Annotated in this window: 166 protein-coding genes, 7 tRNA genes and 3 pseudogenes (2 of these 176 cut by a window edge); 92 read left to right on the top strand and 84 right to left on the bottom strand. The window is 55.3% G+C overall.

Going from position 1 to position 230,686, the window contains the following annotated elements:
- Positions 1 to 1,290 carry the 3' portion of a BspA family leucine-rich repeat surface protein gene (locus OZX67_RS08880; protein WP_277142704.1) on the top strand. Its footprint begins 3,000 nt before the window's first position, so 1,290 of the gene's 4,290 nt are visible here — the last part of the coding sequence; the start codon falls outside the window, past its left edge; the stop codon is at positions 1,288 to 1,290.
- 430 nt (positions 1,291 to 1,720) lie between these two features.
- Here the strand turns inward: OZX67_RS08880 and OZX67_RS08875 are convergent, their stop codons facing one another.
- The 3 genes from OZX67_RS08875 to OZX67_RS08865 all read right to left on the bottom strand — a co-directional run bounded on the left by OZX67_RS08875 (position 1,721) and on the right by OZX67_RS08865 (position 6,361).
- The gene (locus tag OZX67_RS08875; RefSeq protein ID WP_277142703.1) at positions 1,721 to 3,271 is read right to left on the bottom strand and encodes a sucrose-6-phosphate hydrolase; all 1,551 of its coding nucleotides are present in this window, start codon (positions 3,269 to 3,271) and stop codon (positions 1,721 to 1,723) included.
- A 153-nt stretch (positions 3,272 to 3,424) separates the two neighbouring features.
- Positions 3,425 to 4,783 carry an MFS transporter gene (locus tag OZX67_RS08870; protein WP_277142701.1) on the bottom strand — a complete coding sequence of 453 codons (1,359 nt, stop codon included), beginning with the start codon at positions 4,781 to 4,783 and terminating at the stop codon, positions 3,425 to 3,427.
- 528 nt (positions 4,784 to 5,311) lie between these two features.
- Positions 5,312 to 6,361, bottom strand: a complete 1,050-nt coding sequence (locus OZX67_RS08865) for a LacI family DNA-binding transcriptional regulator (protein WP_277142699.1) — start codon at positions 6,359 to 6,361, stop codon at positions 5,312 to 5,314.
- A 223-nt stretch (positions 6,362 to 6,584) separates the two neighbouring features.
- On the opposite strand from OZX67_RS08865, the gene OZX67_RS08860 reads away from it, so the two are divergent.
- The 5 genes from OZX67_RS08860 to OZX67_RS08840 all read left to right on the top strand — a co-directional run bounded on the left by OZX67_RS08860 (position 6,585) and on the right by OZX67_RS08840 (position 10,640).
- Positions 6,585 to 7,613 (top strand): DUF1524 domain-containing protein, encoded by a 1,029-nt coding sequence (locus OZX67_RS08860; RefSeq protein ID WP_277142697.1) that lies wholly within the window; start codon positions 6,585 to 6,587, stop codon positions 7,611 to 7,613.
- Positions 7,614 to 8,014: 401 nt separating this feature from the next.
- The gene (locus OZX67_RS08855) at positions 8,015 to 9,064 is read left to right on the top strand and encodes an NAD(P)-dependent alcohol dehydrogenase (RefSeq protein ID WP_277142695.1); all 1,050 of its coding nucleotides are present in this window, start codon (positions 8,015 to 8,017) and stop codon (positions 9,062 to 9,064) included.
- Positions 9,065 to 9,281: 217 nt separating this feature from the next.
- The gene (locus tag OZX67_RS08850) at positions 9,282 to 9,641 is read left to right on the top strand and encodes a DUF1516 family protein (protein ID WP_277142692.1); all 360 of its coding nucleotides are present in this window, start codon (positions 9,282 to 9,284) and stop codon (positions 9,639 to 9,641) included.
- A 243-nt stretch (positions 9,642 to 9,884) separates the two neighbouring features.
- Positions 9,885 to 10,259 carry a DUF1516 family protein gene (locus OZX67_RS08845; protein WP_277142690.1) on the top strand — a complete coding sequence of 125 codons (375 nt, stop codon included), beginning with the start codon at positions 9,885 to 9,887 and terminating at the stop codon, positions 10,257 to 10,259.
- Between the two features lie 308 nt (positions 10,260 to 10,567).
- A tRNA-Lys gene (locus tag OZX67_RS08840) sits at positions 10,568 to 10,640 on the top strand.
- 112 nt (positions 10,641 to 10,752) lie between these two features.
- Here OZX67_RS08840 and OZX67_RS08835 read toward each other — a convergent pair.
- The 6 genes from OZX67_RS08835 to OZX67_RS08810 all read right to left on the bottom strand — a co-directional run bounded on the left by OZX67_RS08835 (position 10,753) and on the right by OZX67_RS08810 (position 21,381).
- Positions 10,753 to 11,877, bottom strand: coding sequence for a nucleoside hydrolase (locus tag OZX67_RS08835; protein WP_277142688.1), 1,125 nt, complete (start codon positions 11,875 to 11,877; stop codon positions 10,753 to 10,755).
- Positions 11,878 to 11,915: 38 nt separating this feature from the next.
- Positions 11,916 to 12,950, bottom strand: a complete 1,035-nt coding sequence (locus OZX67_RS08830; RefSeq protein ID WP_277142686.1) for a LacI family DNA-binding transcriptional regulator — start codon at positions 12,948 to 12,950, stop codon at positions 11,916 to 11,918.
- A 34-nt stretch (positions 12,951 to 12,984) separates the two neighbouring features.
- Positions 12,985 to 14,364, bottom strand: coding sequence for an MFS transporter (locus tag OZX67_RS08825; protein WP_277142684.1), 1,380 nt, complete (start codon positions 14,362 to 14,364; stop codon positions 12,985 to 12,987).
- 356 nt (positions 14,365 to 14,720) lie between these two features.
- Positions 14,721 to 18,824: an InlB B-repeat-containing protein gene (locus OZX67_RS08820; protein ID WP_277142682.1), complete on the bottom strand. Its 4,104-nt coding sequence runs from the start codon at positions 18,822 to 18,824 to the stop codon at positions 14,721 to 14,723.
- Between the two features lie 451 nt (positions 18,825 to 19,275).
- Positions 19,276 to 20,313: a glycosyltransferase family 2 protein gene (locus tag OZX67_RS08815; protein ID WP_277142679.1), complete on the bottom strand. Its 1,038-nt coding sequence runs from the start codon at positions 20,311 to 20,313 to the stop codon at positions 19,276 to 19,278.
- A gap of 153 nt (positions 20,314 to 20,466) precedes the next feature.
- Positions 20,467 to 21,381 (bottom strand): TetR/AcrR family transcriptional regulator, encoded by a 915-nt coding sequence (locus OZX67_RS08810; protein WP_277145068.1) that lies wholly within the window; start codon positions 21,379 to 21,381, stop codon positions 20,467 to 20,469.
- A gap of 278 nt (positions 21,382 to 21,659) precedes the next feature.
- On the opposite strand from OZX67_RS08810, the gene ftsY reads away from it, so the two are divergent.
- The 3 genes from ftsY (at position 21,660) to OZX67_RS08795 (ending at position 25,055) form a co-directional block, all read left to right on the top strand.
- Positions 21,660 to 22,889, top strand: coding sequence for a signal recognition particle-docking protein FtsY (gene ftsY, locus OZX67_RS08805; RefSeq protein WP_277145066.1), 1,230 nt, complete (start codon positions 21,660 to 21,662; stop codon positions 22,887 to 22,889).
- A gap of 532 nt (positions 22,890 to 23,421) precedes the next feature.
- Positions 23,422 to 24,717, top strand: a complete 1,296-nt coding sequence (locus tag OZX67_RS08800; RefSeq protein ID WP_277142677.1) for an ammonium transporter — start codon at positions 23,422 to 23,424, stop codon at positions 24,715 to 24,717.
- Positions 24,717 to 25,055, top strand: a complete 339-nt coding sequence (locus tag OZX67_RS08795; protein WP_277142674.1) for a P-II family nitrogen regulator — start codon at positions 24,717 to 24,719, stop codon at positions 25,053 to 25,055. The genes OZX67_RS08800 and OZX67_RS08795 overlap by 1 nt, the downstream gene beginning before the upstream one ends.
- Positions 25,056 to 25,128: 73 nt before the next feature.
- Here the strand turns inward: OZX67_RS08795 and OZX67_RS08790 are convergent, their stop codons facing one another.
- Positions 25,129 to 26,697 (bottom strand): RNA-binding domain-containing protein, encoded by a 1,569-nt coding sequence (locus tag OZX67_RS08790; protein WP_277142672.1) that lies wholly within the window; start codon positions 26,695 to 26,697, stop codon positions 25,129 to 25,131.
- A 778-nt stretch (positions 26,698 to 27,475) separates the two neighbouring features.
- On the opposite strand from OZX67_RS08790, the gene OZX67_RS08785 reads away from it, so the two are divergent.
- From OZX67_RS08785 to OZX67_RS08770, 4 genes and pseudogenes are all read left to right on the top strand, one after another.
- On the top strand, positions 27,476 to 30,556 hold the full coding sequence (locus tag OZX67_RS08785) for a hypothetical protein (protein ID WP_277142670.1): 3,081 nt from the start codon (positions 27,476 to 27,478) through the stop codon (positions 30,554 to 30,556).
- A gap of 313 nt (positions 30,557 to 30,869) precedes the next feature.
- Positions 30,870 to 33,014: an isopeptide-forming domain-containing fimbrial protein gene (locus OZX67_RS08780; protein ID WP_277142668.1), complete on the top strand. Its 2,145-nt coding sequence runs from the start codon at positions 30,870 to 30,872 to the stop codon at positions 33,012 to 33,014.
- Between the two features lie 1,059 nt (positions 33,015 to 34,073).
- Entirely contained in the window at positions 34,074 to 34,490 is a 417-nt protein-coding gene (locus tag OZX67_RS08775; RefSeq protein ID WP_277142667.1) for a hypothetical protein, read from the top strand.
- Positions 34,466 to 34,996, top strand: a pseudogene (locus OZX67_RS08770) (class C sortase); the annotation flags it as partial. The gene OZX67_RS08775 and the pseudogene OZX67_RS08770, both read left to right, overlap by 25 nt.
- A 146-nt stretch (positions 34,997 to 35,142) precedes the next feature.
- On the opposite strand, the gene OZX67_RS08765 reads toward OZX67_RS08770, so the two are convergent.
- From OZX67_RS08765 to OZX67_RS08745, 5 genes are all read right to left on the bottom strand, one after another.
- Positions 35,143 to 36,405 (bottom strand): hypothetical protein, encoded by a 1,263-nt coding sequence (locus OZX67_RS08765; RefSeq protein WP_277142665.1) that lies wholly within the window; start codon positions 36,403 to 36,405, stop codon positions 35,143 to 35,145.
- Between the two features lie 6 nt (positions 36,406 to 36,411).
- Entirely contained in the window at positions 36,412 to 37,260 is an 849-nt protein-coding gene (locus tag OZX67_RS08760) for a serine/threonine-protein kinase (RefSeq protein ID WP_277142663.1), read from the bottom strand.
- Between the two features lie 30 nt (positions 37,261 to 37,290).
- Complete coding sequence (locus OZX67_RS08755) at positions 37,291 to 38,007, bottom strand: hypothetical protein (RefSeq protein WP_277142660.1); 717 nt, start codon at positions 38,005 to 38,007, stop codon at positions 37,291 to 37,293.
- Positions 38,008 to 38,094: 87 nt separating this feature from the next.
- Positions 38,095 to 38,182, bottom strand: a tRNA-Ser gene (locus OZX67_RS08750).
- A gap of 444 nt (positions 38,183 to 38,626) precedes the next feature.
- Positions 38,627 to 39,028: a glycerophosphodiester phosphodiesterase gene (locus tag OZX67_RS08745; protein ID WP_277142659.1), complete on the bottom strand. Its 402-nt coding sequence runs from the start codon at positions 39,026 to 39,028 to the stop codon at positions 38,627 to 38,629.
- Positions 39,029 to 39,550: 522 nt separating this feature from the next.
- Here OZX67_RS08745 and OZX67_RS08740 point away from each other — a divergent pair.
- On the top strand, positions 39,551 to 42,490 hold the full coding sequence (locus tag OZX67_RS08740) for an RICIN domain-containing protein (RefSeq protein WP_277142656.1): 2,940 nt from the start codon (positions 39,551 to 39,553) through the stop codon (positions 42,488 to 42,490).
- 180 nt (positions 42,491 to 42,670) lie between these two features.
- Here OZX67_RS08740 and OZX67_RS08735 read toward each other — a convergent pair whose 3' ends face one another.
- The gene (locus tag OZX67_RS08735) at positions 42,671 to 43,621 is read right to left on the bottom strand and encodes a glycosyltransferase family 2 protein (RefSeq protein ID WP_277142654.1); all 951 of its coding nucleotides are present in this window, start codon (positions 43,619 to 43,621) and stop codon (positions 42,671 to 42,673) included.
- A 135-nt stretch (positions 43,622 to 43,756) separates the two neighbouring features.
- Here OZX67_RS08735 and OZX67_RS08730 point away from each other — a divergent pair, with 135 nt between their 5' ends.
- On the top strand, positions 43,757 to 45,835 hold the full coding sequence (locus tag OZX67_RS08730) for a DUF6020 family protein (protein ID WP_277142652.1): 2,079 nt from the start codon (positions 43,757 to 43,759) through the stop codon (positions 45,833 to 45,835).
- Positions 45,836 to 45,972: 137 nt separating this feature from the next.
- Positions 45,973 to 47,106, top strand: a complete 1,134-nt coding sequence (locus OZX67_RS08725; protein WP_277142650.1) for an acyltransferase — start codon at positions 45,973 to 45,975, stop codon at positions 47,104 to 47,106.
- A gap of 101 nt (positions 47,107 to 47,207) precedes the next feature.
- Here the strand turns inward: OZX67_RS08725 and OZX67_RS08720 are convergent, their stop codons facing one another.
- The gene (locus OZX67_RS08720) at positions 47,208 to 48,326 is read right to left on the bottom strand and encodes an acyltransferase (protein ID WP_277142648.1); all 1,119 of its coding nucleotides are present in this window, start codon (positions 48,324 to 48,326) and stop codon (positions 47,208 to 47,210) included.
- A gap of 85 nt (positions 48,327 to 48,411) precedes the next feature.
- Positions 48,412 to 49,548 carry a LicD family protein gene (locus tag OZX67_RS08715; RefSeq protein WP_277142646.1) on the bottom strand — a complete coding sequence of 379 codons (1,137 nt, stop codon included), beginning with the start codon at positions 49,546 to 49,548 and terminating at the stop codon, positions 48,412 to 48,414.
- Between the two features lie 221 nt (positions 49,549 to 49,769).
- On the opposite strand from OZX67_RS08715, the gene OZX67_RS08710 reads away from it, so the two are divergent.
- Both OZX67_RS08710 and OZX67_RS08705 read left to right on the top strand, forming a co-directional pair.
- Positions 49,770 to 51,374, top strand: coding sequence for a glycosyltransferase (locus tag OZX67_RS08710; protein WP_277142643.1), 1,605 nt, complete (start codon positions 49,770 to 49,772; stop codon positions 51,372 to 51,374).
- 1 nt (position 51,375) lies between these two features.
- On the top strand, positions 51,376 to 52,311 hold the full coding sequence (locus tag OZX67_RS08705; RefSeq protein WP_277142642.1) for a glycosyltransferase family 2 protein: 936 nt from the start codon (positions 51,376 to 51,378) through the stop codon (positions 52,309 to 52,311).
- 304 nt (positions 52,312 to 52,615) lie between these two features.
- Here OZX67_RS08705 and OZX67_RS08700 read toward each other — a convergent pair whose 3' ends face one another.
- A complete protein-coding gene (locus OZX67_RS08700; protein ID WP_277142640.1) occupies positions 52,616 to 53,932 on the bottom strand; it encodes a polysaccharide ABC transporter ATP-binding protein in 1,317 nt (438 codons plus the stop codon).
- Positions 53,933 to 53,942: 10 nt separating this feature from the next.
- Positions 53,943 to 54,770 carry an ABC transporter permease gene (locus OZX67_RS08695; protein ID WP_277142638.1) on the bottom strand — a complete coding sequence of 276 codons (828 nt, stop codon included), beginning with the start codon at positions 54,768 to 54,770 and terminating at the stop codon, positions 53,943 to 53,945.
- 112 nt (positions 54,771 to 54,882) lie between these two features.
- Between OZX67_RS08695 and OZX67_RS08690 the strand changes: the two genes are divergently transcribed.
- The 4 genes from OZX67_RS08690 (at position 54,883) to OZX67_RS08675 (ending at position 60,881) form a co-directional block, all read left to right on the top strand.
- Complete coding sequence (locus OZX67_RS08690) at positions 54,883 to 57,030, top strand: glycosyltransferase (protein ID WP_277142637.1); 2,148 nt, start codon at positions 54,883 to 54,885, stop codon at positions 57,028 to 57,030.
- Positions 57,031 to 57,324: 294 nt separating this feature from the next.
- The gene (mvk, locus tag OZX67_RS08685) at positions 57,325 to 58,656 is read left to right on the top strand and encodes a mevalonate kinase (RefSeq protein WP_277142635.1); all 1,332 of its coding nucleotides are present in this window, start codon (positions 57,325 to 57,327) and stop codon (positions 58,654 to 58,656) included.
- Between the two features lie 387 nt (positions 58,657 to 59,043).
- A complete protein-coding gene (gene mvaD / locus OZX67_RS08680) occupies positions 59,044 to 60,126 on the top strand; it encodes a diphosphomevalonate decarboxylase (protein ID WP_277142633.1) in 1,083 nt (360 codons plus the stop codon).
- Positions 60,127 to 60,341: 215 nt separating this feature from the next.
- The gene (locus OZX67_RS08675) at positions 60,342 to 60,881 is read left to right on the top strand and encodes a GtrA family protein (RefSeq protein WP_277142631.1); all 540 of its coding nucleotides are present in this window, start codon (positions 60,342 to 60,344) and stop codon (positions 60,879 to 60,881) included.
- A gap of 129 nt (positions 60,882 to 61,010) precedes the next feature.
- Here OZX67_RS08675 and OZX67_RS08670 read toward each other — a convergent pair whose 3' ends face one another.
- A complete protein-coding gene (locus OZX67_RS08670; protein ID WP_277142629.1) occupies positions 61,011 to 62,369 on the bottom strand; it encodes an MFS transporter in 1,359 nt (452 codons plus the stop codon).
- A 384-nt stretch (positions 62,370 to 62,753) separates the two neighbouring features.
- On the opposite strand from OZX67_RS08670, the gene OZX67_RS08665 reads away from it, so the two are divergent.
- Together OZX67_RS08665 and OZX67_RS08660 are read left to right on the top strand one after the other, a co-directional pair.
- Positions 62,754 to 63,425: a histidine phosphatase family protein gene (locus tag OZX67_RS08665; protein ID WP_277142627.1), complete on the top strand. Its 672-nt coding sequence runs from the start codon at positions 62,754 to 62,756 to the stop codon at positions 63,423 to 63,425.
- Between the two features lie 338 nt (positions 63,426 to 63,763).
- Entirely contained in the window at positions 63,764 to 64,741 is a 978-nt protein-coding gene (locus tag OZX67_RS08660) for a hypothetical protein (protein WP_277142625.1), read from the top strand.
- Between the two features lie 197 nt (positions 64,742 to 64,938).
- On the opposite strand, the gene OZX67_RS08655 is transcribed toward OZX67_RS08660, so the two are convergent.
- The 4 genes from OZX67_RS08655 to OZX67_RS08640 all read right to left on the bottom strand — a co-directional run bounded on the left by OZX67_RS08655 (position 64,939) and on the right by OZX67_RS08640 (position 69,174).
- On the bottom strand, positions 64,939 to 65,139 hold the full coding sequence (locus OZX67_RS08655; RefSeq protein WP_277142624.1) for a hypothetical protein: 201 nt from the start codon (positions 65,137 to 65,139) through the stop codon (positions 64,939 to 64,941).
- 417 nt (positions 65,140 to 65,556) lie between these two features.
- Complete coding sequence (locus OZX67_RS08650; protein ID WP_277142622.1) at positions 65,557 to 67,083, bottom strand: DUF805 domain-containing protein; 1,527 nt, start codon at positions 67,081 to 67,083, stop codon at positions 65,557 to 65,559.
- Positions 67,084 to 67,290: 207 nt separating this feature from the next.
- The gene (locus OZX67_RS08645) at positions 67,291 to 68,109 is read right to left on the bottom strand and encodes an ABC transporter permease (protein WP_277142620.1); all 819 of its coding nucleotides are present in this window, start codon (positions 68,107 to 68,109) and stop codon (positions 67,291 to 67,293) included.
- A gap of 3 nt (positions 68,110 to 68,112) precedes the next feature.
- Positions 68,113 to 69,174, bottom strand: a complete 1,062-nt coding sequence (locus OZX67_RS08640) for an ABC transporter substrate-binding protein (RefSeq protein WP_277142618.1) — start codon at positions 69,172 to 69,174, stop codon at positions 68,113 to 68,115.
- 609 nt (positions 69,175 to 69,783) lie between these two features.
- Between OZX67_RS08640 and OZX67_RS08635 the strand changes: the two genes are divergently transcribed.
- The 5 genes from OZX67_RS08635 (at position 69,784) to fbaA (ending at position 75,273) form a co-directional block, all read left to right on the top strand.
- On the top strand, positions 69,784 to 71,259 hold the full coding sequence (locus OZX67_RS08635; RefSeq protein ID WP_277142616.1) for an FAD-dependent oxidoreductase: 1,476 nt from the start codon (positions 69,784 to 69,786) through the stop codon (positions 71,257 to 71,259).
- A gap of 568 nt (positions 71,260 to 71,827) precedes the next feature.
- Positions 71,828 to 72,796: a zinc metalloprotease HtpX gene (gene htpX / locus OZX67_RS08630; RefSeq protein ID WP_277142614.1), complete on the top strand. Its 969-nt coding sequence runs from the start codon at positions 71,828 to 71,830 to the stop codon at positions 72,794 to 72,796.
- Positions 72,797 to 73,121: 325 nt separating this feature from the next.
- Positions 73,122 to 73,192 (top strand) — tRNA-Gly (locus tag OZX67_RS08625).
- A gap of 143 nt (positions 73,193 to 73,335) precedes the next feature.
- Positions 73,336 to 73,491 (top strand): hypothetical protein, encoded by a 156-nt coding sequence (locus tag OZX67_RS08620; protein WP_277142612.1) that lies wholly within the window; start codon positions 73,336 to 73,338, stop codon positions 73,489 to 73,491.
- A 582-nt stretch (positions 73,492 to 74,073) separates the two neighbouring features.
- The gene (gene fbaA / locus OZX67_RS08615; protein WP_277142610.1) at positions 74,074 to 75,273 is read left to right on the top strand and encodes a class II fructose-bisphosphate aldolase; all 1,200 of its coding nucleotides are present in this window, start codon (positions 74,074 to 74,076) and stop codon (positions 75,271 to 75,273) included.
- A gap of 193 nt (positions 75,274 to 75,466) precedes the next feature.
- Here the strand turns inward: fbaA and OZX67_RS08610 are convergent, their stop codons facing one another.
- A complete protein-coding gene (locus tag OZX67_RS08610; RefSeq protein WP_277142608.1) occupies positions 75,467 to 77,935 on the bottom strand; it encodes a DUF2264 domain-containing protein in 2,469 nt (822 codons plus the stop codon).
- Between the two features lie 376 nt (positions 77,936 to 78,311).
- The gene (locus tag OZX67_RS08605) at positions 78,312 to 79,385 is read right to left on the bottom strand and encodes a LacI family DNA-binding transcriptional regulator (protein WP_277142606.1); all 1,074 of its coding nucleotides are present in this window, start codon (positions 79,383 to 79,385) and stop codon (positions 78,312 to 78,314) included.
- A 115-nt stretch (positions 79,386 to 79,500) separates the two neighbouring features.
- Here OZX67_RS08605 and uxaC point away from each other — a divergent pair, with 115 nt between their 5' ends.
- The 3 genes from uxaC (at position 79,501) to manD (ending at position 83,883) form a co-directional block, all read left to right on the top strand.
- A complete protein-coding gene (gene uxaC, locus OZX67_RS08600; protein ID WP_277142603.1) occupies positions 79,501 to 80,982 on the top strand; it encodes a glucuronate isomerase in 1,482 nt (493 codons plus the stop codon).
- 65 nt (positions 80,983 to 81,047) lie between these two features.
- Positions 81,048 to 82,475, top strand: a complete 1,428-nt coding sequence (locus tag OZX67_RS08595) for a mannitol dehydrogenase family protein (RefSeq protein WP_277142601.1) — start codon at positions 81,048 to 81,050, stop codon at positions 82,473 to 82,475.
- Positions 82,476 to 82,635: 160 nt separating this feature from the next.
- Positions 82,636 to 83,883, top strand: a complete 1,248-nt coding sequence (gene manD, locus OZX67_RS08590) for a D-mannonate dehydratase ManD (protein ID WP_277142599.1) — start codon at positions 82,636 to 82,638, stop codon at positions 83,881 to 83,883.
- 282 nt (positions 83,884 to 84,165) lie between these two features.
- On the opposite strand, the gene OZX67_RS08585 is transcribed toward manD, so the two are convergent.
- From OZX67_RS08585 to OZX67_RS08575, 3 genes are all read right to left on the bottom strand, one after another.
- Positions 84,166 to 85,029: a nucleotidyl transferase AbiEii/AbiGii toxin family protein gene (locus OZX67_RS08585; protein WP_277142597.1), complete on the bottom strand. Its 864-nt coding sequence runs from the start codon at positions 85,027 to 85,029 to the stop codon at positions 84,166 to 84,168.
- Positions 85,026 to 85,976, bottom strand: a complete 951-nt coding sequence (locus OZX67_RS08580) for a hypothetical protein (RefSeq protein ID WP_277142595.1) — start codon at positions 85,974 to 85,976, stop codon at positions 85,026 to 85,028. Before OZX67_RS08580 ends, OZX67_RS08585 begins: the two co-directional genes overlap by 4 nt.
- A gap of 263 nt (positions 85,977 to 86,239) precedes the next feature.
- Positions 86,240 to 87,841: a glycosyl hydrolase family 30 gene (locus tag OZX67_RS08575; RefSeq protein WP_277142593.1), complete on the bottom strand. Its 1,602-nt coding sequence runs from the start codon at positions 87,839 to 87,841 to the stop codon at positions 86,240 to 86,242.
- A 391-nt stretch (positions 87,842 to 88,232) separates the two neighbouring features.
- Between OZX67_RS08575 and OZX67_RS08570 the strand changes: the two genes are divergently transcribed.
- The 9 genes from OZX67_RS08570 to OZX67_RS08530 all read left to right on the top strand — a co-directional run bounded on the left by OZX67_RS08570 (position 88,233) and on the right by OZX67_RS08530 (position 100,048).
- Complete coding sequence (locus OZX67_RS08570) at positions 88,233 to 89,594, top strand: extracellular solute-binding protein (RefSeq protein WP_277142591.1); 1,362 nt, start codon at positions 88,233 to 88,235, stop codon at positions 89,592 to 89,594.
- A 261-nt stretch (positions 89,595 to 89,855) separates the two neighbouring features.
- Entirely contained in the window at positions 89,856 to 90,863 is a 1,008-nt protein-coding gene (locus tag OZX67_RS08565) for a sugar ABC transporter permease (protein WP_277142589.1), read from the top strand.
- A gap of 1 nt (position 90,864) precedes the next feature.
- Complete coding sequence (locus tag OZX67_RS08560) at positions 90,865 to 91,770, top strand: carbohydrate ABC transporter permease (RefSeq protein WP_277142587.1); 906 nt, start codon at positions 90,865 to 90,867, stop codon at positions 91,768 to 91,770.
- A 188-nt stretch (positions 91,771 to 91,958) separates the two neighbouring features.
- A complete protein-coding gene (locus OZX67_RS08555) occupies positions 91,959 to 92,846 on the top strand; it encodes a hypothetical protein (RefSeq protein WP_277142584.1) in 888 nt (295 codons plus the stop codon).
- A gap of 136 nt (positions 92,847 to 92,982) precedes the next feature.
- Entirely contained in the window at positions 92,983 to 96,309 is a 3,327-nt protein-coding gene (locus tag OZX67_RS08550; RefSeq protein WP_277142582.1) for an alpha-L-rhamnosidase C-terminal domain-containing protein, read from the top strand.
- A 216-nt stretch (positions 96,310 to 96,525) separates the two neighbouring features.
- Complete coding sequence (gene gltX / locus OZX67_RS08545; RefSeq protein WP_277142580.1) at positions 96,526 to 98,049, top strand: glutamate--tRNA ligase; 1,524 nt, start codon at positions 96,526 to 96,528, stop codon at positions 98,047 to 98,049.
- Between the two features lie 354 nt (positions 98,050 to 98,403).
- A tRNA-Glu gene (locus OZX67_RS08540) sits at positions 98,404 to 98,476 on the top strand.
- Between the two features lie 42 nt (positions 98,477 to 98,518).
- Positions 98,519 to 98,590 (top strand) — tRNA-Gln (locus OZX67_RS08535).
- A 126-nt stretch (positions 98,591 to 98,716) separates the two neighbouring features.
- On the top strand, positions 98,717 to 100,048 hold the full coding sequence (locus tag OZX67_RS08530; RefSeq protein ID WP_277142579.1) for a metallophosphoesterase: 1,332 nt from the start codon (positions 98,717 to 98,719) through the stop codon (positions 100,046 to 100,048).
- 373 nt (positions 100,049 to 100,421) lie between these two features.
- On the opposite strand, the gene OZX67_RS08525 is transcribed toward OZX67_RS08530, so the two are convergent.
- Positions 100,422 to 101,246, bottom strand: a complete 825-nt coding sequence (locus tag OZX67_RS08525) for an IclR family transcriptional regulator (protein WP_277142577.1) — start codon at positions 101,244 to 101,246, stop codon at positions 100,422 to 100,424.
- 169 nt (positions 101,247 to 101,415) lie between these two features.
- On the opposite strand from OZX67_RS08525, the gene leuC reads away from it, so the two are divergent.
- The 6 genes from leuC to OZX67_RS08495 all read left to right on the top strand — a co-directional run bounded on the left by leuC (position 101,416) and on the right by OZX67_RS08495 (position 110,006).
- Positions 101,416 to 102,819 carry a 3-isopropylmalate dehydratase large subunit gene (gene leuC / locus OZX67_RS08520; protein ID WP_277142574.1) on the top strand — a complete coding sequence of 468 codons (1,404 nt, stop codon included), beginning with the start codon at positions 101,416 to 101,418 and terminating at the stop codon, positions 102,817 to 102,819.
- 188 nt (positions 102,820 to 103,007) lie between these two features.
- A complete protein-coding gene (leuD, locus tag OZX67_RS08515) occupies positions 103,008 to 103,688 on the top strand; it encodes a 3-isopropylmalate dehydratase small subunit (RefSeq protein ID WP_277142572.1) in 681 nt (226 codons plus the stop codon).
- Between the two features lie 298 nt (positions 103,689 to 103,986).
- A complete protein-coding gene (gene murA, locus OZX67_RS08510) occupies positions 103,987 to 105,312 on the top strand; it encodes a UDP-N-acetylglucosamine 1-carboxyvinyltransferase (RefSeq protein WP_277142570.1) in 1,326 nt (441 codons plus the stop codon).
- Between the two features lie 614 nt (positions 105,313 to 105,926).
- Entirely contained in the window at positions 105,927 to 107,360 is a 1,434-nt protein-coding gene (gene dnaB / locus OZX67_RS08505) for a replicative DNA helicase (RefSeq protein ID WP_277142567.1), read from the top strand.
- 130 nt (positions 107,361 to 107,490) lie between these two features.
- Entirely contained in the window at positions 107,491 to 109,035 is a 1,545-nt protein-coding gene (locus OZX67_RS08500) for a Mur ligase family protein (RefSeq protein WP_277145064.1), read from the top strand.
- 242 nt (positions 109,036 to 109,277) lie between these two features.
- Positions 109,278 to 110,006: a glutamine amidotransferase gene (locus OZX67_RS08495; protein WP_277145062.1), complete on the top strand. Its 729-nt coding sequence runs from the start codon at positions 109,278 to 109,280 to the stop codon at positions 110,004 to 110,006.
- Between the two features lie 259 nt (positions 110,007 to 110,265).
- Here the strand turns inward: OZX67_RS08495 and OZX67_RS08490 are convergent, their stop codons facing one another.
- From OZX67_RS08490 to uhpT, 11 genes and pseudogenes are all read right to left on the bottom strand, one after another.
- On the bottom strand, positions 110,266 to 110,829 hold the full coding sequence (locus OZX67_RS08490) for a hypothetical protein (RefSeq protein ID WP_277142566.1): 564 nt from the start codon (positions 110,827 to 110,829) through the stop codon (positions 110,266 to 110,268).
- On the bottom strand, positions 110,819 to 111,700 hold the full coding sequence (locus tag OZX67_RS08485; protein ID WP_277142564.1) for a hypothetical protein: 882 nt from the start codon (positions 111,698 to 111,700) through the stop codon (positions 110,819 to 110,821). Before OZX67_RS08485 ends, OZX67_RS08490 begins: the two co-directional genes overlap by 11 nt.
- Positions 111,701 to 112,125: 425 nt before the next feature.
- Positions 112,126 to 112,662 carry a hypothetical protein gene (locus OZX67_RS08480; RefSeq protein WP_277142562.1) on the bottom strand — a complete coding sequence of 179 codons (537 nt, stop codon included), beginning with the start codon at positions 112,660 to 112,662 and terminating at the stop codon, positions 112,126 to 112,128.
- Positions 112,659 to 113,195: a hypothetical protein gene (locus OZX67_RS08475; RefSeq protein WP_277142561.1), complete on the bottom strand. Its 537-nt coding sequence runs from the start codon at positions 113,193 to 113,195 to the stop codon at positions 112,659 to 112,661. Before OZX67_RS08475 ends, OZX67_RS08480 begins: the two co-directional genes overlap by 4 nt.
- A gap of 28 nt (positions 113,196 to 113,223) precedes the next feature.
- Complete coding sequence (locus OZX67_RS08470) at positions 113,224 to 113,637, bottom strand: hypothetical protein (RefSeq protein WP_277142559.1); 414 nt, start codon at positions 113,635 to 113,637, stop codon at positions 113,224 to 113,226.
- Between the two features lie 196 nt (positions 113,638 to 113,833).
- Positions 113,834 to 114,949: a hypothetical protein gene (locus OZX67_RS08465; protein ID WP_277142557.1), complete on the bottom strand. Its 1,116-nt coding sequence runs from the start codon at positions 114,947 to 114,949 to the stop codon at positions 113,834 to 113,836.
- Between the two features lie 162 nt (positions 114,950 to 115,111).
- Complete coding sequence (locus tag OZX67_RS08460; protein ID WP_277142554.1) at positions 115,112 to 115,435, bottom strand: hypothetical protein; 324 nt, start codon at positions 115,433 to 115,435, stop codon at positions 115,112 to 115,114.
- A 96-nt stretch (positions 115,436 to 115,531) separates the two neighbouring features.
- On the bottom strand, positions 115,532 to 116,260 hold the full coding sequence (locus OZX67_RS08455; protein WP_277142553.1) for a histidine phosphatase family protein: 729 nt from the start codon (positions 116,258 to 116,260) through the stop codon (positions 115,532 to 115,534).
- 166 nt (positions 116,261 to 116,426) lie between these two features.
- Positions 116,427 to 118,208, bottom strand: coding sequence for a glycoside hydrolase family 13 protein (locus OZX67_RS08450; protein WP_277142551.1), 1,782 nt, complete (start codon positions 118,206 to 118,208; stop codon positions 116,427 to 116,429).
- 180 nt (positions 118,209 to 118,388) lie between these two features.
- Positions 118,389 to 119,123: a histidine phosphatase family protein gene (locus OZX67_RS08445; RefSeq protein ID WP_277142548.1), complete on the bottom strand. Its 735-nt coding sequence runs from the start codon at positions 119,121 to 119,123 to the stop codon at positions 118,389 to 118,391.
- Positions 119,120 to 120,448: pseudogene (uhpT, locus tag OZX67_RS08440) on the bottom strand (hexose-6-phosphate:phosphate antiporter); the annotation flags it as partial. The pseudogene uhpT and the gene OZX67_RS08445, both read right to left, overlap by 4 nt.
- Positions 120,449 to 120,884: 436 nt before the next feature.
- Here uhpT and OZX67_RS08435 point away from each other — a divergent pair.
- The 3 genes from OZX67_RS08435 (at position 120,885) to OZX67_RS08425 (ending at position 124,570) form a co-directional block, all read left to right on the top strand.
- The gene (locus tag OZX67_RS08435; protein WP_277142544.1) at positions 120,885 to 121,925 is read left to right on the top strand and encodes a LacI family DNA-binding transcriptional regulator; all 1,041 of its coding nucleotides are present in this window, start codon (positions 120,885 to 120,887) and stop codon (positions 121,923 to 121,925) included.
- Between the two features lie 160 nt (positions 121,926 to 122,085).
- Positions 122,086 to 122,370 (top strand): phasin family protein, encoded by a 285-nt coding sequence (locus tag OZX67_RS08430; protein ID WP_277142542.1) that lies wholly within the window; start codon positions 122,086 to 122,088, stop codon positions 122,368 to 122,370.
- 100 nt (positions 122,371 to 122,470) lie between these two features.
- On the top strand, positions 122,471 to 124,570 hold the full coding sequence (locus OZX67_RS08425) for an AarF/UbiB family protein (RefSeq protein ID WP_277142541.1): 2,100 nt from the start codon (positions 122,471 to 122,473) through the stop codon (positions 124,568 to 124,570).
- A 252-nt stretch (positions 124,571 to 124,822) separates the two neighbouring features.
- Here the strand turns inward: OZX67_RS08425 and upp are convergent, their stop codons facing one another.
- The 4 genes from upp to OZX67_RS08405 form a co-directional block, all read right to left on the bottom strand.
- On the bottom strand, positions 124,823 to 125,461 hold the full coding sequence (gene upp / locus OZX67_RS08420; protein WP_277142538.1) for a uracil phosphoribosyltransferase: 639 nt from the start codon (positions 125,459 to 125,461) through the stop codon (positions 124,823 to 124,825).
- Between the two features lie 255 nt (positions 125,462 to 125,716).
- Positions 125,717 to 126,685, bottom strand: coding sequence for a hypothetical protein (locus tag OZX67_RS08415; protein WP_277142536.1), 969 nt, complete (start codon positions 126,683 to 126,685; stop codon positions 125,717 to 125,719).
- Positions 126,675 to 128,192: an NUDIX hydrolase gene (locus OZX67_RS08410; protein ID WP_277142534.1), complete on the bottom strand. Its 1,518-nt coding sequence runs from the start codon at positions 128,190 to 128,192 to the stop codon at positions 126,675 to 126,677. The genes OZX67_RS08415 and OZX67_RS08410 overlap by 11 nt, the downstream gene beginning before the upstream one ends.
- A gap of 21 nt (positions 128,193 to 128,213) precedes the next feature.
- Positions 128,214 to 130,442 carry an RNA degradosome polyphosphate kinase gene (locus tag OZX67_RS08405; RefSeq protein WP_277142532.1) on the bottom strand — a complete coding sequence of 743 codons (2,229 nt, stop codon included), beginning with the start codon at positions 130,440 to 130,442 and terminating at the stop codon, positions 128,214 to 128,216.
- A 658-nt stretch (positions 130,443 to 131,100) separates the two neighbouring features.
- Here OZX67_RS08405 and OZX67_RS08400 point away from each other — a divergent pair.
- A complete protein-coding gene (locus OZX67_RS08400) occupies positions 131,101 to 132,567 on the top strand; it encodes a phosphatase PAP2 family protein (protein WP_277142530.1) in 1,467 nt (488 codons plus the stop codon).
- 11 nt (positions 132,568 to 132,578) lie between these two features.
- Here the strand turns inward: OZX67_RS08400 and OZX67_RS08395 are convergent, their stop codons facing one another.
- Positions 132,579 to 134,198: an MFS transporter gene (locus OZX67_RS08395; protein WP_277142527.1), complete on the bottom strand. Its 1,620-nt coding sequence runs from the start codon at positions 134,196 to 134,198 to the stop codon at positions 132,579 to 132,581.
- A gap of 218 nt (positions 134,199 to 134,416) precedes the next feature.
- Positions 134,417 to 135,103, bottom strand: coding sequence for a TetR/AcrR family transcriptional regulator (locus OZX67_RS08390; protein ID WP_277142525.1), 687 nt, complete (start codon positions 135,101 to 135,103; stop codon positions 134,417 to 134,419).
- 308 nt (positions 135,104 to 135,411) lie between these two features.
- Here OZX67_RS08390 and OZX67_RS08385 point away from each other — a divergent pair, with 308 nt between their 5' ends.
- The 3 genes from OZX67_RS08385 to OZX67_RS08375 all read left to right on the top strand — a co-directional run bounded on the left by OZX67_RS08385 (position 135,412) and on the right by OZX67_RS08375 (position 138,986).
- Positions 135,412 to 136,299, top strand: coding sequence for a lysophospholipid acyltransferase family protein (locus tag OZX67_RS08385; protein ID WP_277142523.1), 888 nt, complete (start codon positions 135,412 to 135,414; stop codon positions 136,297 to 136,299).
- 181 nt (positions 136,300 to 136,480) lie between these two features.
- A complete protein-coding gene (locus OZX67_RS08380) occupies positions 136,481 to 137,479 on the top strand; it encodes an NAD(P)H-dependent glycerol-3-phosphate dehydrogenase (protein WP_277142521.1) in 999 nt (332 codons plus the stop codon).
- A gap of 358 nt (positions 137,480 to 137,837) precedes the next feature.
- Positions 137,838 to 138,986 (top strand): D-alanine--D-alanine ligase family protein, encoded by a 1,149-nt coding sequence (locus OZX67_RS08375; RefSeq protein WP_277142518.1) that lies wholly within the window; start codon positions 137,838 to 137,840, stop codon positions 138,984 to 138,986.
- A gap of 16 nt (positions 138,987 to 139,002) precedes the next feature.
- Here the strand turns inward: OZX67_RS08375 and OZX67_RS08370 are convergent, their stop codons facing one another.
- Positions 139,003 to 139,350 (bottom strand): hypothetical protein, encoded by a 348-nt coding sequence (locus tag OZX67_RS08370; protein WP_277142517.1) that lies wholly within the window; start codon positions 139,348 to 139,350, stop codon positions 139,003 to 139,005.
- Between the two features lie 260 nt (positions 139,351 to 139,610).
- On the opposite strand from OZX67_RS08370, the gene OZX67_RS08365 reads away from it, so the two are divergent.
- On the top strand, positions 139,611 to 141,251 hold the full coding sequence (locus tag OZX67_RS08365; protein WP_277142515.1) for a CPBP family glutamic-type intramembrane protease: 1,641 nt from the start codon (positions 139,611 to 139,613) through the stop codon (positions 141,249 to 141,251).
- Between the two features lie 112 nt (positions 141,252 to 141,363).
- Here the strand turns inward: OZX67_RS08365 and OZX67_RS08360 are convergent, their stop codons facing one another.
- Both OZX67_RS08360 and OZX67_RS08355 read right to left on the bottom strand, forming a co-directional pair.
- On the bottom strand, positions 141,364 to 142,116 hold the full coding sequence (locus OZX67_RS08360; RefSeq protein ID WP_277142513.1) for a mechanosensitive ion channel domain-containing protein: 753 nt from the start codon (positions 142,114 to 142,116) through the stop codon (positions 141,364 to 141,366).
- 57 nt (positions 142,117 to 142,173) lie between these two features.
- Positions 142,174 to 142,968: a TetR/AcrR family transcriptional regulator gene (locus OZX67_RS08355; protein ID WP_277142511.1), complete on the bottom strand. Its 795-nt coding sequence runs from the start codon at positions 142,966 to 142,968 to the stop codon at positions 142,174 to 142,176.
- A 483-nt stretch (positions 142,969 to 143,451) separates the two neighbouring features.
- On the opposite strand from OZX67_RS08355, the gene OZX67_RS08350 reads away from it, so the two are divergent.
- From OZX67_RS08350 to gnpA, 9 genes and pseudogenes are all read left to right on the top strand, one after another.
- Positions 143,452 to 144,639, top strand: coding sequence for a beta-propeller fold lactonase family protein (locus OZX67_RS08350; RefSeq protein WP_277142509.1), 1,188 nt, complete (start codon positions 143,452 to 143,454; stop codon positions 144,637 to 144,639).
- A gap of 939 nt (positions 144,640 to 145,578) precedes the next feature.
- Positions 145,579 to 145,785: pseudogene (locus tag OZX67_RS09675) on the top strand (helix-turn-helix transcriptional regulator); the annotation flags it as partial.
- Between the two features lie 1,432 nt (positions 145,786 to 147,217).
- Positions 147,218 to 147,412, top strand: coding sequence for a 50S ribosomal protein L28 (gene rpmB / locus OZX67_RS08340; protein WP_277142505.1), 195 nt, complete (start codon positions 147,218 to 147,220; stop codon positions 147,410 to 147,412).
- A 364-nt stretch (positions 147,413 to 147,776) separates the two neighbouring features.
- On the top strand, positions 147,777 to 149,519 hold the full coding sequence (locus OZX67_RS08335) for an MDR family MFS transporter (protein ID WP_277142503.1): 1,743 nt from the start codon (positions 147,777 to 147,779) through the stop codon (positions 149,517 to 149,519).
- 157 nt (positions 149,520 to 149,676) lie between these two features.
- Positions 149,677 to 152,805 (top strand): DEAD/DEAH box helicase, encoded by a 3,129-nt coding sequence (locus OZX67_RS08330; RefSeq protein WP_277142502.1) that lies wholly within the window; start codon positions 149,677 to 149,679, stop codon positions 152,803 to 152,805.
- 441 nt (positions 152,806 to 153,246) lie between these two features.
- Positions 153,247 to 154,554, top strand: coding sequence for an extracellular solute-binding protein (locus OZX67_RS08325; protein WP_277142500.1), 1,308 nt, complete (start codon positions 153,247 to 153,249; stop codon positions 154,552 to 154,554).
- A gap of 275 nt (positions 154,555 to 154,829) precedes the next feature.
- On the top strand, positions 154,830 to 155,696 hold the full coding sequence (locus OZX67_RS08320) for a sugar ABC transporter permease (RefSeq protein ID WP_277145059.1): 867 nt from the start codon (positions 154,830 to 154,832) through the stop codon (positions 155,694 to 155,696).
- A complete protein-coding gene (locus tag OZX67_RS08315) occupies positions 155,693 to 156,634 on the top strand; it encodes a carbohydrate ABC transporter permease (RefSeq protein WP_277142497.1) in 942 nt (313 codons plus the stop codon). Before OZX67_RS08320 ends, OZX67_RS08315 begins: the two co-directional genes overlap by 4 nt.
- Before the next feature lie 200 nt (positions 156,635 to 156,834).
- Positions 156,835 to 159,000: a 1,3-beta-galactosyl-N-acetylhexosamine phosphorylase gene (gnpA, locus tag OZX67_RS08310; RefSeq protein WP_277142495.1), complete on the top strand. Its 2,166-nt coding sequence runs from the start codon at positions 156,835 to 156,837 to the stop codon at positions 158,998 to 159,000.
- Positions 159,001 to 159,142: 142 nt separating this feature from the next.
- Here the strand turns inward: gnpA and OZX67_RS08305 are convergent, their stop codons facing one another.
- Complete coding sequence (locus OZX67_RS08305) at positions 159,143 to 160,279, bottom strand: ROK family transcriptional regulator (RefSeq protein WP_277142493.1); 1,137 nt, start codon at positions 160,277 to 160,279, stop codon at positions 159,143 to 159,145.
- A gap of 226 nt (positions 160,280 to 160,505) precedes the next feature.
- On the opposite strand from OZX67_RS08305, the gene OZX67_RS08300 reads away from it, so the two are divergent.
- The 3 genes from OZX67_RS08300 (at position 160,506) to rsmD (ending at position 164,253) form a co-directional block, all read left to right on the top strand.
- The gene (locus tag OZX67_RS08300) at positions 160,506 to 161,621 is read left to right on the top strand and encodes an aminoglycoside phosphotransferase family protein (protein ID WP_277142492.1); all 1,116 of its coding nucleotides are present in this window, start codon (positions 160,506 to 160,508) and stop codon (positions 161,619 to 161,621) included.
- 201 nt (positions 161,622 to 161,822) lie between these two features.
- Positions 161,823 to 163,436 carry a galactose-1-phosphate uridylyltransferase gene (locus tag OZX67_RS08295; protein ID WP_277145057.1) on the top strand — a complete coding sequence of 538 codons (1,614 nt, stop codon included), beginning with the start codon at positions 161,823 to 161,825 and terminating at the stop codon, positions 163,434 to 163,436.
- A gap of 241 nt (positions 163,437 to 163,677) precedes the next feature.
- Positions 163,678 to 164,253: a 16S rRNA (guanine(966)-N(2))-methyltransferase RsmD gene (gene rsmD, locus OZX67_RS08290; protein ID WP_277145055.1), complete on the top strand. Its 576-nt coding sequence runs from the start codon at positions 163,678 to 163,680 to the stop codon at positions 164,251 to 164,253.
- Between the two features lie 329 nt (positions 164,254 to 164,582).
- Here rsmD and OZX67_RS08285 read toward each other — a convergent pair whose 3' ends face one another.
- From OZX67_RS08285 to rpsP, 5 genes are all read right to left on the bottom strand, one after another.
- Positions 164,583 to 165,899 carry an ATP-binding protein gene (locus OZX67_RS08285; protein WP_277142490.1) on the bottom strand — a complete coding sequence of 439 codons (1,317 nt, stop codon included), beginning with the start codon at positions 165,897 to 165,899 and terminating at the stop codon, positions 164,583 to 164,585.
- 166 nt (positions 165,900 to 166,065) lie between these two features.
- On the bottom strand, positions 166,066 to 167,100 hold the full coding sequence (locus OZX67_RS08280) for a tRNA (guanine(37)-N(1))-methyltransferase (protein WP_277145053.1): 1,035 nt from the start codon (positions 167,098 to 167,100) through the stop codon (positions 166,066 to 166,068).
- A gap of 252 nt (positions 167,101 to 167,352) precedes the next feature.
- Complete coding sequence (gene rimM, locus OZX67_RS08275) at positions 167,353 to 168,081, bottom strand: ribosome maturation factor RimM (protein ID WP_277145050.1); 729 nt, start codon at positions 168,079 to 168,081, stop codon at positions 167,353 to 167,355.
- A 14-nt stretch (positions 168,082 to 168,095) separates the two neighbouring features.
- On the bottom strand, positions 168,096 to 168,329 hold the full coding sequence (locus OZX67_RS08270; RefSeq protein ID WP_277142488.1) for an RNA-binding protein: 234 nt from the start codon (positions 168,327 to 168,329) through the stop codon (positions 168,096 to 168,098).
- A 2-nt stretch (positions 168,330 to 168,331) separates the two neighbouring features.
- A complete protein-coding gene (gene rpsP, locus OZX67_RS08265) occupies positions 168,332 to 168,829 on the bottom strand; it encodes a 30S ribosomal protein S16 (RefSeq protein WP_277142486.1) in 498 nt (165 codons plus the stop codon).
- Between the two features lie 220 nt (positions 168,830 to 169,049).
- Here rpsP and OZX67_RS08260 point away from each other — a divergent pair, with 220 nt between their 5' ends.
- The 4 genes from OZX67_RS08260 (at position 169,050) to OZX67_RS08245 (ending at position 174,276) form a co-directional block, all read left to right on the top strand.
- Positions 169,050 to 169,994, top strand: a complete 945-nt coding sequence (locus OZX67_RS08260) for a 3-hydroxyacyl-CoA dehydrogenase family protein (protein ID WP_277145048.1) — start codon at positions 169,050 to 169,052, stop codon at positions 169,992 to 169,994.
- Between the two features lie 380 nt (positions 169,995 to 170,374).
- Positions 170,375 to 171,511 (top strand): ADP-ribosylglycohydrolase family protein, encoded by a 1,137-nt coding sequence (locus OZX67_RS08255; RefSeq protein ID WP_277142484.1) that lies wholly within the window; start codon positions 170,375 to 170,377, stop codon positions 171,509 to 171,511.
- 154 nt (positions 171,512 to 171,665) lie between these two features.
- A complete protein-coding gene (locus OZX67_RS08250) occupies positions 171,666 to 173,231 on the top strand; it encodes a cytosine permease (RefSeq protein WP_277142482.1) in 1,566 nt (521 codons plus the stop codon).
- Positions 173,224 to 174,276, top strand: a complete 1,053-nt coding sequence (locus tag OZX67_RS08245) for a PfkB family carbohydrate kinase (protein WP_277142479.1) — start codon at positions 173,224 to 173,226, stop codon at positions 174,274 to 174,276. Before OZX67_RS08250 ends, OZX67_RS08245 begins: the two co-directional genes overlap by 8 nt.
- Before the next feature lie 195 nt (positions 174,277 to 174,471).
- On the opposite strand, the gene OZX67_RS08240 is transcribed toward OZX67_RS08245, so the two are convergent.
- From OZX67_RS08240 to cysS, 7 genes are all read right to left on the bottom strand, one after another.
- Positions 174,472 to 174,702, bottom strand: a complete 231-nt coding sequence (locus OZX67_RS08240) for a DUF1778 domain-containing protein (RefSeq protein WP_277142477.1) — start codon at positions 174,700 to 174,702, stop codon at positions 174,472 to 174,474.
- 283 nt (positions 174,703 to 174,985) lie between these two features.
- Positions 174,986 to 176,158: an endonuclease/exonuclease/phosphatase family protein gene (locus tag OZX67_RS08235; RefSeq protein ID WP_277142475.1), complete on the bottom strand. Its 1,173-nt coding sequence runs from the start codon at positions 176,156 to 176,158 to the stop codon at positions 174,986 to 174,988.
- A 270-nt stretch (positions 176,159 to 176,428) separates the two neighbouring features.
- The gene (gene ffh, locus OZX67_RS08230) at positions 176,429 to 178,090 is read right to left on the bottom strand and encodes a signal recognition particle protein (RefSeq protein WP_277142472.1); all 1,662 of its coding nucleotides are present in this window, start codon (positions 178,088 to 178,090) and stop codon (positions 176,429 to 176,431) included.
- Between the two features lie 102 nt (positions 178,091 to 178,192).
- Positions 178,193 to 180,562, bottom strand: a complete 2,370-nt coding sequence (locus OZX67_RS08225; RefSeq protein ID WP_277142470.1) for a BspA family leucine-rich repeat surface protein — start codon at positions 180,560 to 180,562, stop codon at positions 178,193 to 178,195.
- A gap of 282 nt (positions 180,563 to 180,844) precedes the next feature.
- Positions 180,845 to 183,271 (bottom strand): BspA family leucine-rich repeat surface protein, encoded by a 2,427-nt coding sequence (locus OZX67_RS08220; protein ID WP_277142467.1) that lies wholly within the window; start codon positions 183,269 to 183,271, stop codon positions 180,845 to 180,847.
- 294 nt (positions 183,272 to 183,565) lie between these two features.
- Positions 183,566 to 185,977, bottom strand: coding sequence for a BspA family leucine-rich repeat surface protein (locus tag OZX67_RS08215; protein ID WP_277142465.1), 2,412 nt, complete (start codon positions 185,975 to 185,977; stop codon positions 183,566 to 183,568).
- 239 nt (positions 185,978 to 186,216) lie between these two features.
- Positions 186,217 to 188,055: a cysteine--tRNA ligase gene (cysS, locus tag OZX67_RS08210; RefSeq protein ID WP_277142463.1), complete on the bottom strand. Its 1,839-nt coding sequence runs from the start codon at positions 188,053 to 188,055 to the stop codon at positions 186,217 to 186,219.
- Between the two features lie 101 nt (positions 188,056 to 188,156).
- Here cysS and OZX67_RS08205 point away from each other — a divergent pair, with 101 nt between their 5' ends.
- Together OZX67_RS08205 and OZX67_RS08200 are read left to right on the top strand one after the other, a co-directional pair.
- Positions 188,157 to 188,879: a type 1 glutamine amidotransferase gene (locus OZX67_RS08205; RefSeq protein ID WP_277142461.1), complete on the top strand. Its 723-nt coding sequence runs from the start codon at positions 188,157 to 188,159 to the stop codon at positions 188,877 to 188,879.
- 360 nt (positions 188,880 to 189,239) lie between these two features.
- Entirely contained in the window at positions 189,240 to 191,513 is a 2,274-nt protein-coding gene (locus OZX67_RS08200) for an ABC-F family ATP-binding cassette domain-containing protein (protein ID WP_277142459.1), read from the top strand.
- 9 nt (positions 191,514 to 191,522) lie between these two features.
- On the opposite strand, the gene OZX67_RS08195 is transcribed toward OZX67_RS08200, so the two are convergent.
- The 10 genes from OZX67_RS08195 to coaD all read right to left on the bottom strand — a co-directional run bounded on the left by OZX67_RS08195 (position 191,523) and on the right by coaD (position 199,230).
- On the bottom strand, positions 191,523 to 191,945 hold the full coding sequence (locus tag OZX67_RS08195) for a type II toxin-antitoxin system VapC family toxin (RefSeq protein ID WP_277142457.1): 423 nt from the start codon (positions 191,943 to 191,945) through the stop codon (positions 191,523 to 191,525).
- Positions 191,946 to 191,947: 2 nt separating this feature from the next.
- Positions 191,948 to 192,214 carry a DNA-binding protein gene (locus OZX67_RS08190; RefSeq protein ID WP_277142455.1) on the bottom strand — a complete coding sequence of 89 codons (267 nt, stop codon included), beginning with the start codon at positions 192,212 to 192,214 and terminating at the stop codon, positions 191,948 to 191,950.
- 66 nt (positions 192,215 to 192,280) lie between these two features.
- Positions 192,281 to 192,541: an Arc family DNA-binding protein gene (locus tag OZX67_RS08185; RefSeq protein ID WP_277142453.1), complete on the bottom strand. Its 261-nt coding sequence runs from the start codon at positions 192,539 to 192,541 to the stop codon at positions 192,281 to 192,283.
- 148 nt (positions 192,542 to 192,689) lie between these two features.
- On the bottom strand, positions 192,690 to 193,244 hold the full coding sequence (gene ilvN / locus OZX67_RS08180) for an acetolactate synthase small subunit (protein WP_277142451.1): 555 nt from the start codon (positions 193,242 to 193,244) through the stop codon (positions 192,690 to 192,692).
- 21 nt (positions 193,245 to 193,265) lie between these two features.
- Positions 193,266 to 195,206, bottom strand: coding sequence for an acetolactate synthase large subunit (locus OZX67_RS08175; protein ID WP_277145046.1), 1,941 nt, complete (start codon positions 195,204 to 195,206; stop codon positions 193,266 to 193,268).
- Positions 195,207 to 195,605: 399 nt separating this feature from the next.
- Positions 195,606 to 196,448, bottom strand: coding sequence for a ribonuclease III (gene rnc / locus OZX67_RS08170; protein ID WP_277142449.1), 843 nt, complete (start codon positions 196,446 to 196,448; stop codon positions 195,606 to 195,608).
- A gap of 256 nt (positions 196,449 to 196,704) precedes the next feature.
- Entirely contained in the window at positions 196,705 to 196,899 is a 195-nt protein-coding gene (gene rpmF, locus OZX67_RS08165; RefSeq protein WP_277142447.1) for a 50S ribosomal protein L32, read from the bottom strand.
- A gap of 277 nt (positions 196,900 to 197,176) precedes the next feature.
- A complete protein-coding gene (locus OZX67_RS08160; protein ID WP_277142444.1) occupies positions 197,177 to 197,797 on the bottom strand; it encodes a DUF177 domain-containing protein in 621 nt (206 codons plus the stop codon).
- A 45-nt stretch (positions 197,798 to 197,842) separates the two neighbouring features.
- The gene (locus OZX67_RS08155) at positions 197,843 to 198,739 is read right to left on the bottom strand and encodes a cell division protein (RefSeq protein ID WP_277142442.1); all 897 of its coding nucleotides are present in this window, start codon (positions 198,737 to 198,739) and stop codon (positions 197,843 to 197,845) included.
- Positions 198,736 to 199,230, bottom strand: coding sequence for a pantetheine-phosphate adenylyltransferase (coaD, locus tag OZX67_RS08150; RefSeq protein ID WP_277142440.1), 495 nt, complete (start codon positions 199,228 to 199,230; stop codon positions 198,736 to 198,738). Before coaD ends, OZX67_RS08155 begins: the two co-directional genes overlap by 4 nt.
- 228 nt (positions 199,231 to 199,458) lie before the next feature.
- Here coaD and OZX67_RS08145 point away from each other — a divergent pair, with 228 nt between their 5' ends.
- From OZX67_RS08145 to OZX67_RS08135, 3 genes are all read left to right on the top strand, one after another.
- Positions 199,459 to 200,160, top strand: coding sequence for a hypothetical protein (locus tag OZX67_RS08145; RefSeq protein ID WP_277142437.1), 702 nt, complete (start codon positions 199,459 to 199,461; stop codon positions 200,158 to 200,160).
- The gene (locus OZX67_RS08140; RefSeq protein WP_277142435.1) at positions 200,157 to 200,783 is read left to right on the top strand and encodes a hypothetical protein; all 627 of its coding nucleotides are present in this window, start codon (positions 200,157 to 200,159) and stop codon (positions 200,781 to 200,783) included. Before OZX67_RS08145 ends, OZX67_RS08140 begins: the two co-directional genes overlap by 4 nt.
- A 187-nt stretch (positions 200,784 to 200,970) precedes the next feature.
- Positions 200,971 to 201,309: a DUF3039 domain-containing protein gene (locus OZX67_RS08135; RefSeq protein ID WP_277142434.1), complete on the top strand. Its 339-nt coding sequence runs from the start codon at positions 200,971 to 200,973 to the stop codon at positions 201,307 to 201,309.
- A 343-nt stretch (positions 201,310 to 201,652) separates the two neighbouring features.
- Here the strand turns inward: OZX67_RS08135 and OZX67_RS08130 are convergent, their stop codons facing one another.
- Positions 201,653 to 202,975, bottom strand: coding sequence for a nicotinate phosphoribosyltransferase (locus OZX67_RS08130; RefSeq protein WP_277142432.1), 1,323 nt, complete (start codon positions 202,973 to 202,975; stop codon positions 201,653 to 201,655).
- A 196-nt stretch (positions 202,976 to 203,171) separates the two neighbouring features.
- Between OZX67_RS08130 and OZX67_RS08125 the strand changes: the two genes are divergently transcribed.
- The 3 genes from OZX67_RS08125 (at position 203,172) to rdgB (ending at position 205,901) form a co-directional block, all read left to right on the top strand.
- The gene (locus tag OZX67_RS08125) at positions 203,172 to 203,810 is read left to right on the top strand and encodes a Pr6Pr family membrane protein (protein WP_277142430.1); all 639 of its coding nucleotides are present in this window, start codon (positions 203,172 to 203,174) and stop codon (positions 203,808 to 203,810) included.
- 365 nt (positions 203,811 to 204,175) lie between these two features.
- Positions 204,176 to 204,940, top strand: coding sequence for a ribonuclease PH (gene rph, locus OZX67_RS08120; RefSeq protein ID WP_277142428.1), 765 nt, complete (start codon positions 204,176 to 204,178; stop codon positions 204,938 to 204,940).
- A gap of 283 nt (positions 204,941 to 205,223) precedes the next feature.
- Complete coding sequence (gene rdgB, locus OZX67_RS08115) at positions 205,224 to 205,901, top strand: RdgB/HAM1 family non-canonical purine NTP pyrophosphatase (RefSeq protein WP_277142426.1); 678 nt, start codon at positions 205,224 to 205,226, stop codon at positions 205,899 to 205,901.
- 157 nt (positions 205,902 to 206,058) lie between these two features.
- Here the strand turns inward: rdgB and OZX67_RS08110 are convergent, their stop codons facing one another.
- Positions 206,059 to 207,060 carry an AEC family transporter gene (locus OZX67_RS08110; RefSeq protein ID WP_277142424.1) on the bottom strand — a complete coding sequence of 334 codons (1,002 nt, stop codon included), beginning with the start codon at positions 207,058 to 207,060 and terminating at the stop codon, positions 206,059 to 206,061.
- Positions 207,061 to 207,360: 300 nt separating this feature from the next.
- On the opposite strand from OZX67_RS08110, the gene OZX67_RS08105 reads away from it, so the two are divergent.
- From OZX67_RS08105 to OZX67_RS08095, 3 genes are all read left to right on the top strand, one after another.
- A complete protein-coding gene (locus OZX67_RS08105) occupies positions 207,361 to 208,122 on the top strand; it encodes a GNAT family N-acetyltransferase (protein ID WP_277142422.1) in 762 nt (253 codons plus the stop codon).
- Positions 208,123 to 208,175: 53 nt separating this feature from the next.
- Positions 208,176 to 208,256: transfer RNA gene (locus tag OZX67_RS08100), tRNA-Leu, on the top strand.
- Between the two features lie 220 nt (positions 208,257 to 208,476).
- Positions 208,477 to 208,953, top strand: a complete 477-nt coding sequence (locus OZX67_RS08095; protein ID WP_277142420.1) for a flavodoxin — start codon at positions 208,477 to 208,479, stop codon at positions 208,951 to 208,953.
- A 222-nt stretch (positions 208,954 to 209,175) separates the two neighbouring features.
- On the opposite strand, the gene OZX67_RS08090 is transcribed toward OZX67_RS08095, so the two are convergent.
- The 3 genes from OZX67_RS08090 to OZX67_RS08080 form a co-directional block, all read right to left on the bottom strand.
- Positions 209,176 to 210,243 carry a 2,3-butanediol dehydrogenase gene (locus tag OZX67_RS08090; protein WP_277142418.1) on the bottom strand — a complete coding sequence of 356 codons (1,068 nt, stop codon included), beginning with the start codon at positions 210,241 to 210,243 and terminating at the stop codon, positions 209,176 to 209,178.
- A 514-nt stretch (positions 210,244 to 210,757) separates the two neighbouring features.
- Positions 210,758 to 211,777, bottom strand: coding sequence for an aldo/keto reductase (locus tag OZX67_RS08085; RefSeq protein ID WP_277142415.1), 1,020 nt, complete (start codon positions 211,775 to 211,777; stop codon positions 210,758 to 210,760).
- Between the two features lie 346 nt (positions 211,778 to 212,123).
- Positions 212,124 to 212,636, bottom strand: coding sequence for a MerR family transcriptional regulator (locus tag OZX67_RS08080; RefSeq protein WP_277142413.1), 513 nt, complete (start codon positions 212,634 to 212,636; stop codon positions 212,124 to 212,126).
- Between the two features lie 101 nt (positions 212,637 to 212,737).
- On the opposite strand from OZX67_RS08080, the gene OZX67_RS08075 reads away from it, so the two are divergent.
- The 4 genes from OZX67_RS08075 (at position 212,738) to OZX67_RS08060 (ending at position 215,597) form a co-directional block, all read left to right on the top strand.
- Positions 212,738 to 213,229 (top strand): MarR family transcriptional regulator, encoded by a 492-nt coding sequence (locus OZX67_RS08075; protein WP_277142411.1) that lies wholly within the window; start codon positions 212,738 to 212,740, stop codon positions 213,227 to 213,229.
- A 5-nt stretch (positions 213,230 to 213,234) separates the two neighbouring features.
- Positions 213,235 to 213,471: a hypothetical protein gene (locus tag OZX67_RS08070; protein WP_277142409.1), complete on the top strand. Its 237-nt coding sequence runs from the start codon at positions 213,235 to 213,237 to the stop codon at positions 213,469 to 213,471.
- A gap of 55 nt (positions 213,472 to 213,526) precedes the next feature.
- Complete coding sequence (locus tag OZX67_RS08065) at positions 213,527 to 215,029, top strand: MDR family MFS transporter (RefSeq protein ID WP_277142407.1); 1,503 nt, start codon at positions 213,527 to 213,529, stop codon at positions 215,027 to 215,029.
- A gap of 229 nt (positions 215,030 to 215,258) precedes the next feature.
- On the top strand, positions 215,259 to 215,597 hold the full coding sequence (locus tag OZX67_RS08060) for a carboxymuconolactone decarboxylase family protein (RefSeq protein ID WP_277142405.1): 339 nt from the start codon (positions 215,259 to 215,261) through the stop codon (positions 215,595 to 215,597).
- Between the two features lie 300 nt (positions 215,598 to 215,897).
- Here the strand turns inward: OZX67_RS08060 and OZX67_RS08055 are convergent.
- Positions 215,898 to 215,970: transfer RNA gene (locus OZX67_RS08055), tRNA-Thr, on the bottom strand.
- Positions 215,971 to 216,349: 379 nt separating this feature from the next.
- Between OZX67_RS08055 and OZX67_RS08050 the strand changes: the two genes are divergently transcribed.
- From OZX67_RS08050 to pgi, 5 genes are all read left to right on the top strand, one after another.
- A complete protein-coding gene (locus OZX67_RS08050) occupies positions 216,350 to 217,861 on the top strand; it encodes a sugar phosphate nucleotidyltransferase (protein WP_277142404.1) in 1,512 nt (503 codons plus the stop codon).
- Positions 217,862 to 217,984: 123 nt separating this feature from the next.
- Positions 217,985 to 219,385, top strand: coding sequence for an acyltransferase family protein (locus tag OZX67_RS08045; RefSeq protein WP_277142402.1), 1,401 nt, complete (start codon positions 217,985 to 217,987; stop codon positions 219,383 to 219,385).
- A 265-nt stretch (positions 219,386 to 219,650) separates the two neighbouring features.
- Complete coding sequence (locus tag OZX67_RS08040; RefSeq protein WP_277142400.1) at positions 219,651 to 219,950, top strand: hypothetical protein; 300 nt, start codon at positions 219,651 to 219,653, stop codon at positions 219,948 to 219,950.
- Positions 219,934 to 220,266, top strand: a complete 333-nt coding sequence (locus OZX67_RS08035) for a hypothetical protein (protein ID WP_277142398.1) — start codon at positions 219,934 to 219,936, stop codon at positions 220,264 to 220,266. The genes OZX67_RS08040 and OZX67_RS08035 overlap by 17 nt, the downstream gene beginning before the upstream one ends.
- Before the next feature lie 414 nt (positions 220,267 to 220,680).
- Positions 220,681 to 222,375, top strand: coding sequence for a glucose-6-phosphate isomerase (gene pgi / locus OZX67_RS08030; RefSeq protein WP_277142396.1), 1,695 nt, complete (start codon positions 220,681 to 220,683; stop codon positions 222,373 to 222,375).
- 343 nt (positions 222,376 to 222,718) lie between these two features.
- On the opposite strand, the gene OZX67_RS08025 is transcribed toward pgi, so the two are convergent.
- Complete coding sequence (locus tag OZX67_RS08025) at positions 222,719 to 223,876, bottom strand: hypothetical protein (protein WP_277142394.1); 1,158 nt, start codon at positions 223,874 to 223,876, stop codon at positions 222,719 to 222,721.
- A gap of 270 nt (positions 223,877 to 224,146) precedes the next feature.
- Positions 224,147 to 225,283 carry a hypothetical protein gene (locus tag OZX67_RS08020; protein WP_277142392.1) on the bottom strand — a complete coding sequence of 379 codons (1,137 nt, stop codon included), beginning with the start codon at positions 225,281 to 225,283 and terminating at the stop codon, positions 224,147 to 224,149.
- Between the two features lie 187 nt (positions 225,284 to 225,470).
- Between OZX67_RS08020 and OZX67_RS08015 the strand changes: the two genes are divergently transcribed.
- Positions 225,471 to 228,599 carry a DUF2207 domain-containing protein gene (locus tag OZX67_RS08015; protein ID WP_277142389.1) on the top strand — a complete coding sequence of 1,043 codons (3,129 nt, stop codon included), beginning with the start codon at positions 225,471 to 225,473 and terminating at the stop codon, positions 228,597 to 228,599.
- A gap of 176 nt (positions 228,600 to 228,775) precedes the next feature.
- On the opposite strand, the gene OZX67_RS08010 is transcribed toward OZX67_RS08015, so the two are convergent.
- On the bottom strand, positions 228,776 to 230,503 hold the full coding sequence (locus tag OZX67_RS08010) for a nitrate/sulfonate/bicarbonate ABC transporter ATP-binding protein (protein WP_277142387.1): 1,728 nt from the start codon (positions 230,501 to 230,503) through the stop codon (positions 228,776 to 228,778).
- Positions 230,504 to 230,645: 142 nt separating this feature from the next.
- On the bottom strand, positions 230,646 to 230,686 hold the end of the coding sequence (locus OZX67_RS08005) for an ABC transporter permease subunit (RefSeq protein WP_277142385.1). The gene runs 1,726 nt beyond the window's last position; the window shows 41 of its 1,767 coding nt (coding positions 1,727–1,767); its start codon lies beyond the right edge, outside the window — the gene reads right to left on this strand; it ends in the stop codon at positions 230,646 to 230,648.

Here is a 230,686-nt window from a genome sequence, read left to right as displayed (position 1 = left end):
GCTCAGAACGAGGCTTGGACGAGCTGCGGCAGGGCGGCCGGAATCGGTGCCACCGAGGCCATGATGGCACGGGCCAATACCAACAAGTACGAGGCCACTTACGTTTGGGAGCAAGCGGCTCTGGTGCATTTCGCCGGCCTTGACGCCACCAAGCCCAAGGCTCCGTATGACGACAGCGCCATGGCTCCGAAGACGCTGTATGGCGCCGACTCCGAAGACCCGATTAAGGTCGACGGTTCCGAGGACCCCGTCAGTGTGCACGGCTTGTCGTTCACGTCGCCTCAGGCGTTGACAGACAACAACCACACCAATGTCGGCTGGCTGCGCGATGGCGATTCGACTTCTGATATCAGTGCCCCGAGCACGCAGATGTGGGTACCTGGCGGCGAGCAGGTGGTGCGCGCCATGTGGACAAGTAATCCGAGCAGCCCCGGCAATTCCGGAAACTCCGGCAACTCCGGAAACTCCGGCAACTCCGGCAACTCCGGCAACTCTGGAAACTCTGGAAACTCTGGAAACTCGGGTAATTCCGGAAACTCCGGCAACTCGGGTAATTCCGGAAACTCCGGCAACTCGGGCAACTCGGGCAACTCGGGAAATTCCGGCAACTCCGGCAACTCGGGCAACTCGGGCAACTCGGGCAACTCGGGCAACTCGGGCAATTCCGGTAACTCCGGCAATTCGGGCAACTCCGGCAACTCCGGCAACACAGGTAGTGCAGGCAACCCCGGAACGTCCGGTAATCCGGCGAATGCGGGCAATTCCGGTGCCGGGAATGGTACGGGCAACGGCAACGGGAATGGCAACGGGAATGGCAACGTTGGTGGCAATTCCAGATTGCCTTCGGCTTCTGCTCTCGCAGGTCAGGCTCCCGCCGCTCCGGTGACTCGCTTCGGTGCCGGCGCTCAGCGGATGCTGGCAGGAATCGCGGGTGTGCCGCAGATTGTGGCTCCTCAAGGTGTTCAAGGCAATCCGCAGAACGGCAATACCAATGGAAGCAACGGTAGCCAAAGCAAGCCGAAGAAGAAGCCGGTATGCGTGCCTCGCAGCCAGGTCGGTGGCGCGGCGTATGTGATCGATGCAGCCGGCTATGTGGTGCCGACCGTGCAATACTGCGAGGACGATACCACTGCTTCGGCTGCGACTGGCATGCAGGCGCATCCCGCCTTCCCGTGGTGGGTAATCCTGCTGGCTGTGCTGGCGGTGCTTGCCTACTATGCCGCCACGGGCACGAACCGAAACAATCTTGTCTACGCGCAGCACCGTAGCGACGAGATAAGTGGTCGCTGATCATCGATTAAAAGCGGATAGTTGAGGGTCACAGGTTCGGTAATCTGTGACCCTCAACTTGTGACCCTCGTCTTTCGTTCATACTCTATTGCGCGGCTATCTAACATTCCCGCAAATTGTAAGGTAGAACTCCCGAAAGTCGTACTGTAGGACTTCAGAAAATCGAACGGTAGAACTCCTGCAAATCATACAGTAGGACTCCTGCAAATCGAACTGCAGAACTCCTGCAAATCGAACTGCAGAACTTCTGCAAATCGTACAATAAAGTTGCCGCAAATCGTATCGTAGGATTTAGGTATGGCAGCCTTTTTCGATGGTTTCTGTATGAGCTGCGGGACTGAATGCATCTATGAATTGCGCTCGTCGCCAGTTACGTGCTGACGACGAGCCCAATTATCTGTTGAGTTCAGTTATTGCTTATTGCTGATGTTTACTCCAGCCCGATGCTCTTGATGTCGTGGACCGTGAGCTTGTCGACGGCGAGGACGCCGGATTCGGCGGAAAGCTTGACCGCACGCTTGCCCTCGGAGGGGTAGCTGTAGGAGCTCAGCACGTGCAGGCCGTCATTGATGTAGACCTCGACGGAGCCGCGATCGACGTAAACGTGCAGCTTGAGCTGGTCGGCGTTCAGTTCGGTGTCGGTGAGCTTGGCCGCGCGGTAGCCACGGTCGCCGCGGGCCGCAGCCTGGCGGTCGACGACCACGGTGCCGGCCTGCGCGTCGTAAGCGACGTAGGTGTAGGAACCGTCGGGAGTCGCGTGGACCTTGAGGCCCGCGCGCTCGGCGGTCGTGTTTTTCAGGTTGATGTTGAGCTCGATTTCCACGGCTTCGGCGTCCTCATCGACGAGCGCCTCTTCGTTGGCCTCGATGGGGCGGGCGACGTGGTCGAAGGTGTTGATGCGCAGCTTCTCGATTTCAGGAACCGGCACGGTATGCAGATCGCCGTCCTCACCGAGGAAGCATTCGCGCGGCAAAGTCATCTGGCCGCACCAGCCGTCGGACTGCATCGGGGCGCTTTCGGAAAACGGGCTCATCCAGCCGTACATGATGCGCCGGCCGTCGGCTTCGAAGGACTGGGGAGCGTAATAATTCGCGCCGCAATCAAGCAGACGGAACTCGGTTTCCGGCTTGAAGGCCTCGCCCGGCTTCCAGGTGCCGATCATGTAGCCGGCGTTGTTTTCGTTGCGGTTCATGTAGCCCTTGGCCTTCGAGCCCATGGCGGAGAAGACGATGACCCACTTGGTGTTGCCGTCCTTGTCCTTCAGCGGGAAGAAGTCGGGGCACTCAAGCATGAAGACGTCCGGGTCCGGGTCGTCGTAGAGCACGTTTTGGAATTCCCAATGAATCATGTCGTTGGAGGTATAGGCCCAGATCTGGCCGCGATGGTCGGCGGTGGAGACGCCGTGGATCAGGTGCCAGACACCGTCCTGCTTCCAGACCTTCGGGTCGCGGAAGTGGGAATCGACGCGTTCGCGCGGGCAGTCGATGACCATGCCAAGCTTGTCGAGCTTGGTGGCCTCGTCGTCCTCGGCCTCGGCGAGCATCTGGACCTGCCACTGGCCGTCCGTGTCGTCCTTGCCGTTGTTCCAGCGATGGCCGGTGTAATAAAACTTGAGCTTGCCGTTGTCGTCGATCACGGCCGAGCCGGAGAAGACGCCGTCCTTTTCCTGTTCAAGGCTTGGAGCCATGGCGATGGGTTCGCGGCGCCAGGAAACCATGTCGGCGCTGGAGACGTGGCCCCAGTGCATCGGGCCCCACTGTGTGCCGTAGGGATGAAGCTGGTAGTAGACGTGCCAACGGCCCTTGTAATAGCACAGGCCGTTCGGGTCATTGATCCAGCCGCCGTTCGAGGCGATGTGGTACTTCGGGTACCAGCGGTCGTCGCGCTCGAGGGCGAGCGTTTCGACGCCGGCTTCGGCCTTGGCGAGTTCCTCGTCGTGGTCGCGAATCGGGGTGTAAACGGGAGATTCAGTAGTCATCATTGATGCCTTTCTCGTAACTATCATATAGTGATTGTTCTTTATTCGCATAAGGCCCCCACGCCTGAATTGATGGGTGCGGAGGCCTTATGACGTTATGGAATTTTCAAGGAAAGCGCCGTGCGGAGGTAAATGGGCACGGCGCCGATTTGGCAATCAGGCCGGGAGCTGGTCGTTGGCGGCTTCAGCCTGGATGGCCTCGCCTTGCGCTTCGGCCTTCTTGCGGTCCTTGATGCGGATGAACGGGTCGCCGCCCACCTGTTGGTCATCCCTCTTAATCACGAAGAATCCGTAAATCAAAGCAAGAAGGACGATGCCGGAGATGACGAAGAAGGTCGGACGGGCGCCGAGGCGGTCGCGAAGCAGGCCGAGCGGGTTCGACATGATGACCTGGCCCAGCTGGGAGGCAATCTGGAAGCCGACCATATATAGTGTCGCCGATAGTTTCGTATCGTAATGCAACGTGAAGTAACGGAAGGCCGGAAGGCTGAAGAGCGGGGTCTCGATGGCGTGGAACATCTTGACCACGGAGATCATCACCGGGTCATGGAAGACGCCGCACAAGCCGATACGCAGGAACATCACCACAGCCCCGAGCAGCAGGGAGTTGCGCACGCCGATATGGTCCATGATCACCGGGACGACGCCCATCATTGCGGATTCGCAGAACACTTCTGCCGCGTTCAGGACGGAGTACCAGTTGTTGCCTTCGGCGGTGGTGTGGAAGAGGCTGGTGTAGTAGTTCGGGAACATCTGCTGGTCGAAGACCGTGTAGAAAGTGTTGGTGAAGAACATGAAGACGATCAGTGCCCACAGCGAGCCCATGCCGAGCACGGAGACCATTTCCTTGACGGTCGGGTTGGTGCGCGGTGCGTTCGGATCGGCTTCTTTCTTGAGCTCTTCCTTCTGTTCTGCCGGGCGCCAGAAGGCGTAGATGCAGATCATGCCGAGGCCGAAGAGCGAGCCGAGCCAGAAGTTCAGGCGCATGTCGATGTTGAAAAGCGGGCCGGCAATGAGGGCGACGACCGCGTAGCCGAAGGAGCCCCAGGCGCGGGACTGGCCGTATTCGAAGCCGAAGTGGCGGCTATAGCGTTCGGTCAGCGCTTCGAAGAGGGAGCAGCCGGCCATGAAGCCTGCGGAGAGAACGACGGAACCGATGAAAACGCCGATCATGCGTGTGGTGCCGCCGGCCTTGAGCATAGGAGTGTAGATGAACTGGGCGAACGGGCCGACGCAGGCCGCGATGCAGGAGACTACGACGACCAGGCGGCGCTTGATGCCGAGGTTGTCTTGCAGAACGCCGTAGACGAACATGATGACCAGCGTTACCGCCGAGTTGATGGAGTAGATAGTGCCTTGTTGCTGGGCGGTCATCCCTAGGCCCTTGGTCGGGTCGGTAAGCCACCTGGAGAAGAAGGACCACCAGATGCCCCACGCGCAGAAGAACATAAAGATACCGGTTGAGCTCTCGAGATACGAGGGGTTCCGGTACGTCTTGGCGCCTTTGATTGCCATTTCGTCACCTTTCTTTTCGGCATCGCTGCCGCGCGATACCCTTCTTACTTCCGTTCTTGCCGATTTCTGCGGCATTGCCATAAGCAAGAAACATACGAAAAATATATGACGAGAATCGATTCACGTCAAACTGTAAAACGTTTCCGGCGTTTTCAGATAGATAAAATTTATCTGTTTAGATATTTTTGCTATGAACGTCCTATATTGCCATATATCGGATGTAAAAGTCGGACGTCGGCGTATGCCCAATAGTCTTGGGGAATGAGGTATGCGCAATCTGTCTGGTGGTTTGCATGATGCTTTTTGTCGGAAAGCGGCCGGACCGGTTTCCGATTGTCGGTTTGCCGACGTGCTCATAGGAGCAGGACGGGTGTAAGCCTGAATGCAAAAACGAGCGCGAACTTGCCTTTTGCGTGCTTGGACAGGCTCGTCTGCGCAGGCCGACGGGTTGTTTACGCGTGACCTATCGATGCGTGGATGACTCTAACCATGCATTTCCGCGTTGCGAAGTGGATACGGGAGTACTTTTCAGTGCTTGCCGACTACCGAACCGCGCTCGAGCAGCGTGCAGCGAATGCGTACAGGGCTCGGCGCGTCGAGCGGCGGGATTGCGGCGACGGTTTTCTTGCTTTTGCCCGGGCCCAAGTTTTGGCCTTCGATCATCGAAATCAGCTTGCGAGCGCCCCAATAGCCCATTTCGTAATGGGGCAGCGCGATGGTGGTCGGCTGTGGCTCGAACGTTTCCTTGATGATGCGGTTGTTGTCGATGCCGACCACGGAAATGTCGCGGCCGACCTCAAGGCCGCGCTGGGCGGCGCATTGGTAGACGTACCAGGTGCGGGCGTCGTTGAAGCAGAAGAAGGCGTCGGGGTGCTTTTTGTCGAAAAGCTCTGAGACGGCCTTGAGGCCGCCTTCGTTTTTGTCGATGCCGACGTTGAGCTCGGGGTCGATGGGTCGGCCGGCGTTTTTCAGCGCCTTTTCGTAGCCGCGCATGCGTAGGGGTTCGGCGAGGAGGTTTTCGCTGCAGCCGACGTAGGCGATGCGCTTGGCGCCGGATTTGATGAGATAAGTGGTGGCGTCATAACCCATGGCCACTTCGTCCGGGACGATGTAGGGAACGCTGCTGTCGGTGGATGTGGCGTCGATGAGGACGGTGTGCTCGTCGGATAGCGACGAGGGGATATCCGAAATTCTGTCATACATCTTGGCATAGAGGTAGCCGTCCACGCCGTATCGCTTGAGCGCGGCGATTTCACTGGCTTCGTTGCCGTTGCCGTCGGTGTTGACCAGAAGCATCATGTAACCCAGCTCGCTGGCGGCGTCCTGTGCGCCCAAAATCATCTCACCGGCGTAGGGGGTGGTGGCGATTTCCTCGCTGATGAAACCGATGGTGTGCGTGCGGCTGGTACGCAGCGAGCGGGCGAGGGGATTGGGTCGGTAGCCCATTTTCCTGGCGGTTTCGCGGATATGTTCGGCAAGTTCCTTCTTGACGTGCCCGTCCTCGCGATGATTCAGCGCCATCGAGACGGCGGTCACCGACGCCCCGGCCTTCTTGGCTACCTCTTTGATTGTGGTCATGATTTGTATAATAACTGCCGCCCGTGATTCGGCAGTGGACTTTTTCACCGCTGCCGAGTGATTGGTGATGAATGCGAATCGTGCATTGAGGATTTTGCTGATAATGGTCAAATCGCGCAGGGATTGTGCAATGACTGTTGTCGGACTTTTTGCAAAGGCGTCATGGATATATGATGAAAAAAGATGAATGTTGATAATATGGAAAATTAACTCGAATAAAAAGATGCAAAAAACTGTAAAAACTCTGAAAATCATTGTCGTCACTTTGGTGGCGTTGTTACTCGTTCCTATACTCTCGACCACGTTTACGCCGGATTGGGCAATCGCGAATACTGCGGACGCAGGTAAGGTTGTTCCCGTCGCCAGCGGCGAAAACGGCGATCAGAATGCTTCCAGTGTGCTCGACACCTTGCCGCTCAAGGGGCGCGCACCGAAAACCGGGTACAAGCGTGCACAATTCGGGCGTGCCTGGGCCGACGTGGACCGCAACGGCTGCGACACCCGCAACGACATTTTGGGGCGCGACTTGAAAGACAAGAAATTCAGACCGCGCACCCGCGATTGCAAGGTGATGTCCGGCACGCTCGATGACCCGTATACGGGTAATACCATTTACTTCAAGCAAGGCAAGAAAACGTCGCAGAAGGTGCAGATCGACCACGTCGTCGCGCTTTCCAACGCCTGGCAGACCGGGGCGCAGAAGCTCAGCGCCGAGCGGCGCGAACAGATGGCGAACGATCCGTACAACCTGCTGGCCGTTGACGGAAAGGCGAACCAACAGAAAAGCGACGGCGATGCCGCCACGTGGCTGCCGAAGAACAAGTCGTATCGCTGCTCCTACGTTTCGCGGCAGATCGGAGTGAAGGCCAAGTACGATCTGTGGGTCACCAAGGCTGAAAAGGCCGCGATGCAGCGCGTGCTGACTTCCTGCCCGGCGCAGACCGTGCCGGCCGACGACGGGCCGTTTGCTCAGAATGGAGCAGGGGTTCAAAGTAGCGCGCCAGCTAGCGGAGCTGCCGAAGGCTCGGGAAATTCAGGTCAGTCGAATAACGGGAATGCCGGTAACGTCGGTTCGCCCCAACCTGTTCCCGCCCCTGCTCCTGCCGCACCTGCCGTTCCGCAAGGTGGCGGCGATGTCTACTACCAAAACTGTGCTGCCGTCCGCGCCGCCGGCAAGGCCCCGATCTATGCCGGCCAGCCTGGCTATCGTGCCGCTTTGGATCGCGACCATGACGGAGTCGGCTGCGAGTGACGGTCGACAGCTGTGGGTGACGGCTGGCGGCTGTGCGAATGACGGTCGACGGCTGACGGCTGCGAGTGACGGGGGTTGGAAAGTCGGAGCTGATTGTCGGCAATATTAACCAGAACGTAAAAGGTTTAAAGTAATATTGTATAAATAATCTATTTATGTAGCAATATTACGCTGTCAATTCTTTATGTGAGATTATATACATCTTCAAAAAACGTTGATATATCAACGATTTAAACGTTTGCTAAACCTGTTTTACAACTGTATAATTTCTTACGTCAATTCGGTTCCAGTGTTGGGGCAGAAACGATAAGATAGCGATGTTCGGGCAATTTGCTTCAATGCTTTTGCGAGCGATTGATTGTTTGTGCCTACGCCATCTCATCAATAAGAAAGGAACAGCTATGAAAGCCGTTATGTTCGAAGCGTACAAGACATTCCCAGCGTTGAGGGAGGTCGACAAGCCTACCCCTGGCCCGGGTGAGGTACTGCTCAAGGTTGCCGGCGCTGGCTGCTGCCATTCCGACGTTTCCGTATTCCGCGATTACGACCCCGAGACCGGCAGCCAGACCAAGCCGCCGTTCATTCTCGGCCATGAGACCTCCGGCTGGGTCGAAGAGGTCGGCCCCGGCGTCACCGGTTTCAACAAGGGCGATGCCTACCTGGTTTACGGCCCCACCGGCTGCGGCCACTGCAAGCGCTGCGTCGCCGGCGAAGAGAACTATTGCGAGAACATGGCCACCAACACCTCGCTGGCCATCGGCCTTGGCCGTGACGGCGGCATGGCCGAGTATTTGGCCGTCCCCGCGCGCAACCTCGTGCCGCTGGGCGACGCTGATCCGATCGCCGCAGCCCCGCTTGCCGACGCCGCGCTGACCCCGTACCACGCCATCAAGGCCGCCATGCCGCATCTTCAGGGTGGCGGCAAGTACGCGCTCGTCATCGGCCTCGGCGGCCTGGGCCAGATCGCCATCCAGATCCTGAAGGCCATCACCGGCGCCACCATCATCGCCACCGATATGAAGCCCGAAGCCATGGCCAAGGCCAAGGAGAAGGGCGCCATCGTCGTCAAGGGCGATGAGCATGAGGTCGAGAACATTCGCAAGATCACTGGTGGCCGCGGCGTTGACGCAGCCTTCGATTTCGTGGGCATCGCGCCGACCATCGCTGCCGCGCAGGCCGCTTCCGCCATCGATTCGCGCGTGACCATCGTCGGCATCGCCGGCGGCAAGGCTTCCTATGACTGGTACACCAACCCGTGGCAGCAGGAGCTCACCAGCGTCTACTGGGGCTCCATGCCCGAGCTGCACGAGGTCGCCGCGCTCTATCGCGAGGGCCTGATCACCCCCGAGGTGGAGACCTACTCGATGGACAACGCGCTCGACGCCTACCACAAGCTGGTCGACGGCAAGCTCTCCAAGCGCGCCGTGGTAGTCCCTCACATGGGTGAGTGAGCGGTAGTTCTATCGTCGCTAAGCGGGCGGCGAGGTGTTCTAACGAGCGCCTCGCCGCCCGCTTTTTGTGAACGTAATTAGGCTTTTATGATTTGTTTAGCAACCATGCCGCTTCGATTCAATACGCCTTGAATGAGCAATGTTGATAGTGCGGGGCGGGTTCGATATATTAGGTTATAGCGTTATTGATAGTTTTTCTTGATTGTGGGGAGTCGATATGGTTTGGTCTTGGATGCATCTGGTTGTCGGAGTGGTGCTGATCGTCGCGGTGGCCGTGGGGCTGCTCGGGCCGGCGAGGATGACGAAGATCTGGGCGATGATTGCCCGCGTTTGCTACATCCTCATTATTCTGAGCGGCGTTTTTCTGATCGTGCACGCCTGGCCGCATATCACCGTGCTGCTGGTGGTCAAGATCATCCTTGCGATTGCGCTGATTGCGCTCGCGGAAATCGGCTTCGCCAAGAAAAGCAAGGATACCGCGTCGGCCATGGCCATTTGGCTGCCGATCGTGCTGGTCATCGTGGTCATGGTGGTCGGCCTCGTGGTCTCCCACGGCTTCCCGCTCGTTCTGCTGTAGTAAGTAGGAATTCCGACAGCAATGACCGGATAAATTCCGGAAAATTCGGATGAATTTTGTAAAGGCGAAACGTCACTGGTTGGCGTTTCGCCTTTTCTGTTGTTGTTTTATACCAAGTTTTGCGACGGATTTGGTGAAAATCCATTCAAAAATCATCATAGTGGCACGTTTTCTCGTCTAATCTAGTGAAGGAATCGCTACGAAGCGGTTGCCGGAAGGTTTCGGAGAAACGGGAGAAGAATCATGCGTGTTTGGCGTTGGTTGCATATTATTTCGGCGGTGGTGGCGATGGTCGCGATGACCATCGGCGTGCTCGGGCCGCAGAATATGGTCGAAACTTGGGCTACCGTGGCGCGCGTCTGCTATATCGTGCTCATTGTGAGCGCAGTCCCCACGATTCCGCACGCTTGGCGCGCGAATTGGCCGATGGCCATCGTCAAAATCGTTGCGGCGATTGGGCTTATCGGCATGTGCGAAGTCGCGTTCGTGCATCGACTTCACGGTGCCGCCCCGTTGCAGACGCTCTGGATGCCGCTGCTTTTCGGCATCGCCGTTTTCGTGCTCGGCCTGTGGCTCGCGCGCGGTAAGCATCGCGGAAAGCAACCGGTGACGCGGTGAGAAAGTGACTGTTGACGCAACAAAACGTTAATTGATTGGGTTGGGCGGTCGCAGCGCGTTTTGCTCGTCATCTCCGTGCACAGGCAGCCCCCCATTGATGTCCGAAAAGTGCGTTTTAGTGCTGGCAGGAGTCTCTTTTTTGACGGTAGCGTTGAGAAAGTGCACTTTGGCATTTCTAAGAGTGCCTTTCCGACACTAGAACCAGGCGGAACGGATAGAAAGTGCTTTGTGCTGAATGCGAAGCTGTATCGGCGACACGCAAAACCTGATACGCAAATCGAGAAGTAACTGTATAATGAAGTTTTGTTGCCCCTCTGGCTCAATGGTTAGAGCAGCGTCCTTTTAAGTCGTGGGTTGTGGGTTCGAGTCCCACGGGGGGCACGAGCAAGGTATCGTCGTTCGGCGATGCCTTTTTCGTTTTGTCTTGGTAGCTGTGCCGAGCGGATGATTGCCGGTGCAGATGCAGACCCATAACCCTCGATGATCTGAAAAATCAGCGGCCTGACGATTCGACGTGCAAAACGGTGCGGGCCCACAAGTCGATGAGGGCATCGTTGTTGACGCGCTCGCACAGGTCAATGGTGACGGGAGCGGAGAGATTGGCACTGTCGTCCTGCTTGCCGGCGTAATCCTTCGCATTCTTGGCGAGCAAAAGTTTCCCGTTTCCGGCGATGCGCACTTGCGTCTGCTGTGAGGTGACAATCTCGGGATTCGAAAGCGCGGCCACGGCCACAAGATCGTGAATCCACATGCCGTTCACCGGACGGGTGGCGTCGCTGAATTCGAGCCAAGGCCCAAGCCAGTTGCGGATGTCGGATTTCCATGGAGCCTGCCGAGGGTCGGTTTCGGCCATGATCTCGTCGAATCGCGCCTGAGAAAGGTGCGTGGTGCGCGTGACGTCCAACGGCGCCAGCGTCAACGGAATCCCCGCTTCAAGAACGATGCGTGCGGCCTGCGGATCGACCGCGAAATTCGTGTCGACCAGGTCATCGAAGCCCAGTGCGCCCCCCATCGCGTAGATATGCGCAATCTGCGAGGCCGCTTCCGGCTCTTCGCGGATCACCCGTGCCACGTTGGTCAGTGGGCCGATGGCAATGAGATTGATAGGTTTCCGGGCGCTTAAAATATCAGCAGCCAAATCGTGCGTTGTGGCGGCAGCGGGAGCAGGAACGGAAGTAGCAGCGGAAGCGGCAGCACCAGCGGCGGCGGCAGCCGGAACGGGAACAGAAGCAGCAGCACCAGCGGCGGCGGCAACGGGAGCTTGGCCTGTAGTCTTTTCTGATGCGCCCGGCGTCCCGGTTTCCAGCCATTGTGCGGGAGCGTGGGGGTCGTTGGCCATGTGCTCGCGGTTTTCGATCCAGCGCTGCCGTTCACCGTTGAGAGGCGCGTCGCTGCCTTGACGAACGATGATTGCCGGTTCCCGCAGGCTTTGCAAAAGTGCTTTCGCGCTCGCGTAGCCCATCGGTGAGGGGATATTGCCGAAAACTGTCCAGATTGCGTGCAAGTCAAGGCTTTTGGATTTGGCCGCAAACGCAATGGCAATCGCATCGTCAACGTTCGCACCCGGTACGCCGTTGCCCGGATCGCAGTCGATGATGATGGCTTGTTGCTTGTTCATATACATTCCTAATAGATTTCGATTAATAAATTTCGATTTTAATGATTGACGGGGCCGGGCTGTTCGCAGCCGCAGCTATGGCGTCGTACCAGCAGAGGAGTGACCGGGATGGTGTTGCCGGCGCTGGTTTTTTGGCCGAGCAGCTCCTGGATGATCTTCATCGCCAACATAGTGGAGGGGAGCTGGACCGAAGTCAGCGAGGGGACAAGGTATCGTGCCTCATCGGTGGCGTTCATGGTGGCCACGGCGATGTCGTCCGGCACCGTTCGCCCCAGCTCGGTGAGGCCGGCAAGAAGTCCGATTGCCTGTAATGCGTTTGTAGTGAACACGGCATCCATGTCGTCGTCCAGCAGGGACGCCGCCTTGAACCCGCCTTCGCGCGAATATGGCGTCACGATTTCCTGCCCCGGCTCAAGGTCTGCCTTGCTCAGCGCGTCTTTCCAGCCACGCAGGCGCTCGCGTGAATTGAGACGGGTGGTGGGGCCTGTCACGATGGCGATATTGTGCCGGTGATGGCCTGCGAGATGTTCAGTGGCCATATAGGCCTGCTGGTATTCGTCGATGGTGACCCGGATTCTCGGTCCGTCTTGCGTGGGAGCCGGGTCTGCGGTTTCCGGCTGGTTGAGCAATATAGCGGTTCTTGGAAAATGCTGTATTGCCTTGAGCGGCAAGGGCTGGTCGACCCCGTACCAGACCAATCCGGCCACTTGCTGACGCTGGAAGGCCTCAAGCAGCTCCACTTCATGCTGTGCGTTGTCTTCCGCGTCCCCCAATAGCAAAGTCTTGCCGTTAAGCAGGCATTCGTGGCCGAGCGCTCTGGCAAATTGCGCCAAAAAAGGATTGGTCATATCGGGAACGAGCAAAGCGAACATGTCGCTGTCGCCGCTTGCCAATGATTGCGCGACGGTGTTGGGGCGATAGCCGGTTTCCCGAATCGCCCGCAGCACCTTCTCTCGCGTGGCTTTTGAGACAGGGCGGGGGCCGTTGTTGATGACATAGCTGACAACGGCCGTAGATGTGCCGGCTTTCCTGGCCACGTCATCGCGGGTCGGACGCCTGCCCTGTCTTGTCATACAATCGCTCTTTTACTTCATATAAGGTTCAGCATCAGATGGCGTCTTCGATTAGTGTCAGATCGCGGCCACGTGTCTCCGGGGCGACGAAAGTGGTGAAGAAACCGATAAGCGCCATAACGCAGAAGTATACTGCCAGCGGAACCCAGGATTTCGTTGCCGCGAGCAGCGCGGAAGCGATCATGGGGGCCGTGCCGCCGGAAAGAATCGAGCCGAGTTCCTTGGCGATGGCCATCATCGAATAACGGTGCTGGATGCCGAAAAGCTCCACGCCGTATGCGGCCTGCACGCCGAAGATGCCCAGCGAACCGAGGCACATGCCGACGATGATGACGATGCTGACCACCAGGGTGTTCTTGCTCTGCAATGCCCAGAACGCCGGGAAGGCGTAGATGGCGAGCAAGGCGCAGAACGCGCGGTAGGTGATGCGGCGGCCGAATTTATCGGAAAGCCAGCCGGAGAACGGGATGACGGCGAAGCCCAGGATTGAGGCGATCATCACGGCTGTGGTCGGCACGGATTTGGAGACGCCCAGCGTCACGACATAGCCGACAAGGAAGCTCTGCGCGATATAGGACGGGCCGTTCTCGCCGATACGCAGGCCGAGCATGACGAAGAACGCCTTCCAGCCGCCCTTGCGTTCTTCCGGCTTCTTGCCAGACTTGGCGAGGATGGCCTCTTCCTGCTTGCGCTTTTCCTGATACGAGCGGAAGGCTGGGGTCTCCTGCATGGCCTGACGCAGATAGACGGCGAACAGCGCGATGAGCACGGAGAGGATGAAGGGGATACGCCAGCCCCAGGCGATGAGCTTGTCGTGAGGCAGCATGAGTACCAACAGCCAGACCACGGAAGCCAGCAGCGTGCCGGTGCTCGAGCCTACGCCGATCAGCGAGGAGACGAGTCCGCGGTGTTTGACCGGTGCATATTCCGCCAGCATCACAGCGCCGCCGGAAAGTTCCGCGCCTGCGCCGAAGCCTTGCAGGATGCGGCAAAGCACAAGAAGGATTGGCGCCCAGATGCCGATTTGCGAGTAGGTGGGCAGCAGGCCGAGGGCCGTGGTGGCGATGCCCATCAGCATCACGGTGAAGACCATGACGAATTTACGCCCGCGCTTGTCGCCGACGCGACCGAGTACAAAGGCGCCAATCGGGCGGGCGATGAAGCCCACGGCATAGGCCGCGAACGAGGAAAGCAACGCGATGACCGGCGTCTGCTTCGGGAAGAACAGTTCGCCGAAGACCAGGCCGGAAGCGAGGCCGTAGAGGGCGAAATCGACGTATTCCATGGTCGTTCCGAGCCATACCGAGACGATGTTGGTCCAGAAGCTTTTGCGGCCTTCTTTGGTGCGGAAGTTCAGATCGCTGACTTGCGGCGAGGCCTCGTTTGGCTGAGCCCCGTGTTGTTCATTGCTCATTTTCTCTCCTTGGCTTTGAAGCCTGATGGCCTGCCTTGGCCATCGTAAAATTCATATCTGAGTTGATATGAATGTTTGCAATTGGCTATTCTACGCGCGTAAACCTTTCAAGGCAAATTCTGCTTTCGCGCCTTTCTGAAAAGGTGGGGCAAGCCCGAGCAAACAGGCCGAACTATTGGTTTGATAATCTTTTTGTCTTGAATACTCGAATCCGTACTTTGGCCTATAACCCGCGTTTGGCAATTACCCCGAAACGCATGTTCCCAGACCAGATGGCCGGGGAACATGCGTTTATGCACTGTCTTGCTGGCAGCGTTGATACCAACCGGTAGCGGGATTGACGTTACCGGTTGGTATCAGTCGCGCTTGCGTGCCGGCAAGAGGCAAAGCGCCGCGAGCGAAAGCGCGACGGCCAGTATGGCCATCGGCAAAATGGTTGAACCCGTTGCGGCGAGCTTGGAGTCGGCGTTTGTATGATTTCCGTGATTCGTCGTAGCGGCCTGTTGGGAGCTGGGTTTGCCCGCGTTCTGCACGGTCGATGCGGAGCCCGCAGCCGCAGCTGTGTTTGGAGCGCCTTCGGCCGGCGACGAGCCGGTATGGTTCTGACCCGGAGTCGAAAGACCGGGAGCGGATGAAGGGCTGTTCGAGGGGTTGTTTGAAGAACCGTTTGCAGGGTTGTTTGAAGAACCGCCTGAGGGACCGCCGGGAATCTGCGAAGATTCGCCGGTTCCTGCCGGGTTCTTCGTCCATACCGCGGTCAGCGTGATGTCGTGAAGCACCGGGGAGTCGAACGCATACTTCTGCCCGTCGAGGTCCCATTCCTGGAACGTATACCCTTCCCGGGTCGGGTTCTCGGGTTGTGTGGCCTTTGCGGGCTTGCCCGGCTGCCATGTGCGGGTTTGCGCCGGCACCTTGCTGCCGCCCTTCGAGTCGAAGATGATATGGACGGTCCTGTAGGTGGGTGTGCCGATATGCGAGGAATCGACAGGCCGGCTGGGCATGGGAGAGCCCGTCGTGCTCTTGCGATGGATGCCGAGGTTCCTTGTCAACGTCCACAACGGGTCGGTGAGTAAGGCGCTCGCGGGCAGATCGAACGTGGTGCCGATGTAGTCGCCTGCGGCGTTGAACTCGCCAAGCGTGGGGTCGAAGTCGGTCCCCGCAACGGTCTCCGCGAGCCCGCCCGCCTTGGGCTCCTGGGTGTTCGAGGTCTGGATGACCACGTGGACGTTGCTGTCGCTGGGCAGGTTGTTCAGCGACCACGAGCCGTTGGCATCCGTCGTGGCGGTTGTGGTTCCGTCGACGGTGCTGGCGAGTTTTGCCCCGCCTGAGTCCTCGACCCAGACCTTCACGCCCTTGGCTCCGCGTTCTGAGGAATCATGGACGCCGTTGTGGTTTCGGTCGTACCAGACGCTGCCGGAGACGACTCTGTTGACGAAAAGCAGCGGGGCCACGACGTTGTTGTTCCTATCGCCCCAGTGAATGGTGGATGAGGCGCTTGCCGTCGCGGCGCTTTTCAGTGTCAGATTGAGTTTCACGAAGCTGTTCGAGGGCATGCTGCTGCTGATGAAGGCGATTGCCGTCGGAGCGAACACCGCTCTCGGCAACGCGATGTTGCCGTTGCCGTCAACGGTGAGCTGAGTCCACGAATCCACTTCGGTCATTGAGATTTTGTCGGATGTCTTGTCGGCGTATTGGGGATCGGTGCTGTAACGTACGACTGGTGTGCCAGCACTGCCCGCATTCAAGCTGAGGGAAACGATATCGGAAACAAGATTCGCCGGGATCGTCATGATGCCGGTCGTGGTATTGGCCGTTCCGGTGAAGTTGCCGTACATGAGCTGAATCGGAACGTTGTTGCCGTGATCGAAGACGCCGTGCGCTCGCAGGCCGATGGTGGACTGGTAAAGCTTGGTGACGCCGATGTTGGCTGCTCCCTTGGTGTGAACCCAACCGGTTACTTCTGAGGTATCGGCGTTCAACGATATGGAGTCGCTGGCGTGTACATCGAGGTTGGGGTCGATTTCATCGCCCATCTTGACCGCGAATCGGATGAATACGGTTTTGCCGGTCTTCATCGCCATGTTGTGCCACGCGTAACTGTGGTTCGCCTCGTCGACGGATGGCGTCAGCGCTGTGCCTGTTGCGGTTTGCCAATCTGTGCCCTGGGTCCAGTCCTGAGAGTTGCTGAGTAGGGTCGCGGAACCCGGAACGTAATACGTTTGGGTAATTCCCGAAAGAGTCGCGATGATGTCGGCGTTGAGCTGCGCGTTGGGAAGCTTGTCGGACTTGGGAGTGGTAGCAAGCAGATAGGTGACGGTTCGGTCGTTGTTGTCGGTATCGATCTTCTCATGATCTGCCTTCACCGTTGTGGTGATGGTGCCGGCCATGGCTTTGAGGTGCGGATGGCATCCCGTTGTGTGGGCGTGATTGGGCACAGCGGTGAACGCGATGATAGTTCTGAAATCGGTGTCTTGGAACCATGCTGACCAGCTATTACCGAGCGCCGGTGGGCTGCTGAAATGATTGTTGACCACGTCTTTTTGCGTCCAGGCGTAGGCCGTCGAATCGAAGGTGTATTCGGTGCCGGGGGTTGCCTTTGTGGTCAGAGACAGGTCCATGTGTGGCATGTTCATAGCTTGGCCGTTGCCGTTGCGGACGCTGACTGCGCCGACGATGACGCCGTGCGAAGCCGCTTCCGCCTCCGTCTTGTATAGAACGACGTTTGAGATATCAGCATTGGCGCGTTCGGCCGTGTCGGTCCAATCCTGCCCGTCGGGTTTCACGGCCCAGAACATCTGAGTGTTTGCGTGGTCGGTGTCGGTGTGGTCGGGGGCAGCCTTCATGATGCCACCGTCGAAACGGATGAATGTCGCCAGATATGCCGGGTAGGAGGCCCCTCCATATTGCTCGACGAACAAGTCGTATCCGTCGGTGCGCATGGGTTCCTTCACCGTTTCACCGATGGCCAGGTCCTTGTCGACCGGATAGCAGAAATTTTCCCCAAAGGTGATGTCCTTGGCGAAGCCGTCTTTGTCGTTGATTTGGGGAAGGCTGGTCGGCGTAGCCACGGTGCCATCAATACCCCGAGCGACGATGTTGGTGATGTTGCCCTTGATGTGCCAAGTGTTGTTGACTGTGTCGTACGCAGAAGGCGGAATGTCGGATCGGACGGTGATGACGATTTGCTGGCCGGGCGTGTAATTGGCGATGTGGACTGTGTCGTGTGCGCCGTCTTGGGTTTCTGTCACCGTTGGGCCGCCTCTTGCGGGAATGGGGGTGGTTAACAAATGATAAAGATTGAGTGGGTTCTCCCTTGTGGGAGCCTCAGCAGTGAGCGAGGCATGCAGGTCGAGGTCGAATGACATCGGACTGGCCAGGGGCTCGCTGCCCACTCCGCCTTCCGCTCCGACGGAAAGCGTGATGGCGTCTTGTTCGAAACGGCTCGAAACGTTACTGCCGACTTGGGTTTTCTTCACGTCTGCCTTCACAGTTGGAGCGGCTGTTACGGTGACGTCGGGAATATTCGTGATGCTTTTTACTGCCGGTGCCGCGGAATCCGGTCCGGAAGGCTCCACCCAGATGCTTGCCTTGGGATGGAACGCAAAACCGTTCTTGTTTGCGGCGTCACTGTCCAGCTTCAGATACACGTAAAGGCTGGACGTCCCCGGCACCACGGTCTGCAAGGATTCCGTCGGAGTCAGCGTTCTATAGGCAGTCCATGTTCTGACATTGCCGGAGACCGTGTCGGTGGGGGTGAATCCCTCGTCTTTGTCCATCCAGTTGGTGCGTGTGGGGTCCGCGTCCACGTCCACATCCTTTGGCATGGTCATGCGGAAGCCCACTCGCGCGTGGCGGTAGTAGGTCGCTGGCTGACTTGCTTGGGTGGAATAGCCGAAGTTGTAAAAGACTTCATCGTGGCTGCGCACCTTGTGGTTCGTAGCTGAGGAATCATGGCCGGTTGCATCGTCGGAATCCAGGGCTTTTATGAACCCGCCATCCTTCAACTCGTCCAACGTGAAGCTGCTTATCGTTGCGTCTCCAGCCGCCTCAGGCCGGTCTTTGACGACATCGTCTCTGGTCAGCTGGGGGGGGGATTTCGGTGTCAGTGCCGGTGCGCTGCTTTGCGGGGCGATGCCGTCGGATGGATGGTTGGCGGGGATGCTCGCGGTGGCAGGGTTGATGGATGTGCCGGCGGATTGCTGTGCCGGTGCGCTGGATCGTGGGCCCTGGCTTTGAGTACTCTCGTGGACTTTCAGATCGTTGCCGTCGCTGGCGTCATTCGGCTTCGCCGTATCGGCCCTCGAAGCCTTGCTTCCCTCGCTGCCGGGGTTCGTCTGAGCCGACGTCGAAACGGAACTGCTGCTTGCGGAATTGTTTTGCTGCGCCGCAACTTCATCGGCGTTCGCAGCGGGCGCCGCCAACATAGCCAGCGCGATGATTCCAGCGAGTAATGAAGCCATCTTTTTATTATTCGAAGTCATCAAAAATATCGCTTCCCTCCATCAATTTTCATATTGATGTCTATGCAAATTTTAGTGTAAAGTATGTACTACGAAAATCGAATGATGGATGTCGGGGAATAGCGAAAGGCCGTATGATGTTTCGTTTTTACAGTCTCTGGCGATACTGTCGGTAAGCGGTATCTGAATGCGTTTCAGGGATGGTTCCCGGCGCGATTATCGTTGCTGCCGGTAAACGGTGCGCAGCCGCAGCTAAAAGTCACTTTTTTGACGGTGGTGTCGGGAAAGTGCATTTTGGCGTTGGTAGGGGTCTCTTTTTTGACGGTGACGTCAGAAAAATGCACTTTGGCGACGGTAAAAGTCCGTTTCCGTGCGTTGATATGCTCGGGAAGGCAAGGCGTGCGATGGCGGCATCGTGAACTTCCCGTGGCAAGTTGGATTGCTTGGGGATTTAATTGAATCCGATAATATTTTCGGCTACGTAATAACCCATGCGGATAATCCAGCGGCCGACGGAACCAGGCAGATTGATGGCACGGGAAGGCAGTTGACGGCGCACGTCGCGGGCGATCCTCGGCGAAACGGCCCGCTGGTTTTCCCAGAGTTCCTGCTTGATCTGATAGTTCGCAGACTTGCGCGAAAGGATGAGGAAAACGCTCGCCACTACGCTCTCGATGGAAAGGAAATGGATCATATAGCGGTAGAGGCCGGGCGAGACGTTCTTGCGTTCAGGGGTGGCGGCGACCATCGTGCGGTTGACGCGCACGAGCTGGTCCACGCGCCGGATCATCACGTCGGTCTGCACGCTCTGGCCGTCGCGGCCGATGAAGTAGTGGTAGAACGGGGTGCTGATATACATCAGCGATTTGACCCACGGGAACGGCTGGTAGGCGTAGATGAAATCGACGTAGAAGGTGTGCTCGGGCAGCTGGGTCTGGGCCGCGCGCAGCACTTCCGTGCGGAAAATGAGCGCGTGCATGATCATATATTGTGCGATGCCGAAGTGCCGCAGATCGTTCCAACCCAAACGTTTGTCCGTGTCCATTACGTTGTCGAATTTGACGACGTGCTTGCGTTTTTTACCAACCTTGTCGTAGACGTAATCGGTTACGAACATGTCGATCGGCTCGCTGGCGCTGCGCTGTCGGCGCATTACATTCATCAGTGCATTGAGCGATTCTGCGCCCACCCAGTCATCGGCGTCGACGACCTTCAAATACATGCCCTCCGCATTGGCGATGCCGGTGTTGACCGCGCCACCGTGACCTTTGTTTTTCTGGTGAATGACGTGAATGATGCCGGGTTTGTCGGCCGCAAGACGATCCGCAAGTTCCGGGGTGCCGTCGGAGGAACCGTCGTCGACGATCAGCACTTCGATGTCATCGCTGTCCCGATTGGCCGTCAACGACGAAACGCAACGTTCAAGGTAGGTGTCCATATTGAACGCCGGCACCACGAAAGTCAGCGTTTTCAAGCTAGTTTGCGGCATGTTCCCTCATTATGGCAATTCGCCGCGTTGGTGCGCCGAACAAGCCTAATTTACCATGCAATCCCGAGAATGACGGGGGTGTCCGCACGAGTTGTGATTTTCCCGTCATAAAAATGCGCGGAAATGCGCGAAAACATTATTGGATTGTTTTTATTATAATTTGTTCACTGCTGGTGATTTTGTGGCTTTTGGGGGCTTTTGTCTCGGTGTTGAAGGCGTTGCCGGTATCCGCGGGTTACTTTTGGCGTCGATGTTTCGAGTATCGGTATCTGCGTTAACGGTATGGTCGGTGTCTTCGCTGCTGTTGCCGCTATCGTCCGATTTCCTGTTAGCGACGTCTCCGTCGTCCGATTTCCTGTTGATGGCATCGCCATCTCGGGTATCCGTTCGCTTGCTATTCTCTTGTGTTTTCCTGCCGTCGGCTTTCCCGTCGTCGGCTTTGCTGTCATCCTCGGTGCTCAGGTCGTTTTCAAACCGCAGCTTCGGCTTGGCTTCGAGGCGCGAGAGGCCGTACCAGGCGAGATTGACGATGTGCGCGGCGAGCTGCTCCTTGCTGATTTTCTTCTGGTGCGCGGCCCAGTACTGGCCGGTGAAAACGGTCATGCCGACGAGCATCTGCGCGTAATATGGAACACCCTTCGCCGGCAGCTTGTGCTGTTTGAAGGCTTTGGTGAGGATTTCCTCCACGCGCAGGCTCACATCGCCGAGCAACGAGCTGAATGAGCCGGCCGGGTCGGTGGTGGGGGAGTCGCGCACGAGCACGTTGAAACCCTCGGAGTTCTCTTCGATATACGTCAGTAGCGCCAGCGCGGTGCGTTCCACAATCTGGCGCGGATGGGTGTCGCCGGCCGAAAGTGCGTCGATAAGCGTGCTCGTCAGTTTCTGCATTTCTCGATCGACGATGACGGCGTAAAGCCCTTCCTTACCCCCGAAATGCTCGTAGACGATTGGCTTCGATACCTTCGCGGCGGCGGCGATCTCCTCCACGCTCACCGCTTCGTAACCTTTGACGGCGAAGAGCCCGCGCCCGATGGCGATGAGCTGTTCGCGGCGCTGGTACGAAGTCATTCTTGAAGCATTCGACATAGTTATATTGTAAGTGACGCACACCCAAAGTGGGGTGTTGAAAATGGGATTGGCTTAATTGCGCGGAAGTGATTTTAAACGTCCCGGTTCGGGTGTGCGACTTTCTGCGTCGTGACTCACACTAACCCATGGTTACCAAAAGATACTGTACGAATTTCCATGGTTTCTTTTGGTAACCATGACTTAGTGTGAGCGTGTGCCGAACATCCTGCGTCTGGTCTCGCCAATAATCTTGAACTATGAGTCTTACTATGAATCCGATGCTTATTGTGGTGGCGCTCGTGGTTGTCGCCGTCATCCTCATTGCTGTGGCCGTTCTGGTGTCACATTCGCACAAGAAAAATGCCGCAAACGCGCAGAATGCCAACGTTTCCGAAGATGCGAAAAATGCCGAACCTGACAAAACGCAGAAGAAGGCCGAGGCCAAGCCAGGTCCGTCCGGTGAAGAAACTTCTGCGAAGTCCAAGTCTAAGTCAGAGGCCGACTCCAAATCGAAGTCTGAGTCCAAGTCCGACTCCGGGTCCAAGCCGAAGTCGGAACCCGAGTCGAAGGTCGAAGTTCCGGAAACCAAGGCCTCCCGCAGCGTTCGTCTCAAGGAGAAGCTCAGCAAGTCGTCGAATCCGTTCGGTAAGGCGCTCTTCAACATTCTCGCCAAGGACCAGCTTTCCGATTCCGATTGGGACGACGTCGAAGACACCTTGCTTCTGGCCGATGTCGGCAGCGAGGCCAGCGAAAAGCTGGTGGGCGAGCTGCGCAACGACGCCCGCATCACCGGCACCTCCGACCCGAAGGCCGTGCGCGAGGCATTGCGATCCAAGCTCATCGACATGGTCAATTCCCAGCCCGACCGTGCACTCAACGCGGACAAGCCCGATGCCAAGAAGCCGAGCGTCATCATCATGGTCGGTGTCAACGGCACCGGCAAGACCACGACCGCCGGCAAGCTCGCGCGCCTCTTTGTCTCCGAGGGCAAGAGCGTGATGCTCGCCGCTGCCGACACCTTCCGCGCGGCCGCCGCCGACCAGCTCGAGACCTGGGGGCAGAAGGTCGGCGTGCCCGTCGTGCGCAGCGAAAAGGAAGGCGGCGACCCCGCTTCCGTCGCGTTCGACGCTTCAAAGCAGGCCAAGGAACAGGGTGTCGACGTGCTAATCATCGACACCGCCGGCCGTCTGCAGAACAAGGCGAACCTGATGGACGAGCTCGGCAAGATCCGCCGTGTCACCGAGAAGAACCTGCCAGTTGACGAGGTGCTGCTCGTGCTCGATGCGGTCACCGGCCAGAACGGCATGGCGCAGGCCAAGGTCTTCGCGCAGGCCATCGGCATCACCGGCGTCGTGCTCTCCAAGCTCGACGGCTCGGCCAAGGGCGGTATCGTCATCTCTGTGCAGCAGGAGCTGGGCGTGCCCGTGAAGCTGGTCGGCCTCGGCGAAGGCCCCGACGACCTCGCCCCCTTCGACCCGGAAGGTTTCGTCGACGGCATCCTCGCCTGAGTCTCGGATTTATCGTTAGTGTGCAGCGGCCGCAAATCATCCCAAACGGGTTGGTGTGCGGCTGCTTGCGTATCCGCGCGGTCGTCTCACGCGTCGTTAAGCAGATTTGTGGGTCTGGTTTTGTGTGATTTTCTCTGTAAAAGAGTTGGGGATGCAGAGTTAATCACGTTTTTGCCGGAATTTCGTGATTATCTCTGTAAGTGGTGTGGGGTTGCAAGGTTAATCACGTTTTTGGACGTTGTTTCGTGATTATCTCTGTATGTGGCATTGGGGGTTGCGGAGTTAATCACGGTTCTGCCGGTATTTTGTGATTTTGTGCTTAAATGCTGCAGAAATGGCGAAGGGGCCAGTTGCAACGACTGAACTATTTCTAGGTGCAAGTAACCATCATGTTTCGATAAGGACGCGAGTTTTACATCGCCGTAATCTCGCGTAAAACTTCTCCTTACGTTTTCCGTGTTTCATAGGCGCATACGGTTCAAGACGCGGCGGACCCCGTCGCGTGAGACAGGCCGGAGAGGGGAAACGCGAAATGGATACCGGAAATGCCGCATGGATGTTGGTCTGTGCGTCGCTCGTCTTTCTGATGACGCCCGCAGTGGCGTTCTTCTACGGGGGCATGGTGCGCCGCAAGGCCGTGCTCAACATGCTCATGCTTTCCGCGGGGGCGCTCGCGGTGAGCACCATCATCTGGGCCTTGTGGGGTTGGTCGATTTCCTGGGGCGGCAAGGATATTGGCGGTATCTTCGGCAATCCGGCCTCCGGCTTTCTGCTCGGCGACACGATGAAAGCCGGCAAAGGCGGCGTCTTCACCGCCACCGGCCTCACGCCGAACGGCAACAAATACCCGGTGAGCATCGACGTCGCTTTCCAGCTGGCGTTCGCAATGATCGCCGTCGCCCTGATTTCCGGCGCTCTCGCGGAACGCATCAAATACAGCACATGGATGATTTTCGTGGCCATCTGGATCACGCTCGATTATGCGCCCATAGCTCACATGGTCTGGAACGGCGGTATCCTTTCGCCTGATGGCCCCATCTCAAAGTTCATCGGAGCGCCTGTCCATGATTTCGCCGGCGGCACCGTCGTCCACATCAACGCGGCCGTCGCGGCGCTGGTCATTGTCCTCTTGATCGGCAAGCGCAAGGACTTCGGCAAAGCGCCGATCCGCCCGCACAACGTCCCGTTCGTGATGCTCGGCGCGTTCCTGCTCTGGTTCGGCTGGTTCGGCTTCAACGCAGGTTCCGCTTTCGCGGCCAACGGCACCGCCGGCTACGCCTGGGTGAGCACCTCGCTTTCCGCAGCTGCAGCGATGCTGACATGGGGCTTCACCGAAAAGATTCGCACGGGTCACTACACGGCCGTCGGTGCGGCTTCGGGCATGGTGGCCGGTTTGGTCGGCATCACCCCAGCGGCCGATGTGGTCTCCCCGCTTTGGGCCATGGTCATCGGCGCGATCGTCGGCGTCTTGACCTGCCTTGCGTGCGGGCTCAAGTTCCGCTTCGGCTATGATGATTCCCTCGATGTGGTCGGTGTCCACGGCGTCGGCGGCCTCACCGGCACCATTCTTATCGGCTTCTTCGGCCAGGGCACCGGCCTCTTCGCCGGTGGCAGCTGGCGTCAGCTTGCGGTGCAGGTGGTTGTCGCGATCGCGGCTGTCGCCTACTCCGCTGTGGTCACGTTCGTCGTCGCGTTCGTATTGCAAAAGACCGTCGGTTGGCGGGTCAACGAAGGCGAGGAAATAGCCGGCGTCGACCTTGCCGACCAAGGCGAGAGCGCGTACGATTTTGCAGGTAAGGCTACCGCTCTCCTCAAGGAGATGAAGTAATGAAACTGATAACAGCGATTATTCAGCCGCAGAAATTCGACGAGGTCAAGGAGGCCCTTGCGGTCGCCGGCGTCGAAGGCATGACGGTCAGCGAAGTCAACGGTTGCGGCGAACAACACGGTTATACCGAGGTCTATCGCGGGGCCAGTTATTCGGTCAACCTCATCCCCAAGATTCGCGTGGAGGTGGCGGTGCGCGACGCCGATGCCGATCCGTTGGTCGACATCATTGTGAAGACCGCGCGTACCGGCAACATCGGCGACGGCAAGGTGTGGGTCCTTCCGCTCGATTCGGTCACCCGCGTCCGCACCGGCGAAACCGACGTCGACGCTATTTAGCACGATCTAATTACAAAAGTTGGTTAGCCTGATGCAGGACACCAGGCTAACCAACTTTTAGCTGACTTCGAAGTTACAAGGCATCAATCATGTCTTTTACGTCCTGCACGCTACCCACGTATTCAGTGGGGTCAGTTTTCACATATCGACGGCCTCGGCTCTTGCCTTCGGCTTTAAGGGTGCCGTTGGCGATTTGCTTGGCAAAGTAGCGCCGAGCTGTACGAGCGTTTACGCCGGCAAGTTCCGCGACCTCTGTGCTATTTGCCCAACCTTGCTTTTGCAACAAGAATTGTGCTGCATCCTCAACGCTGGAGAAAGCCAGACTTTTCGTTTCAATTTTTCTTGTCGCTTTTAATTCCTGATTTTTCTTGTTTTGCTTTGCCTGCGCCGGTTGGTTGAAGTTTCCATTAGCTGATGGGGTCTCAGATTCACTGGATTCGTCTGGTTCCCCGTTGCCTCGCCTCTCGTTATTGCGTACGAGCGGTACGAAAGCCTTGAAAATCAGGCCGTCTTGCAGGCTTGGTGTGCCGCCGGAATATATCTTCGTATAGTGCACGAGATTGTGGACCCCGCTGCCCAGTTCGTCTGCCAGCCCGATTTGAGCGAAAAAATCGGCGATGATCGGGTTCTTGGGAATCGGTGTGAAGTTTTTCAGATTGATGGGGCCTTCGAATACTGGGCGGCTGGCATTGCTGGTTTCGATGCCTTTTTCGGTCACGGTAATCTGCGCGGTGATTGGGCTCAGATATTCACGGTGGATCAAAGAATTAGACACCAGCTCTCTGATGATGATGTCTCGCGGACTTACCGCATAGTCGCCGTTGAGGGCGAAATTATCGGGGAGAGCGCGCCGCAGGAATTCCGATAGCTCGGTATAGGCATCGACCAGATTGGTACGGCACACCAGACGGTCGTCGAATCGTCGTTTATCTACACGCCTCACCACGGCATCGGTTTTATATGTGGGCAGCACGTCGGCTATAACATCGTCTTTACCCAGCAGCAATACTCCTGCGAGCGTAATACCTTTCTCTCCGGTGCCACGGTCGTTCATATAGAGTCTGGCGCTTCGTAACAGTTCCTTGTTGTCGAGTTTCTGCCATGGGTGTCCTGGTCTGCGGTTCGCGGCCATCGTTCGGACGCGGGCAAGCAAATCGGCATCAAGATCATCCATACTGACACCTTTGTAGATGCGCTGCTCGGTATAGATATTTTGTTTGCGCAAATACATCTGTGCGATTTGCATATCCCCGTTGATTCTGACATCCGCATCCGCCAAGCGATCGTAAACCTGTCCTTTATAGCGGCAAACAGCAGAACTCGCTGGAACCCAGATGCGAATCACGGTTTTCCCGTGATAATTGAACCGCTCGGTTTCCACTAAGGTCGCAGGCGAAAACAGTTGCGGGTTCTGCGTCGCGTTGGCTATGTTTCGTTCGATATCGAGTGCCGCATCGGGCGAGGTGATCCCCGGTACCGAGCCGTCATCGTCAACGCCTAAGTAGATGGAGCCACCCATATGGTTGGCGAAGGAACATACCGTTTCGTATGTATCGTTTTTGGGTTTGGTGGAACATCTTTTGAATTCAACCGTCGAAGTCTCTCCGATTGACAGCACGTTTTCAAATTCTCTAGTTTCCATATTGTGCCTTCGCTTCAATATGACATTGTTGTATCAATATTATTCCGGACATTCCGGACATTTTCCGGACATTTTGGGTGAAAGCCGGACAGTTTGCGGACATTCCGGACATTTTCCGGACATTTCGGGTGAAAGCCGGACAGTTTGCGGACATTCCGGACATTTTCCGGACATCGTTCTGGATGCTTTGAGCGGAATTTGAACATTAGCTGGACAATCGGGATGGAAACGGACATCTGTTTGTTTATCTCTGAGAGCTATAAAACGTTTGATGCTTTTATCGGCAATATCACATTTTAAATGGCACAGAACAGAACATTTTTTGTTTCATTGATATTTTATTCAGTATAAATACTGATTGTAGAATATCGAAAATCACCTACAAAATAAACATTTCTGTATAAATTGTATTGCTGTTCACTGCTTTTTATAAATGAGACAAATATCATATCAATGTATAAATATGTCTAATTTTTCCTGAACTTGCCTGTCTTATGGAACCCTCACACTAGTACGCGTCAATTTCCTTCGTGAGGTACTTATTTGGTAAACGCACGTATTGCCTGGAACGACAATTTGATGGATAGAACTTGAAAAGAATGATATTTATACGCATAAGCGAATAAATATGAAAACTTAAATTTCGATGTCATCTGATGTTGGGGAGGTGATGACGACGAAGTCGAACGATTTTATAAATACAAAAATATCCAGAAGGCGGCTGGCGATCCCACGCTGTGGCCGCCTGTTTGCGGCAGTAATCATCGTGGTGTCCCTTTTGGTGGGAAGCAGCGCCCTGAACCCGAATATCGCCGCCGCCGTTTCCGGAAATATCAACGCTTTCGCGCAGAACGTCGCAACGCAAGACGCAACGACAACTCAGAACGTCGCAATGCAGGATGCAACGGTAACTCAGAACGTTTCGGCGCAGGACGCAACGGCAAACCAGAACGTCGCCGCAACGCAGGACGAAGCGGCGAATCTCGCCTCGGGCAACAACGAGGCTCCCGATGCCGGGGAAGACGTGACCATCGACGATTATCCGGCTCTGTGCGTTCAGGACACCACCAGCGCGGTTCCAGCGGACAAGCGCGTGGACTGCAAGCCGAAGCTTTACAAGTTCCTCGCCAACAACAACAAGATGCAGGGCGACGGCGTCGATGACGAACTGCGCATCGACTTCGTGCTGCGCATGCCGCACGGAATGGTGAACCCCAACTGTGTAGCGGTCAAAAACGCCTCCGATTACGGCGGCAACGGCCAGAGCAAGACGAAATATGCCAGTGGGGAGAACCCGAACGTCGACTGCGGCATGCAGATGCTGGTCTCGCAATCCGGCGCGCCCGGAACCAATCCCTACACGCAGCTGACCAGTTTCCCGTATCTCAACACCTACGCCGGCGACAGCGACCGTACGGCGGATGCGGATGCGCAGCAGGCCGCCGTCAACTGGGCGAGCAACCAGGGTGAGTTCTACACCATCCACAACGTCCTTGTCTCCGGCGATTACGACTACCTCACCATTTCAATCGAGGGCGACCTCTCCTATACCGGTAAGACATTGGACGCGACCAACGTCGGTGGCACCGAATACGACCAGTACGTCTACGCGGTGGCCGCGCCAGGCCGGCAGATGAGCGGCAAGACGCCGGTCAATAACTACAGAACGTATTACTATTCGTCTCTCGATTCGCGATATGTCACCAATATCAGCGAAGGCGTGCCCGCGTATATGTACGCCAACCAGTGCAATTGGGGGACGGGCACGGCGGCGCAAAAGGTGCAGCAGTGCAACGGTCCTACCTCCCATATCGGCTTCGACGCGCACCCAACCCTTTGGAGCGGCGGCCAGGCCAACTGGGGCTTGGTGACCGACTACGGCTTCCCGAGCCAAGGCACTGGCGCGGGCGTGGCCCCGGCCAACTCGTTCTTCGTCTTCTGGTACAACATCGCCGCCCGCTGGAACTCGGCTTACCCTTGCTCTCGTAATACGTCGTTCTATTACCAATGGTTCGGCCTCAGGGACGGCAAGGATTGGGTGCCGGTGAAGTCGCTGACCCCTACCGCGGTGCGCGTCGACGGGCAGCAGGCCTATACCGATTACGGCGGCAACGACAGCTATGCGGCACTGAACAGCCCGAATAACGCCTGGCACAACTCCAACCCCAACCATCTGATGGTGCCGGGTGCGGGAACAAACCCCAAGATTGCGCAGGACGCCAAAGGCGATATCGATTTTGGAGCCATCAAAAAGACTGACAAACTTGACGGTTACTTCAAGCTCGTGACCTGGCCGATCACTACCAATCCCGGGGTCGGCAATCAGAACAGCGCCGCGGCCTACGCGGGCTGCGTGGTGCAGAACACGCCGACCGGCGGGCAGACGCTGAGCGTCCACGACGCCTACAACCCGCTTTACAACAATGCCGATCCCGCCCATCCGCTGACCGTCAGGGAGGGCATGTCGCAGGAAGAGACCAACAGGCTGATGTCCACCGGCTGGACCATCGACACCGCGTTTGCCGACTACAGCATCCCGCGTCCGGCTCGCCCGACCATCAATCCGTTCGACGGCTATGTGCCGACCAGCTCGCGCACCATTACGGGCACGGGCATCCCCGGCGATACCGTCACGGTTTTCGCCGAGGACCAGTCGCACATCATCGACCTCAACAAGCCCAATGATCCTGCGACCCGCGGCATCAGAATCGGTTCCGTGCCCGTGAACGCCAAGGGCGAGTGGTCCATTCAGGACAATCGCAAGATCGACACCAACGTGCAGCACTCCATCCGCTACCATGCCTGGCAAACCGAGCGCAGCGACTTCAATATCTCTTCGCTCTTCTCGAACGTCGTTCAGGGCAATTTCCTGCTTGAAACGAACAAGAACCCCGAAATCAAGCAGCTCAAGGTGCCGCACGCCGTGCGCAACAAGGCCGGTAAAAGCGAGATGCCGGCGGATGCGAAGGTGAGCATCAAGGGCTCCGTTGAGGCGTTGCACGAAAGCGACACCATGTCGCTCTACGTGGTGCCGCAGTCCGGCCCGGTCGGCGAAGGCGAAGCTCCCAAGGGCTCTTGCGATAGCCCAGACAGTCCCAACGGTTTGGACGATGCATGCCGGTTGCAGGGCCCTGAGCCGCTCAGCTCGCTAAGCAGCTCGCTGCATCAGGAAGGCGATTTCCTGCTTGGCGATTGGTCGTACAGCTTCCCGGTTTCGACATTCCGAAAGGGCATATACGACAAGAAAATCCTTTACACCATCATCGCCGTGCTCGATAACTCGGACACCCACGTCCTTTCGTTCGGCCGGGTTTTCAACCAGCTGATCGATACCTACCCGACGGCCGTCCAGGTCACGTCGGTCAGCCGTAAGAGCGGTATCGACGGGACTGTGACCGACACCGCCCACTCCGGCCTTGATCCGTCGCCGGTCAGCCAGCTTAAGGGAATGGAAGGCAACCATGTCACCGTGACATGGCCGGACGGCAGCGAAACCAGCACCACCACCGACAAGGACGCGAAATGGCATATCGACGTTCCGACATTCATGCCGCCAGGTCGCTTGACCGTCGCTTCGATGGATCGCGCCGGAACGCTGGACTTCGTCTACAACATCAACACGCTCGCCGAGATTTCCGGCAACGAGCCGGGCAACCAGTCGGATGCCGTTACCGCTTCGCTGGATGGGCCGGAACCCGTTTCCGCGCTGCCGTTCACCGGTTGGCGGCAGTGGTGGCTGCTGGTTGTCACGGCCGTGGCGGCGCTCGCCGGTGCTGCGGGGTATGTCTACCTGACCCGATTCAGGAAAAGGGTTGGGGCGCACGTTGGAGGGCGCCACGGGGCGCATGTCAGACGGTGAGTTCGCGGCTTCATTGTCGGTTCCGGGTGGATGGATTCCGTGTTTTTGGCAGGAATACTCATGCGGATCCAGCGACGCGTTCACTGTCTCGTCGTCGGTTTCGTATGAACGGGCTTCTGTTTCACGGAAACATCCGTTTGAGTGCCGTGATGGGTCGGAATGCTTGCTTGCTCTTGCGCAAACCGTATGTGCCAATCCACAAACCAATGTAATACAAAATTTAAAGATTTGACCTGACGAAACCTTTGAAAACAAAGGCGAAAAGGGCCGATAACCAATATCCGTACCAAGTGAGGAAAGAAAGACAGGGTATATGAGTTTCAAAACCACCATACGCAAGCTGGCCGGGGCTGCGCTCGCCGCCGCCACGCTGCTGGCAGTGGCCCCGATGGGTGCCGCGAACGCAACAGGGGACGGCGACATCTCCGTTCCGACCGCCGTCTCGGGCTCGTACGCAGGCGAGACCATCACCATCCAAGGCGACAAATCAATGCTCGAAGGCCACCGGTTCAAGGCCGTACGCATCGGTACATATGTGAACGCCAAGGGCACCGCGAACGGGGACGGCACGACCGGATTGCTGAACGCCGTATCCGTCGGCACCGACCCGCAACTGCTCAACGAGACCTCGAACGCGCTGCGAACGGTCAAAGGCGGATCTGCCGAAGATTCGGAATATCAAGGCAACCCCGTCGGCGAAGTCGCGGCCAAATGGCTCGGCTACCCGGCGCAGGCGAACGGCGATACGCCCAACGAGGACGCCACTTCCAACAGCGGCAGTGCCGTGAACGCTTGGGATGGCAAGCTGCGTCAGTTCGTCAGCAACGTTTTCTACACCGACAAATTCACGAGCTTGGTGAACGCCGCCGAGGTGAAGTCCGCTGTTTCCGCCGACGCCGACTCCGGCGACAAGACGACCTTGAGCATTTCCGGCCTGCTGCCGGGTATCTACATGGTCGATGACGTCACCGGTGAAGCGGGTGCGTCCGGAAAGTCGGGTGCACAAGCCCCGAAGGCCGCCGGCAACTCCATTCCGATGCTCGTGAGCACCGGCATCACCTCGGCCGGTGTGGTCTACAACAAGATCGGCTCTACGGGCGAGACGCTCGGCCTGGTCGATATGAAGAACGACGCACCGACGGTCAGCAAGGAACTGGATTCGTCCAACAACTACAGCAACAACGTCTCCATCGGCGGCAAACTGCATTATAAACTGACCGGTAGCGTCCCGCTGACCACCGGTTTCCGCCGTTACATCTACACTATGGTCGATCGCCCCGCGCAGCTCGGTCTGCATTATATGGCCGGTTCCGAAAAGGTGACGATTGGCGCCACCCAGCTCAGCGCTGCAAACGGCGACTACAAGGTGACTTCCCATGCCGCCCCCGCTGGTCGGTTCCAGGACATTGCCGGTGACGATTCCACCGATTACGTGGTCTTCGACCTTTCGCCGAGCATCCTGAAGTTCCATTACCGGGACTCGATCGTCATCACCTACACGATGTCGATCACGGATGACGCTGACGGCGGCCAACTTCAGAATGGCGCAACGCTCAACTATTCGAGCGATGTCAACAAACAACCGAGCGCTGCGAATCCGACCGATCCGACCGTCGCCGCCATCGACCCCGCCACCGGCAACGTGATTTCCGACGGCACGGGCAGCGGTTCCGGCGGCTCCGGCAGCGCAGGCAACGGCTCTCTCGCCTCCAACGCCACCAGCCCGCAGAACCCCGCTTCAGTGGCGAGCTTCCGCAAGTTCTCGGTGATCACCAAGTCCAAGCTGGCATGGGACGCTGCCAAAAGCGAGAAGGAGCGGGACGCTGTCGCCGGCTTGCAGGGCGTGAAATATCAGCTGTTTGCGGCCGGTACTTCCGCCGCTTCTTCCGAAGCCAAGTCCGGTGCCGTTGGCGCGACCGCCGAAGCTGGGTCCACTGGGGTGAAGTCCGGCGAGGTGTCTGCCTCCGATGGTGTCTCAACTCGCGATGCTTCGGCTGACCGTGCGCTTAAGTTCATCAAACTGGGCGACGGCCACTACAAGTTGGTCGCCGCGCAGAGCGCCACCAATGCCGCCTTCGTTTCGGATCTCGAGGTCGGGGCCGACGGCATGCTCACCTTCGACGGCCTGGGCGAGGGTGATTACGCGGTCAAGGAAATCAACCGTCCGGCGGGCTATTCCGACACCTTCATGCCCAGCTTCAAGGTGCACGTTGAGGCTGACGCCACCGATGCCGCGAAGTCGGCCTATACCAACGAAAGTGATGCTTGGCAGTTGGTCTCGGCACACACCCAGGCGGTTTCGAGCGAAACTCCAATCGTTGTTTTGGCTATCACCTCAATCTCGCAGCTCCCGATGACCGGTGGTGCGGGCATCATCCTCGTGCTGCTCGTCATCGTGCTGCTGATGGTGGCCACAGCCATGCTGATCTTCGTCCGTCGTCGCTTGCGCGAGGAGTAAAACCTGATATTGAGCCGAAATCATCGTGTTCCGATGATTTTCTGGCTTGCGATATTGGCATAAATGCAAGAGCGCAGCACGGAACGATATCAATGACAAAATGCTGCTTCCGTGCTGTGCACTCGTCTTTTTCGCCGATTCGGCCATCGTTTGATTGGCGGAATTCCAACGTCTCTTAAAGCTGCCGATTTTCTATCGACAGCACAGAACGCGAAAATGTCGTCAATGTGCGTTGAGTGCTGCGTTTCGAGTGCAAAATTTTTGATTATCGGGAATAATTGTCGTAATGCTTACGGCCGCGACCCGGTGGCACGGATAACCTCCATTCCTTGCGCCATCAATACTCAATGCCTCATTGTCTTCGGCACCCGCCAGTCCATTTTGGGTTATAGGCCATTTCGTGGTGTTTTTGAATTGATATTTTTGCCCATGGCCTTTAGGTGCTGAATACCAACTTCTTATTGTCGTAATCGTCGAAAAGGCAGGAATGCTGATTCTCTGCGATTTTTCGGTATTCGGTGCGTCCAGTTTTGGCTTTCATGCTCATTTTTGAATCTTTTCGAAGAGGTCAGATTACCGCTGGCTTTTCCTCGCTAAAAAAATAGCAGCATGAAACGCTTACTCCCACAAGGCCAAACCCCGATCTTAAGCACCACATTCTGGCCTATAACCCTCCATTCCCGATTTTTCATGTCGATTATTTTTGGCTATTCACCCATAACGAAACCAGCGATTGGGGGTTGACTTTGCGATTGTTCGAGTTCGATGCGATTGTGCGTGGCGAAATACCCCCACCGAATCGCTTTCGCAAAATTGTCATACGCATTGTCGACGTGTTGCTGGTTTTCTGTGCCGTTTCGTTGGTTATTGCCATCGCGTGGTTCCCGACGGTCTGGACGATTCAGACGTATCGGCAGAACAAACTTGTTGATGATTCCGTGAGTCGTGTCGAGCGTTGGCCGCAGGGCAAGGTTGTCAACGAATACCATCGTGCCCAGGCATATAACCGACGTATAGCAGCTTCCGGCCAGAAGGCATTGGGGGAGTTCGTAGATCCGTTTGCGGCTGGTGGACCCGGCGGTTCATCCGACAAGTCCGGTCAGTCTGGTTCGTCTGGTTTGTCCGGTCAATCCGGCTTGTCCAATCATTCTGGTTCGTCCGATGCGTTCGGTCGATCCGGCTTGTCCGGTCGATCTGGTTCGTCTGATCAGTCTGGATCGTCCAATCGGTCTGGTTCGCCTGGTTCGTCCGATGCGTTCGGTCGATCCGGCTTGTCCGGTCAGTCTGGTTCGTCTGATCAATCTGGCTTGTCCAATCGATTTGGTTCGCCTGGTTCGTCCGATGCGTTCGGTCGATCCGGCTTGTCCGGTCAGTCTGGTTCGTCCAATCGGTCTGGATTATCAGGCTCATTTGCTTCTTTGCCTACCAAGCCGCAAACGCAAAGCGAGAATGACCGCGAATACCAAAACCTTCTGAACGTTGGTGACGGCGTGATGGGCAACATCCGCATTCCCAAGATTTCGGTCAACATGCCGATTTACCACGGCACTTCCGACGACGCGCTGCTTCACGGTGCCGGCCACCTTTACGGCACGAGCCTGCCGGTCGGCGGCCCATCCACGAACGCAGTTTTAAGCGGTCATCGCGGCCTAAGTAGCGCCTTGTTGTTTACGCGCCTCGATGAGCTCAAACGCGGCGACATCTTCTACGTGCAGACGCTCGGCCGCACGATGGGTTACCGCGTCAGCGCAATTCATGTCATCGACCCACAAGACACCCACCTTTACCGCGTGGTGCCCGGGCGCGACCTGGTGACGCTCATGACCTGCACCCCCTACGCCATCAACACCCAGCGTCTCATCATCACCGGCACCCGCCAGTCCATTCCCCACCCGATTCCCAATCCAAACAATGCAAAAGGAGATCCCATGCTCATCGCCATTCTCGTCGCCCTAGTCGTCCTCGTCGTCGGCCTCATCGCCGTCAAACTTTCGCGCCGCAACTTCGTCCCGGCTCATCATCGCCGTTTTGATGTTGCCCCAAACCATTTTCGTCGTCACCCACTCGAGGCAAATCCGCAGGACATTCTCTATTAGGGCATTTTCTTAACGGCAGATTATTCACCCAATTAGTGAATGGTATTCCAGCTGAATCGCATGGCTTCGCCCATTCCTTTGTCGAACGCAGCTAAAGCTTGGTATGTAGCAGGTAATGAATACGCATAATTCCGATCTGGATCGTAGATACCGTATTCCCTTAACCCAGATATGGCGCTTTCCGCTGTTTTTAGTCGCAAATTATAACTGTCGAATGTTTGATTATAGGATCCTAATGTCATTTCCTCGCATTGCTTGGATAGGCAAAGTAGGTAATGTTTGAAAGAGCTTGACTCGTTATAAGCGGTGTCGGATGGCATTGCTTTGCCAAATAATTCGCGAATAAAAGTGTCTTCGGGATAAGGAGAATCAAGTAACGAAAGCAAGCTGTCGGCATTACTGCTTTGACGAACCAAATCCAAGGTAATGACCTTGAATTCTGAAAGTGTTTGAGGGGCGTAATACCATGTGGAACGCCTACTGGGCTTATCGTTATCCTTGTCTTCGAAAGTGGAAGTATCAAAACGGCGGACGTTCAAAAAATTTCCTGCGAAAAGGTAATCGCATTTCGCCAATGCCAGAATGAGCATTTGGTGGCTTGCGTAACCGACGAATACGGTTTTATGAGCACGTTTGATACCTGCGACGAGATTCATCAGATTTAGCAGCCATAATGGCTGGTCGGTGAGATAGGCGTTATTCGGATGTTCACACACCAGGTAGATGCCTTTTACGTCCCATCCTTCAATAGCGTTGACCATATTGTCTATAGCGTTCGCATCTTTGATCACGTCAGCCTTCAAAGCAACAGTGGCGAATAAAGGCTTCTCGGGCTGAAGATTTTCCTTGTTCGACTTATTGTGCGCTGTGTCAATGATTCTATGTTCTAAATTCATCCAATCCTGATTGATTTGCGCTGTGGTTGATCCAGGCAAAATGATTCCTGAGGTACCGCACATCTGATTCAGTGTTATTAAGTGTTCAACCGTATCTTCGTAATTTGTTGCTAAATCTTCATTATTGGTATTCCAATATTTGAATCTTGCTATTTGTTTGGATGGCCGTGATACAGAAAATAATTGTGGATCAATATAGATATCATTTGTCTTTTCGGAGCCTTTTCTGTGGTAGCGTAATTGTGAAGCGTCGCGTGCCAAATAGTCTTCTGCGTTTTGGTGACCAGCGGGGACACGAACGTTTCTAGGGCTGAGAATGACCGGTTTTGGACCGATTGCATCGAATAAATCCGAAGTAACAGACTTCATGTTGTGGCCCATCTGTATACCGAATTTCATAAGAGCCTACTTTCCGAATGTCGTTTCTGCACTATGCAACCAATCCAGTGCCTCTTGGGCGTTGCGTGGTCTTTGGATTACGGATTTGCTCATCATGGATGAAAGCAGCCCCATGAATTGCGATTGTGTGTCACCGGGGATTCGAAAGTCCGTTGGGGTTAAGGTTGCAGTATTCATAAGAACGCTGAAATCGTTGTCATCGTCGCTTCGGAAAGGATTCTTACCGCTGACCAGTTCGTAGGTAACGACGGCAATGGAGAACAGATCCGCACGGGTATCTGTGTGGTGCGGGCCTCCCATAAATTGTTCCGGAGCGCAATAGCCTGGCGTCAAAGGGCTTGTCCGGCTTTCTGGAGTTATCGAGGCTGACGAAGCAAGACGAGCGATACCGAAATCGAGAAAATAGTATGTTCCGGAGGGAATGAGCATGATGTTGGCAGGTTTGATATCGCGATGGACAATGCCTTGGGCTGCAATTTCATCTATAAAATGTAGCGATTGCTCCAAAAAATCGGTTGCCTCATTCAGGTTGTAGCGTTTCCCGGACTGGATAATTTCGAACAATGTCTTTCCTGCAATTCGCTGTTCGACGAGCACTGTCGTGTCTTTGCCTTCGATATTGAGCGTTGCGACATCGTATAGTTTGGGGACGTTGACAAAATGGTGTTGCTGCAGTATTTGAATTTCCCGTTTCGAACGGGCATCACTTTGGAAAACTACTTTGACTACGACGTTGCCATATTTGGGATGAATGGCACCGTAGACTTCTTTTTGGCCACCGCGAGTAAACGGAACCTCATCAAAGGAGTCGAAAAGTGCTTTGAATTCTTTTAGTGTCATCTCTGTGGAAGTCATTGTAACGCTCCTTTGTGCCGTGGGTAATAATTATCCTATAATCTTACGCCCGATCCATTCGTTGAATTGAAGAGTCACGTAATTGCCGGGAATGGGACGTTTTTGTGCTACAGTTATCTTTTTGAAATGATCGCCGGCTATTATTCCTATCCCAAAGCGTTCTGAATTCGCAACCGTTTTGGGCGATGGGGAGTTCGCGCCAAGTAAAACGTAAGATTGCGAGGCAAACCGTGTATTGCGAAATGCCTGATGAATGGCAGTTCGATTGTCGCTCATCTTGGCTTCAATAGCGATGAGCTTGCGGATTCCGAAGAAGGAATGGAGATTTTCTGTTCTCCAGACTTTGCTACGCAAGTAAGCCATATGGCAAGTTTCCAATAAATCCAGACTATTGATGATGTCGGTTCTTTTAAAACCAAGCGAATCGTGGATTTCTCCAACATCTCGTCCCGGATACCGAATAAGGAAGGAAAGTATTCTGAAATCCTGGGTTCTTAGCTTATTGCGATCGGGTACCCAGTTGTTGATGAAGTCAGTATTGATCTGGATCTCAACGATATCGGGGTATCCAGAATCGATTTCCGGTTCCAAAAAAACAAACTTTGCCAATTTTGGCTTTTTCCTGGCATCCTGAAGTTCCAGCGAATGAATGAATCCTTTGACTAAGCTGATTTCAGGACCTTGAGTCGATTTTCTGAGGTGTAATTCTTGGTCTTGGTCACTCTTGGCAATAAGGGTAAGAGACATAAAAGCTGCCTCCCAAACACTGATACATCATGAAGATGAACACTGTAAACGGCTTGAATGCGCTGAACCACAACTCTTTCAAGCTACTGGCGGAGAATACGAGATTCGAACTCGTGAGGCTGTTACACCAACACGCTTTCCAAGCGTGCGCCATAGACCACTAGGCGAATTCTCCAGCATGCACATTGCCGGGTCTGCAAACTTTTGCAAGCAAACCTCACAACACACAACTTAAATAAGATACCATGAGCCCCCGAGCTTCGCAAGCAATTTCGTGTCGGCGTGGCGGTTCGATGATATTGCGGGCCAGCGTCAAAAAAGTGCGTTTTGTGGAACGCAACGTGTACTTTTTTGACGGTGGTGTGTGGGAAGTGCGTTTTGTGGAATGCAGCGTGCGCTTTTCTGACGTTAATGCGCGAAAAGTGCCTTATGAATGGTGTTAACTGCGTCTTTTGGCATTGGCGTCAACAAAGTGCAAGTTCAGGGGTGCAACCACTCATTCTGTGATTTCTTGATTGGTTGATGAACGCAAAATAACGCCATGTTCGCTGAAACTCTCCAATGGTAAGGAGTGCCAGCGAACATGGCGTTACTTTGCGTTCGTAAAGATTAACTGTTTTCAGTCTTCCTTGAACTTGATGTCGAAGTTGCGTTCATAGTGCAGGAACATCGTGGCGCCATAACGGTCGACGTCGCGGTGGGTGAAGAGCATGCGGATCGCGAAGGCGGTCTGTGCATCGTAGGGCAGAGACTTGAAGGCCGCGTGCGCATCCCAGTTCGGTGGCGCGATGGCCTTGTCGGGGACGTAGGCGTAGCCGTAGCCGTCCTCGTCAATATAGCCCATAAACGGCAAGTCCCAAGCGTTATGGTCGGTCAGTTCCTTCTTGAAATCCTCAACTTTGGCAAGGGCGTCGTCTCCGATACCGAATTTCCGGGCTACCTTGTTGGCCTCTGCGGTCTTTTCGGCTGCGGTCTCGCCATACAGCGCCGGATCAACGACGATGGTTTTGTCATCTGCCATGATGCACTCCTTCCTATCGGCTTTCTCGCCAATAGACGACGGGCTATTTTGTTCGATGAATGTTACAGTGAACATCCCTTTCGCAAGAACAACTCGTTCGAATCCTTCCGACACTTTGGTGTGCCGACTCACTTAGTGTAGCACATGACTATTGGCCCGAGGTTCTGAGTTTTGTGGAATCTGTCGCGATTGTGCTTATTTGCTTCAATTCCGACAAAATATAACTGATTGATGGGTTAACGTTGAATAAATGTGTTGAAGGTAACATTTAAAATGTTCGTTTTAAATTTATAAGGCAGAAATATGTGGAAAATATGGCCGACCAAACGTATTTGTCAAATATATTTAGTGAAAGGGATGGAATACACTCTGATGATTTTCGATCAAGTGTGATTAACTGTTATGATTTCGCTAATATTTCGTTCGTATGTCTGGGTTTTTCGCAATTAGCATTACTATTACATTATGTTGGATGAGTCTGTTCTTGCTATGAAGAACAGCATCTCTTCCGCCGAGTAAAGAATGAAAGCGAAAGCAAAAAAGATGGCAAATATGTCAAGCCGGGAGTCGTTGCGTGATGCAAGTGAAGCAGGTGCGGGCAAGTTGGATTCTCGATTGACGTCGACCTATTCGAAGGACGGGAAGATGAAGAACAGGTTAGTGGAGACGGCTACCAAGCTGGCGGCCGTGTTGGCGGCTCCAGCGTTGGGGCTGGCGTTGACTGCGGTTCCGGCGCAGGCGGCGAGCGATACGAACCTGAGCGGTTTCGACCAGGCCGGTATCGGTTCGGCGGCGTCTAGCACGCTCAACGGTGGGCAGCAGAGTGGATTTAGCACCCAGACCATTGGCAATCAAAAGGTCTCTCCAGCTGCCAATGCGCCGAAAGACGTGATGCCAGACAACCCGAGCCAGAAGCTGCCGGACAAGGTCAGCGCTGCCGTGCCGGACGATGCGACGGTGGTTTCCAAGAATCTGGCCGTGACCACAGATGGCCAGGTCAAAAACGTTGAGACCGGCAAGCCCGTGACGGACCCGAAGCTGGTAGGTACTGCGGATCAGCAGCCTGATCCGCTGGCCAAGACCGACGGCAAGCGGTTTATTCCGGTCGAGGCCAATAAAGTCAAGAAAGCCGTTGAAAAGAACGGCGGCGATGCAGACGCGACGAATGGCAGTAATAGCGGCAGTAACACTAACAACGAAAGTAATAGTAGCAGTAACAGCAGCAACGGTAGCAATAGCGCCGATTCCTCTTCGGCGTCCGCCAAGGTGCGTGGTGCCGTAGACGTCGAAACCAACAAGCAGACGTCCAGCGTCGCCTCGGGCGTCAAGACCGGGAAGCACACGACAGGCGGCAATGTGCGCAACGTTGCTTTGCAGAACAACCAATACGGTGCCTATTGGGGTTGGTACAACAACACTCCGGCATTCTTCGAGCGGGGAGGCAATCTCTTTGCCCAACAGGCCAAGGGAGTAGTCGATGTTTCCGAACATCAGGGCACGATTGACTGGCAAGCAGCTAAAAATGCGGGTGTCGAAGGCGCCATCATCCGTATCGCTTACGGCTGGAACAATCGTTACGATTACCAGGCTTTGCGCAACATCAGCGAGTGCAAGCGTTTAGGCATTCCCTTTGGCATTTACCTATATTCATATGCATATGATAATAATTCGGCTCAGGCTGAAGGCAATGATACGGTCAACAAGCTTCGTGCAGCGGGGGTGAATCCCGGCGATTTGAGCTATCCCGTCTTCTACGACCTTGAGAAGTGGTCTTGGACAGGTCACACGCCGCCCACCAATCCTTGGGTATACGACGGCATTGTAAAGACGTGGTGGAACGCCTTGCTGCAGGGCGGTTATAACAACCTGTCAGTTTATTCCTATACGTATTATCTGAATACGGCTTTGAACACACCTGATGTACGCTCTAATACGCGTTGGGTGGCGAGTTACGGAGCTCGCACTGGCTTTGGCTTTTCCTCTAATGATCGCGGTTGGCAGTATTCCGACGACGGTTGGATTGACGGCATCGGCAACGTCGACCACAATGCCTTCGGCAACCTGAATTATGTATCCAGTGCGCCCAACATTGCTGCGTATCAGGCTTCATCGCTTCCCAACGATACATATTTTATCAGCTCATCGCTCAGGGACTCGGCAGGTCTCGATATCCCGGGTGGCTCGAACAATGCTGGTGCCAAGATTCAGTTGTACGATGCAAACCAGTCAGCGGCGCAGCAGTATAAGCTGACTCGCCATGGCGATGATGGCACGTATGAAATCCGGAATGTTGATTCAGGTAAAGTATTGGATATTCCTAATGGGAATGCATACCCTGGTGCCCCGGTTCAGCAATATGATTCAAATGATAGTAATGCGCAGCGATGGTATCTACGCAATACAGGTCAGGGTGGCATGTATATTCAATCGAAGCTAGGGAACTTTGTACTAGATCTTCCTTCTGCTCAAACGTGGAATGGTACTCGGTTGCAGCTATGGGAGCCGAATTTCACCCGAGCTCAGCAATTTCTGTTCAGCACTGTTGTTGATTTGCCAAGCGGATATGTGCGTATCACTTCTACCGCCAATGGCAGCATGGTGATGGATGTTCCGTGGGGATCTCAAGCCGACGGTGCACATATACAGACCTATACGTCGAACGATACTGATGCGCAAAAGTTTACGTTCCGTCAGGTCGGTAATGCCGTCTATGAAATCATCAATGCCCATTCGGGTAAAGCTGTTGACTTGACTTGGGGTTCTACAAACAATGGTACTGCAATCCAGCAGTACTCCCGGAATAATTCTTGTTCGCAGCATTGGCTTGTTCGTCAGCAAGGTGTTGGACGGTATTCGTTCTATTCGGGATGTGCTGCAGACAAGGCAATTGACGTTCCTGGAGGTTGGGCCAAAAACGGTGCAGCTTTGCAAATTTACGACGGTAACGGCACTGCTGCTCAGAAGTGGTGGCTAACTCCGGTAAAGACGAGCTGGCAGTATACAGATGATCTTGCTGCCGCGCATCGTTCGGAAATTTCAGACGGGGTCTACAGCTTTGGTTCGAAAAACAAATCGTCCCAGGTGCTTGACGTTTCCGGCGGATCGCTTGGCAACTCTGCTCGTGTACAGCTATATGGTCGTAACTGGACGGGTGCTCAGAGTTGGCGGATAAGCCACGACTCCACCGGATATGTGACACTGACTAACACTCAGTCCGGGAAAGTTTTGGACGTTCCTGGAGGAGCGGATCAGGCAGGTGTCGGTCTGCAGCAATACCAATCTAATCATACTCGTGCGCAGAAGTGGATTGCTGTTCGAGACGGCAACGCTTATAAATTCGTTTCGGCCATTGATACGAATCTGGTCCTTGATGTGAATGGAGGTTCTACAGCCAACGGTGCGGTTGTACAGCTTTATTACAGTAACGATACTTATGCGCAACGTTGGTATGCATTGCAGTGATTGTCACCTATCTTGAACCGACTGATGAGTGAATGCCCACTGCACAGAATCGATGGGTAAATCGTTCTGGCTTCCTGAAATAAAATTCAGGAAGCCAGAACGTTACATTCTTAAGCATTCATATATCAGACTTTTGTGTGAACTTACCAAGTCCATAGGATTTTGTTGATAAGCCGATTTTTAAAGTCTCTTGCTCATACGGTGAAGCATCGAGAATTTGTTGGAATCCAGGATAGAGGTCTTTCGCTCGTTTTTGGCGATGACATCAAGAATGATGCCAGTGATGATTAATAGCAGCCCCGCAATGACTAGCATGACTGCGCCGATAAGCGTTGGGAAGCGAGCGACCATTCCTGTCCTCCAGAAGTCAAACATCACGCTCAACATGAATCCCAAACCCACAAGTGTGACCACACTACCGAGGCCTCCGAAAAATGGCAGTGGCTTGTACTCCCGAATCATCTGGAATATGGTGTTAAGAACTTTGATACCGTCGCCGACTGTGTCGAGCTTGCTGACGGAGCCTTCGGGTCGATCGCGATACTGAATCGGCATCTCGTAAATACGTAAGTTGTTATTAAGACTGTGAATCGTCATCTCGGTTTCGATTTCGAAACCGCATGAAAGCACTGGATAGGTTTTTACAAAGGTGAAGGAAAACGCTCGATACCCGGTCATGATGTCATGGACATATGCACCAAAGAGAAAATTGATTGAGCCCCTTACTAGTCGATTGCCGAAATTGTGGAAAGGACGCTTGTTTTCCTCGAAATATGTGGAACTCAGTCGGTCACCAATGACCATGTCGTAGCCCTCGGAGATTTTGGAAATCATATCTGGCGCGGCTTCTGCAGGATATGTATCGTCCCCATCAGCCATCACGTAAATGTCGGCATCGATGTCTTCAAACATCGCACGAATGACATTGCCTTTGCCTTGCCGCGGTTCCTTACGGACAATTGCTCCGGCTGTTTTGGCGATTTCAGCGGTTTTATCAGTGGAATTATTGTCGTAAACATAGATGTCGGCGTTAGGTAACGACTCTTTGAAGTCATGTACGACTTTTCCGATGGTGACTTCCTCGTTATAGCAAGGCAGTAGCACGGCGATAGTCTGAGGAGTATTCAGCATAGTAACCACTATACTGAATAGGTATCCCGAGGACATGGGAATTCTATGTTTTATGCTAGTTTTACAGGATGATGGGTTTTCAACGATAAACCTTTAAAAACAGTTTTGTATTTTATGTTTGATAATGAGGCCGTTATGGAGCAGACAGCAGCCAATGAACATCCTAGGAGAGACAGTAAGGGTTTTGGGTTGCTAGGTATTGTCATATCTTTATTAATGGCAACGCTGGTACTGATTTTTGTAGTTCCTGGACTTGGAGAAGTAGAACAGGCTGTAGGTTTGCACGCCATATTGAACAACGCCATCAACGGTGTTGCATCTGCAGGTGCCCTTGCTTCATTTGCGGCCTGGCTTGTCTTCTTTATGCTCTATTGGAAAGGTTCGCAAGCGATATCGCGACGTTCGTTGCGGGAAAGTTGCATATTTACCGTAGTTGCGTTGCTGTTATCGGCCACGGTCTGCTTCACAGGAACTTGGGCCACATTGGATGGGGAGCATACAGGTTTTCCTTGGTATTCCAGCGGGACGTATCCATTCGACAGACCTTCGTTTTCGTTCTTCTTTGTTATTCGGCTGATTGCCGTCGGCTCATTACTGCTGATGGCATGGGCATTGATTACCGATGCGCTTGAACATAGGCGCAGCAATGGGATTAATGCACTTCAGTATTCCAACGAAAATCAAGAGAGCAAAGCTTCAGGCTTCATCAAAACGTTGAAGCGATATGTGCCTTCTCTGAGGCTGAATGCACGCAGTGTCGCGATTTACACCGTGTTGGTGACGATCTGCTGGTTGCCGATTCTATATATAAATGGCCCGGTAATCGTGAATATCGATACGGTGCTTCAGCTTATCCAAGGCAAAGGTTCGAGGATTTGGGACCCGATGACGATGCAGTGGCTGGACGGCTACGTACTTCAGGATCATCACCCCGTTTTCGATACTCTGATTTATGTTGGTTTTGATCGCTTGGGGCTGCTTTTGGGCCATGAAGTCGTGGGTTTGCAGATTCTCATCGTTTTGCAAGCCATTATTACGGCCTTTGCAGTTGTGCTGAGCCTCGCCTGGTGCTTCAGCCGAGTGAAGAACATACCTGCGTTGGTTCAGGTTTGCGGTGTTGCGTTCGTTATTCTCGTCCCCACGTTCTCCACGGTTTCCACCGTCATCGTCAAAGACAGCACTTGGGCTCCTCTCTTCCTTTTGTGGGCGATCGCCTTTGCGGAATTCATCTACCGTAAGCAGTCGGAAAAACCGGTAAGCTGGAAATTCATCACCCTGTTTGTAGTCTTGGCTATTTTTGCCGGGCTGAGCAAGAAACCGTCGATTTACATCACCACCGGTGCCACGTTTATCGTGCTGATTTTCATGAGTGGTCGTCTCAAGACTTTGGTCGCTACGCTGGTGCCGGCAGGAATATGCTTGGTGTTGATTCCAGGCTTATTGTTCCCAGCGCTGCATATTGCACCTGGTGGTCCTCAGGAATCGTTGTCTATGCCAATTCAGCAAGTCACCAAGGTGCTGATTGATCATCAGGACCAACTTTCCCGGAAAGATTTACATACCATATCGAAGGTTCTCGATATCAAGGAAGCAAAGAAAAATTGGAACCCGTTGAGCGCCGATTTTGCCAAGCATTATGGCTATAAGCCTTCATCGAGCAAAGTGGACAGGTCGGCATTCAACAAATTGTGGGTTGCTTTGGCGTTTCGATATCCCGGTTCTTATATCAATGCGATATCGTACGTCCGTAATCCCTTCGTTCTAGGTGAAACATATTATCAGACCGGACCTGTCAAATGCGGATGGGACGGAGCCGGAACGAACAATGTGAAGGTGCTGCCTGAGTTCAAGACCTGCACGCTTTCTAAACAGCAGGAGCATCTCGGCAAGCCTTTCGTCAATGTCATGAATCGCATCCCACCGTTTTCTCTTCTTGGAGCAGAGGTGCTTTATGTAGTCTGGGTTCCGTTGTTGGCCTTGGCGCTGGTCGTCGTCCGTAAGCGTTGGAAGTCGCTGATGTACTTTGCTCCCGTTCTTATGCAAGTTTTGGTTCAAGTTATGGTACCTGCGTACCAGAATCGCTATACGCTTGGGTTGCTGTTCACAGTATTCCTGACCATGGCGATACCCTTTTTGTGTTCGGATCAGTCGACAGAGACGACTGAAATGGCGAAAGATATGGAAGATATCGGTGAGAGCCGACCGGACCAATAGTTCGGCAGAAGGGGTAATCGGGATAGAAATAATAGACCGGTTTATCGGCGAATGCGGATGCCATCATCAAACTGTATCGGCGATTATATAGAATATGAGCATTCAGAAGGTCTTCAACCAAGGTGGGAAGAAACATTTTGAAACGCAAACAACGTATAGCAGGATATGATCTGGCCAAAGCGCTGTCAATGATTCTTGTCATCCTTTTGCACCTTTCTTTCTATACATATGAATGGCCGAATAATGCTGCCGGAGACTTACTCCTCGCTCCTGATGGCATCTGTATTCCTCTGTTTTTTGCGGTGAATGGTGCATTGCTGCTGCCGAGACCGTTGAATATGAAAAAGCATGTCCACAAGCTGGTCGTTATGGTGGTGATCATGGAATTGTGGAAGCTGCTGGTCGCTTTGTTCTTTGTATGGGCAAGTCGTCCGCACCCGTTTACGGCCAAAGAATTCGTGGGCTATATGCTTGGTGGAACCTTAGGCACCAATCCTACTGGGCATTTCTGGTTTATCAATGCGTTGATTGCTGTTTATTTGGTATACCCTCTCATAAAACGTGCATATGATTCTTCTTACGGTTCGGCTTTTAAATGGGTGACTGTGGTTCTCGGGCTCTTCTATATCATCGTTCCGTCGCTTGCCTATTTGTTAAACATATTGACCGTAATGACAAATCATGATGTCAGCTCACTATTCAGCGGGATTGATGACTACAACATTTTCGGCAAATATGGGTACACACTTTTCTATTTTATGGTTGGAGGCATGTTCTCGAATCAATCGACAAAGCAGAAGCTGGAACATGTCAAAGGACGTATGGGGAACCGTCTGATAGTTCCTGTGGCGGTTGTGACGCTTCTGGTATGCTTCGGCCTGGATTATGGCATTAATAGATTTGGCCGTTCTGTCAAAGGCACACAATACGAGGCTTTGGGATACCCCAATGGTTATCTGATGCTGACCACCTGCATTGCCGCGTTGCTTGTTTTTGCACTCCTGCTACCCGTGCAGGTGCCACATTGGAGCCAAAGACTCGTCACCATACTGGGTTCCAGCACATTCGGCGTCTATATGCTGCATGTGCCGATATTGGTGATTATCGGCAAGCTTCAGCATCATGGTTTTATGATGGGCAACGTGCTTCCGGGCTGGCTGATGCCGTTCTGGAATGTGGTGCTGGTTTTGCTGATTTATGTGGTTTGCGTCTTCGTTTCACATTGGGGCGCAAAAATTCCGGTGGTTGGCAGATTATTCACCTTCAAGTAATAGTGGGCTTCGTCCTTCTGTGATTCCGGTTAAGACATGATTCATGTGTCTTTGCCCCAATCCGTAAAACTGCCGGCGATGTAGATTGCAGAATGTTCGACTTAGTGTTTCAAGGCAAGGATTTTGCGTTCCAACGGATGGACGATAAGCGTGTCGAGCACAAATGTGACCAAGGATGCTACAGCGTAGACGATTAGCACGCTTGCGGCAAAGATTAAAATCTTCGACAGATTGGAATGCGGCACTGGAAATATGCCTGTCACGGCAGGCCAAATGAGGTGATAAAGGAACATATTCTCATGCAGGAGGTAAACGCCGAATGTAGAAGCAGCGAGTTTGAGCGTAAAGATTGCTAATGGGTGCGGAACATGGGTCATGTCAACTTTATTGACCAGAATGAAAATCGCTGCGCCGATAATCATAGGCAGAAACTGAATTCCTGGTCGTGCCTGATTACGCCAGCCAAGCAACGTTACTACTTGGGAATCGCTCATAAGTACATGATTAAACAGAACCAAGAAAACCGTAGTAGCAATAATGGCTATCCAAAGGTATCGGGTCTTCAGCAATTGTCCATGTGAAGGGGCATATTTACGTATCCAGCCGCCCACCATATAACCAAGTACGGCGTATGTGACATCGTTCCATGCTCCGGCGCGTCCAAAGAAAATGACCCAGATTCCGAAGACAGCGAGAATCCCGATGAAAGCATTTATATAACATTCCGAAAGGTTTTCAAATAGGGTATTGAGGAATGGCAGAAGCAATAGCATGCAAATATAGGCCGTGATAAACCAATAGGTTCCATAGAAAAACGGGACTATTGTAGCGCACACAGTGCGAATCAAATCCTCGCCATGGAACGAAGTACTGATGTCCGCAGGGAGGTCAACCGCAAAAGAAGCGGCGACAACCCCTGCGAGAACCAATACACCATAGATGAACATCTGGAACCATGTTTTGAATATTCTTGTCCAATTGAATTTCTTATTGACAAGGAAAAACCCAGAGATGATGAAAAAAATGGACACGCCTACCTGCCCATATTGCACAACCAGATAAAACAAGGAGGATTTCCATCCTGGTTTGTAGATGGATTGATGGTCTGCATTGAGCATCCACGTAATGTGGAGCATCCCGTGGCAAGCGACAATCAGCAGCATGGCGAAAATGCGAAGCACCTCGACGTTCAGATTGCGTGTCTGTTTAGTTTTTTCCAAGATTCCTCAATGCTTGATCAGCCGACATTATTGCGTATTTGATACTTGACAGAATATCTAGAGATAAGTATAAATGCGCCCATTCTCAGGCTTCGTCAATGAGCCGGTGCATCGCTGCGACGCTCTGTGGCGACTGGATATAGTCGTCGGCGACGTGCTCGTGGGAATTGATGTCCTTCGGGATGGCCATGTAGTCGCCGTAAAGCCTCGAAAGATATTGTTTCCAACCGTTCGGCACGGGAATTTCGAGGTTTCTGAAGGGCAGATGATCAGCCGGCAGCCATTTTTCGATTGGATAAGGCCCGGACGGATGCGCGTCGTCGATGTTTTCTGGCCCTCCGACCAGGCACGTGGCCCCTGTCTGCTCCGGTAGGATGTCGCAGGTCGCCTTGAGATCGTCCAATTGCGCATCGAGCGTCGCTTCGAGCCGGGGGGCCAGAGAGTCCGAACTCGGAAGATACGGGGTTTGTGGCCATGCGGTATCGCTGAAATTCCGGCGAATCTCAGCGACGAAGCTTTTCCTCTGCTCTGTGCCTGCGTCCCAGACCTGCTGAGGGTCGCCTTTGGCCCAGTCAAGGGTGAAGAGGTCGATGAAGCAGGGGTTGTCCTCGTCGGTGGAACGGAAACGTATCTGTTTGCAGGCAACGTACCAATCCCAGAGGACGGTGACCCGGAAACGCTTGTCTTCGCGCGTGACCTGTTCTAGCTTGCGCAATTGGTCACGGGTGATGTAAACGTCGATATCGTCGTCCCAGGGAATGAAGTCCTGATGGCGATAGGCTCCCAGAATGGTGCCGCTGCTGCCCCAATAGAGGATGTCGTGCTGCCGGCAGAGGGCATCGAATTGCGAGAACAGAGCCGCTTCTGCATCCTGGAAGAGTTTGTGGATACCGGTCGGTTTGGGCAGCCCTCGGAAGAAACGCAGTTGTGCTTGCTCGATGCTTTCGCCGTCACGACGGAACATCTGCCAGTAAAGCATCATGTCGCGGTCCTGCTCGTAGGAATGCTCCTGCTGGGAGGCCTCCTGCAAATTCTCGACCAAAGAGATGAGCCGTTCGTTTTGGTTGGCAAGATTTTGCGTCTGCGCTTCAAGGTTGCGTACCTGCGCTTCAAGGCCGTCGATTCGCCGGTTGGCGCTGGTTTCGAAAGCATGGAACGAGCGCGAGGAGGGGGGCAATAGACGTTGTTTCATATTGGTGACTAGACGCATCGTTGTTTCCATTCCTCTTTCGCTTATTGGTTTCAGCATAGCGCAAAATGCTCATTTTGTCGTTTTGCATCTGGATAGTGCAAAGTATTGGTACCTATATCCGGCGAACGAACGTTTTTAAACGTCTTCGAGTATCATTGGTCATTATGTGTGATTTTTTTAGGATTTCCGCCGGCGATCAAGCCAAACTTGACTCGCTCAGCAAGAGATTGCGGCGTCTTGTCGTAGGGGCGATGAACTACAACGCGCTGATTCAGCCCGGTAGGACGCTTGTTTTCAAGCTGTATATGGGGGAGAAGTGGCAGTATCCTAGGCTGACGGATCTGACCACACTTAATGGTCTACTCACCCGTGAAGCGGGGCTTAAACCTTTTGAGGAATTGTCCATGACCTCGACCGTTGAGCCCGGATCCGCATATCCTCCGCAATATTTTGATCAGGATCAGCAGGTCATTGACACGGGCGTTCGCTATTTGTTGCTGACTCCGGATGATGCGACTGACAAGGATGTGGAAAGCAAGCATCCGAATGACGGTCCTAGGGCCAAGCTTTACAATGCTCTTGAGCTGTCCTTCCCTACGCAGTTCGACGTCTTCCGCGATACCAAGCGCAGCATCCGCGAATATCTTGGCAGGAAGCCTGTCAAGCCATGGATTCCTCGAACCGTGGAAAGGGAGAACGCTTGGTCCGGGCATCATCATCCGGTCGTGGAGATCAAACCGGGCAAGGCTCCTGCAGGTTCCAGAAAGGCCGTCATCATCGCGATGCATTGGTTCCAGGCAGGTGGCGCGGAACGCTGGGCCTTGGAAACCGTGAAGCTGGTCAAACAAGCCGGTTTCTACCCGATTGTCATTACCGACCGAGACGGCCACCAGCCTTGGATTACCAGACCGGAATTTGATGACGCGCTGCTGCTTCCGCTTACCGCACCTTTGCAGGAACGTCCTGGCGACGCCCCGTTGCTGCGTGCGCTTTTCGAGCATTTCGACATCAGGGGCATTTTGATTCATCATTGCCAGTGGATGTATGACAGAGCGTGGTGGGTCAAGAAATACTTCCCGCAAACGAAAATTGTCGATTCGCTTCACATCGTGGAGTACTTCTTCCGAGGCGGTTATCCGCACGAATCGGCCATACGCGACCAATGGATCGATCTTCACCATGTGATTTCGCCGCAGTTGCGGCACTGGCTGGTTGATATCCACCATCTCGATGGCAAGAAGGTCGTCGTGGCCCCTCTCGTCGGATTGACCGCAGATGCCGAAAAGGCGACATTCAAGCCCAGAGATGTGAGCAAGCCCCTGACTGTCGCGTTCGTCGGCCGCATGGTGCGCCAGAAGCGCCCTGAGGCGTTTATCCTTACTGCCCATGCCTTGCAGCAAGCGCGTCCTGGCAAGTTTCGGTTCATCATGCAGGGCAACGGGGATATGGATATTTTCGCCGATACCCTAATCAAACGCTACAATCTCGGCAAGGTTCTGGAACGGCGTTCGATGGCAACTCCTGTGGCAAAGACCTATGAGGATGCCGACGTGCTGTTGGTTTCTTCGATCAACGAAGGCATAACACTTACGACCATCGAGGCGCTTTCCGCCGGTATCCCTGTGATTTCCGCCGATGTAGGTTCGCAGTCGACGCTGGTCCCCAAGCAGGGGCTTTTGCGGCGTATGACATCAAAGATGGTGCATGATGCCCAATCCGCGTTGACGCATCTGGCCGACAGCGAAGACAATCGGAAACAGCTATGGGTGGCTGAAGAGAACAGGCTGGAGAAGTTCTCGCAGCTCGAATCGGCGGATGACCTGTTCGCACGAATGCTTAAGGGATGGAACAAGTAAGATGGCTGAAGATAAACGAAAAATAGCCGCGGTCGTAGTGACTTTCAATCGCCTCGACAAACTCAAGACCGTGCTTCATTGCTTGGAGACGCAGACCCGTCTGCCCGACCAGCTCATCATCGTGAACAATGCGGCGACCGATGGTACTGACAAGTATCTGGAAAAGTATCAGAAAGATTTCAAGCTTGGCGACAAGATTCAGCTTGATATCGTCACCTTGCCGGAAAACGTCGGCGGCGCCGGCGGTTTTTCGGCTGGTATGCGACGTTCATACGAGCTCGGCGCCGATTTCGCGTGGATTTTTGACGACGACGGCTATCCGCAGCCGGACGCTTTGGAAAAGCTGGTGGACGGTTACGACGCGGCCTCCGAGAAAATGGGTACTGATATTCCTTTCGCGTGTTCATTGGTCAAGTTTATTGACGGTACGATTTCCGAGATGAACAATCCGGTTACCACGTGGGACTGGGGTAGGCTTATGGCTCAAGGGCTCAACATCGCGCTGGTTAGTCGCTGCTCCTTCGTCTCCGTGCTTATCCCGCGCTGGGTCATGGAGGATTATGGCCTGCCGTACAAGGAATATTTCATCTGGTTCGACGACGCGGAATACACCATGCGCATCACCAAGGCGTGCCCTGGCATCCAGGTGATGGACAGTGTCGTGCTGCACGATATGGGCTCCAACAAAGGTGTCAACTATTCGATGATCGATGACAAGAACATCTGGAAATTCGAGTATGGCGCTCGCAACGAGGGCTCTTTCCACTTGCACCACGAAGGCGTTTATCAATACGCGCGCTTCGTTGCGATGGTGAGGAACAACATGCATCGGGGGCATGTGGCAAAGCCCTTGCAGAAGCGGGTCTACAAGAAGCTCCGCGAGGCTTGGGGCTTCAACCCGCAGGTCGATTATCCGCAGGTTCCTGTCAAACGGTAGGTCCGTTTTCTCGTAGTAACGTGAAGTCGGCATAACATGCCGAGCCGTTGATTACTGGCTTGAAATACTGGCCGAAATTACCGGCGTTAAAAAAAGAATGGTTCTGAAATCTCCAAGGATTCCAGAACCATTCTTATATTCGGTAGTTAATTGATATGTCCGAACTATGAACTCGCCTTATTTGTCCATAATTGGTCGTGGCCGGAATCCAGTATCATCTGGTCGTATTTCGTGTGTAACTATGCTTGTGGAATCGCTCCTGATGTGGCAGGCACGGTTAGACACAGAGTAGTTTGCCGGCAATTTAGCGCGGCGAACCGACCTGGGTAATCTGCATGACCCTGTCGTTGATCAGCGCGTAATCCCTGTTCTCGGAATCCCTAATGGCGAATGCGCAGGAATTGGCGTCATTCGTGAATGCCACCATATCCGTGGTGTCGGGATTCTTCTTGGAGAGCGTACGCAGCGAAGCGACCAATCTGAAATCGCCGTTGTTGAACAAATTGAGTGGCATCTTGAACTCGACGGTACGATGCCCGTGTTCCGTGTATTTGAGCGTTTCCGATCCGGTATCGAATGCGACGCCGCCGCGGCGCAGGTCGTGCAGCGCAATGGCGAGGTAGAAGTCCTCGGGCTCGTTGAAATCGTATTCCACCTCAAAGCGGAACGTGTCGGAACTCTTGCAGATCTGGCCGGAAAGCGGCTTCACCTTGAGCACTGGGCAGCGGCTGTTGAGGCCGTCGGCATATTGGCCGTTTTTCTGCTCGATTTCCTTCTTTTCCGCCTGAAGGTTCTCAAGTGTGTACTGGTTGGCCGCTTCCTCTTTGTTGCCGTTGACGATGATGTCGCCGTCTTTGATGAGGATGGCCTTGTTGCAATACTTCTTGACCGAATCCATGGAGTGAGTGACCAGGATGACCGTCTTGTTCGGGTCTTTTTTCACTTCGGTGAAGTAGTCGTCGCACTTCTGCTGGAACGCTTCGTCGCCGACGGCGAGCACCTCGTCAAGCACGAGGATGTCGCCTTGGGCCTTGATGGCCACGGAGAACGCCAGACGCACCTGCATACCGCTGGAGTAGTTCTTGAGTTTCTGGTCCATGAAGTCGCCGAGTTCCGCGAAATCGACGATGTCGTCATACATGCCTTCGATTTCTTCGCGGGTGAATCCGAGCAGGGCACCGTTGAGGAAGACGTTTTCGCGACCGGTCAGTTCGGGGTTGAAGCCGACGCCGAGTTCGATGAACGGCACCAGTTTGCCCTTGACTTTCACCGTGCCTCCGTCGGGCACGTAGATGCCGGAGATGATTTTGAGTAGTGTGGATTTTCCGGACCCGTTGCGGCCGACGATGCCGAAGAAATCCCCGCGATGCACGTCGAAGGTGATGTCGTTGAGCACCTGCTGCTTTTTGTAGCCTTTGATGCCTTTGGTCCAGTTGATGAACGCCTGTTTGAGGCCCGTCGCCTGTTCGGTGGGCAGCTTGAAGTATTTGCCGACGTGGTCGACTGAAAGCACCACCTCGCCGCTTTCTTTGGTCTTGCCCAAAGAATCGATAAGGGACGAATTCTTGGCGGAATCCGATGAATCGGTTTTGGAAACCATTGATTTTGAAGAAGTCATCATGCCTCGCTCACTACATGATTTCCGCGAATTTGCGGCTGTACTTGCGGAAGACGTACACGCCGAGAACCAGGAATACGAACGAAAGAATATACGGAATCAGGCAGATAAGCGGATTGTGAATTTCGCTCCAGATGATTTGCACGTTCTGTGGGTCGATGAGGTTGTGCCGGGCGTCCTGGAAAGTCTGGGCTATCGGGCTCATCAGCATGAGCTTGGCGATGATCGGGTAATTGTGCTCGACCATGGAAAGCGGATAGATGATAGGCGTTGCGTAAAAGACGACCTGGCTGACGACTTCCCAGATATGCTGTATGTCGCGGAAATGAACGTACATCGTGGCGAGCAGCAGGGCGCAACCAAGTGCGAAGATATAAAGCTCGATGAGGTTTAGCGGCAGAAGCACCACGCGCCAGGTGAAATGTGCGCCATTGACGATGGCGAATACCAAAATGACGACGAGGTTGATTCCCAGGCTGATGAGTGCCCCGCAGGTTGCGGAAACGACGATGATGTAATTGGGAAAATGGATTTTTCGTAAGATGTCGCCGCGATCGACGATGGAGCGTAGGCCGGTGCCGGTCGCCTCGGAGAAGAATTGCCACAGGCAGTTGCCCATCAGCAGTACGACCGGATATTGGGGGGTGCCGTCGGTGAAGTGCAGGAAGCGCACGAAGACCATATACATGATGCCGAACAGCATGAGCGGTTTGATGACCGACCAGGCGATGCCGAGGAAAGAACCTTGGTATCGCAGTTTGAAGTCGGTTTTGACCAGCTCTTTGAGAACGACCCACGAATAGTGGTATCTATTCTCGAGTTTTTTCACTAATGTCTTCACAAACGTCTTAGTTTAGCAATGACTATGGGATTATGCTCTGAAAACGAGCAGTTTTGCATAAGGTTTACGCAGTTATCGCATATTCTGCCCCCGCGAAGTTATACTGAAGACTATGGCTCAAGCAAGTTCTGCGCAAACGCAATGGGAGACGGTCAACCGGGTGGTGTTCCCGGTCGACGATCAGGAGTCCGTCATGCCGCTCTATGCGGTGCGATGGACGCGTCCCCATGTTCCGGAGTCGGTGTTCGACAGCGTTTCGCAGTTGCAGCGTGCCGATGTGGGCGCATTGAATCCGGTTGGTTTTGACGGGACGTTGCGCGAGGCTACCGCCGATGCCGGCGCCGCGCGCGACGAACTTTCGGATTTCACGGTGCTTTCGCGACGTTCCGCGCGTCTTGAGCCCGGTGCACATATTTCTTTCTGCACCTATTTCAATGCTTTCCCGGCCTCGTATTGGCAGCGTTGGACGAACGTCCGTTGCGTCCGGCTCACAATGCAAGTGCGTGGCGAAGGTGAAATCAGCGTGTTCAAATCGACTGCGCGAGGTCTGTTCTCGACGGTCAAGACGCTTGAGGTTTGCGGCGACGGCTGGACGCAGATAGCCGTCGAGATTCCGCTTTCCGGCTTGCTGGACGGCGGGTATTTCTGGTTCGATGCATACTGCCATCCGAGTGTGGACGGCGACAAAGTCGGCTCTGATGCTTTGACGATTCGTAATGCGAGTTGGCAGGTTCCGGTAGCCGATTGTGTGCACCGTGATGTAAACGGCGGGAATAATCAAAGTGCCCAATCCGGTTCGGCTGGTGCCACAGAAGATAACGGCGGACATCGTTATGGCGAAAGTGATACATATGTCGGTGCTAATCGCCATCGTCCCACTTGTTCCATAGCCATCACGACTTACAACCGCACCCCGTATTGCCTGCGTCAGCTGAAGGCCGTCGCGGGCGAAAGCGAACTGCGCAAAAGGCTCGACACGGTCTACTGCATCGATCAGGGCAGCGATAAAGTCTGCGAACAGAAGGGATTCGACGAGGTTTCTGCGGATTTGGGCAGTCAACTTGCTTACATCCAGCAGGCCAATATCGGCGGTTCCGGCGGATTTTCGCGCGGCATGCTCGAGTCAATCGATGCGGGCAAAAGTGCCTACACGATTCTGCTGGACGACGACGCCATCATGGAGCCGGAATCATTGCTGCGCTCGATTCAGTTCGAGGACTACGCCAAACACCCCGTGTTGGTGGGCGGCGGCATGTTCCATCTCGACGACCGCACGATGCTGCACGTGCAGGGGGAGCGTTTCGACCGCAATAGCTTGAAACCGTGCCCTCCGGCTGGAGCCAGTTATAATCACGATTTCGCCGTCTCGCCGCTACGTGATTCGCCCGAGCTGCATGCCCGTTTCGATTGCGATTACAGCGGTTGGTGGATGTGCCTCATCCCCAACTCGGTCATCCGCGAGATTGGTCTGTCACTGCCACTGTTCATCAAATACGATGACGTGGAATATGGCTTGCGCGCCCGCGAACACGGCTATCCGACGATTGGGCTTCCGGGAGTGGCCGTGTGGCACCAAGGCTGGCACGACAAGGACATTTCGCGCACTTGGGAGGAGTACTACGCTCAGCGCAACCGTTGGATTTGCGCGCTGCTTCACTTCCCGAACGCCGGGAAACGTTACGTGTTTCGCATGATGTACGAGGACGCCCACCTCGGCGTCAAACTGATGTATTCGGGCATGAAGCTTCACCACATGGCCTTGCGCGACGTGATGCGCGGGCCAGGCTATCTCGTCGATACGCTTTCGACCAAGCTGCCGGAAGTGCGTGCGGCGCGTGAAGGATTCAGCGACAGCGAAGTTTCTCAGGATGTCGAAACGTTCCCTGTCCCTGTGGCAACGTTCGACAACCGACGTCCGGCGTTGTCTGGCGGTGAGCTCGCCAAAACCGCGGCGACGGAAGTCATGAAGGCCGTGCTTTCGCGGCAGGACGGCACCCGTGATGCCGCGCCTCAAGTGGGAATGAAGTCGAAAGATGCGGTCTGGCCGTCGTTCGACGGTGTCAGCTCGGCTTTGGTCACCACCTCGGATGGCAACGGTGCCGCGTGGCTGAAACGTGACAGCAAGCTTTATCGGCGCAACCTGCGTGAATGTTACCGAATCGCCACATCGTTGGTGCGGCATTGGGATTCGCTCGCGCAAGCCTACCGTTCCGCCGATTTGGCGAGCCCTGATTCCTGGCGTGTGATTTTTTCTTCGTAATTCTGCCGTCGTCTTTCCATTATCTTCACGCTCGTTTGCGCACAGTTCACAAATCGATTTCTAGACTCGGGAATCAGTAGGCAGTCAATGCCGATGTTGGTGATGGTAAAACCGTGATGGTCGATTGATTCGTAATACGTTATGCGTGACACTCGATATGCGATGCGTAGGTATGTAATACGTTATATCTGTCGATCGCCAAGTCCGCTTTGGGCTTGAAACGCGTTTTATCGTCGTCTGAAAATGTCGAAGCATTGATGGCCATTTTAGTTTTTTGAAAGGTGATGGCTGCAGATGGTGCACATGGGATACGGCGAGACCTGGGCGAAGGTCATTCTCATGGGCGAGCATTCCGTGGTTTATGGGTATCCTGCAGTCGCTGCACCGTTGCTCTCGTTGAAGATGCGGGCTTGGGTCACGCCGGTTGCATCGTCCCAAAATAACGCTGAAGCCATTTACAGCGATGCAAAGATCTCGGAGCAGGATGTCGCGGGTTCACGGCTTTCGCGACTTTCACGGACTTCACAACCTGATATCGATAATTTCTGCGATTCCAAGCAGGAGCATGTCGACGTCGCCATTGGTCAGGCTCAGCACAGCGTTATCAGCGATTTCCGCCATTCTGTCGACAATTTGTCTTCGTCTTCTAAGTTGGCGCTTTCTCAATCCGTCTCTTCTCAAGCGCCGGTCGGCACGCTGAAAGCGTTGAATTACGAGGGGTCGCTTTCCGATGCTGGAAGCCGATTCGGTGGGCTGGAACGTGCGGTGAAGGTCGCCACCGAATTCGCCGGTTATCCGGGCCTCGCGTTCGACGTGGTCACAGACAGTTCCTTCCCCGCGGGCCGTGGCATGGGCTCGTCGGCGGCCAGCGCAGGCGCGGTGATTCGTGCGATTCTCGACGCCTGCGATGTCAAGACGAGCGAGCAGCAGATTTTGAAGCTTACCAACGAAGCCGAGGTCATCACGCACGGCAATCCTTCCGGTCTCGACGCGGCGACGACGTGCTCGCGTGATCTGGTCGCCTTCGAGTCCGGAGATATCGAGAAAATGCGCGTCGATATGCCCGCTTACCTGGTGATTGCCGATTCCGGTATCGCCGGAAGCACACGTGAGGCCGTCGGCAACGTCCACAAAGAGGACGAGCAGGACCACGCGCATGTCAAGTCCATCATGGACGAGCTCGGTGAGTTGGCCCGCGCCTCCGAAACCGATCTCGAGCTGGGCACGGTGTGCATGCTGGGCGAGCGCATGAACCGCGCGCACGGATTGCTCAACGAGCTCAATGTCAGTCACCCTCTGGTCAACCATCTGGTGGAGGCTGCGCGTGTGGCCGGCGCCACCGGAGCGAAAATGACCGGCGGTGGGTTGGGTGGTTGCCTGATTGCGCTGGCTGCCGACGAACAAATCGCCAAAAACGTCAAGCGCACATTACTGCGTGAAGGCGCTCGCGAGGTCTGGATTCACTCACTGTCCGCCGTTGAATCATCCGATGAATCAAGTCTTGGCTTGCCTGATGACTTAAGTGATGCTGGCTGTTTCGACGCAGCGTCATCCGTGCATGCTGCAAATGTATCGCATGCGGATTCGCATGTTGGCAGTGGCCGAGCTCGGGTCTTATCCCGCTGATCTTATCCGGCTGGTCTTATCTCGCTGAACGGCGTCTCTGCGCAGATGCTAGCGTCGTAAATGGCGTAAACGGATTAACTTCTCATTGCGTTTGCGACGCTAATCGTCTGTTTTGCGTCTCATATGCAACGTCGCGTCCCATTTATAATGGTTGGTTGCGTTTGCGACGGTGATTGCAGTTTTTCCGTCTCATTTGCATCCTTTCCTTGCGTTTGTGACGCTAACCGCACTTTTTGCGTCTCATCTGCAATTTTTTGTTGCGGTTGCGACGCAGTAGACAGGTTTTGCGTCGCAAACGCAATGAATAGTTGCCGATTCTGCGGGTTTAGTGGATAGTCAGCGGTTTTCGCAATGTGGTATATGTGGGCGCGTTAGAATCTTGGAATTGTGAAGGTCAGTGTATCGGATATGGCAGGAACGCAGCAGCTGCAGAAGCAGACGCGTTCCGTTTCGTGTAGGGAAGCAGCAAAACAGATTGCGGTGAAGAAGGCCACTGCCGTTGCCAGCGCCAATATCGCGCTGATCAAGTACTGGGGCAAAGCCGATGAGAGTTTGATTATTCCGCGGGCTTCCAGCCTTTCGTTGACTCTTAATGGACTTTCCACGCGCACCACGGTCGAATTTGGCGAGCCGTATACTTTCGATACTCAGCCTTTGACTGATTCCTTGACCATCGACGGCAAGATGCAAGAGGGCCCGGCATTGACCCGTGTCTCGAAATTCCTTGATATTGTGCGTGATGAGTCTGGGCTTGACCTGCCTGCGCGCGTAACTTCCGCTAATACCGTACCGTTCGGAGCCGGTTTGGCCAGCTCGGCATCGGCCTTTGCGGCGCTTGCGGCTGCGGCTTCCAAGGCCGCGGGACTCGAGTTGAGCCCGCGCGACCTGTCTCGCTTGGCGCGGCGGGGTTCGGGTTCCGCTTGCCGTTCGGTTTTCGGTGGACTGGTGAAATGGAATGCCGGACATGATGATGAAACTTCATACGCGGAGCCTGTGGATTCCGGCAATATGGATCTGGCCATTATCGTGGTGCTCATAACCAGTGCAAAGAAGCCGATTTCCAGCCGTGAAGCGATGCGCCGCACCATCGCCACCTCACCGCTTTATGATGCTTGGATTGATTCCTGCAGCAGAGATTTGGATGATGCGCTCGCTGCGATTCAAGTAGGGGACGTCCAACGTTTGGGCGAAATCACCGAAGCCAACGCATTGGGTATGCACGCGGCCATGATGGCCTCGCGTCCCGCCGTTTTCTACTGGCTTCCGCAGACTGTGGCCGCGCTGAACGCCGTCGCTTCCATCCGTGAAACCGGCTTGGGCGCGTGGTCGACGATGGATGCCGGACCGAATGTCAAGGTACTTACCGATGGTCGTGATGCCGAAGAGGTGGCTGACAAGCTGCGGAACCGTCTTCCGGGTTGCGAGATCAGTGTGCATCGTCCGGGCTCTGGTGTGCGTTTCGAGGCGTAACCGTTCATATCGATGTTGGATTACCCTCTAAAGGCTTAAAAGTATTACGGAATTTTCGATACAGGAAGTTTCGGGAACTTTTCGTCGTTGAGTTCGATTAATGGTATTCGCTTTTGTTGCAGTGAAGACTGTTTATGCGATTCCATGCGATAAATCAGTGGTAATTATGCATTCTCGCAGATACTTGACAGGCGCGGGTAGTTAAATGGTCTTTTGTGAAAAAGCTTATTGAACAACTTGTGAAATTCGGCATTGTAGGTGTTATCGCGGCCGTGATTGATTTCGGCGTTCTCAATCTTTTGGTCGCCGCTTTTCACATGAACAACGTGATCGCAAGCACGATATCGTTCCTGGTCTCGCTGGCGTTCAATTACTGGGCGAGCATGAAATACGTGTTCAAACGTCGCGCCGACATGGCCCGCTGGATGGAAGGCTCGATTTTCCTTGCCGCAGCAGTGGTCGGACTCGGTATCAATGACCTGATCATTTGGATGAGCACGTTGGGAATGGTTGCCAACGCGGCTGTTGCGCAGCATGCGATGTATATCTTGCGCACGAATATCGGCAAGATCGTGGCCACCGTGGTCGTGGCAGTCTGGAATTTCGTGATCCGAAAATGGCTGCTCGACGATCATTCCAAACAGAACGGCAACACTCCAGGTTCCGTATCTCCGACCTCCGATCCCAAGCGCAAGACCTTCGCCCAAAAGCTTGGTGAGTGGTCGATAGCCCACACCCCAAAGGGCTGGCAATAAGCGGTTTTAGAGTATTTTCAGATAATTATGAAATGGCCTCGGACTTTCCCAAATGAAAGCTGAGGCCATTTCATATTTCGAATTTCACACCCCGACGTTAGTTGAGCTGCGAAATTCATTTAGTTCATTTCACACCTCGACCTGGGTGAGCATCGGGGTTTCGGTGCTTTCCTTGATTTGCTTGAAACCGAGGAAGGAGAGGGCCAGCGAGACGAGCGCAAGGACGGTGACGACAAGGAAGCCGCCGTGCGAACCCATGTGGTCGATGAACGCGCCGGCGATGGCCGAACCTGCGGAGCCGCCGATGGAGTTCATCGCGCTCATCCACGCCATGCCTTCGGTGAAGCGGGTCGGCGGCACGAGGTGAAGCATCAGCTGGTTGCCGTTGATCCAGGTCGGGGCCTGGCAGACGCCGATGATCAGGTAGATGATCATGATGGTCCAGATATTGTGGGCGAACATGAACGAGGCGATGCCGAGGTTGACGACTATCAGGCAGAAATAGAAACGCTTCCACAGCGGAATCGTCCAGTTCTTCGCGCCGTAGAAAATCGCGCCGATCATCGACGAGAGCGAGAAGCAGGCGAAAACGAAGCCTGTGTACTGCTTCATGTTTTGCTCGGTGGCGAACGAGATGATGGAAATATTCGCGGCCGACTGGAAGGCGCCGAGGCCGAACCACGTGACGCACATCGCGATCAGGCCCGGTCCCCAGATAGACTGGCCCGATTTCAGCAGACCTGCCTTCTCTTCGGCGGCTTCCGCGCGTCCGCGCAACTTGGCGGCCTTAAGCGCTTCGCGCTCGCGATATTCCTTGCGGGAGATCCCGGCTTTGCGGGCGAGGTCGGTCTGCGAGGGCGGTTCGGTGGAAAGCTCGGTCAGGAACATCAGCGCGCCGACGATGACGCACATGCCGGTCACCGAAAACGCGAGTACGCCGGAAATCACAGCCAAAGTTGAGGCCAGCGGATTGCCGATGACCCACATCGCCTCATCGAAAACGCCGGAAAGCGAAAGCGCCCGGTCGGTGCGCACGCGGTCGCCGTGCAGCAAATGCGTCCAGCGTCCGCGGGCCATCGCGCCCCACGGCGGAATGGCCGACATGAACGGCACGATAATGAACAGGATCCACGAAGGAACCTGAGCTGTAATACACGAAACCAGCGCCGTGGCCGCCACAACCCACACGATGATGGTGGGAATCGAGACCTGTCGCTGCCCGAACTTGTCGACCAGCTTGCCGAGCACCGGGCTCATGATGGCCAGTGCGATGGCCTGCACCGCGCTCAGCGCGCCCGCAAGCGTGTAGTTGCCGTAATAATGCTGCACGGAAATGGTGATGGTCATACCGACCATGGGGAAGGGCATGCACGCGATGACTGAGCCGACGGCGAAGCGCGCGGTGTGCGGCATACGCAAGAGTTCGGCATAGCCTCCAAATAGGCGGTGGGAGGCGTCTTTGATGCCGGAGACGGGTATAAAGCGCATGGCTTTAAGGATTCCTTTCAGGATGTGTTGTGGGAATGTTGTGGTTGGTGTGCGAGCAGGGAAACCGGGCCGTTCGTGAGCGGTTCGTGCGGATTGTTCGTGGGAGTCGGTTTGTGCCCCAGACGGATAAGAAGTATCCTTTTTCTCTACTCTCAGCCTCGCTACTTTAGCGGTGATGCACCCCGACACGCGGTAGATTGCGCGGTAAACGAAGAATAAAACGTAAATCTTTTGCAAACGTATTCATCGGGTCGTTTCGAGCCTCCGGTTACCTGCGGGAAATGCCTTACGTGCCCGGCCGCTGGTACCCTGTTATTTGGTAAAAGGGCGCCGTTATCGGCGGTGTCCGGCACAAGTCATTCATAAAATCACGAAAGGCCGTTCATGTCGTCCATCGCGTTGCAGACCACGTTGCATTTCGTCCGTCACGGCAAGGTCGAGAACCCCGGTCATCTGCTTTACGAGCGGCTTCCCGGTTTCCATCTTTCGGCCTTGGGATTGCGCATGGCCCAGGCGAGCGGACGTTACATCGCCTCGGATGCGCAGATGAACCAGGCCGTGGCTCTCTATTCCTCACCTCTGGATCGCACGTGTGAGACGGCGCAGGCGATTATGGCCGAGCTTAATCCGGTGCGTGTCGCCCGGGGAGAAACGGAACTTTCCATTGAAACTGACCCACGGCTTATCGAAGCGGGCAACGAATTCCGCGGCTTGCGCATCGGCTATGGTCAGGGCGCGCTGTGGCGGCCGAAGAATCTCAAGCTGGTGCGCAATCTTTGGCGTCCGAGCTGGGGGGAAAGCTACCAGCACATCGCGGCGCGCGTCAGCGATTTCGCGCAGGAGGCCGTGCGCAACCATCCCGGGGCGCAGGTCATCATCGTCAGTCACGAATCTCCGATCTTCAGCTATCGGCACATGCTGGAAACCGGTCATCCCGAGCACAACATGCTGTTGCGGCACACGGCGCTCGCCTCGATTACCTCGATTACCTATGACAGCAAAACGGGCAAGATGCTGCACATCGCCTACGTCGATCCGGCCAAGGACGTGAAGTAGCAACGAAGAACTTGGAGAAGGAAGGGAACAGCATCCGAAGCTTGGCGTTGAAGTTTGGTGTTAAGGATGTTTCTTTTTCTTGATATATGCGCACTGCATCGTGCTGAGTCCGGTGATTCTGTATTCACATATTGTGCCGGTACGCGCCGGATGGGCGAGCCGTTGCGTGTGCTGATATGAATTCAGCCTTGATAGCTGAGTGGATTCGTGGTTTTGGGAAAGAGAGCTGGTGCCGTTGTGCCGTGCTGTGATGGACGCCCCGGCGTTGTCATAGCCGTGTATGGATTACGATAGAGTGAGGAAACCGGCAATTTGGCAGTTAAGGCAAAGGAGCGAATATGGCGGTTGATATTGAAGGCGGGATCGTCAAAGACGGTGAATTGGCTCGTCTGGCTTTGATGCCCGAGGTGCGGGATGCGGCGCAGGCTGGTGTTTCTCTTATCGCGCTTTGGCCGTTGGACACCGCACAGGAGCTGAGCAATGATGCGAAATATGCCGAGGACCTGCAGGTTCTGGTGTGCAGGGCGGTGGCCGAGGTCATTACCGGGCAGGAAATTCCGATGGCCGATGCCGAGTTTGTATACGAAGGTGCGGTCGATATTCCTGGCCGCCCGCAGTCGATGGTCGACGCGCTGATCGACGTCAACGATGCCTACGAGCAGATGGAAGATTACTCGCGTAACGGCGATACCTCGCTCGTGATGGCGGGTGCCGGCGATCTTGACGTCGGTTGGGACGAAAAAACCGTGAAGGCCATTGCCGCGGCACTTGAGGAGATCGAGCAGGTTGCTGGTGCCAGCGCCGTATCGGGTGAAGACGGGCAAGGCGAGGGCTCCGATGATGATTCCACGCCGCACGATCCGGACGTTGAAAGCGTGGCCCAGCGTCTCGCGGTGGTTTTGGCCGCCATCGATGGGCTGTTCGGTTTAGTCGACAACGCTGATGCTTCAAGTGATGGCGACACCGATATTGCGGCTCGCAACGCATCTCCGATCATGCTCTATATCAACGAATTGTGCGAGCGCATGTCGATTCCACGTATGTATCTGACCAGTCAGCAGTTCAAGGATCTGGTTGTCAAATACCGTGAAGCAGCCGGTTCCGGCGATGGTGATGGCGCTCTGGACGCGGTGGCCAGGTTCGTCGCGCCGCTGGCCAAGACCGAGTGGGAGAAGCACCACAACGACGTCATTTACGATCCGGTCGCGGTCGCTAAGGCCGAGAAGGAAAAGGAAGAGAAAATCAAGAAGGCCAAGCTGGCCGAGAAGTTCAAGGACATTCCCGAGGACAAGGATAAGCCGCCGGTGGAGCTGTAAGGTTTTACGGCAGATATATCCAGAGCGGGCATATATAGAGCGGGCATATTCGGATTGTGAAGGATATGCCCGCCGTCTGTTGAATGTCTCTGAATCTAAGGGGCGATAGGGCCGGTGCTGGCCGCCTATATTACCTGTAGATACGAAACGTGCGCCGCCGCAATGTTGCCGGTGGCGCACGTTTTATATAAGTGCTATTACTTTTGGTTCTTGCTCGAATTTGCACTGTCGGGATTCATATCGGTGGGTCCCATATATCCCTGTGCCGGTTCGCCGCCAGAACCTGGCAGCTTCGTCTTGCCGTCATGGCCACCGCCGGGTCGTGTATTCGCGTCGAACGGTGGCTCTTTGAGGTTTGTATTCTTTGTGCCATTCGTTGAATCAGCTGTGTTCATCATGCTTTCCCTTCTGGTCGGCCACGCACGTCGCGGTGCGCCGATTTGGCTCCCAACAAGTGCTGGACGTACATATCTGCCTTCAATGACTCATTATAGTAGTGTATTCGATGTACGTATGGAAAGTTCCAGATTTTTGAATTTCGTGTCATTGATCATATAGGCCGAGTCGATTAGCCGGCAAGGTTCGAGCGCAGGAATATCGGTATGCATTTATTGTCATTACCGGATAACCACGAAACGGCTTGACTGCAAATCCGCAAAGCCCTCTGCATTTACCTGTCGGATAGAGACAGATGGACACAAAGGGCTTTGCGATAACTTCATTAGCGTCGATACCGCGTTTTACTGACGGAACCGTTGCTTTTGCCTTTGCGGCTGTTTTCTTGCGACAGGCCCGTTAGATCGCTGGCCTTGTTGTCATTGCAGTCCTTGTGGGCTTTGCTGTCCGAAGGAATCCTGGCCCTGGTCCGGTTCTTTGCTCGGAGCCGCGGCCTGCGGTGCAGATTGCGGCTCACCGGGCGTAAATGCCTGCGGGTTTTCCGTTTGCGTATACGCATTGGTCGCAGAGCTCGTCGCCTGGTTTGCCGGCTGATTGTATTGAGCATCGGCGGGGTTTTGCGGATTTGCCGGTTGGACGTAGGGGTTGCTCACATCGGTCGGCTGATTCGGAGCCTGCGGATATTGCTCGCCGAACGCATTCTGCTGCTGCATCGGCTGGGCATACTGGCCATATTGAGCGGCTGGCGGATTTCCCTGATTTGCCGGCGGCATGTATTGGCCATTGACAAGGCTTTCCGGAGGCAAAGCCTCATCGAAACGAGCGCCTTCCGGTTTGGGGCCAAGTACCATCAGCACGATTTCCAAGATGAAGCCAACCAGCATGCAAAGGAAGGCTATGATCAGCGCTATCATCATGCCGGCACCGGCGGCCTCGAAAAGTGATTTGGATGAGTAGGATGAGTAGGAGATGGCCATTCCGCCGATGCCTTCTACAACCGATATCACCGTGATCATTGCGCCCGCGATAACCAGGCCATAGGGCAGCAGCCACCACCAGCCTGACTTGTTGGAATCGTGCAGGCGACGGACTGCGATGGAGAGGCTCGGGATGAAAAACGCAAGTTCCACGATGAAATTGATGAAGCCGGCGGCTCTTTTGAACAGCAGTCCGTCGAGGAAAAAGAGCACGAAGTAAACGATGAGGAGGAACAGTTGCACCCACCAGTATTCGCTGCGGCTGGCGCGGCCGGAGAACTTGACGTACTTCAAGAAGAAACGCTTGACGGCTTCTATTGGCGGGCATCCATAATACGGAAGGTTCAGCGGAACGGCCATTGAAGGCGCGAAATTATTGGGATTCGGGTTGCCGTAAGGCTGGCCGGGTGCGTTACCGGGGTATACAGGCGCCCCGCCTTGACCGTTCATGGGCTGGTTCGCGGCATATTGGGGAGGCACGTTGTTCGGGGCTTGTTGAGCACTGTCATATTGCGGAGTCTGCTGGTCGGAGTTGTATTGCGGTGCTGCCTGTTGTGCGTCATATTGAGGAGCTGGCTGCTGCGCTTCGTACTGGGGCGTTTGTTGCGGTGTCGCGTATTGTGGCGCCGATTGCTGAGCCGTGGACTGTGACGTTTGTTGTGGGGCGTCGTGCTGTGACGTTTGTTGTGGGGCGTCGTGCTGTGGCGTTGCCTGCGGTGCGCCGTGCTGTGACGTTTGCTGTGGCGTTGCCTGCGGGGCTTCATATTGCGGCGTGCTGACCGGCGAGGCCGGGTATTGCGATGCCGAGCCGGGGAGCGGGGGAATATCCGGAATAACAAAGTTCTGCGGTGCACTCGATGACGACGTGTCAGCGGGATTGTCTGAGGCTCCGGATGCGCCTTCATTGGTGTATGGGCTGTTCCCGGGATTGTTGTAATCCTCGTTCGGTTGAGGGTTGGTGTCGTTCATCGATTTCCTTTCGTTGATCTGCTCCTTGTTCTATGCATATCGCGATAATCGTTGAATACCCACATCGTCCGGATACAGCTTGAAGATACGACCTCACATCTTGCTTTTAGTTTAGCGGATAATGCCGAGAGCCAGCAACTTAGGATAAAATATTGTTCGAATGATCTGTAATATTTTCAACGGTTTTGAGCATTTAGGGCTGAATTGTCAAAGTTCGCTATCATCAAGTGATAACGCGTCATCCTTATCCGCCGCTCCGAGCAGCAGGCGTTCGGTCAGCGAGACCAGGCCAAGCAGGATGCCGGTCAGCGCCACCACGACGATGGCGGCGGAGAAGATCATCGCCGTCTGGAACGAGTTGAAAGCGCCCTGCAGCCACACGCCGAGGCCGTTGGTGGCTCCTAAGTATTCGGCGGTGACGGCGGTGCCGAAAACGTAGGCGGCGCTGATGCGGATGCCGGAGAAGATCTGGCGGGCGGCGACGCGAAGTTTCACGTGGAACAGTGTCCACGGCTTCGTCGCTCCGCAGGTCAGCGCCACGTCCTGATAGAAGCTTGGTACGGCGGCCAAGCCGCGCGAAGTGTCGACGGCGATGGAGAACAGGCCGAAAATGGCGACCAGCGTGATTTTGCCGGCCGGGTTGAAGCCGAACCAGATCATGAACAGCGGCGCAATGGTGATGATGGGGATGGTCTGTGCAGCTACCAGCAACGGGTAGATGGCTCGGTTGGCGGTTTTCGAAACGTAAAGACCGATGCCGATGGCGATGCCGGCGATAACGGCAATTACGAACCCAGCCAATGCCTCGCCGGTGGTAACGGCAGTTGCGGCCATGAGGTCGGGCCAGGTCGCGATCATCGACGAGACGATGGCGGCGGGGGAGGCGAGCGTGGTTTCGGAAACAAGATGCGCGCTCGCCGCCACCTGCCAGACAAGCAGCACCGCACCGATGGTGACGGCCGGTGGCAACGCCTTGTGCCACCAGCTCTGATGTCGCTTTTTATCTATCGAATGTTGTTGAGACATGCCTTATTCCACATATTTGTTGGTCGAAAGCTCGGCTGCTTGGGGCGCGTGGGCGAGCTTCTTCTTGTGCGAATCCGTGTAGGTGCCGGCATTGTACTGGAAGTCCAAGTACTTCTGGCCGTCTTCGGTGTTGACGGTGGCGGTGAGTTTCTGGTCGGGCTTGCCATCGGTCGTCTCGTCATTCATCCCATTGCCGCTCCAATAGCCTTCTTTCACGACTTTTTCCATCGAGGCGCGGGCGAGTTTCGGGTCAAGGTGAGAAGTTTTGGTCTGGCTGACCAGAATGTCGGCGGCCTTGTCGGGATTGGCCAGCGCGTAGTCGTATCCGCGTCGTGCGGCTTTCAGGAACTTCTTGAGATTGGCGACGTTCTGCGGGTTTTTAAGCCACGAGTTCTTCACCGCGAAACCGAGCTGGTCGGGATTGCCGGGCACGCCCCACTTGTCGGCGGCGAAGCAGTTGAGCGCCGGCCCGTTGAGCTGTGATTCGACTTCCTCCCAGTTGGCGTAGAAGCCCGCGAAATCGCCTTTGCCGCTGGTCAACGTGCGGAAAGTGTTGGTACCGGCCGTAGCGGTTTTGAAGTCACCGTCGCCACCGGCGTCACGGATCATCTGGCGCACCGAAGCGCTCTGCTCGGCCGATCCGAAGGTGACGAAGGTCTTGCCTGCGAAGTCTTTCGGCGTCTTGATATCGGTGCGGCTTTTCAGGCTGCACCAGCGCGCGATGGGCTTCTGCGTCAGGTCGAAGACGAGTTTCAGGTCGGCGCCGTGCGCATCGGCGTTGGCGAGGTCGGTCAGTTTGGAAAAGCCGATATTGGCCACGCCGTTCTCCACGCTGGTTTCGGCGCCGGCCTGCGCGGTCGGCAGGATTTTCACGTTGACGCCGGCGTCCTTGAAATAGCCCAGCTGCTGGGCGACGTAGAGGCCGACGTGGTTGGTGTTCGGCGTCCAGTCGAGCATGAAGGTCAGTGTCGGCTTGCCGTCGGCGCCGGTTGCGGTGCCGCTATTGGAACTATTGCCGCATGCTGCCAAGGAAAACCCCAGCGCTGCTGTACCAAGTACCGCCATCGTCTTCGTGGCCAGCCGCTTTGTGTCCCGCTTCCAGCCGGTTAAACGGTGGGAAGCGAGGTTCGATCCGGCTTTTCCTGCGAGTAACCGGTCAATCCTGCTAGAAAACGTACGTTTTTGAGGCTCAGAATGTACGAAAACTAGCGGGATTGTCTTGTTGCTCGCAGTATGTGTACGTATTTCATCCCATTTGCCGCTGAAAATCCGCGAAAACCGTGTCTTGATGCTCACTGTGAATCACCTTGTCTGTTCTGCGGCCTGAGGCGACGCATGCGGAAAGGTGAGGAGTCCGCGCGACGAATCAAACCGGTGCATCGAGCTTGGGAACTGATCTGTGCCGATCGGTTTATGCCGACCGATTTTGCGGTTATCTCTGGGTTTGGGCCAGCCGATGCCACCGCAAAGTCTCTATTTCCAAACTTTTTGCGTTGTTAAATCGTCTTGGCGCAGCTGCTGCCACCAACCGCGCGAACAACTTTCAAGTATAGGCATCAGGGGCCACAAATATATGGTTTTGGCGGGCTATGACCCAGCGTTTGCCGCCGAAGTGTAAGAAATCTCTTACGGTTTGGGCTTTCGCGGTACCGCCGGTTGCGTTAACCTAGGACTATGAGCGAAAATAACAACACACTCCGCATTGCCGTCGTTGGTGCCGGTCCTGCGGGAGTCTATTCATCCGACATCTTCCTGCGCGAGCTGAAGAAACAGGGCGAATCGCTTGGCCTGCCGACCAACGCGCGTATCGACCTGTTCGAAAAGCTGCCGGTGCCGTTCGGCCTTGTGCGCTACGGCGTCGCGCCCGACCATCCGGCCATCAAGTTCATCGCCGACGCGCTCGAGAAGACGTTGGATAATCCCGACATTCATTTGTATTGTGATGTGGAATTCGGCCGCGATCTGACGCTTGACGATTTGATGCCGCGTTACGACGCGGTGCTGTTTGCCACCGGTGCTGTGGCCGATCGGCCTTTGACCATTCCGGGAGCCGACCTCGACGGCGTGCATGGTGCCGCACGGTTCGTGGAGTGGTACGACGGTTATCCGACCGGCGCTCGCACGTGGCCGCTCGATGCCGAAAAAGTGGCCGTCATCGGCGGTGGCAATGTGGCGATGGACGTGTCGCGCGAACTGATGCGCAACGCCGACGATCTCAAGGCCCGCACCGATATTCCCGACAATGTCTACGAAGGCATCAAGGAAAACAAGGCGAAAGAACTGCACCTCTTCATTCGCCGCGGCGTGGCCCAGGCCAAGTTCAGCGTCCAGGAGCTGCGCGAGCTCGAGAAGCTGCCGGGCGTGCAGATCGTGATTAACGAGGATGATTTCGACCTCGACGATGCCACCGTCGAACAGGCCGGCAAAGACAAGCTGACCCGCCAGATGGTCGAGGAGCTTTATGCCATCCGCGACATGGCCGAGGATATGGAAGATGACGGTGGTGTCGATTTCGAAGGCAACCCCGCCACCAAGAAGTATTACATGCACTTCAACTCCGCACCGACTGAAGTTCTGGGTGAGGGCGGCAAGGTCATCGGCCTGCACGTTGAGCGCACCGAAACCGGTGCGGATGGAGTGATGCGTCACACCGGCGAATTCACCGATTATTCGGTCGGGGCCGTCTATCATGCCATCGGCTACAAGCCGGCGAGCGTTCCGGGGGTGGCCTACGACGAGCAGCGCGATGTATTGGCCAATGAGGAAGGCCGCATCCTCGCCGAGCCGGCACTTACCGCTGAAACCGGCAAGAGTACCGTTCGTCCGCGTCTCTACGCGACCGGCTGGGCTAAGCGTGGTCCGGTTGGCCTGATCGGTTCCACCAAGTCCGACGCCCTCCTGATTGTCGGCAATATGCTCGAGGATCTTTCCAAGGATGAGAATGCTGACGGCAACGGCAAAGGCTGCATCGCTACCGATCGCGACCCCGAGTCCATCGACCGCCTGCTGGCATCGCGCGGCGTCAAGCCCATCGATTTCGCCGGTTGGAAGAAGGTCGACACCTACGAGCGTGCCGAGGGTGCAAAGGAAGGCCGCGAGCACAAAAAGGTCATCGACCCCGACCAGCTGCGTTCGCTCGCGTTGGGCTGAGTAGTCGGCATGGATTCGCTGGAAAGATGATTTGCCGAGTAGCTGCGTGTTCTCATGTTGGGCTGAGTGGTGCTTAAGATAGCGGGTCGATTGGCAGCGTGGGCTGGGAGAGGCTGACGCTTGAATCGACATAGCGGCGCTGAATCCACGCTGCGGGTGCTTTCTGTTGTCGCGACAGAAAGCACCCTTTTTCGTGCTTTTCGCCGCGTCCAATGATTCCCTGCGACCAAAAGCATGTTTCCCCTCGTTTTTTCGTGCTTTTCGTCGCGTTTACTGGATGGCATGCTGAGGAGATCAGCGTTGTGACAAAATGCCCGCGCTGAGGGTGCTTTTCTCCGCAATGTAGGCCAGTCTCAGTGGGAAAAGCACCAAAATCGCCTCAAAATGGTGCTTTTTCCACTGGAATCGGTCGATACTGAGGAGAAAAGCACCAAAAATGGGCCAAAATAGTGCTTTTCTCACGGAAAGTGGTCTACGCTGAGGAGAAAAGCGCCAATACCTCCCAAATACTTGCATCTTACAGCCGACGTTCAGCAAAAGCACAGGCACTGCCGTTAGGCTTTGATATATGGACGGCAAGATCAAAGTGCATGGCCATTTGAACGGCCTCAAGACCACACTGCTTTTCGGCGTGATGTGGGCTATTATCATGCTCATTTGGTGGCTCACCGGCGCCAGCCGCGACACGCTTATTTACTACATTCTCATCGGCCTTGCCACGACTTTCTTTTCCTATTGGTTCTCGGACCGCATCTCGATCGCCTCGATGGGTGCGCGGCAGGTCTCCGAGGCCGAAGCGCCCGAACTCTACCGCATCGTCCGCGAACTTTCCGCCCGTGCCGGCAAACCGATGCCGCGCATTTACATCGCGCCGACGATGAGCCCGAACGCGTTCGCCACCGGCCGCAACGAGCGCCACGCCGCCGTCTGCTGCACACAGGGAATTCTGCAGATTTTGAACGAGCGCGAGTTGCGCGGGGTGCTTGGACACGAACTGATGCACGTCTACAACCACGACATCCTCACTTCGGCTGTGGCCAGTGCGATGGCGACGGTCATCACCTACCTGGGCTATATGCTGATGTTCTTCGGCGGCGGGCGAGACAACGATGACCGCGATTCCGGCATTTTCGGGCTGATTGGTGTCGCCTTGAGCTCGATTCTCGCGCCGATTGGTGCCTCGCTGATTCAGTTGGCGATTTCCCGCACCCGCGAATACGATGCCGACGAGGACGGCAGCAAGCTCACCGGCGACCCGGCTGCGCTCGCTTCGGCGTTGAGCAAGATCACTTCCGGCGCGCAGGCCAACCCGATGCCGCAGACTGCGGGCACCCAGTCTGCCGCCGCGATGATGATCGCCAACCCCTTCTCCGAAGAGGGTTTCAGTCGCCTCTTCTCCACACATCCACCGACCCAGGAGCGCATCAACCGCCTGATGCAGATGGCGCAGGAGATGCAGGGCGTTGGAGCAGGCCCGAACAGAGGCCCACGTTTCAATCGCTTGGGCTTCGACGGTTCGGCGCAGGTTGCGTACTGAGTTGACAAGCAATCTGTCGCAGATATGCAGGAAGTGTATCTGTTTTGAGTTGCGCGGGGCCGTTTCGTCGTTTTGACAGGTGTGCTTTGGTGAGTGTTCGAATCGGGTAGGCAGTGAATTTAGGTCGGCCAAAAAACGTGTCCCGTATAGGGCCGAAGCCATTGCGGCGTAAGGATTCGAGTGTATTCGAGTTCAGTGTGCTCCATGAGGGCTATGAGCCATCCCCAAGTGGGCCAGCGGGACTTTCGAACACTTTTCGGCATACGGTTTCGCGGCTCTGTGCTAAACTCGCTTTTTGTGTGCGCGCGGCATCGCGTGCGTCACTGCGGATGTAGTTCATCGGTAGAATGGAAGCTTCCCAAGCTTCAGAGGCGGGTTCGACTCCCGTCATCCGCTCTCTTGTTCAATTCCCGAAAGCCGTTGCAAATAAAGACGTCTTAGAACGTGAATTTCCTTTGAAAACTCCAAGATGGCAAGCAGGCTATTCATGCGAACCATGCTGCTAAGGGCTTCATTGACGAGATAAGGAAAGGGTGGTCATGAGCCAGAAAAGCCAGAAATATATGGCCGACAACGGCACTGTCATCACCGATGACATGGTGGATCAATGGGCGCAGGAGGCCGAAGACGGCTTCCAAAGTGCCGAAATCAGACCATTCGAAGGACGTGTCTGGGAACGAAAGGGAAACCTCTGAAGCCAGGGCTATAGAGCACAGAAGTGTTGCTTACCATCAAGGTTTCAGGCTTCAAATAGCCGGCATATTTTTTGGCGGAAGATTTGAAAAGCGCGGAAGCCGTGCCCCGCGCCAACGCAGGGACATCCGGCTTCCACTTCCATACCTTCTCAAGGCAAGCCTAACTAATAGGGTTATAGGCCAGGAATAAAGAATGCAATTCGTTGGTGGTAGGTGTGCCTGGGGAATATTCTGGCCTATATCCCTCGATGAAGTTAAAGTGCGGGCAAATGATAAGGAAAAATCTGGAATAAAAATAAAATAAAGCGAAAGTGGAGGAGGCAGGAATCGAACCGTGCATCTCCGCCTTGCGGCGGGCTCTACCATTGAGTTAATCCCCCGGAATCGCGCATCATCAAATGATAATCGCAACGACTTGCTTACTATAGCACATATTTTTCGGTCGGTATTTCGTCAGCGACTTCATGAATGTCGGTAGTTTTGGGATTTTACGTTTATTTCGGTTCTTCAATTTTCGGGATTCCGAATGATTGGATGCGTGCCGCGAACGCCAATGGCGAGGCTCGCGGCAATAATGGAGGTATGACCATTGCAACCCCTGAACGATATCGCGAAATGCTGGAAACCGCGCGGCGCGACGGCTATGCCTACCCTGCCATCAACGTGACCAGCACCCAGACGCTTAACGCGGCGTTGCAAGGGTTTGCCGAGGCGCAATCCGATGGCATCATCCAGGTTTCGGTGGGCGGTGCGTCCTATTTTTCCGGGCAGAGCGTCAATGACCGCGTCACCGGTTCGCTTGCGTTTGCCGCGTTTGCGCATGAGGTGGCCGCGAAGTATCCGAACATATCAATTGCGCTTCATACCGACCATTGTGCCGAGCCCTATCTCGACGGCTGGGTGCGGCCGTTGCTGGCTCGCGAGGCCGACGAGGTGGCGCACGGCCATGAGCCGACCTTCCAGTCCCACATGTGGGATGGGTCGACGGTGCCGCTTAAGGAAAACCTCGATGTTGCCGAAGAGCTGTTGGATCTTTCCGCCAAAGCTCACACGGTCTTGGAAATTGAAATCGGCGCGGTAGGTGGCGAAGAGGACGGCCATCGCGCCGACATCGACGAAAAACTTTATTCGACGCCGGCCGATGGCATAGAAGTCGCGCGCAGGCTTGGCCTGGGGGAGCGCGGCACCTATATGGCGGCGTTCACGTTTGGCAATGTGCACGGTGCCTATAAGCCGGGAGTCGTGAAGTTGCGCCCGGAATTGCTTGGCGAGATCCAGCGCGAAGTTGCGGCGGCCGCGAAGGCCGGGAAATTATGCAGCAGTGTAAATGTGGGCTTAAAGTCTTCTGATACCAAGGTTTCCCGGGATTCCGGTATATCGGAATCCGGCAGCTCGGATGATTCTGATTTGCGTATAACCGCTTTGTCATCCGCAATATCCCAGACAAACCGTCCATATACCGACGCCGATTTGCATGATAATAAACCATTCATGCTCGTTTTCCACGGCGGTTCGGGTTCGACGAAAGGTGACATCACCGCCGCGGTGCATTATGGCGTGGTGAAAATGAATATCGACACCGACACCCAATATGCCTTCACCCGCGCGGTCGCCGGCCACATGTTCGAGCACTACGATTCCGTGCTCAAGGTCGACGGTGAGGTGGGTGAGAAACGTTACTACGACCCGCGTTCGTGGGGCCGCACGGCCGAGGACGCGATGGCCAAGCGCGTGGTTGAGGCCTGCGTCGAGTTGGGTTCGGCCGGTAAGGCGCTCAAATAGTCTTACCTATTAAGTATCGGAAAGCCGGGCTGGCGGTAGTGGTGGTTGACGAGCTTGAATTGCATCATTCTGATATCTGATTTAGATTTATGCCATCATTCCATGATTGATAGCGCATTTCGATAAAGGTAAAGACACGACATACGTCAGGTATTTTTGTGATACGTGGGCCGCAGGTTTGTGCGTAGCTCAGCTATCGCCAGTTGTTCTTTAGCTCCGTCAGTGTTACGGTTCGTGTTTCACCGTGATAGCTGATATGCAACTCGTCTCCGACCAGCGCCGCGCCCGGCATGGCGATCGAGTCGTCAGCGTCGACGCTTTCCAACTCGCGGTCGCCGAGGTAAGCAGAAACGAATGCATAGTGACCAGGTTCGATGGTGCGCATCTGTATCGGTATGCGCGTTTTGGGGTAGAGCAGATTCGTGTTCGGCTCAGGAGCCGCCAGTTCCAGCGAGAAGCCTTCTGCGGCGATCAGCCCGGTGAGCCCGACTTCGGTGCGATAGAACAAGGATTGTTGCGGCAGCGCGAATGTCGCTGTTGAATGCGCAACCGATTTTTCTGCGATTTCACCGGAAATATTGTCTGATTCATTTTTCGAGCGATAATCGGTGGCTTGGGTACCGGTATTTGCCGATTTGCTGGTTTCGTCCGGGATGTTTGAATCTCCGGTTTCGGCCAGGATACTTGGATTTCCGGTTTCGAAACGTTGGTTTTGGCTGTTGTTTTTCCCGACGGAATTTGAATCCCAACCGGAAGCGAACGAACCGTCGGTAGAGTGCTGGCTTGACGCAGTGGCGAGGCCGCCGACCGCGTTGATGTTGGGTCCGGCCAGCTCCTGCCCGAAGTCCGGCATCGAGAACCCGCCCTCGGCCAGGTGCAACGCGCGCGCCGAGTCGATGACATGGACGCGGATGTGCCACGGCATCAGCGGCACGATGAAATTGCGGATCGTCACGTCATCCCACGGCTCCCAGCGCGAGTAGACGTAGTCGCCGTGCACTGCGTAATCGGCGTAACCAAAGGCCGTGCGCCAGTGGTATTCGGATTCGCAAACCGCCAGGGTATTGTCGCAGGCAAGCTGTTTCAGCACGGTCGCGGCTTTCGGCGTCGAAAAGCCGAAACTGGTGGAATAGACGTATTTCTCGTATTTCGCGTCGGTGTGGTTGTGCTCCGGGGCATGCTGGCCGGCGGTGAAGGCCTGCGCTTCCAGCCCGGTGCGACTGTGCGCCACCAGCATGCGCGGTTCAGGTTGGAGCTTGAGCGCCTCGAATTTGAAATCGTCACTTTCGCGCACGGTCCAGAAGGTATCGGTTTCGGGAATACACAGGAAAATAAAGGTTTTGAGCGCCCAATAGGCCGAAGCCGGCCCGTTGTAGCCCTCGGCCATGTTCATATTCGGATAGGCGTAACCGATGGGAATCAGCCCGTCAGACTGGAAAATATTCTGCTTGAACCACCATCGCAGGTTGCCCAACAACAGGTGCTTCACATCGCCGAGCGTCCAGCCATCCGGCAGATCAATCCCCGCAAAGGCCGCCGCACTCCAGAATGCCGCCTGTGCGAATCGGTAATCGAGGCTGCGCCCGAACGGCAGGCAGGCGCCGTCGGCCGCAAACCAGTTGGCATAGCTCGGTACGAAAGCGGTCGCGCGTTGCCTGAGCAGCGTATAACGCTTCGCTTCGGCGGTGCCGGGTCTGCCATCTCTTGAGAGGTATCCAGAAACGTTGTCCGCATTGCTTTTCTTCCTGCTCCCGGCATCGTTCAATGTGCGTTGCCTGTCAACTTGATTGGGTTTGTTGGATACCGGAAAATTCGCGGATTTTCCTGAATAGCTGGCATGGGGGCAATCAATTTTTCCGGTATTGGGATCCGGCGCGGAGTATGGCTTATGGGAATAGCCGGCACTTGCGGATTCGTTATTGGTATTCGCGCCAGTCGGGATGGGTCGGCTCAGTTCGTAGTCCCGCTCGGCAAGTCCGGCGGTCATCAAAGTGAAGAACTGGTAGGCGAACGGGATGTAGTTGTCAATCTGGTTTTTGTAGCCGTCGTACGACCATCCATGGCCGAGATAATGCGAGGCGGTGACGTCGAAATCGGCTTGTACCAAGGCGTCGTACTCGGGATGCCCGGTATGCACGAACCAGGTGTTGACCATCTGCCGGAACCAAAGCCAGTTGGTCTTCGGCAGCTCGTGCACGTTGATTTGGTCGAGCCAGATGAGGATGTTGTTCTGTTGCGTGCCGCTTAAATGGTCCCAAAAATCCTGTCTCGTCTCGAAAAGGAACGCAGTGATTGCGCCCATTTCCACGAAAAGCTGGTCGTAATCGTCCAGTGGGTTGCCCCAGAAATCGGGGTCGCCGGGCGTGGTACCGTGAACGATGCCGGCGCACGCAAGCTGCCACCAACGCGGGAAGCGAGCGATGTTGCCGCGGTTGGTGAAAAGCGGGCCCAGCCCCCAAAGGAGCCGGCAGAAGCCCTCGATTGAAGTGCGGTCCTGGCTGTAGACGGCTCCGCTGTCGCTCATACGGAACCGGCCGTATCGTCCGCCGCTCTCAACCAGTTTCATGGCCGGCGTGAGGATATCGACCAGCGCAGCCGAGCAATCGGCTTTTGTGCGCAACGGGTTTGTCGCGACGTTTTCATTGAACGGCTTCGTTTTCATCAGGCTTCGTTGCTTCTTTCCGGCAATCGCCTACAGGTTGCTTGGCAAAAGCTTTTCTATATAGGTTTCTTTACATAACGTATGGTCTGTCGCCCGGTTGGTCTTTTGCAAGGGCGGGGAGGATGGAGTCGACACTAAATACCGCGCGCCGCTGATTTGAGCGTCGTTTTATTTTGAAATCTCATGGCAAAATCTGGCAATATTTCGTTTTCGAGGTTGGAAATATCGCGGAATCGACGTTATGGAATAATTATTCTTGGATATTGATTATAGGTTATCGGAAATGGTTCGCTGAATGTCGGAACGGGGATTGCCGCATATTGCCGTATATGGATTGCGTAATATAAACGCGGACTCCCAGAATAAACGCGGACTATCAGATGCGGATTGCCGATATCGGTGAAGGATTGGCCTTGCCGGTGCTCGCGCGCACGACGTACGAGGATTGCAACATGATCGGTTTTCTGTCGTTGACTTGCTTGGTGTGGTGGATGAGGTTCAGCACTTCATCCGTGGCCTTCGAACCCAGCTCTTTTCGGGGCAGTCGGACGGTCGAAAGCGCGGGGGAGACGAGCGAGCTGAACTGCACATCGTCGATACCAACCACCGAAACCTCGCCGGGAACACCGATATTGCGCGAATGCAGAGCTGCGATGAACCCGATGGCCATGATGTCGTTGTAGGCGATGACCGCGCTGGTCGGATTGTTCAGAAACACCTCGCCCGTGCGGAAACCACCGCTGAATGTCGGCGCGTTGGAGGGAATACGGCGCAGTTTCAGATGTTTGCGTTGGCAGATCGACGAAAGCGTTCGCCAACGAACGCCGTCTTGCCACGAGGATTCAGGCCCGCTCAGGTAGGTGAAATTGCGGTGCCCGAGGGAGGCGAGGTGCTCAACGGCTTGCGTCAACCCGATCTGCACGTCGCCGATGACCGATTGAATGCCTCGGATTGAGCGGTTCATCGTGACCAGCGGTTTGGTCTGGGCGAGCTTGCGTATCCCTGCGTCGGAGAGGCGCGAGGAAGAAAGGATGAGGCCGTCGATGTGCTGGATGGCGGCGTGGATGGAGGTTCGCTCGATGACCGCGTTTTCCTCGGAATCAAGCACCAAAAGCCCGAAGCCGTTGGAAAGACATTCGTGCTGGGCGGCGCGTGTGTACTCGGCAAAAACGGGGTTGCTGAGGTCGGCGACCACGATGCCGAGCATGCCGTTGAGATGGTCGTCGTTGCTGTGCGCCCTGATGGCGGTGGCGCGATAGCCGATTTTGTCGGCCACGTCGTAGATGCGTTGGGCCGTGGCTTCGTTGACTCGTCCCGGTCTTGCGAAAGCCCTTGAAACCGTTGAGGGCGCAACGTCTGCAGCCTTGGCGACGTCCCTGATGGTGATTTTTACGGGCGTGCCTGTTGCTGCGGGGGTTGACCCGGCTTGGTTGTTGTTGTCTGCTGTCATTTTCGCCACGCTCCTTTGCGATGTAAGTATAGCTGGTCTTTGGCAAGTAATGGCAACAGAATACAGCACCAAAGCGCCTCACGTACACTTAAAAAACGATAGGGATTTTGACATCGTGGTGAATCACTGGTTCATCGCGGATTGTGAGGATGGTGCCATGATTGGCCAGACGGATATAGCGGAACCTGTTTTGTCTCCTGATCGTTTGCTGCCCGCAGAAGGATTGCCGCTGCGCGTGGCCAGGGAACTTTATGAATCGGTGAAGAATCTTCCCATCGTTTCGCCGCATGGCCATATCCCGGTCGAATGGTTTGCCGAAGACAAGCATTTTGCCAATCCTACCGATCTGTTCATCACGCCGGACCATTATGTGACTCGAATTTTACATGGTCAGGGTGTGCCGTTGAGTGCACTGGGGGTCGGTCAGACCGATTTCACCGACGCGCAGGCGCGTGACGCGTTTTTGCTCTTTGGCAAGTATTGGTTCGCCTTCGCCGGCACGCCGATGCGTTACTGGTTCGAGGATTCGCTGGTTCGCGTTTTTGGCGTCGACAAGAAGTTCGGACCCGATTCTGCCGGCGCGATTTACGACGAACTTGACGAAATGCTCAAGACCCCGGAATTCGGCACCCGGGCGCTCGCCAACCGTTTCAATATGGAATTCGTCTCGACCACCGACGATCCGGTCAGCGACCTGAAACTGCATGATCAGGTCAATGCGGATCCCCAATTCAAGCCGTTCGTCGCCCCTGCGTTCCGCCCGGACAAATACCTTGAGCCGTCCCGTGCCGATTGGCCGAAACTGGTGCGCGCCTTGGGTGCCAGCGCCGGTATCGATGCCTCCTCATACGTCGGTTTCAGCGAAGCGATGCGTCGCAGAAGGCGATATTTCAAGGATCACGGAGCGGTGTTAAGCGATCATTCCCATGCCGACCTCAACTCCGAACGGCTTTCGGACGGCGAGGTGCGCATGTTGTTCGCAGAAGCCTATGCGGGGCGTATCGAGGCCAGCGACGCCGTTCGTCTGCGAGCGCATCTGTTCAATGATCAGGCCAGGTTCGCTCAGGAGGACGGTCTGGTGATGACCGTGCATCCCGCTATCGCTCGCAACTACGATGCTGCGGCCTTCGCCAATTATGGTGCGGATATTGGCGGTGATATCCCGGCCCGTGCGGAGTTCGTGCAGGCGTTGCGTCCTCTGCTTAACGAGTACGGCAACAATGCCGGTTTCCATTTCGTGGCATTCACCGATGACGAAACCGTGTATTCGCGCGAACTGGCGCCGCTCGCCGGCTTCTATCCCTCCTTCTATATCGGTGCTCCCTGGTGGTTCATCGACTCCCCGGACTCGATTTCGCGCTATTTCCACGCCGTCGTCCCGTATGCCGGTTTCGCCAAACTTTCCGGGTTTATCGACGATACCCGTGCGATTTGCTCGATTCCCTCGCGTCACGACATGAACCGTAGGGTCACCGCAAGTTTCGTTTCCTCGTTAGTCTGCGACCGGCGCATTTCCATGGACGAGGGTCTTGCCATCATGCACGCTCAAGTCTCCACCCAGCCAAAGCTGGTGTTCAAGATCGATGGTGCCGAATAAACCGATTGTTCTAAATGGATAAAAAATAACGTAGGATATGACCTCATGTCAAGAGAGGGGCAGCAATGTCAGCAGATAGCGTTTCAATTCCTCAAATCAGCCGTGAAAAGGATGGTCGCCCGGCCGCGCCCGAGAGAATCGTCCATCTGGGGATAGGCAATTTCACGCGTGCGCACCAGGCTTGGTACACGGAGCACGCGCCCGATGCGCAGCAATGGGGCATCGCCGGTTTCACCGGTCGCGGGCCACGCATGCGAGATTTGCTGACCGGGCAGGATTGCGTCTACACCCTCATTACTTCCGGCAAGCAGGGTGACCGATTCGAGGTCATTTCTTCGCTTTCCTCCATGCATAGCGGTGTGGATACGGCGGCGCTTCGGGCCCGTTTCGCAGATCCGCAGATTTCCATCGTCACCTCCACCGTCACCGAAGCCGGATATATGCGCAACCAGAGCGGCGATCTGGATGTTTCCAACGCCGATGTTATCTCTGATTTGAAGGCGTTGAAAGCCAACCCGCAAGCCGACGGCCTCAAAACCGTTCCGGTACGCATGGTCGCCGGTTTCCTGGCCCGCAGAAGTGCCGGTGCTGGCCCGATTACCGTTTTGCCGTGCGACAATCTTGCGGGCAACGGTGCCGCGTTCCGCAAGGTGGTTGAGCAGGCTGTCGCCGAGGTCGACCCATCATTGCTTGATTGGACGCGTCTTAATGTCGCTTGGGCGACGTCGATGGTCGACCGTATCACTCCGGCCACAACGCTTGACGATATCGAGCTTGTCGAACGCGTAAAGGATTGGCATGATGCGGCACCGGTTCGTACAGAGCCGTTCCACGAATGGGTTATTGCCGGGGACTTTCCGGCAGGACGTCCTGCTTGGGACGAAGCCGGCGCCGTGATCACCGATGACGTCACACCGTATGAGGAACGCAAATTGTGGATGCTCAACGGCTCGCACTCGACGCTGGCCTATTGCGGCTCGCTGTTTGGCTACGAGACCGTCGCCGATGCCGTCGCCGATCCGACATTGCGTTCCTGGATCAATGAGTGGTGGGATTTGGCCGGGCGCTATATCAGCGTGCCTACCGATGAATATCGCAAGCAGTTATTGGAACGTTTCGAAAATCCGAATATCCGTCATTTGTTGATGCAAATCGCCTCGGATGGAAGCGAGAAACTGCCCGTTCGTATCGTTCCCGCAGCCAGAAAGGCTTTGAATGACGGGATGCCAATTGTTCCCGCGGCCCGAGCTATTGCCGCGTGGATACTTTTCCTTATCCGCTTCAGCGATCGACTGGCCGATGTCAACAAAGACAAGGTCGTCGCATGTGCAAATGCCTGCAAGACGGCCGACGGGAACGTTGAACGGGGAGCCGTGAAATATGTGGTTTCCTATCTTGACCGTTGTCTTGGCGCCTCTTCGGCGTTCGTCGATGAGGTGGTCAATCAGATGAACGAGGTGAGCAAAGCGGCGTCGGCGCATTTGGCATCGTGATTGGCTCGGATTAGGTTTTCCGGCCAGCGTTTTGGGCCGGAATTTGAGAACAGGCTTAATAATCGAAATTTAATAATTTTAGTTACCGGAATTTTAAGAACGCAGTAAACAGCAACGCGCGGCTACGGATGCTGCAGGTTGCAAACAGAAAGGAATCGATATGGCTATCGAAAAGGCCGAGGTTTTTGTCACGAGTCCAGGGCGTAATTTCGTCGTCCTCAAGCTTACGACGACGGATGGCATCGTAGGACTTGGCGACGCGACGCTCAACGGGCGCGAACTGGTTGCCGCCGAATATCTCAAAACCATCGCTCCTGCCCTGATCGGCAAGAACGAGGACAACATCGAGGACATGTGGCAATACCTCTACAAGGGTGCCTATTGGAAGCGCGGGCCGGTGACCATGGCCGCCATTTCCGCCGTCGACGTGGCGCTGTGGGATATCAAGGGCAAGAAGCTCGGTGTTCCGGTCTACGATTTGCTCGGCGGCGCATCGCGCAAGGGTATTTTGGCCTACGCGCACGCCTCCGGCACCGATCTGCCGAGCCTGTTCGATTCGATCGATATGTATCGCGACATGGGCTTCAAGGCCACGCGTATCCAGTACGCGCTGCCCGGTATTCCTTCGACCTACGGTGTTGCGGCTTCGGCCAACGCACAGGCCGGCAAGGGTGAGAAGGGCATGCGTTATGACTACGAGCCCGCCCGCCGCACCAGCGTTCCGGTCGAGGAGGTTTGGGATGCGCGCACGTATCTCAACACCATCCCCGGAGTGTTCGAGGAAGTGCGCAACAAGTATGGCAAGGACCTGATCCTGCTGCACGATTCCCACCATCGTCTGCGCCCGATCGAGGCCGCCCGCTTCGGCAAGGCGCTTGAGCCTTACGACCTCTTCTGGATGGAGGACACCACGCCGGCGGAGGACAACCAGCAGTTCCTGCGCCTGGTGCGCGAGCACACCACCACCCCGATCGCCATCGGCGAGATCATCAACTCCTGGACCGACTACATCACCCTGATTGAGGAGCAGCTCATCGACTATGTACGTTCGGCCGTCACCCACACCGGTGGTCTGACCCACATGAAGAAGCTCATGGCCTTCGCCGAGCTTTTCGGCGTGAAGTCCGGCTTCCATGGCCCCACCGACGTTTCGCCGGTCGGGATGGCCGCGAACCTGCACCTTGACTTGGCGATTCCGAACTTCGGCATCCAGGAGTACATGAAGCACAGCGACGAAACGCTTGAAGTGTTCCATACCTCCTACACCTTCAAGGACGGCTACCTGCATCCGGGCAACAAGCCGGGCCTCGGTGTCGACTTCGACGAGAAGCTCGCCGCGAAGTACCCTTACCAGCCCGCCCCGCTGCCGGTCGATCGCCTGCTCGACGGCACTATGCACGAGTGGTGATTTTTCTTAGTTACTGCCGCGATGGGGACGACATATACATTGCTCGACACGCTCCTGGGCTGAACCGTAAAGCAGACAGCCCAGTGGGCTGTTGTAGGTTCAGTGAGCGCGATGCACGAGCGCGAAGGCAAAATCTATAGATTTTGCTCAGGCCGAGTCTTTACGGTCGAGCAACGCATATGTTGTCCCCAGCACTCTGACTGATCTGCTTTTTGAAGCGAATATACGAAGCGCTGCTTCCCGATTAGCAGGAAGACGGCGCTTCACGTTGACTGATGGCAATTAAATTGCTTCGAGTATCGCAGTGAGCGCTTCGAGCACGCTTTCTTTTGCGTCTGTGAAGTCAATACGCTCGTCAAGCGGGACTTGGTCTCTGCTCACACTGTCGTATTCCTCGTTGTACTGGTCGCTGTAATCATCGAGATTCTGCTTTAACGCCAGAAAATCAGCTTTGGCCACATCGATATCTTCCATCATCGTTTTAAGAAAGATGATTTGATCGGTCTGGATTATCTCGGTTCTTGTCTCGGGCTTCGAGTGGAAAATCGAAGCCATGTCAAACAGGTCTTTGGCCCTTAACCCTTTTCCGGTATTGCTTTTACGCGGGTTTATTTTCAGATAGCTTGGAGCGTTCTGGCACAATGACAGCATTTTTTCGTAAATAATTCTGATTAAAGACGAGACCGCTATCTCAACGCCGTCAGAGTTGATTTTGTCCAGGCAAAACATTCTATTGTTGAGGGAAATCTCAATCTTGAGACTTTTCGTGTCCCCGAAATGACGGACGGGTGTCCGCCGGTTTTTGTTAGTTGAGTTGTTTCTGTCAGCTACTCTGACAACGATTCTCGCGAGTCTTTTCGGCTCTGTCTTACTAGGTAGATGGTCCAGTTTGGTGCTTCTGACTTCCATACTGGAGTCATTGAATTGTTCCTTCAGCGCCTCTTCTATGAGCACTCTTTCCTGTTCCGTAATCGAATTTTCTTTAACGTAAAGGTCTATGTCCTGAGACGCGCGATGACTGATATTGTGTGCAATCAGCGCCTGACCGCCATGCAGGGCGATTCTGCCGGCAAATTCGTCTATCGAGAACAGGGCGGACAAGGCTTTCGCAATGATTTCCTGGTTGGTCAGTTCCTCAGCCTTCATAGGGCACCTAATCCTTTTGGATAATAGATTCCAATGTCCGGGTCAAACAACTTGTCATGCATGTTCTTTTGCAGATACATGTTGAATTTTTGTTTGTTGGGATTCAGCCTTTCAACAACAAGATTTTTCTGTTTCTCGGAGTAGCCGGCTCTGTCCATGTAAAACAGGATGTTCTTTCCGTACGGGTACCAGTATTCGCCGTTATCAAGCAATTGCATCATTCTGAGCACTTTTAGCTCGCCTTTGGCTCTTGCGAATGCTTCCAACACGTTTTGTGCCCCGCCTGAATACTCTGGTTTCACGGTGCATTCGATAAGCGTTTTTTCAATGCCGCTTACGGATATCCCTGACGGGGCGTTTGACACCTGCATCTCGGTAATGCCTTTATCTATGGTTGCAGATTGATCCAGCAAGTAGACTTCATATGGTCTGCCGTCATAGTTGAATGTGTATATGTTGTTGGTCATTCTTGCAGGAGCAGCAAAGGCTTGGTCGATTTGGGCTTGAGACAATTCCTCGTTTCGTTCCGACGGTTTCGCTTTCGTCCTTTTCTTTTTGACATAGATGGGTTTAGGAATATTCAAGGTCAAATCATTGAGATACAGCGCTGAGTAATGTGAAATATAAGTGCGGCCGGAAAGTGAAAGCGCTACGGCATAAGGGGAAACCGGTTCGTTTCTGGGGATTAGCCTGATGAGATCCTTTTCTTTGCCTTTCTTGGATATCCGTAATTCCTTGAACAGATTCGCTTCGGGGGAGACCAGATAATTTCTAAAGCCGGACAAAAATACCTTTTGCAGAAGAAACTGGCGCTCTTGAAGATTATCGTAGATTTTCTTGACTGCGGAAGCGCTCAATACGTTATTGAAGACAGCGCTTTCTTCTCTTACCGCGTCGGATATTTCCTTGCGGCTTTTCCTTTTATAAAAAACGTATTGCGCAACCATTCTTCAATACTAGCCCACACGCGGTAATTTGACAAACGTTTATTGTATTGATAAAGTACAAGTACTTTATCAATTGCTACTAAAAACGTATATAAACAAGATTATGTTGTCAACACACTGATTATTTGACAAACTAGTAAACTATATATAAAGTACAAGTACTTTATATATCTTACTAATAAACATTGTTCCAACGAAACAAACGAAGCGCCGCCTCCCTTTGAATCGGGAGGCGGCGCTTCGCGTTTGTGTAAAGTCGGTGGTCAGAAAATGCGCTCGTCGTGGTCATCGGCGGGGTGCGGGGTGTAGGTGATTTTGAAATCATCGTCCGCAGGCGCAACGCTTACGTTGATCGGCGAATACGACAGGTGGAAGCTCACGGTGCCATAGGGCGGGACGGTGACATGGCGCCAGGCTGCACCCTCACCGGCGAAAGTGACGGCCGCATCAATGGGCTTGTCGGTCGGGTTGTAGAGGAAGCCGGCATAGCCACGTCCGTCCGGTTCGATGAACGCGACCGAGCCCAAGCCGCCGTGCCGTCCGTCGGGGGTGTGGTTGGTGGAGGCCACGCGCCGCGAGCCGGGGCGCACGTCCTGGCCGAAGTTGCGCAGCATGAAGTATTCGAGGTTGCGCTTGACCTTGCCGGTGGTCGAATCGATGGTGATGACCCCGCGGCGGCCGCGCGTTTTGGCGTAGCTCGGGAAGCCCTGCTCGTCCAACGCGAGGTTCCACAGGTTGATGAGCCCCACATTGTTGCGTACCAGGCCGGTGCCGATCTCGCCGAACATCACGTGGCTGGCCTCGTCCACCGTCTCGTCGAGCATGCAGCGGCGCTCGCTCATGCAGGCCTTCCACCCCGGGAACTGACGGGTGCCGTTGAGCACCCACTTGGGCAGGCCGGAGTATGTATGGAAGGCGACGCCGGCGAAGCACTGGGCTTGGGCCGGGGTCATGTAGTCGCTCACCGGGCGCTGGAAGAAGCGCAGCCCGTCGTCGCCGAAGTAGATTTCGACGTCGGGGAACGACGCGTCGAGGCAGGGTCGCAGGTATTCGCTGCCCCACTTCGTCAGTTCCTCCGGCGTCCAGATGGCCATGGGCCATTGCGGGGAATTGCCTGGTTCGTTCTGCATGGTCACCGATGTGATGGGGATACCGTAGCTGGCGTAGGCGGCGATGAATTTGACGAAATACTGCGCGTAGACGTAATCAACCGTGTCCTGCCGACGGTAGCCGTTGCCGACGTAATCGCCGAGCCGGAGTTTTCCGTCGCCTTCGAACTTGCCTCCGACCTTCATCCAGGCCGGTGGGCTCCACGGCGAGGCCATCACCTTGACGGCCGGGTTGATGGCCATGATCTCCTGCAGCACGGGGATGATGTTTTTCAGGTCCTTGGTGGCGTCCGGAGCGCCGGGGGCACCCTTGCCGATGGAGAAGTACTCGAGATTCGGGTCCGTGCCGATGCCCTTAGGCAGATCGTCATAGCTGTAATATTTCTGGCTGACGAAATCGCAAGAACCGATGGAAATGCGCACCGATGAAAAACCGCCCTGGTCCGGGCTGAACATTTCTTCGAGGATGGCGTGGCGTTGTTCGGCGTTCATGCTGTGCATCAGAAGTGAGGCGCTGGAATCGGTGACGGCCGCGCCGGCTCCTTCCCAAAGCTGGTACTGTCGCGTCGGATCGATGACCACGGTGGTTGCATCTTCTGGTTGGGCCGTAGGAGCGGGCGGGTCAAGGCGCTTTCGCCGTTGACTTAGGTCTCCGCTTGTTGCTGTCCACAATTGCTCCGGTGCAACGCTGACCGAAGACGCAAAGCCGCCGGCGATTTTTTTCGACGATTCCTGGTTGTTGCTTGCTGTAGTCATGGGCTGATACTCCTTTGCTATCTGTCCGACGCTTCATTCCGTCCCGTTTGAAAGGGAGAAATTATCGGTTTGGACGAAATACGATTTCGTGGAGCCACGCACGAATTCTGTTGCCATCCCATGCCTCTGAGCCTACCAGCGCACGGCGTCTGTATGGAGAGAAAAGCTGTGCCTGCTCAAAGCGTAAACGCTGCTGATTGGCTGTTTTCCAGACTTTTTACGATAAATCTTCTGTGATAATGTTTAGTCCAATTTGACAAATAATGGCAACAGACTATTTCCTTGTTGCCATTTGTGTACTCTGAAAAAATAAAGGATGCGACGGGCTACATAAACGTAGCGCGTTAGTCCTTTGTAATAGGCGAAGAAGCCTTGAAGAAAGGATTTGAATATGAAAGTCTCACGTCCAGTAGGTGCCTTAGCGGCGGTCTCCGCGCTCGCAATGCTTCTCGCGGGTTGTGGCGGCGGTGGCGCGCAGAAGAGCGGCGCATCGGATGCCAATGCGTTCGATAAGAACGCGAAAACCGAAATCACCATGGGTGGGTGGTCGCTGAAGATGACCCCGGAATTCCAAAAGCTCGTCGATGGTTTTGAAGCGGAATATCCGAACGTCACCATCAAGCTCAAGGAATACAGCGCAGACGACTACGACAAGCAGCTCACCGCCGATATCTCCGCTGGCGCGCAGCCCGATGTATTCCCGCTGAAGAACACCGTCAAATACAATACTTATGCCAAGTCCGGTGGTCTGGCCGATATCAGTGATATCGCCAAGGAGTACGCCAGCCACAAGAGCTTCGACGATTCGATGTACAAGACCAAGGATGGCAAGTACTTTGCCCTGCCGTACCGCGCCGATCACTGGGTTCTCTTCTATAACAAGGACATGTTCAAGAAGACCGGTGTCAAGACGCCCGATGCCACTTGGACCTGGAACGACTACACCAAGGCCGGCGAAGAGCTGAAGAAGAAGCTGCCCGCCGCCGGATATGACGCCAATTCCGTCTATCCGATGTATCAGCACAACTGGCAGTCCCTGACCCAGTCCTTCGCGCTCGCCCAGAACGGCCAGCCCGCCGAGAAGACCTATCTCAAGGGTGACTTCGGCTACATGAAGCCTTATTATCAGCGTGCTTTGAAGTGGCAGAACGAGAAGTTGACCATCGACTACAACACCTCCTTCACCAACAAGGTGCAGTATCAGGCGCAGTTCGGTACGCAGAAGGCGGCCATGATGCCGATGGGCACCTGGTATGCCGCTTCGTTCCTGAGCCAGCAGAAGACCGGCGACGCCCAGAAATTCGATTGGGGCATGGCTCCGATTCCGCAGAACCCGAGCAAGAAGATTCCTGCTTCTCCAGTCACTTTCGGCAGCCCGACCGGCCTGATGGTTTCGGCCAAGTCCACCGGCCAGAAGGCCGCAGCCGCCAAGAAGTTCGTTGAATGGGCCGTTGGCGAAGGCGGCGCCGATACGCTTGCCAAGCTCACCACGACTCCTGCCTACATCAACGACAAGGTCACCAAGGACTTCTTTGCGGCCGACGGTATGGCCACCGATCAGGAATCCAAGGATGCCTGGTCCAAGTTCGACATGAAGCTTGAGGCTCCTGTCAGCGATGCCACCGATACGGTCCAGACTCTTCTCAAGACCATGAACTCCTCGATTCTCACTGGCACCACGAAGCCTGATGCTGCAATCAAGCAGTGCCAGGAGGATGTCAAGAACCAGGGCGTGCTCAGCAACGTTGACTGAGCCAAGTGAAACCGTCTGAATCATTTGTGTTTGTCGTGGCCGTTCGCCACAGCCGCAACGGTCGCGACAAATAGACGGGAGACCGGCAAGTCCGTATCGGGTTGGCAGCTTTGATTACCGGATAAGGGCTGGTCGGTCTTTATATTGCCGAGGCAATAATTGTTTTAATGTAATAAAAATTGACAAGATGCAACAAGCCGTTGTGGACGAAGTGGTTGGTGGCTTGTGTGCATTGGCTGCATATTCAAGGAGGAGGCAGCGATGTCAGATTCTTCTAGTTCGGATGTTGCCGAGGTGGGCGCCGATCTCGCCGCGGTAGGGGAGGCGGGCGCCGTCGAGGCACGCAACAAACCGCCGGAACCGCAACGACAAAAAAGCGGAAAGCTGGATGCAAAGGCGATTTCGCATCGCAATCTTCGCAACGGCCTGATCTTCATTTCACCGAACTTCATCGGCTTCATCCTGTTGACGCTGGTTCCGGTGCTTTCGCTCTTCTACATCGCCTTCACCAAGTGGTCGGCGTTCGGCATGCCGGTGTTCAACGGGCTGGTGAACTGGGTGCGTCTGGTTCACGACCGCATCTTCTGGCAGACCGTTTGGCACACGTTCTACTATTCGCTGGTTCATATTCCGCTGACGTTGGCGATTGCCTTCGGTCTTGCGGTGTTGCTGAACTCCAAGCTCAAGGGACGTGGGTTCTTCCGCACGGTCGCCTTTATGCCCTATGTCACTTCGATGGTGGCTGCGGCGCAGGTCTGGGCCATGCTTTTCGACCCGAAGTCCGGCCCGATCAACCAGTTCCTGAAGCTTTTCGTGGGCGACGGCAATGTGCCCGGCTGGCTCGGTTCGACCAAGTGGGCAATGCCCGCGGTCATCATCGTCGGCACGTGGCGCGAGGTCGGCTACTACATGATTCTTCTGCTGGCTGGCCTGCAGACGATTCCCAGCGAATTGTACGAGGCGGCGGAGCTGGACGGCGCGAACGGATGGAAGCGTTTCTGGCATGTCACCGTGCCGTGCATGCGTCCGACACTGTTCTTCGTGATGGTCACATTGACGATAGGCTCGTTCAAGATCTTGGATTTGACATTGATCATGACAGATGGCGGGCCTGGAACGACCACAGAAGTGCTGGCCCAGTACATCTACTCGGTGGCCTTCGACAACGGCGATTACGGCTATGCTTCGGCAGTGTCTTTGGTGCTGCTGTTCATCTGCATGGTGGTCACGCTGATTCAGTTCTGGTACAACAATTCGAAGGAGGACTAATATGTCTGCACAAGCTGTAGCTCCTCAATTGGCTGAGGCCGGTGCCGTGTCACCCGAGGTCCCCTTCAACAAAAAGCCCGTATCCCCGCTCAAGATCATCGGCAAGGTTGTCGGTTATCTTGCCATGATCGTGGTGGCCGCGTTCACTTTGCTGCCGTTCTTCTGGATGGTTCTTTCGTCCCTGAAGCCGAACAACGAAGTCTATACCGTTCCGATCAAGTGGTTCCCTTCGGTATGGCAATGGCATAATTACGCGGCTATTTGGACGAAGTCCAACATGACCACGTGGATTCTGAACACCTTGTTCTTCGCGATTATCGTCACGGCCTTGCAGGTATTCACCGGTTCGTTCGCTGCGTACGGCTTCTCGAAGATTCCGTTCCGCGGCCACAACGCCCTGTTCCTCGTCTACATCGCGACGATGGCCGTGCCGTGGCAGGCCTACATGATTCCGCAGTTCAAGATGATCGCGGCCGTCGGCCTCTCCGACACCCGTTGGTCCATCATTTTGCTGCAGGCGTTCGGCGCGTTCGGCGTGTTCATGATGAAACAGTTCTACGACACGATACCCGAGGATTTGTCGGAGGCGGCAAGACTCGACGGCCTGAGCGAGTTCGGCATCTACTGGAAGATCGTGCTCCCGCTTTCCGGCCCGTCGATCGCGGCGTTGGCGATCATCACCTTCACCAACACGTGGAATGACTACATGGGCCCGTTGATCTACTTGCGTTCCGCAAACCTGTGGACCATTCAGATCGGCTTGAAGCAGTTCATCTCCCAGTACAACGCGGATTACGCGATGATCATGACTGGCTCCGTCATCTCGGTGCTCCCGATCATCATCGTCTTCCTCATCGGCCAGAAGCAGTTCATCGAAGGCATCGCAACCTCCGGTATGAAGGGCTGATATAGCTGAATTCCATGAAAGGCGAGAATCCGATGTGTGCTACTTGCAGTGATTTCATTGCGTCGCATACATCGGATTTTCGTACCATTGTCTCTATTGTGATAGGCAACAACACAAAGCGATAAACTTTACGATGTCGGATATGCATTCTGGAACGGGTCAAAGCTCAAGGCGGAAGGAAGTGCGTGATGGCGGCAACGTCCAATGGCAAGAACCATAACCTCGGTGAGGCTTTCGGCCTGATAGCGGGCAGCGTCTACGTCCTGCTGATGGCGGGTTGGTGCATGTTTGTCGGCATCATTCCCCTGATCGCCATCTGGGTGGTGGTGCAGAATCTGGACTATTACCCGGCCCTTACGCTGGCCCTTGTCTTGAGTTCGCCCGGCATCGCGGCCGGCTTCGCGCTTTTCCGTGACCAGCCGACACTCTTTGGGCGCGCGAGCAAACGTCGGGCCCGCATGCTTGACGAAGGCTATCGGCCTCCCGACTGGATTGCCGGTCCTTACGTCGCGCCGGACGATACCGCGGCCTGCATTCGCCCGTATTTCCGTGCTTTTATCCGTCTGCTTCCCCGTGCGATCGTGCAGGGTGCGATTTACGGGTTCTTCATCTTCACGTTCTCCTATTCCATGCAGATTATGGTGAAACTCGGTTTCGGCGCCGTGATGGTCCCGATCCTTTCCATTTGCATCATCTTTCTCATCCAATCGCTGCTGGTCTCGCTGGTGCTCGTCGTGGAATACCCGAACGCGAAATGGTATGCGGTCGTCAAAAACGGCGTGCTGCTTTCGGCCAGGCGAATCTATATGGTCGTGATCAGCGGACTTGCCGTCTTCGGCTATTTCTGGGGCATGGCAAGCTCGCCGATCATCACCGGGCTGCTGTTCACCGGCATCATCTGGTATATCGTCTGGGCTTCGGCGCGTTGGCAGGCCGACGTGCTCTTCGAGGCGCTGGCGCGTGAGTCCGGCGACAAGAAGCTGATTGAGCTCTACACCGGCGACAGCGAAAAGCCCGCGGGTGGTGGCGGTGGCATGTCCGGCCTCTTCTCGTCGATGAGCGATTACCGGCAATAAGCGGCTTGGCGCCGGTGCCGTGCTCCGATAGCGACGGCAAGGTTCCGGAATATAAGGCGGTTTTCCTTATTATTGTGGGATTTGGCGTGAATTTCGTAAGATGCACAAGGTAGCGTGATTATTTGTGATACAAATTTTGATAGACGATAGGATCGCTCCCGTCGATCTGACTTGCGGTTCCAATCCTGTGCTTCGATGGCGGGAAAGCGGTGCTGGAGCCGAAATCACTGATGTTGTGGCTTATCGGGTAATTGTCGCAAGCACCCTTGCAAAGGCCACGGCTGGCGTTGGCGATATCTGGGATAGCGGCAAGGTGCTCGATAACGGTTTCGAAGGCGTTGCGTTGGCTGGGACACCGCTTGAACCGGGGAAACGTTATTGGGCATCGGTTCGTTTGTGGCGTGATCACGCAAAACCCGCGAAAGCAGGTGCGGTCAATACGTCTCGAATCGTTGAGAACAAGACGGTTTTCGATGATGTCTCTTCTAAAGCGAGCAGGGTGGTTTGTACAGGCAAGGATGCCGAAGGTGAAGAAAGTGCCGATAAATTCGACACTGAAGCTAATGGAGCATCCGGATGGGCCGCACCAGCTACTTTCGGTACGTGGCCGGGACCGCAATGGCAGGCGACGCCGATTTGGGCTGATGTTTCGGGCATTCCTGAAAATGTCGGAAACTCGCGGGGCTGGGCTTTTCTGCGCAACGAATTCACGCTGCCTAATAAACCCATATTGTGGGCGACATTGTATGCGACTGGATCTTCCACGCGCCCGGCCCGGCAATTCGTCTATCGGATGTGGACCAATGGCTCGTTTGTCGGCTGCGGTCCGGTGTTTCCGATTGGCGATGAAGCCCGTGTGGATGGCTATGATGTCACGGCTTTGCTGCATTCGGGAGCCAACGCCCTGGGTGTGGTTGCGTACACGCTTGAAGACCAGCGTTTTGCCGCTCAGCTCGATGTCGAATTTATTGACGGCGAAGTGCGTCATTACGGTACTGGTTCAAGCTGGAAGGCCATGCCAGGAGCTGGCGTCTACCCGGACAGCGCTTCGATAGGCACACAGTATTTTCAGGCACCTGCCGAAAACATTGATTCGCAACATTATCCATTCGGTTTTGATGAACCGGGTTTTGACGATTCTTTGTGGAGTGCCGCAGTTGCAAAGCCTCGATTTGCAAGGCTTGAACCGACGCCAACCGACAAGTTGCGGCTGCGTTATTGCCGCCCGGTTGTTATTTCCCGCCTGCCAGACAGGGGAGCGGTGCTCGATTTCGGCGGTGTGCAGATTGGTGGTGTGCGGGTGCGTTCGCATTGCCCGGAATCGTTGGAATTGGACATTCGATATGGCGAGGTGTGCAATGCCGACGGCTCGGTGAAGTACCGTCTCGACACCTCCAACGTCTATGAGGATCGCTGGCATATCAGGCCAACGGATGACAGTGGTGAAAGCGACAAGGAGGCTGACAAAGCGCTGGAAACGTGGGGAATGCGCGTTTTCCGCTATGTAGAGCTTCATGCCGTAGACGGCAACGAGCTCTATAACCCTGACTCTTGTGGTAATGATGATTCTGCTGCACAAAATGGCCAAACCATGCAAGGTGGGGCACAAGCTCACACCTTCTGTCGTTCAGAGGATCAAGATGGTACAGACGTGGCTGGATTCCACGGCGCAAATGATTCTTGGTTAAACGTAACCGAACTCATCGATTCGGGAGAGCTTGAAATTGAAGTTGCGTCGTTGATCTACCCCAAGACGACAGGGGACGCGAATTTCCGCTCTTCGAACCCGACGCTGAACGACGTCTGGTCGCTTTGCGCCCGGACCATCGATGCCTGCAACGGCAATATCTACGCCGATTCCTGGACGCGCGAACGTGCCCCCTATGAGGCGGATGCGTGGATCCAGCAGCAGTGCCATCTTGCGCTTGATGATGCCCCGACGCTGGCTCGCTATACCGTCGATTATCTGATCGCCAACCGAACGTGGCCCACCGAATGGCCGATGTACCTGATTCTGGCGGTCTACGATTGGTGGATGCGCACGGGCGAGGAATCGCAGATTCGTGCCCAGTATGAGCATCTCAAAATCCTGTTGCCGCAACGATTCTGGGACAATCGATTCGGCCTGATTGTCAAAGACCCCGGCGAATCGAGCCATACTGACGGCGATCTCGTTGACTGGCCGCAAAGCGAACGCGACGGTTTCGTCTTCGGGCGCGTCAATACCGTCATTAATGCCCTGGCATCGCAGGCGTATGCCGATATGACGGTTTTGGCGCAAATTACCGGTGAGGATGACGATGCCGAATTATTCGACAACCGTTCAAAACGTATCCGCAAGGGTATCAATACGTGGCTTTACGACGAATCACAGGGCGCTTATTGCGACGGCCTTGTCGACGTACCTCGGCAGATAAACGGCAAATCAGCAACCCCGCATCGTCCAAAACCGGGAAATTCTTTGTCGAATGCCTCCGAAGCGACCGGCGATGGAATTGAAACAGAAAATCGACGACTCCATAACCCTGCCGATTCGACCATTGCTGTAGACCGTGATGATTGCGAATTGGGCCAAGCAATCAGGGGCCTGCGCATTGGCCATTGCTCGCTGCACGCCTCCGCGTTTGTGCTCGAGTTCGGGCAAGTCCCGGAAGACAGGCTGCCGAAAGTGACGGATTATCTGCGCTCGCGGGGGATGGCTTGCAGCGTCTACACGGCGGCGGTCTATCTTGACGGGCTGTACCGGGCCGGTTACGGCGCGGATGCCAATCCGCTCATTGCCGCTCCTGAAGGCCGAAGAACCTGGGGCAACATGCTTCGGGCGCAGGGCGGCGGCACCATGGAAGCCTGGGATTCGAGCCTTAAGCCGAATCTCACCTATTCCCACCCATGGGCGGCCTCACCGGTCTATCTTCTGCCGGAAGGCTTGCTCGGTATTCGCCCGATCGAACCCGGCTACCGCACGTTCCTCGTCATGCCGCAGCCTGGCGAGGTCAGTGAGGCTAAGGTAAGCGTTCCCGTTCGCACCGGAACCATAACGGTCCGCTGTCGAAAAGTAGACAGCGGCATAATTCCAACGGCGATGGATTCGGCGGATTCCTCTTCAAACAATGCAGCCGTTACGGCATTCACATCTGATTTTGCAGGTCCGTCGGCGAAAAGTTGCGGTGTGAATGATGTCCAATCTTCTCAACAAGGGAATGTGTCGGATGGATGTTTGCAATTGGATATCGATGTGCCGCCAGATTGCAGTGCGCTGGTCGTCTTGCCGTCTCTCGCCGATGGCTCGATGGGAATGGTGCTGGTCGATCGCAAACCATGCGGTGCCGAACAAATCAAACAACCCAGATATATTGCCGGCGTGCGCTGTCTGTCTAATTCCTGGCTCCTGCCCCCACTTGAATCGGGCCATCACGTTGTCAGAACCGTCGCTTTGCCGTCTGACTTGATAGGTGTTCAATAATATTTGTTCTTTATGTCTGCCATGCCGCAGTGTTGTTTGTTGACGCTCGAATCTAGGCAGAATCCGTGTGCAAAAGATGCATCGGCAACAAAAGGTTTGGCACTCCGGCTTGAAAAAGCAGGCATTTTTTTCGTTCAATGAAAAATACCATGTGCCAACGTTTAAAAATATATGGCGAAATCCGTCCCCGTCAATCACGCGCGGCATAATGGGATTATGACTGAAAATTCAACTGATTCTAGACCTGAACTGCCCAAAGACGTGCGCGTGCGCTTCTGCCCGTCGCCGACCGGAACGCCGCACGTCGGCATGGTACGCACCGCCCTGTTCAACTGGGCCGAGGCGCGGCACACGCACGGCACCTTCGTCTTCCGCATCGAAGACACGGACAACGAGCGCGATTCCGAGGAAAGCTATAACCAGATCATCGATGCCCTGAACTGGCTTCATATTGACTGGGACGAGGGCATCAACGTCGGCGGCCCCGACGGACCGTACCGTCAGTCCGAGCGTGGCGACATCTACCGCGACGTGGCCAAGAAGCTGCTCGACGCTGGCTATGCCTACGAGTCCTATTCCACCGCTGAAGAGGTTGAAGCGCGTAACGTCGCCGCCGGTCGCCCGAAGGCGTTCGGTTATGACGGCTATGACCGCAATCTGACCGACGAGCAGAAGGCCGCGTTCAAAGCCGAGGGTCGCAAGCCTGCGCTGCGCATCAAGATGCCCGATGAGGATATCGCCTTCGACGATCTCATCCGCGGCCGTATCGAGTTCAAGGCCGGTTCAGTGCCTGATTACGTCATCGTGCGCCCGAACGGCGACCCGCTCTACACGCTCACCAACCCGGTAGACGACGCGCTCATGCGCATCAACGTCGTGCTGCGCGGTGAGGACCTCTTAAGCTCCACGCCTCGTCAGGTCGTGCTCTACCGTTATCTGATCAAGCTCGGCATCGCCAAAGAAATGCCGCTTTTCGGCCACATGCCTTACGTCATGGGCAAGGGCAAGAAGAAGCTTTCCAAGCGCGACCCCGAGTCCAACCTCTTCCTGCACCGCGAGCACGGCTTCATTCCCGAAGGTCTCCTGAACTATCTGGCCCTGCTCGGCTGGTCGATCGCGCCCGACCGCGATGTCTTCAGCATGGACGAAATGGTCGAGAAGTTCGACATCCGCGACGTCAAGGCCAACCCGGCCCACTTCGACATCGACAAGGCCATCTCCATCAACGCCGAGCATATCCGCATGCTGGAGCCGCAGGACTTCCTCAACCGTTCCGTGCCGTATCTGCACCGTGACGGCGTGGTCTCCGCCGATTCGTGGGACAAGCTGACCGACCGAGAACGCCGAATTCTCACCGATTCCGCGCCGCTGGTGCAGCCGCGTGTGCGCCTGCTTGGCGAGGTCGCCGGCATGGCCGGAAGCCTTTTGAGCGAGGACGAATACATCGAGCCCGAGGACGACGCCCGCAAGACGCTCAAGGATTCCGCACCCGAGGTGCTCGACAAGGCCATTGCTGCGTTGAGCGGCGTCGCCGAGACTGATTGGAAGACCGACAACCTGCATGAGACTCTCAACAAGGCGCTGGTCGAGGATGGCGGTTTCAAGCCGCGTCTGGCGTTCGGCCCGGTGCGTGTGGCCATGTCCGGCCGCCGCGTCTCCCCGCCGCTTTTCGAGTCCATGGAGATTATCGGCAAGCCGCTGACCCTTGCCCGTCTCAAGGGTTTGCGCGAGCACCTGTAAAGCCGGTTTGCTTGCGATTGTCGTAAAAGCCATCCGCGTAAGAGTCCGTTTGCCAACATTGGTTACTTATCAGTGCTGGTAAACGGACTCTTACTGTGTTTATGGTGCTGTTTTCCAGCACGAATCTGTGTTGTACGCGTGTTGGTGCAGGTGGACGGACTTTTATGCGTGTTTATGTGCCGTTTACCAGCAACAAGCTTAGGTCTCGGAATGATGAAGGTTAAGGTATGCCGGACTTGGTGTGAAAGATATCGGCGTTCGGCTTCAGGCGAAGTCAACACGCCGGGTTGCGGTTATTCGGGCTTTCCTATAGACTACTAGTTTGTTGCCTTGGGAAGGGCAGCAGATAAGTTAGCCTCCATCGTCTAGCGGTCTAGGACTACGCCCTCTCACGGCGCCAACACCGGTTCAAATCCGGTTGGAGGTACGAAGTGCTATAGTTGCTTAATGGCTACGGCACCAAGCCAATTGGGGTATGGTGTAATTGGCAACACGGCTGATTCTGGTTCAGTTGTTCTTGGTTCGAGTCCAGGTACCCCAGCAAAGATGCAAAAGCCTCGCAGCTTTTTAGTTGCGAGGCCTTTTATTTTCGTGGGATAATGAGTGCGGTAATCGTTTGATGGTATTGACGGTACTATTGGAATTGTCAACGACGCGAAGGGAAATCATGACTGATCAAACACACGGAACGCATGATCTTTCGTCAAAACCCAGGATTCAACCCGTGCAGGAGGGCGACACCCGGCCCGTTTCCGTCTCGGTGCGTCTCGGCCGCCTGCAGTTCCACGATTCCGGCAAGTTCCGCGTCTTGGTATTGGCGGATATTCAGGATGGTCCCAAGGTCAACAAAGACACCGTCAAACTCATCGAGGCGGCCCTCGACAGTTCCCGCCCCGACATCGTCATTTTTTCGGGCAACCAGATCGCCGGCTACGACAAGGCGTATGCCAAGACGTTCCGTAAGCGCACTTGGACGCCGCAGAAATGGTCGGTGGGATCGTCGGCGACCAACCAGCGCGACAGCGAGCTTGAGCATACCCGCGAGTTGGTGCGGCAGGAGATTTCGCAGTTCCTTGCCCCACTGATCGAGCGTCACGTTCCGTGGGCCGTTACCTATGGCAACCATGATTTCCAGTGTGGCCTCTCCAATGCCGAACTTGATGAGATCTATCGCGAATTCCCCGGGTGCCTCAATCCGGAGCCTCCCATCAAGCGCTCCGATCGCCCCCGCAAGCAGCCCGGCAGCGGCTTACCAAACCAATACATTTATCCCTGCGAGGCGGGCACGTTCGTGCTGCCGGTCAGCGAAGACCACAAAAGCGACAGCGTGCTCGGCTTGGTGATTTTCAATTCCGGCGATTACGGCAAGCTCGGCGGCTACGGCGCTCCGAGCCAGCGCGCGCTTGATTTCCTGAAGGTGGCACCGAAGCTGGTTGGCGCCAAGTCGATAGTCTTCCAGCACATTCCGGTACCGCAGTATTACAATTTACTCAAGGAAGTCCCGACCACTGCCGCACACGCCGTGGAGGGATATCGCACGTTCGCTGGCCATAATTACGTCATCGACGAGTCCAAGACCCTGCCCGGCAGTTTCCTTGGAGAGGGTATCAGCTGCCCCGACACCGACACTGGCGAGTTCGACATCCTGAAGTCGACCGACGGCTATTTCGCGTTGCTGGCAGGCCATGATCACCGCAATCGTTTCGTCGGTACCACCGAGGGGTTGAGGCTTTTCGCCACCCCGACCTGTGGCTTCGGCTCCTATGGTCCGGCGCCGGCCCAGCGTGCCGCGCGTCTTCTGGAATTCGACATCCGTCACCCTTACGAGCCGCGCACCCAGCTCTTGGAGTTCGGCGATTTGGTCGGCAAATCAAGCTCCAACAAGCCCTACACCTACGCGCTCAACGGTGCTCCCGATGCTGCCAAGGAAGGCACGAACCTCCTGCGTCGTCCGCGCCTTATCGCGCAGATCCTGCGCAAGATGCACTTGAAGAAGTAGGCGGCTATGGCGTCCTGTTTTCGTTGATATTTCATTATTTTCGAGCGCCGTTGCGTTGTCTACTTATGGATTATGGCAGATCCTACTTGTAGACTATGGTTTTTCTACTTAAGGTTTATGGTAAATCCTAATAGGAAGTCATGGTATTCCCCAACCGTAAATTATGGTAAATTTAACCGGAGATTACGGGCAAATTCGGATATAAATAATCAGGATTTATTACTTGAAGCGTATCGATTCAATCAATGAACTCATACAAGATAATTTTGAGGGAATCGATAGAAATGTGTATTCGCCGGTACGTCTTTGAAAAAATCCGGGTGTCCACTTGTAGGGGTATCCGGATTTTTATTGCATAAATTGGTGGAGGCGTTTATCTTCCGGCGCTGGCCTTCATCAGGGCGTCGGTCAGGTATTTGCCGCCGGCCATGACGTACGGGGCGTAACGACGGCCCGGGGAGGGGCCCATGCGACCGGAGGGACCGGAAATCGAAATGGCGGCGATGACTTGGCCGGAGGAGTTGCGGATCGGCGCGGAGACCGAGCAGACGCCTTCCTCACGTTCGTTGACGGAATCGGCCCAGCCGCGGCGACGTACGGTCGCCAGCGTTGAAGTCGTGAATTTGGCGTGGCGCAGACCCTGGTGCAGTCGCTCGGAATCCTCCCAGGCGACGAGAATCTGCGCAGCGCTGCCAGCCTGCATCGAAAGCATGGCACCCACGGGAATGGAATCGTGAAGTCCGCTCGCGCGCTCGACGGCGGCGATGCAGACGCGCTGGTCGCCTTGACGGCGATAGATTTGCGCGGATTCGCCGGTGCGATCCAGAAGCGTTTGCAGGATTGGTCCGGCGGCCGTCAGCAAACGGTCTTCGCCGGCGGCGGTGGCCAGTTCGGCGAAACGTGAACCCAGAATGAAGCGGCCGTGCTGGTCGCGAAGCACAAAACGATGCCGTTCCAGCGCAATGGCCAAACGGTGTGCGGTGGGACGCGCTAGCCCAGTGGCGGCGACCAATTGCCCTAACGTGGAAGGCCCGCTTTCAAGGGCCTCGAGAATCTTGACCGTCTTATCGAGAACCCCGACCCCGGAATGAATCTCGTCGTGAATAGGGGCGTGATTCGAATTTTGGGCAGCATTGCCTGTTGCTTGGGGCGCGCGTGAGGCCCGCGCCGCTTGGGGATCCTTTGATAATGAGTCCATACATGAATATTATACAGTGGGGCCTATCATTTCATTCATCTCACGATATGAACCAAAGATGTCCATAATGTTGACAAACACCGATACTCGGAATTAAACAAAACCACAAAATCCGCGTGGCCGAAATATTGACGGGGTTGCGGCTCCAAAACCGACGATAGGAGGTCGTATGGCAAGCACATTGGCTGAAAAAGTCTGGGCCGATCACCTGGTGTACCAGGGCAAAGACGGTGCCCCGGACCTGATCTATATCGACCTCATGCTCATGCACGAGGTCACCAGTCCACAGGCGTTCGAGGGCCTGCGACTGGCCGGGCGCAAGCCGCGCCACACCGACCTGCTGATCGCCACCGAAGACCACAACACGCCTACGGTCGACATCGACAAGCCCAATCCCGACAAGACCTCTGCCAAGCAGCTGAGCACGTTGGAGAAGAACTGCAAGGAATTCGGGGTGTTGCTGCATCCGTTGGGTGACGCCGATCAGGGCATCGTCCATGCCTTCGCGCCGAACCTCGGCCTGACACAGCCGGGCATGACCATCGTCTGCGGCGATTCGCATACCTCCACGCACGGCGCGTTCGGGGCGCTTGCGTTCGGCATCGGCACCTCCGAGGTCGAGCACGTCATGGCCACGCAGACCTTGTCGTTGAAGCCGTTTAAGACCATGGCCGTCAACGTCGAAGGCGAACTGCCGAAAGGTGTGACCGCCAAAGACATCATCCTGGCCATCATCGCCAAGATCGGGATCGGCGGCGGGCAGGGCCACGTCATCGAATACCGTGGTTCCGCGATTCGCTCGCTTTCCATGGACGCGCGCATGACTATTTGCAACATGTCCATCGAGGCCGGTGCCCGCGCGGGCATGATTGCTCCCGACGAGACCACCTTCGAGTACTTGAAGGGCCGCCCCTACGCTCCGACCGGGGAGATGTGGGACAAGGCTGTGGCCTATTGGAAGACGCTCAAGACCGACGACGATGCGACGTTCGATAAAGAGGTCACCATCAACGCGGCCGACCTTGCGCCGTACGTCACTTGGGGCACAAACCCCGGCCAGGGAGCGCCGATCACTGCCGACGTGCCGGATCCGGCCGATATCGCCGATGCCGAGCAGCGCCAAGCTACACAGTCCGCGCTCGAGTATATGGGCTTGAAGCCGGGAACGCCGATCAAGTCGATTCCGGTGGACACCGTCTTCATCGGCTCCTGCACCAACGGACGCATCGAGGACCTGCGTGCCGCCGCATCGGTGATGAAGGGCCGTCACAAGGCCGATTCCATCCATCGCGTGCTGGTCGTGCCGGCCTCGTCCCGAGCCCGCCTGCAAGCCGAAGACGAAGGGCTTGACAAGATATTCAAGGACTTCGGTGCGGAATGGCGCAATGCCGGCTGCTCAATGTGCCTCGGGATGAATCCGGACAAGCTCGTGCCCGGCGAACGTTCGATCTCGACCTCGAACCGCAACTTCGAAGGCCGTCAGGGCAAGGGCGGACGCACGCATCTGGCCTCGCCGCTAGTCGCCGCCGCCACCGCCATCCGCGGCACGATTTCCAGCCCCGCCGACCTGTAATCGACGTCTGCTGCTTCTATGCGCTTGGCCAAGGCAATCATGCGAAAACGGTAAGTGAGCAAGCTCAAATGCAGTAAGCCATGTACTTATTGCTGACGAGCTGGTAAAAGTAGCAGATAGACACGTTGAACGGTTTCATCGATTCAACTCGGATATTGAAGACATTAGGTATATAAGGAAGAAACATCATGGAGAAACTTACGCAGGTCACCGGCGTTGGCGTCCCGCTTCGGCGTTCGAACGTCGACACCGACCAGATCATTCCGGCCGTCTTTTTGAAGCGCGTCACCAAGACGGGCTTCGAGGACGCGCTGTTCTACGCGTGGCGACGTGACCCCGACTTTATTCTGAACAAGCCGGAATACCAGAACAAGGGCAAGATTCTGGTCGCCGGACCCGATTTCGGCATCGGCTCGTCGCGCGAGCACGCCGTGTGGGCTCTGCGCGATTACGGATTCCGTGTCATCATCAGCCCGCGCTTCGCGGACATCTTCTACGGCAACACCGCCAAAAACGGCGTGCTGGCCGCCATCATGCCACAGGAAAGCGTCGAGCTGCTCTGGAAGTTGTTAGAGGAAGAACCCGGCCGTGACATGACCGTCGATCTGAAGGAACGCACCGTGACCTGCGGCGACGTCACCCTGCCCTTCGAAGTCAACGATTACACACGTTGGCGCCTGATGAACGGCTACGACGACATCGACTTGACGCTGCAGCACGAGGACGCCATCGCCGACTACGAAAAGATGCGCGCCCAGCGTTTCCCCTTCAAGCCCAAGACCCTCCCCGCCAAGCACGCCCCTGAACAGCCCGTCAAGTCCGCCCGTCCGGTTGATGACTCGTCGTGGACCGGACCCTTAGGAGCGTAGGGTAGTTCCTATTCAAACTTGGTTTAATTTGCGCGGTTCCGTCATTTCGGCGAGACCGCGCAAGTTGTTATTTGCCGCGAAACGTATCGTCAAAAACGAGACCGTAATAATAATGTCTGAATATCACTTAAAAACGGCGCTTTCAAGCCGTTTCGTAAGTCAAAACCATACAAACTAGACAAGTCCGTTCGGCCTCGGGCGCATTTTGGGCATGGCTTCACCGAGCCACCACAACCATTGTGGCACACTATGTAGTAGTAAGCTCGCTTATATAGAGGGCCGACGAAAGAGGTTGATTTTGGCAGATACTACAGAAGACGTCCTGCACGTCGAAGGCGGCAAACCGCTTAACGGCACCATCAAGGTGCGCGGCGCCAAGAATTTCGTAAGCAAGGCCATGGTGGCCGCCCTGCTCGCGCCCGGGGTCTCCCTGCTCAAGAATGTCCCCGAGATCCGCGACGTCCACGTTGTTTCCGACCTGCTGCGTCTGCACGGCGCGACCGTCGATTGGGATGACGCCAAGGGCACGCTGCGCATTGACGCAACCAACGTCCGTCTCGCCGACGTGGCCGATGTGGACACGCTTTCCGGTTCCTCGCGCATCCCGATCCTCTTCTCCGGCCCGTTGCTGCACCGTTTGGGCGAGGCCTTCATTCCGCAGCTTGGCGGGTGCAACATCGGCGGCCGTCCGATCGATTTCCATTTGGAGACCCTGCGCAAGCTCGGCGCCAACGTGGACAAGGAACACCGCGACGGCATTCATATCACCGCTCCCAACGGTCTGCACGGCGCGAAGATTCACCTTCCCTACCCGTCGGTAGGCGCGACCGAGCAGACGCTTCTGGCCGCGGTCCAGGCCGAAGGCAAGACCGAGCTTTCCGGTGCCGCCACCGAGCCTGAAATCATGGACTTGGTCGCCGTTCTGCAGAAGATGGGCGCGATCATTTCCGTCGATGTCGACCGCACGTTCCGCATCGAAGGCGTCAAGACGCTCAAGGGCTTCACCCACACCGCGCTGACCGATCGCATCGAGGCCGCTTCCTGGGCTTCGGCCGCGCTCGCCACGCACGGTGACATCTTCGTCAAAGGCGCCACGCAGCCCGAGATGATGACGTTCCTCAACGTTTATCGCAAGATCGGCGGCGAGTTCGACGTCACCGACGAGGGCATCCGTTTCTGGCACCCGGGCGGGGACTTGAAGCCCGTGGCCATCGAAACCGATGTGCATCCCGGCTTCATGACCGACTGGCAGCAGCCGCTTGTCGTCGCGTTGACGCAGGCCAATGGCCTCTCGATCGTGCACGAGACCGTTTACGAGAATCGCTTCGGCTTCACCAAGCCGCTGATCAAGATGGGCGCGACTATTCAGCTCTACCGCGAATGCCTCGGCAGCCTGCCTTGCCGTTTCCAGCAGCGCAACTACAAGCATTCCGCCGTCATCTTCGGGCCCACACCACTCGAAGGGCGCGACATCGATGTGCCGGACCTGCGTGGCGGCTTCAGCCATCTCATCGCGGCGCTCGCGGCCAACGGCCCGTCGAACGTGCAGGGCATCAGCCTGATCGATCGCGGCTATGCCGACTTCCGTGGCAAGCTTGCCGCCCTTGGTGCCGATTTCGACTAAGGTTTCCCGCCTTTCCTAGCTGTTTACAATCTCCCCACTGAAATTTTGGTGGGGAGATTTTTGTATCTCTGCTGATTCAAAAACATAAATATCTGGCCGTTCTGCCCGATTATGTCCGTTCTTTTGTCTTTGCTGCATAGGTCAAAGAACGGAGGCGGGATATCGGTTGTTTGGCGCTATGAAAATTCGTTTGACTGGAAACGAATGACATCTCTAATGATCAATATTATTTTATTTCGACAGCAATTTTGAGACAAATTCATATTTTATTGTCTCTAAATCGATATCAGGAAATGTTCAATAATCAGTTTTTCAAAAGATAGATGGACTATCACAAGATAAAATATTATGCAAATCGCAAATGCGTAGAGAAGCCGCTATCCCCACGTTGTGCACAGAGTTATCCCCATGGTGTGGATAACTTTGTGCATTGTCCCCAATGACACGCCCAAAATGTGGATAACAAATTTTCTTATCCACAGATAAAACCCCGTGCGTGTCGTCATGTGAGGTCGAAAATAAAATGAACATTTTCGTTGTTATGTTGTAGAGCTTTCGGAGGAAGCCTGCGCAAAACGCTGATTTTTTACGGTGATTTGGTTAAGCTTGACGGCATGGCAGACGGAAAATCTTGGGACTCAACGCGTACGGGCAGCGATTACAATTCAGGGAACTTCAGCGCTGACACTTCGGCGAACAACGCAACGTTGTTTGACCGGATCCCACCCCACGACGATGACGCGGAAATGGCCGTTTTGGGCGGCATGCTGATGAGTAAGGATGCCATCGGCGAGGTCTCGCAGCTCATTGACGTCTCGGATTTCTACCAGCCCAAACACCAGACCATCTATGAGGCTATCATCACGCTGTTCTCTGCCTCAGAGCCCGTTGATGCGGTGCTCGTCGCCAACGCGCTCCTGAAAGACGGCAACCTCGAAAAAGTGGGCGGTGCCGATTACCTGCACAGCCTTGTGGCCTCCGTGCCCACGGCTGCAAACGCTACGTATTACGCCGAAATCGTCCATCAGCGCGCTATCCTCCGAAATGTCATCGCCGCCGGAACGAAAATCGCACAGCTCGGCTACTCTGCGGAAGGCTCGCAGGCCGAGGACGTGGTGAACCTGGCCCAGTCCGAGGTCTACGAGATGAGTGTCGGCAAGGTACGGCAGGATTATGAGGCCATCGGCCCGGTGGTCCACGACGCGCTTGATCAGCTTGACGCCCTGCAGAACGGTACCATCGAAAAAGGCGTGCCCACAGGTTTCAAAGGCATTGACGACGAGACGCAGGGTCTGCAGCCTGGCCAGATGATCGTGGTCGCGGGCCGACCGGCGATGGGTAAGTCCACGCTCGGCGTGGATTTCGCGCGTTCGGCCGCGTTGCACAACAATCTGACCACCGTCATCTTCTCGCTCGAGATGAGCAAAACCGAGCTCGCGCAACGTATCATCTCCGCCGAAACCGGTATCCCGCTGGTCGCCTTGCGTCGCGCGGACAACGACAGCCTGACCCCGGAGCGTTGGAACACGCTCAATGATTTCTGGACGGCCATGCAGAATGCGCCGCTCTTCCTGGACGACAGCCCGAACATGAGCCTGATGGAAATCCGTGCGAAGTGCCGCCGCCTGAAGCAGACCAACGACCTCAAACTGGTCATCATCGACTACCTGCAGCTCATGAGTTCCGGCAAGCAGGAGGAAAGCCGTCAGCAGGAGGTTTCCGGCTTCTCGCGTGCGCTGAAGCTTCTGGCCAAGGAACTTGAGGTGCCCGTGGTCGCGCTTTCCCAGCTCAACCGCGGACCCGAAATGCGTAACGACAAGAAGCCGCAGCTCGCCGATCTGCGTGAATCCGGTTCCATCGAGCAGGACGCCGACGTGGTCTTCCTCGTCCACCGTCCCGATTTCTACAATGAAGAGGACCGGCCGGGCGAAGCTGATATCATCCTCGCCAAGCACCGCAACGGCAAAACCGGTACGTTCCCGCTTGCCTTCCAAGGTGAGTATTCCCGTTTCCGCGATATGCCGCAGGATCCCAACCAGGGGGTCTGATGCAGGATACATCGCCATGCGTCTTCAAGGAATTATTAGATCAGCGTTTATGCAAGATCGGTGAATGATGAACACTCCAAATACCGACAACATCAGCACGGCCGACAGTGCCGGCGATAAGGAACGCGACATGACGGACAAGACTTCTTCACCGCGCAAGCCGTGGAACGCCTTCGCTACGCCGACTATCGGCAAAGCGGTCCGAGGCCTTTCCCGCCTGCTGCATCACGGCGGTAGCGCGTTCCCAGGCAAGGTGGTCGAGATGATTGACCCCGGCTTTTTGGCGCGCACGCTCGGCCAGTTGCGCTATGGGGTCGTCTTGGTTTCCGGCACCAACGGCAAGACCACGACCACGCGCATGGTTGCGTCGATTTTGGAAGACCTCAATCTCAAGGTATTCACCAACCCCACCGGTTCCAACTTCACACGCGGCGTCGTCTCGGCGTTGCTCACCGAAGTTTCGGCTTCCGGCAAGCTCGACGCCGATATTGCGGTGCTGGAGCTTGACGAGGCCTACGCGGTGCATTTCGTCCACCAGGTCAAGCCACGTTATTCCTTGCTTCTGAACGTCATGCGCGACCAGCTCGACCGTTTCGGCGAAATCGACAACACCGCTCGCTTGCTGAGCCATGTTGCGCAGGCTACGACCGGAACTGTTGTTTTGAACCGCGAGGACCGTCGCATTGCGGCGCTTGCGAACGTCGTGCCGCAGGGTACGCAGGTAAGGTATTTCGGGCTTTCCGACGAATTACGCAAGCTGTTCCCATCCGATGATGACATGCATGCCGGGGATTTGTCGGCTGCCGAAAAAGCCGCCGCGAAAGTGGAAGGCGTGAACACGGCCTTGGCCAGCGCCGTCGCGCCCGCCGTCGCCGGGTCTGACTCGCAAGTCGATACGACGACTTCGCATGATGTATTCGATTCCGCAGGCGACAGGATCATCCCCAAGCTCGATGCGCGGGAGACCGTCTCTGCTTCCTCGGCGATGACTGATTCATTGGCATCGCGGCGGCTCGCGGACGTGGTGCTGAACCGTGTGGGCGACCATGAGGCGGAATTCGTGATGGACGATGCCGAATTCGAGACCAAGGTTCAGCTTGAGGGGGCCTACAACCTGTTCAACGCGGCTGCGGCGCTCGCGGTGGTTCGTGCGGCCAGCGAGCAGATTGAGAACGTCGACACGACGTTGCCAAGGGCGCGCGATGAACGGTTGATGCGCGCGCTTTCGCACGTAACTCCGGCGTTCGGTCGCGGCGAGGTCATCACTGTTGACGAGGCACCGGTCGAGCTGCTTTTGGTGAAGAATCCGATGGGCTTCAGAATGTCGCTGGCGAGTTTCGCGCCTGCTGGTCACGATACGATGATTGTCATTAATGATGAATATGCCGACGGGCGTGATATGAGCTGGCTGTGGGATGTCGATTTCACTTCGCTGCGTGGCACGGGTGTGAAGATGGTTTCGGGCGTTCGCGCTTGGGATATGGCGTTAAGGCTTGAATACGAAGGCGTCAAAGTCGTGCAAACGGACACGGACATCGAGGAGGCCGTGCGTTCGTTCGTCACGGCTAATCCCGGCACGCCGAAACATATCTATTGCACGTATACCGCAATGCTCAAGGTACGTTCGGAGCTTGGCAAATACGCCAAAGTCGCCGACGCCGGGGTGGGGAAGTAGAAGACGATGGCACTGATGGCTGCAACGAATATATCTGCTTGCGGGTGTGACAACCGGTCAACGAAATTTCGTAAGCAGATACTTATCCAAAGAAAAATGATGGCGCTGGCATTATCTGAGGGGAGATTGGCATGAGTGATGATATGGATACCATGTCCGTTGGCGCTGGCGTAACAGCAGATGTATCTCAGACCAATCAGGATGATGTGCGATCTTCTTCGACCGCTCGCCCGATCGATGTCATGTCCATTTATCCAAAGGATATGAACATCTACGGCGACTGGGGCAACGTCTTGACGGTCAAGCGTCGGCTTGCGCTCTACGGCTACGAGCCGGTCATCCACACCTACAATCAGGGCGACCCATGGCCGGAACATGTCGACATGATTCTCGGCGGCGGCGGGCAGGACAACGGCCAGAAGAAGATTTCCGAAGATTTCTTCAAGCGGGCGGATATCCTGCGAAAACTGGCCGAAGAGGACGTGCCGATGCTCATGATCTGCGGCATGTACCAACTGTTCGGCGAGTATTTCGAGACCATCGACGGCACGAAACTTGAAGGTATCGGCATTTTCGGCGTCTATACCGAAGGGCGCGAAACCCGCATGATCGGCAACTTGCTCGAACATTCCGACCGGTTCGGCGACGTCATCGGCTACGAGAACCATTCCGGCCAAACCTTCCTGCGCGAAGGCGTGCAGCCGTTCGGCCACGTCGACCACGAGGGCTGGGGCAACAACGGCAAAGACATGACGGAAGGCGCTCGAGTGCACAACGTCATCGGCACCTATATGCACGGCCCGCTCCTGCCCAAGAACCCCGAGGTTTCTGACTTCCTTATCCGTGCCGCCGCAACCCATCGCTACGGCGATTTCCAGCCGCAGCAAAGCGAGTCGCAAAAAGCCGAGCTCGCCCACATCGATGCCCTGGCCGCCAACGCCCGTCGCGTCGCCTCATCAAGGCCACGGTAAGGGAAGCATCTGTGCGTTTTTGCACAGATATAGAAGTTAAAGCGTATGCCGCGTGCATGTAGAGTAGGGGGATTTAGCTACAAGATAATGTGGGCAGAGGCTGTCGTTTTATTTGGGATAGAGCCAGCAAAGCTGAAAAGCGCGGAAGCCGGGCCCCATGAAACACAGGGAATCCGGCTTCCACTTCCTTGCCCCCTTAAGGGTAGGCTATACATAAAGTATAGAAGAAAATTTCTTTTTCTGCAATAGAGAAAATGCATTATAGCTCTATTGAATCCCGTTTGACGTTTTCAATTGGCATGGTAATTCCGGCGTCAATGCCACCAATCGCGCCTAGGATTTGGTCGGGTATCCAAAGACGTGCATCCTGCGATCCGGGAAGTAATTTGTATCTTAGCGTGTCCAGAAAACCACGCTCATGCAAATGCTGCATAAACGCCATCTCTTCCATGTCCTGTTTGCTGGACCTCGCTTCCATGCGGAGATGAGTGATGCCGTAGTCGTGCTCAAGTGCAGGAATAAGTTTTTCCAAGCATTTTCTCCGCGCGCGTTCTGGCCTCATTGCGCCTGTAATAGGTCCCGCGGAAACAACCAGATTTGTAAAATGCATGCTGTTGATGAGTTTGATTGAACGTTTCCGTTCGCTTACATTCATATCGCGCCAATGAACCTTGGGGCCTTGAATAAGGTGGGCATCTTTGAAGGCCGCGCGTATGTCCGACTCGCTTTTGTCGCAGAGACACACGCCGATGAGGTATTGCGAAGAGCCGGGACCTTGGACGCGAACGCTTTCATCTCCCCATGCATAATGCTTATTGCACATGATGCTTCTCCTTGGCGTTGGATGATTGAGCCTTATCAATCGATGGCTTGTCGAATGGCGGCAAAATGGTGTACTCATTGACTTTCGTATACCCTGTGGGGCTCAATGGTCTTTCAATGATTTTCTGTGTTTTTCCGAGTATGCCGAGATGGATGAGTTCATTGATGCCGCGTTGCGCTGTGTCTGATGACCAGCCATACCACTCGGGCATGTGTTCGATGGGTAGTTGGCACGGTTGCTTTTCCTTTAAAAAAACCAGCAACATCGCCAGTCCTGGCATCTTAATGTTTTCGATGACGTTCTGCGTTTGTTGTGTGCCTGTCTGATTGCTTTTACCATCATTCGGCCACAATGCATAAGAAAGACGGATGTAGCTCCTTTCCGGTCGGGTGTAGGGGGCGCCGGAACCATCTTCACGCAGCAGCCGTATCTTAACAGCTCGGTTTTGTCCTTTGCCGATGCGTTCGGTCTCGATAAGTTTCAGTTCCTTCAGCCTGCGGAAAATGCGAGTTGTGGCGGTTTTCCCTGATTCCACGGTTACGGCTTGTCTGCCACCTGATTCTGAGGCTGGATCTTTGACCATGTTTAGTCCGAATATACGTGCCCAGGTTTGCAATGGGAGAGCGGTTGTCCATTCTCCGTTTGGGTCAACGTGGCTGGTGATGGCTACGATAAGCAGGTAGGCATTGAGTAGCCTCACATTTCCGCTAGATACCAAAGACGCGAGTGGGCCTTTCCTGGACTTACTGCCCTTTGGGGCTTGAATGAAGGCGTGGGAAATGGGGACGAACTTACGATGAGACCTGTCAAGAATGGCTTTACGGGTTTTACGCCAATCGTATGGTGCTGGGCTTGTTGTTGCCTTATTCATCGGTTCTCCCTTCATAAGCGGTACGTTCGATGTCTATAAATGTATCATCGTTCGCTTCGTTGGAAGCATGGTTAAAGAATCATAGACAATACGAATTTGCGGCAATATGTAACAACATGTAAAAACATTTATAAGAGCAATGTAAACTCATGAAAGCTCCATGCTCAACGAACAGATTGAGTTCGATACGTAAGCTGAAAATTTGATATTAAAAATACGATTGGGAGAAATATCTGAATAACTCACTTATTTCTGCTTTCGGCGTATTGGTAGAGTCTTCTTTGGCTCTGCCAATTTAATAAGTCAAATATAAAAGCGTGACACATCGGCTGAATGCTGGTATAAGTGAGTCAATATCGGATATAAGAAAACTACTCATGGCAGCAACCGCAAAGCCATAAGAACGTGGCTGCAACGAGCCAGTATCAAGGTTCGAGAATCGTGATGGAGTCCGCGACTGCCAGAAACTGGTTCCACCTGATTTCAGCATCTTCGGCTGTGCATTTCATTGTTATGCCGTCCATGTGTCCGCGAATCGGCAAGCTGATCGCCAAGACATACCATATTCCGGTCTCAACCGCCAGACTATAGGTTATGGCAGCCAGTGGTTCGCCGTTTTTGTCGTGGTGAATGACGGCTTTGACAGCGGATGGGTTTTTATAGGTTGTGTATACTGCGTTTTCTAAGATTTTAGCGGTTTGAGCTAAATCAGAAGACCATGGAGTGCTGGTCGAATCCGAGCAAACAATGCGTGTGTCGGGTTTGCTCGGATTATAAAAGTAAGTGCGGGGAGAATCGTTGTATGTTACGTGGAACAGCCTGCGCCACATTTGTGGTTTCTTTTTGATCTGGCGGATGTCGCTTCTTTTCCTGATTGGTGTCTTTAGTGGTGGAATGCACTTGAAATCGTCCGGTATCTCCATGGTTGCAGCGTTATCGAAGATATTAACTAATTGGCTCATATTCGGTTTTCATTCCTGTTTGTTGTGTCTGTGTCGGTTTCCTTGTTAATGGTGATGGATTCGGCGATGTCCATGAACTGGTCGGAGCGAACGAAGGCGTTGTCATAGGTGCAGTCCATGAAAATGCAGAGATCTTTTCCGTTTAAAGGAGCAAGCACGAAGATTGCGGAATAGTTGGCATCCAATGTTTTGTAGGTGTATGTGATGAGCCCTAATGGATGGTTTTGGGTTTGAGGCCGGCCTTCTCGTATTGCGAATTCAAGGTTGTCGACTCCGGCGTGGGTCCGGTCGATTGTCTCTGCATACCCGCCCAATCGTTCAGTTAGAGTGTCGTCATCCCATATCTCTTCTCCCGGAACGAATTCGATGGAGGTGTCTTCGTCCTCTGGCACGCTGAAAAACGGATGTGCAGGGACAATGCTTTCGTCGTTGGATGAGTCGTTTTCGTTATCTTGTGTTCCGACGATTTTAGCGGTGAATTCGTCAGGGAGTTCTACTGAGAAAGTGTCGTTAAATAAGGTCTCGGCGCGCAATGGTTCTCCTTGTGTCTGATTCAGTGTTTCAGTAGCCGAAAATGTCGGTGGTGTAGCCGTCCCATCCTTGCGACCACATGTATTGGTGGATGAGCTGGTTGGTGTGGCAGTTGCGGAAGGTGATCTGCATGTCCCAGTCGCCGGTGCCGCCTTTGAGGTAGTAGTTGAGTCCGTAACATTGGGGCATGGTGGTGGCGATATTGGATTCGACGAGGGGATGGATGTTGCGGTCGAGCCAGATGGTTTGTTCCCGGCCGTCGGCGGAGGCCTCCTGCTTGTATTCCGGTTCCTCGCGGTGGAACTCGTCGAGGCTGTGTTTGATATAGTCGTCGTTTTCCTTGATGAGCTTATTGAGCTGTTTCTTGGTGACCACGATGACGATGTCGCCGTTCTTTTCGGCATAGACATCCATATAGTCTTTAGGCACTAGTCGTTGTTTCATACTGTTCGCATAATGCTTTGAGGTTTCATCGTTGCCTGTGAAATTTTTTACGAAGTTAACAGGGTAAATGATTTTCTGTGTCGCCGGCTTTAGGACAGGTTTGGGATGAGTTTGTGTGCATCCTGTTGTTGCGAAGATGATCAATAGACAAATCAATGGAATAACGAAGGTTGGTATTTTTTTCAACTTTCGCATTTCAGGCCGCTTTCTGCATTTTAGGAATCTTTGAAGGTATGTGAAATCTTTTTTCTAAGTATTTCTTGCCAATTTCAAGTATTGATTTCGCTATTACCCGTATTGGCTTGGGTATTTTGTTCCATCCTTTTCTGATAGTGGCAATGGGCGGTTTTTGTGGTTCTACGGGATGAGGATTGAGTGGTTTCCAATCGTTGTGCTTAAGAATGTTCAATCCCACATGTGTAGCCACACTTCCTTCATTTTCAATCTCGGTTCCAGACTCATAATCAATATCAAGTGATTTCCCGAATCGATCGGTTTTCACGGTGATTTTATCGGAGTGATTACCATTCTTTTTAGACCAGGAATATTCGATTTTTTGGCCAGAAAATGATTGTTTGTATTCCCATCCATCATGCTCGAGATCAGCGAATGCCATGAGTTCGATTTCCGAGCTGTTGCCTTTGATGGTACCGGTGAAGTCAATGTGAAGCGGGCCTTTTCCGCTGGTACTTGTGCTGTTGCCGATGATTATACCTATGTTTTTCCCAATAGGAATGTATCTGTCTTGACCGATTGACACACCTGGCGCGATTTTTGCGAATGCGCGGGCGAAAGGTCCGAGCCATTTAGCGAGTTCTTCCGGTGATTTCCCGTGAAGGTCTTTTTCGGTGAGCCCTTTTTCAACGAGTTTCTTCAGCAGTGCAGCTTCCGCCGTGTAGTCGTTGATGCCGTCTTTGAGCTTGGAGTTGATGTAAGAGGTGTTGAATTTGCCGGTTGAAGGATTGATGGTGTCGGTGAGATTCCTCGTCTGCTGGGTCAGGTCCTCCAATGAGGAAAGAATCGCAGCAAGGCGCGAGCTGTGTTGGATATTGACGTCGTTGACATTAGCCCAGATTTGGTTGATTTTCTGCGCCGACATGTTGTTCATGTCGATGACTTTGCGGTAATACGTGTTTTCGGAAGCAAGGGTCGAACCCATATCAAAGCCATTGAGATAGTGTTCCAACCCGTACCACCTGTCGGCCACCCAGTCCCCAAACTGCCCTCCGGGATAGTTGTCTTGCCCTGCAACCTCATTGACTATTCCCAGCAGCCTTTCTTTGGCCGCATCCGTGAAGTCTCGTTTTGTCATGGTTTTCGCTGCCTTGCTTTAGAACCTTATTTGTTTTGTTTGGGTGCCGGGACCGGTGAGCGGTCCAGTGAGTTCTCAATGGACTTGGCGTTATCTTCGTCCGCTTTCACGTAGTCGTCAAGTGCCTGTTGGAAAAATGTAATTGCTTCTGACACGAGGTTGTCAAAAACACTGCTTCACGCTCTGTATACCTTCGGAATACGCTCCCGCCACATTGTTGGGTGCGTTGCCGAATAGGATGTCGCCCATAACATTGCTGTAGCCGACCGCGGAGTAGCAGTTGGCGCAGTTCTGCCAGATTTTGTTGAAGCTGCTTTGGCGCCTTCCCTGTTCGTTTAGAAAGTTGTTCTGCTTGGCGTTGATATAAGAGAGCAGTTCGCGTAGGCGGTCGAGGTTCTTCTTGGTGGCATTGAGTTGATCCGACAAGTCGGAGATGTGTCGATCCGTGCGTCCTATATCGGCGCGCAGGTTGTCCGAATACGGCATCGTGGCCTCCCCAAGATAGCCAAATTATCTATACTAATATTTTATATTATTATATAATAATCAATCTTGCCGTATTCGATTGTTGGGATGATTGCATCAATCCGAAAGGCTGGCTTTGCCGCGCTGGTAGTATTCCATCGAGGCGACCGGGCCGACGATGCTGAAAGTCCCGTTTTCGTATTGTAATTTGGTGGTCGCCGTGTTGTTCGGGCCGGTGAAATCAAGCGTCTGGTCGAGCGTGAAGAGGAACTGGCGGATGCTCAGCCCGGAGCTGATGACCAATACGTTGCCGCCGCCGCGCTTTGCTTCCGCCTCGCCGATTTTGGTCATCGCGCGCTTCATGCGCTTGCGCACGTCAGCCGAACTTTCCGCACGAACACTGGCGTCAAGGTTGGTATGGAGCACGTTCTTTGCGTCCAAGTCGTGCCAGGCATCTTGGATGTCCAGATTGATTGTGGTGCCGCGATCGGCAAGGCCGGCTTCGAGCGTCGGATAGCCTAGATAATTGGCTCCGGCCAGATTTGTCTCTTTGCCAGACCGTCCCTCAAAGCTGCCGAAATTGTCCTCGCGCAGGTCGGGGTCACGGACGAGCTTGACGTTTCCGTTGCCAGAGTAATCAAGCGCGCCCTGAGCGGTCTGGTAGTGGCGTGGCAGGGAACCGGAATAGGCAGCATTGAATGTGATGCCTTTGAGACCGAGTCCGAAGCACTTGATGATTTCCCGTCCGTGCTCCGTCACCGGGAAATCCGACCAACCCTGCATGAGTCCCATGGTGTTTGAAGTCGTTTCGGTATGCCTGGCCAGATAGATGATTGTCGGTTTCATTGCCCTTTGCTCTTCCTTCGCTGCCTACTACTTCAAGGCTATACGCAGGGGTGATTTTGGTTGGTACGGATAGCGGATACCAAGGTGCAGGGAGGCAAAGGGCAGGGAGGCAAAGGGCAGGGAGGCAAAGGGCAGTCGGTGCGAGCTTTGATAAAGACGGGATTATTTAAAGTTTCATCCACACCGAAGTGTCTTGCGGCAGCTTGCCGTCTGCGGTCAGCGGGCTGGAGCTCAGCAGCACTTCGCCTTGGGGCAGAGCCATCGGCGTGGCGCTGAAATTGGTGATATTCGCCCAGCCGTTGGCGCGCCTGTAGGCGATGGAACCGCCGAGATTGCCGTCGGCACCGTCGTGGGCGTCGGTCTGGTGGTCATAGTCGTCGAGCCAGTTCAGGGAAGTGTCCGGCGTCTGCAGTTCGTGGCGCAGCTTCAGCACGCGGCGATAATGCGAGAGCATGGAATCGTCATTGGCCTCTTCGCCGTCCACCGCATAGTCCGAGAACCATGCTGGCTGCGGCAGATGTGGCTTCTCGGCATTGCTGCCGTCGGCTTGCTTGGCCGGTGAGAAACCAAAGGAATCGTCCTTGCCGTCGGACTGCCACGGAAGCGGCACGCGGCAACCGTCGCGGCCCTTCTTGGTGAGGTCTCGACGGGTGCCGAAGGCCCACGGGTCCTCGAGCTCGTCCCACGGGATGTCGGCAACTTCGAAAAGCCCGAGTTCCTCGCCCTGATACACGTATGCCGAGCCCGGCAGCGCCATTTCTAGCATCACCGCGGCGCGGGCGCGCTTGGTGCCCAACTCACGGTTTTCGTGGTAGGTGGTGCCGTTGCGCAGCAGCCAGTCGTTGGCCACGGCATGGTAGAGGCCGTTGTCGGTCTTGATCTGCGGCAGCGCATAACGTGAAGCGCTGCGGGGCACGTCGTGGTTGCCCATCACCCAGGTGGAGGTGGAACCGTTGGTGCGTTCCGCCGAGGCGATGCCGTCCTCGATGGCCTCGTGCATTTCGTCGCGCAGCCAGTTGCATTCGGCGAACTTGAAGTTGAAGACTTGGCCGAGCTCGTCCGGGCGGGCGTAGAGATACTGACGCGAAGCCGGCACCCAGGCCTCGGCAACGGCAAAGCGGGCGGGCGTGTACTTGTCGAAGACCTCGTGGCGCCATTCGCGGAAGATTTCGTGAACCTCGTCGCGGTCGTAGACCGGGTGGCTGCCGTCCTCGATGGTGATGTGCATGGCGTCGACGTCATAATTGTCGAGGTCATCGCGGTCGAGATCCTTGGCAAGGCCTTCGGCCACATCCACGCGGAAGCCATCGGTGCCGTGATCGCACCAGAATTTCAGCGTCTTCAAAAAGTCGTCGCGGACCTCGCGGTTGTCCCAGTTGAAGTCGGGCTGTTCCTTGGCGAAAAGATGCAGATACCACTGACCGTCAGGCACGCGGGTCCATGCCGAGCCGCCAAAGTTGGCAATCCACTTGGTCGGTGGCTCGTCGCCATTGGGGCCCTTGCCATCGCGGAAGATATAGCGGTTGCGGGCGGGGGAGCCGGGCTCGGATTTCAGCGCTTCCTGGAACCACTGGTGCAGACGGGAGGAATGGTTCGGGACGATGTCGACGACTATCTTGATACCGGCTTTGTGCGCTGCGGCGACCATTGCGTCGAAATCATCCATGGTGCCCAGACGCGGGTCGACATTGCGGTAATCCTCAACGTCGTAGCCGCCGTCGGCCAGTTCGGAGGGATAGAAGGGCGAAAGCCACACCGCGTCGACGCCAAGGGCTTTCAGATAGCCCATTTTGCCGGTAATGCCTTTGAGGTCGCCCAGGCCCGAACCGGTTGAATCCTTGAAGCTTCTGGGATAGATCTGATAGACTACCGCCTGCTTCCACCAAAGGTTTTCCGAAATGTCTGTGGAATCGGATGCGGCTTTTGCCTTCTGGCTGACGGATGACATTCTGCTCCTTATTTTGTTTTCGTGTTTCTCGGTTATTCGATGGTCCGTGACCATGTGTGAGCCCGTATTCCGGAGGTAGGGTCCATGGTGGAATATGAGCCCGCACATGGGATGGTTGGTTACGTCGAAACCAACATTCGCAACCAACCATCATTATATTTTGTCAACTATTATTTGCTATTATTCGCGGCCGCGTTCATAATATTGCGTTGAACCTACAGGGCCGATGATAGTGAAGCGTCCGTTAGCATAGCGCAACTTGGTGGTCGCGGTGTTGCCTTGGTCGGAGAGGTCGACTTCCGAATCGATACGGAAGAGGAACTCGCGCAAGCTCAGGCCCGAGCTGACAACCAGGATGTTGCCGCCGCCCTGTGCAAGCGCAGATTGCCCGATGCGGGTCATGGCCGCGAACATGCGGTCCTGAATCTGCTTCGAGCTTTCCGCGCGGTCCTCGTCATCAAGGTCGGTGTCGAGCACATTGCGCTGATCGAGGGCGTGCAGGCCGTCCTGCAGATCCAGGTTGGCCTTGGTGCCGATGGTATCCAGGGCTGCTTGCAGTGAGGCGTATCCGAGCTCTTCCATCGCAGCTTGCACGGATGTGTTAATGTCGCGTCCTTCGAAGCTGCCGAAATTGGCCTCGCGAAGGTCCGCGTCGCGGGTGATGGACACGGATTCGTTGCCGGAGTAGTCAAGTGCGCCGCGCGCTGTTTCGTAATGGCGCTGCAAGGTGCCGCACCATGCGGCTTTGAAGGTGATGCCTTTCAGCCCGCGTCCGAAACAGTGGATGATTTCTCGCCCTTCGCGCGTCACCGGGAAATCCGACCAACCCTGCATACGGCCCATGGCGTTGGAAGTGGTTTTCGTGTGACGGGCCAGGTAGATGGTCACCGGTTCTGTGTTGTTGGTCTCGCTCATTGTGCCTGAACCTCGGGCTTGCGTGCCGCGCGAATCTTCTTCTCTTCGGCGATTGCGACGATGATTTGAATGACCAACGCGCAGCCGATGGCGATGTAAATGACCATGAACGTATCGTTCCAGCCGTGCAGAACGTGACCGAAGATATTGACGCCGCTGGCTGCGGAATCGGCGATCTTGGCCAATAGGGTCTTGGCTGTGGAGTCACCAAGCAGATAGGCGAATGCGCCGATCCAACCGCCTGCGAGTGCTGCGGCCTTTTTAGGCACTTGGTTGAGCATGGAGATGCCGATAAGGACCTGCGGGCCGAAAGCGAAGAAGCCGACGAAGAAGATGGCTACCAAAACCGCTGTCGGCGTGGTGCCGCGCTGGTAGAAGACCATCGGGATGTTCAAAGTAGCGAGGCAGATTACCGATACCAAAGCGGGGCGTCCCTTGAGGGCGTCAGAGATGGCTCCCCAGGAGATGCAGCCGATCATCGAACCGACACCGAAGTAGAAAATGGCCTGGGCGCCGACGTCCGTGCTGAAACCAAGCTGCTCGGTAAGACGCAGGGAAGACCAGTTGTCGACGCCGGTACGCATAAGGTAGGCGAAGACGTCCGAGAAGCAAAGGAGCCATACCAGCGGGTTCTTGATAAGATACTTGCTAAAGATGGTCCAGGTGGACTCGCCTTCGGAAGAGACGTCCTCTTCCTTCGGAGGCTCGTTGAAAATCGTTTCGACGGATTCCCAACCGAGGTCTTCAGGACGGTTCTTGCCGGCGGTGAAGCAGATGACGCCCATGATGAAGGCGACGACTGCCGGAGCAATGAACATGCCAGCTACGCTGCCGTGGAAGAATGTGTTGGCGCACCACAGGGCGAAGATACCGGCTAGACCGCCGCCGATGTTGTGGGAAGCGCTCCAGATACCGTAATAACGACCGTAGTTCTTCTTGGTGGTCCAGTTCATGATAACACCCGCACAGCAAGGTCCGGCTCCGCATTGCAGTAGGCCGTTAATGGCCCAGAACGCCAGAAGCCAGCCGAGCGGTATGTTGTTGAAGGTCAGCAGGAATCCGAAGCAGGCGACAATTATCGAGGCCGCCATGAGCATGATGGAAGCGGCCTTTTTGTTGTCTTTGTTGGTGACGAGATAGCCGACAAAGATCTTTCCGATGCCATAGGCCAGTGAAAAAGCCGTGCCGATCAATCCCAGATCGGTGGTTGTCATGTGCAACTGGGTTTTCAGCAACGGCTGCGCCGCTTTGAAATCATCGCGCACGAAATACATGAAGCTATAGAGCAGGACGCTGATGATGAATGGCTTCATGAACTCCATGAACCATTTCTTGCGTTACTCGGAAACCGGCATATTTATCTTTGGTACATGTTTGTCAAAAGCAAGATTGAATGTATTGCCTGACATGCGACCTCCCTGTGCTGTGTTCTCTCTAGATTTACTGATGTCGGTATTTTTCAAAAGGCGCTGCTCTGCTCGATACCACTACTTAAATAAAAGCGCGTTTACTTTATATAAATAGTTATATTGAATTCCTTTTTAGAAAGCCAACATTTTTAATAATAGCGCTTGCACTACTCTTGTCAAATTGATCATTAATTCGCGATTTAGCGGTTTCCTGCAATATTTCGAAACGTTATGGCACATATGGGAACAGCGTTTGCCGTTCGTGACTTTATACTGCAAAGAAAGGTTTCGGTTGTAAGATAAATGGGATAAACGTACTCAATAAAGAATTTTGGCGGTTTTAGGAGGGAAATTGAGCAGAGTCACCATGCATGATGTGGCACTTGAGGCAGGTGTTTCCGATTCGACGGTATCGCGTGCCTTACGCGGGTTAGATCGTGTTGATGATTCCACAAGACTCAGGGTGAAAGAGGCATCAAAGCGCTTGCATTTTCAATTCTCCAGGAACGCGTCCTCGCTGGCGAGCGGCAAGACGATGCGTGTCTCGTTATTGCTGGCCGATGCCGTCAATACCTGGTTCGACTCCTCCGTGCTGGAAGGTGCCTACGAAATTCTTTCCCCTGCAGGCTACGATGTGGTACCGGTCGTTGCCGGTACTTCTCAACGCCTTTCCGGTTTCTTCGACAGATTGCCTTCGGATGTCAACGTCGATGGCATCATGGTCTGCTCGATTGATCTCAACGCCAGCCAGTCCGATATTCTTCGACAGCTTTCCATCCCTTCCGTCGGTTTGGATTCCCGAACGGTCGACGGATTTGACGCTTCGGTTCTTATCGACGACGGACAGGCCATGAGCGATGCTGTCAGTCTTCTGAAAAATATGGGGCATCGCAATATTGCGTTCGTCGGCTGTCCTACCCCGGGTGATTTGCAGCTTAGCGCACAAATGCGTGCGGACTCGTTTATAAAAACCGCACTGGAACAGGGATTCTCGGAGAATGAGGTACATAATTTCGAGGTCGGGAAGACCACTGATTATCGGTCCAAAGACGATGCGCTTGAAGCCGTGGTGGCTCGATTGCTTGCGTTGCATCCCAAACCCACCGCGATTTGTGTGGAAACCGATGATTTCGCCGTTCCTCTGATAGGTCAGCTGAGGCGTTTTGGTGTTCGCGTTCCTGAAGACATGTCGGTTGTCGGATTCGACGATAATGAATTGGCGCCCATCGTCGGCTTGACGACGATTCATCAGAATCCTGTTGAAATGGCACGTTTGGCTGCCCGTAAGATGTTGGCGCTGATGCGTGGAAATCATCTTGAAGAACCGCATTCCTCGGTACGTCCCATTTTTATGATGCGGGATACCATTGCTGTCGTTAAAGATACGGAATAAGCTCGCGTCGTTAGATTCAATCATGGCAAGATTTATCTGTTGGGAGTGATGGTTTGCCCTTCCATGGTTATTCTTTTGCTTGGTATTCGTCTCTTGGCTATTTCTACTGTAAAGGCTTAAAATAGTAGTACGTGTTATCACCGCTAACGAAAGAGGAATCATGGCTGATTACAAACTGGGTGACGGACTTCGCACCATATTTCTGGCAGGTATCGGTGCAATGGCGACCACCGCAGAAAAAGGGCAGGAAATCATTGATGGACTAGTCAAGAAAGGCGAGCTGACGGTGGAGCAGGGCAGGACCCTCAACACCGAGCTTAAGCACAAGGCCCAGGAAGTCAAGGACGACATGAAGGCGGAGAAGTCGGAGAATGCCAAGGATGAGACGGTGGCCGACAAGCCTGCTACCGACAAGTCCGATGAAAGCGACAACAAAGCCGAGTGATTTTGGCACCGGTATCGTCTGTTGGTGTTTTGCGCCAAAAGGTTCAACGGCACAAAACAGGACGGGCCATGCCGACATTGATATTTGATTTCAGGTGACAATGGCCGATACAGTGCGCAATGCCGCTTTGAAAGGTAACTATGCCCAAAATGAGACGACAGATGGAGACGATACGGCTGAATCCGACTTTGAGAACCAAGCTATGAAGTCTGATACTGCTGAAGCCGCTTTGGGGCAGAAAACGCAGAAAGCCTCCTCGGGTACCAAAGGTTCGAATAACGCTTCGCAATTAGAGAGAACGCAACTAGAATCAAAATCAGCCTCGTCGCCGTCTGATGGCGATTCAAAAGCAAGTGTGTCCGATGACGTTTCTAAAGACGATAACACGCCCAGTGATGATAATGATTCTGACAGGAATAATGCTTCCGGCGGCGATAACGCTACAGAAGGCGGAAACGCCCAGCAAAGCGACAGTACGGAAAATGATGGAAGCGCTGGGAATTCTGGAAACACTCCTAAGACCACTGACGAAACCGATGAAATCAGCCTGTTCGGGCGACGTCGAGAATCGTTTGCGCAACGTTACCATCTGACTCGGCGCGGAAAGGCCAAGCGCCTTGGTCAGATTCTGCGTATCATGAGCCAGTTCGACATCACCAAAGGTCTGACGCCCCGCAAGATGCGGCTGATGCTGGAAGCGCTCGGCCCCACTTTCGTCAAGGTCGGTCAGATGCTTTCGATGCGTTCCGAGATTCTGCCCCAGCAATATTGCGACGAACTGGCGAAGCTGCGCGCCGACGCCGACCCGATGCCGTATCAGACCGTTGTCGAAACGTTGGAGCAGGAATACGGGCGACCTGTGGACGAGATTTTTACCGATATCAACCCCAAACCGCTCGGTTCCGCCTCCCTGGCCCAGGTCCATCGCGCCACCTTGGTTACCGGCGAGGACGTTGCCGTCAAAGTTCAACGGCCGGGCGTGCGGCAGACGATGGCGCAGGATGTCTCCATCATGCGTTCCGTGGCCAAAGCCGCTACGAAATTCATGGGTTCCAGCATGCAGGTGGTCGATCTGGGCGGCGTGGTCGAGGAACTTTGGGACACGTTCGAGGACGAGACCGATTTCCTGAAGGAGGCCCAACATCTCGCCGAATTCAAGCGTTTCTGCGACCAATACCGCTATATGGACTGCCCGAAGCCGTATATGGACCTCTGCACCCAGCACGTCGTCGTGATGGATTATATCGAGGGCATCTCGCTCAACCATACCGACAAACTCATCGCCGAGGGCTACGACTTGAAAGAGATCGGCACCAAGCTGGTTGACAATTATGCCGCGCAAATCCTCGACAACGGCTTCTTCCACGCCGATCCGCACCCGGGCAATGTCATCATTTCCGGCGGCAAGATCGTCCTGATCGATTTGGGCATGATAGGTCGCCTCGACCGAAAGACCCGCCGTTTGTTGCGACAGATGATTTTCGCCGTCGGCGCGCAGGATTCGCCGGCGCTTGCCGATGGCTTGCTGCGGTTCGCTGATGTTCAGCCTGATTCCGAGGACTATCCGCAACTGCTCAGCGATCTTGACGTCATCGTGGAGGAATATGGAAAAGTCGATCTGGCCGACCTCAATGTCGCCGAATTCGCGATGGCGCTGACCAATCTCGCCCAGCGGCACGGCATCGAGGTGCCCTCGACCATCACCACGATGAGCCGCGCGATGGTCACGCTCGAAGGCACGCTGGACGAGTTCATTCCCGACGTCAACATGATTCAGATCATCACCAACCATGCCGCCAGAAGCAAACGCCTCGACGAGGTCGCGGTCGATGAGGCCAAAACATTGAGCATTGAAGGCAACAAGGCGCTGCACGGTTCGCTCGACGCGCTGGCCGAGAGCAAGATCGCCATGCGCATGCTGACTCGTGGCCAGTTGCGTATGAACTTGGAGATCGTCGGCAGCGAGGAACCGCTGAAGCAGGTTTCCGATATGACCAATCGCCTGACGATGGCGCTGATTGTGGTCGGCTTGTTCGTCGGCTCGTCCATCGTGTATTACGCCGGTATGAAGCCCATCGTTTTCGGCATCCCCGTGGTCGGCTTCATGGGCTACGTCATCGCCTTCATCCTGAGCGTCTGGATCGTCTTCGACATCTACTTCAAGGGCCGCAAAGCCAAGAAAGCCGCCAAAGGCAAATAGCCTCAATCGGATTAGGGATTAAATGTCGTAATGAATAACTTGGCATTTTAGAGGCAAGTTGTGGATTATGCTGCTCAACTTACGATTTTTACGATGGGTTGAACCATATAATCCACAATTCAACCGGACTTAATTTATAAAATTTTGCAGATATTATTATGGCAGTGAATGGCTTTGGCAACAAAAGAGGTTCTTTCCAAACGTAATTGGAAAGAACCTCATGTTATTTAAATGGAGGTTGTCAGATCCGGCTCAGTCAATCAGGCCGTAGAGGCGGTCGCCGGCGTCGCCGAGGCCGGGGACGATGTAGCCGTGCTCATTGAGTTTCTCATCGACGCCGCAGACCACGACCTTGAGATTGATGCTGGGGTCGAGCGTATCTTCGACGCGCTTCAAACCTTCGGGAGCGGCGATGATATTGATGGAAGTGATGTCCTTGGCGCCGCGCTCGATGAGGTAGTGCGTGGCAGCGATGGTGGTGCCGCCGGTGGCGAGCATCGGGTCCAAAAGGAAGACCTGGCGACCGGTCAAATCCTCGGGAAGGCGGTTCGCGTAGGTGATGATGTCGAGTGTGTCTTCGTCACGGCGCATGCCGAGGAAGCCGACCTCGGCGGTGGGCAGGAGCTTGGTCATGCCGTCGAGCATGCCGAGGCCGGCGCGCAGGATCGGCACCACCATCGGACGCGGGGAGGCGAGGTGCTTGCCGGTCATCTTGCAGATCGGGGTCTCGATTTCCTTGTCGACGACGTCGAGGTTACGAGTCGCTTCATAGGCTTCGAGGGTGACGAGCTCGCTGACGAGTTCGCGGAAGATGTTGGAAGGAGTATTTTTATCCCGCAAAACGGTGAGTTTATGCTCGACCAGCGGGTGGTCCAAAACTTGAAGTTGCATACTTCTAGGATATGCCCAGCCGTGGTTTTTTGAAAATCGAAAATGAAATCTGTAACCGACCCGCAACATTGCGCGCAAAATAAAGTAAAACGCTGAACCGTGAAAGCGCCTGTCGGCGCGAACGCCGCTCGCAGCGGCAAAAAATGAAGCCCGGGGCTTAAGCACGGTCCAGCGCGTACTCAAGTATAACTGGTCGTCCTGCGTTTACACGCCGAGCGCGTAAAGTGTGCAGATGGCTGGTTGTAAAGCGCCGGGTTACTCGAGTTTCCCTTGACGCCAGAGACTTGCTCCGTGGCGGAAATCCGTGGAAGTCGTCATAAGATTGCTGCCAGTGTGCAGCAAACGCGCGGCTACGGTACGCGGGTCGTTGGATGCGGGGCCTGCCGAGCTTGCGGGGCCCTTGCCAGCACGATAACGTGCGTCTGCATCGCTCAAGGCCGAGTTGTATCGATTGGCTGCTGCATTGTTGCCATCATGGTCGTGATTGTGACGGTCGGCATTATTGCCATCGGCGGCCTCGTCGGCAACCCGTTGTGCAGCTTGGGCCGCTTCGGCAGCCTCGACTTCGTGCTGGAGGTCGCGCATATGCGCTTCGCGACGGGCCGTTTCTGCCGCCTCAACTTTGCGTGCCTGTCTGGTCAGCATTTTCGCACGGATCGCAAGACCTCGGGCTATCACATCGATGAAGGCCGAGGCTCGTTCCAACGCGACGGCAAAATCGCCGGTAAAGGCCCCGGAAAGTATTGAATCCGCGGTATGCACGATATCTTCGGCGGTCGGGGGAGTGTCGACGCCTGCGATGGCTGAAGCCGCTGTATCCTCAGGTTCGGCGATACGGTACAGACTCGCCAGCGACCGTTGGTTCTTGCGCATCCAGGTGCGCAGCAGGTAAAGCCGCCAAAGAATGCCGGGCAGGGAATCCGGTTCCGACCTGCTCCAGAGCTCCGCGATGATATCGACACCTTCGCGGTCGACCAGCGTCAGCACACGCTCAACGATTTGCGGATCTTGGGTATGATGCACGCGGTCGAGCATGGCCTGGGCCGAAGCGTGGCTCATTTCGTTGATTTCCTCGGGGTCCATGCCGCCGGCCATTTTTTCGGTTAGTGCAGGGTCGAGCTGGGCAGGACGAGCCGGACGCGAGGAGCCGGTACGAGCGGGAGCAAAGCCCGGATGGGCGGAATTGACGGAACCTGAACTGTAATGCACTGGGTTAGTAGACAACTGGAGCCATTCTTTGAATATCGATGATGCGCGGGCCTTCCGCGTCTTTCACGATGAACAATGCTACCGCATTACCTGTCGGCATATAAGGCGATTTGGCGATAAGCTGTTTGGCCAGCGATTTCGAGGCGCACATGGCACGCAGATGCTCGAAAATACCGCCGATCACGGGCCGGTGCATGCAGATGGCCGTAGCCCGGCTGTATTGTTTTGGCATGGCGGGTGGTGCAGGCGGCGTACTTGATTGGGCAGTATCGTTGGCTTGATGGCCGGGAACCGAAGTATCCGCCGCCTTCTCATCCGCACCAACCGATTCGGCAACAGCCTTTTTCGCCGCTATTCGGGCGTTTTCGGCCTTGCCTTTGGCACTACCCTTTACGTCGTCTTTTGCATTTGCGGCGTCGGCATTATCGTTTTCGGATTTGCCGGACTGCGCATCTGCCGTTTGCTCGGCACGGTCGCTGATCTTGACCACGGCCTTCGTCGCGGCGCGCACCGCACATTTCGCCACGGACGTTCCCTCGGTTTCAGTGAACAGATCGCCGATGATATCACTGACGCATTGCCATGCTGCATCGGGATCCGCCGCGAAGGCATCTTCGGTCAGCGCCGGCAATTGCGTGATTCCAAGTCCCGTATGCCAAGCATAGGGTTCCAACGTTTCCATACAACGCAACCAAGGCGAGGATGCGAGATTCTGGGGCGCGTAGCAACCCAGTTCCTGATTCAACGCGAAACTTGCTGCCGCACCACGGGGAATGATGGGACGGTTCGCGTCGGTGCCGTTCCAGCGTTTGCGAGCGACAGCCTTGCTGTGACGGACGATAATCAGCTTTTGCGCTTTGAGTGCACCCTCTTGGATACGGTCGACGAACTGATCGAGGATATCGCGGTCAAGCGGGTGGGAAAGCAGCTTGCGAGCTTGTGGAATGGTCAGCCATCGTACTTCGTCAATTTCGCTGGTTTTTGCGGGCTTGATGGTGCCGACGGCCTGCTCCCGGCTTTTTGCTATTTCCGGTGCAATCGGATGCGCCATCCAATAGACGACATGCTTGGTGTAAATCGTCCCGGTTTTGCTCCCGGTTTTGGAGTGCTTCGAATTCTTGCCTTCGTTGTTAAGCGGATATTCGACTTCACCGATACTCGGACCCAACGCCACCGATACGCCGGTTTCCTCTTCCATCTCACGTATCGCGGCGTGACGACTGGATTCGTGCTCCTCGAGCTTGCCTTTCGGCCAACTCCAATCGTCGTATTTCGGGCGATGCACAAGGCAGACTTCCAGCTGCGTGATGATGGCGCGGAAGTGGATCTCGGCTTGCGTCAATGGCAGCTTGTGCTTCTGCCGTTTGCGTTTGCTGGAGTTGTGGGACGCGCGGGCTTCGGCGAATTTGCTCGCTTTTTCCGCTCGCGCGTCAACGCTGGTGGCAATGCCGCCGGCAATCCAGCGGTAGGGTATGCCCCCTGCCGATTCAACGACATGTGATGGTTTGATCTCAGAGGTCATCTACCGCCCGCTTCTTGATTGTTACTTTCGACCACGTTGATGGGTCTTGATCAACAGTTCCTGGCAATCGACCAGAGGCTTGCCGTCCTTATCGTGCGAATGGCGGATATAGGTGCCGTCCGGCTGCATATGCCAGGACGAGGTGGTATCGGCCATTTGCAAATCGACATAATCAATGAGCGAGGTGATTTCCTCGGGGTCGGTGATACGTACCAGCGCCTCCACACGACGGTCGAGGTTGCGGTGCATCAGGTCGGCCGAGCCGATCCAGACTTCCGGTCCGGCGGCTGGTCCTTCGCCGATCTGCGGGCCTGCGGAGTTCGCGAAGGCGTAAATACGGCTGTGTTCGAGGAAGCGACCGAGGATGGAATGCACGCGAATGTTCTCGCTCAAACCCGGAACTCCTGGTTTCAGCCCACAGATACCGCGAACCACGATATCGACCTTTACGCCGGCTTGGCTGGCACGGTAGAGAGCGTCGATGGTCTTTTCGTCGACGATGGAGTTGACCTTGATCTTGATCCAGGATTCATGGCCGGCACGTGCGGCGTCCTCTTCGCGGCGAATGCGCTGGATGAGGCCGCTGCGGGCGGTACGCGGGGCGACCAAGAGCCTGTGGAAGCTGGAACGTGGGGCATAGCCGGAAAGCTGGTTGAACAGGCGCGTCAAATCCTGCCCGACCACCGGGTCGCAGGTCAGCAAACCGAGGTCGGTGTACTGACGGGCGGTCTTCGGGTTGTAATTGCCGGTGCCGACGTGGCAGTAGCGGCGTAGCCCTTCCGACTCCTGGCGCACGACCAGAGAAAGCTTGCAGTGGGTTTTGAGACCCACAATGCCATAGACGACGTGCACACCCGCACGTTCGAGCTTTCGCGCCCAGGCGATGTTCGCGTCCTCGTCGAAACGTGCTTTGATCTCGACCAGCGCCAAGACCTGCTTGCCGGCGTGCGCCGCATCGACCAGCGCGTCGATGATCGGCGAATTGCTGGAGGTGCGGTAAAGGGTCTGCTTGATAGCCAGCACTTTCGGATCGGCCGCGGCTTGGGCCAAGAAGGCCTGCACCGAAGTGGAGAACGAATCATAAGGGTGGTGCAGCAAAATATCGCGCTCGCGGATGGCGGCGAAGATGTCTTGCGCACGGCTTGATTCAACGGTTGCGATCTGGCGGTTGGTGGTCGGGATAAACGGTTTGTTCTTGAGGTCCGGCCTGTCGATGTTTTGCAGCTCGAACATGAGTTTCATATCCAGCGGCGCTGGCAGACGGTAGATTTCCTCCTCATTGACGCGCAGGCGTCGAGCCAACAGCTGGGAAAGGAACGGGCTGGTGGTGTCGCTGATTTCGAGGCGGATCGGTGGTCCGAAGCGACGGCGCAGCAGTTCCTTCTCCATTGCGTTCAGTAGGTTCTCTGCATCGTCCTCTTCGACATCGATGTCCTCGTTACGGGTGACGCGGAACGAACGCGCCTCCTTGATGATCATGCCGGGGAAGAGCGATTCGAGGTGGGCGATGATGAGGTTCTCCATGGTGATGAAGCCATAGCGTTCCTCGCGGCTTTCCTCGTCGGTCAGGTCGTCGACGGGAACCAGACGGTTCAGGTTGTCCGGCACCTTGACGCGGGCGAAATGCGTTTTGCCGCTGTTCGGGTTCTCCACCAAGACGGCGAGATTGAGCGAGCCGCCGGAAATGTACGGGAAGGGGTGCGCCGGGTCGAAAGCGAGCGGCGTCAGCACAGGGAAGACCTGCTGGCGATAATAGCGCGAAAGACGTTCCTGTTCGGCGCTCGTGAGCTTGTCCCAGCTCAGCAAAACGATGTGTTCCTTGGCCAGTTCCGGCAGAATGTGCTTGATAGCCTCGTTGGCGTGCTCGGCCTGCAGCTCGTGAGCCGTCTCGCTGATTGAACGCAGCTGTTGGCGCGGGCTCAACCCGGAAGCCGACGTCACGGCGATGCCGGTGTCGATACGGCGCTTGAGCCCGGCGACGCGCACCATGAAGTACTCGTCGAGGTTCGAGGCGAAAATACCCGCAAAATTGGCGCGTTCCAGCAGCGGAACCTCAGGATCCTCCGCCATCTCGAGCACGCGTTTGTTGAATTTGAGCCAACTCAGCTCGCGATCAAAGTAACGGTCTGCGGGCAGCGGCTGCTCCTCCGGCAGCGCCTTGCGCTTGTCGGTCTTCTCGGTTTCGGCGATATGCTCGGCAATCTGGCTGCGGAGCAACGCCTTCGAGGGTGCGTCAAAAATCTGTGCCATATCCCTACTCTAAGCATTGCCATAGAGCTATTGAAGCCAAGAAACGCAGAATTCGTCATATTGTGGATAACTGATTTTCCGTACACCGTGATTTGCTCTAAATGTGCATAAACAGAGCGCTTTATTATGACGTTTGTTTTATGTATTTCCAATAGTTACGCTGCAGGAATAGTGAAATGACAAAAATGCACAATCTGCTCGTTGAACATTCCAAAACGTAACATTTTATGTGCATTACAGGGAAGAAGAAAACGTTAATTACCATTAGTGCACAAACGTCGGTTTTGATTTGTATTGGCCGGGCAGATGATACATAATATGAACTACAAGAACAACTGAACAGGGCAGATCCACAAAAAGACAAGGTCTCGATGACTATTACGTTGAACGGGCCGATGATAAAGCTTACCGTTACGACGATGGAGTTGTGAAGATATCTGCCTTCAGATTGGACTTGTAGGAGACCCGCTTCGGCGGGTCTCTTTTTACGTTCGGGGAAGTTTTACTCGTGGCGGATCGTTCGTAAGCGCTGTCTCAGGCCTCGGCGTTATAGGGTTATAGGCATATAGGCCCGGTATGCTTGGCCGACTTGTGGATATTCCGGCTTGAGATTTGCAAGGATGCACGTTCGTAGTCTGTGCCATCTAAACTGAAAACCATGACTGACGATTCCACTGGACAGGTTCCACAAGCCGCACCGGCCGGCAACTCCGGCAACTCCGGCACCTCCGGCAATGCAGGCAATTCCGACGAAGTCGCAGCGAAGAACAAGGCCAGAGTCGAGATTTCCGTACCTCCTCGGGTGCAGCCCGAAACCCCGGCGCGTCCCGAAAGTTCCGGTCCGGCTCAAAGTGCCGCACAAACGGGGGCCTCTGCAGAAGGTCAATCGGCCGGCAATCCAATAACCGCGCCAGCCAATGAACCGTTGAATAGCCCGATAAACCAGGACCAGGCTCAGCCAGCCCGTTCGCCTCAGGCTCAGCCTGCCGCCAATCAGTTTGCCACACCGCCAAGCCAGGGTGAGCCGGTGAATTTCGTTGCTTTCGGCACTGAAAACGCCACGTTCGACGATGACGGCAATGTTTCGGAAGAGAATGCTTTCGTGGCCGATGCAAATTCCGGGAAGTCCGATATCGAGTTTGCCGGTTCGGTCTCGAACGGAGGCGATTCGAAGGCTGATGACGAAATCGAAAAGGGGCTCGCCCAGATCGACCCGTTGACCGTCCATCCGCGTATATCCAGCTGTGTTCTCGCCTTGGTGCTTGCCCTGCTCTGCTTCGCATCGGCCGCCGCGATTTATTGGTTCGGCGTGCACACTCTGGAGGGGCAGAGCTTTGACGAAATCGTATGGCAAAGCTTCAAAACGAGCGCTCCTAGCTGGATTATTGCGGTTTCACATGTGTTCAACCGTGGTGTGGTGATAGTGGTAGTCAGCCTGACGATTGCCGTTCTCGCCTTCATCATCGCGGCGGTTCGTAAACGTTGGTGGCTGGTTGGCCAGATGGCTGTGTTTGGCGCAGTCGCTTACGGCGCTGCATGGCTCAAACGCCTTTTGCCGAGGCCGATGATCATCCGTGTCCTTTCCTCCCACGAAAACAGCGCTCCCTCAGGGCATACCTTGCTTGCGGTTGGGTCGGTACTGGTGCTGCTGGTTGCGGTTCCGCGCGTCTGGCGCGCGTTGGTCGCGTTGCTTGGTTCAGCGTATAGCATCCTTGTCGCCGCGTCGGTGATTGTCGGTCGTTGGCATCGTCCGTCCGACGTATTGATGTCGCTGCTGATCGGCGGTGGCCTGATGCTGCTTGCGCTCGTGTTCACGCGCAAATCCGGCATGGACAGCCCCGGCAGCCGTATGTCGTCGGCCGGCATACAGATTATCGGCAGCATCATGATTACTTTCGGCGTCGTCTCCTGCGCTTATGCCGGTTATATGCTTTGGCAGATTTATCCCGGGCTTGAGATGATGGCCGTGTGGGCCAAGAACGGTGCATGCGCATTGACCATGGCCGCCATCCTCGGAGTGGGTTGCCTGATGTTCGGGCTTACGCTTGCCATGCGCCAATTGACCGCATCCCCGTTGACCAGGCTCGGTTTGGTAGGCGCGCCGCCGGCCCCGCCGCAGGAGTAATTGCGTGGGTTTTAAAAGACTGGTATTTGTTGGTCTTCGTGTTGTGTGTCAGTTTTCCCGAACCTTTTGCACATTGGCGTAAGGACGAATGCTCCGAGAGCGAGGCAAATTCCGGTGCCGGCCATGATCGGCGTAACCGCGATGCGGTCGAAAAGCAGACCGTAAGTCATCTGGCCCAGCGGTGCCGCGCAAAGGCTGACGGCGGAGATGAACGCGCCGATCTTGCCCATCAGCTCGTCGGGGATAAGCGTCATAAACGTAGGGGTGGCGATGATGTTGGTGAAATCGATAGAAAGCGTGACCAAGCAGAACGCGGCGATGAACGTGACCAATTTCGCCCACCTGCTTACCGGCAGCGCGAAGATCACGGCGATTGGCGCGAAGCAGAGGGCGGCGGAATAGATGGTCGCCGGCAGATGATGCATGAACAGTTTCGCGGCCAAAGCAGTGGTCAGAAGGGTGTCGAGCAGCGAAACGACGCTCATAATCCCGTCGGAATAGCCGTAGACGTCGGCCCCGAAATTGAGCGTTGTGCGGATGATATACGGCGAGCCGACGGACGAGACGCCGTTGAGAAAGAAATTCAGCGCAGCGGTGACGGCAACGAGTTCCAGCAGTGTCGGGTTTGTTTTGAGGAATGCCGCGGCGTCGCGGACGTCGGCAAGAAAAAGCTTGAGGATACTGGTATGGGCAACCGGAATGTCGGTTTGAGATTCTGACAATTCCGAATCGCCTGTGGCTGCTGTGACGGAGAATGCTGTGGGTTCTTGGCAAATATCTTTTACGTTGGTCGTGTTTTCTGCGGCCGTTCGCATCGTTGTTTTGTGGTGGGCTTTGGTTGGTTTGTCTGATGGCGATTTGGACATGTTTTCGTTTATTGCTTTGTAATGGCGGACGCTGCCAAGTTTGATGAAGCATTCCAAGCCCGCAGTAGCGAAGAAGCAGATGGTGGTGGAACCCATCATGGTGCGGATACCGATGAGCGCGTAAAGCGCGCCGCCGGCGAAGGTCGGGATGATTTGCATGATGGAGTTGACCTGGCTGGAAATCGCTTGCGCGCGACGCAGCAGCACGATGTCTTTTCGGCCGAGCATCTGGGGGATGGCGGCGCTGACGGTCGGGGATTCGAGTGCGTTGAGCGCCGAAAGGGCGATAAGCAGCACCGCGATTGAAACGATGGTATGGGTTTGCATGAAGCCGAAAGCGAGGGTTGCGGCAAGCACCACGCATCCGCTGACGGCATCGAGCGCGACCATCATGGTCCGGCGGTTGACGCGGTCGGCGACGACCCCGCCGAACGGCATGAGCAGGATGGTCGGGACGATCGAGAGGGAAAGCAACGTAGCGAAAATGGTGGCCGAACCTGTTTTGTCGAGCACCCACATCGACATGGCGAAGCGCAGCATCGTGTTGCCGAAAAGCGAGAGCCCCTGGCCGGCGATGAGCAGGATGAAATTGCCGGAACGCAACGGCGAGGCGGCCTGTTTGCGCATTTGCCCGGATTCGTTGCAGTCTTTTGCATCGTCGGTTCGCTGTGGCCGCGCTTGTGTGGACCTTTCGGCGGGAGTGAGGTTTTCGGGTTCGTTCCCGCTTACGACTTTTTGGGTGTTGATATTGTTGGGGTCGTTCATGGTTTCTCCGGAAGAGTTTCCAAATTTACATACCGACTGACGGTATGTAAAAGAATAATTGTTGATGTCATATAGCCTTCTATGGTGAAGTCTGATAGCTTTTGAAACGCGTAAACAAATAATTGCAGGAAATACCGCCTGCAGGTTTCTTTATCTTTGGGCTGTGGCCTCGATTTCGTCGTCAGAAACGTTATCGTTGAACGTGTTTATTGCCGGTTTTAGTGCTGTTTCCGCCTCTTTGAGGCATCGTCTTTTGAATCCGGAATCTGAATCTGCGAATAGAAATCGGCAAGCCGGTCGATCATGTCGTGGGTAATCGCAGGCACCCCGATGGAGACGCAGATGGTGGCCAGGCATTGTGCACGGTGTCGCAACTCGCTGCGGGTGCCGGGGTAGAAATTCGGCATGAACCACATGTTCATCAGTAGGGTGAGCAGTTCGGCGGCTTCCTGCGGATAGTCCGTGATGATGGAACCGTCGACGACACCGCAATCAATGAGTCTGCGCAGGCCGCTTGGCAGCGTATGCGTCCACATCCCGATGCTTTCGGCAAGGTTTTGCGGATCATTGGCCGTGGAGAGCGCACCTTTCAAGCGCTCGACGTGCTCCGGGTCGGTCATGGTGCCTAGGAAAAGTTCGCGGATTTTCTGCAGGCCGTTAAGGTCTTTACGTTGAAGAAGGGCGTCGTATTGGGCGTAGGATTTCTTGTTGTCTTCGTCGCTGATGGCTTCGAGAATGTCGAGTTTGGACTTGAAATGGTGGTATATCGCGCCTTTGGAGAGGTCGCCGAGTTCGTCGAGAATGTCTTGGATCGAGGTGTTTTCGTAGCCTTTGGCGGCGAACAGTTTCTGCGCCGCGTCGAGTATGCGGCGCCTGGTCACCTCCGGATGTGCGTTGCGTGCCATGCGGTGCCTCCTTCACAAAGTGTCGTCGGATTTGTGATGGTCGATATGTCAGTAAGCGCATAAGTGAATGTATTGCGTTCTATCGGAACCAATCAAATCCTGTTGCCATCATTATACATACCGACGGTCGGTATTGAGTAGGCGTGTCGCTTTTATCCAATGTTTCTCTATATTCCAGCCGTTTCTTTATTTCCGCGGTTATTCATAAATTCTGTCAACGTCAACCTAAAGCTGATATGAAGTGGAATTCTGTTTTTGGCTGACAGGCCGCATTCTTTAGTTCGCAGCCCCGAGGCACAATAGGGAGCATGACTTCCAAAGGAAAACCGTCGCCGCGCTCGGCTGTCAAACCCTTGAGCGATGCGCAAGTGGAGCTTCTGGGCAAGCGTCATCACTTGGTCGATCCGACGCAATATTTCCCCACCGGCCCGCGCAAGGCGAACACTGCCGAGATCGAGGCGCAGAACCCGAAGGGCACCAAGCGGTTGCTTGACGCCGTTTCCGCGATTCTCCGCATGCACAGCAAGAACTACGCTTGGGGGCTTGAGCATGTTCCTGAAACAGGCCCGTTCATCACGGCCGCCACGCATGTGACAATGTATGACGTCTTTATTCCGATGGATGCACTGTTTCACATGGGTCGCCGCCCGCGCTATATGGCCAAGGCCGAGATGTCGCACTGGCCGATCATCGGTAAGTGGTTCATGCTGGTAGGCATGCAGCCGGTGCCGCGCCGCAGTGGCAAGGCCGTCGAAATCGAGAAGGAATCCATCGATATTCTCACCTCCGGCCGTCCGCTGACCGTCTGGCCGGAAGGCACGCTTTCGCGCGATCCGCTCAAATGGCCGATGAGCCTTAAGGATGGGGTCGGCATCATCGCGCTTGAAGCCTCGCGCCGGCTTGGCTATCAGATACCGCTCTATTGCTCGGTGACGTGGGGTGCGGCGAGCATCAACCATTGGTGGCCGTGGCCGCGCAAGAACGTGGTGATGTGCTACGACGACGTGCTGGATTACGGCGATCTGCTTAAAGACATGGATTCGTGGGGCGTCGAGCCGCCGATGGAGCTGGTAACGGAGCTTACCACTCGCATCCGTGAACGCATGGAGGTCATTATGGCCGAGATTCGCGGCGAGAAGCCGCCGGCCGAAGGCTATTGGGATTTCCGCACGATGAGCCGCAAGCCGCGTCGCTGATTTCGGTTTCGGTATTCTTGGTGCGCGAAGTGTGGGAACTAGCCGCGAAATTGACGAAGCTGCAGGTGCTGCGGCACAATGGATAAGTTCTTGACGACGGGGCATGTGTTGGACAAATCCATGACAGAACACGATAATCGTAACTATTATGGAAGAGACCGGCGATGCAAAGGAGCAGATTATGAAGGTGACGGTACTCGGGGCAGGCGCTTGGGGAACGGCGTTCGGCCAGGTGCTTGCGGACGCGGGCAACGAGGTGACGATGTGGGCGCGCGAGCCGAAAATCGTCGAAGGCATACGCGACCACCATTACAACGCTGTGCGGCTTCCCAGCGTCAAACACCTTCCAAACAATATGACTGCCACTGGCGATCGGGCCGAAGCAGTAAGTCAAGCGCGAATCGTTGTGGTCGCCATCGCTGCCCAACATGCGCGTGAGGCGCTGGAACTGTTCGCGCCATTGATTGGCTCGGAATCCATCGTGGTTTCGCTGATGAAGGGAATCGAACGGACCACTGGCGAGCGCATGGATCAGGTGGTGCGTGAAGCGCTGGGAGGCTTGCCTGCCGGGCGGTTCGTGGCGATTTCCGGGCCAAACCTCAGCAAGGAGGTCGCAGACCGCCAGCCAAGCGCCACGGTGGTGGCCAGCGTCGATATCGACAACGCAAAAATCGTGGCACAAGCCTGCAGAACCCCATATTTCAAGGCATTCGTCACCACCGACGTCATCGGCGTGGAGATGTGCGGCTCGCTCAAGAACGTGGTGGCGCTCGCGGTGGGTATGGCGCGGGGCGCAGGTTATGGCGAGAACACGGCCGCGATGATCGAGACGCGAGGACTTGCGGAGCTTGCCGCACTAGGCAAGGCCGCGCACGCCGAATCCAAGACTTTCCAAGGACTTGCGGGGGTTGGCGACCTGATTGCGACCTGCGGTTCGCCCCTAAGTCGCAACTACACATTCGGCGCGAATCTTGGCCGCGGCATGAGCATCGAAGAAGCGACGAAGGTCAGCAATGGCGTGGCCGAAGGCGTCCCCACGACGGAAGCCGTGGTGCGCATGGGCGCGCAGCTCGGTGTGCCGACCCCGCTTGCCAGCGCTATGAACGACGTGCTCACGCACGGCCTGACCTGCGAACAGATGCTTCATGAATTGGTCAAAGGCGATATCACCGAAGAGTAACGCTCAGTATGCTGGCGTGTGAAGTTGCCGCTAGATAAACCTCGGCCCCGGTGCTTAGTTGCAAAAGCGCCGGGGCCTGTGGCATAAAAAGAAGGAACTCATAGAATGTCCCTTATCGATTGCGGCCTCATCAGATAAAAGCTTTAAAGGCCACCAAATCCTGATGATTCGTCCTGCCGCAACTGGCATACTAATTCTACCATCCGGCTAGGCATACTTTTCTGACGGGCCAACACGCTTGGGACGGGGTGGCGTGCATCGGCTTTGTGAATGAGAGTGGCGGGCTTCGGAGTGTCGCTTGCGAGCCGTGTAGGCTTGGGGTTCAGACTTGGTTTCGGTCGAAGTAAAGCGAGGGAATATGCGTAAGCATCGCGTGGTGGTTTTGTATGGTGGCAGGTCGGACGAACATTCGATTTCCTGCCTTTCTGCTGCAGGGATCATGAAGGCCATGGATACCGAGCGCTTCGAGCCGATCCCCATCGGTATCACCAAGGCCGGAGAGTGGGTGATGGGCGGCACCGATCCTCGTGATTTCAATACCGCGGATGGCGCGATGCCCACGGTCGATGCTTCCGATGCCAATGACGCCGTCAAACCGGTCGTGCTCGACATGTCCCGTGGCAACAACGGTTTCTACGCTCGCGAGGCGAACGGGAAGCTGACTTCGCTTGGCTATGTGGACGCGGTATTTCCCGCGTTGCATGGCCCGTACGGTGAGGACGGCACCGTCCAGGGCCTGCTCGATATGATGGGCGTACCTTACGTCGGTTGTGGTGTCTTTGCTTCGGCCGCGTGCATGGACAAGGCTTTCACCAAGATCATTCTGAGTGAAGCCGGCATTCCGGTTGCTCCCGGGGTGACGTTTGATAGCCGCGATTTCAACGCGTCCGACGAATTCAAGAATGATGCTCAAGAAGCGATGAAAAGTATCAAAGCGGCCAGGTTGCGCTATCCGCTTTTCGTCAAGCCGTCCCGTGCCGGATCGAGTTTCGGCGTCACCAAACTGGAACGTCAGGGTGATACTGAGGAACTGGCTTCGGCGCTTTTCGAGGCTTCGCACCACGACTGGAAGGTATTGGTGGAGCAGGGCATCGACGGCCATGAGATTGAGTGCGCCGTCCTCGATCCGTCGGCAGACGAGGAACCGAAGTCGGCGTTGCCCGGCGAGATCGTGCTTGACCTGCGTGCCGAGGGCGACGATCAGTTCTATGATTTCGACAGCAAGTACACCGATTCCGACGCCTCGCACGTTGAAGTGCCGGCAGATTTGCCTCAAGAGACGCTGAAACGTGCGCAGGAGGTTGCGGTCCGTGCGTTCAAAGCCGTTGACTGTGCCGGACTTTCGCGCGTCGATACGTTCGTGACGAAGCGCGGCGAGGTGATGGTCAATGAAATCAACACTATGCCGGGCTTCACACCGATTTCGATGTATCCGAAGGCTTGGGAAGCTACCGGGGTGAGCTATACGGAATTGATTACCAAGCTTATCGAGGGTGTGTTAAGGTAAACCTAGATATCATATTTTAATAAATTTGATTGGATTGAGATAAATCACAAAATATATCAATTATTATTACCATTAGTACGATGGAAAAATATAGTTGATTGATCAATAATTCGAGAGGGTATGTGTCGCAACATGAACGACGATAATCGTCCTGAAGAACAGGATTTGCAGTCGGGAAAGCACGACGAATCCGGTTCGTCGCAACAAGCGCAGTATCAGCCTCGATTCGCTTATCATCCGTTGCATGCCAAGGTGCAGACGGAGCAGCAACCTCAGGAAATTGGGCAACCCGATCAACTGGATTATTCCTCTGAATTTCAAAGTCAGACTCAATCGCAAAACCTGTCAAGTCAAGCAAGCCCATTAAGTCAAGCTAGTCAGCCAAATCAACTAAGCCAGTCAAGTCAAGCGAGCCAGCCAAGTACATCAAGCTCATCGAGTCAGCCAAGTCAAGCGAGCCAGCCAAATCAGCTAAGCCTATCAAGTGAGCCAAGCCAGTCAAGTCAGCCAAATCAGCCAAATCATTCAAGTCAGCCAAATCAGCTAAGCCAAGCAAGCCAAGCAAGCCAGTCAAGTCAAGCCGAGTCCGAGTCTCAATATGAACCGCAATCGGCTTATCGGACCTTGAAATCACTGACCCAGCCGCAATGGCAACCTTCGTCGGTGCAGTCCCAGTCCCAGCCTTATTCTCAGCCTCACGAGTCACAATCAGGGTCTCAGACTCAGCAATATTTGCCGGCGCATTCGTCCGGGCAGCAGTATCAATCCCAGCAGGATTATGGCCAACCTCAGGTATCCAAGACGTACCAGTCTCAATATCAAGGCCAGCCATACAGTCCTCAGAGCCAGACGTACCAGCAGCCGCAATCGGCTCAGACGCAATCAGCTCAGCCGCAAACGTATCAGCCCTATCAGTCCCCAGCTGGTAACCAGCAATCCCAGTATCAACAGTATTCGCAGTCTCAATTCCAGCAATCCCAGCAGCCTGGCCAATATCCGTCGCAGCAATATCAGCAGCAGTACTCGCAGCAGCAGTATCAGGGATATCAATACCCGTCCTATCCGTCTTATCCGGCGCAGTCGCTCGGAATGCAACCGCAGCCGCAATCCCAACCTCAATATCAGCAGTATCAGGCTTCACCTCAGTATCAGTCTCAATTCCAGCCCGGCTATCAATACCCCTCCCAGCCTCAGTACGCAGCGCAGCCATCCTCGCAATTTGCGCGTCCGGCCTCCAACCGCTACTTCTACCAGCCCAATCCCGCATGGCAGGCCGCGATGTCCCGGTGGCTTCAAGGCGTGCGCAAACGGTTCTCAAACATCGGTTACGCCCTGGATCTTGTTATTCTGGTGTGGTATTCGCTTAATGTGATCATAAGCGAAGTCGCGAGATTGTTCGTCAACCCCGCAAAACTGCCCATGTGGGCGGAATTGCTGATGAGCAATGGCCCGCTCTACGTGGTCGCGATTCCGCTTTCGCTGCTGATTTTCCGCACAATACCCAAGGTGAAACGCAAAACGAGCGATATGGGCGTGGGCATGTTCCTGGTGCTGATGGCGATATCGTTCCCGCTGGCGGATATCGGCAATTTCATCGGCAATATTCTCTCCGGCCTGCTTTCCAATGACCAGGCGCAAAGCAGCATCAACGAGCTCATCGAAGGCCTTGACCCGATAAGCCTCCTACTGTTCACCGTGATCATCGGCCCGATTTTCGAGGAATGGCTTTTCCGTCGCTTGCTGATCGACCGCATGCAGCAATACGGCGAAAAGACCGCGATTCTGGTTTCCGCCTTCGCCTTCGGCCTTTTCCACGGCAATCTCTTCCAGTTCTTCTACGCCTTCGCTTTCGGCCTGCTGCTGGCCTACGCCTACGTGCGCACCGGCAAGCTGCGTTATACCATCGCCATGCACATGACGTTCAATTTCTTTGGCGGATTCCTGCCGCAAGTCGCTTTCCTGCCGATGAGCAAATCCGTCAGAAGTGCCGTGGACATGGATACGTTCGGTGGCGTGAGGAAGGCGTTCGCCGCAGGTCATGGCGCCGAAGTCACGCCGCTCCTGATTTATCTGGTATTCGACGGCGTGATGTTCATTGTCGGCATCGTGGTCGCCATTCTCGAACGCAAGAAACTCGTGTTCTACAAGGCGCCTGAGGAATTGCCGGCAGGCACGCGGGTCAAGACGGTGCTTGCCAACCCCGGAGTCATCATTTTCATCGTGCTGTCCGTGCTTTTGATGATTGCCGCATTGTTCAACGTGTGACGGGTGTCGCCGCCAACGTTACTGCGACGAAAAGCACGAAAATGAGCCTGAAAAAGTGCTTTTGGTCGCAGATGCAAGTCAAAAAAGCAAGGGATGGACGCTTCAGCCCGATTCAGATAATGAAATCTTCCTTGGCCAACGCGCGAACGGCGCAATCGCGCACGCGGTCCTGATTGATGCCGGCATTGGCGAACAGCAACGCTTCGCCTTGTACACCATCGGGAGAGAAGCCGGTGAAATTGACTTGCGGCGGATTCCGGCGGTCGGTGATGCCGGATGTCGCCGTTTTAAGCACGCTTGAAATGCGTTTGGCGGCCATTTTGATATCGGTACCGGGTTTCACCGCGAAAGCCACGCTGACGCACGCCTCGCCCTCTCGGGTAAGGCGTTCCAGCGAAGAGGTGTTGAGCACCGAGTTGGGAATGATGAGCTGATTGCCGTTGCGCTCGCGCACCACCGTCTGCCGCCAGGTGATGTCCTCAACGGTGCCGGTGATGTTTTGGATGCGCACATGGTCGCCGGGGTGAATGACATGGCCGATCATCAGTCCGAAACCGGAGATGATGTTGGCGATGGTATCTTTCAGACCCAGCGAGATCGCGACACCGCCTACGCCAAGCGCCGTGACGATGGTGGTCGGATTGATGCCGAAAACAGGCTGAAGCACCATGGCCACGGCAATGGTCCAAATCGCAACCAACGAAAGATTGACGAAAATCGACGCGTTGGGAATGCCGGAATGATTAAGCAGTTTTTTGAGCCACCGCGAAACGGCTTTTGTAGCCACAAAGGCGACCACAAGCACGATAACCAGAAAAGCGATGCGACTATCGTGCGCCCTAAGCCAGTCCAGCAATGTTTCCATAAGGCTTTAGCTTACCCCCGTAGGCTTCCACCCGCTGAACCGGCTGAAAACGAAAAATCAAGCGGTGTGGCTGATGCCACCCATGAGCGCGGCGTTTCCCCTGAAGCCGTCGGCATGTTGATGCTGCATCGTATGAAGGTCTTCAAGCAAAGCATCAACTTCATGCTTGAAATCCTTGTCTTGGCTTTCGGCCTCCGCGATGTTCTTGAGCAGTGAGCTGTCACCCTTTTCCAGAGCGCTGCGGAACATTTGCACCCAGAAACCAGGCATGCTGTCGCCGGAAACCGCCATATAGAGCGTACGAGCGACCACTGCCGCGTCGAGATTGCTCCACTGCTCGACCGTCGTCTCCTTGGAGAGCTTGGGCCACATGCCGGAAATCGCCAGCAGACCGCCCACAGAGAACTCCAACAGGCACTTCTGGGTGATGGTCATGTCGCGGTCAAGATGCTGCCAAGAGATGAAGCCGTCGCGAATCGCGTCGTGCACGGTGTAGAGCAGAAATGGGGAACCGTGCTTGCCCACCGTCAGTGAAAGACGATCGAGATAGACTCGGTTGGCCGGCACGCCCACGAGCTGCATGACGATACCGTTCCAAGCCTTGGCTGGGTCGATGGTGAACTCGGGCAGTGCCCTGTTGATACCTTCTACGGCGTGCTGAATCGCTGTTTCGGCGAGATTGTTGAGTTTGCAGTAATGGTAGTAGAAAGAGTTACGGTTGACACCCGCCAGATTGACAATGTCAGTGACGGTGATTTTGGGATAATCCCGTTCCTCAAGCAACTTCCAGAACGCATTCTCCATGCGCGTCGTAGCCGGCAATTGATTTGAGTCTTGTCGGGGTCTAGACATTGTGATGCCTCCTGATGATTGAGAAAATTCTATGTGAAGAATTTCTGTACTGATTCTAAAGGATAACGGTTGACGATTTTCGTTAAATTACGATTATCGCGTAGAGAAAACATTTTGACTTTTCATTATACACAGACTTGTGCATATTAAACTAGATAAAAATATTTATAAAATCTATTTCTTTATGCGCAACATTGCAATATTATAAATTATAATGTGATGTAAATCACATTAATTAAAAATTCGCATTTAAATATAAGGTGAACATCCAAAGCGCGATAGATTGACAATATGGACATTCAAGCTTATCGGTTATTGGTTGGCGGGTTTGGTGTAATTCATCACGAACAGAGCAAAGGTGTCGAGCGCTATTTATTGATGTTGCCCAATTCCGTAGACAAGAAAACGTTTGACGTAAAAAGGACTTCAAAAGAAGAGTCTGTAGTCAAGACGGAAGAAAATATAACCAAAGATGATATGTCTGTGAGGCTGCCAACAATCAGGCCTGCGGGTATCGCCTCGGATGTGCCGTCCCCCTCGTGGCTTTTGCGTGAGGGCGACACGGTTTTCGCGGTTCTTGAAGATACCGACGAAGTGGCTTCGTTACGTATGGTATACAGGGACGTCGTTGGAAGTGATAAGTCCGGCGGGGATTCTCTTAAAAACCGTGAGGTGACACTTGAGGAGATATCCCGTGTGAAATTGCCTGCCAAGTCCGAGCCCACCCATGCCGCAATCGCTGTTGACCCTCAGCTTGGTCGCCACCTGATTACCGCCGATTATGCCGACGGAACGGTTTGCGTTTTGCCGATTGGCGCCGGCGACGTGTTGGGGCCTGTGGCTCAGGTGCTGCAAGGCGACCCGGAGCACCACGGGCCGTTGCCGGCGCAAGAGGGGCGGCCGCACACCCACTGGATTCTTCCATTGGCCGACGGCCGGGTGCTGACTACCGATTTGGGTGCCGATCGCATCTATATCCATCGTTGGGTTGGTTCGCGTCTGGTCCGTACGGGCTTTGTTTCCCTGGCTCCCGGCACCGGTCCGCGAGACATACACGTCCTGCCAGGGCCGTCCGGCGAGTTCGGAGAAGGTGGAGATTGGCGGATCGCCGTCGTCGATGAATGGGGTTGCACGGTGACCATTCTGGAGCCCGTCGATCCGGACGGGGGTGGAATCGGCAGAACCAAAGAATCCGGGGGCGAGGACGGCAAAGATAAGGAAGCGGCCGAGGAATTCTGGGTTGCGCAGACCGTGAGCCTTGGTGGTGATAAAGGCCAGCACCCCGATCAGGCTGCTTCCTTGGCGTTCGTGCCCGATGCCCTTTGCCTTGCTGACCCTGCGGAAAACCAAGGAAACTTGGTCTCACCGTTCTCGCGAGGTCACGTCTATGTGGGGCTGCGGGGTTCCGAACGTATAGTGACGTTGTATTGGGACGGCAGCAAGCTGAGTCGCCTGGCCAAAGAGGATGAAAACGGTTGGAAAGGCCGTGGCGTATCCAGCGGTGGCAAGCGTCCGCGTCATATCAAGGCTGTCGGCAATATCCTGATTGTAGCCAACGAGATCAGCGACAACCTGAGTCTCTTCCGTGCCGCAGATGACGGCGAGCCGGTGCATCTTGGCGACTATCCGGCAGGTTCTCCGACCGTTGTGCTGCCTTTGACCGGAATCTAAGATTAAGTTCGTGCGGAAAATGCATGATTTCGAAAGGCGATAATTGGGCAGGTGCCAGACGGTTTTTATGAATACTCCTGAATTGTTGAGGCTTATTGAACCTCGCCGGTTCTGACCGCAGATGCGGGCGTGGATATCTCAATATGTCAAAGAGCAATCGCTTTATCTGCTTTTTGACATAATCAGGCTCTTGTCTGTTGACGTAATCATGAACGTTAAAACTTTGCGAGGCATTGATATATCAGGGATGAGCGGTTAAATGAACATGGTGGGCATGGATTTTTTCTGGTCTCGTCGTGTACTTGCCCAATCATGTCGTTGCTGTCGGGCGTTTGGACGGGCGGTCGGGTTGTATAAATCAAGCTATGCGTCAGTTTGATTTTTGATTGTATATTTGAGGCATAAAAGCGGATGGCTTTAATAGAATAAAAATCATCTATCCGTATATTATGCGAATAAGAATTGAGAAATTGGACAGATAAATTTCAATTTTTTTCCAAGTAATCTTTGCTACGAGCAAAAATTCTGAGAATTGAGGTCATTCTCTTCGTTGGAGACATTTTCGTCGCCTTCTTCTGGCCGCTCATCTTCATTTCAAGACCGCGGGAGCTGGGTTCGTGCCAGGTCTGCTTTCAACTGACATATTGTGTAACTTGATAGTTCGTGCCTCGCTGGTGCATATGATTCTTGCCCGGCACGTTGCACACCTGTCGGTCTGGTTCTCAAAATCGTGAGTACGGCATAATCGGCATTTTCCCACCCATCGTTTCCTGCGATGCCATCGATAAAATCTGTATGTCAAATCGTTGGAAAGTAAGGGATGCAACCATAAGTTGCTATCTTTTTTCGGTTGCGTTTTCGAGATGCAACCGTAAGCTGATAGCGGGGGAACGACGTTTGGCCGCATACTTAGGGCGAAACCTACGAGAAAGGGTTGCGATGAGCTTTCGGAACAATCTTCAATATCTTCGCTCGAAACGCAACATGACCCAGGAACAACTGGCCATGTTGCTCGGCGTCACACGCCAGGCGATTTCCAAATGGGAGTCTGAAAAGGCCTATCCCGAGATGGACAAGCTCCTGATGATCTGCGACCTTTTCGGCTGCACGCTCGACGATTTGGTTTTGGGCGACGTGCGTCGGCCGGGCCAGGCCATGGCAGGCGGAGGCAACGCAAACACCTTGCAATCGAATCCGGCTTTGTCTTCCTCTGAAGGGTCGGGTCGGAGAGCTGAAGCACTACCCGATTTGCAGAGCCAACCGTTTGCCGCAGACGGCTCGCAAAATGCAGGCAGCCCGAGTGCCGCCGGCAACGCTGGCAATGCGGACAACGTCGGCGACGCTGGCAACGTCGGTAACGCTGGCAATGCGGACGACATGAATAATCCGGGTAACGCAAATGGTGCGGGCGGCGTCTACCAAGTGGCAAAGGCCAATGTTTTCAACGCCACCTCGCCCTTGTCTAATGGCGAAGATGCAAACAGTGCGGTTGCCAAAGACGTCACCGGTTACGATGCCCAAATGAAAAGTTATGCATGGAAGCTGGCTCTCGGTGTGGGCGCGATGATTGCGGGTATTGCGTTCGCCGTATACTTCCCCGATCCCAGCACGCCGTTGACTGACGCGCTTTCCTTCCTGTTCATTTCCTGCGGTGCGGTTGTGGGAATCGTGCTTGTCCTTTTGGCCAAATACTCTCGTCGCGATTTCATGAAAAGACACCCTTATATAGAGGATTTCTATACGGACGATGATCGAGCCCGCGGCAATATCGTCTTCATAGCGTTCCTGGTCGGTGGCCTCGCCGCAGCGAGTCTGGGCATTGTCGTCAACCAGATCGGCTACTCGCTTTTCGGAGTCGGCGATGGCGACGGCGGCTGGCCGGACACGGTGATGATGTTGTTGTTCGCTGTGGCCGTGGGATGCTTCATCTACGGGGCGAAGAGTCGTTCCATGCTGAAAATCGATCATTACAACCGGCGTTGCGAACGGCGTGAGGATTCGCGGGGGAAGGGCAATCACGATTTTACGGATCTGCGATATGGTTCGCAAAGCTCGGATATGGAGTCATCGTCGGACTCCGGTCATTCAGAGAAGTTCTATAAGCGTCTCAGCGGCACTGTATGCGGACTCATCATGCTGGTGGCCACTCTCGTCGGTCTGCTGATGCTGTTTCTGGGCGAGCCGACCCGCATGGGTCCAGGCTTTCTGGGGTTCCCGTTCTGGCTGTCATGGCCTGTGGGAGCGGTGATTTGTGCCATTGCCGACGGCATTTTCCGTTTGGTCTATGCAATGCGTGATTGAATATTGTCGCAACGTCATTCGATGTGCTGATGCCCGCTCGACGCTCACACCAAGCCATGGGTACTAAAAGATACTGTACATATTTCTATCTTTCTTTTGGTAACCATGAGTTAGTGTGAGCCGATTGTTCGGCCTTGTCGAGCAGACTGCATCGTCGGTTGTCTTGCTCTTGGTCGGTACCGGTTGTATACTTGATAAGTTGTGTGTCGCTGTTGTGCGCCAAAACGCAGGATGACGGCATCAAGACTTGCAAGTCAAAAAGTATAGGGAGTCCATTATGGCAGCTCGTTGCGCAGTGTGCGGCAAGGGACCGCAGACCGGTTACAGCGTTTCGCATTCACATATCCGCAATAAGCGCACCTTCAGCCCGAACCTCCAGTCGGTTCGCACCACTATCGACGGACAGAACGTTCGCGTTCGTGTGTGCGCCAAGTGCCTCAAGGCCGGCAAGGTTCAGCGCGTGGTTGCGTGAATCGCTAGTAGCGAATAGCAATTTGAAAACCTTCGTACGTCGTTCGGCGTCGGAGGTTTTTTTCATGCCTGCGGCAAGCATGAGCGGTAATCCCGGGTCCATTTGTGCCTCTAAAACCGGTGGAACCGACTATTCCAATAGGGTTAGAGGCGCGAGCGCATGCTGAACACCTATCGGATCTGCCTCTATGGTCTGATTTGTCCAGCGAGCTGCTAATAATAAGGTCTCGCTTTTGGAATTGAGGGGTTCCTGTCAAATAAAGTGGGCGCGTCTGCGCCACCCTTGCACAAAGGAAGCGCGCTTGAAGGCGCGATGCACGAATGTCCTGCGCGAGACGTAAACGGCGATAAGACGTGGGAATGAAATGGAGAAAGAAAACATGGGCTCTGCCATGTCTAGGTCAATTGCGCCTGAAAACGGAACGTTGCAGCAAAACGGGAGTGCGGAAGCGTCGGCAAGCAAGAGGAACAGCGCTTCGACGTCTGTAAGGAAGCGGGAAACGCCATTGTCGATTACTGGCGGGTTGGCGCAATCGGCGCAGAAAGACACCGCTGTGAAGCCGCTTACGGCAGATGAGTTGTCGTTGCGAAGCGGTGCGGAAACGTCATTGCCTGCGCAGGGCGACATGACGAAGCAATCGCATAAGCAAAATGCTGCTTCCACCGACTCGGCTACCGTGGGGTCCCACAAGCCGCTGAAGGCTCGCGTGGATGTGAAGCACCCGAATCTGACGATGCTCGGGCTTTATCTCGGTGCGTTCCTTGGCATGCTCAGCGAGACAGCCATGAACATCGCGCTGCCCGATTTGATGGTCAGCTTCCACATCGGCTCCGGCACCGCGCAGTGGATGGTGGTGGGCTACATGCTCGTCATCGGCATTGTGCTGCCCTTCACCAGTTTGCTGTTGAAGTGGATTCCGTCCAAGCCGCTGCTGTTGTTCGCGCTGGCGATGTTCTTCGTGGGCTCGCTGGTTTCCGGCTTCGCGCCTGGTACCTCGTTCGGTGTGCTGCTTGCGGGCCGTATGATCCAGGGCATTTCGACCGGCCTGGTGCTGCCGATGATGTTCTCGGTCATTCTCGAGGTCTTCCCGTTGAACAAGATCGGTGCCGCTATGGGCATGGCCGGTCTCGTGGTCATGTTCGCCCCGGCTATCGGCCCGACCCTTGCCGGCGGCCTGATCGGTGCTTTCTCCTGGCGTGCGATTTTCTTCTTCTTCGCCGTCATAGCGCTGGTGGCGTTCATTGTCGCTTCGATCTGGATGGTCAATGCTTATAAGCTCACCAAGCCGCATATCGATGCGCTTTCCTGCATCACCTCGATTGTCGGTTTCGGCGGGTTCGTGCTCGGTGTCAGCCTTATCAGCGACATGGGCTTCTCTCTGCCGGTTGTGGTGATTCTGCTGGTAGGTATCATCGCGATCGCCGTCTACAGCTATCGTCAGCTGCACATGAACAACCCGGTCATCGACCTCCATGCGCTCGGCATTCGCCAGTTCACCGTAGGTGCGTTGATCGTGATGATGAACTTCGGCATCACGCTTGCGACCATGTATCTGATGCCGCAGGAGCTGCAGAACGGTCTCGGCATCAAGGTCGCGCTGACCGGACTGGTGATGCTGCCCGGCGGCGTGGTCAACGCGGTGGTTTCCATGTTCGCCGGCCGTCTCTACGACATCGTCGGCGCGAAATGGCTCGTGCGCGGCGGATTGGTGCTCTCCATGATCGGCGTCGTCCTGCTGATGCTGGCAGGCCCGTCGACTTCCGTGGGCTACATCATCTGCGCACACGTCATCCTGATGATCGGCATTCCGATGGCCATGAGCCCGGCCCAGTCCTCGGCGCTTGCCTCGTTGCCGCAGCATCTTTCGACCGACGGCTCCACCATCCTGAACACGATGCAGCAGGTCCTCGGCGCGGTCATCACCGCAGTCGCCACGATTCTGCTCGGTGCCGGCCAGGCGGCTTCCCACTCCGGCGGCAAGGCCATGGCCTTCGTCACCGGTTCGCGCTGGGGCTTCACCTTCGCGCTGGTGCTCGCCATCGTTGCGTTCATCATCTCCTTCGGTCTCTCGAAGCAGACTTCGACGGACGACGCCTCCAAGCGCTGATGGGTTGAGTTAGGCGGTTCCCGGGTTATTTGCCGGGAAAGTCCCGCACAAGTCGGTAAATAGGTTTTTGAGATTGGCTGAATATGGCCATTCCTGAAATCCTATCTATCGACTTGTGCGGGATTTCTCGTTCGCCGGCCCTCAATAGAATAGGAATATGAGCAATACCGTCACTTTGACCACCCCGATTTCCGCGCTGATCGCCAACAAACGACGGGTCAGCGCGCTCAAGGGGCTTGGTATGGTGAGTGTCGGCGACGCCCTGACCTACTATCCGTTCCGTGTCACCGAGCCCGTGCCGCTGCGGGCGATTCGCGAGGCGAAGGTGGGCATGCCGATGGCATTCGCCGCGGTGGTGCGTTTTGCGCGGGTCATTCCGATGGGTGGCCGACGCGGGTACCGGCTGGAAGCCGTCGTTGACGATGCCGCGTTTGCCGCGAGCCGCCAGGTGACGGGCGCGAATTGCAGGCTGGTCTTTTTCTCGCACAAAAAGCAGTATATGGACTGGATGAGCGGGCGGCTGCATTCGGGCGCGGACGTCGTTCTCGCCGGAACTCCCACGGAATTCAACGGCCAGCTGCAGTTCACGCATCCCGAAGTGCTTACAGTGATGCCGCAAGGTGCCAACGTTTTTGCGAATCCGGCAACAGCGTCGGGTTCTGCAAGTGCCGGCGAGCTTTCTTTAGATACCATTTCCAGCCAGGCCAATGCACAGTCTTCCTCACAAGGTGGTGCAGCCCCCGCGCTTGGTGTCCCCGCTTCGCATTCCCAGCAGTCGCAGGTCTTCAATGCCCTGAAATTCGACGCCTCAACCGCTTACGAGGCGCTCCAACACGTCTGCCGCCCGCGTCCGGTCTACCATGCCACTTCTCGTATTTCCACCGAACACATCCACGAATCCATCGTCGCGATGCTCGACGCGCTGCGTGCGAGCGGGGAAGCGGTGCTGACAAAGAGCGTTGATGCCGCTAACGGTTTTCCTGCCGAATCATCGCAGAAGAATAGCGATGAAATCAGCAATGAAACCGGTGCAAGCCTCGCGGATAACAGTTCTGTCGCCAAAGATAGTAGATTATCGGAAAGTGATAGTGAAGGTAATGGTATCGGCAATATCGTCGCTGATGCTATTGATGCTAATAATAGCGCTGATGACAAGGCAAACGTACTTGCTTTACGCGCCGCAATTCCCGACGTACTGCCGCAGGAAGTGATTGAATCCAAACATTTGATGCACCGTGCAGATGCGTTCGCGGCGATCCACGACCCGCAATCAACCAAAGCGTTTCACGCTGCTTTGGCGACGTTGCGCTATGAGGAAGCGTTCGTCTCCCAGGTTTCGGTGTTGCAGGAACGCGAGAACTCACGAAAGGCCGAGACTTTCGAGTGCAAGGATTCCGGGCTGCGAGAGCGGTTTGTCGATTCATTGCCGTTTGAACTCACCAAAGGCCAGCAGGACGTTATCGACACCATCTGTGAGGACATGGGCCGCAACTATCCGATGCAACGTCTGCTGCAGGGCGAGGTCGGAAGTGGCAAGACCGTGGTGGCGCTCGCGGCCATGCTTGAGGCCGTAGGGTCCGGCAATCAGGCTGTTTTGGTGGCACCGACGCAGGTGCTCGCCGAACAGCATTTCGAGACCATCAGCGGTATGGTGGCCAAGATCGTTGGCGACGATGCCGCAAATGCCGGCCCAATCAAGGCGTCGGCGGCCGGTGTTTCCGTTGCCGGGGCCGGAGAAGCATTGACGGCCGGCGGTCAGAATCCCAAAGCCGGCAAAACCGACAGCAGCGCTGTGTCGACAGGCGGATTTGCACAGGTGAACGACAACGCAGATGGTGCGGTGCCTGATTTGTTGGAAGATGCCGCCGATGAGGCGAACAGCCATGCGGAAAACATAGTGACAGGTCGTGAGGCCGATTCGGCGAGTGCCAAGACTTATAAGGCTTCCAAGGTTTCCAAGACCAATGCCGCAAATGCCAAGGTTTCCAAAATCGGCAAGACCGGCGAATCCGCGAATCACGCGACCATTCCGGTGACGCTGCTGACCGGCGGAATGAAACTGGCGGCTCGGCGTAAGGCGCTCGCGACGGCGGCAAGCGGCGAACCTGGCATCATCATCGCCACGCACGCGGCGTTTTCCAAGATGTTTCAGGCGCCGAATCTGGCATTGGTAGTCATCGACGAGCAGCATCGCTTCGGCGTTGAGCAACGCGAGATTTTGCGTTCGAAAGGTGAGAAAACCCCGCACCTGCTGGTGATGACGGCGACACCGATTCCACGCACCGCGGCGATGACATGGTTCGGCGACCTCGACATTTCCTGGCTGACCGAGCTGCCTGGCGGCCGTAAGCCGATTCGCACGTTCATCGTGCCCGAGGCCGACGGCAATATGATGGCGCAGATGTTCGTGCATATTCGCCGGCGTATCAACGCGGGGGAGCGGGCGTATGTGGTTTGCCCGAGAATTGACGCGGATGAGGCCGATGCCGAAGCTTTGGCCGGGGCAGGTGGCAAAGCGGGCGTGAGCGCTTCGATGAGCGCAAGTGCAGGCGGCCGCGGCAGAAACGGGACTTCCGCCGCCGGGTTGGGCAGCGACGATGTCGAAAGCGGGTTCGTGGAGGTCGACGATTATGGCGACGAGAATGACGATGGCGCGCCCCGTGAGCCCAAGCCGCCCCTGCATGCCGTCGACGAAATTGCCCACAGGCTTTCGTCATTGCCACAGTTCGCAGGTATCAAATTCGCGACGTTGACCGGTCGTGACGACGACGAAACCAAGCGGCAGGTGATGGCGGACTTTGAATCCGGCAAAACCCCGATTCTGGTGGCCACCACGGTTATCGAAGTCGGTGTTGACGTTCCGAAGGCAAGTTGTATTACTATTTTCGATGCCGATCGTTATGGCCTCGCCCAGCTGCATCAGCTACGTGGCCGCGTGGGCCGTGGCGGCGCCGATTCCTGGGCGTTCCTCGTCTCGCGCGCCGAACCGGGCAGCATCGCGGAACAGCGCTTGAAGGTCATCGAAGGTTCGCTCGACGGTGCCGAAATCGCGCAGGCCGACCTCGAGCTGCGCGGCGCCGGTGACGTCTTGGGCGACGCTCAGTCCGGCGGCAAGTCCGGCTTGAAGCTGCTACGCGTGGTCAAGGATGCCAAGATCATCGCCGATGCCCGCGAACAGGCCGAAGCCTTGCTCAAGCGCGACCCGACATTGGCCGATCAACCCCAGCTGGTCGGTGCGGTCCTCGATTTCACCCGTGGCGGCGAATCCGAGATTCTGAGCAACTGAAAATCCGCATAAAACGGGACTGACTCCGTCTTGTCCTCTCGGCGTTGTCGTCATCTGTGACGTCTCTCGCGTTCGCGCATACAGACAAATAATAATCTGAGCATTATATATATTTATATTAATGATAATGACATTTACATAAATCCCAATAACCAAATTTTCTGCACCATTACATTATGTTTTTAATTGTGAAACGCTGAATATTTTACGATTTTTCTTTTTAGGAAACATAGTGTACATTGAAAGTACGTGCAGAGATACACGAAGGTTTTATTCAAAGGAGAAGAGCCCGGAAGGGTTGTTCCCTACTCGGATCTGAGGAGGTAATCAAGTTCAGAAACTTTGCGTTGTCAAGGAAATAAATAAATAAAAGATTGTCGTTATATTAGGTAGTAGTCGTCACGGTGTCGTGGTGGCTACGTTGCTCGAAGAGGAGTGGAAATGGTAGCTAAAAAGAGGATTTTGGCTTCGATCGCCGCGATTTCGGCCTTGGCTATGGGCTTGGCGGGCTGCGGTTCTGGTGGCGGGAACAGCAGTGCCGATTCAAAGAAAGGCGAAAAGGTCACGCTGACCTATATGCACCGTCTGCCGGATTCCAAAGGCATGACGCAGGTCAATGACATCGTCAAGAAGTGGAACGAGAAAAACCCGAACATTCAGGTGAAGGCCACGAAGTTCGATGGCAAGTCCGCTGAGATGATCAAGAAGCTTGAGACCGACGTCAAGGCCGACAACGGGCCTGATTTGGCTCAGCTTGGTTACGCCGAAGTCCCTGAGGTATTCACCAAGGGTCTGCTGCAGGATGTCACCAGCGAAGCCAAGAAGTATGAGGGCAATTTCGCCAAGGGCCCGTTCAATCTGATGCAGGTGAACGGCAAGTACTATGGCCTTCCCCAGGACACCGGCCCGATGCTGTACTTCTACAACAAGGCCGAATTGGACAAGCTGGGAATCACCGAGCTGCCCAAGACAGCTGATGAGTTGGTTGCCGATTCGCAGAAGACCGCCGCAGCAGGTAAATACATGATGACCCTTCAGGCCGACGGCAACTGGCTGTCTGGCATGGCCGGTGCCTCAGGACCTTGGTACAAGGTCGAAGACGGCAAGTGGGTTGTCAATACCGATACCAAGGGCTCCCAGGCCACGGCGGATACCTTCCAGAAGCTTGTTGACGCCAAGGCTGCCCTTTACATCGATCGCTGGTCGCCGACGTTCGATTCCGATATTCAGAACAACACCATTATCGGTACCGTGGGCGGCGCTTGGGAAGCTCCGTTGATCATGGGCTCCGCCGGTGAGCACGGTGTGGGCGATTGGCGTATGGCCCAGATGGGTGACTGGTTCGGCAACGGCACGAAGACGGGCCCCAACGGCGGTTCCGGTGTCGCGGTCCTCAAGGGCAGCAAGCACCCGGCCGAGGCCATGAAGTTCCTCAACTGGTTCAACACCCAGGTCGCCGACTTGACCAGCCAGGGCTTGATCGTGGCTGCAACCACCGAAAAGGCGAAGACCCCCGATACTTGGTCCAAGTTCTATGGCGGCGAGGACCTCATGAAGGAATTCGCCACGGCGAACGACAACATGAGCAGCTTCACCTACATTCCTGGCTTCTCCGCTGTCAATTCCGACATCGTTGAGAAGACGGCCAAGGTGCCCGACGGCTCTGTGAAGATGAAGGATGTCTTCACTTCCGCGCAGAAGACCTCGATCGACACGTTGAAGAATTACAACCTGCCGGTAAAGGAATAAGCGGTCTCCAATCGAAAGTGTTGTAACGGTTTTGGCTGGTCGGTGCGTCTGTGTGACGCCTCCCGGCCAGCCATTTCCGCAATATGAGGGAATTCAGATACGCGCAAATGCGAGGGTCTGGCTTCAAAAGGCAATCGTAGAGGAAAGGTTGATGCGACATGACTGCAATAACCACGACGACGGCGCCGCCGGTCAAAGAGGGGGAGACGGACAGTAAGAAAAAGCCGAAACGTTCTTCGGCTGCGAAGCGTGAGAACCGACGGGCATGGGTGTTTATGCTGCCCTTCGTCATTCTCTTTTCGTTGGTGTTCATTCTTCCCATCGTTTGGGCAATCTATTCGAGTTTCTTCCGTCAGGTCTCGACCGGCGGCGGAGCCTACGGCGGAGGCACACTGGTCAACAAATTCGTGGGGCTGACGAACTTCCAATATGTCTTCACATCCAGAAACTTCTGGATGGGATGCGGAAGGGTCCTGATCTATACCATCATTCAGGTGCCGGTGATGATGGGTATAGCACTTGCGCTGGCGATGGTTCTTGATTCCTTCATTGTCAAGCACGTCGTGGGCTTCCGTCTGAGCTACTTCCTTCCCTACGCGATTCCGGGCGCTGTGGCATCCATCATCTGGGTGTTCCTCTACAACGATCAGATCTCTCCGATTGTCAAAGGGCTCAAGGCAATTGGCATTCCTGTCAACTTCTTCGCTCCGGGTATGCGTATCGTTTCCATGGCCAACATCACCACTTGGACGTTCACCGGCTACAATATGCTGATCTTCCTGGCGGCTTTGCAAGCCATTCCGCACGATCTTTACGAGGCCGCGCGCATCGATGGTGCCAACAATTTCCAGATAGCCATGAAAATCAAACTGCCCAATGTTCGAGGCGCAGCCCTTCTCGCCGTGCTTCTCTCGATTGTAGGCAGCATTCAGCTCTTCAACGAACCTCAGATCATGCAGACCATGGATCAGGGGATTTCCAAATCGTATACGCCGATGATGATGGCACTCAACACTTCACAGGGTTCTCTGACCCCTGGCGGCGATGGGCCGGCATCAGCCATAGCGATCGTGATGGCATTGATTGCCGGTGTGCTCGCTATAGGCTATGCCTTTGCTGAAAGCAAGGTGAATGAGCAATGAATTCCGAAGATATGCAAGCAAGCCGCGCGCGTCGTAAAGCCGACAAACTGCGTGACAAGGCAGCCAACGACCTGCCTCGCTCCATGCGTCCCTCACCACAGGTGAAGATCATCACCGTTCTGGTGCTGGTGGTGGCTCTGATCTACTTCCTGTTCCCGATTTACTGGGCTGCGATCGCTTCCAGCAAGACGCCCGCCCAGATGAGCGGCAGCAATGGCCTGTGGTTCTCGGTGCCGCTCAATAAATTGCCCGCCGCTATAGCCGCCAACTACAGCCTCTTGCTGGGCTGGACCCGCAGCTACTTCTGGCGTTGGGTTTTTAACTCGCTGCTCTACTCCACGGTGTCGGCGGTAATCGGCACTATCATCTCCGTGATGGCCGGATACGCCACAGCGAAGTTCAACTTCCGTGGCAAGGGCATCATCATGGGAGTGGTGATGGCGTGCATGCTCATGCCCGCCACGCTGTTGACCATCCCGCTTTACTCCATCTTCCACACGCTGCACCTGACCAACACGATGCTTTCCATCATCATTCCGTGCTGCGTCTCGCCGTTCGGCTTCTTCCTCGGCCGTGTCTACGCGCAGAGCTCCGTGCCCGATGAGCTGCTTGAGGCGGCGCGTATCGACGGGGCGGGAGAGGCAAGGATCTTCTTCACCATCGTGCTTCGCCTTCTGGCGCCGGCCATGGTCACGATTTTCCTCTTCCTGTTCGTCTCCACGTGGAACAACTTCATGTTGCCGTTGATGATGGTTTCCAGCGACAGTCTGAAGCCTGTCACGCTGGGTCTTTATGGCTTGGTTTCGCTGCCGGTGTTCACCGACCGTGGAGCGTTGATGATGGGCGCGCTGCTCGGCGTGCTGCCGGTCATCGTGCTCTTCCTGGCTTTGCAGCGCTACTGGCAGGCAGGCCTGGCAGCCGGTTCGGTCAAGGGCTGAGAGGCTTTCGCTTCAATCAGGCGACTTGGCTCTGGCGGTTATGTGTTTGCCGTCAGAACCAAGTTTGCCTGATTGAACATTGGGGATTGCCGGTCCGCTGGCTCATCTTTTATGGGATAAAGGGCAAAAGTACAACAAGACCTTAAAAATAACAGGCCTGAGAACTAGATAAATATAGGAATTTTAGAGGACGATTGTATATGGCATCAACAGGGCGATTCACAATTCCCACGCAGGAACATTTCGCGAAGAAAACCATAGAACTGGCGAATCTGTGGGGTGCGGACGCCATCCGGAACTCGGACGGCACTCATTTGGACGATGAGGTTGTGGCTTTGGGCAAGAAGGTCTACAGCGCGTATTTCCCTTGTCGTGCCCACAACGAATGGATCACCCTGCACATGGACGAGACCCCGCAGGTCTATCTCTTGAGCCAGCGTGTGTTGGCGACTTCCGGCACGGTCCATATTCCCTTCATGGACACCTTCTTCTCCGAGCAGTTGAAGCCGAATTACGATGCGGACCCATCCAAGTATTGGGAGGTCATCGATCGCACGACAGGCCAGGTGATACCGCCCAAGGATTGGAGCCTCAAACCCGAAGAGAACGTAGCGGTCATCCGCCATGCCGTGCCGATGCATGAGTACACCGTCTCGTTTTTGGCTTACATTATCTGGGATCCTGTGGAGATGTACAACCATCTGACCAACGATTGGGGCGACAAAGAACACGAGATTCCTTTCGATATCTATCATCCCGCGACAAGAAAGTTTGTTTTCGACACGTTTAATCAGTGGTTGAAGGACAATCCCGAGGTGGATGTCGTGCGCTTCACCACCTTCTTCTATCAGTTCACGCTCCTCTTCGATCAGCATCATCGGGAGAAAGTCGTCGACTGGTTCGGTAGCGCCTGCACCGTCTCGCCGCAGGCCTTGGAGGACTTCGCCGTCCAGTATGGTTATCGGCTGCGTCCTGAGGATTTCGTGGACGAAGGCTGCTACGACTCATCCTTCCGCATCCCGAGAAAAGCGCAACGCGATTGGCTTGATTTCCTCTCCCGCTTCGTGCGTCGCAATGTCAAGAAACTCGTTTCCATGACCCACGAGGCCGGCAAGGAAGCCATGATGTTTCTGGGCGACCAATGGATCGGCACGGAGCCGTATATGGATGGTTTCGGCGATTTGGGGCTCGATGCCGTGGTCGGTTCTGTCGGCGACGGCACCACCACCCGCATGATCTCCGACATCAAAGGTGTCAAATATACCGAAGGGCGCTTCCTGCCGTACTTCTTCCCCGATACGTTCTATGAAGGCAACGACCCGAGCATCGAGGCGTGGAGCAACTGGCGTAAGGCCCGCCGCGCCATCCTGCGCAGCCCGCTCGATCGCATGGGCTATGGCGGCTACCTCTCGTTGGCCGCAAAATTCCCGAAGTTTGTGGACGCGGTGACGCATATCGCTAACCAGTTCCGCGATCTGAGCGACAAGACCCAAGGCAAACCGGCCGTCGGCGACCTCAATGTCGCCATCCTCAACTCGTGGGGCAAGATGCGTTCGTGGATGGCTTATACCGTCGCGCACTCGCTGCCCATCAAGCAGACGTATTCGTTTTACGGCATCCTTGAGGCGCTTTCCGGCATGCGGGTCAATGTGCGCTTCATCAGTTTCAATGACGTGCTGGCCTGCGGCATCGACCCGGACATCGACGTGATCATCAATGCCGGCTCGGTCAATACCTCCTTCACCGGAGGAGACGTATGGAAGGATGACCGTCTCATCGAAACCATGCGTTCCTGGGTGCGAGAAGGCGGCGCCTTTGTCGGGGTGGGGGAGCCTTCAAGCCTTTGGTGGCAAGGCCGATTCTTCCAGTTGGCCGACGTGCTTGGCATCGACGAAGAACGCTTCCAGACCCTCTCGGTCGACAAATACTTCCCGGAGGTGGCGGCTCGCCACTTCATCACCGCAGACGTGCCGGCCGGCGAAACTGTCGATTTCGGTGAACCGATCGTCAATACCTATCCCGTCAACGAACAGGTGACCTTGCTCAAGGCCGAGGGCGGCCAAGTCCAGCTCGCAGCCAACGACTATGGCAAGGGACGTGGCGTCTATATTTCCGGGCTTCCTTATTCGGCCGCGAACGCCCGTCTTTTGGAGCGTGCGTTGTTCTGGGGAAGCCATAAAGAAGCGGAATATGAGGCTTACAGCTCGTCCAATCCGCAATGCGAGGTCGCCAGATTCCCAGAAACCGGCTGGTATTGTGTTGTCAACAATACCGACGAACCGCAGTCCACGGATGTCCGTGTGCCTCAAAGCAACCCGGTGCATTTCGATATCGAGCCGAACGGCATCGTGTGGAATCGGCTGTGAATCTGCCGGTTCGGTTGTAAAGTTTGCGGATCGGCTATGAATCCTGCAGATACCGATTGAACCGATAAATAATCTGTAGAAAGCCGGACGGCCTCTACTCCGTGGGTCGGCCGGCTTTCTCATGCAAGTTTCGAGTGTCGTTTTACCTGTCGACGAAGTCTCGCACCATCGTGATGGCTGCGCCGCGCATGGTGGCGTTCGGCCCGCATTCGCAGCGTCGGATGGTGGCGTGCTTACGGAACATCGAGGTGGTGGTACGGTCAAGCTGATCCTGTGCGGAAGATAAAAATGCCGTGTTGATGATGTCGGCAGGCCCGTAGATGCAGATATCATCCATATCCAGCAGGCCTATGGGCATGGCCAGCGCCGAAGCCACGCGCTGACCGGCTTCTTGCAGGATCTTTACCTGCTTTTCGGCTGGAGCCCCGTACATCTGTTGACGCAGTAGGGGTGCCGAAACAAGCATTTCCAGGCATCCTCGTTTCCCACATGGGCATTTCGGGCCATCGGGATCCATGGAGATATGCCCGATTTCCCCGCTTGCATGGTTTTCGCCGATGATGGCCGTGTCGTTAATCAGTGTTGCGGCGCCGATGCCTCGATCGAGTTTGACAAAGAGCATGTTGGGGCCGGCAGAACCGAAAAAGCGTTCGGCGAGCATTGAACAGACCACGTCATTGGCGACGATGACCGGCAAGCCGAATCGATTTTCGATCGGTGTTTTCAAGTCGAAATCATGCCAACCAAATACGGTGGACTGGCGAATGATGCCATCCTGCACCACGCCTGTCGCAGCTACGCTGATGCCGATGACATTTTCCATGCCCACCATCAGCTTCTTGATGAGTTCGCAGATCGTATGCTCATCGACATGGTCAGTGGCGCTGAGTGCGAGTTCATTGCGTTGTAGTGGAGTGCCGAGCAAATCGGTCACTGCGCCCTCAATGAGGTGGTTTTGGGAGAGGTCGACGGTAATAACCCGAAGTCTGGTCGGGTCGACGCCAAGTAGGGTGCCGCGTTTGCCTTTTCCTCTGGCTTTTGTCTCATAGCCGTTTTCATAGATGAGGCCTTCGTCGAGCATATCGCTTACCACGTCGGAAACCGCAACACGGGAAAGTCCGGTTTTGCGCCCGAGTTCGGCGCGTGAATACTGCGAATCAGGAAAGAGCAACCCGAAAATCAAGGAACGGTTGTTTCTGCGGACATCCGATGGACTTGCCTTGACGCTTGTTCCGGGTGTTTTCAAGACCAGGGAATTTGCATATTGCTGTTGGGGCATCGTCACTCCGTCTTTCTGTCGCTGATAGCACCAATATATCTCAACATGCAGAAGATGATGAATACACTCTTTACTTATATAGATAGAACTATCAATGAGTGCTGTAAAACGCGAATATTGCGTATTTTTAATTATGCATCTAATATTAACAATTAGTGGTTTTGCTCTCGGTTTCTGCTGATTGGACACCATTTGCGTAATGAGGCGACTTTGAAAGAAGGTATCTATGTCAAGGGTTGACACCGAGCTAGCGTTGATTGCTTCTCGCTTCCAATTGGAAGGAGCCGTGCAAAGCATCAGCCCCTACGGTGATGGACATATCAACGACACCTATCTGATCACCACCGACCAACGCAGGTACATTCTTCAGCGGATGAACACCGACGTTTTCCCGGATACGAAAAGCCTGATGCGCAATATAGAGTTGGTGACCGGTTTCCTCAAATCTCAAGGCAAAGAGACGCTCGATATCATTCGTTCCAATGACGGAGCCACATATCTTGAGGATTCCGCTGGAGCTTGGCGGGTCTACGCGTTCATTGAGCATACGATTTCCTACAATCTGGTGCCCAATGCTTCCGTTTTCCGCGACGCGGGTGCGGCTTTTGGTGATTTCCAGAATGAACTCGCGCGATTCGATGCCTCGCAGCTGACCGAGACCATCGCCCATTTCCACGACACCCCGCATCGTTTCGCCGATTTCAAAGCCGCCGTACAAAAGGACGAACTTGGTCGGGCAGCTTCCTGCAAGCCTGAAATAGACTTTTATTATGCGCACGCCGATGTCTATCCGATCATTATGGACGGGCTCAAAGACGGTTCGTTGCCGTTGCGCGTGACCCATAATGACACCAAACTCAACAATATTCTTATGGATGCGACCACGCACAAGGCCCGTGCGATTATCGATCTGGACACCATCATGCCGGGGTCGATGCTCTTTGATTTCGGCGATTCCATACGTTTTGGCGCTTCTACGGCCCTGGAGGACGAGTGCGACCTCGACAAGGTGCATTTCAGCACCGAACTGTTCCGCGCATATACCGAGGGATTCGTCGGTGAGCTGCGCCAAAGCATCACTGCGCGGGAGGCTCAGCTGCTGCCGTTGGGTGCGAAAATGATGACGCTGGAATGTGGAATGCGTTTCCTGGCCGATTATCTTTCCGGCGACACCTATTTCGCCACTGACTATCCGGAGCACAATCTGGTGCGTTGCCATACGCAAATCAAGCTGGTTCAGGAGATGGAGGCCAGTGAGGGGCGAATGGACGCGATTGTTGAGGCCGTGATGGAGTCGGGGAGTGCGGAGACAGCAGAAAACGCTAAAGGCGATGCGCTGTGAATGCGTCGGAAAGGTCACCGACGGTAAGTAGTTGTGCTGTGAATATGTCAGAGATATGAAAACGACAAGCTTCGGGAAGGCTGATGCACTGTGAAAGTTGCAGAAGATATGGCAGTGAGCGAAATTCGTAACGCCGGTAAAAGCGATTCTCGCGGGCTTGACGCTGTCTATGCCGCTTTGGATCACTTGACTGATTATGCGATGGCACATCTTGGCTTGGATTCGCGAGATCTGGACTGGGCGCGCAACTCGATTCTTGCGATTTTCTCACTTGATTCGTATGGTGTGGATTCAGCTTCCGACACTGATTCCGCGCCTACTCCTGCATCGTACGGATCTTCGGATGACTCTGCGTCCGCGTCTTCGTCCTCGTCTCTCTCAGTCGCGTCGGCATCCGTATCCGGCGAATTCGGCAATGGTTCCGCTGCTGATTCTCGAGGATTGACGGATGCCAAAAGCGATTGCAAAAATGGGACAGCAAAAGAAACAGGCGCTGCCGCTGATCCAGACGCTGTGCTCAAACCTTTCGATGACGCTTTGTTGGCAGCTGGGTTGTGCGAGGCCGACGATATCCCCGGAATTGAAGACACGGTGATGGGGCTGCTTTCCCAGCGTCCTTCCGCCTTGCAAGACCGTTTCGCTGCAATTCAGCGTCGTGACGGTGGTATGGAGGCCATGCGCTGGTTTTATGATTATTGCGGCGACAATACCTACGTCAAACGCGCCAAACTGGCGCAAAACCCGCGTTTCGAGTCTCACGGTCTGATTATTACCATCAACTTGGCCAAACCGGAATTCAAGAATATGAAAAAGGCGGCTTCCGGCAACAGCGTCGCGGGTGGCTATCCGAAATGCACGATTTGCCACGAAAACGAAGGATTTGCGGGCCGTGATAAACGCACGTTGCGCACGATTCCCGTCACGCTCGGCGGTCAGGAGTTCTTCTGGCAGTTCTCACCTTATGGCTATTTCAAGCAGCATGGCATCTGTGTCAATAAGCAGCACACACCGATGCATGTTGATTGTGATACATTCGTCAACCTGCTGGATTTCGTTGACGTTTTTCCTGGCTATTTCCTCGGGTGCAACGCGGCTTTGCCACGTATCGGTGGTTCGGTGCTCGCGCACGACCACTATCAGGGCGGCGGCGAACTCATGCCGATGCACAAGGCCAAGCCGTGGGCGCGGCTGAAGCTTGACGGCTTTGACGATGCCGTTATCGAGATTCTCGATTGGCCGGGTACCGCGGTGCGTGTGGTCTCGCGTTCGCGCGAAAGCATTGTGGAGATCGCCGACCGGATTCGTCTGGGTTGGATTCGTTACAACAATCCGGATTTGAATATCATCTCCGAGGGCGACGATGGGCGGCGTTCCGCGGTTTCGCCGAGTGTTGTCATCACCAATCGCGGCTACGAGATGAATCTCATCCTCCGCAACAACGGCGTGAGTGAGCAGTATCCAGAGGGCATATTCCATGCTCATCCCGAGTTCTGGGCGATTAAACAGGAGCCAATTGGTCTGATTGAGGCTCAAGGGTTGTTTGTGTTGCCGGGGCGTCTGATTGGACAGCTCGGCGAAATCGAGGACGCGTTGGCACAAGGTACTTCCCTGCTTGCCTCGGAAAGCGCGTTCAAGCCGCAATGGGACGAAATTAGCGCTGCGCTCGGTGGCAATCGCGACAAGGCTGCCATCAAGGCGGCGGTGCGCGATGAGCTGGGTAGCGTATGCGAGCGGATTCTCGGCAACACCGCCGTGTTCAAGCGCAAGGAACAGACGCAAAGCTTCATGGAATCCCTTGGATTTGTAGCCGAGTGAATGCGTGCCCGTCATTTGGCGTTACTTGTACCTTTTACTTGCTCGTTTGAGATAGCTAAGTAAAAAGACACCAATAGAGACGCTGAATGTGCCTTTTACTTAGGCTGTTCCAGCAAGTATGTAAAAGTGACAGTTGGCATTGCTACTACCTGTATCCGTTACGTACGCCCGCTGTGTTTGTGCGGTATGCTGATGGCGTTGGGTGGACTATCGGTTTCGACCAGACGCTACGATGGCGAATATGCGTGTGATTGCGGGACGATTCAAAGGGTTCGAGCTGGCGAAAGCCAAGCCCGGTACGCGGCCGACCACAGACCGGACGAAAGAGGCCATTTTTTCCAAGCTTGAGGCTTGGGGGATGTTGGATGGCGCTCGCATACTTGATTTGTTCGCCGGAACCGGAGCGTTGGGCATCGAAGCCCTTTCTCGCGGTGCCGATGAGCTCGTCGCCGTCGAATCGGCCGGGCCTGCCGCCACGTTGATCGACAAGGAGCTGGGCAATCTCAAACGCAATCGGTCCTGGGATTCGAGCCGGATGAAGGTCCGCGTGATGCGCAAACGCGCCGAGCGCATCGCCTCCGGTTACGATGGCCCCGCTTTCGATGTGATTTTTGCCGATCCGCCTTATGCGCTCACTACCGAAGAATGCAACCAACTTATCGCCGACTTGGTCGCGTCTCCGGCCGCAGACGAACAAACAGTGCTGGTTTTCGAACGCTCAACGCGTTCCGACCCGCTTACCATGCCTGCAGAATGGCAAGTCTTCGACCGACGTCACTACGGTGAAACTGAGGTCTACTACATCGACCATGAATAGCTGCTCGGTAGCCAACAACAACCTAGTAAGCAGGAGACTGTGATGAAGAAATTCCTGCATATTGGTACGAAGGTCGAACAGTAACCAACAACGACTCAGCAAGCAGAAGGCTGTGATGGGTGGAGTGAGTGAATTGCTTTTATAAGATTATGCGTAATGAACTGTTTCAAGAAACGACAGTATGAAGAACGCGCGGATATGGAATGGTAAGTAGTCCACCTGCTTAAGCGTTAGTAAATAGGCGGCGTCAATGGGTGATTCTGATTTTTCTAGTACAGCACATGTTGCTGTATTATAAAGCTGTCGTGTTGCCAGATCCGCGCCTTTCCTTATTGTAAAAGCCAATCTACTGCATTGATAATGTTAATGCCTTCGGGCGTCGTACCGGCAGAATAGGAATCCAGCGTGATGATGATTCTCGGGAAAGCGTCCGTCAGATTGAGCAGCGGCGCGAGTTCCCGCTGGCTGGTCGTCTCTTCCAGCATGCTTGCAGTGACCTGAATATACAATTTTTCTGATTTGACGAGGTCGTTTTTGGTGGCGATGAAGTCGATTTCGGTGTCGTCGCCGGTTCCGATGGAAACGTTGTAGCCGCGCCGACGCAATTCCATATACACCACGCATTCCAGCCGCGCGCCCAGGTCGCGTTTCGAAAAATCGGTGGTCAGATTCCTGAACCCGACGTCCACAGGATAGAACTTGCTCATCGGCCGCAGCATGGCCTTGCCCTGAAGGTCTGTCTGTTCGGCCCGGTAGACCAGAAAAGCCTTTTCGAGACCTTCGACATAGCTGTTCAGGGAAGTGCTGCTGATGCTTTCGCCTGCACTTTTGAGAGTATTGACCACTTTCCTGGTAGAGAAGAGCGACCCGGAAGTGGCGAAAAGGAAGCGGCTTACTTTTTCGAGCACGCCGAGATTGCGTATGTTGTTGTGTTGTGCGACGTCCTTGAAAACTATCGAATCATAGATGGACTGAAGTTCGGTGCCGACAGTCGTCGTATTTTTCGTCCTTAGGGCGAAGAGACCTGGCATTCCGCCGAAACGTAGGAATTCATTGAACTGTTGTTCGTTGGGGGCATTTCGCGAAGGAGCGGTTTTGGGATCCGAGGCCGTTTCTTTTGCTCGTTTGCCGTGTGTATGCTGTTTGTTTTCAGCTTTAGAAAAATCGCAATATTCCTTAAAAGAGAGCGGATAAACGGGAATTTCCACATACCGCCCCGTTAGATATGTGGCCAGATCGCTGGAAAGCAGGTTGGCATTCGAACCGGTGATATATACGTCGGTGTTTTCCCGTGTGTGCAGGCGCCGGACGATTTTTTCCCAACCCTCGACGTCTTGGATTTCGTCGAGCATCACCGTCATCGGGTAATTCCCGTCGGCTTTGCTCATCGCTTCTTTCAGTTCGCTATAGAGCGTTGCTGCGTCATAATCAATTGGGGTATCAAAGCTGTCGAAACGGCGATAGAAGAGGTTGGCTTCGGGAACGTTTTCGGCTCGCAAGGAATCTGCAAACATCTCCAGAACTGTTGATTTTCCGCATCTTCTGACGCCGATGAGGACTTTGACATCTGGAGTGTTGCGGAACAATTCGAGATGCTTGAGCAGGTCGGGGCGCAGGATGTAGTTTTGTGCTTTTGAAATAGTCATGTCGATTACCTCTGGGTGCGCTGCTCGCTTTACGTATGTTATTTATAAATAACATAATACCCTAAAACTGCTACTTATGTTATTTATAAATAACATAGAGGGGTAAATAGGGCAGTTATGTTATTTATAAATAACATAACAAGTCAACTTGGCTGGATGAGCGATATTAATCGTCCAACTTGCGAGGGTGGGGGCCGGAGACTTCCCAGCCTAAGGACATCAGGGTTTTGCGGTCGGCTTTGTCGAGGGTTTTGCAGTCGAGCTGTTCGATGAGGTCGGGGCGGAGCTGATCGGTGTGGGCGATGGCTTCGTCGCGGCGGAAACGGTCGACCTTACCGTGGTCGCCGCTGGTTAGCACGTCGGGGACGCCCATGCCACGCCAGACGGCCGGTTTCGTGTACTGATAGTGCTCCAGAAGCGCGTTCTGGCCGGTGTAGGATTCCTCCACGATGGAGTCGGGATTGCCCATGAAGCCGGGTATCAGGCGGGTGATGGCCTCGAGCATCACCGAGACAGCCACTTCGCCGCCGTTCAAAACGTAGTCGCCGATGGAGTATTCGCGTACGTCAACGCCTTGCGCACGGTAATAGCGGGGGATACGCGCGTCGTAACCTTCGTAGCGCCCGCAGCCGAAGAGAAGGTGGCTGGCGTGTGAAAGCTCGGTTGCGTCGCGCTGCGTAAACAGCGGTGCCGAAGGGTTCGGGAAAATCAGGACAGGTTTGGCGGCAGTTTGGCTCGTTGTTATGGAAGTAGTCGGTTTGTCTTCTGAATCGTCTTGCACACCGTCGGAAGTTCTATTGACGGTTTGGGAAGAAGAGGATTCGCGTTCTGAGGCATTTTTTGCCATTACATCATTTGGAGTCGAATTTGGCTTGTCAAACGAATGAGAATCGTCAATAATACTGATACCGGTGTTCGAAGCTATTGTCTCAGAGGGTTGGGCGTCGTTGTTGTCAGTGATTTCGACGGGTTCTAGACCAAGCAAGTCATCAAGGCACTCGGCCCAGACCTCAGGTTTCATCACCATGCCGGCACCGCCGCCGACTGGCGTATCGTCGACGGAATGGTGCACGTCGTGGGTCCAGTCGCGTAGATCGTGCGTTTTTACGTCCAGCAGCCCGTGCTCGATAGCCTTGCCGAAGAGGCCAACGTTGAGGGCTTCGAAATACTCAGGGAACACGGACACGATATCGATCTTCATGGTTTCAACCATATCGTGACCCCATCCGACAGATAAATACGGGGATTAAGGATTGCGTTCCAAGGCGTGTATCGTTCAGCAACATCCAAATGTTGGTATGGTGATGCTCTTGGCGCGCCAAGAGCCCTGAAAATGAAAGATTGATATTCAATTTTTCGATTTTGGTAGTTCTTGGCGCGCCAAGAAGGGCAACAATACGATGATTGACGCGGCGATGAAAAATTATTGAAATATCATGCCGAGAATGAACGGTTAGAGTCCGGGAACTAAACCGACCGGCGGGTCGAGCGTGAGGTAGCGTTCGTCCAAATCAATATCCGGAACGAGCTCGTCGACGAATGGGACGAGTGCCGTTTTGACGACTTTAGCGGCATCGTTTTTGCCTGATTTGTTTTTGGATTCCTTGGAAACATTGGGTTTATCAGTGTTTTCGGAATTGGCGGAACTGTCGTTGCCATTGTCGGTCCCAGCAGCAGAGGCAGCAACGAAGCTGCCGTCCTTTTGCTCGATAACCGGCGTGGCCAGACGAATCTTCAGCAGGGATTGCGCGGGGCCGTCGATGACGTCCAGGACCTTGCCGATGACGCTACCGGACTTGCTAGCGTCGGTTCCGTTGGAGGGATTTTGCGCAACGCGAGCCTCAAGCCCGATAAGATCCTTAGGATACCAGGCGTCCTCTTCGGCCATTTCCTCGGGGTCGTCGGCTTCAACGTAAAGCTCCGTGCCATTCAAAGCCTCGGAAGCGTCACGATTGTCAACGCCCTTGAAATGCAGAATCCAGCGGTCTTTGAATGTGCGGGAATGAGCGACGGTGTAAGTATGCGAGCCGTCTTTGGTATACAAAACAGACCCAGGAGCAAACCGCAATTCTGGTTCGTCGGTAAACGAGCGGACGTTGACCTCGCCCTTGAGCCCCTGCGCACGCCCGATACGACAGACCCTCAACAGTTCACGCTGCTGAGGGTCTGCCTGCTGCGAAATGTTTTCGTCGCGATTCACTTGCGAACATCCATGATGTCGACGCGCACCTTGTGGTCGGACAACGCCTGCACCACGGTACGGATCGCATTGGCAGTGCGACCGGAACGGCCGATCACGCGCCCGATGTCTTCAGGGTTCACACGCACCCGCAACAGCTCGCCGCGGGCGTTTTCGTGGGACTTCACCGACACATCATCGGGAAAGTCGACGATATTGGAAATGAGATGTTCCACAGCTTGCGCGAGCATGATTACTCAGCCTTCTCGGTCTCAGCGGTTTCAGCAGCCTCGGCCTTGGCCTCTTCGGCCCCAGCCTCATCTGCCTTGGCTTCGTCGGCCTTGGTGGCTTCCGCAGCCTTCTCGGCCTCGGCCTTCGCCTTGGCTTCGGACTGCTTGGCCTTGAGCTTCTGGGCGTCGGCCTCAGCGGCTTCGACGCGAGCAGCGGCATCCGGAGCCGCTGAGGCGGTCTTCAGCGTGCCTTCGGCACCCGGCAGACCCTTGAACTTCTGCCAGTCGCCGGTGATCTTCAAAAGATTGCGCACCGGGTCGCTCGGCTGTGCGCCGACGCCAAGCCAGTACTGAGCACGATCGGAATCGATCTTGATCATCGAAGGCTGTTGGTTCGGATCATACAGGCCGATCTCCTCGATCGACTTGCCGTCGCGCTTCTTGCGCTCATCCATGACGACAATGCGGTAGAAGGCATAGAACTTCTTGCCCATGCGCTTCAGACGAATCTTGGTAGCCATTGTGGCTCTCCTTGTAGGTATCATTGCGGTTTCGAGCTTGTATGTGGGGCATACTTGCGCGAATCCGCGTTGTCCCTCACGGCCTGCGGGATTGAGAGGGCCCCGCACCCGTGAATAACTTTTCAACTATAGCTCGCCCGCTGGATAGATTCCGGTTTCGGTCTATCCTTGGCAATAAAGCTTCACTGTGATGTTGCTTTGAGGAGATACAGCTATGAAAATGATGGATATCAAGAAAATCGGCAATCTCGGCGCAGGAACGATGGGACATGCCACCGCACTGCAATTCGCGATGAGCGGTTACGACGTGACTGTGGTCGATACGGCCCAACCGGCGCTGGACCGTGGCCGCAAGCTCATCGAGCGCGACCTCGACACGTTCATCAAATCCGGCATGGTCAAAGCCGAAGATCGGGATGCGGTACTTAGCCGTATTTCGATGACTACCGACTATGAGGCGCTTGCCGACGTCGATTTCATCATTGAATCGGTGCTTGAGAATCTTGAGGTCAAGCACGATGTTTGGAAGAAGGTCGAAGGCATCGTCTCAGACCAGACTATTCTGGCGACCAACACCTCGGGCCTGAGTCCGTCCGCCATCGCTTCCGGCTTGCAGCATCCCGGCCGCTTCGTGGTTGCGCACTTCTGGAATCCGGCTCAGCTCATGCCGCTGGTCGAGGTGGTGCCAGGCGAAAAGACCGATCAGGAGACTGTGGACGTAACCGTGGAACTGATGAACCATATAGGTAAGCACGCGGTCCCGCTCAAAACCGAATCGCTGGGATTCGTCGGCAACCGCATCCAGCTGGCGGTCATCCGCGAATGCCTGAACATCGTCAACCGCGGTATCGCCACGCCCGAAGCCGTCGATGACATCGTCAAATACAGTCTCGGCCGTCGGTGGGCTATTCTCGGCCCGATTGCCAGCGCCGATCTCGGCGGACTTGACGTTTTCGACAACATCTCCAAGTATCTCTATGACGATTTGGCCTGCGAAACAGGCGAGGACACTGTTCTCAAAGCGAAGGTCGAAGCCGGCGAACTGGGCTCGAAAAGCGGCAAAGGCTTCTATGATTGGCAAGGCGAGCAGGCCGCCCAAACCATTCAGTCCCGCGATGACCAGCTGCTTGAGGCGCTGGCCCGCGACAGCAAGAAACAAGGCTGAAAGGTTGCATAGCCATAGCGTTAGTAGCGCGATCGGCATGGGTTATGAGCTTTTAAGCCATTAACCAAGCTTGTTGATATGGGTCTGTCTGCCGTTGCCAAAACGATGGACAGACCTTGGCGATAAAGGTTGGTTTACAAGGGCAGCAGCTACGCAAAGAAGCATTTGCCTGCTTGCAAACATCGAGGCTGATGACGGGTGTGTTGGTGAGTCGAATCCAAGGACTTGCCGGTTTTGTTGCAAAGCGGCATTTCTGGAACCGCAATAGCGGTGGACAATCTATAGTTCGGATGAATACGGAATCAATGAAATTCTATGGCTATAGTTATAGTCGATATGACTATAACAAGGTCATAACAGCTTGTAGAAGGTCGGTAAGCATGGAGATCGATAAGAACACGATGCACAATCGTGCGATTGGCGTGTTGCGGGGACTTTCTTTGGGCGACGCCCTTGGCATGCCAACGCAAAGCATGAGCCACGAATGGATCGAATCCGCATACGGGAAAGTGAACGGGCTGGTGGATGCGGTGGACGACCAGCCGATTGCTCCCGATATGGCTGCGGGTTCGGTCACCGACGATACCGAGCAGGCGCTTTTGGTCGCCGGACTGATCGCGGAGGGCGACGGCCATATCGACCCGCAGCGTCTGGCGGCGTCATTGCTGGCTTGGGAGGACGATATGAAGCGCAGGGGTTCTTTGGATCTGCTCGGCCCCTCCACGAAACTGGCGTTGGAGCAAGTCAGGAACGGTGCGGATATCACCAAAACTGGGCGCACAGGAACGACGAACGGGGCTGCGATGCGTGTGGCGCCCGTCGGTATCGCCCATGATGCCCGTCATTCGTCCTTCGCCGATTACGTCTATGAATCCTGCCGTGTGACCCACAATACCGTTCCTGGTTTCCAAAGCGCGCTGCTGGTTGCCGCCGCGGTCAGTTTCGGCGTTTCCGGAGAACCGTTGCGAACGTCGTTGGACCTCGCCCTGAAACTGGCCCAAAATGCGTCCTATGAACGTGCCGCTTGGAGCCCGAAGGCGAGCGTTGTCGCGCGGGCTGAATTGGCTATCAGGGCAGCACAGAGAGTTGTCGAAGCTGCTGATGAAGGTATTGCCGACGGTGTCTCGCGTGGCGTCGGGGATGGTGTTGCGCATGGTGTTGGCGGCGGTGGTGCTGCTGATGGTGTTGCCAACAGGGGTGCCGGTGAAGACGCCTTTATCGAGTATTTGCGTGATACGTTCGGGACTTCGGTTGAATCCAATGAGTCGGTGGCCGTGGCATTCGCGTTGGCGTATCGATATGCGGATGAACCGTTGAGGGCGTTGCTTGCGGCGGCCAATATCGGCGGGGATACCGACACGATCGGTGCCATCGCCGGGGCCATGATCGGTGCCGCGCTCGGAGCGGACGCGTTTCCGCGGGAGTTGACTTCGCAGGTCGTTGCCGTTTCGCATCTCAATCTTCCGGAATCGGTCGAACCGTTGGTTGAAATCCGCGTAACGGAAAACGAGGATTGATTTTCAAAACAGTCGATACCCGATAATCCATAGCTGGCAGACGATGGTCGATAATCCGTAATCCGTAATCCGTAACAACATCCGATAACCAGCAGTCAGCAATCAACAGCCTTTAGCCATCAATCAACAATGAAGTAGAAGAAAGGTGCGTCATATGTCGGCATCAAAGCAAGGCAGGATTCTTTCCCGCGTCGAACAACGAGGTATCGAACCGGTGCCGGAGGACCAGCGCAACGGTTCGCCGGGCGAGCTGTTCTGGGTCTGGTTCGCGGCCAATATCTCGATTCTGGGCATTCCGCTGGGTGCCACCATCATTGCGCTTGGCCTGAATGTCTGGCAGGCGGTGCTGGCCACGATCATCGGCTCCTTCGGTTCCTTTGCCTTGGTCGGCCTGGTGTCCATTGCCGGTCGCCGCGGAGGCGCGCCGTCGCTGACGCTGTCCCGTGCGATTTTCGGCGTCCGAGGCAATGTCGGCCCGACCTTGGTCGCCTTGATTTCCCGCCTTGGCTGGGAAACTGTCAACACCATCACCGGCGCATCGGCCCTCTTGTCGTTGTGCGTGATCATGTTCCACACGCCCGCCGGCTACAAGGACATTCCGCTACTCACGTTCGCCTGCGTGGTCATCTTCGTGGCTTTGACGGCCGTGATTTCAGTGGCCGGGCATTCCTTCATCCTGAAGGTTCAGAAGTGGTCCACGTGGATTTTCGGCGCCCTGACACTGTTTGTCGCGATTTATCTGGTTTCGACGGTCAATTGGAACACACTGCTTTCCAGCAAAACCGGTTCCGTCAGCGCCTTTATCATCGCCATCGGCACGATTGCGTCGGGCACCGGCATCGGCTGGGTCAATTCCGGGGCCGACATGGCGCGGTATCAGAAGACCAGCGTCAAAAGCGGCTCCCTGGTTCTTACTGCCGCCGCGGGAGCCGGTATCCCGTTGACCATCGTCATCGGCGTGGGCTCCATTCTTACCGCCGGCGGTTCGGGCCTCGCCTCCGCTTCCGACCCAGTGGCCGCGGTGCGCAGCGCCCTGCCGGTCTGGGTCTCGGTCCCATATCTCATCGCGGCATTCGCAGGACTGCTGATGTCCAACAACCTGTCCGTCTATTCTGCGGGTCTGACGACTATTACGCTCGGTATCCGCATTCCACGCGTCTACGCGGTATCCCTTGATATCGTGGTCACCACGCTCGGCGCCATGTACTTCATGCTTGGTTCGGACGGTTTCTACGGTCCGTTCGTCACGTTCATCTCCCTGCTGGCGGTGCCGCTGACCGCTTGGGTCGGTGTGTTCCTGGTCGATTTGATCGAACGAAAGCGTTACGATTCCGCCGCTCTGCTCGATTTGGGCAAAGATTCCCGCTATTGGTATTGGCATGGCATCAATGTTCCGGCCACGCTTAGCTGGCTGATCGGCCTGGTGGTCGGATTCCTGTTCGTCACGGCCCGCGTTTCCGATAAGGTGGTCTGGTTCTCCGGTCCTCTGGCCAACACACCGATCGGCCAGAACGGCTTGGCCTGGCTGGTGTCGTTGCTGCTCGCGGGTGTGCTGTATGCGATTTTCGGTTTGCCGCAAGTCAAGAAGCAGGAAACGCAACTTGAACAGGATGAACCGGAACGCAATATAGCTGAGCATGATAAAGCCGGGCAGGACGCGGTGGAACACGTTGCCGCGAAACACGACGAAGCCGAACACGATGAGGCCGAACATGCGTGAACCCGAATTGATTCACCTGGCGCAGGTATGCGTGGACCTGACCTTATCGGTTGACCACCTGCCTGAGCGTGGAGGTGATGTGTTTGCGACGCGTCAGGCGATGAGCGCGGGCGGCGGTTACAACGTTCTTTACGCCGCACGTCAGATGGGAGCGCGAGCGTCATATCTGGGTGCCATTGGCACCGGTCCGATGGCGGATGTGGCCCGTAAAGCATTGTCTTCGATCGGTGTCGACATGGGTGGGGCGGTACTGCCCGATATCGACACCGGCTACAGCATCGCAATGACCGAACCCGACGGCGAACGTACGTTTGTTTCGACGCGTGGCGCGGAAACGCAAGTGCCGGAGGACTCGTATGAAAACATCGAGCTGGTCGACGGCGATGTGGTCTATTTATGCGGATACTCATTCTCTCATAAAAAGAACACCGAGGCGATACGCAGGTTTGCCGCGAAAAATGCCGGCTGGAACAAAGGCTATGTCGTCTTTGACACCAGTCCCATGATTGGCGACATCAGCGATGTCTGTTTGCAAAGCCTGCGCAGGCTGCACCCGATATGGACGATGAACGAGCGTGAGACCGCCATTCTTTGCTCCCGTTTCGGCTTGGTAGTCAGTTCCGAGGATTATGCGGACCAGTGCCGTGCGCTCGCGGAGTACTTCGGCGATCCCGTAATTGTGCGTGTCGGCGCCTTGGGCGCATGGTACTGCGATGGGCGCAAAGGTAAAGCTGCTGAAGATGGTGATAACCGCAATGAGCGTAAAGCCGGCCATGGCGACGAAAAGTATGATGTTTTCAATGGTGTCGAAGTTTCTGCGCCATCTGTCATACATATCCCGGCTCTTAAAGTCACCGCTGTGGATACGAACGGTGCAGGGGATGCTCATGCGGGTGTGTTGTGTGCGGCGTTGCTTGAATCGGACAACATCATCCGGGCATTGAAGCTTGCCAACTGCGCTGGCGGGCTGTCGACATGTTATTCGGGACCTGCCACAAGCCCCTCGAGATCCGAAATCGAATCGGCGGCAAAACGGCTGTCTTGAGAAGGTTTGGCTTGGGAAGTTAAACCAAAGCATACGTTAACGGATACGCGTGCACCAGTGAAAAAATGATGGGGTGGCATCCTATGAGAAGATGCCACCCCATCGTATTTCTATTTAAAAATTCTAAATTCAACTATCTTCAACAGACACCTGAATTCGTCCGAACTCCAAAGGCGAATCGGAGGATTGCCGGTGTCAGACGTTTGCGGGGGCCTCGAAAGTCGCAAGGATCTTGTCGAACTCCTCGTTGACCTCCTGAAGTGTCACTTCCTGCTCCACGCCTTCGCTGGCGGCCTCAAACAACTTGTCTGTCGCCCAGTCCTTCACGGGTCTCTCCTCAAGGGCCGCAGCCCGCTTCATGAGCGTGAGTTGCTCTTTGCTGATGGGGATAGTGAATTGAATGCCTGCATTTTGTGTGTCGTTCATAATATGTCCTTCTTTGCATTCGACATTGAATTCGTACCTCTAGTATCGGTTCAAGTCGTCTGCATTGCAACCAAAAAGACAGCATATGGACACTCTTTTGAAAAGTCAATAGACAGTTATTTTATGACTAATTTTATCTATTTGTAACTCTCTTCACGATTAAGGATTTTGGTCGCCAAAAGCCTGTTGCCGCTTAGGTTTTGGAATGACTTTGAAAGCGGAAGGCAGCCAGACCGTTCCCCGTTGTGGGGTTTGTGTTTATCTTAGAGCAAAGTAATGCAACTTATGCACGGGCGAGCTGGGCGAGCAGCGCGAAATGGTCGCTTCCGGGAATGGCGAGGGTGTGCACGTTCGAGGCACGAATGCCGGAAGTGGTAAGAATATGGTCAAGTTCCAGACGCGGCCAAACCAGCCATTGCGGGAAACTTGCGGCGCGACCGTGCGAGGCGGCGAGCCCGGCGTCTTCAAATCCCGCATCGAGCAGCTTGCGGAAGCTGGGGTGGTCGAGGTTGGAGTTGAGGTCGCCCATGATGATGGCTTCGGACGGGATATCGTTGGCTGCCGAACCGTTTTGGGTGATGATGCTGTTGATGGAGTTGCCGGTTTGTGACGCGGTATCGTCTTGTGATTCGGCGTCGGTACCGTCTTGTGGAATGCCGGCATCGTAGACCACGCTCGCGTCATCGGATTCGGCTGTTTTCGATTTGACGGTCGACGTGGTGTCTGAAGTTGAATCACCGGAGGAGTGTGGGCCTAGCATCGCCAGGTTGATGATGCCGCGGGACCATTCCCTGCAGCCGCGCATAGGCGATTTGGGGTGCGCGCTGTAAACCGACACCCCGTTGATTGTGCAGTGCGGCACGTCGGCGGCGGCGATGTCGACGGTGCTGCCTGCCTGTGTATCCGGCTGGGCACGCGAGAAGATGCCGTTGAAGCCGCCGTTGTCGCTTTCCTGCGCTTTGCCGAGCTGGCAGTAGGGGAGCAGCGCGTTCATTCCCGCTTTGCCGAGCGCGGCGACCAGATTCGGGGTAAGTTCTTGCAGAGCCAATATGGATACGTCGTTATGACTCACAGCCTCGATGATGGCCTGTGGGTCGGCTTGACCGTAACGGCAGTTGAGGGTCATTACAGCATAACGATTATCGGTATGCTGGATTTCCCGATTCTGCGGTGGCTTGCTGGGATTCTCTCGTCTTGTTTGGTTACTGTGTTTTTTCCTGTACCAAGGTGAGGCAAATATGCCGGTAAGTATCGTCAAGATCGCAGCGAAAATGGTGACAACCCAATGCCGGGAAACCAGCGCCACCGCCAGGATAAGTATTGAGGGTATCCACAGGAACCGCACGAATGCAATGAGATAAGGCATGAGGCCATGTCCATCGGCGCCCGCGGGCAGGAAGCGCAATGCCCACCACAGGGCGATGAGGCCCAGCAGTATGCTCAACGCAATACTCATAACTTCGGCCCTTTCTGGTTTCGAACGGATTCGTTCATTGCTGCGTCTCTAGCCCCTGGCAGCTGGTATCGTACGTGGAGCTCTAGGGGCACGAACTGGGTTTCCTGCCTCTAACTCTATTGGAACTGCGAGTAAATGGCGGGCGCAGCGACTTCCTGCCTCTAATCCAACAGGATCATTACCGTTCGCGCCTATTGGATACCCCGCCTGGTTTCCGGTCATTTCGGCATAGTCGCGAACCAGTCTGTTTGGGTATTTGCTGGATACAGGTCAGCCGAGCAAGCCGGAAAGGCCACCGCCGAAGTTCGGAGGAAGGTTCGGGGTGCCGTTCTCGTCGGTGCCGGCAGCATCCATGGCTTCCTGCAAACCGGCCGGAAGGGCGGGGTTCTGCGGCTTCTTGGCGAAGGCCGAACCGCCGGAATTCTTCTTGCCGGCAAGCTTTTGGCGCAGCGCTTTTTCTTCTGCCTCGCGCTTCATCGGGTTGCCGGACTTGGACTTGCCCTTCTTTTTGCCTTTCTTACCCTTTTTGCCGCCGTAGCCGCCACCCATGGCCGGGCCACCCATGCCGGGGATGCCGCCGCCGACCTTGTTGGTCATGCGCTTCATCATCTTGGCCGCCTGCTCAAAGCGTTGCAGCAGGCCGTTGACGGAGGAAACCGTGTTGCCGGAACCGTAGGCGATGCGGGCGCGACGGGAGCCGTCGATGATGGACGGGTCGCGGCGCTCTTCCGGGGTCATCGAATGGATGATGGCTTCGGTGCGGTCGATCTCGTGCTCATCGAGGGCTTCGAGCTCCTTGCGGTGCGAGGCCATGCCGGGAATCATGCCCAAAAGGCTTTTCATTGAGCCGAGTTTGCGCACCTGCTCAAGCTGCTCCATGAAGTCGTCGAGGCCATAGGTGCCTTTCGCCATTTTCTTGGCGGACTCCAGCGCCTCCTGCTCGTCGAACTCCTTTTGCGCCTGCTCGATCAGGGTGAGAATGTCGCCCATATCGAGGATGCGGGAGGCCATGCGGTCGGGGTGGAAGACCTCAAAGTCCTTCAATCCCTCGCCGTTGGAGACGAAGAGAATCGGCTTGCCGGTCACCGATGCGACGGAAAGCGCCGCACCGCCTCGGGCGTCGCCGTCGAGTTTGGAAAGCACCACACCGGTGAAGTCTACGCCCTTGTTGAAGGCTTCAGCGGTCTGCACCGCGTCCTGGCCGATCATCGCGTCGATGACGAAGAGGATTTCGTTCGGGTGAACGGCATCACGGATATCGCGGGCCTGCTTCATCAGCTCCTCGTCAACGCCCAAACGGCCTGCGGTATCGATGATGACCGTGTCATACAGTTTGTCTTTGGCGTACTGAATCGAGTCGCGTGCGACCTTTACCGGGTCGCCGGTGGTTTGGCCGGGAGCTGCCACAGCCTCGCCGCCGTCGGATTGCACGCCCTTTTCGGGAGCGTAGACCGGCACGTCCGCGCGCTCGCCGACCACCTGCAGCTGGGTGACGGCGTTCGGACGCTGCAAATCGGCCGCGACCAGAAGAGGGGTGTGGCCGGCGTCTTTCAGCCAATAGCCGAGCTTGCCTGCAAGCGTCGTCTTGCCTGCGCCCTGAAGACCGGCCAACATGATGATGGTCGGCGGGTTCTTGGCGAAGTTCAGCGGACGGTCTACACCGGCGCCGAGAATCTGTGTCAACTCGTCGTTGACGATCTTCACCACCTGCTGTGCAGGGTTCAGCGCCTGTGAGACCTCTTCGCCCAGCGCACGCTCGCGTACGCGGGAAGTAAAGGAGCGCACCACGTCGAGCGCCACATCGGCGTCCAACAGGGCGCGGCGAATCTCGCGGATCGTCCCGTCGATGTCCGCCTCGGAAAGTTTGCCTTTGCTCTTCAGGTGCTTGAACGCGTTGGAGAGCCTGTCTGTCAAAGAAGAGAATGCTGCCATAATGTCTCAATTCTAGCGGTTCGTAGGGAGAAAAACGGGAAGCCCCGACAGTGCGTAACTGGTCGGGGCTTCCCGTTTGTCAGGAGTGCAGACTCCTATGGTTCAGCGGTTCCACCGCAATCGGCGAGTTGCCGTTGAACCGTGCTGTGCAATGAAGGGCTTGCGGCGGTGCTGATAGATGAACATTCCCATCATGGACAGGGCGGCGAAGGCGAGCATGAAGAGCCATACCGGAGCAGTGCTACTCGCTTGTGACGCAATCGGGGTCATCGCGGCGCCCTCGGCACTGCACATGACTGCTGCAGGGGCCACGGAGCCTCCTACGTAATAGGCGACCTTGCAAGACCTCAGCTTTCCTTGCGGTGCGATGTTGTTCGGTGTTTGACCGATGGACTGATCAGCGGATTCAGGTGCCGTAGGTGTTGCAGACTTGGCTGAAGCCGGAGCGGTTTCTGCCTTGCGAGCTAACGCAACCATAGCTGTCGCTGGAGCGGCAAGTGTTTGTGCCGAAGGCAGATTGAGCGCTGCGGGTGCAAGAGCAGGGGACTCGGCCGTGGCCACAGGCGCGGCGAGTGACGGGGCCGAAGTGGCCGGCTGAACGGTCACATTGCCCTTGTTGTTGTCCTTGTTGTCATTGACGTGATGTGTGTCTGAAGCACTGGCTGTCGGTTTGTTCGTTTCATGTGCATGGCTGGGTTTTAAGGCGGAAGATGCCGTTGGGCTTGAGCTGCTTGGATGCGACGGTGTGCTCGTGCCTGGAGTGGCCGATGCGGATGTTGCGTGATGCGCAGGCTTCTTGGACTCCTTGACGTCCTTCTTCCAGACCGCGTAGAGCGTGGTGTCCGCACCGGTGAGGTTGACCGGGTCACCGGCACGGTAGTCGGCGACGGTGGCGTTCGGAGTGGTGCTCCAACCTTGGAAGGTGTAGGTGTCGGTGGTTCCTGACGATTTCGTGAGCGTGAATGGGCTGCTGGCGGGCAGGTTCATTGCCGTGCTCGTCTGCGTGATATCGTGTTTCTGGCCGTTGCCCGTAATCTGTTGCGCGGCGTCAAAGGTCGGGAATGCCACGTTCATGGCGTTCACGCCGTCGACTTGTGCGCTGGCTGTCAGGTTGCCGGCGGCATCGGCGGTATACCCGTCGGCTGATGCCTGTGCCGTGTAGCCTGCGGGGAGGTTGGCCTTCAGGTTGAGGTTGGCCTTCTGGTTGAGGTAGGGCGTTTGGCTCTGTGAGTCCATGCGAGTGTAGGTGCCTGCGCGGTTTGGATCATTCGTCAGGGTCTCGTTGACCTCTTCGGCGGTCTGGGGCTTGGAATCGTTGAGTGCTTCGGTAGTGCCGGATGTGCCGTTCGACAGGCCGGTCACCTTCACCCAGTTGCCCTTATACGCACGATCCTGCGACCACCATCCCGAGTCTCCGGGGGCGTTGGGATCGATGTGATGGTCCATCTCGAAGTCTTTGAAGGCCGACAACTTGGTTTTGGGTCCTACGGTCAGTGTTTCAAGGCCGTTCCATGAGAGCATACCGTCCATATTGGTGACATTGGTGGTGTCCCAGCCGCTGAGGTTCAGCGTCTTGAGTCCGGTCATGTTCCAGAACGTCTGGTACATGTTTTTCACCGAGCTGACGTCCCAGTTGCTGAGGTCCAGGCTGGTGAAGGCGCGGTCCTCGTCGAACATCGAGCTGATGTCCTCGACGTGGCTGGTGTCCCAGCCGGTCGTGTCCAGATCCGTCATGTTCCAGTCATATTGGAACATCGCCTTCATGTTCTTGGTGTGGCTGGTATCAAGATGGCCGTTGCTTTTGAACGTTTTGAGATTGACGTTCGTGGTAACCGATTCCCACGTATCCCAGTTGATTTCGTAATGGTCACCCCATTCGGCGAACATCCAGCGTGCGTCCTCCGGCAGCATGGTTTTGGCGTCCGGGGTGGTGCCGTTGAAGACGATATGTTTGGCCTGTGAGAATTTCGCCGCCCGTGCGCCGTGATCGATTTGAGCCGGACCGTAAATTTCCGAATCCAACGTTGCGAGGCGGGAGTAGTAGGAATGCCAATCGTTATCGATATCGGCGTAGGTCTCCATGCCTTTGAAGTCGTTTTCCTGGTTCGGGTCGGTGGCCATGAAGGTCAGGGTGCATTCGCCGCCGTATTCGGCGCTGGGCGCCAAGGTCCAGTAGCCGTGGCTCATATTGCCTCTGTCGTTGCAGACCTGGGCAGGAAGCGGCGTGGAGGGCTCTTCGTCTTGTGCGCCTGGTTTGGTGGTCTGCTGTGATGGTGCAGGGGCCGCTGGCGTCGGTGTCGTAGTTTGCTGGGATGGTGTAGCGTCCGCAGGCGTCGGTGCTGCGGTCTGCTGTGATTGCCCAGTTGCTTGTGAGCTCTGTGTCTGGGGGTCTGCAGCCTGTGCCAGAACGGGCGCAAGCAGCATCGCAGCCGCAATCGCGGTCCCGCATACCACTTTAAGATTCTTACGCATAACGCATCGTCCTTAATCTGTCTTATATAGAAATAACGCATGATAATAGATACAATTTATTTAGATAAATAATCGCATTATTTCTAATATCTAGTTAAAAACGTAGTACGTTATATTACAAAACGCAAGATAGGGTGACGGTGATTCTTGCCATTAGTGAATATCGACTGTGATATCCGTCACTTTCACTTTTCGGGTCACGATTCAAATCAGCAATCTATTGCAAAAGAAGCCCCGACCCGAGGGGCGGAGCTTCTTTAGTACTTATTCGTTGGTCTATGTTCAGTCGGTTGCTTTGGCACGGTGCTGTGCGGCGAAGAACGCGTTGCGGCGCTGGTAGAGGAACGTGGCGAAGAACGACACTGCGGCGAGGACGAGCATGAAAAGCCATGCAGGTGCCAGTGTCTTGCTGCTAGGCTGGTTTGGTGCCGCGCTCACCGTGGCTTTCCCGTCGTCGTTCTTGCAAATGACTGCTGCGGGGGCGACGGAGCCTTCGCCGTAGTAAGCGGTTTTGCAGACTTTTTCTTTTGGCGTCTGGTTGGAAGTGTCGGGCGCAGCTCCGTTGGTGTTCTGGTCGCCGGTGGCCGGTGCGGCAGGGATTGCAGGTGTGGCAGCACTAGCGCCGGCACGTGGTGCAGCCAGCAGACGTGCTACCGGCCCGGCGGTGGCAGCTGGAGCCAAAGTAATCGCGGTAGGTGCCGTGACGAAACCGGCTGCAGCCGGGGCCGGGCCTTGCGAGACTGGCCGAACGGTTATCCCGCTCGTGCTGCTGCCCGTGCTTGTGCCCGTTCCTGTGCCTGAGCTGGAAGCTGAGGTGGACGAACCTGACGTACCGGGGCCGCCGGAAGTCCCGGATGATCCGGAAGTCCCGGATGAGCTGCCAGGATTCGAGGATGAACCGTGATTGCCTGATGGGCTTGACGGACTCGAAGGGGTTGAGGACGAGCCGGAAGTCCCGCTTGGACTTGACGGACTACTTGGCCCGGTTGGCGTCGAAGTGCTAGGAGTTGTGGATGGCTGTGAAGGTCCTGCGGGTGGCGTTGACGGTGTAGAGGATCCTGACGTCGGCCCCGTTGGTGCCGTTGGTGTTGTTGAAGGTGGCGTCGATGGCGTTGATGGGGTCGAAGGAGTCGAAGGTGCCGAAGGCGTCGACGAAACGACTTGCCAAACCGCGTAAAACCCTACATTGTCATTGGCGATATTCGCAGTGTCTCCAAAGTTGTGATCCACGGAACCCGACGGATCGGTGCTCCATCCTAGTAATGTGCGGGTTTCGGTCGTTCCGCTCGGAGCGGTCCAGGTGTACGGATCGCTGGTCGGCAGCTTGATATCAGCCTGCATGGTATCGACGGTCTGCGGGGTGCCGTGGTTGACGAGGCGTCCGTCGGCATCGTATTCCGGCATGGGCACGTTGCTGACGCGTGTGCCAGAGGCTGTGGCGTGGAGGTTCCCGAGTTCATCGGCGGTGTAACCGTCTGCGTCCGCTGTGGCGGTATAACCCGAAGGCAGGTTGGCATAGAGGCTGAGTGTTTGTTGCCGGTTGTTCGTCCAGACGTACGTTCCCGCGCGTTCTGGGTCGTTGGACAAAGTTAGCGAGAAGTCGTAGATTTCCTCGGGTGCAGAATCGGTATCCGCTTGTGTCGTGCCTGACGTTCCGTCTGAGAGCTTAGTTACTTTCAGCCAAGTGCCGGGATAATTCGGGTCGCTATCGAAGCTGGTTTCATCGAGGTCCGTCAGCTTTGTTTTAGGGCCGATGGTGAGCATGCTGAAATCGTCCCAACCGAACATCTGATACATGTCTTCGACATTGCCGGTGTCCCAGCCGCTGAGATTCAACGCTTTGAGATGTAGCATGCCCCAAAATGCCCATCTCATTGTATTCAAAGAGCTTGTATTCCAGCCGCTTAAGTCCAGGCTGCTAACACCGCAGCCGTCAAACATCGAGGTCATGTTTTCAAGACGGCCGGTGTCCCATCCGCTCAAATCCAAATCTCTCATGGTGTAGGATGCCTGGAACATGCCTTGCATGTTTTTGGTATGGCTGGTGTCGAGGTGATTGTTGCTGTCGAAACTTTCGAATCCATAGTTCCAATCGCCAAACATGAAGGACGCGTTCTCCGGAAGCTTGGTTTTGTTTACGCCGTCAAAGACGATATGTTGGGCATTCGAGAAATTATGGATAGTGCCCATATGGGCGTATGGGCCATACGTGTGAGAAAAGTCGGATTCAAGTCCGGTAAAGTCGTTTTCCTGGGTTGCGTCGGTCGCGGTGAAGGTTAGGGTGCATTGGCCGCCGTATTCGGCGCTGGGAGCCAAAGTCCAGCGACCGTGAGTCATGGGGCCGGTGTCGCTGCAGTTTCCGTCACGTGTGAGAGGCGATATTGGGAGCTCTTCGCTTTGTGCACTTGGCTTTAGAGTCTGTTTCGGCGAGAGGATAGGCGTTTGTTTTGGCAGAGTGGTTTTGCCCTTGGAAGCGCTTGCTGGTGCGATGGTCGTGTGCGAAGGTGTTGTGGCTGCTGGTTGTGGCGCGGACGCTGCCGGGGTGGGTGTAGTTGTCGCAGCTGCCGTGGCCGTGGTCGTGCCCTGTTGCGATTGTTCAGCCGGCTTGGCGTCTAGTGTTTCAGGTTCCGCAGCTTGCGCCAGAACAGGTGCAAGCAATGTCGCGGCGGCAATCACGCTCGCGCATACCACTTTAAGATTCTTACGCATAAAGTATCATCCTTAATCTCCATTTATCTCTGCTGATGAATATCGTTCTATGGATGCCGGCACACATATTGTGATTGAACGGTTTCTCAAATCATCAATCGTTTTATACTCTTATCGTAAAGCAATTATTTCGAAGCGCAAGCACAAATAGCTAATAATTACTATTTGTTGTCATTTTCCCTGTTAGCCTCATCGAGCTGTTGGGATAGCGGTCAAAATAGAGTGATTTGCGGATAGGAGGCTTCGATCCGAAGACGGAGCCTCCTATCGATTCCAATGGTGTTTATCCTATGGTCAGTTACTGGCTGCGGCCCGGTGCTGTGCGGCGAAGAACGCGTTGCGGCGCTGGTAGAGGAACATGGCGAAGAACGACACGGCGGCGAGGACGAGCATGAAAAGCCATGCAGGTGCGAGCACCCTGTTGCTGATCTGGTCTGGCACCACGCTCACGGTGACTTTCTTGTCGTCGTTTTTGCAGATCACCGCTGCAGGGGCGACGGAGCCTTCGCCGTAATAGGCGGTTTTGCAGACTTTTTCTTTTGGCGTCTGGTTGGAAGTGTCGGGCGCGGCTCCGTTGGCGTTCTGGTCGCCGGTGGCCGGTGCGATGGGCGCGGTCGCAGCATCGGCACGCGGCGCGGCCAGCAGACGTGCTGCCGGGCCGGCCGTGGCGGCAGGGGCAAGGGCCAACGTTGCGGGGGCTGCGACGAAACCGGCTGCAGCCGGGGCCGGGCCTTGCGAGGCTGGATGAACGGTTATGCCGCTCGTGCTGCTGCCACTTGTACTCGTTCCTGTGCCTGCGCCCGTTCCTGCGCCGGAGGCTGGAGTCGATGTGTTACCTGTGCCTGAGGGGCTTGACGGGGCGCTTGGGTCAGAGGGGGTCGAGGAAGGAGTTCCCGATGGCTCTGACGGTGTGGGCCCGGGTGCAGGGCTTGGCGAAGGGGTTGAGCTCGGAGGTGCCGGGCTTGGTGCCGGGCTTGGCGAAGGTCCTGGGGCTGGCGAAGGAGATGGGCTCGGCGAAGGTGACGGGCTCGGAGCCGGTGCGTGGTGAACTTGCCAGACGGCGTAGAGGGTCAAGCCGTCGACGGCGACATTCGTGTTCGCGCCGAGATTGTGGTCGACGGTACCTGTTGGGGTGGTGCTCCAACCTTCCAGAGTGTAGGTGTCGCTCGTGCTGCTTGGTGCGGTCAAGGTGTACGGGTTGCTGGCAGGCAGGGCCACGTTGGGATTGAGCGTGTCCACTGTGGCCGGAGTTCCGGCAGCGGTGACCTGCCCGTCGGCGTCAAATTCCGGCATGGGCACATCGTCTACGGTCATGTCGGTCAAGGTGGTGCTTAGGTTCCCGCTGGAGTCGGCCGTGTAGCCGTCGGCCGTTGCCGTTGCACTGTAGCCGGAAGGCAAACTTGCCAGATTGGACTGCAGGTTGATCGTGCGCAGCGGTGTGGTCTGCCAGACGTAGGTTCCTGCCCGGTTGGGATCTGTGGCCAAGGTATTGACAAAGTCGTCCTGGCTTTGAGCCTGGGCGTTGGTTAAGGGTTCCGTCGTGCCCATTGTGCCGTTCGACAGGTGCGAGACCTTGATCCATTTGTCTGTGTAACTCAAGCCTGGCGTCGACGGCCTTGTAGGGACTTCCGATGGCACTCGGTTGCCTCTGAAGCTCCGGCTTGAGAACCTGGTCTTGGGTCCGACGGTCAGCCTGTTGATCCTGCAGAACATGTCATCGGTATTGCTGGTGCCATTAGGTTTGATCGTAAGGTCAAGCTTGGTGGTGTCCCATTTGCTCAGGTCCAAAGTATGGATGTCACAAGCGCCATAGAACATGTGGTTCATATCGGTGACGTTGTGGGTGTCGAAGTTGGCGACATCCAAGCTGGGCAGAGGAATGCCGTCAAACATCGATCGCATGCTGGTGACATTGCCGGTGTCCCAGCCGCTCAGATCCAAAGAGGTCATTCCGCGGTCTCCCTGGAAAATGCCTTCCATGTTTTTTACGTGGCTGGTGTCTACGAGGCCGTTGCCCTTGAAGGTTTTGAGGTAGTTATGAAACAGAGTCGGGTCCCAGTCTCCAAACAGGAATCGGGAGTTCTCAGGTAATTGTGTTTTGTTGACGCCGTCGAAGACGATGTGCTTGGCATAAGCGAAATTATGGGTCGTTTTTATGTGGGTGAATGGTGTTGCGGTGCCTGGCTGGGTTTCCAGACCTTCGAAATCGTTCTCGTGGTCGGGGTCGGTTGCTGTGAAGGTCAGCGTGCACTCGCCGCCGTATTCGGTGCTTGGCCCGAGCGTCCAATGGCCGTGGGTCATGGGGCCGGTGGTGCCGTCGCATTCGCTGCCTTGGGTACTTGGTTCCAATCCTTGTAATTGTGCGGACGGGAGTCGGAGGGAGTGTTGCGGCATTGACGTTGGCGCGGATAATGTGGGTGTCGGTGCCAACGTGGCTGAACGGGTCAGTGCGGTTGGCGAAGGTGCCAGTGCATTCGTGGCAGACGTTGGCGCAGTATCGCTCTGTTGGGCTTGTTTGGTAGATGCGGGTGTAGTGGGTACGGAAGTGGAAACGGTCGCGTTTTGTGGGGCAGCGCCGGTTGATTCGGAGGGTTCCGCCGCTTGCGTGATGGTCGGCGCGAACAACGTCCCTGCCGCTATTGCTGTTGCGATTATCGTTTTTATCGTGCGCTGCATAATCTCCCTTGTCTCTTCTCGTCTCGTCATCTGGTGATTTCCGCATTTAAATGTAAATAAACAGAAATTATCGTAATTTGATAACTATATGTCACTGTACGACAAATTTTTATGAAATGCAAATCGATTTTGATGATATGTATTATTTTTCGATAAATATGGTTATGAAAAACGCGGTGCACGATTTATTGGCTGGCAATTACCGTGTGCTATATATCCGTAACTTCCGTTGAATGCCGCTTTATATGTTCCGTAACTTCCAGCGAATGCTACTTCAGGCTCCATGTGGAGCCGGTGGGCTTGTCCTCGATGGTGACTCCCATGGAGGCAAGCGCATTGCGGATTTTGTCGGCCTTTTCGAAGTTTTTCGCTTTTCGTGCGGCGTTGCGGGCGGCGAGCTGGTACTGCATCATCTCGTCCAGCAATTTGTGCTCGGCTTCGGTGTTGCCGTTGCCGATGGCGTTTTCGGCTCCGGTGCCGCTTTCGGAACTCCCTGCATTCCAAGGTTCGGCCAGCGGATCCAAGCCCAAGGTATCGAGCATGGCCCGCACTGAAAGCAGGGTTTCGTGCAGGGCTACCCGAGAGGTAAGCGAGTCGATGATTGCAGCGGGAACGTTGGCGTGTGCAAAAGCGAACCTGGCCTTCGCGTCGTTTTGGATGGCCTCTTTGGGCATGTCGGAATATCTGGCACTGGTCTCGTCGAGGATCCTGTGGTACTCGTCTGTCAGCTCTGCCATGTCGGCATCGCTCAAAGAACCGGTATTGGCGTTGGCCTGCCCTGCCTCAAGCTCGGAAATCAACGAGTTGCCATGACGGATGGCTGTGAAAATCGCGGCGGTGGCACCGGAAACATTGATGTCATCGTTCATCGCCTCTATAAAATCGAATGGTAATTGATCGGCTGTAACAGCTTCGACGTCCTCGCGGCTTGGCTGGCCTTCGGCGCCTAACGTCTGGCCTGCCCGGACGATGAAATTACTGATGCGCTCGTAGGCGGATTTCGCTTCGGCAAGCGTCTGGTCGCTCCACTCCAGCATCGAGCGGTATTGCACGCCGCCCAACGCATAACGCACCACCCAAGGTGAGTTATGCGCGAGCACGCTTGGCACGGAAAGCCCATTGCCCAGCGACTTCGACATTTTCTCGCCCTTTGCCGTCACCCAGGCGGAGTGCATCCACACGTTGGCGGATTCGTAGCCGGCTGCACGGGTCTGTGCCATTTCGTTTTCGTGGTGGGGGAAGCGCAGGTCGAGGCCGCCGCCGTGGATGTCGAACATGCCGTCGAGGTAACGGTGGCTCATGGCCGAGCATTCGATATGCCAGCCTGGGCGGCCGGTGCCGAACGGCGTCTTCCAGCGGGCGGTTTCGGGATCGCTTTCCTTGGAAGCCTTCCAAAGCGCGAAATCTCGCGGGTCGTGCTTGTCGGGGGAATAGTCGGCAGGGTCGGCCGGATTGTATTTGTCGTCGCCGGACTGGTCGATGCTGGGGCCCATTTCGTCGGCAACCGCCGCAGCGGAATCGACCTCTGCACTTTGCTTTTGGTGAGTCAACTCGCCGTAATATGGCCAACTTGCCACGTCAAAGAACACATTGCCGGTCGGCTTGCCGTCGGCGTCGGTAATGACGTAGGCGTGACCGCGGTCGACCAAACGCTGGATCAGATCGACCATATCGCCGATATGGCCGGTCGCGCGGGGTTCATAGGTCGGGGGAAGCACGCCGAGCGTGTCGTAGGCGCGTGTGAATTCGCGCTCGTAGTAATACGCTCGTGCCCACCATTGCTGGCCCGCTGCTGCGGCTTTGTCGAGAATCTTGTCATCGATATCCGTGACGTTGCGGATGAAGGTGACGTCGTAACCGAGTTTTTGAAGCCAGCGACGGACGATATCGAAAGCGACGGCCGCGCGGATATGGCCGATATGCGGTGAACTCTGCACCGTGGCCCCGCAGACGTAGATGCCCACCTTGCCGGGCACAATCGGTGTGAACGCAGACACTTCGTGTGTGGCCGTGTTATAAAGTTTCAGCTTTGTGGCAGCATCGGCGAGAGCCTTCGGCTGGTTCGATTCAGAAAGGTTGGAATTCTGCGGTTTCGTGGCGTTTTCCATACATCCAAGAATATTGGCGTTCGCCGACAAAAATGTCTAAGTGCCGTTCGCTTGAAGTCAATCGCTATAAAATTGGGGTGGCGAAATGTCACAATGGAATCATGACGATGCCGAAAGTGCTTATTTTACAACATGTTTCCTGCGAAAAACCGGGACGGATTCTCGACAATCTTGATGATCTCGGCATGGCCAGCCAAACGTTGAGCATTGCCAGTGAGTCTAACCCTGACGTACCGAAAAGCGAGGAGATCGCAGGGCTTGTGGTGATGGGCGGGCCGATGGGGGCGCAGGATTACAAGGAATATCCGGGGCTCAAAACCGAAGCCAAGCTGGTGCGCAAGGCGGTAAAGGCCGGCAAGCCGGTACTCGGCATCTGCCTCGGGCATCAAATCATCGCCACGGCACTCGGGGCCAAGCTGCAAAGCGGCAAATGTTCCGAAATCGGGTTCGCGCCCATCAAGCGCGTCGCCAAGAACGATTGGTTTCCGATGTGGACGCCGCAAATGAACGTGCTCAACTGGCACAACGACGTCGTTTCCGTTCCCGAGGGTGGCCAGCTTCTCGCATCATCGAAATATACCGAAAACCAGGCGTTCTGCTATAAAAGCGCGCTCGGACTGCAATTTCATCTTGAGGTCACCCCGACTCTGCTGGACGAATGGCTCAGCGAGCCTTCCATGGTCAAGGGCATGAAGAAGAGCCAGATTTCCAAGATTCGCGAGGACTTCAAACGCTACGACGTCGAGCTGCAGCCGCTCGCCGAGCAGGTTTTCTCTGCGTTCGCCGTGCGTTGCGCCGCCAGCGCCCGCGCGATGGGCGAATAGCTACTCGGGCGTTGAACGAGTATCAGATGCGCTGATTCACGCTCGCGCACCAGGTGAGTGACTACCCCGTCGGTTCGTGCTTGCGGTGCGGCCTGAATCCGTGAGAAAAGCACTAAATCGTGCCCTAAATGGTGCTTTTGGCCTCAACTTTGGACTGAATCCGTGGGAAAAGCACTAAAACAGGGCCAAAATGGTGCTTTTCGCACTGGTTTCGGGATGAATCAGTGGGAAAAGCATCATTTTGGCGGTCAGTTGGTGCTTTTCTTTCGCAGCGCTTTGAATGGACATGGCGGGCGACTCGATATCTGCTTCGGTTGTGGGCTCAAGGGTGTTGGCAGCAGGCGGTAGCATCGAATCACTATGCCGACTTATGACTTGGGACTTGAACACGTTTCGCTTGATTTCGCAACTAAAACCATTTTCACCGATGTAACGCAGGGCGTCTTCGAGGGCGACCGCATCGGCATCGTCGGCAAGAACGGCGATGGGAAATCAACACTTCTGCACTTACTTGCAGGTACGCAGCAGCCCGATTCCGGGCGTGTGACCACTCGTAATGGACTGACTTTTGGCATGTTGGATCAACGCGATCCGCTTGATGACAACGCCACAGTGCGGCAGGCCGCGCTTGAGGGGCGCGAGGATTACCAGTGGGCGTCCGACACGCGTTCACGCGAAATCGTTGAGGCACTGCTGGGAGGTTTAAGTCTCGACGCCAAGGTCGGTTCGCTTTCCGGCGGGCAACGTCGACGCGCCGATTTGACACGGCTGCTTTTGAAGGATTGGGACATTCTGGCGCTTGACGAGCCCACGAACCATTTGGATATCGTCACCATTCACTGGCTTGCGGAACATCTGAAGAACCGTTGGGCCAACGGGCAGGGCGCGCTGCTGCTGGTCACCCACGACCGCTGGTTCCTCGACGAGGTCTGCGAATCGATGTGGGAGGTACATGACGGGGTGATTGACCCGTTCGAAGGCGGCTACAGCGCCTACATGCTCCAACGCGTCGAACGTGATCGTCAGGCCGATATCCGTGAGGAACGTCGTCGCAACTTGGCCCGCAAAGAGTTGGCGTGGCTGACTCGCGGCGCTCGCGCCCGTGCCACCAAGCAGAAGTTCCATGTCAAGCAAGCCAACGAACTCATTGCTGACGTGCCGCCGATGCGTAATACGTTACAGCTCAAACAGATGGCGACTTCGAGACTTGGCAAGCAGGTCGTCGACTTAAACGATGTGACCCAGATTTTCGAACATCTTCAAGGCGAATCATCAGGTGATGAATCTGATGTTTCGGTTGACGATTCCAGTAATGCCAGTAATGATTCCGCTTCGCGTGTTGATGTGGTTCCGGCTTTGTACGAGGAGCCAAGAGTCATGGGTTCCGTCGAATTGGCTGTTGACGACTTGGATGATGACCGGTTGGTTGACGCGAAGGCTGAAAATTCCGAAGCCAGAGAAAAGCAGACTACGGCGGAAACCGATACAGTCGTGCAGCTCTCTGATGAAACGAATGATGCCGATATTTCTGATGTTTCTGTTGGCGAGAAAGACAACGCAGCCAATACCGATGAATCCGATGGCGAGGATAAACCCGCTGTCACATCATCGGCTCAGCGGGTGACGGTCAGCGGGCGCAAGATTCTTGATGACGTTACATGGCTTATTGGTCCTGGCGATCGATTCGGCATTGTCGGCGCAAACGGTGCCGGCAAGTCGACCTTGCTGAAGATTATCGACGGCACCTTGACGCCGACGGTCGGGCACGTCAAAATCGGCAAGACCGTCAAGTTCGCGGTGCTTTCGCAACGGCTGGACGAGCTGGAGAAGCTTGGCAAATACAAGATCAAGGAAGTGCTGAGCCGCTACAAGCCGACTTACGAAGTCGACGGCAAAGAGGTTTCGACCAGTCAGCTGATGGAACGGCTCGGCTTCTCGGCCGCTCAGCTGATGACACCGATCGCCGACCTTTCCGGCGGTCAGAAGCGCCGCATGCAGCTGTTGCTGATTCTGCTGGATGAGCCCAATGTCTTGATTCTCGATGAGCCGGGCAACGACCTCGATACCGATATGTTGGCCGTAATGGAGGATTTGCTCGATTCCTGGCCGGGCACGCTGATTGTGGTTTCCCATGACCGCTACCTGCTTGAACGTGTGACCGATGAACAGTTCGCGCTGATTGGCGGCAAGGTCCGTCACCTTCCCGGCGGCGTGGATGACTATCTTGAAATGGTTCGTAAAATCGAGAACGGCGAAACGCTTGATGAGGTTATCGGCGGCAACCGTGGTGGTAAGTCGTCAGGCAGGGGCTCTTCCTCAAGCAGCACGTCTGCATCCCAATCGTCAAATGCAAACGCAAGCGATAACGGCAACAGTGACGATGCCGATTCGCAATCCGGCGAACCGAAGCTGACCGGCAAGGCCTTCCACGACGCCACTCGTCGTCTCTCAGCCATTGAACGCAAACTAGCCAAACTCGAAACCGAAAAGTCCAAGATCGAGCAAAAAATGGCCGCTCACGACCCGGCCGATTACGTAGGCCTGGGCAAGCTCAACGAACAGCTCTCCGCCAACTCCGCCGAGTCCGAGTCTCTGGAGTCCGAGTGGATGGATCTCTCCGAACAGGTTGAATAGATCAATCTGTTATCCTTCGTACTCCCAAGGGTTGATGATCTCTATTCCTGAATCCTCGAAGTCTTTGGTATTTCTGGTAGCAATGGAACAATGGTTAGCCGCTGCAATCCCGGCGATTTGAGTGTCAAATATGCCCACATTGTGTCCGGCTTGTTTGCGTCTTGAAGCTATTGCTGCATATCTATTCGCAGCTGTGGCGTTAAGAGAGAGTATTCGGCCGTTATATTTCATCAACGTTCGAGTAATCAAGTCCGACAAATCACGTTTTTTGTGTCCATCAGGCATAAGACGAAGTCCATATAGCAATTCTCCGACGGTTATTGAACAAAGTCGAAGAGAACTCTGCTTCTGATCCTTGAACCATTGTGCAACGTGACTATCGGGATCTTCCTTAAACATTTCGCTAACCACATTGGTGTCTAAGATAATCATGATTACTCGAATGTCATAGGCTCGGCGGTCTGGTCGCGGGAAGGTAAATGGAAATCGTTAATTCCCTTAATGCCTTCTTGCTCCATGTAATTTCGCAGGTCATCGTAGAAGTTGGTCTCTTCGACTTCTTTGCGTACTAACAGGCCTGCTGTGAAATCTTCTACAATAGAACGCACTTCAGCTTCTGTTGATCGGTTGTTTTCTTTAGCGATGGTCTTCAACTTGTCGACTGTTTCGTCATCGACTTTTCTGATAGTGAGAGTGGCCATGGGTTTCTCCTTTATTTATTTTTTGTATTAAAAGACATGTAACGTGAAGTGATATCGATTGGATCATCAATCGAAGTTGACTGGGCGCATATTGTCCTTTTCGCGTGGCGGGACTAATTCCTCATTGGCTTCAAGTCCCCTGTCTCCTAGCAAAGCATGGCATTTCGCGAATAATTCTGCTGAAGTTAAAGAGTGATCATTCTTCGCGACGGCATCTTCAATGATTAGCCTTACTTGTGTTTCAACAGATCGGTGATTAGCTTGAGCCACAGATTTCAGTTTTTCCAACTGGTCAGTTGGGATGTCGTGAATTACTAGCGTCTTCATTATGCCTCCTTGTTCCTGTTGATTAATAATATGATAGCAAAATGCTAGCATACTGTCAAAAGAGCACAAAAGGAGAATTCACAAAATAAAAGGACGGGTACGGCCTTACGGCTATATCCGTCCTAGTTGATTAGCGATAGTTATTCCGTCACCTGCCGGTGATCTCGCTGCCGACCACCTTTTCACTCAAGGCATGCGGGCCGCGGGTCACCGCGACGGCGCCGGAACGGACCAGTTCGATGACGCCGAAGTCGTCCAGCAGGCCGAGCAGCGCGTCGATCTTGCCCTCGTCGCCGGTGGCCTCGATGGTCAGGGACTCGGGGTGCACGTCGACCACGCGGACGCGGAAGAGGCGCACGATTTCCAAGACGTCGGAACGGTTCGTCTCGTTGGCGGCGACCTTGATGAGCACCAGCTCGCGCTGAACGGCGTCGGTGTTGTCGAGGTCGACGATCTTCAGGACGTGGAGCAGTTTGTTGAGCTGCTTGATGATTTGCTCCAACGGCACCTGCTCGACGTCGGCGGTCACGGTGACGCGCGAGATGTCGGGGCGTTCGGTGGGGGAGACGGAAAGCGAGTTGATGTTGAAGGCACGGCGGGCGAAAAGGCCTGCTATACGCGCCAATACGCCGGGGCGGTTCTCGACCAGAACGGACAGGGTGTGACGCTCGCTATGCGGAGTGGATGCGGGATAAATTGCCATGATATTCCTTTCGCCTTGTCCTTAGTTTTCCGCGGTTGCGGTGTTGTCGGCTTTGGCTTCACTGCCGTTATCATCTTGAGGCTGATCATCATCGGCGATATGATCTGTCGAATCATGATGCAACAGCGGCTGCACGCCCGGCATGTAGGTCACGGTGTCGTTGGATTGCCCGGCGGCGACCATGGGCCAGACCATCGCGTCCTTGTAAACGCGGAAGTCGATCAATACCGGCCGGTCGTTGATTTCGTTGGCTCGCTTGATGGCGGCCTTCGCCTCGTCCTGCGTTGTCGCGCGAATACCCACGCAGCCATACGCGTCGGCCAGTTTGACGAAATCGGGGACGTTGATGATGTCCTCGGTGTTCTCGCCGTCCTGGATGCTGGTCTGCGAATAATGCTTGTCGTAGAAGAGCGTCTGCCACTGACGGACCATGCCGTAAACGGAATTATTGAGAATCGCGATTTTCACCGGTGCGTTGTCGACGAACGCGGCCGCCAGTTCTTCAGAGGTCATCTGGAAACTGCCGTCGCCATCGATCAACCAAACCGGCTTCTTGCCGCCGAAATCGCGGGCGGAACCCACGCGTGCCCCGATGGCAGCAGGCAGCCCGAAGCCCATCGTTCCAAGGCCTCCCGAAGAAATCCAGGAATGCGGATTCTCGAAATCGATAAGCTGCGAGGCCCACATCTGATGCTGGCCCACGCCGGAAACCCAAATGGTGGAAGGCGAAGCCTGACGAGAGAGTTCCTCCACGACCCACTGAGGCGAGAGGGTGCCGTCCGGCGTCGTTTCGTCGTACTTCATCGGATATTTTTCGCGCCACGAGTTGATGAGATTCCACCAAGGCTTAAGACTCGGCTTGCCATGGATGGCCTGTCCGCGCTTGATTTCGGCGTTCAGTGCGTTGAGCACTTCGGCCACATCACCGACGATCGGCACGTCGGGCTGGCGGCGCTTGCCGATTTCGGCCGGGTCGATATCGATATGGACAACACGGGCCGCAGGGGCGAAAGCCTCCATCTTGCCGGTCACTCGATCGTCGAAACGTGCGCCGATGGCCACCAGCAGATCGCATTTCTGTGCCGCCGCCGTGGCTGCCAAAGTCCCGTGCATACCCAGCATTCCCAAGACCTTCGGGTCGGAATCCGGCACGATGCCGCGGGCTGGGAGCGTGGTGACGATGGGGGAATCGGTCAGGTCGGCCAATTCCTTGACCTGCGCTCCGGCGTTGGAACGCACAGCACCGCCACCGACGTATAGCACCGGACGATAGGACTGCTCGAAGAGCTTCACGGCTTCGCGAAGCACGTGGCCATGCGGTTTGGTGGTCGGATTGTAGCCGGGAAGCAGCAGTTTCTGCGGCCATGAGTAATACATATCGCCGACCTGTGCGGTTTTGGTGATGTCAACCACGACAGGGCCGGGGCGACCGGTACGTGCGATATAGTGCGCTTCGGCGAGCACGCGCGGAATATCCTGCGCGTCGGTGACGAGGTAGGAATGTTTGACCACTGGGTATGTAATACCGACGGTATCGGCTTCCTGGAAGGCGTCGGTACCGATCGAGTCCACGCCGACCTGACCGGAAATGACGACAAGCGGCACCGAATCCATATTCGCGTCGGCGATCGGCGTGACCATATTCGTCGCCCCCGGTCCGGAGGTGACGATGCACACGCCCACGCGCCCTGTGGCCACGGCATATCCCTCGGCCGCGTGCCCTGCGCCCTGCTCATGGCGCATCAGCACGAAACGGAACTTGGTGTCATCGTGAATCTGGTGATAAACCGGCAGAATCGCGCCGCCCGGAATGCCGAAAACGTCCTGCACGCCCAGATCTTCCAGCGTGCGGATCAGCGCCTGCGCGCCGGTCATCTTCTCTCCATCAACGAGAGTCTGTTTGCTTGTTTTCGGTGCTTTCGGCACCGCGCTGAATGCCTGTAAAGGCGTTGGTGACACCATCATTCCTCTTGTCTCTTCGGGTTGATAAGGATTGTCGGTGACCTGCGTCGTATGGTGTACGCCCGCATGGTGATGACGTTCGGCTTACGTCGGACCGTTTGTGGCAGGCCACGCCGCTATGTCGATGTGGTAGATATCATAGCGCCCCGTCAGCAGAGGTATTGCCTGTTGCCCAAATACTGGCGGCACCTCGGGAAAATATATGCGCTGGGCCGGTACCTGATGAATCGGATGCCGGCCCAGCGGCTTCGTAGAATGGCAATAAGTAGAAATGCCGTAAGCTGCAACTCAGCCGATAAAGCTTTATTGCGCCCTTTGTGTCTGGCTGGCTGGCAGTGTCATGACTTGCATAATCGGTATGCAGGCTATGACTGTTGATTTCAGCCTTATTAATGCCGTTTAATGCTGCGATTTGCTATTGCCGTGATGGTGCTTTTTGGCAGGGTGTTTGCTTGGGTTGGTGTCCAGTTCCGTCCACGCGGCCTTTGCCGCGGCAAGCTGGGCCTTGCGTTTGCTGGTGCCGGTGCCGACACCGAGTATTTCGTCATCCTCGCCGACGACGGCGCGGGCGGTGAAGACTTGCGCGTATTCCGGGCCGGAAACGGCCATACGGTAACGCGGATCCTCGAGACCCATACCGTGCGCCTTGACGGTCAACGAGGTCTTCCAATCCAGCGCCGGCCCCTCGGTGGCGACTTTTTTGAGCTCGTCGTCGACCAGATGATGCACGACTTTGCGGGCCTCGTCAATGCCGTGTTCCACGAATGTCGCGCCGATCAGCGATTCGACGATGTCGCAGAGAATCGAGCTTTTCTGGGCACCGCCGGATTCCGCCTCGCCGTGGCCGAGCAAGATATACGGCCCTACTTTGAGTTTTTCGCGAGCAATCTGTGAGAGTGCCTTTTCCGAGACGGCCATCGCCCGCATCTTCGCCAGCTGGCCTTCGTTCATGTCGGGATGGACGCGATACAGCGTTTCCGTGGAAACGAACTCAAGCACCGCATCGCCCAGGAATTCCAGACGCTCATAGTTCGGCGCACCTTCGTGTTCGTGCGAGAACGAGCGGTGGGTGAGCGCCTGCACCAGCAGGTCCGGCGAAAGCGTGGTGCCAAGCCGGTCGAGCAGTTCCTGCTGCGGGGAGCTGGATTTGGCGGTATCGGATTGCGGCGTTGTTGCGGTTGTTTGTGAACCTGAACCAGAGACTGCGGGTTCGGTATTTTCGTTGTGTTGTGAATCGGTCATGATAGTCCTCTACCAATCCTTACGACCCCGATGAATATATTGCGGGCATCAAGCCGTTTGATAGCAAATAGCAGGATATCGAATCTCGTTAAGCTCAATCAAAGCGAATTGGTTACTGTAATACATCTACGTGGTGGCGTTTGATGGGTAATGATGGTTTGAATTATTTTTAGATTATCGAGTGCAAACCGAAACGTAAGCAGAGATGCAAAAGCCCCGCCACCCGTCGATGGCAGGGCTTTTATTTGCTAGCGTTTCACTTGCTCAGCGACTTGCTGATAGCCTCGCGATAGACGCGGCCGCGGAACGAACCGCAGCTCGGGCAAGCCATGTGCGGCAGGGTCGGCGCACCACAATTGGGGCAGGCGACGGTCTTGGCCGCGCTGGCCTTCCAGTTGGAGCGGCGCGAATGCGTGTTGGCTCGCGAAGTCTTGTACTTTGGCAGTGCCATGGTATTCCTCTATTTCGTTCGAACAATTTGAGCTTAAGCAAATAAGATACTACAGCAGGCGGGGTACAAGCTTTTAGCCGCTTACTTGATATTTGATATTGCAAATCAGACGTTGAATGGTCGATGTCAGTCGCAAATCCAATGAACTATTGCATTTGCGACGGGAAAGGTGGCCATTACGTCGCGTTTGCAATGAACTGTTGCATTTGCGACGGTAATGGCACGGGTTGCGTCACGTTTGCAATGAATGATTGCGTTTGCGACGGGGAACGTCGGATTATTTGTTTCCCTCTTCCTTTTCCAGCTCGGCCTTGAGGCCGGCCAGAGCGGCGAAACGGTTGTCGACCACGTCGTGATGGTGGTCGGGATGTTCGTTGAGATTCACACCGCACTGCGAGCACAGGCCCTTGCAATCAGGCTTGCACAGCGGTTGCAGCGGCAGGTTCTCGACCAATGTGTCGCGCAGAAGCGCCTCGAGATCGGCGAAATTGCAATCGGCGCTCAGCGGGTAGGTGTCTTCCGACTCGTCCTCGCCGGCGATGATGTCGATGTCCTCGTCGTGCTTACCGCTTCCGTTATCCGCGTTGACGGAAGCTTTCGCGGAATCGTAAGGGAAGAATGCCGTGACATTCATGCCCCAGTCACGTTTGATCGGGGTGAGGCAACGCACGCATTCCGCGTGGACCGGAGCGTCGAAGCGCCCGGTGAAAATCAGCCCGTCAACAATCGAGTCGAAGGAGCCGGTCACTTTGACGGGCGCGCCCTCCTTGACACCGATGACATTGTCGCCGATACCGCTGGGCGCAGGAAAATCGGCGTCAACGGCTTTGCTCTGGCCGGGGCGCGAGATAATCTGCCCCACGCTGACGGCCCATTGCGAATCTTCAGGTCTGCTCATATATCTGTTTCGTTCTTTCGGATCTTGAAATCTTGTCTATTTATGTTATTCGTTTTTCTTAGCCGGTGTCTGCTTTTGGGCGAGCGCGTCGGCCTGGGTCGCTTCGAGCTCCTGTGCCGCCTCGTGCTGGCGCTTGTCGATGACGTCGATGCCGTTGCGGATGTCGCGGTCGTAAGTGGTGACCTGGTCTTTCAAGGCCTTCATCACATCAGCGCAATAGGCGTTGGCACCTTGCACGAGCTTGGTCGACTTGGTCTGGGCGTTGTCCATGATCACGCGGGCCTTCTGCTGGGCGATGTCGACGATGCGCTCCTGACCGGCGAGAATCTGCGCCTGTTCCTCGGCGTTCTGCTTGATTTGCGCGGCCTGGCTTTGAGCTTTGGCCACGATGGCTTGGGCCTGACTTTGGGCGTTCTGCAAGCGGCGTTCGGCTTCACGCATCAGGGAAGAGGCGCGTTCAAGCTGCACGGGGAGCATGGCTTTGAGCTGGCCAAGCTGGTCGAGGAACTCGTCGCGGTCGAGGCGCACCATGCCGGGAGTGAAAATGCTCGACTTGGTTTCCTCCACGGTTGCGCTCATCTGGTCGATGATGTCATAAACCGTGGTGAATTCGTCGCGGCTTTTGCTCTCGGCGTTGTTCCTGTCATCTTCGTCGCTGGAATCCGAGTCGTTGTTCTCGTCATCGTCTGATGGTTCGTCGTGCTGTTCCCGCAAGTCCGGAAGATCTCCTGGCGAGGCGAAAAGCGGTTTGGTGGCTTTCGGGGATGACGTTTCGTTGGTCTCGTCATTTTCCGTTTCGCTGGTTTCGTCGCCGTCAATGGAGGTTTCGGAGCGTATGCTCTCGTCCTCTTCATCGCGGTTCGGCGAAAGGTCGTCCACCGGAATGACCTTCGAAATGGTATCGTCTTCCTCGTCGTTGAGGTTTTTGTCTTCCGCCATCATTGACTCTTTTCTTTTTGAAGTTGCTCGGCGAGCATGCCGACCACGCAATCGGGCACCATACCGGTGACGTCGCCGCCGTGACGCGCCACATCCTTGACGATGGTGCTGGAAATGTGTTCAAGAATGGGATTTGCGGGCAGGAACATGGTCTCGACGCCGGAAAGCTTGCGATTGACCAGCGCCATTCCAAGCTCGGCCTCGTAATCGCCGTTTTGCCGCAGTCCCTTGACGATGACCGATGCGCCGACCTTGGTGCAATAATCGGTGATCAGGCCGTCGGTTGAAGCGACTACTACATTGGGATATCCGTCTTTGACCAGCGCTCGTTTGATGACGTCCACGCGGGTACTTTCCGAAAACATGGGAGTTTTCGCACTGTTCACAGCCACCACGACGTGAACCGTCTCGAAAATGCGCGCGCTGCGTTCGATAACATCCAAATGCCCTGCTGTGACTGGATCATACGAGCCGGGGCACACTGCAATAGTCATATTGTCAAGAATAACGCCTGACGCTGATTTCCGCCGATGCGAATATGAAGCACGCACTATGTGATAGTCAGAAATACGCTACGATAAAACAAGAATGTAAGCCAAAATTATTATAAATTATTATAAAATAATGGTTTTGTTATCAGAGACCTGCGATTATGGTTGATAAACGGTCTATAAAACGGTTTTGGTAGTTTGGTACAGGAAACACGGCAAGAAGGTCGGCGAATGCGAAGAAGCGGCAAACGGTTGGTGGAACGTGGCGCAGCGTTTGCGATGGCGCTGGTCTTCATGCTGGCGGCGTTGGCCGGTTGCGGGGTGCAAAAGCAGCCGAGTGCTCCCACGCACAACGGCAGTTATCACATCGGAGTAAACAAGATTGGTGGTGGAACGGGCAGCGATGTCATGTTTCCGCCCGAACTTGTTTCCAGGATTTCCAAGGACGGCAAACCCGTCAGCAACGAGGAGATAGAAGCCGAGATTCGCGCCGCAGGCGATAGCATCAGCTCGATGTGCTATTTCGATGATCAGGGTTATCTGGTGGTACGTGTCAATGATGACCAGAGCGACAACGCCATCAACTGGATCGAGCGCAGCATCGATGTCGAAGCCCAGAAGTTTTTGGAGAAAAGCCCTTATTATCACTATCGGATTTGGCACAAGGCCGAAGCGGACGATGCCGACGGAAAGCCGCCGGTCATGCGTGTGTGGGCGGACAAAGATTTGCCGCGTTCCATGATACCCACCGTTTTCGGCATGATTCCTGCGCTTGAGGGGTTTGAATACTACATGAAGGATGAAAACAATAAACAATATGATATGAAAATCCTTCTTTTCGACGATATGGCCAACAAGCAGGTGGATGAGCACCAGTTTATGCGTGATAAGCTGTGGGACTTTCCGTATAAGAAATTTGGTGGGCAATCATGAAAAGCTCAAGAAAAAACAGGCAGGGAACCTCCAGACGGATCGGAAAGCTAGGACTTTGGCTGCGTAAAATCGTCGTTTCAATCGTTGTTGCTGTGTTCGCGCTGGTTGCCTTGCCGGCCTGTTCCGTACTCAAACCCGCTAAAAGCGCGCCCAAGACGGATCCTGACAAAATGGAAACAATCGTCATGCCAAGCCAGGACGACGACAAGAAAAAAGCCGCGAAAGAGTTCAAGGACAGCAAGGACTTCACCGATGTCACGGTCAACAAGAAGGGTGAGCTGGTCTTTAAGGTCACCGAGCGGCAACGGAAAAGGGAGATTATCGACCGTGAGCATGAAATCAACTATTTCGCCGCCGGATTCCTTAGTCAAAAACCTGAATATCATTACACCGTCAGCAAGGATCTTTCGCAATTTTCTATTTGGCTTGATAAGGATGCGGCGCCTTGGTTCTGGGGTTCGTACCCGTTCGATTCCCAGATTCTGCATTATTTCCAACGCAAGCCCGGCTCGTTTGATATGCATGTGACCATGTATAATTGTCATACAGGTAACAAGATTGACGACTATGATGGTCTCAATCCTACGGGTCATTCGTGGACTCAGGATCAGCTTGGCAATTGACTCCGGCGATTGCTCCGAGCTTGACTTCCGATGATAGTTGTGGCGATTGCTCTGGTGATTTCGTAATGCCGAGAGATGAATGGCGGGTAAATCGTTACCTGCGGTAAACGCCCGACGTTATGATGTATGCGGTATTTCGATGTTTGATGTGTGGTTGGATGGCCGGATAACCGGTTAAGGAGACAGTATGGCTGACTTTTTCGAAGGGGCGAATATAGCCGCTCGGCGGTCGAGCGATTGGCGCGATGAGGCTGGATTCGAGAACCCTAACCAAAACCCGGATTCAGGAGCGGGGACGGCGGTGCTTGAGCGCCCCGAAACCAAAGAGGAAACCCAGCGCAGTGACGACGGCGACGCGGACCGTTTTGCCCATTACGTTTCTCGTGACCGTATGCGCGAGTCCCAGCTTACCGGGCGGCCCGTGGTGGCGCTGTGCGGCAAGATCTGGGTGCCAAAGCACGACCCGTCGCAGTATCCGGTCTGCCCGGATTGCAAGCGCATCTACGAGGAGATGACCGGCAAGTAAAGTCGCGGGTTGTTTGCGGCGGCGTGTGTTTCGACCGTTTTATAAAGGCTGTATATACCAAGGAATAAATGGTATATACAGCCTTTTGCTTTGGATTCGGTGACCGTCGATTCCCGTGATATTTCGCGGTTGTGCTGAATTCCGGGAGCTCATATTGCATATTGAATTTGCTTGATAGAACTGCGGCATTTTCGCCTTGGTTTTGACTTGATCCCGGCGAATATTGACGAGAATATGCAGATGATATGCAAAGGCCAATCCACGATTTCGTCTGATAACTAGTGTCAGATTGAATCGCAGATTGGCTTTCGACTATCTATATTCGATTCGTTATGTTTTATTTCTACAACACGTCGATTTGGGTGGGGATTGAAGGATCGCCCTTCATCAGCGACTGTGCGGTGATCGGCAGCTCGGCCAGGGCCTTTGCACGATATTCGTGCGCGGCGGTGATGGCGTCGTGACCCTGATAGCGCGTGTTGGCCTTGCCATGGTCCATATAGTTGACCATCAGATCCTTCCAGCCGTCTTCGGGCTGGAACCGGGCCAGCTTCTCTTCCGAGCCGGAGATGACGTGCTCGCCGTTGGCCAGGCCGTATTCGTAGGAACGGAACGCCAGCTTGCGGCCGGGGACGGTGGCCTTGTCTTCCGACTTCTTGGCGACCGGCACCATCTCGCCGTCCTCGCCTTCGCGCTCGGTGAGTTTGTAGACCATGGCGCAGGTCGGTGCGCCGGAGCCGGTGACCAGCATCGTGCCCACGCCGTAGGAGTCGACGGGCGCGGACTGCAGCGCAGCCAACGCGTATTCGTCGAGGTCGTTGGTGACGGTGATCTTCGTGTTCTTGGCGCCGAGGGCGTCGAGCTGGTTGCGCACGCGCTGGGCGAGGGCTGCGAGGTCGCCGGAATCGATGCGCACGCAGCCGAGGTCGGGGCCCGCCACTTCAACGGCCGTCTTGATGGCCTCTTCGATGTCGTAGGTATCGACCAGAAGCGTGGTGTTCGCACTCATGGCGTTGACTTGCGAGGCGAAGGCATCGCGCTCGGAATCGTGGACGAGGGTGAAGCAGTGTGCCGATGTGCCGATGGCCTTCAAGCCGTAAAGCTGGGCGGCAAGCAGGTTCGAGGTGCCTTGGAACCCGCCGACCACTGCCGCGCGGGCGGCGGCGACTGCGGCCCATTCGTTGGCCCGACGACCGCCCATATCCATGCAGGGGCGGTCTTTGGCGGCGCTGACCATGCGCGAGGCGGCGGAGGCCACGGCGGAGTCATAGTTCAGGATCGAAAGCAGCAGCGTCTCGAGCAGCGTGCATTCGCCGAACGTGCCTTCGACCTCAAGGATCGGGGAGTCCGGGAAGAACATCTCGCCTTCGCGATAGCCCTTGATGGAACCGGTGAACTTGAAGTTTTCGAGCCATTTGATGGTTTCAGGGCTCACGATTTTGCGGTCAGAAAGGAATTTCAGGTCATCATCGTTCAGATGGAAACGCTCGAGTGCGTCAAGAATGCGTCCGGTGCCGGCAAGGACGCCATAGCGCCGCTCGAGCGGCAGGCGACGCGTGAACACCTCAAAAACGCATTTGCGGTTCGCGGTGCCGTCCTTGAGCGCCGCGTCCAGCATCGTGTATTCGTACATATCGGTCATCAAAGCCGGTGAATAATCCAGCATCACATGCCTCCCTGAGGTGTGTATCGCCCGCGGCTTTAGCGTTGTCGACGTTGCCGACCTGGCCGTGGGATTTGCGTTGCCGGTTTGCCCGGCCGCGTTGCTTTCGTTTCGATTCTAACCCGAAACGGCGATTAATAGTAATAATGACTATAAGTAGACATTTTATTTTTCGCAAGGTGTCCATAAACTTGGTTGCATGAAATATTTTGTCGGAATCTATCGCCTCATCGTTGCGTTTCTATGTCTGGCATTTACGAGCGTGGCCTGGACCACGCCGAATTACTGGGTTTTCTTCACCTACCAAACCAACTTCACACTGGGTCTGGTGATGCTGTGGGCCGGCATCGCCTGCCTTATCGACGGCAAACAGCCGCCGGCCTGGCTCAAGGGCGTGCTTACCCTTTACATCGTGGTCACCGGTGTGGTGGCCGCCACGTTGATGCCGGCTGACGACCCGGCCACGGTCAAGTATGTGTTCGGCATCGTCACCAATGTGATCCTGCACAGGGTTGTGCCGATTATGGCGGTCATCGATTTCATCTTCTTCGACGCCCATCGCCGCTTCAAGTGGCATTATGTGCTCACCTGGCTCATCTATTTCCCGATCTATCTTGCGTTCGTGCTCATTCGCGCCCAGCTTTGGCCGCATTCCGGACCCGAGACCGGCGGCGACCCGTATCCTTACGGCTTCATCGATGTCAGCCAGATCGGCTGGAGCCATATGTGGGTCACCGCTTTCCTCTGTCTCGGCGGTTTCGCCATTATAGGACTGATTATCTTCCTCATTGACCGCATTCTTCCGAAGAAACCGCTGATCGGCGCTGTTCGCGACTGAATGGTTGCGGGCGTGGCTTATGGGGTCGTGCGCGTGGCTGACCGGGGTTGCGTGTCTCCGACGTCTCTGTGCGGTTTATACGGGAGACACGTAATCATGAATTTTAAATGCGTCGTTTCCAGCACTTCACACACATTTATGCTGGAAAAGACCTAAATAGAAATTTTAAATGCGTTGTTTCCAGCACAAAAGTGTGGGGACTGCGGGGAATGTCGCATTTGGTGCGTTGGCTTTGTATTGCATTTGGATGTAAGGGTGCCGACGCCGCTGGAAGGTGCGGTCGGATTGCTTCTTCGCGGATGCCACTGTCGTGCAAATGGTCAGGTTTCGCGGTCAACGTGACCGGTTGATGGTAGGTTGGCGGTATGGCTGAAATCAAAGATTTACTGAATAGCGATACTGTGGTGCGCCCTGACGGACGTGCCGTCGACGAGCTGCGGCCCGTCAAAATCACCCGTCATTTCACCGATGCGCCGGAAGGCTCCGTGTTGATCGAATGCGGCAACACCCGCGTGATGTGCACCGCGACGTTTGCGCCCGGCGTCCCGCGCTGGCGCAAGGATTCCGGGCTGGGCTGGGTCACCGCCGAGTATGCGATGCTGCCGCGTGCCACCTCCGAACGCACTCCGCGTGAATCAGTCAAGGGCAAGGTCGGCGGACGCACACAGGAGATTAGCCGTTTGGTCGGCCGCTGCTTGCGCGGTGTCATCGATATGAAGGCGCTGGGCGAGAACCAGGTGCAGCTGGACTGCGACGTGCTGCAGGCCGACGGCGGCACCCGTACCGCTTCCGTGACCGGTGCTTACGTCGCGCTGGTCGATGCGCTGCACTGGGCCGAGAAGCACAAGCACATCCGTTCCGCGCAGAAAGCCATCAAAGATCAGATTTCCGCGGTTTCCGTGGGCATCATCAACGGAACTCCGATGCTTGACCTGCCGTATATCGAGGACAGCCAGGCCATGACCGACATGAACGTCGCCATGACCGGCTCCGGCAAGTTCATCGAAATCCAGGGCACGGCCGAGCATCGTCCCTTTACCCGCGACGAGCTCAACGTGCTGCTCGAACTGGCCGAAAAGGGCAACAAAGAGCTCCAGCGCGCGCAAAACGAGGCTCTCGCCAAGGACTGAGACGGAGTCATGTTGAGTTTGCGAAGCAAATTAGGTTCATAGTGTCGCAAATGCAATGTCATATTGTGGGTGCGACGCAAAGTGAACGGTTATCGTCGCATCTGCAATACAAGCTCGCGGATGTGACGCGAAAGACCCTCCTAGCGTCTCGTTTACAATGTATCTATTGCGAATGTGACGCAACAAGGATGATTAGCGTCACATTCGCAAGGTAATAGTTGCATTGATAACGTAATTGGAATGATTCGTGTCAGAAATGCAACCGATACGAGAAGGAAACGCCATGAAAATCGTCGTCGCCACGCATAACGAGGGCAAGTTGCCCGAGATTCGCAATATCATCGAGGCTGAGCTGGGCAAGGCCGCACAGCACGTCGAGTTGGTTTCGGCTGGTTCGATGAACCTGCCGGACCCTATTGAAACCGGCGTGACGTTTGAGGAGAACGCGTTGATCAAGGCGCGGGACGTGGCCAAACGAACCGGTTTGCCGGCGCTCGCCGACGACAGTGGGCTGATTGTCGATGTGCTCGGTGCGGCTCCTGGCATCCTTTCGGCGCGTTGGGCTGGCGCCCATGGCCATGACAAGGCCAACAATGCCCTGCTGCTCGCGCAACTTGAGGATATTCCCGACGGCAAACGCGGTGCGCGATTCAATTGCGCGGCCGCTTTGGTGGTGCCGAAGCATTGTGGTGAGGAACGGCCGAACGGCACGACGCCGAAGGCCGAGGAAACCGTCAAAATTGGCGAAATGCGAGGCGTGGTGATTCGTGAGCCCCGTGGCGAGAACGGATTTGGCTACGATTCCATCTTCGTACCGAACGATCAGCCCGGTCGCCTGAACGATAACGGCGAAAAGCTGACCAGTGCCGAAATGAGTGCCGAGGAAAAGAATGCCATTTCGCACCGTCACAAGGCTTTCGTCGCCCTCGCTCCAGCCATCAAGGCGCTCATCGGCTGTTGAAAGGAAATTCAGTGAGAAAAGCACCAAAATTGCTTCAAAAAGGAGCTTTTCTCACTGGTTTAGGGGCTTGCTGAGGCGAAAAGCACTTTTTTGTGCTCTTTTTGGTGCTTTTCTCACTGGTTTTAGGCGGCGCAGAACGGCGGGTCGGCGCCTCGATTTACATGTGAATGATGAAGTGGGCGACGGTCATGAGAATCGTGCCGAGCACGGCGGTGAGGCAAAGAATGAAGCCGGCAAGTTTGGCATTGCCGAGCACCTTGTCGGTGAACATCGTCGAGAAAACAGCCGTCGGCGCAAGGCAGCACATCACGACGGTCTCGCGAATAAGCGAGTTGAAGGGCAGGGTATACCACGCCAGCAAGGCGAAGATAATACTGCATGGCAAGCGCCAGGCCATGATTTCACCGACGAACTTCAGGTCGCGCTTGGAACCGGGCAGGTCGGTCAGCATGCCGACCATCGCCATCGAGCAGAACGCGTTCGCGTCGGAGAAAGGCTGCGAGACTTGCGCGATCCAAGTGGGGAAGTGGAAGTTGAAGACCATCAATGCCACCATCAGAATATAGGTATCAAATGCCGGTGAGGTGACGAAACCCTTGACGATGTTACCGATCAGTGCGCGGCGCTGCAGCCGGCGCGCATCGCGGTCGGTGGCCTTGATGCGTGGCAAGGTCGGAGCGTTACCGGCATGCTGCTCGGCCAGTGTCTTGCCGGGGGCGATATGAAGCAGGCTCTGCGTTATCACGTTTGTGCCGGCGGCGACCATGATATTGTTGCCGATATCAAACATTGCTGCGGGTACCAGCGCTGCGGGGCCCAGAAACGCCTGGACCATCGGGAAACAGAAGCAGCCCACATTGAACCCACTACCGGTGAGCATCAGAAATGCGCGGTCAGCGACGGGTCGATGGCGTGTGGCCGCAAAAATCAGCAATGGCGGAATCAGCGCCGCGAAAAACGAGAAGCAAGAGAGCAGTAGAAGGTTGATTTGGTGCGGGTTGGTGGCGAAGGAATAGATAATGGCACCGGGCAAAATGATATCGAACTCGAGCACCTGCACCACGCGGTAGTCTTTCGGCCCCAAAATACCGGTCCGCTTGAAAAGATAGCCCAGCAGAATAATGAGCAGCAGCGTCGCCGGTTGAATGAGTGCTGACATGGATTCGGTTCTCTTTTCGCGTGTGTGACGATATGGCCAATTGGCCCCTCTACTGTGATATATCATAGACTTCGGCGTTGCCTACACGAAGCGAGATTCCCATAAATTGTCTTTCAAACCAATATTTGAAATTTTTGGCGTAGAGTCCTTGCGTTTATTGCGTTCAGGTATGTGGATCCAAAAGAATGCGATAAATGCATCATATTTGTTAGATTCGTTGGAATTGCGCGATTTTGTGAGGCGTGAAAAGTCCATGGAAACCGTAGGATATGGAGAAGGCCTAAACAGGGGGATTGTCTGATGACAAATTCGTCACATTCTGATTCGCGAATTTCAGGATCTATCAGAAAGTGCGGTCTTGACGATGCCAAGTTATTGCACCGGCTGAGCGTTGAAACGTATGTTGATACCTTTGACGGGACGAGTTCGGACGAGGACATGCAAAAGTATCTCGAAGAGACCTACGCTGAGCCGATTCTGCGCGAAGAACTGGCGAATCCAGACTCGATGTTTTTCGTCATTTCCATGCCGTCAGGCGCGCAAACCGAGGCGCAAAGGCAGGGCCATCGAAGTGGCAATGCTGGCGCTGACTCTGCCGATTCTGCTTGCTTTGTCAATCCCGGTGATTTTGCTGATACTGCTGGTGCTGATACTGGCAATCTCAGCAATTCTACCGATTCTGTCAATCCTACTGATTCCGCTAATTCTGCCAGTCCTACATCTCCCGTCAATGCCCTTGATTCTACGGAAACCTCCGCAGGCTATATGAAACTGAATTTCGGCGATGCACAGGTCGAGGACATGGGCCTGGACGCGATGGAAGTCCAGCGGCTTTACATTCGCAAGGCATTCAAAGGTTGCGGGCTTGGCACCCAGCTGATGAATCTGGCGCTGAAAACGGCTCGCGAACGGGGGCTTAAGAAGGTGTGGCTTGGTGTGTGGGAGCATAACGAACCGGCGAAACGTTTCTACACCGGCAAGGGCTTCGTGCGGGTCGGCCAGCATGCGTTCTGGCAGGGCGACGACAAGCAGACCGACTACCTGATGGCACGCGAGGTGTGAGAATGGTTTAAGGCAGCATTGTGCGGGACATCTGATAGATTGAATGTCGTTACGCGCGCATGGCGGAATTGGTAGACGCGCAGGATTTAGGTTCCTGTGACTTTGTCGTGAGGGTTCGAGTCCCTTTGCGCGCACTTTTGCAGTCATAGAATTAATGCAAATCGTCCAAAATGTTGCGTTTGATATAGTGCGTACCTCAAATGGACTTAATTTACTGATTATAAAAATTCCTCATATTATGACGCGACGTAAAATATGTGATTTTGATTACGTCTTTTGCCTAATGCGGTTTAGACTGTTCTTGGTGTCATTGATTGTTCAGATTGTCAATGATTATCGGAGAAAGGGAACTTCATGGCTGACAAAGTATTGGTAACGTATTTTTCCGCTACCGGGAATACGCGCGCCGTGGCGCAAAAGCTGGCAAAGGCCGCCAAAGCCGACATTAGGGAAATCCGAGCGTCCATGCCTTATATCGCTTCTGACCTCGATTACGAGGACGAGAAAAGCCGGGTGAATGTGGAGCATAACGTCGATGCCCGTCCGCAGATGGCCAAAGCCATCAATGTGGGGGATTACGACGTGGTGTTTGTCGGCTACCCGCTCTGGTTCGGTGTTGCGCCGCAAATTGTGCGCACATTCCTGGAAAGCCAGGATTTCACGGGCAAGACCATCGTCACGTTCGCGACTTCCGGATCGAGTTTGGAAGGTGCGAATGGCGAGCATCTGCATGGTTGCGCGCCTAAGGCAACGTGGAAGACGGGGCGTCGCTTCACGTCGGACGTCAGCGAGGAGACGTTGGCCCAGTGGGTCGAAGGGCTTGGCTTATAACGGTTTTATAGTGAGTATATGATCGCGATAAACCGAAAATGTCATGAAAATGGATTGTCGGTTTACGGCCAGTAAGGGCGACAATGATTCTTTCGCCCGGATTGGCGAACTCGACTTGTAACTTTATAGCCAAACACAGAAAAGGGCCGCTACCAGAAAGATAACGGCCCATTTTGTTGGCAATGCGATCTCGGCTATAAGGCCGAGACGTTTTTATCTCCTTTAGAGCTGGACGAGAATCTTGACGTGATGTTCGCCGTCATCACGCAGCTGTTTCAGGCCCTTGTCGACCAAGTCCTCGGCATTAATCTTGTCGGTGATGAACGGCGCGAGGTCGATGTGCTTGTCTTGGACGAGCTTGATCGAACCCGGATGATCGTTGCAGTAGGCGAGAGAAGTCATGACGTTCTTCTCGGTGCGGGTTAGTTCTTTGGCCACATCGAGTTCAAGCGGACGCACGTGAATGGCGACGATGACCACGTTGGCGCTTTCGCGGACGGCTGCGATGAGCTGATGGACGACCACACCCGCGCCTGAAGCGTCAAAAGCGACGTCGGCCCCGGCGCCATCGGTTTCGGCCTTGACACGCTCGGCAAGGTCTTCCTTGCTTGGGTCGACCACCACGTCGGCCACCCCGGTGTCTTTCGCGGTTTGCTTGCGCACTGCGGAGAGTTCAGACATGATGACTTTCAGTCCCTTGGCCTTGAGCACCGCGCCGAGCATGAGTCCGACTGGGCCTGCGCCACCGACGACCGCTGTCTGACCGGCCTTTGCCCCGCTGCGGCGCACCGCATGATAGGCCACGGTGAAGGGTTCCAGCAACGCCGCCTGATCCAGTGGAATGTCACCGACGCCATGCACGAAGCGGGCTTCGACCACGACGTGCTCGCTCATCCCGCCCCCGCGGCCATTGATGCCAATGCCGCCGACCTTGTCACAAGTGTTGTAGTGACCGGCTTTGCAGGAGGGGCACTCGCCGCAGGCCATCATCGATTCGATGCAGACATGGTCGCCGACTTTGAGATCGGTGTCGACGTCGTCGGCGATTTCCTCGACAGTTCCGGAGAATTCATGGCCGAGGACAACCGGGATGCTTTCTCCCGAAATCGGGTGCGGATGGCCGGGAATGTTGCCGCCTACGGATTCCGGCCCGTTATAGTACATATGCAAATCCGAACCGCAGATACCGGTATATGCCGGGCGCACCTTGATCGTGCCTGGCTTGAGTTGTGGCTCCGGGATGTCGTCGATTTGGATATGTTCCTTACCGTAATAACGAACAGCCTTCATGTTTGCCTCCTTGCAATGACTTCGATGGTTCTCCCATTATAGGTATGGAATATCTATGAATATCGAAAAATATTAATTAAAAATGATTGATTCCTCACACAAATCGAAAAAATCCATCGATAAAATGGTTGATTTTCGCTACTCTGACTGGATGTGATTTTTGGTACCGAGATTACCTTTGCGAGTTATCGATATTTGCTTGATCGGTGTGGCCTGGTCGAAATACCGAGATAGTTTTCTTTATGTTTTGGGCATAGCGGTTTGCGCTGATTGTTTTCTTTACATTTTGGATATAGGGATTTGCACGAATCGTTTTCTTGGTGGTTGCCGTTTAATCGCTTTTCACCCCGTTGCAATTTTAGATTTTGGGCTATCGGCTGCATTCGTCATAAGTTTGATGGCGAATACGTCGAATGGCAGTCGATAGTTGTTTTGTCGCGCTAAAACGCAAAAGTCCCGCCGCGAATAGGAATATTCGCGGCAGGACTTTTGTGATGCGTGGATATTTATATGGTTACTTGGTTTCCGGCGGAACGGTGGTTCCGGCCAGCGGCTTTTCGCCCGGGCGGGCCAACGGGCCGACCAGTTCGTGGGCGATGTAAGGCGCTTCGAGATAGTCGATTTCCTCTGGAGCCAGCTTGACGTCCATTGCCGCGACCGCCTGATCGACGCGCTTGGGGGAGCTGCAGCCGACGATCGGGGCGGACGGACCGTGGGCCCAGTGCCAGGCCAGAGCGATTTGCGACATGCTCACCCCGCGCTTTCCGGCCAATTCCGCGACGCGGTCGACGATGGGCTGGTCGATGGTGCGGTCGCGGTCGTATTTGCTGTGTTCGACTTTGTCGGTCCTGCCGCGAAGCGTTTCCGAATCCCAGGTCTTACGTGCGAGGTGGCCGGAAGCCAACGGGCTATATGGCGTCGGAACCGCGTTGTACTGGCGGGCCACCGGGATGAGCTCGCGTTCGTCCTCACGGTAGATCAAGTTGTAGTGGCATTGCAGCGTCGAGAGTTTCGTCCAGCCGTTTTCCTCGGCGATGACCTCAAGGTTGTGGTACTGATAACCGAACATTTCGCTGGCGCCGATGGCGCGGACCTTGCCGGCGCGTACCAGTTCGTCGAGAGCCTGCATGGTTTCTTCCATCGGCGTGGTGTAGTCGAAACGATGCAGGATGTAAAGGTCGAGATAGTCGGTCTGCAGGCGTTTCAGGCTGCCTTCGATTTCGCGTTTGATGGCCTTGGCCGAGGAATGGCCCTCGTTGAAGTAGACCTTGCTGGCGAGCACGACCTGATCGCGGGGAACGTTGAGGTTCTTCAGGGCTTGGCCGATGTATTCCTCGCTGGTGCCTCGCGCGTAGCAGTTGGCGGTGTCGATGGCGTTGACGCCGAGCTCGAGCGTCCGCGCGATGACCGCCTGCGTGCCCTCCTGATCGATGGTCCAAACGTGTTGTTCCGGGTCCGGCTTGCCAAAGGACATGCCGCCGATGAACATCGGCGAAATCCGGACTCCGGAATCTCCCAAAGTGATGCGTTCCATGTTGTGCTGCTTTCTATTAGTTGATGATTGTCGACGATGTTCTGGTCGCTTCCGTTTTGGACTATGGATATTGAATTATCGAATTATCGGGAATGGCGAACATGCGTGGCTGGGTTGTATTTGACGGCAGCTCTGTCGGTGGACGAACGATTGCCGGTTAGGGATTCATTGCCGACTCCACCCGAAATCGTTGCGTTTGACTGACGGCAAATTGGTCGGACGAACGATTGTCGGAATTGATCGGTGAAAGAATCGTTGAGGGTTCTGTTGGGAATTTTCGATTAACTTGTCGGCTGTCGGTCGATGTTTGTTTTGGGCGAAATTTCATTGGGACATCGTTTTTCCCTCACCTTTCCGTACCCGTTACCGAGCCAGTCAGTTTGGCCGCTGTTTCCGTTCCGCTGTCTTGGTTGTCGTGCCAATGGCTGAGTTGTTTGACCTTTTCATGTGCCACCGCACCAATCCGTGAAGCCTCGGCGTCATCGCCGTCCGAAACGGCCTGCCAGAACTTGATTTTGAGATTGACATATTCTTCGCGGGCCATCAGGAACCGGCGTTCCTCGGTGAGCCGACGTTTCTGGTCGCGCAGCAGGTCGATTTCGGTGGGAGCGCCTTCGCGTCCGCGCTTGCGATTGGCCATGTATTCCTTCATTTTGGCCAATGGCATGCCGGTGGCTGAAAGGCAGGAAATAATCAACAGAGCCTGCAAGTCATCGTCGGTGTAGGCGCGATGGCCGCTTTCCGGGTCGCGGGCGATCGGCGTGATAATGCCGACGTCTTCGTAATAACGCAGCGTGCTTTCCGGCAGCCCGCAATAAAGCGACGCTTCGCCAATCGAATGCCAGTTTTGAGTGCTCATGCCTTCACTCTATTGACTTCAAGCACTTGAAGTCAAAACGGCAGGTTTGGCAGTATTGTTTGTAGGGAATAAGTCGGGAGAGGAGATTAGTGTAGCAAGCTATGGAAAACGAAAAGGCGAAGTTCGATGCGACCGGAGCTGATAATTTGGGGCCGCTCATCAAAGTGGCGAATACCTTGATCGAGAAGGAACTCAACAACCGCGTCGCCTCGATGTTCGAAGGCTACAGCCTCACCGGCCCGCAGATCACGTTGATGGTCTATCTGCACGACGCACATGGGCACGCCGTCACGCAGCGTGAAATCGCCGACCGGTTTGTGTTGAGCCATCCCACGATTCGCGGCATTGTCAAGCGCTTGGAAAGTGCGGGGCTTATCAAGACTTCCCAGCTGGAAAGCGACCGACGGCAGATTCTACTTGAGCTCACCGCCGAAGGGCAGCGGCTGATGGATGCCCATATCGACGATATTCATGGCGTGATGAAGCAAATCAACGGGAGAATTACCGATGGCTTGACAAGTGCGGAGCAAGCGAGATTGGTCGCTGCGCTCAAACGAATCGTTGCCAATTTTTCGAACGGGTCGAAGCAATGAATGCAATGATCGACGATGTTTGTGCAGCACGGAAGGCATATGTGCGGTTGATTGACACTTCAGTGCTGCTGCTGACTGTGACCACGATTTTGAAAACGTTGAAATTCCGGGGTTTTGACGAAAAGGGGATTTGTGCATTGGGCACTTTTGCAGCAGGGAAGTCACTGATAGGCATGAATGCAGTTTCGCTGCTGCGATGCCGCGATTGTCGGCAACTGATGTGTGGTTCTGCGCCGGTATAAGGCAATTTATTTTTTATTCAAACTGTAGCTTGCTATAAATCAGGAAAGGTTACCAATGGTAGATTATCAATCGGCAAAGCAGCAAGGCGGGGAGCACAACGTTGCGACCTCGAAGCGTGAATCCGGGCAGGAAGGCAGTTTTACTTCATACATTACCTCACGTCAGCGCGGGCTGATGATGGCAGTGCTGCTTCTGGGTTCGTTCACGGCGTTGATGGCCGAAACGTTCCTGAACAATGCGCTGCCTACGATTATGGGGGCATTTTCGGTAAGCCAAGCTACGGCGCAATGGCTGACGACCGCTTATCTGCTGGTCGTTGGCCTCATGATTCCGATGTCTGCGTGGGTGTTCGAATCTTTTAATCTGCGCACCACGTTCGTGACCTTGATGGCCGTCTTCTTCGTCGGCTCGATCGTCTGTATTTTCGCGCCGAACTTCTGGGTACTGCTCGCGGGCCGTATCATCGAAGCCATCGCCGCAGGCGGATTGATGCCGTTCATCCAGAACGTCATCCTGATGATGTTCCCGCCCGAGAAGCGCGGCATGGCCATGGGTATCACCGGCCTGGTCATCGGTTTCGGACCGGCGGTAGGCCCCACCATCTCTGGCCTCATCCTCAAGGTCTCCAGCTGGAAGATGCTCTTCATCATCCTCGCCATCGCCAGCGCCATCACCGCGATTCTCGCCGTTCCGCTGGTACGCAACCTTACCTCGCCGCACCACAGCACCACCGATGTCATCTCCTTCGCCGAGTCCATTTTCGGCTTCGGCCTCATCCTTTACGCACTGTCCGAAGTCGGCAACACCGGGCGGATTACAGTCATGCTTGCGGTATTGTTCATCGTCGGCGTGGTCATCATGGCGCTTTTCTGCGTCCGCCAGTTGAAGCTTTCCAAGCCTCTGCTCGACATCCACGTCTTCGGCAACGCCCGCTTCAACCTCTGCACACTGTTGAGCACCATCAGCAACATCGCCATGGTTGGCATCGAACTGGTGCTGCCGCTCTATTTGCAGACTACGCGCGGCGAATCTGCGCTCACCAGCGGCCTGGTGATGATGCCCGGCGCCTTGGTCATGGTGATCTGCAACCCAATTTCCGGCACGCTCTACGACAAGCTCGGCATCAAGAAACTTTCGCTGTTTGGCTTCCTCATGCTCCTGATCGGCTCGGTACCGATGCTTTGGTTCAGTGCGAAAACCAGTCTGTTCGTGATTGGCCTGTGCTACGCGCTGCGTATGGTCGGCATCTCGTTCACGATGATGACCACGTTCACCGCCGGCATCAACCTGAGCTCCGCCCGCCTTACCGCGCACGCCAACGCCGCTTCCTCGACGGTCCGTCAGGTCGGCGGCTCGCTGGGCACGGCGCTCGCGATGCTTGTCATCTCGCTTGCCGCGACTTCGCAGGCTTCCGCCGGCAAGGCGGCAGCCCAAGCCATCGGCTACAACTGGGGCTTCATCCTCATGGTCATCTTCGCCGTCATCGGCTTGGTCGCGTCGTTCTTCCTCCCCAACGCCGCCACCGAGCGCGAGGCCATCGCCGCCGAGAGCAAGTGAGCGGAAACCCGTGAGAAAAGCACCATTTTGAGGCTGTTTTGGTGCTTTTCGCACTGATTCGCGACCTTACTGAGGTGAAAAGCACCTTTTTGGCCTTGTTTTGGTGCTTTTCCCACGGGTTTGCGGTTTTGCTGAGGTGAAAAGCGCTATTTGACCTCAAGTGCTTGAAGTCTTTAGGCTTGGTTTCGACGACGATATCGTAATCGACAAAACGTGGAAGGAACCAGCTATGGTCAAGAAACAGACAGCAGGACACAAGCAGCTGGGCGAGTTCGCTCCGCAGTTCGCACACTTGAACGACGACGTGCTCTTCGGCGAGGTGTGGAGCCGTGAGGACGAGCTTTCGGCGCACGACCGCTCAATGATCACCATCGCTGCGATCATCGCGATGGGAGCCACCGAGCAGATGGACGCGCATTTCAACATCGGCAAGGCCAACGGCATCACCAAGGACGAAATCGCCGCCGAAATCACGCACCTCGCCTTCTATGTCGGCTGGCCCAAGGCCTGGTCCGCGTTCAATCGCGCCAAAAAAGTGTGGGCCGACGACGAAACCGTTGAAAAATAGTCGTTGAACGTTTGGAAAGTCGTATTCATGAATCCTTTTGCTTTGATGTAAATAATCGGTGCCACGGTAATCAGAATCGTGACGCCGATTTTGTTTTAAAAGAGGCTACACAAAGTTGACGTAAGTCTCGGACTGTAATTTATGTCGCAAAGGGGATTCGGCCCAACCTGATATTTGGTGGGATAATAGGTCAAAATATTTGGAGATGATTCTCAATTGGGGGCTAGAAGGTTTCGCGACTTAAACGAAATGCAGATTAATAAGGCCAGAATATAGGGACTTGAAACTCAGAAACCGAAGAGCCGCTTGACAGAATCGAACTGTCGACCTTCTCATTACGAGTGAGACGCTCTACCAACTGAGCTAAAGCGGCAATGCCCGGGCGGTATGCACCACTCGCGCACAAAACAATAATACTACTGGATGATTTGCGTTTTGTCCACGAGACTTGCGTTCGGACGTGTCTCGTCTGGCAGTACTTGCGTTTGCAACGAACTCGGGTGGATGAAACGGCAAGATTGCGCGAAAGCAAGGCGTCGTTTCGCGAATGGCTTTGGTGACGGCAACGAGTCGTACCTATATTGACGGCGTGATTGTGCGGATAAAACGTTGGAACTGCGGGAAATCGAACCTAACGTTATGTTTGAGCGGCAATGACTGCGCTGGTAATGACAACGGGCTGCGCGACAATATATTAAGGAGCAAACAGGCTGGAAACCGCGCGAAAAGGGATGGGCAACTTGGAAAATACAATGCCGGATGTATCGACGCCATGCAAAGGTTTCGAGGATTTCTATGCCATCATCCCTGCCGGGGGCACCGGTTCGAGGCTGTGGCCGCTGAGCCGCGGGGCAAGGCCGAAGTTCCTCTATGACCTGATGGGCAGCGGACGGACGCTGATCCAATCCACATTCGACAGGCTTGCGCGGCTTGCCGGGCCGGAGCGGATCGTTGTGAGCACAGGCTGGCGGCACGTCGCCGCGGTTGAGGCGCAGTTGCCGGAGCTCAAGGAATCCAACATTTTTGCCGAGCCGGTTCCGAGGGATTCGACGGCCGCCATCGCGCTGGCCACAGCCATTCTGGCGAGGCGGCATGGCGAGCACATCGTCGTTGGCTCGTTCGCGGCGGACCACGTCATCCGAGGCAAGGATTCGTTTGCTGATGCGGTTCGGCAGGCGGTTGCGGCGGCACGCGCCGGCTATGTGACGACCATCGGCATTGCTGCTTCCCGGCCGTCCACGGCGTTTGGCTATATCCATCAGGGTCGTTCGTTGGGAAGCGAAATTCCGGGTGCGCCGAACGCCCGCTTGGTGGAGCGTTTCGTCGAAAAGCCGGATTCCGCCACGGCGCAGGCTTACCTTTCCACCGGCGAATACCGTTGGAACGCCGGCATGTTCGTGATGCGGGCTGACGTGCTGCTCGACCATCTGCGCGAATACAAGCCCGAGATGTATGATGCGATTTCGCATATCGCCGATGCCTACATGGCCGTGGACAGTGACAACGGTGCCGATACCGCCGGGAATGCCGAAATCGCTGCGGCGCGATATGTCGGAAAAGAGACTTTAAACGCTTCGAGCGCTTCCCGGCAAAATGATAATGCCGATACTGCGGAAAATCGAAACGGCGCAGGGGACGGTAGCAGCGCTAACGGCGATAACAATACGAATAACGATCATGTTGCGAACCAAGGTTTTGGATTTGGTGCCGGCAACGACAACGGCGCTAATAATGATGCCGATTCTGGAAATCAAGCTGATACTAATAACCGAACTGACACCGACGACCAAGCCGATAGTAATAACCATGCTGATACCGATAGCCAGGATGCCGCCGATAGTGAGACAGATTCCGACAACGACACGATTGACGAGGCGATGGCGACCTACTGGCCGGGCATCGAGAAGATCGCGTTCGATTACGCAGTGGCCGAGCCGTTGAGCGTTGCCGGCGGTGTGGCGGTGGTTCCCGGCGATTTCGGCTGGGACGATATAGGAGACTTCAATTCCGTGGCCGCATTGCTGCCCAGCACCGGCGCACGCAATATCAAGATTCTTGGTGACAGCGACAAAGTGGTCAGTCTCGATAGCGCCGGAGACGTGGTGATGCCGTTGTCCGAACGCACCGTGGCCCTGCTTGGTGTCAACGACATGGTCATTGCCGATACCCCCGACGCGCTGCTCATCGCCCCGCGCGCCCGCAGTCAGGAGGTCAAGGATCTGGTCGCCTACCTCGACCGCGAAGGCCGTGATGACATCCTCTGAATCGAAGAGGTTGAATCGATAAGGTCTTTAACGGTTGACAGTAAGTAATCCGAGTCCTGCGGCTAACGGCGAGCGTGCTGTGAAGTTCACGGCGAATCTTGCGATAAGGGTATGGTGGACGGCATGTCCGAACAGTCCGCGAGTGTCGCCGCCGGTGCGTTGAAAGCGCCGGAAGCAGGTATCAACACTACTGGCGATTCTTCTCGTGGGAACGGGAGCATTTCCGGCACGCGCCATTCCCGCATTTTTGCGGTCGAGTTGCTGCGACTACTCGCCATCGTCGGTATCGCGGTGTTCCATACGTTTCTGCTGACTTTCGAACAGATCGCCGTCAACGGACCGCACGCGCTTTCGGCGGCCGTCCAAGCTGGCGCAGCTCCCACATTTATTGCCATTATTTCTTCGACACCGCTGGTGGTGTGGCTGATTTCCATGCTCATGTTCCTAGGAGCTTGGGGCAATCACATCTTTTTCATGATTTCAGCGTTTTTCCTCGTCCCGCGCCTGGCCGAGCGTTCGTATCATAAAGGATTTGCGCGCGACGAATGGAAACCTACCGCTGCTCGCATCGCAAAAATCCTTGCTGCCGTTGTGTTTTATGTCGTCGTGCTGGTGGTCGTCAACCGCTGGGTCGTGCCGATTCAGGCAGTCGGCGGCCTGCGCGAAGTGGTTCTAAGCCTCGAATTCGTATGGCTGTATGTCCTTTTTGTATTACTTGCGCCGTTCATTGCTTGGTGCATCGAGCGCTGCCGCAAGAAGTGGTGCGTTGCATTGTGGACGGTTGCGCTCGCCATGATTTATGGCCTCAACGTCTACGTGGCGATAAGCGGTCGCAACTTCTTCGATTCCCTGAGCGTCTTGGACTGGCGTAAGCAGATGAGTGCCGTCACCTATTTCGCCTCTTATATTTGCGCGGGCGCTTTGGGCTGCGCTTGGCAACGCTGGTACGGGAAAGATGCTTCTGCGCATGATTCTGCGCCGCTTTGGCTGACCCGCCGTTTTTGGGCGATTGCGCTGATTGCCTTGGTTGCCGCAGCCGGTTGCGTTGTCGCTTTTGCTGCGTTCGGTGGTCACTACGGCCTGCTGATGGTGCTTTCATTCAAATCGACTTCGGTGATTTCGTTCCTGCTTGCCGTCTGTTCGCTGATGTGCGCCGCGTGTCCCAGTGCACGAACCCAAAAGCGTGGGTCTTTTGCTGCACGAAGTGGAGTGAGGCCATTGTTGGCAAACATGAAAACTTTTTGTCGCCGTGCCGTCGAGGCGCTCGCTTCCGGCATTTTAGGCTTCTACATCGTGCAAGCGCTGACCTATTATTTCTGGATTGCCCTGCAAAGTCATTTCGCCGATCCCGTCGCCACCCATGTCGCCAGCGCCTTCACAATCGGCGGCATGTCGGCTTGCGCAGGTTGGTTGGTTGATTGGTTCTTGGTCGAGGTTGTGTTCTCGCTTGCTTTCGTCCTGTTGGTCTGTCTCATCGACCGTTTCGTTCGCCAGCCCTTGCTTCGCTTGATCAAGTTGGCATAGCCAAAATAAAATTTATTGCGATTGTGGATGTCTATTTCGGTTCAGGTCATGACTGTACATAAAGCTGTGAGGCGTTCCGTCCGACTTTTGTTTTAAGCGTAGGAATGTGCATATCCCGACTAACGAAAGTCAGGATTGTCGATAAAGCTGTTGACAATTGAGCGTCCGGCCCCTCGACACGCCTCAAATGTGGATAACCCCTATCATTCGACCACAGCACCTTGTTTTGCCCTGGAAATTGGTTATTTTCATGTTCAATGGAGACATGAACGAAATCAACGAAGAGCCGATAGTACATCCGAGGATTCATCGACGTCATCCTGAGATTTGTGACGAGGATGTCAGGTCTGCCTGGCATACGTTAGTGGAATTTAGGCCGAGGAATAACGCATCTGGTCGCTGGTCTGCTATCGGCGTCGACGGTAAGGGAAGATTATTGGAACTGGTTTTTTCAAAAAGCGAAGATGGACATTGGAAGATTTTTCATGCGAAGACGCCGCCGACGAAAGCTATACTAAAAGAGCTAGGTCTGTTGAAAGGAGGCCAATATGGAAATGGACGATAGAGAACGTGCGAAAATGGAAGACAAGGAACTCTGTGAGAGTCTTGGCATTACGCAGGAAACGCTTGACAGGTGGACATACGAGGCCGAGGAAGGCATTGATGATGGCGGATGGGGGCCATGGATCAAGGTTCGTGATTTAACCCCAGAGGAGCGAAAAGCGTTAGATCGTGACAGGGTCCTTCGTGATCGCATCGACGCACTCAAAGAAGCCACTGGGATGAGTGAATTCGAGGCCGAAGCTAAGATGAACGCCATCGTCAAGGCGGAGGAAGCGGCTGCGGCCAAATCCCAAGCAGAGGCGAAAGTCCAAGTCTGAGACGAAATTTAAGGGTGGAACGAAGTCCAAGTCTGAGGCGAAATCTAAGGTTCCTGCTGAATCTGAAAGTGCGGCAAAGGAAGCCGTCACTGCGCGCTGAATGTTTGTTATCGCTAGCTGAACCCGTGTGTACGAATATTGTAGTGTTATCAACAAGTGGCGATGTGAACGCGCTCTTTCTACTTGCCGACAAGTCATGAATTCCAAAAATCGTTCAAATCTCGCCGTTTTGATGCCATATATCGGGTTATGTCAACGTTGACTGGCGCGACGCTTTTTGTGCTGTTGTGTCCGCTTTTGTGAGTAAATTAATACATGTAGCAAGCGGCGGGAATAGCGCCTTAAAGAAAAGTCAGAACAGACTGACGAGGCCACGAAACCCCCGCGGCACGTGATGAAAGGACCTTAAGAATTATGGCCATCAATCCTCCTATCGACGCCACGAAGACTCCGGAATGGGCGGCGCTGCAAAAGCATTTTGACGAACTGAAAAGCGAAGGCATCGACCTCAAGAAATGGTTCGCCGAGGAACCTAACCGCGTTGAGGAACTGAGCTTCGACGCCGGCGACCTGCACTTCGACCTCTCCAAGAACCTCATCCAGCCCGAAACGCTCAAGCTTTTCGCCGACCTTGCCAAGGCTGTGCATCTTGAGGATCGCCGCAAGGCCATGTACGAGGGCGTTCACATCAACAACACCGAGGATCGCGCCGTGCTGCACACCGCGCTGCGCCGCCCGAAGTCGGACGAAGGCAAGCTCATCGTCGACGGCCAGGACGTCGTCAAGGACGTGCACGAAACGCTCGACAAGATCTATGCGTTCGCCGACAAGGTTCGCGGGGGCGAATGGCGCGGCGTGACCGGCAAGAAGATCAAGACCGTCGTCAACATCGGCATCGGTGGCTCTGACTTGGGCCCGGTCATGGTCTACGAAGCGCTCAAGCCTTATGCGGACGCCGGCATCTCCGCCCGTTACGTCTCCAACATCGACCCCAACGACATCACCGAGAAGACGAAGGACCTCGACCCCGAGACCACGATGTTCATCATCGTCTCCAAGACCTTCACCACCCTCGAAACCCTCACCAACGCGCGTGAGGCCCGCACTTGGCTGCTTAACGGCCTCAAGGCTTCCGGCGCCATCGACGGTTCGGACGACAAGCGCGCCGAAGCCATCCGCAAGCACTTCGTTGCCGTCTCCACCAACCTCAAGGGCGTCGAGGAATTCGGCATCGACCCGCAGAACGCTTTCGGTTTCTGGAACTGGGTCGGCGGTCGTTATTCCGTGGATTCTGCGGTCGGCACCTCGCTTGCTGTCGTCTTCGGACCGAAGCGCTTCGAGGAATTCCTCGCCGGCTTCCACGAGATGGACGAGTATTTCGCCAACACTTCGCTTGAGAAGAACGTCATCGTGATGATGGGTATGCTCAACGTTTGGTATCGCAACTTCTTCCACGCCGCGACCCACGCCGTGCTGCCTTACGACCAGTACCTGCACCGCTTCCCGGCCTACCTGCAGCAGCTCACCATGGAGTCGAACGGCAAGTCCGTGCGCTGGGACGGCACCCCGGTGACCAGTGACACCGGCGAGGTCTTCTGGGGCGAGCCCGGCACCAACGGCCAGCACGCCTTCTACCAGCTGATCCATCAGGGCACGCAGCTCATTCCGGCCGATTTCATCGCCTTCGCGAACACCCCGAACCCGGCCAAGGATGGCGACCAGGACGTGCACGAGCTCTTCCTCGGCAACTACCTGGCCCAGACCAAGGCGCTCGCGTTCGGCAAGACCGCCGACGAGGTTCGCGCCGAGGGCACGCCCGAGGCCATCGTCCCGGCCCGCGTCTTCTCCGGCAACCGCCCGACCACCTCGATCTTCGGCGACGCGCTGACCCCGTTCTCGCTCGGCGAGCTCATCGCGCTCTACGAGCACATCACCTTCACCGAGGGCACCGTCTGGGGCATCGACTCCTTCGACCAGTGGGGCGTCGAACTCGGCAAGCAGCTCGCCCGCCAGATCACCCCGGCGATTTCGCAGGACGACAACGCCCTTGCGCAGCAGGACGCTTCCACGCAGAGCCTCATCCGCTTCTACCGCGCCCATCGCAAGTAATTGCATAGTAAGGTTGCAGGCCAGCTCCAGTCGAGCTAAGCGCAACGATTGAACTGGGCATCCACTTACCAAGGTGGATGCCCAGTTTGCTGTGTGGGATGCGTGCGGCATGTGCGGGATGTGCGAGCGTCGCGTAACCGTAACCAGTGGGGAAAGCACCATTTCGGGTCGAAAAGAGTGCTTTTCTCCTCAGTAACGGCTTATTCCAGTGAGAAAAGCACTTTTATGCGCCGGTTTTGGTGCTTTGTTCACTGATGTTGGTGCTCGCGTGTTGGTGCTCGCTCGATGAGACGAGGGCGAAAACGAGGAAGGGAAGCAGCTGGGAATCGTCTATGCGGAACGCTTATTCGGCGATGGAGTCCATCGAGGTGTATAGATCGTTCATCTCTTTGTCGGGCCTCGCGTTGGTCAGCTTATTGTAAAGGGGATTCTGCTTTCCGTATTGTTCGGCCGTGTACAGATTGTTGCTGAGCTTGCCTTCCATGCTGCTGTAATCGTGGAATTTCGTTTCGTCGCCGTAAATGTCGTCGGGGGAGCCGAGGGCCTTGATGCCGTCGAGCTGTTGTTGCGCGACGCCCATGTGGTCGATAGCCGACTGTGCGTACTTTTTGATGATCGGGTCTTTGGACTTGGCGATGCTTTGTGCCGACGTCAAGCAGTTGGTGATGAGGGTTTGCGTGTTAGCCAGGTAATTGGGGTCTTCGCCCATGATCGGTAAGTCCATGGTGTTTTCCTGGCAGTTCTTTGCTGTGGCTGCGTATCCGGTGGCGGCATCGGCGAAATTGTTGAGCACGTCGATGTAATCCTTTTTCTTGTCTTGATAGCTTTTGTAAGCTTTGCGCACGTCCCGGGATTGACGATATGCCTGTGTTTTGGTGAACGCGTTCCCGGAATTCTCAAATTTTGTCATTGCGGATTTGAGCTTGTCTAGATCGGCTTGGTTGACCGTCCGGCTTTCACCGTTTATCCCTACACTCTCGATGATGGGGTAGACGGCCTCTACTACTTGGGATTCTGGGTCTGAGATTTCTTTGGTATACACGTTGCTGGCATTTTCGACTATGTCCGATTTTTTCTTTTGCTCGTCCAGTTTCTTTTGCCGTGAGTCCATGTAGCTGGAATAATCATCGCTGTTGGAGTTTGACGAGTGATGCGATTGATGCGAGAAAATGACCATTCCCGCTATGATCACCACTACCACGAGGAGAACGACAAGGCTTTTATTTACCGGTGCGGATGCGGCCTCGCCGTGCTTGTGGCTATTTTGATCGCTGTTGATATGTTTACGATTGCCTTGTTTCGCCGACGGGTTGCGAGTAGTGTCGGCGAAACGTTGCTCGGTGCCATTGACATAGCTATTATCTTTGTCGCTGCCGCTGAAGGGTACTTGTTGGTCGTAGTCGGATGAGCTGAATGGCGAGGAGGTGTCATCGAAAGAAAGATTGTCGCTTGACGGCGATATTTGTGCCTTGTTTTTCGACGTTTTTCCGAATAAACGCAATCGTTGCCCCTTCTCAGCTTTGCTTGCTTTCAAACCGCCATGTTGTCTCTCTTAGGGCATTCTATCAGTACGCTTGGCGAGCGTACTGATAGAACGGATACTTTGGATTTGTCGCTATGAGTGCGCGGAAAAGATTGATTCTGGGCTGCATGTTAATAACCTGCGATAGCACTAAAGCGGGCACTCAGCACGCAAGTCTGGGCGGGCATATGCAAGTCAAGATCAGCTAAGCAAACCAGCAGAACCAAGCGCAGCACCATCTCAACCCGTCTATTTGTCCGTGTCATATATCGCCGAACTGATTTTGAGCATCGCCTTGTCCGGCCTTCCGTGCATCAGTTCCTTATAGACGGGGTTCTGGTCGCCGAATTGCGGGGTCGGATTGAGATTGGTGCCGAGTCTCTGGGTGAGATCCTCGAACTTCTGGAACTTCGTCTGATTACCGAAGATTTCGTCCGAAGAACCGAGGGCTTTGATGCCGTTGAGCTGTTTCTGCGCGTCGTCCATGCGTTTGATGGTCGCCGCGGAGTAGTCTTTGATCGGTCCGTCTTTTGAACTCGCAAGGGCTTGCGCCGATGTTTTGCAGGTGGTGATCGTCTTCTGTTTGGCCGCTGCGTAAGCCGCGGCGTCATTGTTCATGCTCGACCAGTCGTTGAGCTCGTTGCAGTTTTTCATAGCCTTGCTATAGGCAATGGATGAATCGGCGAAATTGTTGACGGCATCGAGATAATTCTTGTCTGCGGTCCGATACTCTTTATAGGCCTTGCGCACGCTCGAATATTTGTGATACGACTTGGTTTTCTTGAACGCATTAATCTGTTCTGACATTTTCGCCATTTCGGACTTGAGCTTGTCAACCTGGGCTTGAGTCACTTCTGTGCTACTTCCACCGTTTCCTGGGTTTTGCATCAGGGGGTCGAGGGCTTGGATCACTTTGAAATCCTGATTGGATATCGCCCGATATGCGTCGCTTGCCTCATCGGTGATCTTCTGTGTTTTCTCCTGTTCCGTGAGCTTTCTGGATTCAGATGACGAGGAATAAGAGGAATAGCCGTCGCTGTTGCCGGAATCTTTGTCGTGGAAATAGATGTACACCGCAACGATCGCAATGGCGAATATGAGAACAGTGAGAATGGCGTTTTTGACGTTTGCGGCGGGTGCGTCGGCGCCATGTTTGTTGCCGCCTTGCCTGCCGTTGCTTTGTTTCAGCCATGGCTTGTCACCGGTGCTATCGACATTTTGGCTTGCGTCGCCATTGTCGACTGATGCCTGGCTATAGTCGGCCGAGTCAAAAGGCGTTGAGGTGTCTGCCGATTTGTCTGTTGAAGATATGTCGTTGTAAGAAGTATCGTCACCGGATACAGGTATCTGCGAATTTTTTGCAGAATGATTTTTAAAACGATGCACCTTGCAGTCCTCTTCTCGACTTCGTCTCCATACGGCTCATTATATGATTATGGTATTTCAACATTCTAGCAATATACGAGGCAAACCTTTCTACAAGTGCGTACTTCCAAGTTGCTATTATGGACGCGACAAAGAGAGATTGCGGATTTGCAGTGTCGTTGTATCCGCTTTTGTGAACCGGGGAATTATGTGGATACGTCGGGGGCTGAGTGCTGAACGGATTGGTGCGGCGCTGAGATCCGCGGCAATCGGCACAATCGTCGTTGTCGTGTTCTTGGCTTTCTGCAGCTTCCAATCCGGTGACGTCGGTTTTCACAGTCACGATTTGACTTACAATTCTCTGAACTACGATGCAGCGGTGCAGTCCGACGGGGACTTGCGCATCACCGAGCATATCGACATGAAGCTCAACAAGCGCAAGGGCGACAAACCGTGGCGGCAGTTGTACCAGCGCTATACACTTCGCGGCGGCGTGAAAAGCGAGGGTGTGCTGAGCGCCATCACCGATGTGTCGGTCACCAATGTTTCGACGGGGCAGAAGTATCTGCACGGCAGCGCTTCTTCTTCGCGTGATCTCGACAATTTCAACTGGGACGCCACATACGCCGGCCAATGGTATGCCGCCGATTTCGCCAACGCTCGCGACAAGGAAGGCGACGAATACCTCCCAGCTGCCATGAACGACGCGCAATATCAACAGAAAACCGCGGAATTGAAACAAGCGGCGGGGCAGACTAATGCGAAAGGTGCGAACTCGGGAAAGACTGCCGGAGAGCAATCGCAGCCAAGCCAAGTGCAGCCAGGACAATCGCAGCCAGTCCAAAATGGTAGCGGCAACTATGGCGATGCCACTTCGAAACAAGATTCGGGTGACGGTACTCCAGCGGCCACGAATTCAAGTAATACAAACTCTGGGGGTAATGCCGCGCCGAGTGGCGATTCCGCCACGCCTGGTAGCAAAACTGATACGTCCGGCAACAAAACCGATACCGAATCTGATGACTTGCGTGATGAAAACGGCGAAGTTGCCAGTATGGGCAAGTCCGGCGACACGGTGGAGGTCGGCTGGAACATTCCCGCGACGCAATCCGCGAAAAGTCTCAAATTCGACGTCTCCATGACGTTCAGGGACGTCGTGAAGGTCTATAACGACGTCGCCTGCTTCAAGTGGGAGCCGCTTGGCGACAGCAACGGCGTGCCGATCGGTGATTTACGTGTGAAAGTCACCTTGCCAAAAGGCGTGAAAAGCGCTGATGGTCGGCAATGGATGCATTACGCCGGCAAGGGTTCGGTCAACCAAACCGGAAGCCGACAAATCGATATGTCTGCGCAAAATGTGCCGGCGAGTCGGCATATCGACTTGGTTTCGATGTTTTCGGCCTCGCCGATGAACGGGGACGTGAAGTATCGCATTGCCAAGGACGGCAAGAAGCTGGTGCTTGACCGCGAGGCCGCCGAAAAGCGCAAAGCCGCGGATGATATCGTCATGCGTCGCAATGTGATTCTTGGGTACCTTGGCTGGGAAGGCGCGGCACTGTTGTTTGCGCTGTTCGCTGTTCTGATTACGAATTGGCAGGCGTATTATCCCGAGGAACATGCCCGCCATAGTGCCGCGAGTTCGAAACGCAAGAAGAAAAACGGGCAGAAGAAACCGGCGAGCGAGCCGGAGCAGGTGCCGTATTCGCAGGCCATTCCCGACATGACGCCGGCCTGTGCCGCAAAATTCATTGATTTTCTCAATTTCGGGGAGTACTCGGACGATTTCAAGTCCCGTCAGATGAGTTCGACATTGCTTTCGCTGGTGGGCAAGGGAGTCATTGCCGTTTATCCCGGCCATTCCGAATGGTTCAAGGGGATTGATCTTTCGCGTGCCAGCGACGAGGAGATTTCCCAACGACTTCGCGACATGAGCGAAATACAAAAGAGGAATGCGCAATTGGCTGCAGCGTCCGCGGGAAAGATGGACGACGAAGCGCAGCGGGCTGCGCGGGAATCCCGGGATGAGGAATATATCAGGCGTGCCAGAGCGCAAGGGCTCACCAAGGGTATGGAAGCGGTACGGGAAGTTATCTCCGAAGCGGCGGAAGATCCCAAAGAATCCTCCAAGCCAACCTCAACGGTGGTGATGTTGCCGGGAGCGTTTGCGGAAAATGTCAGTGAGACCCACGATCTCACCCTTACCGAGCGGACTCTGCTCAACTTCCTGCGGGAGATATCACTGAAACTCAACACCCCGGTTTTCGATTTCCGCACCATCAGTCACAAGCTGGAAGACTGGTGGAAGGCCGAATGGCTGCAAAGCGTTTTCAACTGGACCGCCCAATTCGAATATGTGAAGTTGCACGTGGTCAAGCCGTTGCTGTTCGGCTTCGCTGCGGCTGCGGCGATTGTGACGGCGGGGGTGATGGGAACGTTTTATGTTGACGGCCTCGCCTTCAACGTGGTCGGTTCGGGCACCGATGATTACGGCCACGTTTCCGACCAACTGCACGGACAGTGGGGGATTTCGCTGCTGTTGGGCGTGCCGGTGGTTTTCCTGCTCATTTTCCTCTTCAAGCTGCTTCGGTATCGCGGGTTGACGCGGAAAGGAAAGAAATTGGTCGCGCCGATGCTGGGCTTGGAAGCGTATCTGTCGGACGGCGGAAATGGTTCTGAAGATCGGGCGATGATAGCGGATTCCGTGGCGGGTTCGGGTTCTGGCTCGGTAGCGGGTTCTGGCTCGGTAGCGGGTTCTGGCTCGGTAGCGGGTTCGGAGTCGGATGGCGGTTTGAATTCGGTTTCAGGGTTGACTTCTGGTTCAGACTCAGGTTCAGGTTCGATTTCAGGCAAGGGATTGGGTTCTGCACCCGACGCTGGTGTCGAGCCGAATCCTGTCGGCGTATCTACATCGAAATTGGCCGCTGTTCCGCCTGATTCCGGTTCGGTTCCGTCCTCAGGTCCTTCGCCTATTTCCCCGTTGTCGCCGGATAAGTTCGATAAGTATTACGTTTATGCCACAGCACTTGGGCTGTCGGATAATCAGATGGAACGTTTTGGCGGGTTGTTCTCGTCGCTTGACAATCAAAAAGACCGTCAGCGCAACGATTCGTTGTGGTACTGGTATCACTATCCACAAGATTTCGGCGGTGGCGCAAGTTCGGATGCGGGTTCGTCGTTGTCCGCACAATTCACCGATTTGGCGGCTGGTATCAGCAACGGCATCGATACCATGGAGTCCACATTCAGCGTGTCCTCCGGCTCCGGCGACAGTTCCGGAGGCGGCAGCTTCGGTGGCTCGGGCGGCGGTTCCGGTGGTGGCAGCTTCGGCGGTCGCTAAAGCGACGAAGTGGCAGCCTCTACCAGTGAGAAAAGCACCAAAAATGCCCTAAAAAAGTGCTTTTCTCCTCAGTGAAGGCCTATTCCAGTGAGAAAAGCGCCTTTTTGGGCCGATTTTGGTGCTTTTCCCACGGTCTCGCTCGACTTGGCCGGTAAAGGCTGGCGAGTGTGGATGGCTTACTTGTTGGCCTCATCGAGGGTGAGCTGGTCGTCGTCGGCATCGTAATCGAAGAGCTCGCCGTAGCGGCCCCAGGTCACCGCGATGTCGAACTGCTGCTGCGCTTCCTCGTCGGTGTGCTGGCTGCGCAAGAGGTCGAGGATCAGCTCGCCGCGCAGTCCGCGGTCGGGGTGGTTGCGCAGCGCCTTGTCGATGGTGCGCACCAGCGGCGCGTGGTCCATGATAAGTTGGGCGAAGAGTTTCTTGGCCTCGAGCACGTCGGCGTGGCACCAGCGCTCGCCGTCGCGGGTGATGGTGCAGTGGCCGTTGTTGACAGTCAACAGGCCGAGCATCGTGCCGGCGTCGATGAGCGGGAAGAGGTCGTCCACTTCGAAGGAGAGGTCGGCTGCTAGGTCGGCCAGGTCTACTCCGCCTTGGTAGTTCGACACGACGTCGAGCAAACCGGCAAGTCCGCCGGGAGTCGCGTTCGGCAGCAGCTCGGTGCGCGCGTTGTTGTCTTTGATTTTGGTATCGTTCTCGTGCGCCGCAAGCTTCTCGTCGGCCTCAGTCTGTGCATTGCTGTGGTCATCGAGGCCGTCACGTTGGTCTTGGTTTTGGCTATGGCTTTGAATTGCATGATTGCTGTCGATATCGTTTCGCGCCTCGATCTCTCCGTGATTTGCTGCATCGGCCAAATTATCTGAGGCGTTCGTCTCGCCAGAATGTAAGACGCTGTTGGGGGCGATGGAATCTTTGCCGGTATTTGTCAGCGCAGACGATTCCGTGGGCTTTGCCGCGTTTTCCTGCCCTGACGTTGAGTCGGTCTCGGTGTTTTCGGCGTTGGCAGCGGCCATATTCGCATGGCCGCGTTGCGAAACCTGGCCGGTCAGAATGGCGTAGAGCTTGTCGACCATCGCCTCGAACTCGGGGGAGTGCTTGTCGCGCGGACGCGGCAGATTGACCGGAACCTGAGCAATCAAGTGGCCGGGGTGCGAGCCCAAGACGACCACGCGGTCGGCCATCTGCACGGCCTCCTCGATGTTGTGCGTGACGATGAGAATTGACTTGATGCCGCTCTGGTTGTTGTTCCAAAGCTTCAGCACTTCCTGACGCAGGTTCTCGGCGGTCAATACATCCAAGGCGCTGAACGGCTCGTCCATGAAGAGGGCGTCCGGGCGCAGCACCAGTGCACGGGCGATGCCGATACGCTGCTTCATGCCGCCGGAAAGCTCCTTCGGATAGGCGGATTCGAAGCCGTCGAGGCCGATTGCGTCGATGGCTTGAAGCGCGCGCTTGTGGCGTTCCTCGCGTGGCACTCCGCGTGCCTCGAGCCCGAGCTCGACGTTGTCTTCGACGGTGAGCCAGGGCATGAGCGCGAAAGTCTGGAAAACGAGCGCGACCCCGGGGTTCGGCCCGTCGAGCTCCTTGCCACGGTACGAAACCTTTCCGCTGGTCGGCTGGATGAGACCAGCCAGAATGCGCAGGAAGGTCGACTTGCCGGCGCCGCTGCGTCCGAGAATCGCGACGATTTCGCCTTCGTGCAGATTGAACGAGATATCGTCGAGAACAGTGGTTTCGTTGCCTTTTTCGGAAGTAAAGCTCTGGCTGATGTGGCTCGCCTCGATGACGGTGTGGGTGCCATTGGCGTCGAGGTCGGCGTATTTCGGGTTGTGATGGCCACGGGTGCGGGTCGCGGTTCCGGTTTCCGTGCCGCTGGCGACGGTCTTATAAAGCTTGTTGAAGTTCATCGTGACTTCCTTGGTTGAGATTTGAAGAATATTGGATGATTGTTGTAATTTGCGCTCACACTAACCCATGGTTACCGAAAGATACCGTACGTATTTCCATGGTTTCCTTTGGTAACCATGGGTTAGTGTGAGCGGCCATGAGCTAGCCGACGACGAAGCGGCGGTCGGCGAGGCGCTGCAGCG

This window comes from Bifidobacterium sp. ESL0728 (assembly GCF_029392015.1).
Taxonomy (GTDB): domain Bacteria; phylum Actinomycetota; class Actinomycetes; order Actinomycetales; family Bifidobacteriaceae; genus Bifidobacterium.
Note: the sequence above shows the minus strand (reverse complement) of the source record. Positions and strands in the feature narration are given on the sequence as shown.

Coding starts and splice junctions, on each gene's coding strand:
- OZX67_RS08875 (WP_277142703.1), bottom strand. CDS start 3,271: ATGATGACTACTGAATCTCCCGTTTACACCCCGATTCGCGACCACGAC.
- OZX67_RS08870 (WP_277142701.1), bottom strand. CDS start 4,783: ATGGCAATCAAAGGCGCCAAGACGTACCGGAACCCCTCGTATCTCGAG.
- OZX67_RS08865 (WP_277142699.1), bottom strand. CDS start 6,361: ATGACCACAATCAAAGAGGTAGCCAAGAAGGCCGGGGCGTCGGTGACC.
- OZX67_RS08860 (WP_277142697.1), top strand. CDS start 6,585: ATGCAAAAAACTGTAAAAACTCTGAAAATCATTGTCGTCACTTTGGTG.
- OZX67_RS08855 (WP_277142695.1), top strand. CDS start 8,015: ATGAAAGCCGTTATGTTCGAAGCGTACAAGACATTCCCAGCGTTGAGG.
- OZX67_RS08850 (WP_277142692.1), top strand. CDS start 9,282: ATGGTTTGGTCTTGGATGCATCTGGTTGTCGGAGTGGTGCTGATCGTC.
- OZX67_RS08845 (WP_277142690.1), top strand. CDS start 9,885: ATGCGTGTTTGGCGTTGGTTGCATATTATTTCGGCGGTGGTGGCGATG.
- OZX67_RS08835 (WP_277142688.1), bottom strand. CDS start 11,877: ATGAACAAGCAACAAGCCATCATCATCGACTGCGATCCGGGCAACGGC.
- OZX67_RS08830 (WP_277142686.1), bottom strand. CDS start 12,950: ATGACAAGACAGGGCAGGCGTCCGACCCGCGATGACGTGGCCAGGAAA.
- OZX67_RS08825 (WP_277142684.1), bottom strand. CDS start 14,364: ATGAGCAATGAACAACACGGGGCTCAGCCAAACGAGGCCTCGCCGCAA.
- OZX67_RS08820 (WP_277142682.1), bottom strand. CDS start 18,824: ATGGCTTCATTACTCGCTGGAATCATCGCGCTGGCTATGTTGGCGGCG.
- OZX67_RS08815 (WP_277142679.1), bottom strand. CDS start 20,313: ATGCCGCAAACTAGCTTGAAAACGCTGACTTTCGTGGTGCCGGCGTTC.
- OZX67_RS08810 (WP_277145068.1), bottom strand. CDS start 21,381: ATGACTTCGTACCAGCGCCGCGAACAGCTCATCGCCATCGGGCGCGGG.
- ftsY (WP_277145066.1), top strand. CDS start 21,660: ATGCTTATTGTGGTGGCGCTCGTGGTTGTCGCCGTCATCCTCATTGCT.
- OZX67_RS08800 (WP_277142677.1), top strand. CDS start 23,422: ATGGATACCGGAAATGCCGCATGGATGTTGGTCTGTGCGTCGCTCGTC.
- OZX67_RS08795 (WP_277142674.1), top strand. CDS start 24,717: ATGAAACTGATAACAGCGATTATTCAGCCGCAGAAATTCGACGAGGTC.
- OZX67_RS08790 (WP_277142672.1), bottom strand. CDS start 26,697: ATGGAAACTAGAGAATTTGAAAACGTGCTGTCAATCGGAGAGACTTCG.
- OZX67_RS08780 (WP_277142668.1), top strand. CDS start 30,870: ATGAGTTTCAAAACCACCATACGCAAGCTGGCCGGGGCTGCGCTCGCC.
- OZX67_RS08765 (WP_277142665.1), bottom strand. CDS start 36,405: ATGAAATTCGGTATACAGATGGGCCACAACATGAAGTCTGTTACTTCG.
- OZX67_RS08760 (WP_277142663.1), bottom strand. CDS start 37,260: ATGACTTCCACAGAGATGACACTAAAAGAATTCAAAGCACTTTTCGAC.
- OZX67_RS08755 (WP_277142660.1), bottom strand. CDS start 38,007: ATGTCTCTTACCCTTATTGCCAAGAGTGACCAAGACCAAGAATTACAC.
- OZX67_RS08745 (WP_277142659.1), bottom strand. CDS start 39,028: ATGGCAGATGACAAAACCATCGTCGTTGATCCGGCGCTGTATGGCGAG.
- OZX67_RS08740 (WP_277142656.1), top strand. CDS start 39,551: ATGAAAGCGAAAGCAAAAAAGATGGCAAATATGTCAAGCCGGGAGTCG.
- OZX67_RS08735 (WP_277142654.1), bottom strand. CDS start 43,621: ATGCTGAATACTCCTCAGACTATCGCCGTGCTACTGCCTTGCTATAAC.
- OZX67_RS08730 (WP_277142652.1), top strand. CDS start 43,757: ATGGAGCAGACAGCAGCCAATGAACATCCTAGGAGAGACAGTAAGGGT.
- OZX67_RS08715 (WP_277142646.1), bottom strand. CDS start 49,548: ATGGAAACAACGATGCGTCTAGTCACCAATATGAAACAACGTCTATTG.
- OZX67_RS08710 (WP_277142643.1), top strand. CDS start 49,770: ATGAACTACAACGCGCTGATTCAGCCCGGTAGGACGCTTGTTTTCAAG.
- OZX67_RS08705 (WP_277142642.1), top strand. CDS start 51,376: ATGGCTGAAGATAAACGAAAAATAGCCGCGGTCGTAGTGACTTTCAAT.
- OZX67_RS08700 (WP_277142640.1), bottom strand. CDS start 53,932: ATGATGACTTCTTCAAAATCAATGGTTTCCAAAACCGATTCATCGGAT.
- OZX67_RS08690 (WP_277142637.1), top strand. CDS start 54,883: ATGGCTCAAGCAAGTTCTGCGCAAACGCAATGGGAGACGGTCAACCGG.
- mvk (WP_277142635.1), top strand. CDS start 57,325: ATGGTGCACATGGGATACGGCGAGACCTGGGCGAAGGTCATTCTCATG.
- OZX67_RS08670 (WP_277142629.1), bottom strand. CDS start 62,369: ATGCGCTTTATACCCGTCTCCGGCATCAAAGACGCCTCCCACCGCCTA.
- OZX67_RS08665 (WP_277142627.1), top strand. CDS start 62,754: ATGTCGTCCATCGCGTTGCAGACCACGTTGCATTTCGTCCGTCACGGC.
- OZX67_RS08660 (WP_277142625.1), top strand. CDS start 63,764: ATGGCGGTTGATATTGAAGGCGGGATCGTCAAAGACGGTGAATTGGCT.
- OZX67_RS08655 (WP_277142624.1), bottom strand. CDS start 65,139: ATGATGAACACAGCTGATTCAACGAATGGCACAAAGAATACAAACCTC.
- OZX67_RS08650 (WP_277142622.1), bottom strand. CDS start 67,083: ATGAACGACACCAACCCTCAACCGAACGAGGATTACAACAATCCCGGG.
- OZX67_RS08645 (WP_277142620.1), bottom strand. CDS start 68,109: ATGTCTCAACAACATTCGATAGATAAAAAGCGACATCAGAGCTGGTGG.
- OZX67_RS08640 (WP_277142618.1), bottom strand. CDS start 69,174: ATGGCGGTACTTGGTACAGCAGCGCTGGGGTTTTCCTTGGCAGCATGC.
- OZX67_RS08635 (WP_277142616.1), top strand. CDS start 69,784: ATGAGCGAAAATAACAACACACTCCGCATTGCCGTCGTTGGTGCCGGT.
- htpX (WP_277142614.1), top strand. CDS start 71,828: ATGGACGGCAAGATCAAAGTGCATGGCCATTTGAACGGCCTCAAGACC.
- OZX67_RS08620 (WP_277142612.1), top strand. CDS start 73,336: ATGAGCCAGAAAAGCCAGAAATATATGGCCGACAACGGCACTGTCATC.
- fbaA (WP_277142610.1), top strand. CDS start 74,074: ATGACCATTGCAACCCCTGAACGATATCGCGAAATGCTGGAAACCGCG.
- OZX67_RS08610 (WP_277142608.1), bottom strand. CDS start 77,935: ATGAAAACGAAGCCGTTCAATGAAAACGTCGCGACAAACCCGTTGCGC.
- OZX67_RS08605 (WP_277142606.1), bottom strand. CDS start 79,385: ATGACAGCAGACAACAACAACCAAGCCGGGTCAACCCCCGCAGCAACA.
- OZX67_RS08595 (WP_277142601.1), top strand. CDS start 81,048: ATGTCAGCAGATAGCGTTTCAATTCCTCAAATCAGCCGTGAAAAGGAT.
- manD (WP_277142599.1), top strand. CDS start 82,636: ATGGCTATCGAAAAGGCCGAGGTTTTTGTCACGAGTCCAGGGCGTAAT.
- OZX67_RS08585 (WP_277142597.1), bottom strand. CDS start 85,029: ATGAAGGCTGAGGAACTGACCAACCAGGAAATCATTGCGAAAGCCTTG.
- OZX67_RS08580 (WP_277142595.1), bottom strand. CDS start 85,976: ATGGTTGCGCAATACGTTTTTTATAAAAGGAAAAGCCGCAAGGAAATA.
- OZX67_RS08575 (WP_277142593.1), bottom strand. CDS start 87,841: ATGACTACAGCAAGCAACAACCAGGAATCGTCGAAAAAAATCGCCGGC.
- OZX67_RS08570 (WP_277142591.1), top strand. CDS start 88,233: ATGAAAGTCTCACGTCCAGTAGGTGCCTTAGCGGCGGTCTCCGCGCTC.
- OZX67_RS08565 (WP_277142589.1), top strand. CDS start 89,856: ATGTCAGATTCTTCTAGTTCGGATGTTGCCGAGGTGGGCGCCGATCTC.
- OZX67_RS08560 (WP_277142587.1), top strand. CDS start 90,865: ATGTCTGCACAAGCTGTAGCTCCTCAATTGGCTGAGGCCGGTGCCGTG.
- OZX67_RS08555 (WP_277142584.1), top strand. CDS start 91,959: ATGGCGGCAACGTCCAATGGCAAGAACCATAACCTCGGTGAGGCTTTC.
- gltX (WP_277142580.1), top strand. CDS start 96,526: ATGACTGAAAATTCAACTGATTCTAGACCTGAACTGCCCAAAGACGTG.
- OZX67_RS08530 (WP_277142579.1), top strand. CDS start 98,717: ATGACTGATCAAACACACGGAACGCATGATCTTTCGTCAAAACCCAGG.
- OZX67_RS08525 (WP_277142577.1), bottom strand. CDS start 101,246: ATGGACTCATTATCAAAGGATCCCCAAGCGGCGCGGGCCTCACGCGCG.
- leuC (WP_277142574.1), top strand. CDS start 101,416: ATGGCAAGCACATTGGCTGAAAAAGTCTGGGCCGATCACCTGGTGTAC.
- leuD (WP_277142572.1), top strand. CDS start 103,008: ATGGAGAAACTTACGCAGGTCACCGGCGTTGGCGTCCCGCTTCGGCGT.
- dnaB (WP_277142567.1), top strand. CDS start 105,927: ATGGCAGACGGAAAATCTTGGGACTCAACGCGTACGGGCAGCGATTAC.
- OZX67_RS08500 (WP_277145064.1), top strand. CDS start 107,491: ATGACGGACAAGACTTCTTCACCGCGCAAGCCGTGGAACGCCTTCGCT.
- OZX67_RS08495 (WP_277145062.1), top strand. CDS start 109,278: ATGTCCATTTATCCAAAGGATATGAACATCTACGGCGACTGGGGCAAC.
- OZX67_RS08490 (WP_277142566.1), bottom strand. CDS start 110,829: ATGTGCAATAAGCATTATGCATGGGGAGATGAAAGCGTTCGCGTCCAA.
- OZX67_RS08485 (WP_277142564.1), bottom strand. CDS start 111,700: ATGAATAAGGCAACAACAAGCCCAGCACCATACGATTGGCGTAAAACC.
- OZX67_RS08480 (WP_277142562.1), bottom strand. CDS start 112,662: ATGAGCCAATTAGTTAATATCTTCGATAACGCTGCAACCATGGAGATA.
- OZX67_RS08470 (WP_277142559.1), bottom strand. CDS start 113,637: ATGAAACAACGACTAGTGCCTAAAGACTATATGGATGTCTATGCCGAA.
- OZX67_RS08465 (WP_277142557.1), bottom strand. CDS start 114,949: ATGACAAAACGAGACTTCACGGATGCGGCCAAAGAAAGGCTGCTGGGA.
- OZX67_RS08460 (WP_277142554.1), bottom strand. CDS start 115,435: ATGCCGTATTCGGACAACCTGCGCGCCGATATAGGACGCACGGATCGA.
- OZX67_RS08455 (WP_277142553.1), bottom strand. CDS start 116,260: ATGAAACCGACAATCATCTATCTGGCCAGGCATACCGAAACGACTTCA.
- OZX67_RS08450 (WP_277142551.1), bottom strand. CDS start 118,208: ATGTCATCCGTCAGCCAGAAGGCAAAAGCCGCATCCGATTCCACAGAC.
- OZX67_RS08445 (WP_277142548.1), bottom strand. CDS start 119,123: ATGAGCGAGACCAACAACACAGAACCGGTGACCATCTACCTGGCCCGT.
- OZX67_RS08430 (WP_277142542.1), top strand. CDS start 122,086: ATGGCTGATTACAAACTGGGTGACGGACTTCGCACCATATTTCTGGCA.
- OZX67_RS08425 (WP_277142541.1), top strand. CDS start 122,471: ATGGCCGATACAGTGCGCAATGCCGCTTTGAAAGGTAACTATGCCCAA.
- upp (WP_277142538.1), bottom strand. CDS start 125,461: ATGCAACTTCAAGTTTTGGACCACCCGCTGGTCGAGCATAAACTCACC.
- OZX67_RS08410 (WP_277142534.1), bottom strand. CDS start 128,192: ATGACCTCTGAGATCAAACCATCACATGTCGTTGAATCGGCAGGGGGC.
- OZX67_RS08405 (WP_277142532.1), bottom strand. CDS start 130,442: ATGGCACAGATTTTTGACGCACCCTCGAAGGCGTTGCTCCGCAGCCAG.
- OZX67_RS08400 (WP_277142530.1), top strand. CDS start 131,101: ATGACTGACGATTCCACTGGACAGGTTCCACAAGCCGCACCGGCCGGC.
- OZX67_RS08395 (WP_277142527.1), bottom strand. CDS start 134,198: ATGAACGACCCCAACAATATCAACACCCAAAAAGTCGTAAGCGGGAAC.
- OZX67_RS08390 (WP_277142525.1), bottom strand. CDS start 135,103: ATGGCACGCAACGCACATCCGGAGGTGACCAGGCGCCGCATACTCGAC.
- OZX67_RS08385 (WP_277142523.1), top strand. CDS start 135,412: ATGACTTCCAAAGGAAAACCGTCGCCGCGCTCGGCTGTCAAACCCTTG.
- OZX67_RS08380 (WP_277142521.1), top strand. CDS start 136,481: ATGAAGGTGACGGTACTCGGGGCAGGCGCTTGGGGAACGGCGTTCGGC.
- OZX67_RS08375 (WP_277142518.1), top strand. CDS start 137,838: ATGCGTAAGCATCGCGTGGTGGTTTTGTATGGTGGCAGGTCGGACGAA.
- OZX67_RS08370 (WP_277142517.1), bottom strand. CDS start 139,350: ATGGGCTTGCTTGACTTGACAGGTTTTGCGATTGAGTCTGACTTTGAA.
- OZX67_RS08360 (WP_277142513.1), bottom strand. CDS start 142,116: ATGGAAACATTGCTGGACTGGCTTAGGGCGCACGATAGTCGCATCGCT.
- OZX67_RS08355 (WP_277142511.1), bottom strand. CDS start 142,968: ATGTCTAGACCCCGACAAGACTCAAATCAATTGCCGGCTACGACGCGC.
- rpmB (WP_277142505.1), top strand. CDS start 147,218: ATGGCAGCTCGTTGCGCAGTGTGCGGCAAGGGACCGCAGACCGGTTAC.
- OZX67_RS08335 (WP_277142503.1), top strand. CDS start 147,777: ATGGAGAAAGAAAACATGGGCTCTGCCATGTCTAGGTCAATTGCGCCT.
- OZX67_RS08330 (WP_277142502.1), top strand. CDS start 149,677: ATGAGCAATACCGTCACTTTGACCACCCCGATTTCCGCGCTGATCGCC.
- OZX67_RS08325 (WP_277142500.1), top strand. CDS start 153,247: ATGGTAGCTAAAAAGAGGATTTTGGCTTCGATCGCCGCGATTTCGGCC.
- OZX67_RS08320 (WP_277145059.1), top strand. CDS start 154,830: ATGCTGCCCTTCGTCATTCTCTTTTCGTTGGTGTTCATTCTTCCCATC.
- OZX67_RS08315 (WP_277142497.1), top strand. CDS start 155,693: ATGAATTCCGAAGATATGCAAGCAAGCCGCGCGCGTCGTAAAGCCGAC.
- gnpA (WP_277142495.1), top strand. CDS start 156,835: ATGGCATCAACAGGGCGATTCACAATTCCCACGCAGGAACATTTCGCG.
- OZX67_RS08305 (WP_277142493.1), bottom strand. CDS start 160,279: ATGCCCCAACAGCAATATGCAAATTCCCTGGTCTTGAAAACACCCGGA.
- OZX67_RS08300 (WP_277142492.1), top strand. CDS start 160,506: ATGTCAAGGGTTGACACCGAGCTAGCGTTGATTGCTTCTCGCTTCCAA.
- OZX67_RS08295 (WP_277145057.1), top strand. CDS start 161,823: ATGGCACATCTTGGCTTGGATTCGCGAGATCTGGACTGGGCGCGCAAC.
- rsmD (WP_277145055.1), top strand. CDS start 163,678: ATGCGTGTGATTGCGGGACGATTCAAAGGGTTCGAGCTGGCGAAAGCC.
- OZX67_RS08285 (WP_277142490.1), bottom strand. CDS start 165,899: ATGACTATTTCAAAAGCACAAAACTACATCCTGCGCCCCGACCTGCTC.
- OZX67_RS08280 (WP_277145053.1), bottom strand. CDS start 167,100: ATGAAGATCGATATCGTGTCCGTGTTCCCTGAGTATTTCGAAGCCCTC.
- OZX67_RS08270 (WP_277142488.1), bottom strand. CDS start 168,329: ATGCTCGCGCAAGCTGTGGAACATCTCATTTCCAATATCGTCGACTTT.
- rpsP (WP_277142486.1), bottom strand. CDS start 168,829: ATGGCTACCAAGATTCGTCTGAAGCGCATGGGCAAGAAGTTCTATGCC.
- OZX67_RS08260 (WP_277145048.1), top strand. CDS start 169,050: ATGATGGATATCAAGAAAATCGGCAATCTCGGCGCAGGAACGATGGGA.
- OZX67_RS08255 (WP_277142484.1), top strand. CDS start 170,375: ATGGAGATCGATAAGAACACGATGCACAATCGTGCGATTGGCGTGTTG.
- OZX67_RS08250 (WP_277142482.1), top strand. CDS start 171,666: ATGTCGGCATCAAAGCAAGGCAGGATTCTTTCCCGCGTCGAACAACGA.
- OZX67_RS08245 (WP_277142479.1), top strand. CDS start 173,224: ATGCGTGAACCCGAATTGATTCACCTGGCGCAGGTATGCGTGGACCTG.
- OZX67_RS08240 (WP_277142477.1), bottom strand. CDS start 174,702: ATGAACGACACACAAAATGCAGGCATTCAATTCACTATCCCCATCAGC.
- OZX67_RS08235 (WP_277142475.1), bottom strand. CDS start 176,158: ATGAGTATTGCGTTGAGCATACTGCTGGGCCTCATCGCCCTGTGGTGG.
- ffh (WP_277142472.1), bottom strand. CDS start 178,090: ATGGCAGCATTCTCTTCTTTGACAGACAGGCTCTCCAACGCGTTCAAG.
- OZX67_RS08225 (WP_277142470.1), bottom strand. CDS start 180,562: ATGCGTAAGAATCTTAAAGTGGTATGCGGGACCGCGATTGCGGCTGCG.
- OZX67_RS08220 (WP_277142467.1), bottom strand. CDS start 183,271: ATGCGTAAGAATCTTAAAGTGGTATGCGCGAGCGTGATTGCCGCCGCG.
- OZX67_RS08215 (WP_277142465.1), bottom strand. CDS start 185,977: ATGACGAGACGAGAAGAGACAAGGGAGATTATGCAGCGCACGATAAAA.
- cysS (WP_277142463.1), bottom strand. CDS start 188,055: ATGGAAAACGCCACGAAACCGCAGAATTCCAACCTTTCTGAATCGAAC.
- OZX67_RS08205 (WP_277142461.1), top strand. CDS start 188,157: ATGACGATGCCGAAAGTGCTTATTTTACAACATGTTTCCTGCGAAAAA.
- OZX67_RS08200 (WP_277142459.1), top strand. CDS start 189,240: ATGCCGACTTATGACTTGGGACTTGAACACGTTTCGCTTGATTTCGCA.
- OZX67_RS08195 (WP_277142457.1), bottom strand. CDS start 191,945: ATGATTATCTTAGACACCAATGTGGTTAGCGAAATGTTTAAGGAAGAT.
- OZX67_RS08190 (WP_277142455.1), bottom strand. CDS start 192,214: ATGGCCACTCTCACTATCAGAAAAGTCGATGACGAAACAGTCGACAAG.
- OZX67_RS08185 (WP_277142453.1), bottom strand. CDS start 192,541: ATGAAGACGCTAGTAATTCACGACATCCCAACTGACCAGTTGGAAAAA.
- ilvN (WP_277142451.1), bottom strand. CDS start 193,244: ATGGCAATTTATCCCGCATCCACTCCGCATAGCGAGCGTCACACCCTG.
- OZX67_RS08175 (WP_277145046.1), bottom strand. CDS start 195,206: ATGGTGTCACCAACGCCTTTACAGGCATTCAGCGCGGTGCCGAAAGCA.
- rnc (WP_277142449.1), bottom strand. CDS start 196,448: ATGACCGATTCACAACACAACGAAAATACCGAACCCGCAGTCTCTGGT.
- rpmF (WP_277142447.1), bottom strand. CDS start 196,899: ATGGCACTGCCAAAGTACAAGACTTCGCGAGCCAACACGCATTCGCGC.
- OZX67_RS08160 (WP_277142444.1), bottom strand. CDS start 197,797: ATGAGCAGACCTGAAGATTCGCAATGGGCCGTCAGCGTGGGGCAGATT.
- OZX67_RS08155 (WP_277142442.1), bottom strand. CDS start 198,739: ATGATGGCGGAAGACAAAAACCTCAACGACGAGGAAGACGATACCATT.
- coaD (WP_277142440.1), bottom strand. CDS start 199,230: ATGACTATTGCAGTGTGCCCCGGCTCGTATGATCCAGTCACAGCAGGG.
- OZX67_RS08145 (WP_277142437.1), top strand. CDS start 199,459: ATGCGAAGAAGCGGCAAACGGTTGGTGGAACGTGGCGCAGCGTTTGCG.
- OZX67_RS08140 (WP_277142435.1), top strand. CDS start 200,157: ATGAAAAGCTCAAGAAAAAACAGGCAGGGAACCTCCAGACGGATCGGA.
- OZX67_RS08135 (WP_277142434.1), top strand. CDS start 200,971: ATGGCTGACTTTTTCGAAGGGGCGAATATAGCCGCTCGGCGGTCGAGC.
- OZX67_RS08130 (WP_277142432.1), bottom strand. CDS start 202,975: ATGCTGGATTATTCACCGGCTTTGATGACCGATATGTACGAATACACG.
- OZX67_RS08125 (WP_277142430.1), top strand. CDS start 203,172: ATGAAATATTTTGTCGGAATCTATCGCCTCATCGTTGCGTTTCTATGT.
- rph (WP_277142428.1), top strand. CDS start 204,176: ATGGCTGAAATCAAAGATTTACTGAATAGCGATACTGTGGTGCGCCCT.
- rdgB (WP_277142426.1), top strand. CDS start 205,224: ATGAAAATCGTCGTCGCCACGCATAACGAGGGCAAGTTGCCCGAGATT.
- OZX67_RS08110 (WP_277142424.1), bottom strand. CDS start 207,060: ATGTCAGCACTCATTCAACCGGCGACGCTGCTGCTCATTATTCTGCTG.
- OZX67_RS08105 (WP_277142422.1), top strand. CDS start 207,361: ATGACAAATTCGTCACATTCTGATTCGCGAATTTCAGGATCTATCAGA.
- OZX67_RS08095 (WP_277142420.1), top strand. CDS start 208,477: ATGGCTGACAAAGTATTGGTAACGTATTTTTCCGCTACCGGGAATACG.
- OZX67_RS08090 (WP_277142418.1), bottom strand. CDS start 210,243: ATGAAGGCTGTTCGTTATTACGGTAAGGAACATATCCAAATCGACGAC.
- OZX67_RS08085 (WP_277142415.1), bottom strand. CDS start 211,777: ATGGAACGCATCACTTTGGGAGATTCCGGAGTCCGGATTTCGCCGATG.
- OZX67_RS08080 (WP_277142413.1), bottom strand. CDS start 212,636: ATGAGCACTCAAAACTGGCATTCGATTGGCGAAGCGTCGCTTTATTGC.
- OZX67_RS08075 (WP_277142411.1), top strand. CDS start 212,738: ATGGAAAACGAAAAGGCGAAGTTCGATGCGACCGGAGCTGATAATTTG.
- OZX67_RS08070 (WP_277142409.1), top strand. CDS start 213,235: ATGATCGACGATGTTTGTGCAGCACGGAAGGCATATGTGCGGTTGATT.
- OZX67_RS08065 (WP_277142407.1), top strand. CDS start 213,527: ATGGTAGATTATCAATCGGCAAAGCAGCAAGGCGGGGAGCACAACGTT.
- OZX67_RS08060 (WP_277142405.1), top strand. CDS start 215,259: ATGGTCAAGAAACAGACAGCAGGACACAAGCAGCTGGGCGAGTTCGCT.
- OZX67_RS08050 (WP_277142404.1), top strand. CDS start 216,350: ATGCCGGATGTATCGACGCCATGCAAAGGTTTCGAGGATTTCTATGCC.
- OZX67_RS08045 (WP_277142402.1), top strand. CDS start 217,985: ATGTCCGAACAGTCCGCGAGTGTCGCCGCCGGTGCGTTGAAAGCGCCG.
- OZX67_RS08040 (WP_277142400.1), top strand. CDS start 219,651: ATGAACGAAATCAACGAAGAGCCGATAGTACATCCGAGGATTCATCGA.
- OZX67_RS08035 (WP_277142398.1), top strand. CDS start 219,934: ATGGAAATGGACGATAGAGAACGTGCGAAAATGGAAGACAAGGAACTC.
- pgi (WP_277142396.1), top strand. CDS start 220,681: ATGGCCATCAATCCTCCTATCGACGCCACGAAGACTCCGGAATGGGCG.
- OZX67_RS08015 (WP_277142389.1), top strand. CDS start 225,471: ATGTGGATACGTCGGGGGCTGAGTGCTGAACGGATTGGTGCGGCGCTG.
- OZX67_RS08010 (WP_277142387.1), bottom strand. CDS start 230,503: ATGAACTTCAACAAGCTTTATAAGACCGTCGCCAGCGGCACGGAAACC.